General features: G+C 49.6%; 193 protein-coding genes, 6 tRNA genes, 1 rRNA gene, 4 pseudogenes, 1 riboswitch and 1 other annotated feature (1 of these 206 only partly in view). Of the genes and pseudogenes, 189 read left to right on the top strand and 15 right to left on the bottom strand.

The annotated features are described in order from the left end of the window. Positions 1-8 precede the first annotated feature (8 nt). The 76 genes from rrf to C0977_RS05480 all read left to right on the top strand — a co-directional run bounded on the left by rrf (position 9) and on the right by C0977_RS05480 (position 71,790). Positions 9-125: ribosomal RNA gene (gene rrf, locus C0977_RS05850) — 5S ribosomal RNA — on the top strand. 78 nt (positions 126-203) lie between these two features. Next, positions 204-279 (top strand) — tRNA-Trp (locus C0977_RS05845). Between the two features lie 48 nt (positions 280-327). Further along, positions 328-404 (top strand) — tRNA-Arg (locus tag C0977_RS05840). A gap of 186 nt (positions 405-590) precedes the next feature. After that, entirely contained in the window at positions 591-1,580 is a 990-nt protein-coding gene (gene thiL / locus C0977_RS05835) for a thiamine-phosphate kinase (protein WP_101912719.1), read from the top strand. Further along, on the top strand, positions 1,577-2,041 hold the full coding sequence (tsaE, locus tag C0977_RS05830) for a tRNA (adenosine(37)-N6)-threonylcarbamoyltransferase complex ATPase subunit type 1 TsaE (protein ID WP_023053531.1): 465 nt from the start codon (positions 1,577-1,579) through the stop codon (positions 2,039-2,041). The genes thiL and tsaE overlap by 4 nt, the downstream gene beginning before the upstream one ends. After that, positions 2,032-2,736 (top strand): tRNA (adenosine(37)-N6)-threonylcarbamoyltransferase complex dimerization subunit type 1 TsaB, encoded by a 705-nt coding sequence (tsaB, locus tag C0977_RS05825; protein ID WP_101912718.1) that lies wholly within the window; start codon positions 2,032-2,034, stop codon positions 2,734-2,736. The genes tsaE and tsaB overlap by 10 nt, the downstream gene beginning before the upstream one ends. Continuing rightward, complete coding sequence (rimI, locus tag C0977_RS05820; protein ID WP_023053532.1) at positions 2,733-3,197, top strand: ribosomal protein S18-alanine N-acetyltransferase; 465 nt, start codon at positions 2,733-2,735, stop codon at positions 3,195-3,197. The genes tsaB and rimI overlap by 4 nt, the downstream gene beginning before the upstream one ends. 18 nt (positions 3,198-3,215) lie before the next feature. Next, a complete protein-coding gene (gene tsaD / locus C0977_RS05815) occupies positions 3,216-4,226 on the top strand; it encodes a tRNA (adenosine(37)-N6)-threonylcarbamoyltransferase complex transferase subunit TsaD (protein ID WP_101912717.1) in 1,011 nt (336 codons plus the stop codon). A gap of 15 nt (positions 4,227-4,241) precedes the next feature. Then, the gene (locus C0977_RS05810; RefSeq protein ID WP_101912716.1) at positions 4,242-5,648 is read left to right on the top strand and encodes a sensor histidine kinase; all 1,407 of its coding nucleotides are present in this window, start codon (positions 4,242-4,244) and stop codon (positions 5,646-5,648) included. Continuing rightward, the gene (locus tag C0977_RS05805; protein WP_101912715.1) at positions 5,648-6,232 is read left to right on the top strand and encodes an ANTAR domain-containing response regulator; all 585 of its coding nucleotides are present in this window, start codon (positions 5,648-5,650) and stop codon (positions 6,230-6,232) included. Before C0977_RS05810 ends, C0977_RS05805 begins: the two co-directional genes overlap by 1 nt. A 126-nt stretch (positions 6,233-6,358) precedes the next feature. After that, positions 6,359-6,640: a co-chaperone GroES gene (gene groES / locus C0977_RS05800; protein ID WP_036242753.1), complete on the top strand. Its 282-nt coding sequence runs from the start codon at positions 6,359-6,361 to the stop codon at positions 6,638-6,640. Positions 6,641-6,675: 35 nt separating this feature from the next. Then, the gene (gene groL / locus C0977_RS05795; protein ID WP_101912714.1) at positions 6,676-8,310 is read left to right on the top strand and encodes a chaperonin GroEL; all 1,635 of its coding nucleotides are present in this window, start codon (positions 6,676-6,678) and stop codon (positions 8,308-8,310) included. Between the two features lie 133 nt (positions 8,311-8,443). Beyond that, positions 8,444-8,519, top strand: a tRNA-Asn gene (locus tag C0977_RS05790). A gap of 1 nt (position 8,520) precedes the next feature. Beyond that, a tRNA-Glu gene (locus C0977_RS05785) sits at positions 8,521-8,595 on the top strand. A gap of 3 nt (positions 8,596-8,598) precedes the next feature. Next, positions 8,599-8,674 (top strand) — tRNA-Val (locus tag C0977_RS05780). Positions 8,675-9,065: 391 nt separating this feature from the next. Beyond that, positions 9,066-10,172 carry a DUF362 domain-containing protein gene (locus C0977_RS05775; protein ID WP_101912740.1) on the top strand — a complete coding sequence of 369 codons (1,107 nt, stop codon included), beginning with the start codon at positions 9,066-9,068 and terminating at the stop codon, positions 10,170-10,172. 144 nt (positions 10,173-10,316) lie between these two features. After that, positions 10,317-10,481 carry a hypothetical protein gene (locus C0977_RS10875; RefSeq protein WP_159459039.1) on the top strand — a complete coding sequence of 55 codons (165 nt, stop codon included), beginning with the start codon at positions 10,317-10,319 and terminating at the stop codon, positions 10,479-10,481. A 230-nt stretch (positions 10,482-10,711) separates the two neighbouring features. Next, complete coding sequence (locus tag C0977_RS05770; protein WP_101912713.1) at positions 10,712-12,115, top strand: esterase-like activity of phytase family protein; 1,404 nt, start codon at positions 10,712-10,714, stop codon at positions 12,113-12,115. Between the two features lie 229 nt (positions 12,116-12,344). Continuing rightward, positions 12,345-13,532, top strand: coding sequence for a PLP-dependent aminotransferase family protein (locus C0977_RS05765; RefSeq protein WP_101912712.1), 1,188 nt, complete (start codon positions 12,345-12,347; stop codon positions 13,530-13,532). 88 nt (positions 13,533-13,620) lie between these two features. Beyond that, on the top strand, positions 13,621-15,423 hold the full coding sequence (gene recQ, locus C0977_RS05760) for a DNA helicase RecQ (RefSeq protein ID WP_101912711.1): 1,803 nt from the start codon (positions 13,621-13,623) through the stop codon (positions 15,421-15,423). 13 nt (positions 15,424-15,436) lie between these two features. Beyond that, positions 15,437-16,228 carry a thymidylate synthase gene (locus C0977_RS05755; RefSeq protein WP_023054485.1) on the top strand — a complete coding sequence of 264 codons (792 nt, stop codon included), beginning with the start codon at positions 15,437-15,439 and terminating at the stop codon, positions 16,226-16,228. After that, complete coding sequence (locus tag C0977_RS05750) at positions 16,228-16,722, top strand: dihydrofolate reductase (RefSeq protein ID WP_023054421.1); 495 nt, start codon at positions 16,228-16,230, stop codon at positions 16,720-16,722. Before C0977_RS05755 ends, C0977_RS05750 begins: the two co-directional genes overlap by 1 nt. Before the next feature lie 162 nt (positions 16,723-16,884). Next, a complete protein-coding gene (locus C0977_RS05745) occupies positions 16,885-17,082 on the top strand; it encodes a cold shock domain-containing protein (protein WP_023054391.1) in 198 nt (65 codons plus the stop codon). Positions 17,083-17,253: 171 nt separating this feature from the next. Continuing rightward, on the top strand, positions 17,254-18,198 hold the full coding sequence (locus C0977_RS05740) for an ornithine carbamoyltransferase (protein ID WP_231391308.1): 945 nt from the start codon (positions 17,254-17,256) through the stop codon (positions 18,196-18,198). 61 nt (positions 18,199-18,259) lie between these two features. After that, the gene (locus tag C0977_RS05735; RefSeq protein WP_234987587.1) at positions 18,260-19,228 is read left to right on the top strand and encodes a D-2-hydroxyacid dehydrogenase; all 969 of its coding nucleotides are present in this window, start codon (positions 18,260-18,262) and stop codon (positions 19,226-19,228) included. A gap of 12 nt (positions 19,229-19,240) precedes the next feature. Beyond that, positions 19,241-19,675, top strand: a complete 435-nt coding sequence (locus C0977_RS11145; protein ID WP_234987586.1) for an NAD(P)-dependent oxidoreductase — start codon at positions 19,241-19,243, stop codon at positions 19,673-19,675. After that, positions 19,593-20,108 (top strand): NAD(P)-dependent oxidoreductase, encoded by a 516-nt coding sequence (locus tag C0977_RS11140; RefSeq protein ID WP_234987585.1) that lies wholly within the window; start codon positions 19,593-19,595, stop codon positions 20,106-20,108. Before C0977_RS11145 ends, C0977_RS11140 begins: the two co-directional genes overlap by 83 nt. A gap of 143 nt (positions 20,109-20,251) precedes the next feature. Next, complete coding sequence (locus C0977_RS05725) at positions 20,252-21,811, top strand: purple acid phosphatase family protein (RefSeq protein WP_023054426.1); 1,560 nt, start codon at positions 20,252-20,254, stop codon at positions 21,809-21,811. Beyond that, positions 21,811-22,932, top strand: a complete 1,122-nt coding sequence (locus C0977_RS05720; RefSeq protein WP_101912710.1) for a YibE/F family protein — start codon at positions 21,811-21,813, stop codon at positions 22,930-22,932. Before C0977_RS05725 ends, C0977_RS05720 begins: the two co-directional genes overlap by 1 nt. A gap of 263 nt (positions 22,933-23,195) precedes the next feature. Next, the gene (locus C0977_RS05710; RefSeq protein WP_023054476.1) at positions 23,196-23,648 is read left to right on the top strand and encodes a CtsR family transcriptional regulator; all 453 of its coding nucleotides are present in this window, start codon (positions 23,196-23,198) and stop codon (positions 23,646-23,648) included. A 23-nt stretch (positions 23,649-23,671) separates the two neighbouring features. Continuing rightward, positions 23,672-24,181, top strand: a complete 510-nt coding sequence (locus C0977_RS05705; RefSeq protein ID WP_023054445.1) for a UvrB/UvrC motif-containing protein — start codon at positions 23,672-23,674, stop codon at positions 24,179-24,181. A gap of 2 nt (positions 24,182-24,183) precedes the next feature. Further along, positions 24,184-25,236 (top strand): ATP--guanido phosphotransferase, encoded by a 1,053-nt coding sequence (locus tag C0977_RS05700; protein WP_101912709.1) that lies wholly within the window; start codon positions 24,184-24,186, stop codon positions 25,234-25,236. Between the two features lie 66 nt (positions 25,237-25,302). Continuing rightward, positions 25,303-27,732 (top strand): ATP-dependent Clp protease ATP-binding subunit, encoded by a 2,430-nt coding sequence (locus C0977_RS05695; protein WP_101912708.1) that lies wholly within the window; start codon positions 25,303-25,305, stop codon positions 27,730-27,732. Then, the gene (gene radA, locus C0977_RS05690; RefSeq protein ID WP_101912707.1) at positions 27,733-29,106 is read left to right on the top strand and encodes a DNA repair protein RadA; all 1,374 of its coding nucleotides are present in this window, start codon (positions 27,733-27,735) and stop codon (positions 29,104-29,106) included. It begins immediately after the preceding gene. 96 nt (positions 29,107-29,202) lie between these two features. Beyond that, a complete protein-coding gene (locus tag C0977_RS05685; RefSeq protein ID WP_101912706.1) occupies positions 29,203-29,562 on the top strand; it encodes a hypothetical protein in 360 nt (119 codons plus the stop codon). 132 nt (positions 29,563-29,694) lie between these two features. Continuing rightward, positions 29,695-30,873, top strand: coding sequence for a PIN/TRAM domain-containing protein (locus C0977_RS05680; RefSeq protein WP_101912705.1), 1,179 nt, complete (start codon positions 29,695-29,697; stop codon positions 30,871-30,873). 13 nt (positions 30,874-30,886) lie between these two features. Continuing rightward, complete coding sequence (ispD, locus tag C0977_RS05675; RefSeq protein WP_023054386.1) at positions 30,887-32,068, top strand: 2-C-methyl-D-erythritol 4-phosphate cytidylyltransferase; 1,182 nt, start codon at positions 30,887-30,889, stop codon at positions 32,066-32,068. Positions 32,069-32,082: 14 nt separating this feature from the next. Beyond that, positions 32,083-33,543 (top strand): glutamate--tRNA ligase, encoded by a 1,461-nt coding sequence (gltX, locus tag C0977_RS05670; protein WP_101912704.1) that lies wholly within the window; start codon positions 32,083-32,085, stop codon positions 33,541-33,543. Between the two features lie 319 nt (positions 33,544-33,862). Beyond that, entirely contained in the window at positions 33,863-35,308 is a 1,446-nt protein-coding gene (gene cysS, locus C0977_RS05665) for a cysteine--tRNA ligase (RefSeq protein ID WP_101912703.1), read from the top strand. Further along, on the top strand, positions 35,305-35,796 hold the full coding sequence (locus C0977_RS05660) for a Mini-ribonuclease 3 (RefSeq protein ID WP_101912738.1): 492 nt from the start codon (positions 35,305-35,307) through the stop codon (positions 35,794-35,796). Before cysS ends, C0977_RS05660 begins: the two co-directional genes overlap by 4 nt. 2 nt (positions 35,797-35,798) lie before the next feature. After that, positions 35,799-36,539: a 23S rRNA (guanosine(2251)-2'-O)-methyltransferase RlmB gene (gene rlmB, locus C0977_RS05655; protein WP_036243219.1), complete on the top strand. Its 741-nt coding sequence runs from the start codon at positions 35,799-35,801 to the stop codon at positions 36,537-36,539. A 2-nt stretch (positions 36,540-36,541) separates the two neighbouring features. After that, on the top strand, positions 36,542-37,072 hold the full coding sequence (locus C0977_RS05650; RefSeq protein WP_101912702.1) for an NYN domain-containing protein: 531 nt from the start codon (positions 36,542-36,544) through the stop codon (positions 37,070-37,072). A gap of 10 nt (positions 37,073-37,082) precedes the next feature. Next, on the top strand, positions 37,083-37,772 hold the full coding sequence (sigH, locus tag C0977_RS05645; RefSeq protein ID WP_023054460.1) for an RNA polymerase sporulation sigma factor SigH: 690 nt from the start codon (positions 37,083-37,085) through the stop codon (positions 37,770-37,772). A 44-nt stretch (positions 37,773-37,816) separates the two neighbouring features. Beyond that, positions 37,817-38,053, top strand: coding sequence for a preprotein translocase subunit SecG (gene secG / locus C0977_RS05640; RefSeq protein WP_023054405.1), 237 nt, complete (start codon positions 37,817-37,819; stop codon positions 38,051-38,053). Positions 38,054-38,175: 122 nt separating this feature from the next. Then, on the top strand, positions 38,176-40,356 hold the full coding sequence (gene rnr, locus C0977_RS05635) for a ribonuclease R (protein ID WP_268802358.1): 2,181 nt from the start codon (positions 38,176-38,178) through the stop codon (positions 40,354-40,356). A 12-nt stretch (positions 40,357-40,368) separates the two neighbouring features. Further along, on the top strand, positions 40,369-40,833 hold the full coding sequence (gene smpB, locus C0977_RS05630) for an SsrA-binding protein SmpB (RefSeq protein WP_023054474.1): 465 nt from the start codon (positions 40,369-40,371) through the stop codon (positions 40,831-40,833). A gap of 33 nt (positions 40,834-40,866) precedes the next feature. Beyond that, entirely contained in the window at positions 40,867-41,265 is a 399-nt protein-coding gene (locus tag C0977_RS05625) for a hypothetical protein (RefSeq protein ID WP_234987583.1), read from the top strand. A gap of 12 nt (positions 41,266-41,277) precedes the next feature. After that, complete coding sequence (gene polA / locus C0977_RS05620) at positions 41,278-43,857, top strand: DNA polymerase I (RefSeq protein WP_101912700.1); 2,580 nt, start codon at positions 41,278-41,280, stop codon at positions 43,855-43,857. Between the two features lie 9 nt (positions 43,858-43,866). Continuing rightward, positions 43,867-44,688 (top strand): bifunctional DNA-formamidopyrimidine glycosylase/DNA-(apurinic or apyrimidinic site) lyase, encoded by an 822-nt coding sequence (gene mutM, locus C0977_RS05615; protein ID WP_101912699.1) that lies wholly within the window; start codon positions 43,867-43,869, stop codon positions 44,686-44,688. A gap of 13 nt (positions 44,689-44,701) precedes the next feature. Beyond that, entirely contained in the window at positions 44,702-45,343 is a 642-nt protein-coding gene (coaE, locus tag C0977_RS05610) for a dephospho-CoA kinase (protein WP_101912698.1), read from the top strand. Then, the gene (locus tag C0977_RS05605) at positions 45,321-45,896 is read left to right on the top strand and encodes a lytic transglycosylase domain-containing protein (protein ID WP_234987582.1); all 576 of its coding nucleotides are present in this window, start codon (positions 45,321-45,323) and stop codon (positions 45,894-45,896) included. The genes coaE and C0977_RS05605 overlap by 23 nt, the downstream gene beginning before the upstream one ends. 7 nt (positions 45,897-45,903) lie before the next feature. Further along, a tRNA-Leu gene (locus tag C0977_RS05600) sits at positions 45,904-45,988 on the top strand. A 25-nt stretch (positions 45,989-46,013) separates the two neighbouring features. Further along, on the top strand, positions 46,014-46,685 hold the full coding sequence (locus C0977_RS05595) for a hypothetical protein (protein ID WP_231391310.1): 672 nt from the start codon (positions 46,014-46,016) through the stop codon (positions 46,683-46,685). Between the two features lie 139 nt (positions 46,686-46,824). Beyond that, entirely contained in the window at positions 46,825-47,286 is a 462-nt protein-coding gene (gene rimP, locus C0977_RS05590) for a ribosome maturation factor RimP (RefSeq protein ID WP_101912697.1), read from the top strand. A 15-nt stretch (positions 47,287-47,301) separates the two neighbouring features. Beyond that, positions 47,302-48,438 carry a transcription termination factor NusA gene (nusA, locus tag C0977_RS05585; protein WP_036243197.1) on the top strand — a complete coding sequence of 379 codons (1,137 nt, stop codon included), beginning with the start codon at positions 47,302-47,304 and terminating at the stop codon, positions 48,436-48,438. A gap of 12 nt (positions 48,439-48,450) precedes the next feature. Beyond that, a complete protein-coding gene (gene rnpM, locus C0977_RS05580; RefSeq protein WP_101912735.1) occupies positions 48,451-48,711 on the top strand; it encodes an RNase P modulator RnpM in 261 nt (86 codons plus the stop codon). Continuing rightward, positions 48,708-49,016 (top strand): L7Ae/L30e/S12e/Gadd45 family ribosomal protein, encoded by a 309-nt coding sequence (locus C0977_RS05575; protein WP_023054416.1) that lies wholly within the window; start codon positions 48,708-48,710, stop codon positions 49,014-49,016. Before rnpM ends, C0977_RS05575 begins: the two co-directional genes overlap by 4 nt. Before the next feature lie 13 nt (positions 49,017-49,029). Continuing rightward, positions 49,030-51,570, top strand: coding sequence for a translation initiation factor IF-2 (infB, locus tag C0977_RS05570; RefSeq protein ID WP_101912696.1), 2,541 nt, complete (start codon positions 49,030-49,032; stop codon positions 51,568-51,570). A gap of 18 nt (positions 51,571-51,588) precedes the next feature. Beyond that, positions 51,589-51,936, top strand: coding sequence for a 30S ribosome-binding factor RbfA (rbfA, locus tag C0977_RS05565; RefSeq protein ID WP_023054403.1), 348 nt, complete (start codon positions 51,589-51,591; stop codon positions 51,934-51,936). Positions 51,937-51,944: 8 nt separating this feature from the next. Further along, a complete protein-coding gene (locus C0977_RS05560) occupies positions 51,945-52,889 on the top strand; it encodes a DHH family phosphoesterase (RefSeq protein ID WP_101912695.1) in 945 nt (314 codons plus the stop codon). Continuing rightward, entirely contained in the window at positions 52,886-53,773 is an 888-nt protein-coding gene (gene truB / locus C0977_RS05555; RefSeq protein ID WP_101912694.1) for a tRNA pseudouridine(55) synthase TruB, read from the top strand. Before C0977_RS05560 ends, truB begins: the two co-directional genes overlap by 4 nt. 12 nt (positions 53,774-53,785) lie before the next feature. After that, on the top strand, positions 53,786-54,715 hold the full coding sequence (locus C0977_RS05550; protein ID WP_101912693.1) for a bifunctional riboflavin kinase/FAD synthetase: 930 nt from the start codon (positions 53,786-53,788) through the stop codon (positions 54,713-54,715). Between the two features lie 99 nt (positions 54,716-54,814). After that, a complete protein-coding gene (locus tag C0977_RS05545) occupies positions 54,815-55,999 on the top strand; it encodes a PLP-dependent aminotransferase family protein (RefSeq protein WP_023054506.1) in 1,185 nt (394 codons plus the stop codon). Between the two features lie 328 nt (positions 56,000-56,327). Further along, positions 56,328-58,301, top strand: a complete 1,974-nt coding sequence (gene recJ, locus C0977_RS05540; protein ID WP_101912692.1) for a single-stranded-DNA-specific exonuclease RecJ — start codon at positions 56,328-56,330, stop codon at positions 58,299-58,301. Positions 58,302-58,312: 11 nt separating this feature from the next. Then, positions 58,313-60,505: a RelA/SpoT family protein gene (locus C0977_RS05535; protein WP_101912691.1), complete on the top strand. Its 2,193-nt coding sequence runs from the start codon at positions 58,313-58,315 to the stop codon at positions 60,503-60,505. Further along, on the top strand, positions 60,505-60,954 hold the full coding sequence (gene dtd, locus C0977_RS05530) for a D-aminoacyl-tRNA deacylase (RefSeq protein ID WP_101912690.1): 450 nt from the start codon (positions 60,505-60,507) through the stop codon (positions 60,952-60,954). The genes C0977_RS05535 and dtd overlap by 1 nt, the downstream gene beginning before the upstream one ends. 12 nt (positions 60,955-60,966) lie before the next feature. Further along, on the top strand, positions 60,967-61,602 hold the full coding sequence (locus C0977_RS05525; RefSeq protein WP_101912689.1) for an MBL fold metallo-hydrolase: 636 nt from the start codon (positions 60,967-60,969) through the stop codon (positions 61,600-61,602). Positions 61,603-61,605: 3 nt separating this feature from the next. Then, positions 61,606-62,733 carry an AI-2E family transporter gene (locus tag C0977_RS05520; RefSeq protein WP_023054412.1) on the top strand — a complete coding sequence of 376 codons (1,128 nt, stop codon included), beginning with the start codon at positions 61,606-61,608 and terminating at the stop codon, positions 62,731-62,733. Beyond that, positions 62,705-63,178, top strand: a complete 474-nt coding sequence (locus C0977_RS05515) for a Fur family transcriptional regulator (protein WP_023054468.1) — start codon at positions 62,705-62,707, stop codon at positions 63,176-63,178. Before C0977_RS05520 ends, C0977_RS05515 begins: the two co-directional genes overlap by 29 nt. After that, positions 63,171-64,628, top strand: a complete 1,458-nt coding sequence (gene hemZ / locus C0977_RS05510; protein WP_101912688.1) for a coproporphyrinogen dehydrogenase HemZ — start codon at positions 63,171-63,173, stop codon at positions 64,626-64,628. The genes C0977_RS05515 and hemZ overlap by 8 nt, the downstream gene beginning before the upstream one ends. Beyond that, entirely contained in the window at positions 64,628-65,893 is a 1,266-nt protein-coding gene (gene hisS / locus C0977_RS05505; protein WP_101912687.1) for a histidine--tRNA ligase, read from the top strand. The genes hemZ and hisS overlap by 1 nt, the downstream gene beginning before the upstream one ends. Before the next feature lie 7 nt (positions 65,894-65,900). Further along, complete coding sequence (gene aspS / locus C0977_RS05500; protein ID WP_101912686.1) at positions 65,901-67,691, top strand: aspartate--tRNA ligase; 1,791 nt, start codon at positions 65,901-65,903, stop codon at positions 67,689-67,691. A gap of 184 nt (positions 67,692-67,875) precedes the next feature. Beyond that, positions 67,876-68,388, top strand: a complete 513-nt coding sequence (locus C0977_RS05495; RefSeq protein WP_023054496.1) for a ferritin — start codon at positions 67,876-67,878, stop codon at positions 68,386-68,388. 90 nt (positions 68,389-68,478) lie between these two features. Then, on the top strand, positions 68,479-69,297 hold the full coding sequence (locus C0977_RS05490) for a hypothetical protein (protein WP_101912685.1): 819 nt from the start codon (positions 68,479-68,481) through the stop codon (positions 69,295-69,297). Positions 69,298-69,361: 64 nt separating this feature from the next. Then, positions 69,362-69,439: riboswitch (ZMP/ZTP riboswitch) on the top strand. Positions 69,440-69,488: 49 nt separating this feature from the next. Continuing rightward, positions 69,489-71,168 (top strand): formate--tetrahydrofolate ligase, encoded by a 1,680-nt coding sequence (locus C0977_RS05485; RefSeq protein ID WP_101912734.1) that lies wholly within the window; start codon positions 69,489-69,491, stop codon positions 71,166-71,168. Continuing rightward, the gene (locus C0977_RS05480; RefSeq protein ID WP_101912684.1) at positions 71,137-71,790 is read left to right on the top strand and encodes a cyclodeaminase/cyclohydrolase family protein; all 654 of its coding nucleotides are present in this window, start codon (positions 71,137-71,139) and stop codon (positions 71,788-71,790) included. Before C0977_RS05485 ends, C0977_RS05480 begins: the two co-directional genes overlap by 32 nt. 63 nt (positions 71,791-71,853) lie before the next feature. Here C0977_RS05480 and C0977_RS05475 read toward each other — a convergent pair whose 3' ends face one another. Further along, positions 71,854-72,252 (bottom strand): hypothetical protein, encoded by a 399-nt coding sequence (locus C0977_RS05475; protein WP_023054458.1) that lies wholly within the window; start codon positions 72,250-72,252, stop codon positions 71,854-71,856. 437 nt (positions 72,253-72,689) lie between these two features. Between C0977_RS05475 and C0977_RS05470 the strand changes: the two genes are divergently transcribed. The 20 genes from C0977_RS05470 (at position 72,690) to C0977_RS05375 (ending at position 94,359) form a co-directional block, all read left to right on the top strand. After that, on the top strand, positions 72,690-73,178 hold the full coding sequence (locus tag C0977_RS05470) for a tRNA (cytidine(34)-2'-O)-methyltransferase (protein ID WP_101912683.1): 489 nt from the start codon (positions 72,690-72,692) through the stop codon (positions 73,176-73,178). Between the two features lie 12 nt (positions 73,179-73,190). After that, positions 73,191-73,538, top strand: a complete 348-nt coding sequence (locus C0977_RS05465) for a YlbF family regulator (protein WP_023054401.1) — start codon at positions 73,191-73,193, stop codon at positions 73,536-73,538. Further along, positions 73,531-74,454, top strand: a complete 924-nt coding sequence (murB, locus tag C0977_RS05460; protein ID WP_419177925.1) for a UDP-N-acetylmuramate dehydrogenase — start codon at positions 73,531-73,533, stop codon at positions 74,452-74,454. Before C0977_RS05465 ends, murB begins: the two co-directional genes overlap by 8 nt. A gap of 112 nt (positions 74,455-74,566) precedes the next feature. Next, positions 74,567-76,375 (top strand): translational GTPase TypA, encoded by a 1,809-nt coding sequence (typA, locus tag C0977_RS05455; protein ID WP_023054406.1) that lies wholly within the window; start codon positions 74,567-74,569, stop codon positions 76,373-76,375. 139 nt (positions 76,376-76,514) lie between these two features. Continuing rightward, positions 76,515-77,477, top strand: coding sequence for a lactate/malate family dehydrogenase (locus C0977_RS05450; RefSeq protein ID WP_234987581.1), 963 nt, complete (start codon positions 76,515-76,517; stop codon positions 77,475-77,477). 124 nt (positions 77,478-77,601) lie between these two features. After that, complete coding sequence (locus tag C0977_RS05445) at positions 77,602-78,249, top strand: HAD hydrolase-like protein (protein WP_101912680.1); 648 nt, start codon at positions 77,602-77,604, stop codon at positions 78,247-78,249. Positions 78,250-78,264: 15 nt separating this feature from the next. Further along, on the top strand, positions 78,265-81,192 hold the full coding sequence (locus C0977_RS05440; protein ID WP_101912679.1) for an insulinase family protein: 2,928 nt from the start codon (positions 78,265-78,267) through the stop codon (positions 81,190-81,192). 14 nt (positions 81,193-81,206) lie between these two features. Continuing rightward, positions 81,207-82,160, top strand: coding sequence for a tRNA glutamyl-Q(34) synthetase GluQRS (gluQRS, locus tag C0977_RS05435; protein ID WP_036243235.1), 954 nt, complete (start codon positions 81,207-81,209; stop codon positions 82,158-82,160). A gap of 155 nt (positions 82,161-82,315) precedes the next feature. Beyond that, positions 82,316-82,756, top strand: coding sequence for a division/cell wall cluster transcriptional repressor MraZ (mraZ, locus tag C0977_RS05430; RefSeq protein ID WP_101912678.1), 441 nt, complete (start codon positions 82,316-82,318; stop codon positions 82,754-82,756). Positions 82,757-82,764: 8 nt separating this feature from the next. Next, the gene (gene rsmH / locus C0977_RS05425) at positions 82,765-83,697 is read left to right on the top strand and encodes a 16S rRNA (cytosine(1402)-N(4))-methyltransferase RsmH (protein WP_101912677.1); all 933 of its coding nucleotides are present in this window, start codon (positions 82,765-82,767) and stop codon (positions 83,695-83,697) included. Positions 83,698-83,739: 42 nt separating this feature from the next. Next, the gene (locus C0977_RS05420; protein ID WP_023054453.1) at positions 83,740-84,120 is read left to right on the top strand and encodes a septum formation initiator family protein; all 381 of its coding nucleotides are present in this window, start codon (positions 83,740-83,742) and stop codon (positions 84,118-84,120) included. Between the two features lie 81 nt (positions 84,121-84,201). Next, positions 84,202-85,698, top strand: coding sequence for a UDP-N-acetylmuramoyl-L-alanyl-D-glutamate--2,6-diaminopimelate ligase (locus C0977_RS05415; protein ID WP_101912676.1), 1,497 nt, complete (start codon positions 84,202-84,204; stop codon positions 85,696-85,698). A 2-nt stretch (positions 85,699-85,700) separates the two neighbouring features. Beyond that, positions 85,701-87,068, top strand: a complete 1,368-nt coding sequence (locus tag C0977_RS05410; RefSeq protein WP_101912675.1) for a UDP-N-acetylmuramoyl-tripeptide--D-alanyl-D-alanine ligase — start codon at positions 85,701-85,703, stop codon at positions 87,066-87,068. A gap of 5 nt (positions 87,069-87,073) precedes the next feature. Continuing rightward, positions 87,074-88,042 (top strand): phospho-N-acetylmuramoyl-pentapeptide-transferase, encoded by a 969-nt coding sequence (gene mraY / locus C0977_RS05405; protein WP_101912674.1) that lies wholly within the window; start codon positions 87,074-87,076, stop codon positions 88,040-88,042. Between the two features lie 27 nt (positions 88,043-88,069). Next, positions 88,070-89,434: a UDP-N-acetylmuramoyl-L-alanine--D-glutamate ligase gene (murD, locus tag C0977_RS05400; RefSeq protein ID WP_101912673.1), complete on the top strand. Its 1,365-nt coding sequence runs from the start codon at positions 88,070-88,072 to the stop codon at positions 89,432-89,434. A gap of 36 nt (positions 89,435-89,470) precedes the next feature. Beyond that, a complete protein-coding gene (gene murG, locus C0977_RS05395; RefSeq protein ID WP_101912672.1) occupies positions 89,471-90,592 on the top strand; it encodes an undecaprenyldiphospho-muramoylpentapeptide beta-N-acetylglucosaminyltransferase in 1,122 nt (373 codons plus the stop codon). A gap of 16 nt (positions 90,593-90,608) precedes the next feature. Next, complete coding sequence (gene murC, locus C0977_RS05390) at positions 90,609-92,000, top strand: UDP-N-acetylmuramate--L-alanine ligase (protein WP_101912733.1); 1,392 nt, start codon at positions 90,609-90,611, stop codon at positions 91,998-92,000. Then, positions 92,000-92,938, top strand: coding sequence for a D-alanine--D-alanine ligase (locus C0977_RS05385; protein WP_101912671.1), 939 nt, complete (start codon positions 92,000-92,002; stop codon positions 92,936-92,938). Before murC ends, C0977_RS05385 begins: the two co-directional genes overlap by 1 nt. Positions 92,939-92,965: 27 nt before the next feature. Next, positions 92,966-93,904: a cell division protein FtsQ/DivIB gene (locus C0977_RS05380; protein ID WP_234987580.1), complete on the top strand. Its 939-nt coding sequence runs from the start codon at positions 92,966-92,968 to the stop codon at positions 93,902-93,904. A gap of 83 nt (positions 93,905-93,987) precedes the next feature. Continuing rightward, positions 93,988-94,359 (top strand): NifB/NifX family molybdenum-iron cluster-binding protein, encoded by a 372-nt coding sequence (locus tag C0977_RS05375; protein ID WP_101912670.1) that lies wholly within the window; start codon positions 93,988-93,990, stop codon positions 94,357-94,359. Between the two features lie 116 nt (positions 94,360-94,475). Here C0977_RS05375 and C0977_RS05370 read toward each other — a convergent pair whose 3' ends face one another. Beyond that, complete coding sequence (locus C0977_RS05370) at positions 94,476-94,805, bottom strand: hypothetical protein (protein ID WP_023054413.1); 330 nt, start codon at positions 94,803-94,805, stop codon at positions 94,476-94,478. 241 nt (positions 94,806-95,046) lie between these two features. On the opposite strand from C0977_RS05370, the gene rpsO reads away from it, so the two are divergent. From rpsO to C0977_RS11130, 36 genes and pseudogenes are all read left to right on the top strand, one after another. Then, entirely contained in the window at positions 95,047-95,313 is a 267-nt protein-coding gene (gene rpsO / locus C0977_RS05365; RefSeq protein WP_023054448.1) for a 30S ribosomal protein S15, read from the top strand. A gap of 79 nt (positions 95,314-95,392) precedes the next feature. Continuing rightward, positions 95,393-97,531, top strand: coding sequence for a polyribonucleotide nucleotidyltransferase (locus tag C0977_RS05360; protein ID WP_101912669.1), 2,139 nt, complete (start codon positions 95,393-95,395; stop codon positions 97,529-97,531). Between the two features lie 2 nt (positions 97,532-97,533). Beyond that, positions 97,534-97,980: a deoxyuridine 5'-triphosphate nucleotidohydrolase gene (locus tag C0977_RS05355; RefSeq protein WP_101912731.1), complete on the top strand. Its 447-nt coding sequence runs from the start codon at positions 97,534-97,536 to the stop codon at positions 97,978-97,980. A 67-nt stretch (positions 97,981-98,047) separates the two neighbouring features. After that, positions 98,048-98,593, top strand: a complete 546-nt coding sequence (locus C0977_RS05350; RefSeq protein ID WP_023054475.1) for an NUDIX hydrolase — start codon at positions 98,048-98,050, stop codon at positions 98,591-98,593. A gap of 12 nt (positions 98,594-98,605) precedes the next feature. After that, positions 98,606-99,784: a phosphopentomutase gene (locus C0977_RS05345; protein ID WP_101912668.1), complete on the top strand. Its 1,179-nt coding sequence runs from the start codon at positions 98,606-98,608 to the stop codon at positions 99,782-99,784. Positions 99,785-99,790: 6 nt separating this feature from the next. Then, a complete protein-coding gene (locus C0977_RS05340) occupies positions 99,791-101,101 on the top strand; it encodes a thymidine phosphorylase (protein WP_101912667.1) in 1,311 nt (436 codons plus the stop codon). Positions 101,102-101,113: 12 nt separating this feature from the next. Further along, a complete protein-coding gene (locus C0977_RS05335; protein ID WP_101912666.1) occupies positions 101,114-101,971 on the top strand; it encodes an SDR family oxidoreductase in 858 nt (285 codons plus the stop codon). A 126-nt stretch (positions 101,972-102,097) separates the two neighbouring features. Beyond that, positions 102,098-103,483 carry a 23S rRNA (uracil(1939)-C(5))-methyltransferase RlmD gene (rlmD, locus tag C0977_RS05330; RefSeq protein WP_101912730.1) on the top strand — a complete coding sequence of 462 codons (1,386 nt, stop codon included), beginning with the start codon at positions 102,098-102,100 and terminating at the stop codon, positions 103,481-103,483. A gap of 333 nt (positions 103,484-103,816) precedes the next feature. Next, the gene (locus C0977_RS05325) at positions 103,817-104,014 is read left to right on the top strand and encodes a helix-turn-helix domain-containing protein (protein ID WP_101912665.1); all 198 of its coding nucleotides are present in this window, start codon (positions 103,817-103,819) and stop codon (positions 104,012-104,014) included. Between the two features lie 41 nt (positions 104,015-104,055). Then, a pseudogene (locus C0977_RS05320) lies at positions 104,056-106,746 on the top strand (N-6 DNA methylase). After that, complete coding sequence (locus C0977_RS05315; protein WP_101912664.1) at positions 106,740-107,957, top strand: restriction endonuclease subunit S; 1,218 nt, start codon at positions 106,740-106,742, stop codon at positions 107,955-107,957. The pseudogene C0977_RS05320 and the gene C0977_RS05315 overlap by 7 nt, the downstream one beginning before the upstream one ends. Positions 107,958-107,968: 11 nt before the next feature. Next, complete coding sequence (locus C0977_RS05310) at positions 107,969-111,079, top strand: type I restriction endonuclease subunit R (RefSeq protein ID WP_101912663.1); 3,111 nt, start codon at positions 107,969-107,971, stop codon at positions 111,077-111,079. Continuing rightward, on the top strand, positions 111,072-111,836 hold the full coding sequence (locus tag C0977_RS05305) for a M48 family metallopeptidase (protein ID WP_101912662.1): 765 nt from the start codon (positions 111,072-111,074) through the stop codon (positions 111,834-111,836). Before C0977_RS05310 ends, C0977_RS05305 begins: the two co-directional genes overlap by 8 nt. Then, entirely contained in the window at positions 111,802-113,397 is a 1,596-nt protein-coding gene (locus C0977_RS05300) for a hypothetical protein (protein WP_101912661.1), read from the top strand. Before C0977_RS05305 ends, C0977_RS05300 begins: the two co-directional genes overlap by 35 nt. 382 nt (positions 113,398-113,779) lie before the next feature. Further along, positions 113,780-114,190, top strand: coding sequence for a sigma-70 family RNA polymerase sigma factor (locus C0977_RS05295; protein WP_200814223.1), 411 nt, complete (start codon positions 113,780-113,782; stop codon positions 114,188-114,190). 189 nt (positions 114,191-114,379) lie between these two features. Then, positions 114,380-115,156, top strand: a complete 777-nt coding sequence (locus C0977_RS05290) for a phage antirepressor (RefSeq protein ID WP_101912660.1) — start codon at positions 114,380-114,382, stop codon at positions 115,154-115,156. A gap of 2 nt (positions 115,157-115,158) precedes the next feature. After that, positions 115,159-115,542 carry a DUF4406 domain-containing protein gene (locus C0977_RS05285; RefSeq protein ID WP_101912659.1) on the top strand — a complete coding sequence of 128 codons (384 nt, stop codon included), beginning with the start codon at positions 115,159-115,161 and terminating at the stop codon, positions 115,540-115,542. After that, a complete protein-coding gene (locus tag C0977_RS05280; protein WP_101912658.1) occupies positions 115,539-117,869 on the top strand; it encodes a virulence-associated E family protein in 2,331 nt (776 codons plus the stop codon). Before C0977_RS05285 ends, C0977_RS05280 begins: the two co-directional genes overlap by 4 nt. A 230-nt stretch (positions 117,870-118,099) precedes the next feature. Then, positions 118,100-118,438 carry a hypothetical protein gene (locus tag C0977_RS05275; protein ID WP_023054517.1) on the top strand — a complete coding sequence of 113 codons (339 nt, stop codon included), beginning with the start codon at positions 118,100-118,102 and terminating at the stop codon, positions 118,436-118,438. After that, positions 118,365-118,712 (top strand): VRR-NUC domain-containing protein, encoded by a 348-nt coding sequence (locus C0977_RS05270; RefSeq protein ID WP_234987579.1) that lies wholly within the window; start codon positions 118,365-118,367, stop codon positions 118,710-118,712. Before C0977_RS05275 ends, C0977_RS05270 begins: the two co-directional genes overlap by 74 nt. Continuing rightward, positions 118,709-120,066: pseudogene (locus C0977_RS05265) on the top strand (SNF2-related protein). The gene C0977_RS05270 and the pseudogene C0977_RS05265 overlap by 4 nt, the downstream one beginning before the upstream one ends. Further along, positions 120,063-120,284 carry a hypothetical protein gene (locus C0977_RS05260; protein ID WP_101912656.1) on the top strand — a complete coding sequence of 74 codons (222 nt, stop codon included), beginning with the start codon at positions 120,063-120,065 and terminating at the stop codon, positions 120,282-120,284. Before C0977_RS05265 ends, C0977_RS05260 begins: the two are co-directional and overlap by 4 nt. Continuing rightward, positions 120,281-120,706, top strand: coding sequence for a DUF1492 domain-containing protein (locus tag C0977_RS05255; RefSeq protein WP_101912655.1), 426 nt, complete (start codon positions 120,281-120,283; stop codon positions 120,704-120,706). Before C0977_RS05260 ends, C0977_RS05255 begins: the two co-directional genes overlap by 4 nt. Before the next feature lie 139 nt (positions 120,707-120,845). After that, positions 120,846-121,196: an HNH endonuclease gene (locus C0977_RS11265; protein ID WP_101912729.1), complete on the top strand. Its 351-nt coding sequence runs from the start codon at positions 120,846-120,848 to the stop codon at positions 121,194-121,196. A gap of 136 nt (positions 121,197-121,332) precedes the next feature. After that, complete coding sequence (locus tag C0977_RS05245; protein ID WP_101912654.1) at positions 121,333-121,893, top strand: P27 family phage terminase small subunit; 561 nt, start codon at positions 121,333-121,335, stop codon at positions 121,891-121,893. Beyond that, positions 121,886-122,671 carry an S-adenosylmethionine synthetase N-terminal domain-containing protein gene (locus C0977_RS05240; protein ID WP_023054449.1) on the top strand — a complete coding sequence of 262 codons (786 nt, stop codon included), beginning with the start codon at positions 121,886-121,888 and terminating at the stop codon, positions 122,669-122,671. Before C0977_RS05245 ends, C0977_RS05240 begins: the two co-directional genes overlap by 8 nt. Then, a complete protein-coding gene (locus tag C0977_RS05235) occupies positions 122,668-123,909 on the top strand; it encodes a site-specific DNA-methyltransferase (RefSeq protein WP_101912728.1) in 1,242 nt (413 codons plus the stop codon). The genes C0977_RS05240 and C0977_RS05235 overlap by 4 nt, the downstream gene beginning before the upstream one ends. Then, the gene (locus tag C0977_RS05230; protein WP_101912653.1) at positions 123,899-125,851 is read left to right on the top strand and encodes a DNA cytosine methyltransferase; all 1,953 of its coding nucleotides are present in this window, start codon (positions 123,899-123,901) and stop codon (positions 125,849-125,851) included. The genes C0977_RS05235 and C0977_RS05230 overlap by 11 nt, the downstream gene beginning before the upstream one ends. 120 nt (positions 125,852-125,971) lie before the next feature. Next, positions 125,972-126,682 (top strand): virulence protein, encoded by a 711-nt coding sequence (locus C0977_RS05225; protein WP_101912652.1) that lies wholly within the window; start codon positions 125,972-125,974, stop codon positions 126,680-126,682. Continuing rightward, a complete protein-coding gene (locus C0977_RS05220; RefSeq protein ID WP_023054439.1) occupies positions 126,666-126,887 on the top strand; it encodes a DUF4314 domain-containing protein in 222 nt (73 codons plus the stop codon). The genes C0977_RS05225 and C0977_RS05220 overlap by 17 nt, the downstream gene beginning before the upstream one ends. After that, the gene (locus tag C0977_RS05215) at positions 126,887-127,063 is read left to right on the top strand and encodes a DUF5049 domain-containing protein (protein ID WP_044503757.1); all 177 of its coding nucleotides are present in this window, start codon (positions 126,887-126,889) and stop codon (positions 127,061-127,063) included. The genes C0977_RS05220 and C0977_RS05215 overlap by 1 nt, the downstream gene beginning before the upstream one ends. Before the next feature lie 89 nt (positions 127,064-127,152). Then, positions 127,153-127,434 carry a hypothetical protein gene (locus C0977_RS05210; RefSeq protein ID WP_225723632.1) on the top strand — a complete coding sequence of 94 codons (282 nt, stop codon included), beginning with the start codon at positions 127,153-127,155 and terminating at the stop codon, positions 127,432-127,434. Between the two features lie 79 nt (positions 127,435-127,513). After that, a complete protein-coding gene (locus C0977_RS05205; RefSeq protein ID WP_353956563.1) occupies positions 127,514-129,163 on the top strand; it encodes a terminase large subunit in 1,650 nt (549 codons plus the stop codon). A 100-nt stretch (positions 129,164-129,263) separates the two neighbouring features. Then, positions 129,264-130,325, top strand: coding sequence for a Fic family protein (locus C0977_RS05200; protein WP_234987578.1), 1,062 nt, complete (start codon positions 129,264-129,266; stop codon positions 130,323-130,325). Between the two features lie 977 nt (positions 130,326-131,302). Then, a pseudogene (locus C0977_RS11360) lies at positions 131,303-131,818 on the top strand (ESPR domain-containing protein); the annotation flags it as partial. Between the two features lie 33 nt (positions 131,819-131,851). Further along, positions 131,852-140,182: an S-layer homology domain-containing protein gene (locus C0977_RS11130; RefSeq protein WP_419177924.1), complete on the top strand. Its 8,331-nt coding sequence runs from the start codon at positions 131,852-131,854 to the stop codon at positions 140,180-140,182. A 1,820-nt stretch (positions 140,183-142,002) separates the two neighbouring features. Here C0977_RS11130 and tnpA read toward each other — a convergent pair. The 4 genes from tnpA to C0977_RS11355 form a co-directional block, all read right to left on the bottom strand. Then, on the bottom strand, positions 142,003-142,461 hold the full coding sequence (gene tnpA, locus C0977_RS05160; protein WP_023053558.1) for an IS200/IS605 family transposase: 459 nt from the start codon (positions 142,459-142,461) through the stop codon (positions 142,003-142,005). Positions 142,462-142,646: 185 nt separating this feature from the next. Next, the gene (locus C0977_RS05155; protein WP_101912650.1) at positions 142,647-143,339 is read right to left on the bottom strand and encodes an LrgB family protein; all 693 of its coding nucleotides are present in this window, start codon (positions 143,337-143,339) and stop codon (positions 142,647-142,649) included. Beyond that, on the bottom strand, positions 143,332-143,694 hold the full coding sequence (locus C0977_RS05150; protein WP_023053619.1) for a CidA/LrgA family protein: 363 nt from the start codon (positions 143,692-143,694) through the stop codon (positions 143,332-143,334). Before C0977_RS05150 ends, C0977_RS05155 begins: the two co-directional genes overlap by 8 nt. Beyond that, positions 143,691-144,032, bottom strand: coding sequence for a cytidylate kinase-like family protein (locus C0977_RS11355; protein WP_051356062.1), 342 nt, complete (start codon positions 144,030-144,032; stop codon positions 143,691-143,693). The genes C0977_RS05150 and C0977_RS11355 overlap by 4 nt, the downstream gene beginning before the upstream one ends. A gap of 1,268 nt (positions 144,033-145,300) precedes the next feature. On the opposite strand from C0977_RS11355, the gene C0977_RS11120 reads away from it, so the two are divergent. The 9 genes and pseudogenes from C0977_RS11120 (at position 145,301) to C0977_RS05080 (ending at position 151,140) form a co-directional block, all read left to right on the top strand. Continuing rightward, entirely contained in the window at positions 145,301-145,645 is a 345-nt protein-coding gene (locus C0977_RS11120; protein ID WP_071784758.1) for a hypothetical protein, read from the top strand. A 96-nt stretch (positions 145,646-145,741) separates the two neighbouring features. Further along, a complete protein-coding gene (locus C0977_RS11350; protein WP_101912649.1) occupies positions 145,742-146,041 on the top strand; it encodes an AAA family ATPase in 300 nt (99 codons plus the stop codon). A 37-nt stretch (positions 146,042-146,078) separates the two neighbouring features. Then, the gene (locus C0977_RS05115; RefSeq protein WP_101912648.1) at positions 146,079-146,594 is read left to right on the top strand and encodes a GNAT family N-acetyltransferase; all 516 of its coding nucleotides are present in this window, start codon (positions 146,079-146,081) and stop codon (positions 146,592-146,594) included. 648 nt (positions 146,595-147,242) lie between these two features. After that, complete coding sequence (locus C0977_RS05105; RefSeq protein ID WP_101912647.1) at positions 147,243-148,280, top strand: epoxyqueuosine reductase; 1,038 nt, start codon at positions 147,243-147,245, stop codon at positions 148,278-148,280. A gap of 74 nt (positions 148,281-148,354) precedes the next feature. Next, a pseudogene (locus C0977_RS11255) lies at positions 148,355-148,655 on the top strand (TfoX/Sxy family protein); the annotation flags it as partial. A gap of 134 nt (positions 148,656-148,789) precedes the next feature. Continuing rightward, complete coding sequence (locus tag C0977_RS05095; RefSeq protein WP_101912646.1) at positions 148,790-149,182, top strand: MmcQ/YjbR family DNA-binding protein; 393 nt, start codon at positions 148,790-148,792, stop codon at positions 149,180-149,182. A 60-nt stretch (positions 149,183-149,242) separates the two neighbouring features. Further along, a complete protein-coding gene (locus tag C0977_RS05090; protein WP_101912645.1) occupies positions 149,243-149,422 on the top strand; it encodes a hypothetical protein in 180 nt (59 codons plus the stop codon). Next, entirely contained in the window at positions 149,412-150,074 is a 663-nt protein-coding gene (locus tag C0977_RS05085; RefSeq protein WP_101912644.1) for a zinc ribbon domain-containing protein, read from the top strand. The genes C0977_RS05090 and C0977_RS05085 overlap by 11 nt, the downstream gene beginning before the upstream one ends. Positions 150,075-150,090: 16 nt before the next feature. After that, complete coding sequence (locus C0977_RS05080; RefSeq protein ID WP_145995075.1) at positions 150,091-151,140, top strand: hypothetical protein; 1,050 nt, start codon at positions 150,091-150,093, stop codon at positions 151,138-151,140. Positions 151,141-151,765: 625 nt separating this feature from the next. On the opposite strand, the gene C0977_RS05075 is transcribed toward C0977_RS05080, so the two are convergent. Next, entirely contained in the window at positions 151,766-152,548 is a 783-nt protein-coding gene (locus C0977_RS05075; RefSeq protein WP_023053613.1) for an ABC transporter permease, read from the bottom strand. A gap of 5 nt (positions 152,549-152,553) precedes the next feature. Further along, positions 152,554-153,174 carry an ABC transporter ATP-binding protein gene (locus tag C0977_RS05070; protein ID WP_023053569.1) on the bottom strand — a complete coding sequence of 207 codons (621 nt, stop codon included), beginning with the start codon at positions 153,172-153,174 and terminating at the stop codon, positions 152,554-152,556. 117 nt (positions 153,175-153,291) lie between these two features. Between C0977_RS05070 and C0977_RS05065 the strand changes: the two genes are divergently transcribed. The 22 genes from C0977_RS05065 (at position 153,292) to dprA (ending at position 175,065) form a co-directional block, all read left to right on the top strand. Continuing rightward, positions 153,292-153,594 (top strand): PadR family transcriptional regulator, encoded by a 303-nt coding sequence (locus tag C0977_RS05065; RefSeq protein WP_023053592.1) that lies wholly within the window; start codon positions 153,292-153,294, stop codon positions 153,592-153,594. An 85-nt stretch (positions 153,595-153,679) separates the two neighbouring features. After that, entirely contained in the window at positions 153,680-155,056 is a 1,377-nt protein-coding gene (locus C0977_RS05060) for a nucleobase:cation symporter-2 family protein (protein ID WP_101912642.1), read from the top strand. Between the two features lie 154 nt (positions 155,057-155,210). Further along, entirely contained in the window at positions 155,211-155,561 is a 351-nt protein-coding gene (locus C0977_RS05055; RefSeq protein ID WP_023053620.1) for an arsenate reductase family protein, read from the top strand. A 379-nt stretch (positions 155,562-155,940) separates the two neighbouring features. Next, a complete protein-coding gene (locus tag C0977_RS05050; RefSeq protein ID WP_023053598.1) occupies positions 155,941-156,378 on the top strand; it encodes a desulfoferrodoxin family protein in 438 nt (145 codons plus the stop codon). A 398-nt stretch (positions 156,379-156,776) separates the two neighbouring features. Beyond that, the gene (locus tag C0977_RS05045; RefSeq protein ID WP_159459037.1) at positions 156,777-157,901 is read left to right on the top strand and encodes an MFS transporter; all 1,125 of its coding nucleotides are present in this window, start codon (positions 156,777-156,779) and stop codon (positions 157,899-157,901) included. Positions 157,902-158,196: 295 nt separating this feature from the next. Then, positions 158,197-159,231 carry a heat-inducible transcriptional repressor HrcA gene (hrcA, locus tag C0977_RS05040; RefSeq protein WP_101912640.1) on the top strand — a complete coding sequence of 345 codons (1,035 nt, stop codon included), beginning with the start codon at positions 158,197-158,199 and terminating at the stop codon, positions 159,229-159,231. Positions 159,232-159,246: 15 nt separating this feature from the next. Next, the gene (gene grpE, locus C0977_RS05035; RefSeq protein WP_023053617.1) at positions 159,247-159,825 is read left to right on the top strand and encodes a nucleotide exchange factor GrpE; all 579 of its coding nucleotides are present in this window, start codon (positions 159,247-159,249) and stop codon (positions 159,823-159,825) included. Between the two features lie 34 nt (positions 159,826-159,859). Continuing rightward, positions 159,860-161,722 carry a molecular chaperone DnaK gene (gene dnaK, locus C0977_RS05030; RefSeq protein WP_101912639.1) on the top strand — a complete coding sequence of 621 codons (1,863 nt, stop codon included), beginning with the start codon at positions 159,860-159,862 and terminating at the stop codon, positions 161,720-161,722. 24 nt (positions 161,723-161,746) lie between these two features. Beyond that, positions 161,747-163,006 (top strand): molecular chaperone DnaJ, encoded by a 1,260-nt coding sequence (gene dnaJ / locus C0977_RS05025; RefSeq protein ID WP_023053583.1) that lies wholly within the window; start codon positions 161,747-161,749, stop codon positions 163,004-163,006. A 69-nt stretch (positions 163,007-163,075) separates the two neighbouring features. Beyond that, positions 163,076-163,957 carry a 50S ribosomal protein L11 methyltransferase gene (gene prmA, locus C0977_RS05020; protein ID WP_101912638.1) on the top strand — a complete coding sequence of 294 codons (882 nt, stop codon included), beginning with the start codon at positions 163,076-163,078 and terminating at the stop codon, positions 163,955-163,957. Next, complete coding sequence (locus C0977_RS05015) at positions 163,954-164,679, top strand: RsmE family RNA methyltransferase (RefSeq protein ID WP_101912637.1); 726 nt, start codon at positions 163,954-163,956, stop codon at positions 164,677-164,679. Before prmA ends, C0977_RS05015 begins: the two co-directional genes overlap by 4 nt. Position 164,680: 1 nt before the next feature. Continuing rightward, positions 164,681-166,006, top strand: coding sequence for a tRNA (N(6)-L-threonylcarbamoyladenosine(37)-C(2))-methylthiotransferase MtaB (mtaB, locus tag C0977_RS05010; RefSeq protein ID WP_101912636.1), 1,326 nt, complete (start codon positions 164,681-164,683; stop codon positions 166,004-166,006). 2 nt (positions 166,007-166,008) lie between these two features. After that, positions 166,009-166,353: a histidine triad nucleotide-binding protein gene (locus C0977_RS05005; protein ID WP_023053557.1), complete on the top strand. Its 345-nt coding sequence runs from the start codon at positions 166,009-166,011 to the stop codon at positions 166,351-166,353. 2 nt (positions 166,354-166,355) lie between these two features. After that, positions 166,356-166,502 carry a hypothetical protein gene (locus C0977_RS10850; RefSeq protein ID WP_159459036.1) on the top strand — a complete coding sequence of 49 codons (147 nt, stop codon included), beginning with the start codon at positions 166,356-166,358 and terminating at the stop codon, positions 166,500-166,502. Positions 166,503-166,667: 165 nt separating this feature from the next. After that, positions 166,668-167,642 (top strand): AEC family transporter, encoded by a 975-nt coding sequence (locus tag C0977_RS05000; RefSeq protein ID WP_023053556.1) that lies wholly within the window; start codon positions 166,668-166,670, stop codon positions 167,640-167,642. Positions 167,643-167,737: 95 nt separating this feature from the next. After that, the gene (locus tag C0977_RS04995; protein ID WP_231391284.1) at positions 167,738-169,384 is read left to right on the top strand and encodes a malolactic enzyme; all 1,647 of its coding nucleotides are present in this window, start codon (positions 167,738-167,740) and stop codon (positions 169,382-169,384) included. A 201-nt stretch (positions 169,385-169,585) separates the two neighbouring features. Beyond that, complete coding sequence (locus C0977_RS04990; protein ID WP_200814222.1) at positions 169,586-170,131, top strand: acyltransferase; 546 nt, start codon at positions 169,586-169,588, stop codon at positions 170,129-170,131. A gap of 256 nt (positions 170,132-170,387) precedes the next feature. After that, positions 170,388-171,284 (top strand): LysR family transcriptional regulator, encoded by an 897-nt coding sequence (locus tag C0977_RS11105; RefSeq protein ID WP_023053622.1) that lies wholly within the window; start codon positions 170,388-170,390, stop codon positions 171,282-171,284. Positions 171,285-171,450: 166 nt separating this feature from the next. Further along, positions 171,451-171,618, top strand: a complete 168-nt coding sequence (locus tag C0977_RS10845) for a hypothetical protein (RefSeq protein WP_023053595.1) — start codon at positions 171,451-171,453, stop codon at positions 171,616-171,618. Positions 171,619-172,057: 439 nt separating this feature from the next. After that, positions 172,058-172,426 (top strand): YraN family protein, encoded by a 369-nt coding sequence (locus C0977_RS04980; RefSeq protein WP_023053573.1) that lies wholly within the window; start codon positions 172,058-172,060, stop codon positions 172,424-172,426. 10 nt (positions 172,427-172,436) lie between these two features. Then, a complete protein-coding gene (locus C0977_RS04975) occupies positions 172,437-173,954 on the top strand; it encodes a YifB family Mg chelatase-like AAA ATPase (RefSeq protein WP_101912634.1) in 1,518 nt (505 codons plus the stop codon). 4 nt (positions 173,955-173,958) lie between these two features. After that, positions 173,959-175,065 (top strand): DNA-processing protein DprA, encoded by a 1,107-nt coding sequence (gene dprA, locus C0977_RS04970; protein WP_023053606.1) that lies wholly within the window; start codon positions 173,959-173,961, stop codon positions 175,063-175,065. A gap of 218 nt (positions 175,066-175,283) precedes the next feature. Here the strand turns inward: dprA and C0977_RS04965 are convergent, their stop codons facing one another. From C0977_RS04965 to C0977_RS04950, 4 genes are all read right to left on the bottom strand, one after another. After that, positions 175,284-176,129 (bottom strand): formate/nitrite transporter family protein, encoded by an 846-nt coding sequence (locus C0977_RS04965; RefSeq protein WP_101912633.1) that lies wholly within the window; start codon positions 176,127-176,129, stop codon positions 175,284-175,286. Between the two features lie 342 nt (positions 176,130-176,471). Further along, positions 176,472-176,855, bottom strand: a complete 384-nt coding sequence (gene panD, locus C0977_RS04960; protein ID WP_023053403.1) for an aspartate 1-decarboxylase — start codon at positions 176,853-176,855, stop codon at positions 176,472-176,474. Beyond that, positions 176,852-177,706 carry a pantoate--beta-alanine ligase gene (gene panC, locus C0977_RS04955; RefSeq protein WP_023053406.1) on the bottom strand — a complete coding sequence of 285 codons (855 nt, stop codon included), beginning with the start codon at positions 177,704-177,706 and terminating at the stop codon, positions 176,852-176,854. Before panC ends, panD begins: the two co-directional genes overlap by 4 nt. A 59-nt stretch (positions 177,707-177,765) precedes the next feature. Further along, complete coding sequence (locus C0977_RS04950) at positions 177,766-178,725, bottom strand: bile acid:sodium symporter family protein (RefSeq protein ID WP_023053410.1); 960 nt, start codon at positions 178,723-178,725, stop codon at positions 177,766-177,768. Positions 178,726-179,119: 394 nt separating this feature from the next. On the opposite strand from C0977_RS04950, the gene C0977_RS04945 reads away from it, so the two are divergent. Together C0977_RS04945 and C0977_RS04940 are read left to right on the top strand one after the other, a co-directional pair. Then, positions 179,120-179,767, top strand: a complete 648-nt coding sequence (locus tag C0977_RS04945; protein WP_023053398.1) for a hypothetical protein — start codon at positions 179,120-179,122, stop codon at positions 179,765-179,767. Positions 179,768-179,778: 11 nt separating this feature from the next. Beyond that, positions 179,779-180,813: a threonine aldolase family protein gene (locus tag C0977_RS04940; RefSeq protein WP_023053417.1), complete on the top strand. Its 1,035-nt coding sequence runs from the start codon at positions 179,779-179,781 to the stop codon at positions 180,811-180,813. Between the two features lie 890 nt (positions 180,814-181,703). Here the strand turns inward: C0977_RS04940 and C0977_RS04930 are convergent. Beyond that, complete coding sequence (locus C0977_RS04930) at positions 181,704-183,242, bottom strand: hypothetical protein (RefSeq protein ID WP_023053412.1); 1,539 nt, start codon at positions 183,240-183,242, stop codon at positions 181,704-181,706. Between the two features lie 235 nt (positions 183,243-183,477). Between C0977_RS04930 and C0977_RS04925 the strand changes: the two genes are divergently transcribed. The 13 genes from C0977_RS04925 (at position 183,478) to C0977_RS04870 (ending at position 194,627) form a co-directional block, all read left to right on the top strand. Next, on the top strand, positions 183,478-184,284 hold the full coding sequence (locus C0977_RS04925) for an ADP-ribosylglycohydrolase family protein (protein ID WP_023053415.1): 807 nt from the start codon (positions 183,478-183,480) through the stop codon (positions 184,282-184,284). Positions 184,285-184,290: 6 nt separating this feature from the next. Then, entirely contained in the window at positions 184,291-185,127 is an 837-nt protein-coding gene (gene larE, locus C0977_RS04920) for an ATP-dependent sacrificial sulfur transferase LarE (RefSeq protein ID WP_023053404.1), read from the top strand. A gap of 5 nt (positions 185,128-185,132) precedes the next feature. Beyond that, entirely contained in the window at positions 185,133-185,768 is a 636-nt protein-coding gene (gene nth / locus C0977_RS04915; RefSeq protein WP_023053413.1) for an endonuclease III, read from the top strand. Between the two features lie 89 nt (positions 185,769-185,857). Then, positions 185,858-186,253, top strand: a complete 396-nt coding sequence (locus tag C0977_RS04910) for a DUF2262 domain-containing protein (protein ID WP_023053408.1) — start codon at positions 185,858-185,860, stop codon at positions 186,251-186,253. A 64-nt stretch (positions 186,254-186,317) separates the two neighbouring features. Next, positions 186,318-186,458: a six-cysteine ranthipeptide SCIFF gene (gene scfA / locus C0977_RS04905; RefSeq protein WP_071784755.1), complete on the top strand. Its 141-nt coding sequence runs from the start codon at positions 186,318-186,320 to the stop codon at positions 186,456-186,458. A 65-nt stretch (positions 186,459-186,523) separates the two neighbouring features. Beyond that, positions 186,524-187,948 carry a thioether cross-link-forming SCIFF peptide maturase gene (gene scfB / locus C0977_RS04900; protein WP_023053409.1) on the top strand — a complete coding sequence of 475 codons (1,425 nt, stop codon included), beginning with the start codon at positions 186,524-186,526 and terminating at the stop codon, positions 187,946-187,948. Then, entirely contained in the window at positions 187,935-188,111 is a 177-nt protein-coding gene (locus tag C0977_RS10840) for a hypothetical protein (protein ID WP_159459035.1), read from the top strand. Before scfB ends, C0977_RS10840 begins: the two co-directional genes overlap by 14 nt. A 152-nt stretch (positions 188,112-188,263) precedes the next feature. Then, positions 188,264-189,010, top strand: a complete 747-nt coding sequence (gene sufC / locus C0977_RS04895) for a Fe-S cluster assembly ATPase SufC (protein ID WP_023053418.1) — start codon at positions 188,264-188,266, stop codon at positions 189,008-189,010. Between the two features lie 42 nt (positions 189,011-189,052). Next, positions 189,053-190,462 (top strand): Fe-S cluster assembly protein SufB, encoded by a 1,410-nt coding sequence (sufB, locus tag C0977_RS04890; RefSeq protein WP_419177923.1) that lies wholly within the window; start codon positions 189,053-189,055, stop codon positions 190,460-190,462. A 17-nt stretch (positions 190,463-190,479) separates the two neighbouring features. Then, on the top strand, positions 190,480-191,604 hold the full coding sequence (locus C0977_RS04885) for a SufB/SufD family protein (RefSeq protein WP_023053400.1): 1,125 nt from the start codon (positions 190,480-190,482) through the stop codon (positions 191,602-191,604). Further along, positions 191,567-192,787, top strand: coding sequence for an aminotransferase class V-fold PLP-dependent enzyme (locus tag C0977_RS04880; RefSeq protein ID WP_101912631.1), 1,221 nt, complete (start codon positions 191,567-191,569; stop codon positions 192,785-192,787). Before C0977_RS04885 ends, C0977_RS04880 begins: the two co-directional genes overlap by 38 nt. 14 nt (positions 192,788-192,801) lie before the next feature. Then, positions 192,802-193,236 (top strand): Fe-S cluster assembly sulfur transfer protein SufU, encoded by a 435-nt coding sequence (sufU, locus tag C0977_RS04875; protein ID WP_023053402.1) that lies wholly within the window; start codon positions 192,802-192,804, stop codon positions 193,234-193,236. 455 nt (positions 193,237-193,691) lie between these two features. Further along, the gene (locus tag C0977_RS04870; protein ID WP_231391281.1) at positions 193,692-194,627 is read left to right on the top strand and encodes a mechanosensitive ion channel family protein; all 936 of its coding nucleotides are present in this window, start codon (positions 193,692-193,694) and stop codon (positions 194,625-194,627) included. 70 nt (positions 194,628-194,697) lie between these two features. Here the strand turns inward: C0977_RS04870 and lgt are convergent, their stop codons facing one another. Then, positions 194,698-195,507, bottom strand: a complete 810-nt coding sequence (gene lgt / locus C0977_RS04865; protein WP_023053416.1) for a prolipoprotein diacylglyceryl transferase — start codon at positions 195,505-195,507, stop codon at positions 194,698-194,700. Between the two features lie 120 nt (positions 195,508-195,627). Here lgt and C0977_RS04860 point away from each other — a divergent pair, with 120 nt between their 5' ends. The 9 genes from C0977_RS04860 (at position 195,628) to C0977_RS04820 (ending at position 208,073) form a co-directional block, all read left to right on the top strand. Then, on the top strand, positions 195,628-197,244 hold the full coding sequence (locus C0977_RS04860; RefSeq protein ID WP_023053419.1) for a glycosyl hydrolase family 18 protein: 1,617 nt from the start codon (positions 195,628-195,630) through the stop codon (positions 197,242-197,244). Positions 197,245-197,325: 81 nt separating this feature from the next. After that, complete coding sequence (leuS, locus tag C0977_RS04855; protein ID WP_023053411.1) at positions 197,326-199,809, top strand: leucine--tRNA ligase; 2,484 nt, start codon at positions 197,326-197,328, stop codon at positions 199,807-199,809. Between the two features lie 54 nt (positions 199,810-199,863). Beyond that, on the top strand, positions 199,864-200,526 hold the full coding sequence (locus C0977_RS04850) for an NUDIX hydrolase (protein ID WP_234987574.1): 663 nt from the start codon (positions 199,864-199,866) through the stop codon (positions 200,524-200,526). A 432-nt stretch (positions 200,527-200,958) separates the two neighbouring features. After that, complete coding sequence (locus C0977_RS04845; RefSeq protein WP_101912630.1) at positions 200,959-202,098, top strand: acyl-CoA dehydrogenase; 1,140 nt, start codon at positions 200,959-200,961, stop codon at positions 202,096-202,098. 78 nt (positions 202,099-202,176) lie between these two features. Further along, on the top strand, positions 202,177-202,980 hold the full coding sequence (locus C0977_RS04840; protein WP_023052844.1) for an electron transfer flavoprotein subunit beta/FixA family protein: 804 nt from the start codon (positions 202,177-202,179) through the stop codon (positions 202,978-202,980). Positions 202,981-203,000: 20 nt separating this feature from the next. After that, on the top strand, positions 203,001-204,008 hold the full coding sequence (locus C0977_RS04835; RefSeq protein ID WP_023052781.1) for an electron transfer flavoprotein subunit alpha/FixB family protein: 1,008 nt from the start codon (positions 203,001-203,003) through the stop codon (positions 204,006-204,008). Between the two features lie 137 nt (positions 204,009-204,145). Next, positions 204,146-204,360 (top strand) — a binding site (T-box leader). A gap of 35 nt (positions 204,361-204,395) precedes the next feature. Further along, the gene (gene thrS / locus C0977_RS04830; RefSeq protein ID WP_101912629.1) at positions 204,396-206,303 is read left to right on the top strand and encodes a threonine--tRNA ligase; all 1,908 of its coding nucleotides are present in this window, start codon (positions 204,396-204,398) and stop codon (positions 206,301-206,303) included. 121 nt (positions 206,304-206,424) lie between these two features. Continuing rightward, positions 206,425-207,297, top strand: a complete 873-nt coding sequence (gene ylqF / locus C0977_RS04825; RefSeq protein ID WP_101912628.1) for a ribosome biogenesis GTPase YlqF — start codon at positions 206,425-206,427, stop codon at positions 207,295-207,297. After that, complete coding sequence (locus C0977_RS04820; protein ID WP_023052860.1) at positions 207,294-208,073, top strand: ribonuclease HII; 780 nt, start codon at positions 207,294-207,296, stop codon at positions 208,071-208,073. The genes ylqF and C0977_RS04820 overlap by 4 nt, the downstream gene beginning before the upstream one ends. A 44-nt stretch (positions 208,074-208,117) precedes the next feature. On the opposite strand, the gene C0977_RS04815 is transcribed toward C0977_RS04820, so the two are convergent. Beyond that, positions 208,118-209,071 (bottom strand): magnesium transporter CorA family protein, encoded by a 954-nt coding sequence (locus C0977_RS04815; RefSeq protein ID WP_101912627.1) that lies wholly within the window; start codon positions 209,069-209,071, stop codon positions 208,118-208,120. A 233-nt stretch (positions 209,072-209,304) separates the two neighbouring features. Between C0977_RS04815 and C0977_RS04805 the strand changes: the two genes are divergently transcribed. Both C0977_RS04805 and smc read left to right on the top strand, forming a co-directional pair. Then, positions 209,305-209,994 carry a DUF554 domain-containing protein gene (locus C0977_RS04805; protein WP_101912626.1) on the top strand — a complete coding sequence of 230 codons (690 nt, stop codon included), beginning with the start codon at positions 209,305-209,307 and terminating at the stop codon, positions 209,992-209,994. A gap of 15 nt (positions 209,995-210,009) precedes the next feature. After that, positions 210,010-211,156, top strand: partial view of a chromosome segregation protein SMC gene (gene smc, locus C0977_RS04800; protein ID WP_101912625.1) — the beginning only. Its footprint extends 2,408 nt past the window's final position; 1,147 of the gene's 3,555 nt are visible here — the first part of the coding sequence; its start codon is at positions 210,010-210,012; its stop codon lies off the right edge, out of view.

The raw sequence follows: 211,156 nt of genomic DNA, 5'->3' as shown, positions 1-211,156 counted from the left end.
GAGAGGAATTCAGTGACGATAGCTGTAGGGATCCACCTGTTCCCATACCGAACACAGCAGTTAAGCCTACAAACGCCGAACGTACTTGGGGGGAGGCCCCCTGGGAGGATAGGAAGTTGCTGATTACAGGATGCACAAGGCATTGTTTGGCAATGCCTTGTGCAACCGTTAAAAAGTTAGCCCTTGCGGGTTTTCTTTTACATAGGGGTATAGCTCAATTGGTAGAGTAGCGGTCTCCAAAACCGTTGGTTGAGGGTTCGACTCCTTCTGCCCCTGCCATAAAGCGGAGGGATGGAAGTTCGATTGCAGCTATGATTCCTCCTTCATGACTCGGTAGCTCAGCTGGATAGAGTGACTGACTACGAATCAGTAGGTCTAGGGTTCGAATCCCTACCGGGTCACCAAGACAGGCAGCTCATGCATTTTGTATGAGCTGCTTTTTCTATATGATACTTTTTCTCAAGTGTTCGCATACAACCATTGGCAATGTTGATATCGGAAAAGGTATTGTGTCTTATGGCGTTTACTTTTTGGGCGCTTTCTTTTAAAATATACCTAACGTTTGCATACATTGCGTAAGGAGTACAGCTATGAAAATAACGGAAATAGGAGAATTTGGGTTTATTGATGCGATCAAGGACGATACCCTTTTTGCACCGGAGTCCGTTGTTATCGGTATTGGTGATGATGGCGCCGTTTACAAGACAACTGACGGTATGGAGCAGGTTGCCGTTATCGATACGATGGTGGAAAACAGTCATTTTATTATCGGTACGACGGCTTCCTGGTATGATGTAGGCTATAAGGCCGTTGCTTCCAATTTGAGCGATATTGCCGCTATGGGCGCCGTGCCGACACACCTGGTCCTTTCTACGGCTATTTCGCCGCAGATGGAGGTGGAAGATCTTATTTCCCTTTATCGGGGGATCAAAGATATTTGCCGTACTTATCAGGTGAATATTCTCGGCGGGGATACGGTCATGTCCAAGGAAGGACTGGTTATTACCGTTGCCGCCTTCGGTGAGATCGAAAAGACTAAGGCCATTTGCCGAAGCGGCGCCAAAGTAGGAGATATTGTTGCCGTCTCTCATTGTCTCGGCGATTCCGGCGCCGGCCTTGACGTTCTCCTGACCCGTCACGCGGGCTATGAGAGATTAAAGAGAGCCCACCAATTTCCGGTTCCGCAGATCTCGTTAGGCAGGCTGCTGGTCGAATATCACGCCCATAGTCTCAATGACATCAGCGACGGTTTGGCCAGCGAGGCGAATGAAATTGCTAAAGCCAGCAAGGTGCGATTGCTGTTACAAAAGGATCGGATACCTTGCAGCGAGGAATTAAGGGCATGGTCTACCGAAACGGGCAAGGATATTTGGACGTATGTTTTTAACGGCGGTGAAGATTATGAATTAATCTTCACGATAGGAACTGCCGATTTTGCTCGGCTGCAGCGCGTTTATCCCGAGATTACGATGATCGGCGCTGTCATTGCAGGTGAACCGGGAGTTTATGTGCAGGACGGGGCTCTGCAATATCAGGTGCTGCCATCGGGATGGAATCATTTCAGTGAGGAGAAACGATGAAATACGAACGGAAAACACAGAGTGAAGAGGAGACGGTCGCTTTCGGCAGCGCATTCGGCAAACTGCTGGAAGAAGGGGATGTAGTGGCGCTGCAAGGCGATTTGGGAGCCGGCAAGACGCATTTCGTCCAGGGTATTGCGCAAGGGATGGGAATCTGCGCGCCTGTTGTCAGCCCGACCTTTACGATCCTCAACTATTATGATGGTCCTGTACCGTTGCAGCATTTTGATTTTTATCGCCTGGAAAGGGAAGAGGAACTTGAAGCACTGGGATTTGCAGATTATCTCGGCAGCGGTGTTACGGTCATCGAATGGTCCGAAAAATTTCCTGAGCGACTTCCTGCCGGCGCTGTTATCGTTACGATCGAAAAGCTTGACGATCTGACGCGCATTTTTAAGCTGCATTTTCAAGGAAATAGTTGGCAAAAGAGAGAAAAAGAGGTCAGCGCATTATGTTTTTAGCAATTGAAACATCAAGTCTCGTATCCAGCGTGGCGCTGCTTCAAGGAGAGAAGCTGCGGGCTGAACTTACGATTCAGGCCAAGTTAACGCATTCGGAACAATTGATGCCCCACATTGCCGATATGTTGGTCAAGGCGGCTGCGAAAAAAGAAGATATTGACGGTGTGATCGTTTCCGCAGGCCCCGGATCTTTTACGGGGTTGCGCATCGGCCTGGCGACGGCAAAGGCTTTGGCTTTCGCGTGGCACGTTCCTATTGTCGGAATTGAAACGCCGCTGGCGCTGGCTTGGAACTTTGTTGGCGTCGGCGATCTTATTTGTCCCCTTATTGATGCGCAAAAAGGCAATGTCTATTATTCCCTTTATCGGTGGCGGGACGGTACGGTCAACGAAGTTCATCCTGTCACGATAGCGCCGTTGACAGCGGTATTGCAGTTGTTGGCTGATGAAGCTGTCGTCTTTTGCGGTGACGGTGCTTTATTGGGGGCGGCGCAAATCGGATCGACAGCGGCTCCTTTTCGCATAGCTCCGCCGACGCAGGTTATTCCGCGGGCCGGCAGTCTGGCATTAGCCGGAGCTTTTCGGCTGCAACGCGGCGATTATGATGATGCCATGACCTTGGTGCCGTCTTATAAGCGACGCAGCGAAGCGGAGGTCCTTTGGGAAAAGCGGCATGGCGGTGCCCCGTGTCAATGATCGTGCGGCCGGCGCGCCTTGATGACAGAGACGGAATTTTTGCCGTTGAAGAGGCATCGTTTTCCGTACCGTGGACAAAAAAAGCTATTGAGAAAGAATTGCTGAATAATGGGGATAAGACGATTTACTACGTGCTGGAAAATGAAGCGGGAATAGTTTGCGGCTATGCCGGATTATGGCGTGTTCTCGATGAGGGGCAGATTACGAATATCGCTTTGTCACCAGCGGCGCGCGGGCAGGGGTACGGAGAATTGTTGCTGCGCGTATTGATGGAAGCGGCATGGGCCGACGGTTGCAACGATATTTATTTGGAAGTTCGCATTTCCAATACGACGGCGTTGGCATTATATCGGAAATTGGGATATACGGAGCTGACTGTGCGAAAAGGATACTACAGTGATCCTGTGGAAGACGCTTTTGTCATGGATTGTAAAAAAGAACAGTATCCGTGGATCCATTAAGTGAGGAAAGAAGACGTTATGTATACATTGTCATTGGAAACCAGTTGTGATGAAACGTCGGCAGCTGTTCTGCGGGACGGCCGTACGATTTTATCAAATATCATATCGACGCAGGTTCCGATCCATCGAAAATTCGGCGGTGTCGTACCGGAAATCGCTTCGCGGCAGCATATCGAATATGTGCTGCCAATCATTAAAGAGGCTCTTGATGAAGCACGAATTACGTTGCATGATGTTGACCACATCGGCGTCACTTACGGTCCTGGACTGGTCGGCGCTTTACTCGTCGGGGTGGCGGCGGCGAAGGCGTTGAGTTTTGCCTTGGATAAACCGTTGGTCGGAGTAAATCATATGGAGGGTCATATTTTTGCCAATTTCCTCAGTCATCCGAAACTGGAGCCGCCTTTCTTGGCCCTTGTTGTTTCCGGCGGACATACGCAATTGGTGGAAGTGCAGGACTATAACCGGTTTCTCTTACTTGGACAGACGCGTGACGACGCGGCGGGGGAAGCTTTTGACAAGATTGCCAGGGTTATGGGCTATCCTTATCCGGGCGGACCGCAGATTGATGCGCTGGCACGCACCGGGAATCCCCATGCCGTCGTTTTTCCGCAGGCCCTTCAGGAAAAGCACAATTTTGAATTCAGTTTCAGCGGATTGAAATCGGCTGTATTGAACTACCTGCACACACAGGAACAACGAGGCAAGTCGTACAATCCTCATGACATTGCCGCAAGTTTTCAACAAACTGTTGTTGATACGTTGACGGAAAAAACTTTTGCTGCCGCAGAATACAGAGGCCTAAAAACTGTTGCCGTTGCCGGGGGGGTAGCGGCCAACAGTGCGTTGGCCGCGGCACTGACGGTCGGCGCGGCTTCCAGAGGGATCGCCGTCTATCGTCCGGAACCGATACTTTGCACGGATAATGCCGCCATGATCGGCTGCCGCGCGTATTATCTGGCAAAAGCGGGCCATTATGCTGACTTGACGCTCAATGCCAATCCGGGATTGGCCATTACGTCGATGTGAGGAGTTGGAATATCTATGGCTTTGGAATCCGTTTGTCGTGACCAAAGCGGTCTGTCTGCCGTACAAATTCACATTTTATCGAACAGTGAACCGCTGCTGCAATTCGCTTGCGATTTGGCGCAGCGGCGATTATTGGTTTTTGTGCCGGCGAAAGCGGAGGAGGTTTTTATTGCCGTCGCCGGTCGCAGGCCTTTAGTACGGCAGGAAAATGACTTGCCGGCAGAACGGAGTCAGCTTTCGGATTTTTCGGCAGCCATTAAGCAACTCGTATGGCAGACTTTCAATACCGGGAGCCGTCTTACGGGAGACGTATCGGGGGAAGTGGTAACGACTTTTCCTTTTGTTGATAATGGCGGCAAGCCGATTGCCGTCATTTGTTTTATCGGCGCTGTCGAGAGGAGACGGGAAATACTGACGGAAACGGCTTTTCATTCTCTTCAAGTACCGCTTTGCCATGAGGGAAATAAGCTGTATCGCCCTTTATCCGTGCAAGATGGCGTCATTTTAAGCGACGACCGGGGACTGATTATTTATGCCGATGAGATAGCTGAACGGATCATGCACCTCCAGGGGCGAAAAGGGACGCTTGCAGGCAGCAACGTATATAAAACGCCGCTCAATCTTACCGGGATAAAGCATGTCCTGGCGACTGGCCAAAGTCTGCGTGATGAAGTCACTTACGGCAGATTGCTGCTGACGCGGCGCGTGATACCGCTGCTGCACAGCGGTAAGGTCTGGCGCGTCATTGCCGTCGTCGCGGAACGTACGGAACTTCACCGTAAAGAAGAAGAACTGCTGGTCAAGACGTCGGCGATCAAGGAAATTCATCATCGCGTCAAAAACAACTTGCAGACAGTCGCCGGATTGCTGCGCCTTCAAATGCGCCGTGTTGAAGGGAGAGAAGCGCGGGACGCCTTGCAGGAAAGTTTGAATCGTATTCTCAGCATCTCGTTAGTCCATGAGACACTTTCCCATCATGAAGAAGAACAACTGGATATTACGCCTGTCGCCAAACGATTACAGGAATTGCTTCTGCAAAGTTTAGCCAGAAAAGAATGTGTTATTACTCCCGTTTTTTCCGGTACGTCGCTGTATTTGCCGTCACATGAGGCGACCTCTTTATCACTGGCTTTGAATGAACTCATTACGAATGCCGTTATTCACGGTTTTGAAGAGCGTAATGTCGGCGAACTGTCGATACAGATCCTGTGTTCGGACGGGACGGCAACCTTGACCGTCAGTGACACGGGCTGCGGTTTCGCCTTTGCCGCGACGGCGCAGGAACGAAAACATTTGGGACTGACGATAGTCCGAACTTTAGTGGAAAAGGATTTGCACGGCACGTTAGAAATTACGTCTCATGTCGGCGACGGTACCAAGGCTGTCATTGCTTTTCCGAAAGAGAAGGGGGAGAAACGCTGATGGGATATCGGATCGTAATCGCCGATGATGAAACTATTATTCGTTTGGACCTGTGTGAAATGCTGGAAGAGGCCGGTCATCAGGTTGTCGGAGCGGCGGCAGACGGCGTCGAAGCCTTGGCGCTGGTACGTCGGGAAAGGCCGGATCTCGTCTTTCTCGATATCAAGATGCCGAAGCTCGACGGCATTCATGCAGCGAAGATGATTGCTCATGAAGGATTGGCGCCCGTCTTATTATTGACGGCATACGATCAGCATGAAGTAGTCGATCAGGCTAAAGACTCGGGAATTTTCGGATATCTCGTCAAACCGGTAACACCGCGGAACCTTTTTCCGGCCATGGAAGTCGCCGTCTTACAATTCAGGCGTCAACAGGAAGCGGTTAAGGCGATTATCGACCTGCATGAAGAGATTGAAGAGCGCAAACTCGTTGAACGGGCCAAAGGGCTGATTATGGAAACCTACGATATTACAGAAGACGAAGCATATCGTCGTATGCGGCAATACAGCATGAAGACGGGGAAGGCGTTAAAAGAAATTGCTGCGGCACTGATCGCGCAATGGGAAAAACGGGAAGGTAAATAAATAGTAAATCAAAAATGAGGGGTATTGACTTTTTCACCTTTAGTGGGTAATATATATAGTGTAATTAGCACTCGGATATTATGAGTGCTAATAAAAAGAATCAACAACTTAAGGAGGAATATGAAAATGATTAGACCTTTAGGAGACCGCGTAGTTATTCGCGTATTGGAACAGGAAGAAAAAACTGCCAGCGGTATATATTTGCCTGATACGGCAAAGGAAAAGCCGAGCCAGGGAGAAGTAGTGGCTGTCGGAGCCGGCAAGGTTCAGGACGACGGCAAGCGTATCCCTTTGGATGTGGCTGTCGGCGACAAGATTATTTTCTCTAAATATGCAGGCACAGAAGTGAAGTTTGAAGGAAACGAATATCTCATCGTCAGCGAACGTGATATTCTGGCAATTATCTGATTCATTCCATATTCCGAACAGGAGAGTGTATAACAATGGCTAAACAAATTTTGTTTAATGAAGAAGCACGTCGGGCTTTGGGCAACGGTGTAGACGCCTTGGCCAATGCCGTTAAAGTTACCTTAGGGCCTAAGGGCCGCAACGTCGTATTGGATAAAAAATTCGGCGCACCGACTATTACCAATGACGGCGTCACGATTGCCCGTGATATCGAATTGGAAGATCCCTTTGAAAATATGGGCGCTCAGCTCGTCAAAGAAGTTGCGACGAAGACCAATGATGTAGCCGGCGACGGCACGACGACGGCCACCTTGCTGGCGCAAGCCATGATTCAGGAAGGGATGCGCAACGTAGCTGCCGGCGCCAATCCGATGATTTTGAAACGAGGCATCGAAAAAGCTGTCAACAAGCTCGTAGAAGAAATTAAATCCCGCTCCATCGCCGTATCCGATAAATCTTCTATTGCACAGGTTGCGTCCATTTCTGCCGGCGATGAAGAAGTCGGCGGCTTGATTGCCGACGCTATGGAAAAAGTCGGCAAAGACGGCGTCATTACCGTTGAAGAATCGAAAACGATGGGAACACAGCTTTCCGTTGTAGAAGGCATGCAGTTTGATCGCGGTTATATTTCTCCGTACATGGTGACCGATCCGGATAAGATGGAAGCCGTTATGTCTGAACCGTACATTTTGGTTACAGACCGCAAGATCGCATCCATTCAGGAAATGCTCCCTGTTCTGGAAAAAGTCGTTCAGGCGGGCAAAGAACTCCTGATCATCGCTGAAGACGTAGAAGGCGAAGCATTGGCTACCTTAGTGGTCAACAAACTGCGCGGCACCTTCAAGGCCGTTGCCGTGAAAGCTCCCGGATTCGGCGACCGTCGCAAAGCCATGTTGCAGGATATTGCCACCTTGACCGGTGCTACGGTTATTACGGAGGATGTAGGTCGTAAACTGGACAGCATTACCATGGAAGATCTCGGCACGGCTCGTCAGATCCGCGTTACCAAAGATGAAACGACGATCGTTGAAGGGCACGGTGATGCTTCTGCCATTAAAGACCGCATTGCACAGCTCAAAGCGCAGATTGCCGAAACGACTTCTGATTTTGATAAAGAAAAGTTGCAGGAACGTTTGGCTAAGATGTCCGGCGGTGTAGCCGTCATCGAAGTCGGCGCCGCTACGGAAGTCGAATTGAAAGAAAAGAAACTGCGGTTGGAAGATGCATTGAATGCGACGCGTGCAGCTGTCGAAGAAGGTATCGTAGCCGGCGGCGGTACGACCTTTATTGATATTCTTCCTTCGTTGGATGCCCTTAAAGAAGAAGGCGACGTACAGACTGGTATTAACCTCGTTAAACGCGCTGTCGAAGCGCCTGTACGCCAGATCGCCGCTAATGCCGGCCTGGAAGGATCCGTTATCGTTGCCGAAGTGAAAGCTTCTGCAGATGGTGTAGGATTTAACGCGTTGACGGAAGAATATGTCGACATGATCAAAGCCGGTATCGTTGATCCCGCGAAAGTTACTCGTTCGGCGCTCCAAAATGCAGCATCTATTGCCGCTTTGGTACTGACAACGGAAACGCTTGTTGCCGATAAACCGGAACCGGCAGGTGCTGCTCCGGCCGGTATGTCTGGCGGTATGCCCGGCGGCATGCCCGGTATGATGTAAGATCAGTAAATTTATCATATGATTGGGAAAAGCTGTCGTCCGATTCGGACGGCAGCTTTTTTTTGAATAAATACTTGCCAAAATATACCTTCTCTGCTATAATACGTATTGTTCCTTACGAATGGAACCGTATTCCTCAATAGCTCAGTTGGTAGAGCAATCGGCTGTTAACCGATTTGTCGTAGGTTCGAGTCCTACTTGAGGAGCCAAGGCCCCTTGGTCAAGTGGTTAAGACACCGCCCTTTCACGGCGTGAACGTGGGTTCAAATCCCGCAGGGGTCACCATACGGGCGATTAGCTCAGCTGGGAGAGCGCCTGCCTTACAAGCAGGATGTCAGCAGTTCGATCCTGTTATCGCCCACCAAGACAGACAAATGCGAACTTTTGATTCTCATAATGGAGAATTGAAAGTTCGTTTTTGCATTTGATGAAGTAATTGGCTGCCAAGAATTATTCTGTACCTTGCGGCGTAGCGAGGCGATAGATGCGTCGAAGGGGGCGCGCGGCGCGGCATAGGGCGCCTGGTGAAACGGCGGACGGCGTAATCTTTCAGCCTGCCGCTTCCGGCTTTTCTGCATGTTTCGTAGCCGCTTTTACGGTGGGACGAAAACGGTAAAGGGGGAATTCATGGCGCTTGATTCTCTCGCATCTGCCGCTTTTCCTTTTTCGGTAAATCGGGTATGATAATAGCGGGTATAGGAAAAGCGCATCTTTTCCGTCAGAATGGAGTCATGTATGTCAAGTATAGGGGAGGAATAATCATGTCAGATGTATTTTTTACTACGATGAGGACAAAAGAAGGGGAAGGGCTGGCGCATAAACTGGGAAGGTTGGTGCGGGCAGCGGGGATTGAAAAGATAGATTTTACCAATAAGTTTGTCGCCATCAAATTGCATTTCGGGGAACCGGGTAATCTGGCCTTTCTTCGTCCACAGTACGCTGCCGAGATTGTGCAAATTGTCAAGTCTTTAGGAGGCAAACCGTTTTTGACCGATTGCAATACATTGTATGTCGGCGGTCGGAAAAATGCCGTCGATCATATTGAATCGGCCTATAAAAACGGTTTCACACCGTACACGACAGGCGCCCAGGTCATTATTGCCGACGGCCTGAAAGGGCTGGACGAGGCGCTGGTGCCGCTGCCGGACGGCGAATATGTCAAGGAGGCCAAAATCGGCCGCGCTTTGATGGATGCCGATATCGTCATTTCCCTGACTCATTTCAAGGGGCATGAGGCGGCAGGCTTCGGCGGCGCCATCAAAAATTTGGGCATGGGCGGCGGTTCTCGGGCCGGTAAAATGGAACAACACAGTGCAGGCAAGCCTTATGTTCAGCAGGAATACTGTATTGGCTGTCATAAGTGTGAAAAAATCTGCGCGCATGATGCGGTGCATGTAACGGACGGCAAGTCTTTCATCACGGAGGAAATTTGCGTCGGCTGCGGGCGGTGTATCGGCGTCTGTCCTGTCGACGCCATTGCGCCTGTTTGGAATGAAGCCTATACGGTGTTGAGCAGGAAAATGGCCGAATATACGGCGGCTATCGTCCGGGGCCGGGAAACGTTCCATATCAGTCTGGCCGTTGACATATCGCCGTGTTGTGACTGTCATTCTGAAAATGACGTGCCCATCGTTCCTGACATCGGCATGTTTGCGTCTTATGATCTGGTGGCTCTTGACCAGGCCTGTGTCGATGCCGTCAATCGGCAGCCGGTTATGGCCAACAGCGTTTTGAGTACTAAAGAGCATAACGGGGATTATTTTACGGATATCGAGCCGGAAACGGACTGGCAAGCCGCTTTGGAGCATGCTGAAAAAATGTGCCTCGGTACGCGTGAATATCGGTTAATTGAAATAAAATAACTACCTGAGTATAAAAAGAGAAGGCGTCCGCAACGGATACTTTCTCTTTTTTTATGATTTTACAAGATATTGACGATATTTCAATCATTTATATACGCACGCCGGGTATAGTAAAGGTACAACGTAAATAAAGGAGGGCATGGAATGAAAAGATTAGCAATAGCTGCAGCGGTAGGGACGGCCTTGACGATGTACGTGACACATACCGGTAAAGTTGCTGAAGCGATGGCGAAATTGAAAAAACTGACCCGTCTTAGTATTTACGACAAGCCTCCCAAGGAGTCGACGGATAAACCACTCTACTTCTAATTCGGAGGTGATCCTCTTATCTCCCCGGTCAGGGTTAAGACCGCTATGGTTAGCCCTGTAGAACAGATGGATAAGGCTCTGTTTTACAGTTGATACATACAGGTTGCTCCCCAGTACGAAACCCCAACCAAGGTAAAGCCGGCCGGTGAAGCCGGCTTTACGCTTATTCAGCGGAGGATGACGGTGTGGCGTGCAGCAAAACAATATATAGTGAAGCGGAGGCGTGTTTTATGAAAAAGAAAAGAATAATGATGATTTTGGCTGGGTTGTGTCTGGGGGGTTCAGCGGCTTTTTTTAGCGTTCATGCCGCGCAGATCGTTACCTATCAAAAATATCCGCTGGTTATGGATAAACGGTACTATGTCCCCAGCGCCGCAGCCGATAAAAAAATATTTCCCAATGGCCTGAACGCGGCTTTCGGCTCAGGGCTTTCTTTTGAAGGATATACGCAAGAGGGAGCGCCGCGTTTATTGACAATCACGGACAGAGGGCCGAATTTGGATGGGATGGATGTCATCTATAACGGTAAAAAATACACTTCCAAGCTCTTCCCGGCTCCTGATTTCCACCCTGAAATCGGCGAAGTGGTTTTAGCTGACGGAAAAGCCGCCGTAGTAAAGGTTATGCCGATTAAGGATCCATCGGGAAACGCGATTTCCGGCCGTCCCGTTCCTCCCGGCGAGACCGGTTCCAGCGGGGAAGTGGCGCTGTCCAGTGATCTCAAGCTGCTTCCTTTCGATGAAAACGGTTTGGATACGGAAGCCATTGCCCGTGATCGGGACGGCAATATCTGGATCAGTGATGAATATGGCCCGTTTGTCGTCAAAATGGATCGGCAGGCGAGAATTCTTGAGAAATATTCGCCTAAAAACGGGTTGCCGGCTATTGCTGGCGAACGGACGCCCAATCGCGGCGCTGAAGGTTTGACGATCATGCCCAATGGCCATATCCTGTTTTTGGTTCAAAGTATCTTGACGAATGGCGGAAAAACGAAGAATGCAGTCGTTTGCCGCTTGTTTGACTGGAATCCGACGGATTGTACTTATAAAACGTATGCTTATCCGCTGGAAGGGACGTACAAGAAGATGGGGGATGCGAAATTAGGCGATGCTTATGCAATCGACAATCATCGCGTCTTGATTATCGAGCAAGGAAAGCAAGCCGATAAATCAATGATGAACAGGGTCTATATGGTGGATCTTTCGACCGGTACGGATGTTACGAATACAAAAATCAACGGCAAGGACATCGAATTTGCGTCCCGCGAAGAGCTGGCGCCGTATCTTCCGGTCAAGACGCTGATTGCCGATTTGCGGCGTTACGGCTGGGATACGGAAAAAGCGGAAGGGCTGACGATGAGTTATGACCATAAAACGATGTTCGTATCGAACGATAACGATTTCGGCATTGCGACAACGGTTCGGGACGCAGCGCATAAGAAAGCGAAAATAAGTGATTATACATACGATGCGGCAAGCGGTATGATCTATTATCAGGATAAAACGGGGCGGAACGTGCCGGCTCATCCGCAGATAGACATGGAAGTCGGGCCGGATACGCCGCAAATATGGTCGTTTACATTTGATCGGTCGCTGGACGGCGTGCACTCGTCTGCACGCGGCAATAAGCAGTGACGTCGGGCGTTTTCAATTAACCGGTTTGGATGCGGACCCTTCTGTATCTCCGATACGGAAGGGTCTTTTGCTGGCGCCATTCCGGTACACAGTGATGTGGCGGCGTGCCGGCCGCAGCGGAATAACCGGCGCGGGAATAAAAATGATGGAAAATGAAAATTGCCAATGACGCATAGCGATGGTATAATGTATGCCATTAGGGGATTTATCATTAAAAGGGGTGTTTGTCATGACTAAATTTTCAAATTTTGCCAATTCATTACAGTCGTCCGATATTGCGGCCTTATTAGCGCTGACGGAAAAGCCGGAAATCATTTCCTTTGCCGGCGGTCTTCCGGCGCCGGAGCTTTTCCCGATTGAAGAGATGAAGCAGGTGGATGCGGCTATTTATGCCGAAGAAGGACGTCAGGCCGTGCAGTACGGAACGACGGAAGGGTATGTGCCGCTCCGTGAAGAAATTGCCCGGAGAATGAAGGATAAATTTTTCGTCGATTGCCAACCGGAACATATCGTCGTGACGACCGGTTCGCAGCAGGCGCTGTTCATCTTAGCGCAGATACTGGTTGATAAAGGGCAGTCCATCTTGATGGAAAGCCCGTCGTACATGGGGGCTATCATGGCCTTTGATCCCGCCGGACCGCGCTATACGGAAGTGCCGACAGATGACAAGGGGATTATTCCGGAAGCATTGGAAAAAATTTTAGCTGCAGACGACGCTGTCCGTTTGATTTATGTCATTCCTGAATTCCAGAATCCGACAGGCGTAACGTGGCCCCTGGAACGGCGGAAGGCTTTTATGGATATCGTCAGCAAATACGATGTTGTCGTGCTGGAAGATAATCCGTACGGCGAAATTCGTTACGGTCTTGAAAAAATGCCGTCTTTAAAATCGTTGGATACGCAGGGGAAGGTCGTTTTTCTGGGTTCTTTCTCCAAAATTTTTATGCCCGGCCTGCGGCTCGGCTGGATCGTTGCGGCACCGGACATCGTTGATAAATTTGTCAAGTTCAAGCAGGCCGTCGATCTCGGCACATCCACGTTCGGACAACGGCAGGCGGCGTATTTCTGTAAGTTGTTTGATATGGAAGCGCACATTGCCCGTATTACGGCGCTTTATGCGAAAAGGCGCGATCTGATGTGTGACGCGATGAAGACGTATTTCCCCGCCGATGTCACCTTTACGTATCCGCAAGGCGGCCTGTTTACGTGGGTTACCTTGCCTGACGATGTGGACGCAAAAAAATTGATGCCCAAATGTATTGCGCAGAATGTCGCTTATGTGCCGGGCGATATCTTCTATCCGAATGGCGGTCACGGCAATCACTTCAGGCTAAACTACTCCAATATGCCTGAAGACCGGATTGTTGAAGGAATCAAGCGTTTGGGAGCCGTTCTTGCAGAAGAACTGAAAAAATAAATTTGATATAATATAGGGACTGTAATAAAATGAGGAAGGACTCGTTTTATGGCAGTCCCGTTTTTACGTTTTGTTGAATGGAGTTATTATGCAGCCGACAGATGTGTTAAAACAGTATTTCGGATATACGGCGTTCAGGCCCGGGCAGGAAGCTGTTGTCACTGCATTGCTGCAGCAGCGTGACAGTTTGGTCATCATGCCGACGGGAGCCGGAAAATCACTTTGTTTTCAGATCCCGGCGCTGCTGATGCCCGGTCTTACTTTGGTTATTTCACCGCTTATTTCCCTGATGAAAGATCAGGTTGATTCCCTTCTGAATCAGCAGATTGCCGCGACTTTTATCAACAGTCAATGTACCTTTGAAGAATCGAAGGAACGATTTTCGCAAATTTGCAGGGGTAAGTTCAAGTTGGTGTATATTTCGCCGGAGCGACTGCAAAATGAATTCTTTACTTCGCTGATGAAGGAATTGCCGCTTGCCATGGTCGTCATTGACGAAGCCCATTGCGTATCGCAATGGGGACATGATTTCCGGCCAAGCTACGGGGCGATCAGTTCCTGGATCGAGGCGTTGCCGCAGCGTCCCGTCGTGAGCGCATTTACGGCGACGGCGACGGAAAAGGTCAAGGGTGATATGTTGGCGCTCTTGGGGCTGCAGAAACCGCAGTTGTTTATCGGTGGTTTTGACCGGCCGAACTTGTATTTTCGTGTTGTCGGCAACGGCGACCGCATGGCTTTTTTGGAAGCCTATTTGCGCGAACACCGGCGTGACAGCGGGATTATTTACGGGGCGACGCGCAAAGATGTAGATCGTATTTATCAGCGACTGCAGCGTCAGGGCTTTTCTGTCGGCCGGTACCATGCCGGTTTGTCCGATGAGGAACGGCGGCGCGTGCAGGAAGCCTTTTCGTATGACCGGCTGGCAGTTATTGTAGCTACGAATGCTTTCGGAATGGGTATTGATAAAAGCAATGTCCGATTTGTGATTCATTATCAAATGCCGAAAAATATGGAGAGTTATTATCAGGAAGCGGGTCGTGCCGGGCGCGACGGAGCTCCCGGCGAATGCATTCTCCTGTTTAGCAGGCAGGACATTATGATTCAGAATTATTTGATTGAAAGATCCGTGCATGATCAACAACAGCAGCGGCACGAAAAGCTCCTGCTTCGGCAAATGATCGACTATTGCGAGCAGCCGGGGTGTCTGCGCCGCGCCATTTTGGCGTATTTCGGCGAGACGCCTGCTTGGCGTGACTGCGGCCATTGCGGTAATTGCGACAGTCCGAAGGTGGAAGAAAAGATTACGCCGGAAGTTCGGCTGATCTGCCTTTGTGTCGATGAACTGAAAGGCCGTTTCGGGATGACAATGGTCTGTGATATACTGAAAGGGACGGCTAATGCCAAGGTCAGGCGTTACGGGTTTGAAGGGAAGGCGTCGTTTGGCATGTTGGGCGATTTTTCCCAGGAAGAGATTCGCAGCCTTATTCGAACATGTTTGCAGTTACACTTCCTTGAACAATCCGACGGTCAGTATCCTGTCCTGTCATTGACGGCGGCAGGGAGGGAACAACTGCAGAGCGGCAGGACCGTCGTCAGAACGAAACGGATTGCCGCCGCTCCTTCGGCGGAAAAGAAAAAACGGTTTTCTGCCGATATCGACGAAGTTGCGTTGCGACCAGTGTTTGAAATCCTGCGTTCGTTACGGTACAGATTGGCCAAAGAGGAACAAATCCCGCCTTTCGTTATCTTTTCCGATGCCACGTTGTGGGAAATTGCAGGACGGCGGCCTCAGTCGCTTGACGAGTTGGGAGAAGTAAAAGGAGTCGGCTCCTTTAAACTTCACAAATATGGGCATATTTTTTTGGAAGCGCTTCGAGAATTTGATGAATAATGAGGTGAAATGCATGAGCAGCGCAGATACGCAATATCTCGATATTGTTGAGAACATCATCGAGCACGGTTTTTATGGCAATAACAGAACGGGGATTCGGACGTACAAGTTACCGCATCAAGTCATGCAGTTTGATTTAGCGGCGGAATTTCCCATTTTAACGACGAAATTCGTCGCATTTAAGACGGCAGTGAAGGAAATCCTTTGGATCTGGCAGCTTCAGAGCAACGACGTACGGGAGTTGCAGAAGATGAATTGCCACGTTTGGGACGAATGGATGCGGCCTGACGGCACGATCGGCAAGGCTTACGGATATCAGATTCGGAAATACAGGCAGGTAGATACGCTTTTGGAGCAGCTGCGGACAGATCCGCAGAGTCGCCGCATGATCGTTTCCCTCTGGAACTTGGATGATCTGGACGATATGGCGCTGCAGCCTTGCGCTTTTCAGACGCTTTGGGATGTTACGGCAGGACGGCTGAATTGCATGTTGATACAGCGCAGCGGCGATATGGGACTCGGTGTTCCCTTCAATATGACCCAGTATGCCGTTTTGGTACACTTGATTGCCCAGTCTGCAGGACTGAAACCGGGCCTTTTCACACATGTCATTAATAACGCCCATGTTTATGAAAATCATGTAGAAGTATTGCGGCAGCAATTGGCTCGGCGTGATGCCGCCATGGCGGCGCCCGACTTGCTGATCAATACGGCGGTGCGAGATTTTTATGATTTTAAAATAGAGGATATCACACTGGATAATTATCGGCACTTAGGAAAATTATCGATGGAGGTCGCTGTCTGATGCTGCACTTGATCGCCGCCGTTGCGGAAGATGGAGGCATCGGCAGGGATAATCAATTACTCTGTCATATTTCGGCGGATTTACGGCACTTTAAAGCGTTGACGATGGGGCACCCGATGATTATGGGACGGAAAACCTTTGAAAGCTTGCCGGGAATCTTACCGGGTCGCAGTCACTGGGTATTAACGTCTCAAGCGGATTACGGTAAGCGTCGAAAGGATATTGCGGTATATCATTCTGTTGCGGATTTGAGACAGGACATGGAGCCGTCGAAAGAGTACTTCGTCATTGGCGGCGCATCGCTTTATGCGGCATTTCTGCCGTTTGCCTGCAGTCTTTATTTAACAAAAATAGAGGCCGTGTTCGAAGCCGACGCATTTTTCCCACCTTTTGAAGAAGGGCAGTGGCAATTGGAATCGGCAGAACGGTTTGAAAAAAATGAATCTAATAAATATACGTATTCTTTTTGTCACTATCTTAGAAAAGACCTATAAAACAGCAGTAATCATAAATCTTAATAAGATAAATATGAATAAAAATTTTAAAATATTTATAATTATGAGAGGAAATTACATTGACATGCCACTTTGATTATGATACACTAACGTAAGAGCTACAAGATAGCTGGAATTGTTTTTATTTAGGAGGATTTTGGTATGCACGGTAAAGTAAAATGGTTTAGCGCAGAAAAAGGTTATGGCTTTATTGAAAGAGAAGATGGCGGCGATGTGTTTGTACATTTTTCAGCTATCCAGGAAGACGGCTTCAAATCCCTGACAGAAGGTCAGGAAGTTGAATTCGACATCGTCGATGGCGCTCGTGGACCGCAGGCTGCTAACGTTACAAAAGCGTAAGAAGCTTGAGTAAATAGAAAACCTTTTAACCGGTGATTCCTTTGGAATCACCGGTTTTTATTTTGAACAAATAAATTAAAAATGCAAAAATATTGTATAATTACTTGAAAAAATACGCTTTATATGATACGATAAATGCATTCGACGGAGGCATGTATTTATGGAGGAGATATGATGAAACACGTTAACAGCTTTAAAAATTACACGTCTGATGAATTACAGGGCATCTTATTGTTGGCAAAGAAAATAAAAGAAAATCAAGAGGCATATGCGAATATTTTATCAGGGAAAAAATTATATACGCTTTTTGAAAAAACCTCTAATCGGACATATTTATCTTTCGTCATAGGCATGGAAGAATTAGGCGGAAAGGCGTATAATCAAAAATGGAGTGACAGCAATTTTACGATCGGCGATACGATGAGTGAAGTGCAGTACGTTTGCCGCAATGTGGACTGTATTATGGGGCGATTCAAGAAAGCTGAAACGACGGCGGCCTTTATGAACAGTGCTACTGTACCGGTTATCAACGGTTGCGATAATACGTTTCACCCGACGCAGGCGTTGGCGGATATGCTGACGTTATATGAAAAGCTGGGGCGTTTCTCGGCATCGGTTCTGTACATTGGCGCCAAAAACAATACCTTTAATTCTTTATCTGAAATCGTTACGGCCTTAGGCGGGCAGATGTACGGGCTGACACCTTTCAGTCAGGTCATGGCTGTGGGCGGTGATTTTTACGATTCATTGAAGGCCACGGGACGTTATCATGAAATTTCTCCGACTGTCAGCAAAGAAGAATTGAAGAAAATTGTCGGTGCCGTGGACTGCGTCTATACCGATACATGGGTCGACATGGAATTTTTTACGAATCCTGCCTATGAGGAAAAGAAGAACGCCATCATTGAGCAGATGATGCCGTATCAAATCGATGCGGCATTACTGGCAGGCACAAAGGCGCTCGTATTCCATGATATGCCTATCCATCCGGGCTTCGAAATCAGCAAAGAGGTCATGGAGCAGCACTTGGAAACGATTTTGGATGAAGCCGAAAATCGCCGTCATGCGGAAAAAGGATTGCTCGTCTACTTGTTGACGGGAAAACTGGACTGGTAGAAAAATAGTTCCCGCCCTATGTGATATTGCCGGAAGAGTCCATATATGGGGAGGTTTTCAGTTGAAAATTTTAGTTGCAATGGAAGTTACGGAGAAACATAAAACGCTCATTGAGGCGGCTGCCGGCACCAATACCGTAGTCTATGCCGATGTGCAGGGGCCGGTAAGTGCTCTTGTCAAGCCGCAGGATCTGGCTGACGCCGAAGTCATTATCGGCAATGTGAAGCCGTCTTTGCTGCAGCAGGCCAAGCAGCTTCGCTGGCTGCAGCTGAACAGTGCCGGCGCCAATACGTATTGCGGTGACGGCATTTTGCCGGCTGGCACGTTGCTGACAAATGCTACGGGGGCCTACGGATTGGCCTTGGCCGAGCACATGCTGGCCCAGCTATTAGCCATGATGAAACGGTTATACGCTTATTATGATAATCAGAAGCAGGCCCTTTGGCGGGATGAAGGCCCCGTTACGTCTCTTTACGGTGCAACAGCTGTGATCGTCGGTTACGGGGATATAGGCAGTCAGTTGGGGCGGCGGCTGCAGGCCTTGGGGACGCATGTCATCGGCATTCGCCGCCGCAGCGTGACGCCTGCACAGGGCGCGGATGAAATGGCGCTTATTACTGATCTCGACCGGCAGTTGGCGAAGGCCGATATCGTGGCTTCATGCCTTCCTGATACGCCGGAAACGTATCATTTGTATGATGCGGCGCGTTTCGGAAAAATGAAAAAGGGCGCCTGGTTTTTAAATATCGGTCGCGGTTCCAATGTCGTGCAGCAAGATTTATGTGCCGCCGTGACGTCCGGTCACCTGGCGGGGGCCGCTGTCGATGTTACGGATCCGGAGCCTCTCCCTGCCGCAGATCCCTTGTGGCGGACCGAAGGCATCTATATTACACCGCATATTTCCGGCGGCTATCATGTGGCGGCGACGCACGACGCGATCGTCCGTATCGCCGTCGATAATTTGAAGGCGTACATAAACGGCAAGCCGTTGCAGAATGAAGTGGATTTTACGACGGGGTATAAAAAATAGGAGGTAACTGTCATGAAGACGATAGGGTTTATCGGCGTCGGTATCATGGGCAAACCGATGGTACGCAATTTGCTGAAGGCGGGCTTTTCTGTCCGGATCTACGCGCGTACGAAAGAGAAAGCGGCAGCGCTTCTGACGGCGGGCGCCGCATTCTTTCCGACTATCGGTGAATGTGTCAACGATTGTGATCTCGTCATGACCATGGTAGGGTTTCCTGCTGATGTCGAAGAGGTTTATTACGGCGCAGGCAATATATTTGACGCCGCGGCACCGGGAACGTATCTGGTTGATTGTACGACGACGAGTCCGACCTTGGCCGAGCGGCTTTACCGGGACGGCAAGGCCAAAGGCTTTCACGTCCTCGATGTCCCCGTCACCGGCGGCGAAAGCGGCGCCATTGCCGGTACGTTGTCGCTTTTGGCGGGCGGCGAAAAAGGGCGACTTTGAAACGCTGTTGCCCGTATTTCGCGCCGTCGGTAAGACGATTACGTATTTGGGAAAAGCCGGCAGCGGTCAGCACGGCAAATTGGCGAACCAGATTCTCATTGCCGGCGCGCTCAGCGGCGTGTGTGAAGCGTTAACATACGGTAACGCGCAAGGTCTCGATCCGGCCGTGCTCTTAGGGGCGATTTCCGGCGGCGCCGGCGGCAGTGCGCAGCTCAGCAGCTTAGGGCCGAAAATACTGGCACATGACTATGCGCCGGGATTTTATATGAAACACATCATCAAGGATTTCAAGTTGGCGCAGGAAGAAAGTGAAAAGAAAGGGATTTCCCTGGATATTTTACAGAAAGCCTTGGAAAACTTTGAAGAACTTGCCGCGGCAGGCTATGAGAATGAAGGCACACAGGCCTTGATCTGGCATTATATAAAAAAATAACCGGCAGTACGGCAGGCGGAGCGAGCAGCGTTTCGCCTGTTTTTTTTACAGGACTTTGACAGAAAGCTCGGCGATTCATTACAGAGTACCGGTATAGTGAAAGAAATCATGTTTATAATTTATGACGAGGAGATGTTGAATCGATGGATTCCTTTCACACGAACAAAAAGAAAATTACTGCGTACGTTGCTGCTGTATTATGTATGGCTTCTGTCGGCGTATTTGCGGCGACAAGTCATTGGAATGATGCTTCCCTGACGCCGCAAGCGACGACGCGGACCGCCGTTTCCGATAACACGGACTGGCAGGAATGGAAGGCGCATTGGGAAGAAATCAAAAGTGATTACGAGCAGGTTTCGATTGCCCCCGGTACGAATGAATCGAAGTTGAACTTTGCCTGGTATTCGAAGGAAAAGGCAGATCGTGCGGAAGTGCGTATATCCCGCAACGAGGATATGTCGAAAGCCAAGACTTTCGGCGGCGTCTGTCAGGAAGGAACGGTTATTGGCGGCAAAACCTATTATGCGAACAAGGTTGAAATCAGCGGCTTGAAGGCTGATTCGACGTATTGGTATCAAGTTAAGAAGAACGGGCAATGGCAGAAAGCCGAAATGATCAAGACCGGAAATCCGCATGATTTTTCCTTCATGTATGTCGGCGACCCGCAGATCGGCGCTTCGAAAGGACAGACTCCTGCCGACGGCGCGAAGAAGATGAACGGCGATATGGCGGCCAGAAACGATGCGTACAACTGGAACAAGACGCTGAATGCCGCTTTGGCGCAGCATCAGGATATCGATTTCCTGGTTTCGCCTGGCGACCAGATCAATGAACCGGCAGCCAATCAGGATCCGGCTAAAATTTTACAGCAAGAAGAAGAATATGCCGGGTATCTGTCGGCCCGCGCTCTGCGCAGCTTGCCGGAAGCATCGAGCATCGGCAACCATGACAGCATGACCGTCGGCTACGGGAACCATTTCAATGTGCCGAACCCGTTTGTGGAAGAAAAGAATCCGACCGTTGCCGGGCACGGGTATTACTATGCTTACGGCAGTGCGCTCTTTATCGTCATTAATGCCAATAACTATAATGCCGCCGATCATCAGGCGTTGATTCAAAAAGCGATCGCCGCGTATCCGGATGCCAAATGGCGTATCGTCGTCATGCACCAGGATATTTACGGCAGCGGTCTCGATCATTCCGATTCTGACGGCATCCTCTTGCGTACGCAGCTGACGCCGATCTACGACGCCAATCATATCGACGTCGTTCTGCAAGGACATGACCATACGTATGCGCGGACTTATCAGATCAGCAGTGACGGCAAGAAGCATCTGTCTTTCAGCGACCTGCGCGGTCAGGGACAGAGCGGACAATCGCACAGCTTGTTGGACACGGCGCTGAAAAACAGCGCGTTTAAGGATATGTACACGTCACAGAACCTGTGTTATACGATTGCCGATATGAAGCAGGGCGTACTGCACAATCCGCAAGGCGTTTTCTATATGTCCTCCAACTCGGCGACAGGGTCCAAATTCTATGAGTTGATTCCGCAGCAGCAGGATTATATTGCCGCCAGAAGTCAGACCTGGCGTCCGACATATTCCGTCATTCGCGTGACCGATACGTCATTCACGATCAACACATATGACGTTGAAAGCGGCGCGCCCATTGATGACGCGTACAGCATCGTCAAAGACTGATGACCTTGCAAAAAGCAAAACGATTTGCACTGATAATCGCGGTGCTTCTTGGCGCCGCGCTTTTCCTCCAGAACTTTCAGCATGTAGAGAAGCCGGAAATGGTCGCTACCCAAGGGCGGACCTTTGAAACGGCAACTGTTGCTGAGATCGTGCGGGATAATTTGCAGGAGGACGGCAGTCGTGCAGGCGATCAGGAGGTATTGCTGCAGATGACGAGCGGCAGCCAAAAGGGTCGGCTCGTGGCGGCAAACTGTCCGAACGGACTTTTGTTCGGTACGATCTGTGAGCCTGGCATGAAGGTCATCGTTTTGTCCAGCGTCGTCGGGGCTCTGGATCTGCATACCGTTTATAATGTCGACAGATCACTGCCGATTTATCTTTACATCGGCACGTTTTTGCTCATGTTGTCGCTTATTGGCGGTAAAAAAGGCATGAAATCCGCCGCGGCCCTGGTCTTGACCTTTGTCTGCTTTGTCTATCTCTTTTTTCCTATGATTTTCCGCGGGACGCCGCCCGTCGTTGCCGCTGTTTTGACAGCAGCCGTAATTTTAGCGGCAACGATGTACCTGATAAACGGTTGGAGCCGCAAAGGAGGCATCGCCTTCTTGGGGACTCTCGGCGGCGTCGTTGTTTCCGGCGCGGCAGCGCTGATTTTCGGACAGATGACCAACCTTTCGGGATATAATGTGTCAAATATCGAAAGCCTGCTGTTCGTTGCGCAGAACACGGCGATCGACGTCGGGCAGCTGCTCTTTGCAGGCGTTCTTTTTGCCAGCCTCGGCGCCGTTATGGATATTGCCATGGATATTACGGCGGCCTGTACAGCCGTGGTCAAAGAAAACCCCGCTATTTCCCGGGAAAAACTCTTCGCCGTCGGCATGGATGTCGGGCGCGACGTGATGGGAACCATGGCGACGACACTGATTTTGGCTTTCTTCGGCGGTTCACTTAGTGTTTGGGTATTGGATTATGTTTATGACCTGCCGTATTTACAGCTCATTAATTCCAACTCCGTCGGCGTTGAGATTATGAAAGGGTTTGCCGGAAGCTTCGGCGTCATTTTGACGGTACCCCTGTCGGCGGCATTAAATGCTTTTGCTGCGGAAAGTAAAAAATCATAACTATCTTTTTAGAATCACAGAAGCAGGAGGACTGTGCCGGTCTTCCTGCTTTTACTATATCCGGAATCGGGTTTGCAATTGCGACGGCGCATTTCAGCGCACGATTTATGCAGATTGTTCGGAGATAAAGAAGTCAACGGATACAGGAATGGAATGACGACTTTTCTTGCAAAAAGTCAAAAAGACGAATATAATATACAGTGTAAGGTCAAAAAGTTTATCTTAATGAGATAGGATAGATACCGATAAGAAAGGTGATCAGCATGAGCGTATTGGCAGATAAAATTGAACAGTTTATTTTGCATAAACTGTTGGAAGAAGAAAAAGAGAATATTATTTTGCGGCGAAATGAGCTGGCTGATGAATTGGAATGCGCTCCGTCTCAGATCAGCTATGTCCTGAGCACACGTTTTTCTAATGAACGGGGATTTCTCGTTGAATCGCGGCGCGGTTCGGGCGGGTTTGTACGGATTGTCAGGCTGACGGCAAAAAAAGCGGACCATACACCGGCTTTGCTCACGGAGCGCCTGCCTGCCGTGAGTATTACCTTGGATGACTTGGATAATTTACTGTTTCAGTTGATCAGGAACAAGGTAATTACCAACGGAGAAGCCATTATCCTCCATCATACTTTTCAGGCGCTTTTCCTTGAAATTGACGACGCGTCAAAGCGCTTTGCCGTCATTAGCCGTATTTTGAAACAGATAGCGATATAGCGTTACAGGAAGGAGTGTGTACCATGCTTTGTGATCACTGTAAGAAGCACGAAGCTGTCGTGCATATTACGAAAATAGAAAACGGCCGTCGCACGGATATTCATCTCTGCGCCGATTGCGCGGGAAAACAGAGTCCCTTCGGAAGCGACGGAGAGTCGAATATTGTCGATAATGATTTCTTTCGTAAAATGGCTTATCCCGACCATCACGGCCGGTACGGCGAGGAATTGCGCTGCAACAGCTGCGGCACGACTTATGAAGAATTCAATCGCAACGGAAAATTCGGCTGTCCCGATTGTTATGAAACGTTTGCAGAAGAAGCGACGCCGCTGCTGCGGCGTATACATGGTCACGGCAGACACGTCGGCAAGGTGCCCGAACGGGGCAGCGGCGTGTTTCGTACGGAAACACAGCTGAAGCGGCTTCGGCAACATCTGCAGAAGCTCATTGCCGCGGAAGCGTATGAAGATGCGGCAACGGTGCGTGACGAAATTCGCGCCCTTGAACAGCAGCGTGGCGGCAAGGAGGGATAGGGATGTTTGCAGAATTGCTTACGGCACCGTTGCTGCCCTGGCAGGACGGCTCCGGTGAAGCTGCCGATATCGTTTTGGAAAGCCGGATCCGTTTGGTGCGGAACCTGAAAAAGTATGTTTTTCCCGGTAAAGCGTCGGCTGCGGAACTGCAAGCCGTCCTGACGGAGGCGAAGGCGCAGGTACCGCGTTTACAACAGTTGGGAACGGGGCGCTATGAATATCTCGAACTCGGCAAGTTGTCTCCGGCGGAGAGGGATTTGGCTGCGGCCAAGCATTTTATCGCGCCGAGTCAGCCGGGGACGGGACAAGGCCTGCTGTTGCGAGAAGACGGCGCTGCGGAGGTCATTGTGAATGAAGGTGAACATTTTATCATTCAGGCGGCTGCTGCCGGTGCGGCGTTGGATACGGTATGGCGTACGGCCTTGCAGCTTGACGATACGTTGGAAAGCAAGCTCAACTTCGCTTTCCGCGATGACTTCGGCTATCTGACGGCGAATCCGGCCTTGACGGGAACCGGCTTGGTTGCCGGCGTTACCTTGCATTTGCCGGGATTGGTGACACAAAAAAGGATGCAGAAGATCGTTCAGGGCATTACCAAATTCGGATTTTCCGTATGCGGCGTCTATTGCCGGGGAAATACATATATCGGTAATATTTTCCAGATCGCCAATCAGATTACGTTGGGGATGTCGGAAGACGATGTCCTGACGCAGTTGAAAAAAATTGTTACGCAAATTGTCAAGGAAGAGCGGAATTGCCGGCAGCAACTGTTGGAGAGAGACGAAAACGGTCTCCGCGACGGTGTTCTTCGCAGTTACGGCATCCTTTCGCAAGCCTGGCTCATGGAGCAGGAGGAAGCGATTCGCCTGTTGAGCGATTTGCGCTTAGGCATTGATCTCGGCATCATTCATGAACGGCCTTCTGTCTATGAAGCCCTGCTCTTTCTCTGCGAAACCGCACATTTACGGCAATCTGGTGCTGGAAAGAATGATGACGCCGAAGACCGGGTACGGGCGGATATTATCCGTGAAACGCTGGCGGCGTATGCCATATAAATTGTGATAATTACGATAAAATGCCAAACCCTTTACGGGCAGGCACGTGCATGAGGGGGGAACGACATGTACAACAGATTTACAAATGACGCAAAAAAAGTGCTGCATTATGCCCAAGAAGGGGCGCAGCGGTTTCATCATGACTATGTCGGCACGGAACATATTTTGCTGGGGCTGGTAATGGCTGACGGCGGTTCTGCCGGGCAGCTTCTGGCTCAGTTGGGGGTAACACAGGAAAATGTGAGCCGCGCTATTGAAAATACCGTTGGTATCGGAACGAAAGGCGCTTCCGGTCTGGCGTTGACACCGCGAACGAAGCGGGTTCTGGAGATGGCTGTTGCCGAGGCGAACCGACTGGGACAGGAATACGTCGGTACAGAACATATTCTGGCCGGTATCCTGGCTGAAGGGACGGGGATGGCCGTTCAAATTTTGGAAACGATGGATATTGATCTGGAACAGATCGTGCGGAAGCTGAATGAGCTGTTGGGAGCGGTTCCGGATGAAGGCGCCGCCGCGGAAGAAAACGGCAAAGTTTCGCTGGAAAATTACGGCCGCGATTTGAATGCCGCCGCCAAAAGTGAAAAAATAGATCCCGTAATCGGCAGAGAAAAGGAAATAGAACGCGTTATTCAAATCCTTTGCCGTCGGACAAAAAATAATCCTGTATTGTTGGGGGCTCCCGGTGTCGGCAAGACGGCGATAGCCGAAGGGCTGGCGCAGCGGATCGTCAACGGAACGGTGCCTGAACTGTTGGCGGCAAAGCGTGTCTTTTCCCTGGATATGGCCGGTTTGGTTGCGGGAACGAAGTACCGCGGCGAGTTTGAAGAGCGAATCAAAGCGGTAATTGAACTGTTGGCAAAAGATGATTCGGTTATTCTCTTTATTGACGAATTGCATCAGCTTATCGGTGCCGGCGCCGTCGAAGGGACGATGGATGCGGCAAATATTTTGAAACCGGCGCTGGCTCGCGGTGAATTGCAATGTATCGGGGCGACGACGTTGGACGAATACAAAAAGTATATTGAAAAGGATGCCGCCTTGGCGCGCCGCTTCCAGACGGTCCACGTGGGAGAGCCGTCCGAAGAGGAAGCCGTTCAGATACTGAAAGGCTTGCGAGACCGGTATGAAGCTTTTCATAATGCGCGCATCACCGACGAGGCAATTGAAAAAGCCGTAAAATTATCAGCCAGGTATATTTCCGACCGGTATTTGCCGGATAAGGCGATCGACATTATGGATGAAGCGGCCGCCAAGGTAAAGTTGGCCGCATATGCGCCGCCGGAGAAGCTGAAAGCACTGGAAGTTCAGTTGGCCGATATTAACAAAGAAAAAGCGGCGGCGTTGGCTGCTGAGGAGTTCGAACGGTGCGCAGCTCTGCGTGACGAAGGACAGCAGTTGAATGACATGATCTCGCAACTGCAGCGCGAACGGAAGCAGCAAGATGATGCCAAACTGATCGTGACGGAAGCGGACATTGCCGCGGTAGTTTCACTTTGGACGGGGATTCCGGTGCAGCAAATTACGGAGACGGAGTCGCAGCGGCTGCTGCATCTGGAAGAAGAACTGCACAAGCGCGTCGTCAGTCAAGATGAAGCGGTTACGGCGGTGGCCAAGGCGGTGCGTCGAGCCAGGGCCGGCTTAAAGGATGAGAAGCGGCCGATCGGCTCCTTCCTTTTCCTCGGTCCCAGCGGTGTCGGCAAGACCGAATTGGCGCGCACGTTGGCATGCCAGCTTTTCGGCAGTGAAGAGGCGATGATCCGTATCGATATGAGTGAATTTATGGAACGTCACAGCATTGCCAGCCTGGTTGGGGCTCCTCCGGGGTATGTGGGCTATGAAGAAGGCGGGGAACTGACGGATAAGGTCAGGGAAAAGCCGTACAGTGTCATCCTTTTTGACGAAGTGGAAAAGGCCAGCAGCGATTTCTTTAACATTTTGCTGCAAGTGCTGGATGACGGCAGATTGACCGATTCCAAGGGAAGAACCGTCGATTTTCGCAATACCGTCATTATTATGACCAGCAATCTCGGGGCGGCTCATTTGAAGCCGGCAGGGCCGACGGTGGGATTTGCCGCTGCCGCCGGCAAGCAGGACAGTGAGAAGGAATTTCAGCGGGCGAAGAATGAAATTCTCAGTGAGGTGCGGCGCTTCTTCCGTCCGGAATTTTTAAATCGTATTGATGAAATACTCGTTTTTAAGCCGTTGAAGCAAGAAGACCTGCGCCGTATTGTGTCGCTTCTGTTGCGGGAACTGACGGGACGTTTGGAAGAACAGGGCATCAACATGGATTGGACAGCGGCTGCCGACACTATTCTCGTTCGCGAAGGAAGTGATTTTGCGTATGGTGCCAGACCGCTGCGGCGCGCTATACAAAAACTTGTAGAAGATCCTATTTCCGAAATGCTCTTAAGCGGCGAACTGAAGAGCGGCAATTGCGTCCATGTTGATGGCGGCGATCAAAAGAAACTTGTGTTTACGACGGAGAAAGAGTAAATGGCTAAAAGCAAGAAACGATATGTCTGTGAACAGTGCGGCAGCGTCTTTTGCAGTTGGTTTGGCCGCTGCCCGCACTGCGGTGAATGGAATGCGATTCGCGAAGAAACCATCGTTCAAGATGGGCCGAAGAAAGCTGCGGCAGTGAAACGAGACGGGGACAGCGTCAGGCCGGCCTTGCTTAACGAAATCGCTATGGAAAAGATGCGCCGGCTGACAACGGGGATCGCCGAAGTGGATCGCGTCCTCGGCGGCGGCATCGTACCCGGTGCGCTGATGCTTCTCAGCGGTGATCCGGGTATCGGCAAATCAACGCTGGTTTTGCAGTTGTCCGTTGCAGTCAGCCGTCATCAAGGCAGCGTCCTTTATGCGTCAGGCGAAGAATCGGCCGGGCAGATTAAGCTTCGTGCAGACCGGCTTCGCTTGGCCGCCGACGGCCTTTGGATACAGGCGGACACTTTTTTGGATGCTATTTTGTCGGAAGCGGAAAAGAAACATCCGGGACTGCTCATCATTGATTCTATTCAAACCATGTACGGCAGTGAATGCGACGGCGCTCCCGGCAGCATGATGCAGATTCGGGAAGGAACGAACCGTTTGCTGACCTTTGCCAAGACGACGGGAATACCGGTTATCGTTATCGGGCATGTGACAAAAGACGGAAATATCGCCGGGCCGCGTGTTATGGAGCATCTTGTCGATGTCGTTCTTTACCTGGAAGGAGAGCGGCAGTACCCATTCCGCATCTTGCGGAGTATTAAGAACCGTTTCGGCTCGACTGATGAATCCGGATTGTTCACGATGACGGAAACGGGGCTGACGGAATTGGATAACCCGAGTTCACTGCTCTTGGCAGAGCGGGCGACGGCGAACTCGGGTTCTGCCGTCGTCGCCGTCATGGACGGTATGCGGCCGCTTATGGGCGAAATCCAGGCCTTGACAACGCGATCCGTTTTTTCCGTACCGCGCCGTACCGCCGTCGGCATGGATTATAATCGGCTGATCATTCTCCTGGCGGTGTTGGAAAAGAGGGTCGGTCTTTCACTGGCGGCTCAAGATGTCTATCTTACCGTTGTCGGCGGCCTGAAAATAACGGAGACGGCAGCTGATCTTCCCATCCTTTTGGCGATCCTGTCGTCTTGTCGCGACAGCGTTATCGACAGCAATACGGTTTGCCTCGGTGAAGTCGGCCTCACCGGTGAGATTCGCCGTGTACCCCATTGTCTGCGCCGTATCAGGGAGGCCGTCAAGTTGGGGTTCAAACGTTTTATCATTCCCCGGGGAAACCATGAAGAAGTAGTCGGAGCCGTCGACGCGTCTTGTCGCGTTATAGCCGTTGCTACGTTACAAGAAGCTGTAGCGGCGGTTTTTTGATCGGAAAAGCGGCAGGTTAAAGAGAAAAACTGTTCTTTTTTATAAATAATGTGTTATACTAACAATAGTATGACCATTTAATGGAGGAGGAATCATATGGATACGGAGCAGACGGACAGGCGTCGTATGCTTACGGCGCTGGTCTGTGCCTTGTGTGCTACCGTCCTTTTTGCAGCCGGTACGGTCTCGGCATCTTCGCCGGTGGGAAGTGTGAACAATCGGCAAGTTGTGTATACAACGGGCTCGAACGGCATGACAGGCCCGATCGTAAACTACGAGCATTATCGGATCATGGCTGACGGGCGTATGGAGCCGATTGTGAATCATGACACGTATGTGATCAATACGCAGGGACAGCAGGAACGGGTACAACCTGTCAATTATCGTTATCAGCGATCCGATTGCCGCTCCGGCAGATTTTGCAGCTATGGAGCGCGTGCCGGATTTCATCGGTAAGAACGTGCAGATGCAGCTCTGTCGAAATGTTGTTTTCGGCAGAGTTTATTTTGCCGCAAAAGTTTTTAACGGATGATACATTAAAAACGTGTACAATCGTATTATCGTGAATCTTAAAAGGAGGTGAACCATATGTTGGAAAGGAAGGAAACCGCTCCGTCTGCAGAAGGCAAAAACAATAAGCGGTTCAATGGGCGAAATATGGCTAATAAGGTGATGAAAGCAGCTATTTCTTTGGTTTTCGCGCTGATTTTTGTCATGCTTGCCGATCAAATTGTTTCGATGCCGCTGTTTAGCGCCGAACTGGAGATCGAAAGCGGGACTGCCGGCATATTCGGCACGACTGTCGTGACAATCGTCGCCTATATTCTCAGCGCCGTTTTGGGGGCCTGTATCGGGTATTTGCTTTCATCATTCATTTTGCGTCTTCTTTGGATTGCGATTCATTGGATGGAAAATAGTTTGGGCGCTTTCGCCAGTCAGGATCTGATGGTCGGGACCTTGGGCCTGCTTTTTGGACTTATTATTGCTACCTTAATTGGATTTGCCTTTGCCCGCCTGCCGATTATCGGCGCATATGGACCGATTGTTTTCAGTATTGTTTTCGGGTATGCCGGAATGAGTATTGCCATGCGTAAGAAGAATGAAATCATCCAAATGGTGTCTGCTCTTCCCTTCGGCAAAGCCGGTAAGGAAAACCGTAAAAAGGAAAGGGAATTTTCCGGGAAATTACTGGATACGAGTTCCATTATCGACGGTCGCATTGCCGAAATTTTCCGGACCGGTTTTCTGGAAGGTCCTTTGCTGATACCGGTATTCGTCTTGGAGGAATTGCAGCTCATTGCCGATTCTTCCGACCTTCTGAAACGGAACAAAGGGCGGCGCGGACTGGATATCTTAAAGCAAATGCAGGAAGATCACCCTGTTGAAGTACAGATTATTCATGATGACTTTGATGATGTGCAGGGGGTCGATTCCAAGCTGGTTCGTTTGGGAAGAAAAATCAATGCCAAGATTGTGACGAATGATTATAATCTGAATAAGGTCGCCGCTTTACAAGGCGTAGTTGTACTGAATATCAATGATTTGGCCAATTCCTTGAAGCCGTCGCTGATACCGGGGGAAGAAATGGAAGTACTCGTTGTCAAAGCCGGTAAAGAGAACAATCAAGGGGTGGCGTATTTGGATGACGGTACGATGATCGTTGTCGAAAACGGTGAGAAATATATCGGAAAGACGGTTCCGGTAACAGTGACTTCCGTACTGCAAACCTCTGCAGGCCGTATGATTTTTGTTCGTGTTTCGGAATGAGCAGGTGAGTTGATTGAACGTTTCTGTAATACTCGTGGCTGCCGGCTCCGGCCGGCGTTTCGGATACGAACAGAATAAGCTTTTTTACCCCTTGTGCGGCAGTCCCGTTTTGACGCACACGTTAAAAAATGTGTTGGCGGCGTCTTGCGTTTCCGAAGTCGTCATTGTCTTTGCCGAAGTGGATCGGAAGATGATTGAAGCGATTGTCGCCTCTTTGCAGCCGGCAGTTCCGATAAAATACGTCTTAGGCGGTGCGGAGAGAGAGGATTCTGTTTATAACGGTCTTCTGGCGACTGCCGCAACATCCGAGATCGTCATGGTTCACGACGGTTCGCGTCCTATGGCGGGGCCGGAATGGTTCGACAATGCCGTTGCGACGATGGCCCATGCTAATGCGGCCGTTTATGCCATTCCCGTAACGGATACGGTAAAAATGAAGGAAATAGCGGAAGCGGAAGGACTGCAACGAATAACGACATTGGACAGAAGCCGACTGATCGCCGTACAGACACCGCAGATATTTCGGCGAAATACGCTGTTGCAGGCACATCGTCATGCCAAGGAAACCGGGATCAGCGGCACTGACGACGCGTCGTTGGTAGAAGTACTGGGGGAAAAAATCCTCATCTTGCAGGGCAATAAACGAAATCATAAAGTGACTACGATGGATGATGTGCCGATTCTGGAATTTTATATGAACGGGCCGACAGAGCATCGGGTCGGCAGCGGCTATGATGTTCATCAGCTCGTTACCGGCAGGAAGCTGGTACTCGGCGGCGTTGAGATTCCCTTTGAGAAGGGACTGGCCGGCCATTCCGATGCCGATGTGTTGATTCACGCCCTGATGGACGCTCTGCTCGGCGCTGCCGGCTTGAAGGATATCGGTACGTATTTTCCCGACAGTGATATGACTTTTAAAAATATTTCCAGCCTTGTTTTATTGCAGAAAGTGCGACAGATATTGGTGGAAAACAGCTGTCGCGTCATTAACGTCGACGTGACGCTTATGGCGCAGCGTCCGAAGATAAAAGCATATGTAACGGAAATGATTCAAAATATTGCGGCTGCTCTGCAAATTGATGCGGCAGCTGTATCGGTAAAGGCGACGACGACGGAACGTCTCGGCTTCGTCGGCAAAGAAGAAGGCATGGCGGCACAGGCGGCGGCCATGATACTCAAATACAGGACAATATAGTAGGAGGCAGTATGATGTCAGAAGAAATGCGCGTTCGTTTTGCTCCCAGCCCGACAGGGCCTTTTCATATCGGCGGTGCCAGATCCGCTCTTTTCAATTATTTGGCCGCCAGGCACGCAGGCGGAAAGTTGATTGTCCGCATTGAAGATACGGATCAGAAGCGTTCGACACGGGAGTCGGAAGAAAATATTAAGGAAGCGTTGCGCTGGCTCGGCATTACTTGGGACGAAGGGATTGACGTCGGCGGTCCGAACGGTCCGTACCGCCAGATGGAACGGCTCGCCTGCTATCAGCAGTATACCGATAAGCTGCTGGCTGAAGGAAAAGCGTATTACTGCTTCTGTACCCCTGAAGAACTGGAAGCGGAACGACAGGCGCAGATGGATAAGGGAGAGACTCCGGTTTATGGCGGTCATTGCCGTAACTTGCCGAAGGAAACGGTCGAACGGTATTTACAGGAAGGCAGGCCTTATGTCATCCGCATCGTCACACCGCCCGATGAACTTCTGGAATTTGATGATATCGTGCGCGGTCATGTATCTTTCGACGCCAATAAAGTAGGCGATTTTGTTATCGTCAAGTCTGACGGTGTTCCCGTTTACAACTATTGCGTAGTTCTGGATGATGCCTTAATGGGAATCACCCATGTCATCCGCGCTGAAGAACATTTATCCAATACGCCGCGTCAGCTTGTTCTGTACAAGGCCTTGGGGCTTGCTGCGCCGACGTTCGCTCATGTTTCGCTGATTCTCGGTAAAGATAAAAAGAAAATGAGTAAACGGCACGGAGCCACGTCTGTACAGCAATATCGTGATTTGGGGTATTTACCGGAAGCCCTTGTCAACTTCCTCGCTCTTCTCGGGTGGACACCGGAAACGGATCAGGAAATCTTTTCGAAAGAGGAATTGATCCATTCTTTTTCACTGGGCAGAGTGGCAAAAAATCCGGCTGTTTTTGATATTGAAAAGCTGAATTGGATCAACTTCCACTATATGAAGGCATTGACTCCGGAAGCACTGCTTGATGTTTGTCTGCCTCATTTGCAGCAAGCCGGTTTTGTATCGGAAGAAATAGACGACGGGCAGCGTCAGTGGCTCATGACCATGGTCGACGCTTTGCGCGAACATCTCCAGTACGGCGCACAGATTGTCGATGCAGCCAAAATCTTTTTCAGTGATGATTTTACACCGGAAAACGAAGAAACGGCAGCCGTCTTGAACGAAGAAACGGCGGCTGCCGTTTTGCAGATGTTTGCCGATGAATTCGCCGCGCTTGACGAAGTGACACCCGACGCGGTACAGCCTCTCTTTAAAAAAATTCAAAAAGGGCTTAAGGTAAAAGGAAAGTCCGTCTATATGCCGATCCGTGTAGCCCTTACCGGCGTTATGCACGGCCCTGATCTTAATGTCATCGCGGCGTTGATGGGACGGGAGAAAGTGTTGGAACGAATTGGGAAAAGTGGACTTTTACAGTAAATTTCCTTGACAGAATGGCACTTACTGGGTATTATAATGAGTACAAAATAATAATCCATGTCAACAACGATGAGCAAAATTTTTTGCTGGTGACCGCGACAGAGAAAGGAAACGGTGGCTGAGAGTTCCTTACGCAGACGAGCCAGCAGAGCTGCCTTTGTGAGTTGACCGGGTGAAGTGACAGTAATCCGGTCCGGACGGCTCCGTTATAGGCCTTTGAGATTGCGGTGCAGAACCGTAAAGCAGAGTGGAACCGCGGGCCACCGTCTCTGTAAGGGGATGGCGGCCTTTTTGTATGCATTTTCGGGAGGGAATCGGAATGAGAGAATTAATGGTATATAACACGCTGACGCGTAAAAAAGAAAAGTTTGTGCCCGTAACGCCCGGACAGGTTAAGATGTACGTATGCGGCATTACACCGTATAATCATTCCCATATGGGAAACGCCAGGCCCTTTGTGACTTGGGATGTCATTAAACGGTATCTGGAACATCTCGGGTATGAAGTGCTTCATATTCAGAATTTTACCGATGTTGATGATAAAATCATCAATGCCGCCAATGGGGAAGATGTATCGTGGGATACGATTTCCAATCGGTACATTGCGTCTTATTTCGAAGTTATGGATGCGCTTCACGTACGTCGCGCCGACAAGTATCCGCGCGTTTCCGATCATATGAGAGATATCATCCGTATGGTAGAGACGCTGATTGAAAAGGGACATGCTTACGTCCTTGATCATGACGTTTACTATAAGGTGGACAGTTTTGCCAACTACGGTCAGCTCAGCGGCCGTACGCTTGATGATATGATGGCCGGCGCTCGCATAGAGATTGATGATCGCAAAGAAAACCCGATGGATTTTGCTTTGTGGAAGGGGGCAAAACCGGGCGAGCCGGCTTGGGACAGTCCTTGGGGTAAAGGGCGCCCAGGCTGGCATATTGAATGTTCGGCAATGAGTAATCGGTATTTGGGAGATACCTTTGATTTTCATGGTGGCGGCAGTGATTTGATTTTCCCGCATCACGAAAATGAAATCGCCCAGTCTGAAGCTTTTTGCGGTCATGGTCCTATGGTCAGATATTGGCTCCATAACGGTTTTATTACGATCAATTCGGAAAAAATGAGCAAATCGTTGAACAATTTTTTCCTCGTCAAAGATGTGTTGGCTCATTACAGCGCTGATGCGCTCCGTTATTTCCTCATTTCCAACCATTATCGCAGCCCGCTGGATTTCAGCGACGAACGCCTGGAAGAAATGACGCGCAGTTTGGAACGTCTCGGCACGGCGATTGACAATACGCTTTTCCTGCTGGAACAACCGAGCGGTGCGCAGTCTGCGGCAGGAAAACAGCTGTTGGCTGATGCGCAAAAGGCGGAAGAAGATTACGAAGCGGCTATGTGCGACGATTTTAACACGGCCCTTGCCAGCGCGTCCATGTTTGAGTTGGCCAAAAAAATCAATATCTACAAGAATGATGTTGTTGCCAACGGCGTACCTGTCGATGCCTCCGTGCTCGCCGAAGTCAAACGCATTTTCAAGACCATGACCGATATTCTCGGCATTTTGGAAGCGCGTTGGACCGGATCGGCAAGCAGTGCCAATGATGAAGATTACGCGAAGCTGATGGCGGCCATTTTGGAGATCCGCCAGGAATGCCGTGCGCAAAAGCAGTATGCGCTGGCAGATGCTATCCGCGATAAACTGGCGGCGCTCGGCATTACGATCGAAGACTCGCCGCAGGGAGCGCATTGGAAAAAGTGAAATTCAAACAATTTATATCATTAAAAAAAAAGGCTTATGACGCCTTTGCCGCCGGCAGGCGACTCGATGTGCCGCAGCAGCAGGCGATCGGCCTTGATTCCATTTCCCTGGCCTTTGTAGGTGACGCTTACTATGCGCTGTATCTGCGGCGCCGCCTGGTGGCGACAGGGATTCCCAACGTGCAAGTTTTACATACGTTGGCAGCGGAATTTGTTTCGGCCAGAGTACAAGCGTATGTGTACCGGCAGCTTCAACGTACGTTGACGGAAGAGGAAGCCGCCTGTTGCAGGCGGGCGCGCAATGCCTATTCGCAAGTGCCGAGGAGCGCGTCTGTCGCCGAATACCACGACAGCACGGCGCTGGAAGCGTTGATCGGGTATCTGGTTATGGCTGAAGATGCGGAGCGGTTGACTGAAATGATGGAAATGGTTTACACCTGCACAAGGGATTATTGCCGGACGGTGCATGTTGTGAAAGAGCGGGAATGACGATGAGCAGCGAATGTATTATTACGGGCCGCAACAGTGTCAGCGAGGCATTGCGTGCCGGTCGGTCCATTACGAAACTATATTTGGCGAACGGTCGTCCGTCGCAGCCTTTGCAGCGAATTTATGAAATTGCCCGCGAACGCGGCGTCACCGTGGAAATGGTGCCGTCAAAGGTATTGCAACGGTTGGCCGGAGGAACGGCGCATCAAGGTGTCGTTGCCGTGGCGGCGGCCATTGATTTTGCCGATTTGACTGAGGTTTTGGCCGATGCGGCAGACAAGGGAAAGGTGCCTTTTTTGGTTCTGTTGGACGGGATTGAAGATGTGCATAATTTGGGAGCCATTATCCGTACGGCAGAGTGCGCCGGTGTTGATGCGATTCTGCTGCCGAAACGGCACAGTGCGCCTGTGAACGAGACTGTCGGTAAAACCTCGGCCGGCGCCGTTGAGTATATGCCTATCGTACAGATCGGCAACAGCACGCGGCTTTTGAAGGAATTGAAAAAACGCGGATTTTGGGTGATCGGTGCCGACATGGACGGTACTGTCGATTATTTCCACAGTTCGCTGACAGCGCCTGTCATTCTGGTTATCGGCAGTGAAGGACGCGGCATTTCACGGCTTGTGAAAGAAACGTGTGATGTGCTGGTACAGATTCCCATGTTCGGCAATGTTAATTCGTTGAACGCGTCAGTGGCAGCAGCCCTGCTGATGTATGAAGTTGTGCGTCAGCGGCGGTTATGACCATGAAGGATCTGTATTTTATAGACGGGTATAACATTATTTTTGCCTGGGATGAGCTGAAACAGCTGGCACGGGAATCGCTGGAGCACAGCAGAGAGCGGCTGCAGTCTCTGCTGGCCAGTTATGGCAAGGCTAAAGGCATCGAGATCGTCGTCGTCTTTGACGCCATGCACACCGACGACGATGGAAAAATACAGCATATCGGCACCGACTGCACCGTCTTATTTACCGATAAGGATGAGACTGCCGACAGCCGAATCGAAAAGCTGGTTTACACTTGCCGGAATCGTCAGCGGACGATTTACGTCGCTACCTCCGATGGACCGGAACAATTTCAGGTTCTCGGCAGCGGCGCTTGCCGCCTATCGGCCCGGGAATTGGCGGACGACGTCAGGCGCGTTCGCGAAGAGGCAAAACGGTATCACGTCGGGAACGGCGGCGTTGCTGACGGAAGTAACCGTAATGAAGTCGTTTACCGCGTTCGGGACAGAGATGTTCTGAAAAAGCTGGAGGAACTGAGAAGATCAAAATAGGAGCGATGAAATGGCTGAAGAAACAGAAGATAGTCTGATCGGCCGGCGGTTTGAAACGATGACGGACGAAGAAATCGTCACGCTGGCTCAGGAAACCGATGACGGCTATGCTACGGATTACATTGTCCACAAGTACAGAAATTTCGTAAAGGCGAAGGCGCGCTCGTATTTCCTTATCGGCGCCGATAAAGAAGATATTATCCAGGAAGGAATGATCGGTCTTTACAAGGCGACCCGCGATTTTCGCAATGATAAACTGGCATCGTTCCGTTCTTTTGCCGATTTGTGCATTACGCGGCAGATTATTACGGCCATCAAAACGGCAACACGACAGAAGCATATGCCCCTTAATTCTTACATATCGCTGAATAAGCCGATTTACGCGGAAGAATCTGATCGGACACTGCAAGATGTCCTGACGGGCATCAGCGTAACGGATCCGGAAGAACTGATTATCAGCCGTGAAGAGATCTGCGACATGGAGTTGAAGATGAACGAGATTCTGAGCGATCTGGAGTGGAAGGTACTGTTGGCATATCTGGACGGCAAATCGTACCAGCAAATGTCGGAGGAACTGCAGCGCCATGTCAAGTCCATTGACAATGCCTTACAGCGGGTCAAACGGAAATTGGAACGGTATCTGGAAATGCGTCACAGTGAAAATAAAGCGCAGTCACCTATTGATAGAAAATATAAATAAGTGTACAATAACACTGTTAGGTATGTTTGGTTAGGAGGAATAGCGTGATTACCGTATTGCAAATTGCAGTAGTATTATTGGCACTGCTTCTCATCGGGGTTGTCGTGGCACAGAAGAGCAAGACGCAGGGCATGGGCGCCGGCTTCGGCGGCGGTGCCGAAGATTTATTCGGCAGCAGAGCGCGCGGGTTGGATGCGTTGTTGTCAAAAATAACGATCATTCTGTCCGTTCTGTTCGGAATACTGACACTGATTTTGGGACGAATGATGAATACCTTTTGAGCGATGTACGGGCCTGCAGTTGAAGCTGCAGGTCTTTTTTTGTAGGGACAGAAAGCGGTTGTAGGTGTTTATGGCCCGGTCATGGTATAATTGAAACGTACAGTAAGCAGGTCATCCGGTCCGTGCGCCGGAACGTTTTTTTAATAAAGGAGGGAAGGCTCGTGGGCGTCGCAGGAGATCGTTTGTTGGCAACCAAGAAACCGTTGGAGATCGTCGGCATTTATAAGGGGTATACGAAGGCTTTCGGATTCGTGCTCAGTGAAGATATGAAGGAAGATGTCTATATTGCCGAGCAGCATCGCCATACGGCAATGAATAATGATAAAGTTGTCGTCCGCATCATTCATCGTGCCGATGGCGGTCATAAACGGGAAGGCGAGATTGTCCGCATTGTGGAACGGGCGAATGAAACGCTGGTCGGAACGTATGACAGACAGAAAAATTTCGGTTTTGTCACGCCCGATGACGAACGGATCCGGGAAGATATCTACATCCCGCTTCAAGCAGACGGCAATGCCCGCAGCGGCGCCAGAGTCCTCGTCGGGATCACGCAGTGGCCGCAGGAACAGCGCAAGGCCGAAGGCCGCATTCTGGAAGTGCTCGGTTATGACGGCGATAAAGATTTGGACATAAAAGTTATTATGGCCCGTCATCAGTTGCCCTTCGCATTTCCCGAAGCCGTTCTTCAGGAAGCGGCTCGCATCAATATGGCTGTCCGCTGTACCGATGATCGCCGTGATTATCGCGACAGGACGCTGATCACCATTGACGGTGAAGATGCCAAGGATTTGGATGACGCCATTGATATCGCTCTCTTGCCCGACGGACACTATCGTCTCGGCGTCTATATTGCCGATGTCAGTCACTACGTGCGGCCAGGCAGCGCCATTGACAAAGAAGCGTACGAACGGGGCACCAGCGTTTACCTGGTGGACAGGGTGATTCCCATGTTGCCGACGGTTCTCAGCAACGGCATTTGCAGCCTTAATGCCGGCGAAGACAGGTATTCCATGACTTGCGTCATGGAAATCGACGAAACGGGTAAGGTCCTTCGGGCCGACATCGGGCCGGCCGTGATCAATGTCAAACGGCATTGCAATTATAAAGAAGTCAAAAAAGCGCTTGTCGATGATATTGTTCCTGACGATTTGCAGCCGTTCCTTCCCATGCTGCGAAATCTGGAGAAATTGTCGAACATCTTGAAGGCGATGCGCCTTCGCCGCGGCGCCGTCGATTTCGATTTCCCCGAATACAAAATCCTTTTGGATCGAGAAGGGAAACCGCTGCGGTTGGAAAAAAGGGAACGGACGATTGCCGAACAGATCGTGGAAGAATCGATGTTGATCGCCAACGAAACGGTTGCGGCTTATTTGCGGGACAGTGAAAACCCTGCCGTTTATCGGATTCATGAATTGCCGGATCCGGAGCGGATCACCTTGATGAAAACGGTCCTTTCCGCTTTTAATCTGCCTATTCCGGCAGCGGATGCGGTTACGCCTGCTGATTTTCAGCGACTTCTGAATCTGACTAAGGGAACGGAAGCGGAACTTGTCGTGCAGACGATCGTCCTTCGCTCGATGCAGCAGGCCTGCTATTCTACGGTAAATGCGGGACACTTCGGACTGGCTTCCGAATGTTATATGCATTTCACTTCGCCGATTCGGCGTTATCCCGATCTCATGGTTCATCGCCTTATACGGACTTATCAGCAACGAGGCAAGATGAAAGAAAAAGAAATCGAAGAGTCGCGTCTTTTTCATACGGAGGCGGCCGCTCAGGCAAGTACGCGCGAACGGATTGCCGTTACGGCGGAACGGGAGACGGATGATCTGAAGAAGGCTGAATATATGGTACCCTTTATTGGCGAAACGTATGAGGCGCACGTTGCGGGCATTACGTCTTTCGGCCTTTTCGTCGCGCTGGAAAACGGCATTGAAGGGCTGGTACATATTTCTTTTCTGACTGACGACGAGTATGAATTCGATGAAGGAACGTATACGATGATCGGCAGGCGGAGCGGCAATGTCTACCGTTTGGGCGATGCGCTGACCGTTACGCTGGCACAGGTCAACGTCGAAAAGTGTGAAATAGATTTTGTTCCCGGCAAGATAGAATCGTTGGATGATTTGCAGCAGTTAATGGCGGCAAATAACGAACGTCGTCGTAAACGGGGCAAGAGCGGCAAGGAAAGCCGCGGCGGAGACGAAGCCGGAAAAAAGAGCAGAAAAGGCAAGAAAACGGAAAAAGAGAGCAAGAATAAAAAGGGCAGAAAGAAACGCAAGACAAGTAAGAAAAGAAAGTAGGAGGAAGTGCGATTGGCTAAGACGACGGCAGGCGTAAAATATATTACGGATAACCGCAAGGCGCGCCACGATTACTTTATTCATGAAACCTTCGAAGCAGGGTTGGCCCTGACGGGAACGGAAGTCAAGTCGCTGCGTCAGGGGAAGGTGAACTTAAAAGACAGCTTCTGCCGCATTGAAAACGGTGAACTTTATCTGCTCGGCATGCATATCAGTCCCTATGAACAAGGCAATCGGTTCAATGTCGATCCGCTGCGGACGAGAAAACTGTTGATGCATAAATATGAAATACTGAAGCTTTTCGGAAATGTCAAAGAGAAGGGATATACTTTGATTCCCTTGAGCTTGTATTTTAAAAAGGGAAGAGTAAAGGTGGCCATAGCCTTGGCAACAGGAAAGAAGCTTTACGATAAACGCCGAGACTTGGCGGAAAAAGAAGCGAAACGAAATATTGAGCGAACGATGAAAAATCGATAGTAAAAGAAAAATCTTCAGGAAGGAGGCATTGCGATGCAGTCTGTCGTCGGCTCGGAATCAGGTGCTGGCGGCGGTAACGATGGCGGCATTGCAGATGCGGCAGGTATATACAGGATGGAACAGGATACAAAGATAATGTCCGAAGAAGAGCGGGATAATTTCCAAGGACAAACGATAGAAGAAGACGGGACCGTCCACGCTGCCGGACAGCAGCGCAGCGTGGCTCATGATGACGTTGCAGGAGCGCGCTTCAACGTATACAGCAGCAATCTGAACTGGCGCGTCAAGCTGGCGTTGGGATTCATTGTTTTCTGTATTGTCGCCGTGATCGTCAGCGTTTTCGGGTTGCTGCTCGTTGCCGCGCCATATCTGATCGGCACTGCGCTTATCATTATTGTCTACAATCTTGTTAAATTGTTTTTAAACAGGTAGAAGAGAGGAATTATGAAGGAAAAGCTGATGATCATTGACGGCAGCAGTCTGTTATATCGGGCTTTTTTCGCCATTCCGACGCTGACCGACAGTCATGGGAATTATACGAATGCCGTATACGGGTTCCTCACAATGTTGTTGAAGCTTTATGAGGAAATCAATCCGCAATACGTTGCCGTCGCCTTTGATAAGGATAAGCATACGTTCCGCAATGAACTGTATGACGGGTATAAGGCGACGCGCAAGCCGGCGCCTGACGAGTTGCGGCCCCAATTTGCTCTGATTCGCGAAGTGCTGGCCTGTTTGGGGATCAGTGTTCTGGAAGTGGAAGGCTATGAAGGCGACGATATTATCGGCACGCTGGCCAGAGAAGTTGCCGATCTGGACGTCGCCGTTATTACCGGGGACCGTGATGCGCTTCAGCTTGTTGATGACAGGATTACCGTCTACCTGACTAAAAAAGGGATAACCAATATGTTGGCTGTCACACCGGAAGTAATGCGGGAAACGTACGGATACGGGCCGGCGCAGGTCATTGAGATGAAAGCGCTCATGGGCGACAGCGCCGATAATATTCCCGGCGTACCCGGTGTCGGAGAAAAGACGGCGTTGAAGCTGTTGGATGCTTACGGAACGATACGGGGAGTCTACGATCATCTTGATGACGTGCAAGGCAAGAAGTTGCGGGAAAAGTTGGCTGACAATCACGCGCAGGCCCTCCTTTCCCGGGAACTGGCGACGATCCGCTGTGATGTGCCGTTGGCGTACGGCTTGGCTGATTTCCTGCCGCACCCTCGCGTCAGTGAAGTGACGGAGTTGTTTCGCACCTTGGGGTTTAAAAACCTTTTGGCCCGATTGGCGTCTTTTGATCGCTTTGCCGACTTGGAAACGGTGGAAACGACTGTGCCGGAGATGACTTTGCTCACGAAGGAAGATTTCCCGCCTGAACGGCTGTGTCGTCGGCTCGTTGCGGCGGAGGCCGTCTATGCGGCCGGGCAGCCGGCGCCTTCTTTTCGGACTTTGGCCATTGCGACGGAAGACGGTGTTCTCCTTGTTGCGGCGGCGGATTTGGAGACCTATGTTCAGGCATTATCGACGGCGGCCGGCGTTATCACTTCGGACGGGAAAAAATTGTTGAAAGCGGCCTATGGGATTACGGGCGGCCGGCGAATCGCCGTGCGTGATGTTACGCTGGCGGCGTATCTGCTTGACCCGTCACGGACGGCGTACGGTTTATCGTATCTGTCCGAAGCCTTTGCCGTGGATTTTCGGGAAGACGCGGGCGATGAGGCGCGGCAGGCGGCGGCCTGTGCCGCTTTTGTCTATCGTTTATGGCCGCCAATCGACGCCGCCTTGGCGCAGCACGAGCTGCTGCCGTTGTACAATGAGATCGAGCGTCCGTTGCTCCATACGCTGGCCGTCATGGAGATGACGGGCTTTGCCGTCGACCGGCAGCGTTTGGAAGAAATGGATCGGCAGCTGTCGCTTGAGGCCGATACCTTGGAAAATGAAATTTATGATGCCGCCGGAGAGGTGTTTAATGTAAATTCAACGAAGCAGCTCGGCGTCGTTCTTTTTGAAAAACTCGGACTTCCCGTCGTCAAGAAGACGAAGACCGGTTATTCGACGGATCAAGCCGTATTGGAGGAATTGAGCGGACTGCATCCGCTGATTCTCAAGGTACTGCGCTACAGGGAATTAAAAAAACTGATCTCGACGTATCTGGACGGGTTGGAGCCGTTGATCTCAGCGGAAACGGGGCGTATTTACACGTCTTTCAACCAGATGGTGACGGCGACAGGAAGACTGAGCAGTTCCGATCCGAACTTGCAGAATATACCGATTCGCACGGAACAGGGACGAAAGATCCGTTCGTTTTTCGTACCAGGACCCGGGTATGACTATCTTCTGTCCGGCGACTATTCGCAGATTGAACTGCGTCTGCTGGCACATCTGTCGCAGGATCCGACGATGATTGACGGTTTTCGGAAAAACCAGGATATTCATCGCCGCACGGCGGCAGAGGTTTTCGGTGTGCCGTGGGAAGAGGTCACTGCTGAACTCCGGTCTCACGCCAAGGCCGTAAATTTCGGCATTATTTACGGTATCAGCGATTTCGGTCTGGCACGCAATTTAGGCATTACGCGGCAACAGGCCAAGAACTATATTACATCTTATTTCGACCGGTACGGAACGATACGGAAATATTTGGACAGCCTGATTGATGACGCGAGGGAACGGGGCATCGCCAAGACGATGTTCGGCAGAATTCGGCCGTTGCCGGAGATCAACAGCAAGAATTTTACCCGCCGATCTTTTGCCGAACGGACGGCGATGAATACGCCTATTCAGGGCAGCGCCGCCGATATCATCAAGATAGCCATGAATCAGGTGCAGGAAAAACTGGAGAAAGAAAATCTCAAAAGCCGCATTCTCGTCCAGGTCCATGATGAACTGGTTCTGGAAGTTCCGGCGGCGGAGCGGGAAACGGCGGCGGCTTTGCTGCAAGAAACGATGGAACAAGTCGTGACTTTAGCGGTACCTCTCGTTGTGGACATTCACTGGGGCAAAGATTGGGAAGCGGCAAAATAGGAGGAGATCATGCCTGAATTACCGGAAGTGGAGACTGTCCGCGCTTATTTGGCTCGGACCTTGAAGGGACGGCGCATCGAGGCCGTGGAAGTGCGGTTGCCGCGCCTCCTCAAAAACAGGACGGCGACTGCATTTATCGGTGCTCTTACGGGACGGCGGATCCGATCTGTAACGCGCAAGGGAAAATACCTCGGCGTGCAACTTGATGATGCGTCGATGCTGTTAATTCATTTACGCATGACCGGCACGCTGCGCTACCTTTCCGACGAACGGCCCGTTCCGCCGTCAAGTCATTTGATCTTCACCTTGGATAAAGGCTGTCTCGTCTATGGAGATGTGCGTACTTTCGGTTGTTTTTGGCTCGTGCCGCAGCAGGGAGAAACTGGCGTCGAGGGATATGATTCGTTGGGTCCTGACGGTAACGGCGAAGCCTTTACGGCCGACTATTTGTGGCAGTTGCTGCATGCTTCGACGCGGCGCATTAAAGCGTTGCTCCTGGACCAGTCGGCAGTGGCGGGATTGGGCAATATTTATGCCGACGAAGCGCTTTTTCTGGCCGGCATCCGGCCGGCGCGACGTTGCAGCCGCATCAGCCGTGCCGCTTCCGACAGGCTGCATGCGGCGATCCGCAAGGTGTTGGCAGAAGGTATCGCTCATGGCGGCACGACGATTCGTGATTTTGTCGACGGCAGCGGCAATGAGGGAAAAAACAGGGAGAACCTTGCCGTTTACGGCAGAGAGGGACAACCTTGCAAACGTTGCGGCACACTTATTACATACGTCAAGCAAGGCGGCAGAGGTACGCATTACTGTCGTCGGTGTCAACGATAAGGGAGGAATTCGGTTGTATCGGATCGGGCTTACAGGCGGTATTGCATCGGGGAAAAGCACAGTTACGGCTATGCTCCGTACTCTTGGCGCCGCCGTGATCGATTGTGACGGTTTGGCAAGGCATGTTGTCCGGCCGTCTTCACCGGGGCTGGCGGCGGTAGCCGCCGCATTCGGCCCGCAGACGCTGCTGCCTGACGGCACGATGGATCGGCAGTATATAGGCGCCTGCGTTTTTGGGGACGACGGCGCGAAGAAAAAGCTGGAGCAGATCCTCTTTCCGCTGATTATGGAAGAAATTGACGAGCATATTACGGCATGGGAAAATAATGCAAAATATCCGTTCATATTTCTTGACATGCCCCTGCTATTTGAGATAAAATATAATACGTATGTTGATGAAGTTTGGCTCGTATACGTTGATCCTCAGACGCAGTTATGCCGTTTAATGGAGCGAAACGGGTATACGGAGGCCGAAGCTTTATCACGTATGCGCGCCCAACTTCCGATAACGGAGAAACGGGCGTTGGCACAGGTCATCATTGATAATACCGGTGCTGTCGATGCGACACGGGAGCAGGTTCGGCATTGCTGGAATAGGCTGATGTCAAATTTTGGTCTCCAGGGAGATAGTATTGAAACGCAGTCGATACCATAAGGGAAATCTTATAACGGCAATTATACTGGTCGTTCTGTCCGGAACCTATTTCGTCTCATGGCGTCATGTTTTGGTGCAGAAATACGTATTTCCCATGGATTACGGCGTGACGCTTCAGACGTATGCCCGTGAAGATCAGGTGGATCCTGCGTTGGTCGCCGCCGTTATCCTGGCGGAGAGCAAGTTCAACCAAGGCGCTTCGTCTCATCGCGGCGCCAGCGGCTTGATGCAGATTATGCCGGAAACGGGCGCGTGGATAGCGGAACAGATGGGTATTCAGCATTTTACGCCTGAAATGCTGAAAGATGTAGAGCAAAATTTGAAGATGGGGACGTGGTACCTCTCCTACTTGTTGCGAGAGTACGACGGTAATCAAATCCTGGCTCTGGCAGCTTATAATGCCGGCCGCGGCCATGTCGACGAATGGATGCAGGAATACGGTTGGGATAAAAGTTTTTCAAAAATTAAAGAAATCCCCTTTTCAGAAACGCGAGAATATGTTAAAGTAGTATTGCAAAATCAAGAAGAGTACAGAAAGCTGTATGAGTTCTAGTTATTATGCGGTTGTGGCGGAATGGCAGACGCGCTGTCTTCAGGCGGCAGTGACCTCTGGTCGTGCGGGTTCAACTCCCGCCAACCGCACCATTTTACTTTACCTATGAATGATGCTTTGATTGCACGTATAACACAATGGAATATCCTCGATATTCTCCCACCTCAGGTGGGAGATTTTAAGTTACACCGCCATTTAGAGATGATCGAGAAAGGCGGTGAAGCTGTCGAATATCTGCTGTTTTCTTATCGCAATGACAATAACGGCTGGTCTGTTCGTGCCGTTTTGAATCTGCAGTCGGAAGAATTTTCACTGCGTACGGATCTGGGGATGCTTGAGTTCGTTTTGATCGAATTCATTACCGATGATTTCGAGCTGTTCCGGCAGATGACGGAGACGCGGTTGGCCGACCGTATCGACGCCGACTATGTACACCGGGAACGGAATTTCAGCGAGATCCTGAAGCGGAAAGGCGTGCCTGTCGTCGCTTGGGATGAGTTTTTGCCGGAAACGTGCGCAGGCTTTACGCGGATCATTTGTCCGGGAGAAGCTGTACGCATCATTAACGGTTCCTATATGATCCTGGCGTATTACGACGGTAAAACGAAAAGCGGCCTTTCGCTCATGTACAACGTGCTTCGCGATGATTTTTTTGCAGAACAGCGGATACATAATTTTCCCAACTTGGTGCATGAGTTTGACAGCAAAGAACTGAAGGTCTTGAAAGGGACGCTGCAGAAGCATCTCGTTCCCGTTCTTTCCAGGCTGCGGATTGAGGCGGACAGATAGGCCCGGCGCGTGCTCTGCGTTGTCACGGATCGTCGATAGTGGTATACTGAAAGAAACGAGACGTTTATTTTTGAGAGTGGGTGGAAACCCGCTCTCAACTTTTATGCAAATACGTTAGCAAAGGCAAATGGTGACGGTCATGAAAAAAGAAAAAATTGAAGAATTTGTAGCTCGGGAAGTGACGGAGATTATCGCTCATACGCCGTTGGAATTGGTCGATGTCGAATACGTCCGTGAACGGGATTGGTATTTGCGCGTCTTTATTGACAAGGAAGGCGGCGTCGATCTGGAAGACTGTCAGAAGGTCAGTGAACAACTGAGCCGGGTGTTGGATGAAAAAGATCCGATAAAAGAGAATTATTTGCTGGAAGTATCATCTCCCGGCCTGGATCGCATTCTCAAACGGGATTCCGATTTTATACGGTATCAAGGCAGGCAGGTTGACGTTCATTTTTTTAAGCCTTATGAAGGCGCGAAGCTGTTGGTTGCGGAATTGGTCGGCAGAAGCACCGACCGCCGGATTACCCTTCGTACGGCGTCAGGTGAAAGGACGATCGATCAAAAGGATATCGCACAGATCAGACTGCACATAGATTTCTAGTTGGAGGTTATGGAAGTGAATAAAGAGCTACTGAATGCAATTCAATTTTTGTCGAAGGAGAAGGGCGTTTCACCCGATGTTATCTGTGATTCGTTGGAAGCCGTATTGATCACGGCTTATAAAAAGGAACCGGACGCCAATCCGAACGCTGTTGTCGAATTGAATCGGACCAACGGCGAGTACCGTATTATGGCGGCTAAGACGATTGTTTCCGAAGTGACCGACGAGTTGGCGGAGATTTCGCTGGCGGCAGCGCAGAAGCTGGATGAGGATTATGAAGAAGGCGATGTCGTCAATATCGATGTGACACCGAAGAATTTCGGCCGCATTGCGGCACAAGCGGCCAAACAGGTGATGATTCAGCGTTTGCGTGAAGCGGAACGGAGTATCGTTTACGATGAATTTTCGAATCGCACCGATGACATTATAACCGGTATCATTCAACGCATTGAACAGAAGAATGTGTATGTCGATTTGGGGAAGGCGGAAGCTGTCCTGCCGGTATCGGAACAGATCCCGACGGAAACTTATGTCATGGGGCAACGGATCAAGTGTTATGTCGTCGAAGTCCGCAAGACGACAAAAGGAGCGCAGATCCTTTTGTCGCGGACTCATCCGGGGTTGCTCAGGCGCCTCTTTGAACTGGAAGTGCCGGAAATCTACGACGGCGTCGTTGAATTGAAATCCGTTGCCCGTGAACCGGGACGCCGATCCAAGATTGCCGTTTACTCGCGCGATGAAAATGTCGATTCCGTCGGCGCCTGTGTCGGTCCGAAGGGGACGCGCGTGCAGAATATCGTGACCGAATTGCAGAATGAAAAAATAGATATCGTGAAATGGGATGAAGATCCGGCTGTCTATATAGCCAATGCCTTGAGTCCGGCGCAGGTCATCTCGGTCACCGTAGATGAAGCGAACAAGACTTCCGGCGTCGTCGTTCCCGATTATCAGCTGTCGCTGGCGATCGGCAAAGCCGGTCAGAACGCGCGGCTTGCTGCTAAATTGACAAATTGGAAGATCGATATTAAGAGTGAAAGTCAGGCCGGTGAGGCGCTGCCGGCGGCTGCCGCCGACGCCGGTACCGATGTGGATCTGATGGCGGAAATGGGCGTACCTGACGAATTGCAGGCAGCACGTGCCGACGAGAATTAGGAGGCTGCAATGATCAAGAAAAGGAAGATTCCCCTCCGAGTCTGTGCAGGTTGTCAGGCGCAGAAGAGCAAAAAGGAAATGATTCGTATCGTTCGCACGCCGGAGAATGTCGTGGAAATTGATGAGAGCGGCAAAAAAGCGGGCCGCGGCGTTTATGTCTGTCGCGATGCAGCCTGTCTGGAAAAGGCGTATAAGGAGCATCGACTGGAACGTTCGCTGAAAACGAATGTTTCTGAAGAAATTTATGAATCGTTGCGGCAAAGCCTGACATGAAAGATGGCAGCGTATTGAGTCTGCTTGGTCTTGCCCAGCGTGCCGGCAAGACGGTAAGCGGCGCCTTTGCAGTCGATAAATACTTGAAGAAAAAGACGGTTCCTCTGGCTTTCCTGGCCAGTGACGGCAGCAGTGAAACGGCCGGAAATTACAGGAGACTGGCAGAACAGAAGAGGATTCCTTTATTGGAAATATATACGAAAGAAGAATTGGGCAATGCCCTGGGGAAAGAACAAAGCGTTGTCGTTCTGATCACCGATAAGGGATTTGCCAAAGCCATAGAAGACGTGTTACGTACTAACTGAAGGGGGTAACTAGATGACGACAAAACGAATATTTGAAGCCGCACGTGAATATGGCGTGCCGACAAAGTCAGTTATTCAAAAGTTGGCTGAACATAATATAAAGGCTGGTAATTTTACCGGCGTTGACGATAAAATACAATCCATATTGGATAAGAGTTTTAAAGGAAAGAAGCAAGGGGATGCGCCGAAACCGCAACAGAGCGCCGGCCGGCAGGGCGGTAAAACACCGCAAGCCGCCGCCGTAAGACCGCCGCAGCAGCGTGAAGCGCGGCAGCGAAAAGCGACTGATGCGGCAGACGGGCGGCAACAGCGGCAGAAGGATCGCAGCGTTCGGCAGATGCCTGATAACCGAAGTAAGCAGTCGGGCAATCAAAACGGCCAGCAGCGCGACGGTCAGCAAGGCGCGCAGCGTCACGGCCAGAGCGGAAAGAACGGCGCCCAACAGAACCGCGGCAACCGCCAGAATACCGCCAATGGGCGGCGCAACCAGCAGACAGAACAGCGTGACAACCGCGCCGGAGGTGCGGTTCAGGGGACACAGGGTGGCCAGCATAAACAGGGCGAGGCCAAACGGACGAAGTATTTCGGTCATAGTCAGCAAAGCGGTGACAGTGGTCACGGCAAAGGCGGCCGCACCCAAAACCACGGCAATAAGAACGGCGGCAACGCCAAGGGGAGCGGCAGTCGGCCACACACGCTTCTTTCCAATGTGCTGAATAAGGGGAAAGGCAAGAAGAATAAAAATAACCGTCAGGCGCAGCATAATCAGCAAAACCAGGTAAATGCGGCGCCGGCGCGCAAGAAAAACTATCCGACGGCGATCGAACTGCCGGAAACGATCAGTGTAAAAGATTTTGCCGAAAAATTGGGGCGTGAAGTTGGTGAAGTCATTAAACGGCTCCTTATGGGCGGCATTATGGCGACGATCAATCAGGAGATCGATTACGATACGGCTGTACTGATTGCCGATGAATTCAATGTTGCCGTAACGATGGAGGCGGCGCCGGAGGATCCGACGGAAATCGAAGAAATTATCGATGCCGAAGATTCTCTCCAGACTCGTCCGCCTGTCGTCACGATCATGGGACACGTCGATCACGGCAAAACCAGCCTGCTCGATGCGATTCGCGAAACTAACGTTACCAGTCACGAAGCCGGCGGTATTACGCAGCATATCGGCGCTTATCAGGTACGGTATAAGGGCAGGAAGATCGTTTTCATGGACACGCCCGGGCATGAAGCGTTTACGGCCATGCGTGCCCGCGGTGCACAGGTTACGGATATTGCCGTTCTTGTCGTCGCCGCAGATGACGGCGTCATGCCGCAAACCATCGAATCCATCAACCATGCCAAATCCGCCGGCGTTCCCGTCATTGTCGCCATCAATAAAATCGATAAGGAAAGCGCTGCGCCGCAGAATGTCATGCAGCAACTCACGGAATACGGGCTGATCAGCGAAGACTGGGGCGGCGATACAATTATGGTTCCCGTCTCGGCTCACACGAAGGTCGGCTTGGATGAATTGTTGGAAAACATTCTCGTCCTTGCAGAAGTCTCCGATCTCAAGGCCAATCCCCATCGTCCGGCACAAGGCGTCGTCATCGAAGCCAAACTGGATAAAGGTCGCGGCCCTGTCGCGTCCGTCCTGATCCAGAAGGGAACGCTTCATGTCGGCGATACGATCATCGTCGGAACCTGCTTCGGCAAAGTTCGCGCCATGAACAGTGAACGCGGCGAACGGGTGAAGAAGGCGGAACCGTCGATTCCCGTCGAAATTCTGGGGTTGAACGATGTGCCGGAGGCCGGTGATATTCTTCATGTGACGGATGAAAAGACGGCCCGTTCCGTAGCGGAAAAACGGGCTGAAAAGAAGCGGTCCTCTGAACTTCATGTCAACGCCAAGGTGACGCTTGACGATCTGTTCAACCAGATACAACAAGGTGAATTGAAAGAATTGTCGCTCATCGTCAAAGGTGACGTGCAAGGTTCCGTAGAGGCGCTCAGTCAGTCGCTGATGGCGATCAAGAGCGATGAAGTCCGTATTTCCATCGTACACTCCGGTGTCGGCGCCATTACGGAATCCGACATCATGTTGGCTTCGGCGTCGAATGCGCTGATTATCGGCTTCAATGTCCGGCCCGATGCGGCGGCCCGCAAGGCGGCGGAACGGGAAACCGTTGACATGCGTACGTACCGCGTCATTTACGATGCCATTAACGATGTGGAAGCGGCTATTAAGGGGATGCTCGATAAAAAGTATGAAGAACATATCCTCGGGCGTGCCGAAGTGCGTAAGGTCATTACGACGCCGAAGGTTATTGTCGGCGGCTCCTATATCAAAGAAGGCAAGATTACTAATTCGTCGAAGATTCGGCTGATCCGCAACGGTATCGTCGTTCATGAAGGAGAAGTCGACGGCCTGCGTCGTTTCAAGGACGATGTCAAAGAGGTTGTAGAGGGATACGAATGCGGGATTACGTTGGAAAACTATCGTGACATTAAAGAGGGCGACGAGATTGAAGCCTATGAAATGGTGGAAGTCGCGCCGGAATAATGTCCGGAAAGGAAATCCATGGGAGAGTTACGAATACGCAAAATACAAGAGTTTATCAAGCAGGAAGTTTCACAGATTATCTTGCAGGAACTGAAGGATCCCCGCGTCGGTTTTGTTACGGTCACCGATGCCCGGATTACCGGCGACTTGCGAGAGGCGACGGTCTATGTCAGTCTTTTTGGCAATGATGCCGCGAAAAAAGAGACGTTGCAGGCCTTGCAGAGCGCTAACGGATATATTCGTTCCGAAGTCGGCAGGCGACTGGGGATTCGGTATTCACCGATGATCGCATTCAAGGAAGACACCTCTATTGATTACGGCATGAAGATCGATAAGCTGCTGACCGATATGGATAAAAAGGATTGAGTGCAGTCATGAACACGACACCGCAAGAAATACGCCGTATTTTTGACGAATATGACAAGATATTGCTGACTGTTCATGTCAGCCCCGACGGCGATGCGATCGGCACGTTGTTGGCTCTGTATGAATGGTTGCAGCGGCAGGGGAAGACCGTTGTCGCCGTTATCGATGATACGATTGACGACACCTTTTCTTTTCTTCAGGGAGCGGCAGAGATCAAGAAGCCCGACGCGGTGACTGTCGACGCGTCGTGGCTTACGGTCGTTCTGGACGCGACGGCAAAGAGCCGGACTGGCGCGGTAGAAACGTTGATGCAGGGAAAGGTACTCAATCTTGATCATCATATTTCGAATGAGCATTTTGCCGACTGGGAATATATTCGCACCGATCATGCCGCTGCCGGCGAAGTACTGACCTCGCTTTTCCAATCGTGGCGGACGGAAATTACGCCGACGATGGCGACGGCGCTTTATCTCGCCATCGCCACGGATTGCGGCTTTTTCAAATTCGGGAATACGACGGGACATACATTGCGGACGGCGGCGGCCCTCGTTGATGCCGGTGCGCTGCCCAATGTTATTTCCGAACACCTGGACGCCTGCCCGTGGCAGAAGATCAGAGCGCTTTCGGAAGTGTTAAATAAGGTGGAACTTCTCGGCGGGAAACGGATTGCCTGCATTGCTTTTACCCCGGAGCTGCTGCAATATACCGGCGAACATACAGGCGGTTATATCGATTATGCCCGCAATATCAGCGGCGTCGATGTCGCTTTCACCGTGAAATACGAGCGCCCTGAGGAAACGCGTGTCAGCTTGCGTTCCAAAACAGTTGATGTCAACGCCATAGCCGCCGTCTTCGGCGGCGGCGGTCATGTCAGAGCGGCAGGCTGCACGCTCTTCGCCTCGTTGGCGGCTGCTAAAAAGATGATTGCCGCAGAAATCATGAAGGCTTTATGATGAACGGGATCATCAATGTGCTGAAGCCGTCGGGCATGTCGAGCCACGATGTTGTCGGACAGGTGCGGCGCATTTATCAGCTGAAAAAGGTCGGCCACTCCGGCACTCTCGATCCTCTGGCGGCCGGTGTCCTGCCCGTTTATTTGGGACAGGCAACGAGGCTGATCGAGTATGGCGACAGCGACGTGAAAACGTATCGCGGCGAGTTTGCTTTCGGGTTTTCTACGGATACGGAAGATAGTACAGGTGTCGTCGTGGCCGAAAGCGGGCTGCCGCAGGTGACGGTTGCGGAGTTGGAAGCCGTTGTCGCATCTTTCGCAGGCCTTGTCGAGCAGAGGCCGTCACGTTATTCGGCGATCAGCATTAACGGCGTCAAAGCATATAAATTGGCACGTCAGTGTGCGGATTTTGCAATGCCGGTCCGCACTGTGGAAATTCATGCCGCACAGCTGTTGGCATACGATGCGGCGCAGGGACGCGGTCTCTTGGAAATCACCTGCTCCAAGGGGACCTATATCCGTTCACTGATCCGTGATCTGGGTGAACGGTTGGGCTGCTGTGCCTGTATGACTTATCTCGTGCGTTTGGAAGCGGGCCTTTTCACGATTGCTGAGGCTGCGACGCTGGAAGAATTGAGGGCGACTCCGGAACAGTACATCTTGCCGCCTGATACGGCGATTCAGGGGCTGCCGGCGGCGGCCCTCAATGAAAGGCAATGCGGCGAACTGCTTCAGGGGAAAGCGGTTCCTTTTGCCGGACCTTGTTTGTCCGCAGGAAGTGTCGTTCGCGTATACGGGCAGGACGATCGATTGGTCGGTATTGCCCGCTTCGATCAGGAACATCACGTTTTGCGTCCGCATAAAATGTTTGCACAGATGGGATGAGGTTAATTACAGATGAACGTTTTTCACTCTTTTCAGGAAATAAAGGGAATCAGTCATTCCGTCGTCGCGTTAGGGACCTTCGACGGCGTGCACAGGGGGCACCGGAAGGTCATGGAGAAGGCAATGGCGATTGGCCGTCAAAAAGGCTGTCTGACTGCTGTTGTCACCTTTGCTGCGCATCCGTTATCAATTCTGGCGCCGGAACATGAACCGCTGCGCCTGGCGACGGTAGCGCAAAAAACATGCTACATTGAGGAAATCGGCATTGATGCGCTGGTGTTACTGCCTATGAACCGACAGCTTATTGACGAATCGCCCGATGATTTTTGCCGACAACTCATACAGTATATACAGCCGAGCGCCATCGTCGTCGGAGCGAATTTTACCTATGGGAGCAAGGCTGCAGGCAATACGGAAACATTGCAGGCTTTTATGAGCCGATATGATATTCCCGTTCATGCCCTTTCTCTCCTGGAACGACCTGGCAAAGCATCGCCGATAAGCAGCACGGCTATTCGTAAGCTGGTCTGTATGGGGCACATGGAGACGGCGGCGCTGTTGTTGGGCCGTCCGTTTGAAGTGGAAGGAATCGTTGTCAAAGGCGATCGGCGGGGACGAACCATCGGTTTTCCTACTGCCAACATGCTGCTTCCGCCGCATATGGCTATGCCGCCTGACGGCGTATATGCCACACGGATCCGAGTTGACGGCACCTGGCACCGGGCGATGACCAACATCGGTGACAACCCGACGTTTTCCAATCAGTACAGGCGAATAGAAACCAATGTCTTCGATTGGCAGGGATGCTTGTACGGAAAGACCGTTTCCCTGCGTTTTTATAAGCGTATTCGAGGAGAAGAGCGGTTTGATACGACGCAGGAACTTATTGAGCAAATGGATGAAGATAAACGTAAAACTTTAATTTATTTTTCACATAAATAGAATTGAAAAGAACGCATACCAATGATATAATAAAATCATAAGGTATGCGTTTTTTATTTTGTCATAATGGTAAAGTGTTTAGAAGAAGGAGTGACTGTAATGAAATTTTCTGATCTTGCAATGAGTTTGAAGGCTTCTGAAATCCGCGAATTGTTGAAGTTGACGACGATGCCGGAAGTAATTTCTTTTGCCGGCGGACTTCCGGCTCCGGAGCTGTTTCCGTTGGAAGAAATGAAAAAGGTTGACGTTGAAATTTTGGCCAAAGAAGGTCAGGCAGCCGTTCAATACGGGACGACGGAAGGGTATAATCCGTTACGTGAAAAAATCGCCGCTCGTATGAAACAGGCGTTTCAAGTTGACTGCAAGGCGGAAGAAATTATTATTACCTCAGGCTCGCAGCAAGGGTTGTCCATGTTGGCACAGATCTTCCTGAATAAAGATGACGTTGTTCTCGTAGAAAGCCCGACGTATCTCGGCGCTATTAACGCGTTTAAACTGTCTTTCCCGAAATTCATCGAAGTACCGACCGACGATAAAGGCATTATTCCGGAAGCGTTGGAAAAAATCTTGGCGGAAAATGATCGCGTTCGCATGATGTATGTCATTCCCGAATTCCAGAACCCGACGGGCATCACGTGGCCTTTAGAACGCCGCAAAGCCGTTATGGATATTGTCAATAAATACGATTTCCCCATTATCGAAGATGATCCGTACGGCGAACTTCGTTATGACGGCGACGTCGTTCCGTCCTTGAAATCGATGGACACGAAGGGAAATGTCATTTTCCTCGGTTCCTTCTCGAAGATTTTCATGCCCGGCCTGCGTATAGGCTGGATGGTGGCTAATCCGGAAATCATCGACAAGATGGTTAAATTGAAACAAGCCATTGATTTGCAGTCCTCTTCGTTCGCACAACGGCAGGCGTCTTTCTTTATCGATATGTTCGATCTGGACGCTCATGTTGCAAAAATCAAAGCCCTCTATGCCAAACGCCGCACGTTAATGTGCGACAGCATGAAAGAATATTTCCCTGAAGGCGTTACCTACACCTTCCCTGAAGGCGGTCTCTTTACGTGGGTAACTTTGCCGGAAGGTATGGATGCAAAGGAAATTATGCCGAAAGTATTGGCCAAAAATGTAGCGTACGTTCCCGGCGGTCCGTTCTATCCGAACGGCGGCAATGCCAATCATTTCCGTCTGAATTATTCGAATATGCCTGAAGACCGCATTGTTGAAGGTATCAAACGGTTGGCGGAAGTATTGAAAGAAGAAATGGCGAAATAAACTGTTTTATAAAAGGTGAGCCCTTTATGGGCTCACCTTTTTTTTGTAAAAGGCGTAGACGGAATAAGGGGCAGAAAACAACGGTACCCAATACGGGATAAGTCGCCGGCGCCGGTTCCGTTTATTGTTCCAGCTATTTTTCCGATATGGTAATAAAATACAGATAATAGTTACGGCCGTTTTTTTAGACTTTTCTCATTCTCATAAAAGTGAAAAGTACGTAAAATGAGGAATTATTTATGAATACGACGCTTTATTTTGAGAATAGAATATGATAAAATAAAAACATAATTGATAGTGATTATTTATGAGAATGCGTTGTGATTTCATGAAGAAATGGATTAATGAAGCTGTTCCTGCCTCGCTATTGGAGCAGCTGGCTGAAAAATTGCATATATCGCCGGCAACGGCCCATGTTTTGTGGAATCGGCAGATTCGTACTGCAGAGGCGGGCAGGCATTTTTTATACGACACAATTGACGACTGCGGCGATCCTTTCCTGATGCAGGGGATGGAGAAGGCTGTCAATCGGATCCTTCAAGCTGTGAAGAAAAAGGAAAAGATCGTCATTTACGGGGATTATGATGTTGACGGCATTACGTCGACGGCTTTGTTGCAGCAGGTATTGACCGCTCTTGGCGGCGTTGCCTCTTTTTATATACCGGAACGGCAAAGTGAAGGATACGGACTGAACAGGGAAGCCTTGCAGCAGTTGTCGCGGGGAACGGCGGATTTGCTGATCACCGTTGACTGCGGCATTTCGTCAACAACGTTGATCAATGAGTTTTCAACAAGACTGGATATTATCGTTACCGATCATCATCAGCCGCCGGAAACATTGCCGCAGGCCGTTGCCGTATTGAATCCGAAGCAGTCGGGATGCGCCTATCCGTGCAAGGACTTGGCCGGCGTCGGCGTCGCTTTTACCTTGGCCAGAGCTTTATGGCAGCGTCATTTTAAGGAAGCGCTGACGGCTTTCACGGAAATCGTCGCCTTAGGTACGATCGCGGATCTGGTGCCGCTGACGGGGGAAAACAGAATTCTTGTGCGCCACGGACTGGAACGGATGAAAAAAGGCAGCAATATCGGTATTCAGGCGTTGATAACGGCAGCCGGACTCACGGCGTCAGCCGTTTCTTCGGGGTGTGTCGCTTTTACGCTGGCGCCGCGGCTGAATGCGTCGGGGCGCCTCAGTCATGCCGAACGGGGAGCGGCATTATTGCTGGAAGAAAATGCGGAGAAGGCGGCCGTTATCGCGGCGTCGTTAAGCGAATTGAACCGGGAACGGCAGCAAGTGGAACACATGATTGCCGAAGAGGCGATAGCGCAGATAGAGGCAAAGGGGCAGGCGGAAGATGGAGTGCTTCTCGTTTATCAGGAAGGCTGGCACAGCGGGGTCATCGGTATTGCCGCTTCCCGGCTGGTGGAACGGTACTATCGGCCGGCCCTGGTTATTACCGTAAAAGACGGTGTCGGCAAAGGATCTTGCCGCAGTATCCGCAATTTCAATATGTATGAGGCCTTGCGGAGCGCCGATGATCTGTTGATCCAGTACGGCGGCCATACGATGGCGGCCGGCTTTTCCGTAAGGGCCGAAAATATTGAACCCTTGCGGCAGCGGCTGCAGGTATATGCAGCCGCACATTTGGCGGCAAGCGATTATATTCCGACGGTAGCCGTTGACTGGACGTTGCCGCTAGAGGACATATCGCTCGCGCTTATTGACGAGCTCAGCCTGTTGGAACCGTACGGCATGGCCAACAGCCGTCCCGTTTTTGCCTCTCCGCGATGCAGATTGGCTGAAGTGAGGACGATCGGCAAAGAACGAAATCATTTACGCATTGTCGCCGGTGAAAAGCGGCGGGTCAGCGGTGTCGGTTGGTCCATGGCCGACCGGTACGGCGATATTCTTTCCGGTGATTATGCGGAATTGGCTTTTCAATTGGAGCGCAATGAATTCAACGGGAGCGTTTCGCCGCAAATGATTCTGCAAGATATTCATGCCGATGCGCCGTCGGTCGTTTTGAATCGGGCTGTCATGGCCGATATTTACAAAGAAATGAAGGGCTTGTTGGCCGCCCGGCGGCGGTTGCCGTTATGGGAATTGGAACGCCGATTGATCACCCTTGAGGACGGCCGTTATACGGGACATGTCATCAAGGCGGCGTTGCAGGTCTTTCGCGAGTTGGAGATATTGACGGTTCACTGCGAGAAAGATGAAACATATTGTGACTTGCCGCCGATCGAAGGGAAGATGAGTCTGGCGGCATCGGCTACGTATATGCAATACGGCAGCCACTAGGGGGAATCGATATGGAGTTTAAAAATAAGGAAGAAGAATTCAGGCGCTTGGTGAATACGATACGCGAGTACCAGCCTGCAGCTGATTGCAGTGACGTAAAAAAAGCTTATGAATTGGCCGAAAGCGCCCATCAGGAACAGCATCGTGTCAGCGGTGAACCCTATATTCTGCATCCCCTGGCAGTGGCACAGATTCTGGCCGATATGAAAATAGATACGACGACGATTACAGCGGCCATACTTCATGACGTTGTCGAAGATACGGAATGTACTCTTGATGATCTGACGAGGCTTTTCAGCAAAGAAGTGTCGTTCCTCGTTGACGGGGTAACGAAATTGAGCCGCATTGATTATCGTACCAAAGAAGATCAGCAGATCAACAGTATGCGGAAAATGTTTCTGGCCATGGCGAAAGACGTTCGCGTCGTTGTCATCAAGCTGGCTGACAGGCTGCATAATATGCGTACCTTGAAATATATGCGCAGCGACAAACAGAAGCGGATCGCCCAGGAAACGCTGGAGATTTTTGCGCCTTTGGCGCACCGGTTGGGGATCTTCAATATTAAATGGGAATTGGAAGATCTCTCCTTCCGGTACTTGGAACCGGACAAGTACTATGATCTTGTCGATCAGATGAAACAGAAGCGTCATGTTCGCGAAGAAATTGTGAATGAAGCGATTGAAGTGCTGCGCAAATCGTTGGGGGAATCGCAGATACGTTTTGAAATCAACGGCAGGCCGAAGCATTTTTACAGTATTTATAAAAAAATGAAAAAAGATAACCGCGACTTGAGTCAGGTCTATGATCTGTACGCCATCCGGGTCATCGTTGATACGGTACAGGACTGTTACGGCGTTTTGGGCATTGTACACAGCCTTTGGAAGCCCCTTCCTTACCGGTTTAAAGATTATATCGCCATGCCGAAACCCAATAATTACCAATCACTCCATACGACTGTTATCGGTACGCGCGGGCAGCCAGTAGAAATTCAGATCAGAACCTGGGATATGCATCACATTGCCGAATACGGTGTTGCGGCGCATTGGCGTTACAAAGAAGGAAATGCCAACGGCGGTAAGAACGAGTTTGACGAAAAGATGGGCTGGCTCCGCAATTTGCTGGAATGGCAGGATACGAGCAATCCCCAGGAATTTGTTAACGCCTTGAAACTGGACGCTTTTTCCGATGAAGTTTTCGTTTTTACGCCGCGCGGTGACGTCATCGATTTGCCGCAAGGCGCCATTCCCATCGATTTTGCTTATCGGATTCATACCGATGTCGGTCATCGTTGCGTGGGCGCGAAGATAAACGGCAAAATCGTGCCTCTCGATTATGCGTTGAAAAACGGAGACATTGTCGAAATTGTTACGTCAAAAATGGGTAAGCCGAGTCTTGACTGGCTGAAAATAGTAGGCAGCTCGGAGAGCCGGTCGAAAATTCGCAGTTGGTTCAAAAAGGAAAATCGCGAAGAAAATATTGTCAAAGGGATGGAAGCGCTGGAACGAGAATGCCGGCGCCTCGGCCATGATTGGAAGGAACTCAATAAAAGCGGCCGTTTAGCCCGCGTCGCCAAGCAAATGAATGCCGGCAGTGAAGAGGATTTGACGGCTGCCGTCGGGTACGGCGGTTTTGCCGTGAATACGGTGCTGATTAAACTTCTCGAATTCCACAAAAAGGATGTGCAGAAGGAAGAACTGTCGAATATTGACGTGATCGAAAAGCTGCGGCCGAAAAAAACGGTGCATAAGAGCGGCTCCGGTATCCTGGTAAAGGGAGAACAAGGTCTTCTCGTCCGTTTGGCAAAATGCTGCAGTCCCGTTCCCGGCGATCCGATTGTCGGCTTTATTACGAGAGGTCGCGGCGTTTCCGTTCATCGCGCCGACTGCCCCAATATCAGTAACGAACAGGCCGATATCGACAGGCTTATCGATGTGGAATGGGATTATGGCGGCACCGAGACCTTTGAAGTTAACCTGGAAATTACGGCCTATGACCGTACCGGCATTATGGCCGAAATTATGGCGGCGCTGGCGGAATTGAAAATTTCCATCGTTGCCATGAATGCCAAAATAAACGATGCCAAAATAGTGACGATCCACATGGGAATCAGCATTAAAGATTTGTCGCAATTCGAGTTCATCGCTACGAAAATACGGCGCTTGAAAGATGTTTATACAGTTGATCGATATACGGGAGGTACTTGATGCGGGCAGTAGTACAACGGACCTTACAGTCGTCCGTCACGTCGGCGGGGGAACTGGTCGGGACGGCGGCGCATGGCTTGACCGTGCTTCTCGGCGTAGCCAGGGAAGATGGGCCGGCAGATGCGGCATACTTGGCGGAAAAAATAGTTAACTTGCGGATATTTGAAGACAATAAGGGAAAGATGAACCGCTCGTTGTTGGATTTTGGCGGAGAAATGCTCGTCGTATCGCAATTTACGCTTTGCGGTGATGCGCGTCGTGGCAGACGGCCGAGTTTTACGGAAGCGGCGGCTCCGGAGTTGGCGGAATTACTGTATACCGATTTTGTTCGCCACGTAGAACGGCAAGGCATCACCGTCGGCACAGGCAGGTTCCGGACGGAAATGGTCGTGTCGCTGGAAAATGACGGCCCGGTGACGATTTTGCTGGATAGTCGGAAAACTTTTTAGGAGGCATGTGCAATGTCAATGAAATATGAAATGATGATGCTCGGACCGATTATGACGAATTGTTACGTCGTTTACGACGATGCGACGAAAGAAGCGATGGTTGTTGATCCGGCATGGGATTACCAGGCAATTGACGCCGCGTTGCGGGAAAAGTCGTTAACGTTAAAATTGATTTTTCTGACGCACGGTCATGCCGATCATATCGGCGCGCTGCAGGAACTGCGGATACGGAAAAATGTTCCCGTCTATGTCGGCGCCGGCGATGTGGCGCTTATTTCCAATTCACATAATAATTTATCTGCTTTTATGGGCAAGCCCATTGAATGTGAATCGCCTGATTATATCGTGCATGACGGGGATACAATTACGTTGGGGACCTTGACGTTTACGGCCTATGAAACGCCTGGGCATACACCGGGCGGAATCAGCTTATACGGCGAAGGCGTTGTCTTTTCCGGCGATACGCTCTTTCAATATTCCATCGGCCGGACCGATCTGTACGGCGGTTCGGCGGCTACGCTATTGGACAGCATCAATACGAAGCTGATGGCTTTGCCTGATGAGACTGTCGTTCTGCCTGGACACGGGCCGGCGACGACAATCGGCAAAGAGCGGCTGAACAACCCGTTCCTGGATGGGAGCTGGTAACTGATGACGGCCTATAAGGAAGCTCAATTCTGGCTGCGCGTCGTACTCGCCGTTTTTGCCGTTGCACTCTTCCTGTCGGTTCATGCCGTTTACTGGCCCGTTGTCGTATCGCTGATCATCACGTTCGTCTTGATTCCTGTCCGGGACGGTATCGGCAAGGGGCTGAAAAAGATAACGAAGCGGGATGTACCTGTCGGTGTGTCTATCATTCTTTCCTTTGCCGTACTGCTTTTGACCCTGTTCATTATTACCAACATTATTTTGCGGCCGCTCCTGGCGCAGGTCAATTTACTGGCCGCCAATTTCAATACCATCGTCAATCAGATGGCGGCCTTGGTCACACAGTTGGAAAATGAGCAGACGCAGTTCTATGTGCCTGATCAGGTGAAAGCCGTTATCAACGACACCTTTGTCAAGATCAGCAATTACGGTATTGACGGCATTCGCGATCTGATCAGGTCCATTTTCGTCATTGCCGGTACTGTCGTCGAGTTTTTTGTCGTACCTTTCATTACCTTCTATTTCATGAAAGACGGCAAGAAGATGGTCAATTCCTTTATCGCCATTTATCCGCCCGGCTATACGGCTCATATCCGACAGGTCTTCATTGAGATACATCACGTCCTGAGCCGGTATATTCGCGGTCAGCTGCTGATGAGCTGCATCATTGCGACGCTGACATTTTGCGGTATGTGGTTCATGGGCGTGCCCTATCCTATGGTTATCGGTCTTCTGGCGGCTGTCACGGAATGGATACCGATCATCGGTCCGATTATCGGCGCCGTTCCGGCAGTTTTGCTCGGCGCAACCGTCGATTTGCCATTGGCTGTGAAGGTACTCGTTTTTTATGTCGTTGTCCAGCAAATGGACAGTCACTTGATCATGCCGCAAGTTATGGGGGCCGTTATCAGCATCCATCCCGTTGTCATCATGATCTCTCTTCTCGTAGGCGGGACGCTCTTCGGCGTGACGGGAATGGTTTTGGCCGTTCCGATAACGGCGGTTCTCCAAATTATAGGCAAGCACTTATGGTTTTATAATTCATACAAAGAAAAGGCAGATGATTCCTGTGGAAAAAACGAAAGAAGAAGTCCTGGAACTGATGATGAAGCGCATGAAGGACAAAATTAAGGATAAAAAATACAAAATGACGTCACAGCGGCAAGTCGTGCTTCGCGCTTTTGTTGAAAGTTCGGCCCGTCACTTGAGTGCTGAAGATGTTTTTGAAATCGTCAAAAAAGTTGCGCCCGATATCGGCTTGGCGACCGTATACCGCACGCTCGATCTTTTTACGGAAATGGATCTGTTGAAAAAGCTCGATTTTGACGACGGCTGCAGCCGCTATGAATTGAACGACTGCGAAGAAGACGGCCATTTTCATCATCACCTGATTTGTCTCAGCTGCGGCAAGGTTTGGGAATGCAAGGACGATTTGCTGGAAACGTTGGAAACGATTTTGCAGAAACGCCTTCATTTCCACACAGTCGATCATCAGCTGAAAGTTTACGGCTATTGCGAAGAATGTGAAAAAAAGCGGCAAGCTGACGGACTTGATAAGGAAACGGCGGATGCCTGATCGGCGCGAGTCCTATACCTACAGGGGGCCTGAAACGTATCATTCCCATGTCGGACAGATCATGGCCTGTCTGGGGTATAGCGGCGGTCATGAGCCGCGTACTGTCGGCGCGCAGGTCGTCATTGAGGAAAGCGGCGGCAACTGCCGTCTCTGTTGCCGCTTTCTCCAGGCAGGCGCCGTTGCGGAGCGGCAGGCCTTACTGACGGCACGGCGGGAGCGGCAGGAAATGAAAGATTATCTGCTGCAATGGCATCGCGACATTTATCATTTGCCGCTGTCACCGTGGGGATCTTTGATCGGTGTACGGCCTACCAAACTGGTACATCATATTTTGGACAGCGGCGTTTCACCGCAAGCGGCTGTTGGCCGTTTACAGGAGACCTATGGCGTTGCGGAAAAAACGGCTTCCGAATTGGTGAAAATGGCGCTTCTGCAGCGTCCCTATGTAACGAACCGGCAGCGCAGGGCAGCCGTTTACGTCAGTATTCCCTACTGTTCCAGCCATTGCTTGTACTGTTCTTTTCCGTCACGGCTGATCGGCGGCGAAGAGCCTTCGCATTTGGCTGGCTTTCTGGCGCGGCTGGAAGCGGATGGGGCTGCTGCCGCCGCTTTATGCCGCGAGTTTGCTCTTACTGTCGATGCCGTCTATGTCGGCGGCGGGACGCCGACGTGTTTGCCGCTGCCGCTTCTGGAGCGGTTATTGCGAATTTTGCAGCCCTTGGTGACGGCGGCGACGGAATGGACGGTGGAAGCGGGTCGGCCCGATACGGCGACGGCAGAGAAGTTGCAGTTGCTGAAGCGATACGGTGTCAATCGGATCAGCGTCAATCCGCAGACCATGCAACAACCGCTCTTGGATCTGCTGGGACGGCGGCATCGGATAGAAGACATATACACCATGATGGCTTTGTGCAAAAAACTTGCTTTTCCTGTGATCAATATGGATTTTATTGCCGGTTTGCCGCGACAGACGCCGGAAAATATGCAGGAGAATATGGAAATCGTTTGCCAATTGGGGCCCGAAAATGTTACAATTCATACGTTAGCATTAAAAAAGGGCGCTCCGTTATTTCATCACGACTTGCGCCGCGCTATCGGCACGGCGGAGGCGGTGACGGCAATGGTAGACTATTGCCGGGAGAAATTGCAACGTGCCGGCTATGTACCGTATTATCTGTATCGGCAGAAATACATGGCCGCCGGTTTGGCCAATATCGGGTACGCATTGCCGGGAGCGATCGGTCGTTACAATATTGAGATGATGGAAGAACGGCAGACCGTCATCGGCATCGGGCCGGGCAGCGCCAGCAAATTTATTTCCCCGACATCGAACCGGATGGAAAAGCTTTACATGCCTAAAGATATTACACGTTACGGGCAGATACTTGCGGCGCAGCTTGAAGAGCGCCGTCGTTTGTGTACCGTCGTATATGGAGGAGAGGATAGATAATGGCAATTACTGCACCGCGGGGTACGCAGGATTTCCTGCCGGAGCAGACGGCGGAATGGCAGATCCTGGAAGCGAAGATCCGGCAAATTTGCAGCCTCTACGGCTTCGGCGAGATCCGTACACCTATATTTGAGAGTACCGAGCTCTTTCTGCGCGGTATCGGCGAGACGACCGATGTCGTCACGAAAGAAATGTACACCTTTGATGATCGCGGCGGAAGGAGCATGACGTTGCGGCCTGAGAATACGGCCTCCGTCGTTCGCGCTTTTCTGGAGCACAAACTATATGGCGATCCGAAAATTCATAAATTCTATTACATGGGTCCCATGTTTCGTCATGATCGGCCGCAGGCGGGGAGATATCGGCAGTTTAACCAGTTCGGCGTCGAAGAGATCGGTTCGAAGGACCCGGCCGTCGATGCCGAGATTATTGCCATGGCTTTTCAGCTTTTTCATGAACTGGGATTGAACGACTTGGTTCTCCATTTGAATTCCGTCGGCTGTCCCAAATGCCGCCCTGTTTATCGTCAGAAACTGTTGGATTTCTTTGCCGATAAAAGGGAGATGCTTTGTGACGACTGCAACGCCCGCTTGGAAAAAAATCCGCTTCGCGTTCTTGATTGCAAGGAAGACGGCGAAAAAATGATGGCTCTCGGCGTGCCGCAATTGACAGAAAATCTTTGTGACGATTGCAAAACGCACTTTACCGCTGTTCAGGCGTATTTGACGAAGATCGGCATTCCGTTTATCCTGGATCCGCAGTTGGTTCGGGGCCTCGACTATTATACGAATACGGCTTTTGAAATCATGTATGCCCCCCTCGGCGCGCAAAGCACGATCTGCGGCGGCGGCCGCTACGACGGCCTGATCGCCGAAGTGGGCGGGCCGTCGACGCCGGGTATCGGCTTTGCCATCGGCATGGAACGATTGCTGCTCACGTTGAAAGAGCAAGGTCTGCTGCCGCCGGTTCCGGAAAATAAACCGGTCTTTATCGTTGCCTTGGGGAATGCCGCTAAGACGATAGCCTTCGGCTGGCAGCAAGAATTGCGCCGCCGCGGTATTTATGCCGAGATCGACGTTATGGGGCGGAGCATGAAGGGGCAGATGAAAGCGGCTAATAAATTGGGCGCCGCTTACACGGTCATTATCGGTGAAGAGGAAATGACGGTGCAGACGGCACAGATTCGCAATATGGAAACAAAGGCGCAGGACAGTGTTGCTTTTGATGATATCGTTGCTTACGTAGAAGCACATAAGAAGGGATGATTACGTAATGGATACAATGGAAGGTTTAAGTCGTTCGCATTATTGTACGGCCGTTTCGGAAGCCGATACGGGTAAAGAAGTCGTTCTTTGCGGTTGGGTGGAACGTCGCCGCGATCACGGCGGCTTGATTTTTATCGACTTGCGTGACCGCACGGGCATCGTGCAGGTCGTCGCTTCGCCTGATTATGCCGAAGAAGCGTTCAAAAAAGCGGAACAGGTGCGTAACGAATACGTGTTGGCCATTCGCGGCATCGTCCGCCTGCGTGACGCTGAAACGGTAAATCCCAAGATGGCGACTGGCACGATCGAAATCCGCTGCGAAGAAATGCGCGTGCTGAATCTGTCCAAAACACCGCCCTTCTATATTGAAGATCATATCGATGTCGACGAAAAAATCCGCTTGAAATATCGCTACCTCGACTTGCGTCGCCCGGAAATGCAGAACAATTTGATTATGCGGCATCGCGTTAAACATGCTATGCGTGAATTTCTCAACAGTCGCGGCTTTATCGATATCGAAACGCCGGAATTGTGCAAGAGCACTCCGGAGGGAGCACGTGATTATCTCGTGCCCAGTCGCGTCAATGACGGCAAGTTTTACGCATTGCCGCAGTCCCCGCAGATTTTCAAACAGCTGCTGATGATTTCCGGTATGGATCGTTATTATCAGATCGCTCGCTGTTTTCGCGACGAAGACCTGAGAGCCGACAGGCAGCCTGAATTTACGCAGCTTGACCTGGAAATGTCCTTCATGAGTCAAGAAGATATTCTCCAGCTGACGGAAGCTATGATTTGCCATGTTTTCCAAGCCGTTTTGGGTCATGAAATCAAGCGGCCGATCCGACGGATCACCTGGGATTATGCAATGGAAAATTACGGCTCAGATAAGCCGGATCTCCGTTTCGACATGAAATTTCACGATATTACGGCGCTCGTCAAAGATACGGAATTCAAAGTTTTCCGCAGCGTGATTGAAAACGGCGGTCAGGTTAAGGCGATTAATGTTAAGGGATATTCACAGATACCGCGCCGCGAACTGGACGGACTGGTAGAATACGTTGCCACCTACGGCGCCAAAGGACTGGCCTGGATCTGCTTTACGCCGGACGGCTTGAAATCACAGGTTAAGAAGTTCCTCGGTGAAGACACGCTTCAGGCTATCGGCAGAGAATGCGGGTCCGAAACGGGCGACTTGGTGTTGATGATTGCCGACAAACCTTCTGTCGTCGCGGCTTCTTTAGGAGAATTGCGTAAGGAAATGGCACGCCGTACGAACTGTATCCGTGAAGATGAATTTGTTTTTACCTGGGTCGTCGACTTCCCCATGTTCGAATATAGTGAAGAAGAAAAACGGTATGTCGCCATGCACCACCCGTTTACAGCTATTCGTGACGAAGATCTGGACAAGTTGGAAACCGATCCCGGCCACGTTTATGCCAAGGCCTATGACCTCGTTCTCAACGGCGTAGAATTGGGCGGCGGTTCATTGCGTATTTATCAGCCGGAACTGCAACAGCGCGTTTTTAAAGCTATCGGCCTGACGGAAGAAGAAGCGGAACAGAAATTCGGCTTCTTGCTCCGTGCCTTTGAATATGGCGCGCCGCCGCATGGCGGTTTGGCTTTCGGCTTGGATCGGATGATCATGCTGATGCTGAAACGTAAATCCATTCGCGATGTCATCGCTTTCCCGAAAACGCAGAATGCTATCGATCCGATGAGTGAAGCGCCGTCACCGGTTACGCCGAAACAGCTTCATGAATTACATATTCAGATAGAAGAAGAGTTAGTCAAAAAATAACGTATTACTGCCGCCAGCTCTATAGAAGAGAGGCGGCAGTTTTATTTAAAAAGCAATTTATTTGTTAATAATCATTGTAATTTATTTTAAACGTGGTATACTATGTATAAATCTTATAGAGATTGCGTTGATGACTATTTTTAGGAATAGCCCTGGTCCGCGAATAGACAAGGAGGAACGCAGCATGTTGGATAACAAAGTAAAAGAGCTTATTAACAAACAGATCAATCAGGAATTTTATTCTTCGTACCTGTATTTGGCATTCGCCAACTTTTATTACGATAAAGGACTCGACGGGTTTGCTCATTGGTACGATGTGCAGGCGCAGGAAGAACACGATCATGCGATGCTGATGCGTACATATCTGCATAATAACGGTGAATCCGTGACGTTTGAGGCGATTGAAAAACCGTCTTTGGCCTGTAACGATATCATCGATCCGATGAAGGCCGCTTATGCCCATGAACAATATGTCACGCATCTGATCAATGAAATTTACAGAGCTGCCGACGAGGTTCACGATTATCGTACGATGCAATGCTTCGACTGGTTCGTCAAAGAGCAGGGAGAGGAAGAAAAGAATGCCGACGGGCTGATCAAAAAATACGAACTTTTCGGTTCCGATCCGAAGGGGCTGTACGCGCTGAATCAGGAATTGCTCGGCCGTACGTATGCAGCGCCGACGTTGGTTCTGTAAGTCTTGGCAGAAGGACCCGCAAATTTTGCGGGTCCTTTTTATTTTGGCGGTGACGGGATATGGTATAATAAAAAAGAAAGGAGAAAAGTGATGCAAACTATTCATTATGTAATGGCAGATCCCAGCGGGAACACGACTATTCTTGTCTTGGATCGAATCGATCGGGCTGATCATAGTGTTGTAGCCGCCAAGTTGCTCGCCTCCGAAGCACTTGAAGCGGAACAGGTTGCTTATCTGACCATGGATCCGGCAGACGGCACTGCTCTTCGCATTGATATGATGGGCGGCGAGTTTTGCGGTAACGCTTCGCGCAGTGCCGCCGCTTATGCCCTGTCCTTGACGAGAGAGGACAAGGGAATGTATCGTGTATCCTGTTCGGGTTGCACTGTGCCGTTAGGTGTTGCCGTTGAGCGTAAAGGGGATGTTTTTCAAGCCGTCATTGATATGCCTCTGCCGGAGTCGGTGGAAGCCGTGCTGATTCCCGTCAATGATTTACCGTACCGGTTTTTCAAGGTGACGTTGCCGGGAATCGTGCATTTCGTTTATTTCGTACAAACCGGCGATAACGTCGATAAGGAAATTTATTGGCAGGCGCTGCGCGAATATGTCTCTACTGACGCCTATGCGGCATACGGGCTAATCATTGTCGATACGCAGGCGCTGACCATGGTTCCTGCCGTCTATGTGGCGGAAACGGATACACGTTACTGGGAACGAAGTTGCGGCAGCGGATCGGCAGCGGCAGCGGCGGCGTTGGCCTGTGTCGGGAGACGGAATGTAGCTTGTACATTGCGCCAGCCGGGCGGCGCAATTGCGATTGCTGCCAAAGTCGATGACGGGGAATTGCAGTCGCTTCGTATCGGCGGAACAGTTGCGCTTTCAGCTGTACAAACGGTGCTTATTGAATAAGCGGACAGGGGCCTTGCAGGGACGGCTGATTGACAAAGACAGATGCCGTTTTGTATAATAAATGCATAGATCATGTGACTGACGGAAGTGGGTTGACCACAGGGAGCATGATCGATGCGAGCCGACCGTCTGGGCAGAGATTCCGGAATGTCGGTATTTTTTTTGCTACTATCGAGGAGCTGACGATGACGATGGAAAAAGTATTGAGTGATATTCAAATCGCGCAACGGACAACGTTGGAACCGATTACGAGCATTGCGGAAAAAGTGGGCTTGACGGCAGATGATTTGGAATTATACGGTAAATACAAGGCAAAGATATCCTTTGACGCGATTCGACGCCTGTCCAAAAACCGGGACGGTAAATTGGTCTTGGTAACGGCAATCAATCCGACACCGGCCGGTGAAGGAAAGTCGATGACGACGATCGGCCTGGCGCAGGCGCTGAATCGCATGGGACATAAGACGATCGTCGCCATGCGCGAGCCGTCTCTCGGCCCCGTTTTCGGGATTAAGGGCGGCGCCGCCGGCGGCGGCTATTCGCAAGTATTGCCGATGGAGGATATCAATCTCCACTTTACCGGCGATATGCATGCCATTACAGCGGCCAATAACCTGCTTGCAGCAGCTATTGATAATCACGTCCATCAGGGAAACTCCCTGCGCATTGATATCCGCCGGGTCGTCTGGAAACGCGTCATGGATATGAATGATCGCGCGCTGCGTAATGTTGTCGTCGCTATGGGGGGAACCGTTTGCGGCTTTCCCAGAGAAGACCACTTCATGATTACCGTCGCTTCGGAAATTATGGCCGTCCTTTGCCTGGCGGAAGATCTGATGGATCTGAAGCGGCGCATGGCGAATATTATCGTCGCCTACGATTTGGACGGGCAGCCTGTTCGGGCCGGCGATCTCGGTGTTGCCGGCGCCATGGCTATTTTGATGAAAGACGCCATCAAGCCCAATCTCGTGCAGACGACGGAAAATACACCGGCGCTGGTTCATGGCGGTCCTTTTGCCAATATTGCGCACGGCTGCAATTCCGTCGTAGCGACGAAACTGGCCATGAAGATGGGGGAAATCACGGTTACCGAAGCCGGTTTCGGCGCCGATCTGGGCGGCGAAAAATTTATGGACATTAAATGCCGGTTTGCCGGTATTAAACCGGATGCCGTCGTGCTCGTAGCAACAATTCGGGCTTTGAAAATGCATGGCGGTGTGAAAAAAAGCGATTTGCAAGTGGAAGATGTGGCCGCTCTGGAAAAAGGGTTTGCCAATCTGGCCAAGCATATTGAAAATATGCGCAAATTTGATGTTCCCGTTCTGGTCAGCATCAACCGCTTCTTGACCGATACGCCGGCGGAAATTGAAAAATTGACCGATCTTTGCCGCGCTTACGGCGTTGATGTCAGTTTGGGCGATTGCTGGGCGCAAGGCGGCGCCGGCGGACTGGATATGGGTGAAAAGGTACTGGCGCTCATGGCGGCACCGAAGAAACCGTATAAACCGCTTTATGAAGCAACGGAATCTATTGCCAAAAAATTGGAAACGATCGTCAGGGAAATTTATGGCGGTGACGGCGTCATCTTTGAAAGCAGAGCGAAGAAACAAGTGGAAGAATTGGAAAGACTGGGGCTGGACAAAATGCCTGTCTGTGTAGCGAAAACGCAGTATTCCTTATCGGATAATGCCGATCTGCTTGGCGCGCCGACAGGATTTACCGTTACGGTCAAAGATGTGCGCGTCTGCACGGGCGCAGGGTTTATTGTTTGTGAAACGGGAAATATTATGACTATGCCGGGCTTACCAAAGGTGCCGGCGGCGAATCGGATGGATATTGATGAAAACGGTGTTATTACAGGATTGTTCTGATTGTAAGAGGCCTTTTGGCAAAGCGGTAATCGAAGAGTTTTTGGCAGCGACGTCCTCGGCGGAGCCGGTTCCGGGCGGCGGCGGCATTGCCGCTTTAACGGCGGCTTCAGCAGCGGCGCTTTTGGAAATGGTAGCCAATTTGACTGTTCATAAAAAAGGCTGTGAAAAGGTTGCGCCGCTGTTGACGGCGACAGCGGCGGAGGCTGCCTCCTTGAGGCGGCAATACATAGCCGCCATTGATGCGGACGGCGAAGCGTTTGCCGCCGTTTTGACGGCCTTGCGCATCAATAAGGCAGAGATATCCCGGTCGGAACGGGTACAGGCTGCCTTTCGCCACGCTGCGGAAGTTCCCTTGGCATTAGGCGTCAGTGTGTATGATTTACTGTCCTTGGCGGTGCAGGTCGTGCGATACGGCAATGTCTGGGTCATTACGGATGGCGTTATCGGCGCCATGAATGCGCGGGCCGCCATGCGTTCGGCCTTTTACAGCGTCCGCATTAATTTAAAATCCATTGACGATGAAGATTTTGTGCGGAAAACCTGTCAGCTTATGGAAGAGACGGAACGAAAGGCAGCGTTGTTGGAAGCGGAAATTGAACGTGTTTACCGGGAAAGGCAATGACGAAAAAGATAAAAAAACGGACCGCCGCCGGCAGTCCGTTTTTTATCATACGTCGAAATATAATTAGTTATTATTGAATTTATTGAACCAAGCTTTGATGCCTTCCTTCGGATAAACGCCGGTCATTGTTTCATTGAGCGCTTTACGAACGGCCGCTTCATCATACAACGGATAAATATCCTTGTATTCATCATAAACGTCCCAGAAATCGCGCATGTGGAGATTTGCGTACGTTTCGCCGTAGACTTTGAAACAGGAATCGCAGAGCGTGATGAAAACCGCTTCTTCGTCTTGCTGACGGGAATCGTCAAGGCCGCAGCAGCGAGTATACAGATTAATATTGCCGAAAAGCTGATGCAGGTAATCGTATACTTTGGAAACCATCTCCGGTTCCAACTGAAGCAGTTTACAGCCCGGGGCGAAATAAATGGGATATTGCGCAATGTTGTCAAATGAATCCATAGATACACACCTCTTTTAATAAGATCTTTTTTTGATAATAGTCATTATTGTTTGTATTATACCATAAATATGAGGTAAATGCAATAAAACGATAATTCCTATGATTATTGATAATAATTAACAAAATGATTCAAAATAGTGTAACGCCGGGTTTTACCGATGACGTTGAAGGGGCAGTGCGGGATCTGGCGAAAAGATTGAAGATTAAAAATATGTAAAGATAAAATAGTTTTTCGGCATAAAATCTTATGACGATGCGAAATGATCTTCCGTCAGTCAGCACGATATGGAAGAAACTGCCGGTGTGTATCCGTGCAATCGGACCGTTTGTGAATACCTCTTAATGTCGCGAACCGTTCATTTTTGCGGCAGATGGAGAAGGGACGCCTTGTTATTCTCCGCCGTTTCTTGTACAATACTTCATGGGGATGATACGAATGCATATTGTAATGGTAGAACCGGAAATTCCGGGAAATACGGGGAATATAGCGCGTCTTTGCGCGGCGAATCATATGATGCTTCACTTGGTCAAGCCTTTGGGATTTTCCCTGGAAGATAAATATCTGAAACGGGCGGGACTGGATTATTGGGATCTTGTCGATGTCCAGGTTCATGAAAACTTTGCGGCAGTGCAAAAAGCCTATGAAGGGCATCGTTTTTATTATTTAACGACAAAATCCGAACAATGTTATGCCGATATTACATTTCATGAAGATGATCTGATCGTTTTCGGCAAGGAGACGAAAGGACTTCCGGAAGCGTTATTAAAGGCGGCGCCGGAACGCTGCTTCCGCATCCCGATGAGGGAAGAAGCGCGCAGCCTGAATTTGTCGAATGCCGTTGCCATCGTTTCTTACGAAGCGTTGCGTCAACTCGGATTTCCGAAATTGGCAAAGGGCGGCATAGGGATTGCGAATTTACAATAAGAGGTGTTGGCGATGGACGTATTTGTAAAGGCGAATGAATTGGCGCAGGCTATTCAGGCATGTCCCGAATATGTGGCACTGTTGGCAGCCGGAAAAAAATTGGCAGAAGATCAAAAGACGGAAAAAATGGTGCGTGAATTTTTGTTGACACAGGCTGAACTGGCCTATGCGCAGTCCATGGGCGATAAGCCGATTAAGAAGAAACTGGAAACGATGAATCGGCTGGCAGCCATTATCAAAACGCGCTCCGGAGCGGTGGAATATCTGGCGGCGTATAACGCGTGGCAGGCGAAGGCCGGAGAAATTTATCAGATCGTGCAAAACGCAATGGCAGAAGGAATGAGCATTCTTGATCACTAAGACGGCAATAAACGAGTTTGTTTCTCAACTTCATACGGTATTCGACGACGAACATCTGCTGGTTCATGAGCCGATGCGGTTTCATACGACCTTTGCCGTCGGCGGACCTGCCGACGTGCTGGTGCTGCCCTATTCGGTAAAAGAGTTGTCCTTATCCATCAGAGCGGCCCGGCGTTTGGGATTGCCCGTTACGGTTCTCGGCGGCGGTTCCAATGTGCTCGTTCGTGACGGCGGCATACGGGGTGTTGTGATTCAGTTGAACTGCATGCACAAGGTCCTGTCGGCACATGACAATAAAATTCTTGCCAGCGCCGGTTTTATGCTGGAAGATGTCTGCGCCTTTGCGCAGAACAGGGGGCTTACGGGCATTGAATTTGCCTGCGGTATTCCGGGTACGCTCGGCGGCGCCGTTTTCATGAACGCCGGCGCTTACGGCGGAGAAATGAGCCACGTCGTATCCCGCGTTCGTACCGTTAACGGTCAGGGCGGCGTTCAAACTTATGTTACCCCCGATTTCGGCTTTTCCTATCGCATGAGCAAGTTCCAGGAGTTGCAGGAGTATGTCGTTGAAGTGGAATTGCTTTTGGATTACGGCCGGCAAGACGTTATTCAGGCGCTGATGGATGAACTCATGGAAAAGCGACGCAGCAAGCAGCCGTTGGAAATGCACAGTGCCGGCAGCACGTTCAAGCGGCCGCCGGGATATTTCGCCGGTACGCTGATTGACCAAACGGGGCTGAAAGGCCTGTCCTGCGGTGATGCGGAAGTATCGGTCAAGCACGCCGGTTTTGTTGTCAATCGCGGCAATGCATCGGCCCGAGATGTACTGACCGTTATCCATGAGGTACAGCGCCGTGTTAAGGAAGCTTACGGCGTGACGCTGGAAACGGAAGTCCGTATTATCGGTGAAGAATAAAATGCTCGTAAAAAAGATCCTGTGTATAGGCAAACAGGATCTTTTGTGTTATACTACATAAGTTACAACAAGATAAATTTTGTTATTTCTTTGTATAGGAGAGAACAGCCACATGGAACGTAAGGATATCCGTAATATTGCTATTATTGCTCACGTTGACCATGGTAAAACGACCTTGGTCGATGCCATGTTGAAACAGAGTCATGTTTTCCGTTCGAATGAAAAGGTCGCCGAACGGATCATGGACTCCGGAGATATTGAACGTGAACGTGGGATTACTATTTTATCGAAAAATACGTCGGTCATGCATGACGGTGTAAAGATCAATATTGTCGACACGCCGGGGCATGCCGACTTCGGCGGTGAAGTAGAGCGCGTGCTGAATATGGTAGACGGTGTCCTGCTCCTGGTCGATGCCTTTGAAGGTCCCATGCCGCAGACCAAATATGTATTGCGCAAGGCGTTGGAACAAAAATTAAAACCTATCGTGGTCATCAATAAGATTGATAAACCCGACGCCCGTGTAGCCGAAGTGGAAGATGAAATCCTGGAGCTTTTCATGGAATTGGAAGCTGACGACGATCAGCTTGATTTCCCCGTTATCTATGCTAACGGTCGTGACGGCGTCGCCAAGGTCCGGATGGAAGATGAAGCGACGGATCTGCAGCCCCTCTTCCAGTCGATTATCACGCATTGCCCGTGTCCGAAAGGTGATGCCGACGGTCCGCTTCAGTTCATGGTCACGACGTTGGACTACGATGATTATGTCGGGAAAATTGCTGTCGGCCGCATTGTTCGCGGCAGCATGATGCCGAATCAAAATGTATTGATTGTTGACGGAGAAAGCCAGCGCAGAGCGAAGATCAGCCGCGTTTATACGTATGAAGGATTAAGCCGGGTCGAACAGGAAAAAGGCGCGGCGATGGGGGACATTGCCTGCATCATCGGTATTCCCGATATCAAAATCGGTGAAACCGTTGCCGATGTGACCAATCCGGAAGCGTTGCCGAAGATCAATATTGATGAGCCGACCTTGTCCATGATTTTCTATGTCAATGACAGTCCCTTTGCCGGCCAGGAAGGCGATTTCGTCACGAGCCGTCACCTTCGGGACCGACTTTTCCGCGAGGTGCAGACGAATGTCAGTCTTCGCGTTGAAGAGACGGACAGTGCCGACGCCTTTAAGGTATCCGGACGAGGTGAACTGCACATTGCCGTTTTGATCGAAGAAATGCGCCGGCAAGGATATGAAATGCAGGTCGGCAAGCCCAGCGTCATTACGAAAGAAATCAACGGTCAGAAATGCGAACCGCTTGAAGCGCTGACGATTGACGTGCCGCAGGAATTTATGGGATCGGTTATGGAAAAGCTGGGGACGCGTAAGGCCGAAATGGTCAATATGGTTGATCTCGCCGGCTATACGCGTTTGGAATTCATCATTCCCGCCCGCGGGCTGATCGGTTTCCGCAGTGAATTTCTGACGGCTACGAAAGGGAACGGTATCATGTACCACGTATTTCACGGATATGCGCCTTGGAAGGGTGATATTCCCGGACGGACACGGGGCAGCCTGGTGGCTTTTGAAAGCGGCGAAACAACGGCGTACGGAATCTACAATCTTCAGGATCGCGGCGTGATGTTCATTTCTCCGGCTCAGTCTATTTACTTGGGGCAGGTGATCGGCGAAAGCAACCGCGATGTCGATATTGACGTCAACCCGTGCAAGAAGAAGCATTTGAGCAATACCCGGTCATCCGCTTCCGATGAAGCGCTCCGGCTGACACCACCGCGTATTATGAGCTTGGAACAGGCGCTGGAATGGGTCAATGACGATGAACTCGTTGAAGTGACGCCGAAGAGCATTCGTCTCCGCAAGGCCATTTTGGACAAACACGACAGAAAAAAAGCGGCGCGCAAATAGAGGGTAAAGACTTCCTGCCCATAAGGTGGGAAGTTTTTTTATCATTAAAAAAACAGAAAGAAAAAGGATGAAAAACACGACTGTTTGGTGTACAATAAAATTTAAGCATGTAAAATTTGGTTAAAGAAATGAGGGGGTCATGATGAGTACAGTAAAAAAGAGGACCGTTGGTGTTATCGGGTTAGGGCATGTCGGGGCGCATGTCGCCTTTGCCTTGGGACTTACCGGAACAGCCGATGAAGTCAAGCTTTGCGATTTGAATGAAAGCAAAGCTGTCAGTGAACGGCAGGATCTGATGGATGCCGTCATGTTCATGCCGCACCGCGTCAACTATACGCTCGCTAAATACGAAGAAATGGGAGATTGCGACGTTATCATCAATGCGATCGGCAAGATCGACCTTTGCGCGACAGGCAACCGCGATGACGAAATGGGCTTTACCGTTCCCGGCGTTGCCGGATATATCGATAAGGTTATGGCCGGCGGTTTTGACGGCGTCATCATCAATATTACCAATCCCTGTGACGTCGTTACGCATTTGCTTGCCACTCGGAGCGGTTTGCCGAAGGGACGTGTTTTCGGCACCGGTACGGGCTTGGATACGTCGCGCTTGGTCAGTGCCATTTCGCAGCAGACCGATGTGGAACATCATTCGTTTACGGCCTACATGATGGGCGAGCACGGCAACTCACAGATGACGCCGTGGTCTGTCGTCAATTTCGGCGGGCAGCCGTATACGGAATTAGCGAAAGAAAACAAGCAGTACGATTTCGATACGAAAGAGCTGACGGAACGGGCTATTAAAGGCGGCTGGGTCACGTATCAGGGCAAGCACTGTACGGAATACGGGATTGCCATGACGGCCGTTACGATGGCGAGCGCCGTGCTTCATGATGAAAAGAAAATCATGGCGGCCAGTGTCGCGCTTGACGGAGAATACGGCGAAAAAGGCATTTTTTGCGGTGTTCCTGCCGTTATCGGAGCAAACGGCATTGAACGCGTCGTCGTTTTCGATTTGCCGACAGACGAATTGCAGGCCTTGAAAGGCTGCTGCGCCACCATTCGCGCCAATATCGCCAAGGCCGATAAATTATTGCAATAAATGCTTTTCTGATAGCCGTCTTTCCGACAGGAGAGGCGGCTTCTGTTATTTTCGGGGGTTAGCGGTGCTGCCGATGACAGACTGTGGTATAATATAAAAATTAGAGAGAAGATGGGAGGAACTCATGTATAGACATATTCTGTTCGATTTGGACGGAACGCTGACGGATTCTCAGGAAGGCATTATCAAATCCGTCGCATATGCCCTGGAAAAGCAAGGGGAAGCAACGGCGGGAAGATTGGAACAGCAGGTTATCATCGGACCGCCGCTGATGCTGACTTTTTTGGATACCTTCGGATTTTCACCAGAAAAAGCCCAGGCTACGTATGCCTTTTTTCAAGAACGTTACGGCACGATCGGCAAGTTTGAAAACAGGCCGTTTGCGGGAATTATTCACATGCTTCGGCAATTGCAGTCGGCCGGCAGCAAGGCCTATGTGGCCACGTCAAAACCGCAGGTGCATGCGGAGGCGATTTGTGAGAAGTTCGGCTTATCTCCGTATTTGACTGAAATTGCCGGCAGTGTTCTCGGCGGGACGGAAGATAAGGCTGTTGTTATTGATCGCGTGTTGCGGCATATCGGCAGCGGCGCTGCCGATAGCGCCGTTATGGTCGGTGATCGGAAATATGATGTCATCGGCGCCAGAAAAACGGGCATTCCCGTTATTTATGCCGCTTTCGGCTATGGCAATGAAGCGGAACGGCAGGAATTTCCGGCCGATTATACGGTGAACAGTGTCGCAGAACTGACGGCGCTCCTCCTACACAGTTAAGCAAAGAGGTGTTTTATGGAACAAACATTGAAATGTAATGAAGTATACAACGGCTTTCGCGTCCACCGAGCGGAAGCGGTAACGGAATTGAACAGTTATGCCTATGAAATGGAACATTTGCAGTCCGGCGCCAGGCTTCTGTACCTGGCAAACGATGACGATAATAAGGTATTCTCCGTTTCGTTCCGGACGACGCCGCAGAACAGCACCGGCGTTCCCCATATTTGTGAACATTCGACGCTGTGCGGCTCGCGGAAATTTCCGCTGAAAGAACCGTTTGTCGAGTTGGTCAAAGGATCGTTGAACACGTTTCTGAACGCCATGACTTTCCCCGATAAAACGATGTATCCTGTTGCCAGTCGCAATGATCGGGATTTTCGAAATTTGATGGATGTTTATCTGGATGCCGTCTTTTTTCCGAATATGCTTCATGACGAACAGATCCTGATGCAGGAAGGCTGGCATTATGAAATGGCGACGCCGGAAGAGCCGTTGACATACTGCGGCGTTGTATATAATGAAATGAAAGGCGTGTTCTCTTCGCCTGACGCTCAATTGGAGCGGCGGATCATGGAAAATCTTTTTCCCGATACGACGTATGGCGTCGAATCGGGCGGTGATCCCGATGTCATTCCTACGTTGACGCAGTCGGCTTTTACAGCTTTCCATAAACGATATTACCATCCGAGCAACAGTTATATTTTCTTGTACGGCAATATGGATATTGACGCTACGCTGTCTTTTATTGACAGCGAATATTTGAGCCGGTTTACGGCGACGGCCGTTCATTCGGAAATCGGCCGGCAGCCGTCTCGTTCTCCGCTCGTCAAGTCCTATGCTTACGGCATCGCTTCCGAGGAAAAGACGGCACAAAAAACGTTGCACAGCTTGACCTATGTCATCGACGACGCCCTGGATCCGACGTTGGGCCTGGCAATGAAGGTGCTGACCTATGTCTTTCTGCTTTCGCCGGCGGCGCCGCTGAAAAAGGCTCTCGTCGATGCCGGCGTCGGAAAGGATATTTCCGGTGATTTCCAGGACGGCCTTTTGCAGCCGTTGTGGGGGATAACAGTCAACGGATCGGAGCCGGAAATGGCCGGCGAGATACTACCGGTCGTACGCCGCGTATTACAGGACAGTGTTGAACGGGGCATCGATAAGGTGTTGCTGACAGGCGCCTTGAACCGTATTGAATTTTCCTTGCGTGAAGCCGATTTCGCCGGTCGTCCGAAAGGTCTCATTTACGGTATCCGCTGTATGGATACTTGGCTTTATGACGGCGATCCGCTTGCCGCGCTCCACTACGAAGAGGCGTTGAGAGTACTTCGTGCAGGTATTGAAAACGGTTATTATGAAGATATTATCAAAAAATATATCTTAGATAATTCCTATTATGCGCTTATTTCACTGGTGCCGGAAAAAGGATTGGCGGAACGGCGGGACAAGGCGTTGGCCGAAAAGCTTGCAGCTTACAAAGCGTCGCTGTCGGCAGCGGAAATCGCCGCTATCGTAGCGGCGACGCGGGCGTTGAAAGAGAAGCAGGGAACGCCCGATACGCCGGAAGCGCTGCTTTCCATTCCGACTTTGGCGCGGCAAGACCTGAAAAAAGAAGCGGAATGCGTCGACTTTACCGTGACTGCTGCCGCCGGTGTTTCTCTTTGCCACGTACCCGATGTGACGAACGGCATTTCTTATGTTGAAGCCTGCTTTGATTTACGGGGCTTGTCGGAAGAAGAAATTTCTTATGTGTACCTCCTCAGCGACTTGCTTGGCGATATGGACACGACGGCGCACGAGTACGGTGAATTGGCGTCGCTTATCGATTTATATACAGGCGGTATCAGTTATGGCGTAGAAGCCTTTTCCAAGCAAGACAGTCCGGACGAATACGTTCCCGTTTTTCGGATAAAGGCCAAAAGCTTGGACACTCATGTCGATAAATTGATTGATTTACTGCGTGAAATTTCCTTGCAAACTGTCTTTACCAACGCCGCTCGTCTTGCGGAATTGATCGAAGAGACGAAAACGGGGTGGGATATGGATGCTTTCAGCCGCGGGCAGACGTTGGTCATGCACCGCTTGTTATCCTACGTTTCGGCGGCAGAAGGCTTTGCCGACGCCGGCGAGTTGTCTTATTACGCTTTTGTCAGTAAAATAGCCGCTTCTATTCGTGAAGATGGCGGTGTCACGGCAGCGGCGTTGGCGGCCGTTTTGAAAAAGATCATTGTACGTTCCCGCATGACTGTAGCCGTTACCGGTGACGTTGCCGCAGAAAAACGGGTACGGCGTCTGCTGCCGCAGTGGACGGACGCCATGGAAGAGGGAGAAGCCGGCGGCAGCACATGTTCCTTTGACAGGACGGTTAAAAATGAAGGGATTATGACGAGCGGCACCGTCCAATATGTGGCAAAAGGGGGGAATTTCCGCAAGCACGGCTTTTCGTATACAGGGGTCATGTTGGTCCTGAGTACGATTTTGCAATACGAATATTTGTGGACGAAAATCCGCGTACAAGGCGGTGCATACGGTGCTTTTACACGTTTTTACCGCAACGGCAATATGGTCTTTTGCTCTTATCGGGATCCCAATCTCGGCAACAGTCTGCAGGCCTATGATGATTTGGCCGATTACTTGCAGCAATTCGACGTTTCCGACAGGGAGATGACGAAGTACGTTATCGGTACGCTGAGCCGCGTCGATACGCCGCTGACGCCGGCGTTGCGAACTGCCAAAGCTCTTTCGCGCCATTACAGCGGCGTTACGAAAGAGTGGGCGCAGCAGATACGGGATCAGCTCCTGGCGGCGACGGCGGCCGATATCCGCGCCTTGGCTCCGCTCGTTCGTGCCGTCATGCAGGATAATCAACTCTGCGTTCTGGGCAGCGAGACTAAGATTCGGGAGGACGCGTCGTTGTTCAAGAATCTTATATCTCTGCCGAATTGATGACTGCCGGGATCATGCGCGGCAGATTTGCTCCCAGCCCGACGGGATATCTCCATTTGGGCAATGTTTGGACGGCCTTTCTTTGCTGGCTTCAAGTTCGTCAACAGGGGGGCAAACTGATTTTACGCATAGAAGATAACGATGAACAGCGATCCAAAGAATTGTTTCGCCAGGCGTTTCTGGAAGACCTGACATGGCTGGGGCTGTTATGGGACGAAGGACCGGATACGGGCGGACCGGCCGGTCCGTATACGCAGCAGGAACGGTACGCTGTCTACGCGGCAGCGCTTCGGCAGCTGCAGGAAAGGGGCTTGCTTTACCCGTGCTATTGCACGCGGGCGCGTCTGCAGTCTATCGGCGCGCCTCATCCGGGCGAGCAGTATCTCTATGACGGTCACTGCCGCCAGATGAGCCTGGCGGAGCGCCGGCAGATGACGCGGACCCCGTCGCTGCGGATCCGTGTGCCTGCCGCCGAGATCGTTTTCAATGACGGTGTTTTCGGCAGGAAAAACGCTTTTTTGCCGGCTACTTGCGGCGATTTTATTGTACGTCGCAGTGACGGCATGTATGCTTACCAATTGGCGGTTTCGGTAGATGATGCGTTGATGGGCGTTACCCACGTGCTGCGCGGCGCGGATTTGCTGGCATCGACGGCGCAGCAGATTTGGCTGATACGGCTCTTAGGTTATGAAGCGCCTGCATATACGCATGTTCCCTTGTTGGTCGACAGCGACGGTCATCGGTTGTCAAAACGACAGAACGGCATCACCGTGCGTTACTTGCGCGAGCAGGGGATTGACAGCGATACGTTATTGTCCTATTTGGCCTGGCGAGGGCATCTGTTGCCGGATCGCAGGCGCTATTCTCTGACAGAACTGAAAAAAAGGTGCGATCTGCAAAAGCTTACGGCCGAAAATATTGTTATTCATAAAAATTTAGAAAATTATTTATCTTTGTTTTTTCCTTAAAACTACAAGATATAGTACCGACAGAAAGGTTGCTGCATAAAAGCGGTAACCTTTCTTTTTTTATCCCGATTTTCACGAAATATCTTCATTGTCATTTTGTGTGGAAATGTGGTAGAATGTGGTGAAAAGTGAAACGAAAAGGAGGTGACGGCAACATGTTTATGGGAGAATATTCACATTCTATCGATACGAAAGGCCGCGTGATCATGCCGGCTAAATTTCGCGAAGAACTGGGCCTGTCATTTGTCGTCACCCGCGGCTTGGAAGGCTGTCTCTCCGTTTATACGAAGGAGGCTTGGGAACAGTTGGCGCAGGCGATGAAAAAATTGCAGGCTTCAAAAGAAAATGTTCGCGCCTTTAAACGTTTCGTTTTCGGCAGCGCCGCAGAAGTCGAGTTCGACAAGCAGGGGCGCATACTGCTTCCCGGCGCGCTGCGTGATTATGCCAAGCTGAGTAAGGATGTAGTTGTCCTGGGGACGGGTGACAAGATCGAAATCTGGAGCAAGGCCGCTTATGAAGAATATGCGGCAAAAACCGTTCCGGCCATGGAAGAGATAGCGGAAAGTCTTGACGGCCTGTTGGATATAGATTTCTAGGAGGGCTCATGGATTTTCATCATATCAGCGTCTTGCGCGAAGAAACAATCGAACATCTTATCGGTGACCGCGACGGCGTTTATGTTGATTGCACGTTGGGCGGCGGCGGGCACAGCTGCGCATTGGCAGAGCGGTTGTCCGAGAAGGCGACGCTGATCGGGTTGGATCAGGACGAAGCCGCCATCGCTGCCGCTGGCAAACGGTTGGCCGCTGCCAAATGCCGGTTTATTCCGGTACGGCGTAATTTTTCTCACTTCCGTGAAGTCATGGATGAATTGGGAATTGCTGCCGTTGACGGCGTCATGTTCGACCTGGGGGTGTCCAGCTATCAGTTGGATGTGCCGGAGAGAGGGTTTTCTTATCAACATGACGGGCCTCTTGACATGCGCATGGATCGAGGCGCCGATATCAGCGCTTACGATATCGTAAACGGATACAGTGAAGAGGCGCTTTATCGAATTATCAGGGAATACGGCGAAGAACGCTGGGCGAAGCGGATCGCGCAGTTCATCGCGGCGGCGCGGCAAGAAGGACCTATTGAACGAACCGGCGATTTGGTGCGGATTATCAAAAAGGCTGTTCCGGCAGGGGCCCGTAAAGACGGTCCTCATCCGGCCAAGCGTACCTTTCAGGCTGTTCGCATTGAAGTAAACGGCGAGCTCAAGATCTTGCGCGCAGCCGTCGAAGCCGCTTCGGAACGGTTGAAACCGGGCGGTAAGCTGTGTGTGATCACGTTCCATTCGCTGGAAGACAGAATTGTCAAAGAAACGCTGAAACTGCTGGCAACGGACTGTATCTGTCCGCCAGACTTGCCTGTCTGTACCTGCGGACATAAAGCAACGATGAAGGTAAACCGCAAGCCCATTGTGCCGGGAGAAGCGGAATTGGCGTCCAATCCGCGGGCACGGAGTGCGAAATTGCGGACAGCAGTCCGCTTGTGATAAATATAGTTTTTTGTCGATTACTGGGGATGTGTTGAACAAATGTTGGCCAGAAAAGCAGGGTATATACCGTATGAGGAAAATAGAGGGCTTCCTTCATCACGGCGCGTAGCGGAAAGAAAACATTTCAGCAGAGTGATTGCACAAACCCTGTTTATTGTTTTTCTTTGCGCCTTCTTTCTGCTTCTTAATGTTGCTCTAGCAAAGGCGCGGATCGATTACGGATATACGCTGATGCAGGAAAAAAGGCAGATACAGAAACTGCAGCAGGAAAATGATGATTTAAAGGTGGATATTGCACGCATGGAGTCGCCGGAACGAATATATAAAATAGCGACCGGCGATTTGGGAATGGTCGTACCGTCAGCCGTTCTGTACAGTCAGAATCGCCGTCAGACGGACAATACCGCCGCAACGATATAGAAGTGCAAGAGCAGTCTTAATGCTGGTTAAGACTGCTATTGTTGTTTGTATTAGCATGACTGCATAAGGGGAGGAATAAGGATGAAAACAGTAGAAGAATTAAGTCGTCAAATAAAAGGGATCTATAATGTAGATGGCAATGTAAAGACCGAGATTAGCGGTATTTCCGCCGATTCTCGTGAAATAGAAGCAGGGTATTTGTTCGTCTGCATTGCAGGCGTTCATGTTGACGGCGCTAAATTTGCCGCGCAAGCCGTTGAAAAGGGAGCCGTTGCCGTGCTGACGGCGAAGCACCTGGATCTGCCTGACCGCGTCGTACAGTTGATGGTTCCCGATATTCACCATGCGCTGGAAGACATCGTTCCTTATTTTTATGATTATCCCGGCAAAAAAATGCGCATGATCGGCGTAACCGGCACGAACGGTAAAACGACGACAAGCCATATTATTGCGCACATTTTGCGTGCCGCCGGCCATCATGTCGGCGTTCTCGGCACGATTCACGCGCTCATCGATGATGAAGAACTGCCGATTCATAATACGACGCCGGATGTAGTGGAATTACAACATTTCCTGCATCTGATGGCGGAGCGCGGCATAACGCATGTTGTAATGGAAGTATCAAGTCACGCGCTGGAATTAAATCGCGTTGCCGGAATCGAATTTGATACGGCGGTTTTCACGAATTTGACGCAAGATCATTTAGATTTTCACAAGACGTTTGAAAACTACGTTGCCGCTAAAGCCAAATTGTTTCAAGGGCTGACGGCGGGCGATACGGTCAAAGGCAATAAGACGGCTGTCGTCAATGTAGACGATCCGTACGCCAAAGATATTCTGGCCGCCTGCCGCGGCAACGTGCTGACGTACGGCGTGGAACAGGAAGCGGACTTACGGGGATCTTCGTTGCAGGTGGAATTGAAGAAATCATCGTTCCATGTTTCCGGTCCCTTCGGTTCCGTTGATCTGCAGATGCATATTACCGGGCTGTTCAATGTGTACAACACGTTGGCGGCTATCGGCGCCGCCCATGCCGAAGGCGTCGACACGGCGACGATCGATCAGGCCATTCAGACGTTCCGTTCCGTTCCGGGGCGGTTCGAACTCGTTGAAGCGGGACAGGATTTTGCCATCGTCGTCGACTATTCCCATACGCCGGACAGTTTGGAAAAAGCGTTGACAACGGCACGGGCCATGCATCCGAACCGGATTATTTCCGTCTTTGGCTGCGGCGGTGACCGGGATCGTACGAAACGGCCCATTATGGGACGCATTGGAGCTGCGGAATCGGATATCCCCATTGTAACCTCCGATAATCCACGGTCGGAAGATCCGGACGCCATTGTTGCCGAAGTGGCGGCAGGCGTGAAGCAGGGACTCAGAGAAGGGCAAACGTATGAAGTGATTGTCGACCGCCGCCGGGCTATCACGCGGGCTGTTGAAATAGCCGGGGCCGGTGATATCATCGTTATTGCCGGCAAGGGGCATGAAACGTATCAGATTTTGAAAGATAAGACGATCCATTTTGATGATCGGGAAGTTGCAAGAGAAGCGGTTCAACAGTTGAAAGGAAGATAAGTATGGCGGCCTTTACGATTGCCGAAGTAATTGAAGCTACCGGCGCCAGACTTCTGCGCCGAGGAAACCGTGAGAACGCGTTCAGCAGTATCGATACCGATACGCGCACGCTTTCACCGGGATCACTTTTTGTCGCGTTGCAGGGCGATACGTTTGACGGTCATCGTTTTATTGCTGCAGCCCTTGAAGGCGGTGCGGCCGGTGTTCTCGTTGCCAGGGAAACGGAAAAATACGGCGATTGTACGGTTTTTTTGGTCACCGATACCTTGAAGGCCTATCAGGATCTGGCCCGCTTTCATCGGCGTCGTTTCGCAATCCCCGTCATTGCCGTTACAGGCTCCGTCGGCAAGACCTCGACGCGGAGTATTATTGCCACGGTACTGGCGCAGAAGTATAATGTATTGCAGACGGAGAAAAATTTTAACAATGAAATCGGATTGCCGAAGACCTTGCTGAACCTGACAGAAGATCACGGCGTTTGTGTCGTGGAAATGGGCATGCGCGGCTTGGGACAGATTGCCGAGTTGGCGGCGATTGCCGAACCGACGATCGGCGTCGTCACCAATGTCGGCAAGAGTCATATCGAGCTTTTGGGATCACAGGAAAATATCGCCAAAGCCAAAGCGGAGCTTGTCGCCGCTTTGCCATCTGACGGCGTGGCCGTTCTCAATCAGGACGATCGCTATGTTGCCGCCATGGCCGATATCTGTCGCGCCAAGAGCGTCACTTACGGCGTCTTGAGTAATGCCGTGATCCGAGGCTGCCGCATTGAGGCAAATGAAAAAGGACTCCGCTTCAGCTGCCGTTGTTTTGATTTGATGTTTGATATAACGATGCCCGTCATCGGCAAGTATACGGTTTATAACGCTTTGGCCGCCGTCGCTGTCGGACGGGTTTTGGGCTTGAGCGAGCACCAAATGCGTAAAGGATTAAGCGAATATGGCGGCGTGCCGATGCGCTTGGAATTAGTGCGGCTTGATCCGTACACCTTTATCAACGATGCTTATAACGCCAATCCCGCTTCCATGAGCGAAGCCGTTTCCACGCTTGCCTCGCTGACGACGGGACGGAAGATCGCCGTCCTTGGCGGCATGTTGGAATTAGGCGGCTGGACGGAACGGGAACATCGGACTGTCGGCAGGCAAATAGCCGCTGCGTCGATTGATGCCCTTATTGTCTTGGGCGATGAAGCCGCTTTTATTGCCGATGAAGCCAAAAAGGAAGGAATGGTCAATGTCTGGATTACGGCAAATCACGACGAAGCCGCAGCCATGCTGAAGTCGGTATTACTGCCGGGAGATACGGTTTTGCTTAAAGGATCCCGCGGCTTTGCCATGGAAAAGATATTGACGTATTTTGAAAGGAAGTAATGTGAATGTTAAGTACCCTCATCATGGGATTTGTTGTCAGCCTTGTTATCGGCTTGGCCTTGGGGCCGATCGTGATCAGAGAATTGAAAAAATTTCGCGCCCGGCAATCGGAACGGGAAGAGGGGCCGGAAAGCCATAAATACAAAGCGGGAACACCGACGATGGGTGGTATTCTCATATTAGTTGCAGTCATCGTTTCCTGTCTGCTCTTCAACCCTTTTGAACTGCGTAAGGACTTGGCTCTGCTGCTGACCTTCGGGCACGGTATCATCGGTTTTCTCGATGACGGCATTAAAACCGTCAAGCGCCGCAATTTGGGCCTGACGGCAAAGCAAAAATTGTGCGGTCAGTTCATACTGGCGGCTGTTTTTTGTCTCGTACTGAACGTGTATTTGGAATTTCCGACAACGCTCTGGATTCCTGTCGCCAATTGGACGGTTGATTTGGGGTTCTTCTACTATATCTTTGTTTTCTTCATGATCGTCGGTACCAGCAACGCCGTGAATCTGACGGACGGATTGGATGGTTTGGCGGCCGGTTCCTGCGCGATTACGTCTGTGGCGTACGTGGTCATTGCATTGGCCCTCGGTTACGGTAATTTTGCCGTTTTCTGCGCTGCATTAACCGGTGCTTGTCTGGGATTTCTCTTTTATAATCAGCACCCGGCCAAAATGTTTATGGGAGATACGGGCTCATTGGCCCTGGGCGGCGCCTTGGCGGCCATGGCGATCTTAACCAAGACCGAACTGTTGTTGGTTGTTGCCGGCGCCCTGTATGTGCTGGAAGCACTGTCCGTCATTATACAGGTAGTTTCGTTTAAGACACGGGGCGTACGCGTCTTCAAGATGAGCCCCATTCATCATCACTTTGAATTGTCCGGTTGGAGCGAAGTAAAGGTTGTGACGGTCTTCTGGAGCTTTTCGGCGCTGATGGCCATTATAGCTATCCTTATCGTCTTAGCGGGAGATCGTTAATTATTTTTTTATAAAGCAGGTGCAGTCATGAGTATAATGGATTTTTCAGGAAAAAAAATATTGGTAATCGGCGCCGGTATCAGCGGCAGGGCGGCAGCTTCCGTTTTGGCCGCGCACGGTGGCAAGGTAACGCTGAACGATATGAAAGCGATTGATGCGGCCGATGAACGGTGGCGGCCTTTACGGCAGGCCGGCGTGACGCTGCTTTTCGGCATACAGGACGCGTCTCTGTTGGACGGTGTCGACATTCTCGTACCGTCGCCGGCCATTTCTCCTGAAATACCCATTATGAGAGAAGCTGTGCGGCGGCAGATTCCCATTTGGAGTGAAGTGGAGGTAGCCGTTCGGGTGACGGACGCCGAGATACTCGGTATTACCGGCACCAATGGAAAGACGACGACGACGACGTTGGTCGGAGAGATCATGAAGGCCTGCGGCAGGCAAACCGTTGTCGGCGGCAATATCGGTGTCGGCTTATCGGAACAGGCTGCCGATTTACCGGCTGATGCCGTCGTCGTTGCCGAGTTGTCCAGTTTTCAGTTGGAATTTACCCAGACAATGAAAGCCAAAGCCGCCGTTATCTTGAACCTTACGCCGGATCATCTCGACCGCCATCACACGATGGAAGCCTACGGTGCGGCCAAGAAGCGGATCTTTCGCAATCAGGACCGGACGGACTTGGCGGTGCTGAACTATGACGACCCGTTGGTGCGCGGCATGGCTGGCGATATGACGGGAAACGTTGTGTACATATCGACACAAGGCCCCGTTCCGGCAGGCGCTTTTGCGGAGAAGGGGCAGCTTATTTTCCGCGAAGATGGTATCGACACGGTCATTTGCCGTGAAGATGAACTGAAGCTTTTCGGCAAACATAATATTCAGAATTGCCTGGCGGCGCTGCTTTTGGCCCATGCCGGCGGCGCGTCTTTCGCCGTTATCCGGCAAGTGCTGAAAACGTTTAACGGCGTCGAACATCGTTTGGAATGGGTGCGCACGCTGAACGGTGTATCCTATTACAACGACTCGAAGGGAACGAATACGGACGCTTCAATCAAGGCGCTTGAAGCTTTTCCGGGACATTTGATTCTTATTGCCGGCGGCTATGATAAAATGACGCCCCTCGATGCTTTCATGTCGTTGGCGGCGGTGAAAGTGGATGTATTGATCCTGATCGGGCAGGCTGCGGAACGTTTCCGCATTGCCGCTGAAAAAGCGGGTGTTAATGATATCCGTTGTGTCGGAGATTCGATGGAAAAAGCGATCATGACGGCGCGGAAGATAGCGAAGAAGCCGCAGGCCGTACTCTTATCGCCGGCTTGCTCCAGTTTTGATATGTATGATAATTATGAACAGAGAGGCCGCATCTTTAAAGGTATTGTCAACGGTCTGTAAGAACGATAAAATCTGTGCTGATAAGGAGGACGTGTTATGGGCCGTGTCATTCTTTCCGGCGGCGGAACGGGAGGCCATATTTATCCGGCAATCACGATCGCCAGAGCAATAGCCGATATAGAGCCGACGGAATTTTTATACGTAGGTTCGAAAACAGGACTGGAAAATACATTGATACCGAAAGAAGGGTTTCCCTTCGTGACCCTCGACGTGCGGGGGTTGGAGCGGAGAATTTCGTTGCGCAACGTCGTTACTGTAGGAAAGACGACGGGAAGCGTTTTCAAGGCTGCCAGAATCATACAAAAATTTAAGCCTGACGTCGTTATCGGAACGGGCGGTTTCGTTTGCGGTCCCGTTTTATTGGCGGCGAGTTTAAGCGGTGTTCCGACGTTGGTCCAGGAACAAAATGTCATTCCCGGTGTGACGAATATGATTTTAAGCAAATTTGCCAATCGCGTAGCCTTGGGTTACAAGGAGGCGATGCAGCGGTTTAAGAAAAAGGACGTGCTGGTTTATACCGGTAATCCTGTCCGCAAAGATGTGTTGACCGTATCAAAGGAGCAGGGACAGGCGCTTTTGGGCCTGGATCCTTGTAAGTTTACGCTTCTCGTCGCCGGCGGCAGCCGCGGCGCGCGCAGCATCAATACGGCGATGATTGAAGTGCATCAATATTTCAGAAATGATAAAGATATACAGATTCTGCATGTCACAGGAGATCATGAATACGATCGAGTCGTCAAACAGCTGGACGGTATCGACGGCAAAGGGAATTATGGCGAAGGAAGCCATATTATTCCGTACTTGCATCATATGCCGGAAGCCTTGGCAGCGGCCGATCTGGCCGTTTATCGCGCCGGTGCCGTCGGCTTGGCGGAATTGACAGTACGCGGTTTGCCTGCTATACTCATCCCCTACCCCTATGCCGCAGAAGATCATCAGCGCTATAACGCGCAGGCCTTGGTCCTGAACGGGGCGGCGAAAATGATTTTGGACAAGATGCTGACGGGGCGGGAATTACTGGAAGAAATCAGACGTCTGAAGGATGATCCGCGGAATTTGAAGGCGATGGCGGCGGCGAGCAAAGCCATGGGACGTCCGCAGGCGGCGGAAGATATTGCGAAATTGGCGCTGTCCATTGCCAGGAACAGCAAACGTTAGAAAAGGGTGCATGATCATGATCAATCTCAATTCGGTAAAGCGTGTACATTTCATCGGTATCGCCGGTGTCGGCATGCAGGCGATTGCCAATATATTTATTGATAAAGGCTACAGCGTTTCCGGTTCCGATATGAAAGCGACGGCAGTAACGGAAAATTTCGCCGCCCGCGGCGCGCGCATCTGTATCGGACAAAGAGCCGAAAATCTCGGTGACGCTGAAGTCGTCGTTATTTCTTCGGCAATCCGCGAGACGAATGAAGAGTTGAAGGCGGCGCGGGAACAGGGAATTCCCGTCATTCATCGCGCCGATGCCCTGGTACATATCATGAGTTGGGGCAAGGCAATCGCCGTTGCCGGCGCTCACGGGAAAACGACGACGTCGTCCATGTTGGGGCAGGTTTTTTATGAAAACAATACGGATCCGACCCTGGTCATTGGCGGGGAAGTGGATTATCTGCACAGTAATTCTGTCTTGGGGCATGGCCGGTATGTAATTGCCGAAGCCGACGAAAGCGACGGTTCTTTTTTGAAAGAATCTCCGTATATTGCCGTCGTCACCAACATTGACGCCGATCATATGGATTACTACGGGTCTATTGAAAATGTCGTCGCTGCGTTTAAACAATTTATCCAGCTCCTTGATAAAGAAGAAGGGGCGGCCGTTCTTTGTGTGGAAAATGAGCATATTCGCGACTTGCTGCCAACATTGGAACGCCGCTGTATTACGTACGGCATTGAGCACGAGGCCGACTATCAGGCAACGAATGTCTTTTATCACGACGGCTTGCTGACTTTTACCGTACTCCACGACGGCGCCGCTCTCGGCGATGTGACCCTTGCCGTTCCTGGCCGTCACAATATTCTGAATGCCCTGGCAACGATAGCGACGGCGTTGTACTGCGGTCTTGCCTTTACGGATATCGTCACGGCGCTGTCGCATTTTCACGGAGCCAGACGCCGTTTTCAGACGAAAGGGCATGTCAACGGCGTTTGGGTCGTCGATGACTACGCTCACCATCCGACGGAAATTAACGCTACCCTGACGGCGGCTCGGGACATGGGGACACATCGTGTTGTCTGTCTCTTTCAGCCCCATCGCTATACGCGGACAAAATTGTTGGCAAAAGAATACGGCCGATCATTTGTTTGCGCCGATAAATTGATCATTACCGATGTATACAGTGCCGGTGAAGATCCCATTCCGGGAGTCAGCGGCAAACTGATTGTCGATATGGTGCAGAAACTGTCGCATCAGGACGTTCTGTACATTCCGACTAAAGAAGCGGTCTTGGCTTATTTGGAAGAACATGCGCAGCCGCAGGATCTGGTTATCACCATGGGTGCCGGCGATATTTATACAGTCGGTGAGCAATATGTCGCCGCAGCGGGAAAGAAGGTGCAGTGGTAATGGAAATAACGAAGGATAAACGTATTGCCGTTGTCGTCGGCGGGCCGTCAACGGAAGCTGACGTCTCACGGCGCACCGGCGCGGCAATTGCCGCGGCCCTGACAACCCGGGGGTATCGGGCCGAAATTATCGAACTGGTGCCGGAAAAGTTTGCGCAGACCCTGTCGGCAGGGACGTTCGACGTCGTTTTCAATGCGCTTCACGGTCGTTATGGCGAAGATGGCGTTCTCCAGGGCCTGTGTGAAATGATGGGCATGCCTTATACGGGGCCCGGCGTCATGGCAAGCGCCGCCGGTATGAATAAGGTAATCAGCAAGTGCGCCTTTCAAGGCGCCGGGATTCCGACAGCCCCATTTGCCTATTATTTTTCATTACAACCCTTTGATTCCATCATAGCGGATATCGGTCGAACCTTTTCCTTGCCTGTCGTCATTAAATCGGCGGCGCAGGGATCCAGCATCGGCACGGTCATTGTCAATGAGACAGGCGCGTTGCGGCCGGCGTTGGAAGAGGCCTTCCGGTATGGCACATCCATCATTGTCGAAGCTTTTATCGACGGAGATGAGTTTACGGTGGCCGTTATGGATGATACGGCTTTTCCCGTGATCCAGATCGTTTCCAGTACGGGAAAATATGATTATTACTCAAAATACACACCGGGCGTTTCGACGCATTTGTGTCCGGCGCCGATCGGCGATGCCATGACGAAGAAAATGCAGGACACGGCTTTGGACGTGTTCCATTTGCTTCATTGCAGCGGTGTTTCCCGCGTCGATATGATGACAGATAAAGAGGGAAATCTCTTTGTCCTGGAAATCAATACCGTACCGGGGATGACGGCTACCAGCCTCGTTCCCGATGCAGCGAGAGCGATGGGCGTATCCTTTGAGGAACTATGTGAAAAAATTTTGCTCGAAGCTGCAACGGGGAAATTTTAATATACTACGTCTGCGTGCAGGGACTTTATGATGACGAAAGAAAAATTTATACCTCCGGAAGGGGAAACAACTTTATATGACGATGTGAACCGTCCGGGTGCAGATGAAACCGGACGGTTCAGACGCTTTGACGCAGATGCGCAAGCCGTATATACCGTCGATGACGACGGGCAGTCGCCTATGTCGACAGAAGCGCTGCAGCGCATTGCCAGACGAAAAGCGAAGAATCTGCAGAAGAAGCAGCGACAGCAACAGCGCCGCCTGCGGCGGCGACGGCGGCTGCGCGTGTTCGCGGCTGTTTGCGGCGTCTTTTTCCTGTGGCTCATCTTGCGTCTGGCGCCGGTTCCTTTCGGCGCCGTCATCGTCGACGGCAATGAAACGATGTCCTTTGCCGAAGTGTATCGGGCCGCCGGCGTTGGCGAACCGGTCAATACGGTTAAGTTGTCGGTAAGCGATATGGCTGCCCGGCTGCGCAAGGACCTGCGTGTCGGCGACGTCAAGATTACGCGTGAATTTCCCGCCGTTATTCATATTGACATGAAAGAAAGAAAAGCGGCAGCCGTTTTGACGACGATGTACGGTTTTGCCGCCGTTGATGCGACGGGAACGGTCATTGCCGTTGAGCCGCAGATCAAAGGATTTTCGGCGCCCCTGATGACGGGAAAGAAGATTGATACGCTGTTGTTGGGCGACGTTATCGGCGAGCCGGAGATCGTCAACGCCATACAGTATCTCCAAGCCTTGTCACCGGAGGTGACGGAAGAAATCGTGGAGATCAATGTAGGCAATCCGGCCGATATTATTGCCTATACGAAAGATTCCGTTTCCATCCATTTAGGAACGGGGGACAATCCGGTTGAACGGGCGGCGCTCACGATGGAACTGCTTCAGGAAGTAACGGATAATAAGCTGTCCGTCCAATATATTAATGCCGATCCCGCGGCGCCTCTCGTCAAGACGAAATAATCTGTTGTCCGGCGCCGCAGATTGGCGGCATCGGATTTTCTGAAAGCACGACCGGCAGCGTGTTTAGAAAGGAGCGGTAAGAAATGAAAATAGCGGTTACCTACGATCAGGAACAAATATTTCCCCATTTCGGCAAATCGGAAGCCTTTAAACTGTACGATATAGCCGACGGTGTCATCCTTGCGGCGAGCGTCGTCGGTACAGACGGTCAGGGGCACGGCGCCTTGGCGGGATTTTTGCGGTCCCATGCCGTCGACGCCGTGATTTGCGGCGGTATCGGCGAAGGCGCGCAACAGGCGTTGCAAGATGCCGGCATCACTTGCTATAACGGCAACAGCGGCAGCTGTGATGCGGCGGTGCAGAAGCTTCTGGACGGCCAACTGGCTGCAAATGATCGGCAGGCCCTGTGCCGACACCATGAGCATACGGACGGCCACGGCTGCCGCCATGACTGATGATAACGGCATGAACCCGTCTTCCGTTTTTTTCGGAGACGGGTTCTTTGGTTTTACGTCGGTTGTCGTTTTAAGGGGGATTTCTTCTTGAGAACCGTGAAGTGATGCGCCCCCTTTCAGTGCGGCAGGCCGGGGAATGCCGTTACGAAGCGGATCGTCAGATCGGGAAAATAATCGACAAATTGAATGGTGAAGTTTTCTCCGCTGCTGACGAATTGCCATTCTCCCAAGCGATGGGGAAATGCTGAAACGGCTTTGACGTTCAGGTCGGGGAAGGCGTCGACTGTCTTCACTTTGAGGTCGCCGCCATGACTGACGATTCGGACCTTGCCGGCCAGTCGAATGCCGTTCCAGCAGCCGTCAGGCCCGATATGAGCGGCAGCGGCGGCCGGCAGGGAAATGACGATGAGCAGGGCGGCGATAATTCCCGTGGCTTTTTTCATCATCAGACCTCCTTTTTTCTTTAGTATACCATTGCAGATGCGGGGCGGATAATGCCGTATAGTCATTTGCGCGGCGGGCGGCGAAGTAAATTTTTTTGACGGAAAGACGGTGATGGTCGCTCATTTCTTTACATCGTCAGTCGTCTAGTGTATAATAACTACTGTCATACAGATGCCGGGTGTCTCGAAATCTCCGACGATCACGCAGCATTTTGTGTATTTTTATTTACAGGAGGAATGAACAATGTTAAACGTAGAAGAAAAGAAAGAAATTATTGCCAAATATGGCGCCAATGAAAATGATACGGGTTCTCCGGAAGTACAGATCGCTTTGTTGACAAGCCGTATCGTTTATCTGACGGAACATCTTCGTAGCCACAAGAAGGATCATGCATCCCGCCGCGGTTTGCTCAAGCTCGTCGGCCAACGCCGCAACTTGCTCGGCTATTTACAGAAACATGACTTGGATCGTTATCGTGCAATTATTGAAAAGCTGAACCTGCGTAAATAATCGCACCCATCAGGCTGATGTATACGCATCAGCCTTTTTTTTAAGAACAGCTTGAGGAATGGTTGAAGGAGGAAATGGAATGGAACAGGTTTTCCAAATGGATTTTGCCGGTCGGCCGCTGCGCGTTGAAGTCGGCAAATTGGCCAAGCAGGCCAGCGGCGCCGCTTTGGTGCGATATGGCGATACGGCCGTATTCGTTACGGCTACGGGCTCGAAAGAAGCGAAAGAAGGGACGGATTTTTTCCCGCTTACCGTAGATTATGAAGAAAAAATGTATGCTGTCGGCAAGATTCCCGGCGGCTTCATCAAGCGCGAAGCCAAACCGCCGGAATCGGCGACGCTTTTTGCCCGTCTCATCGACCGGCCCATTCGTCCCCTTTTTCCGAAAACATATCGCCACGAAGTTCATGTCGTAGCCTATGATTTTTGTGTCGATCATGATAATGCGCCGGAAATTGCCGCGCTGATCGGCGCCTCTGTTTCGCTTTGCATGTCGCACATTCCTTTTGCCGGACCGATTGCCGGCGTGCGTGTCGGCCGCATTGACGGTCAATTCGTCATTAATCCGACAGTGGCGCAGAGCGAAGCCAGTGATATGGATATCGTCGTTGCCGGCACGAAAGATGCGATCCTCATGGTCGAAGGCGGTGCTAAACAGGTGCCGGAAGCCGATATTCTTGACGCGATCATGGTTGCTCATGAAGAAATTAAAAAGGTCGTTGCGTTCCAGCTTTCGTTCCTTGAATCCATCAGTACGCCTAAACAGGAGTTCGTGGAAGCCGAAGTGCCGGCCGATATTGTGGAAGCCGTGCATGCCTATGGCGAAGCGGCCATGAAAGGCGCTATTTGCGACGCAGATAAAATGGCTCGCGAAGAAAAGATGAATACCGTCGAAGCCGATATTTATGAACACTTTGCCGATATCTACCCGGAAAATATGGAAGATGTGGCGGCAGTAACCCAGAAGATGATCAAGGAGATCGTCCGGCACATGATCGCCGTCGATAAGATTCGCCCCGACGGCCGCCAGGTCAATGAAGTTCGCCCAGTCAGTTGTGAAGTCGGCCTCTTTACGCGCACTCATGGCACCGGCCTGTTTACACGGGGCCAGACGCAGGTCATGAGTTTTGCGACGTTGGCGCCCCTTTCGGAAGCGCAGCACATTGACGGTGTTGGAATGGAAACGGAACGGCGCTATATGCACCATTATAATTTTCCGTCCTTCTGTGTCGGTGAAACGAAATCGTCGCGCGGTCCCGGACGTCGTGAGATCGGTCACGGCAAACTGGCGGAACGGGCCTTGACGCAGGTTATGCCGAGTGAAGCCGATTTTCCCTATGCCATTCGTGTCGTATCGGAAGTTCTTGAATCGAACGGTTCCAGCTCTATGGGCAGCGTCTGCGGCAGCACGCTGGCGCTGATGGATGCAGGTGTGCCGATTGAAGCGCCTGTCGCCGGAGTGGCGATGGGGCTCGTTACCAAAGATGATGATTTTACGATTTTGACGGATATTCAGGGAATGGAAGACGCTCTCGGCGATATGGACTTCAAGGTTGCCGGCACGAAAAAAGGGGTAACGGCCATTCAGATGGATATCAAGATTAAGGGCCTCAGCCGTGAGATCCTCGACAAGGCGTTGCAGCAAGCCCATGAAGGCCGTCTCTTTATCATGGATAAGATGTTGGAAGCTATCAGCGAACCGCGTCCGGAACTGTCTCCCTATGCGCCGCGGATTATTACGATTCAGATTGATCCCGATAAGATTCGTGACGTTATCGGGCCCGGCGGCAAAGTGATTAAGAAGATTACGGAAGAAACGGGAGCTAAGATCGATATTGACGATTCAGGCCTCGTTTCCATCGCCTCTGTCGAAGCCGCCGGCGGCGACAGGGCGAAAGAATGGATCGAGCAGCTGACGAAGGACGTCGAAGTCGGCGAAACTTATGTCGGTAAAGTTACGCGTCTCATGAATTTTGGCGCTTTTGTCGAAGTGCTGCCGGGTAAGGAAGGGCTCGTCCACATTTCGCAGCTGGCGAAGGAACGGGTGGAAAAAGTGGAAGACGTCGTTCATATCGGTGATGAGATCATGGTTAAGTGCGTTGAAATTGATGCGCAAGGGCGTGTCAACCTTTCCCGCAAGGTCCTCCTCGGCGGCGGCGACGCGGAATATAAAGCGCGTCCGAAGCACGGTCATCACGATAAGGGGCAGAAACGATGAGCATGAAAGAACGGGGCTTCGAAATTGTTTCCGCCTATGCCGCTGCAGGCGTCACCTTGCCGCAGCGTAAGACGGCGGCCAGTGCCGGCTATGATTTGGCGGCTGCTGCTGCTGTCGATCTGGCGCCACACGCCGTTACCGTCGTGCCGACGGGGGTAAAGGCGTATATGGCAAGGGATGAATACCTTTCCATTTTCATCCGCTCCAGTCTGGCCTTTAAAAAAGGACTTATGCTGGCGAACAGTACGGGTATCGTGGACAGCGATTACTATAATAACCCCGATAATGAAGGGCACATCATGATTGCCTATTATAATACGGCAGATACGGTCTACCATATCGAAAAAGGGGAACGTATCGGGCAGGGCATTTTTATGAAATATCTGCTGACCGATATGGATGAGGCTGTCGGTCAGCGAACCGGCGGTATCGGCAGTACGGGGAAATAATGGATAAAAAAGACGCCTGGCAGTATAATACTGCTATAGGCGTCTTTTTTTTTAGGAGGATGTTACGATGAGTATCAGCACAGAGACTTTAATCGCAAGAAAAGAGATCATGAAGGGCCGTGTCCTGCATGTCACGTTGGATACGGTCAGCATTAACGGCGGTGAACGGACGGCGACGCGCGAAGCCGTCTGGCATCACGGCGCCTGCGCCGTCTTACCGATCAGAGATGACGGAAAAATTATTTTTGTCCGGCAGTATCGTTATGCAACAGGCGTCGCCATGCTGGAGATTCCGGCCGGAAAGATCGAACGGGACGGGGAAGCGCCGGAACTTTGCGCAGCCCGTGAACTGGAAGAGGAAGCCGGTGTTACCGGCGAAATAACGCCTTTGGGATTTATCTATACGTCGCCCGGTTTTTGCAATGAAAAGTTGTATCTTTATGTTGCGCAAAACTTGAAAAAAGGGTCGCAGCACCTGGACGACGATGAATTTTTGAATATTGAAGTATATACGCCGCAAGAGGTGGAGACGATGATTGAAAGAAACGAAATCGTCGATGCCAAAACGTTGGCGGCTTTTGCCAAAGCGCGAAAATATCTGACTTTCCGATAGGAGGACTCACTGATGCGTTTTAAACGGATAATCGTCATCGTCATGGACAGCGTCGGCGCCGGCAGTGCGCCGGACGCGGCGGCTTTCGGCGACGTCGGAGCCGATACGCTCGGCCATATCGACGCTGCCGTACCTGGCGGTCTGAAACTGCCGCACTTGCGCCGCCTCGGCTTGGGGAAGATTGCGGCCATTCATCATGAAGACAGTCGGATTTGCGGCTCTTACGGCGTCATGGAAGAAATTTCGGCCGGCAAAGATACGACCAGCGGCCACTGGGAGTTTATGGGAAATCCTGTCGATACGCCGTTTCCTGTCTTCGAGAAAGCTTTTCCGCCGGACTTGCTGCGAGCCTTTAAAGAAAAGACGGGTTGTGACTATATAGGCAATGAAGTTGCTTCGGGAACGGAAATTATCGAACGTCTCGGGCCCGATCATTTTCGAACGAAGGCGCCCATCATCTATACATCGGCAGACAGCGTCTTTCAGATTGCGGCCCACACCGAGGTCATCCCGCTGGCGGAACTGTATCGGATCTGTGACCTTACGCGGCGTGAGGTTTGCATCGGGGCATACGAAGTCGGCCGGGTCATTGCCAGACCTTTTACCGGCCGCCAAGGGGCCTTTGTCCGAACCGGCGACCGTCGTGATTACAGCAGGATGCCGAAACGGAAAATGGTGTTTTCCTACTTGAAAGAAAAGGGCTATGACGTCGTCGGCGTCGGAAAAATAGGAGATATTTACGCTCACGTTGATTTGACGGAGACCTATCATACTGCCGATAACCATGAAGACATGACCGTTTTGACGAGGCAGTTGTCGGCGCATCGCAGGCGTGAAGGACTCTTTATGGCTAATTTTGTCGATTTTGACAGCCAGTTCGGCCATCGCCGTGATCCGGCCGGGTATGCCCGGTGTCTGGAAACCTTTGACGTCATGTTGGGAACCTTCTTGGCGCAAATGACGAGTGACGAATTATTGATCATTACTGCTGATCACGGCAATGATCCTACGTGGAAGGGCACTGATCATACGCGGGAGCGCGTGCCTCTCGTCGTTTACAGTCCGGCTCTGCAGGGCGGCGTCGATTTGGGAGTACGCAGTACCTATGCCGATTTGGGACAGACTGTTATGGAAAATTTCGCCGCCGGTGTCCTGCCTTTCGGAAAAAGTTTTTGGCATGAATTGAGGTGAACGGATATGTGGCCCATTGAATGCATTGAGCATAAACGGGATGGAAAGAAGCTGAGCAGCCGTGAAATCGAGCGCTTCATCAGGGACTATACAGCAGGCCGCGTCGCGGAGTATCAGGCAGCGGCCTGGTTGATGGCCGTTTATCTGAACGACATGGATGATGCGGAAACGACGGCGCTGACTTTAGCTATGGCGGCCTCGGGGCAGGAGCTTGATTTGTCTGCCATACCGGGGATTGTCGTCGATAAACATAGCACCGGCGGCATTGCCGACACGACGACGCTGATTGTCGCCCCGCTGGTGGCGGCCGCAGGCGTTCCCGTTGCCAAGATGAGCGGCCGCGGCCTGGGCTTTACTGGCGGCACAATTGATAAGCTTGAAGCCGTTCCCGGATTCCGGACAGAACTGAGTGAAGCGGAATTCTTTCATCAGGTCGCGACGATAGGGCTGGCCGTCATGGGGCAATCAAAAGACATCGCACCTGCCGACAAACTGCTGTATGCTCTGCGTGATGCGACGGGAACGGTAGAAAGTATCCCCCTTATCGCTTCGTCGATTATGAGTAAGAAAATCGCCGCCGGCGCCAAGGCTATCATCCTCGATGTCAAATACGGCCGCGGCGCTTTTATGAAGACGGCGGCAGACGCCGCTCGTTTGGCGGAAACGATGGTACGCATCGGCAGGCTGGCAGGACGCCGCACGGAAGCCGTGGTCACTTCGATGGAAGCGCCGTTAGGCACGGCAATCGGCAACAGCCTGGAAATCGATGAAGCCGTAGAAGCTTTGTCAGGCCGCGGCGGCAAGCGGTTGATGGCCGTCGTCAAGGCCTTAGGGACGCGCATGTTGCTGGCGGCGCAGTGCGTCTCGACGGAGCAGGAAGGACAGACGCTGCTGGCAGAAATGCTCCGTTCAGGTGCAGGACTGCGCAAGTTTGCCGAATTTATAGCGGCCCAAGGCGGCACGATCGACTGGCTCGGCCAAAAAGAACTGACGCGTTGTCATAATACGTACACCGTTTACAGTGATCAAGACGGTTTCCTGCAAGGCGTTGACGGCCTGTCGCTCGGGCAGTTGGCCATGGCACTCGGTGCCGGCCGTGCGAAAAAAGAAGACGCCATTGACCTGCATGTCGGCTTGCGTCTGCATAAAGAACTTGGCGATACTATCCTCAAGGGCGAGCCCTTAATAACGCTGTACGGGAAAGACGGGACGTCCTTGGACGAAGCGGCGCGACGCGGACGCAGGGCTCTTTCGATCAGCGCTGAAGCGGTTTCTGTGCCGCCGGTGATCAGCAGGTATATCAGCTGTGGCGAGTAGGGGGAGACGTACATGGAACGGACAGCGTTAACAGGCGTGACGGGGAAATTGGGGGCCATGGTGGCCCGCTGCCTTGGTGCGGAAGAAGGGCTTCGCTATTTGGCCAGACAGCCGCAGCGCGTAAGAAATGCCGGCGCGATACCCGTTTTGTCTTGCGCCTATGAAAATACGGAGCAAACGAGGCGGGCCTTACAAGGCGTTTCCGTCGTCTTAATGATTTCGGCGTCTGAAAGTCCGCAGCGCCTGCAGCAGCACTTCGTCTTTATCGATGCGGCTAAAAAAGCCGGTGTCCGCCACATCGTTTACACGTCTTTTTATGGTGCGGCGCCGACGGCGACGTTTACGTTGAGTCGTGATCATTGGCGGACGGAAGAATACTTGAAACGGAGCGGCCTTGCTTATACGATTGTGCGCGACAATTTCTATTTGGACTTTTTCATCGATCTCTGTCGGATGTACGGTGAAATCAAAGGCCCGGCCGGTGACGGCAAAACGTCATTCATTTTGCGTCAAGATGTGGCGGCTGTTCTCGCGGCGATCTTGAAGGAGCCGCAGCGTTGGGCCGATCAGACCTTGGAGCTGACAGGGGAAGAAGCCCTTTCGTTAGACGAAATCGCCAAGCAAGTCGGCCGTTTTCTCGGCGCCGATATTCCTTACATCAGGGAAACGGAAAGGGAAGCCTATGAATCGCGTAAGCGTTGGCCCGCCGAGCCTTGGCAGTATGCTGCGTGGGTCAGTACCTATACGGCCATGGCCTGCGGTGAACAAAGCGGCATTTCTGATGACGTGCGTCGCGTTCTCGGCCGCGCCCCTATGACATTGTCGCAATATTTGGTACAATGTAAGTCAGTCAACAGCGATGGAGAATAGCATCATCGTATGCTTAGTAAAGGGCGACGTTGTCGTCCTTTTTCCATGGAGAAAAAAGCGGCTTATGCCGGCGGTTGCAATACCTGGGGCAAAGCCTCAGACGATTCAAATTATGGGGAGGACATTATGGCACAACATGCGACGGTTCCCGTACAGAAGGGGCATACGTATACCATTGAGATTACACGCTTAGGATCAAGCGGCGAAGGAATCGGCCGCGTCGACGGCTTTACCATTTTCGTTCCCTTTGCGCTGCCGGAAGAGACGGTAGAAGGGGAGATTACAGTCGTCAAAAAACAGTATGCGACAGCTGTGTTGAAAAAGATCGTCAAGCCTTCTAAGGAACGCGTCAAACCGCCGTGTCCCGTCTATGACCGCTGCGGCGGCTGTCAGCTCCAGCACCTTTCCTATCCGGCTCAACTGGTCATGAAACGGCAGCAAGTGGCAGACGCGCTGGTACGCATCGGCCATTTGGAATCTGTTCCCGTTTTGCCGACTTTAGGTGCAGACGATCCGTGGCATTATCGCAATAAAATGCAATTTCCCGTCGCCGCAGGAGCGAGACGCTCACTGGCAATCGGTTGTTTTGCCGCCGCAACTCATCGTGTCATCAATGTAGATGAATGTTTCATTCAAAAAGAAGGCAACAATCGGCTCATTCCTATTTTGCGGCAGTGGATGAAAACCTATAAAATACCGGCCTACGACGAAGATCAGGAGACCGGTATCGTGCGTCACCTGATGGGCAGAGTCGGCGTGCATACAGACGAAGTCATGGTCTGTCTCGTCACCGCCTGTGATATGGTCCCGCATTTGAAGGACCTGACACGGATGCTGTGTGAAGGTATTCCGAATTTGACCGGTTTTGTTCAAAACGTCAATAAGCGGCATACTAATGTCATTTTAGGAGCGAAGACCAAAGTGATTTATGGGAAACCGACCATTCGCGATTCTATCGGTACGCTGACCTTCAATATTTCGGTGCAATCCTTCTTTCAAGTCAACAGTGAGCAAGCGCAGCGTCTTTATGAAAAAGCCTTGGAATTTGCCGATCTGAAAGGACAAGAAACGGTCGTCGATGTCTACTGCGGTACCGGTACGATTACACTCTTTTTGGCGCAGCGGGCAAAGCAAGTCTATGGCATTGAAATTGTGGCGCCTGCCATTAAAGATGCCGTAAAAAATGCCGGAGACAATCGGATCGGTAACGCCGAATTCCTCCTCGGTGACGCCGCCTATAAACTGCCGGAACTCCTTGGCAGCGGCATTCGTCCTGATGTCATCATCGTCGATCCGCCGCGGGCAGGCTGTGAAGAAAAAGTTCTCGCCGCCATTGCTCGCGTCAAACCGAAACGCATCGTCTACGTCTCCTGTAACCCGGCCACCCTTGCCAGAGACTTGGCCTATATGGCGGCAAAAGGCTATAAAACGGAAAAAGTTCAGCCCGTCGATATGTTTCCTATGACACATCATGTGGAGACGGTCTGTTTGATGTCAAGAGTGAAGGACTAAACTGTATAAAAAAGGCTTGAAATCAAGGGGTTCCAAAGAAAAGTCCGGATTCAGACGGGTGATCGGGATCCCTTTTTTAGACCGTTTGACAACAGTTCTGACTACTGGAAAATAGAGGACTGTAACTACAGAACTGCTTTTTGCCATATTGAGACTACAGAAATGTTGTCAGGGGTTGTTTTGGAGATATTGAGACTATGGAACTGTTGTCGTTATCTTAGCCACCACGAAAAATGATATAAAAATACTTAAACCGTTGAAAAAATACAAGCTATCTGGTATAATATCCGTTGGAATATTGCGTACACATTTGCGTAAGTGAGGAGAACCTAAATGAGCGAAATCATAAAGGGAGAAAAGTGGATTGGGACGAAAGAGGCGGCGGAGTATCTTGGTGTTCAGCCTGCCACTATTCGTGATTGGATTCGCAAGGGCAGAGATATCCCGCGAAAGAAGATAGGAAAAGCCTGGAAGTTCAAACTCTCCGAACTAGAGGAGTGGATTGCCAGTGGGAAAAGTGCAATCGAATGATAAATGAATATTCAAATTAAGAATGGAGATATTTAGAGGTTATGGCTGTGAAAAAATCGGAATTATATGCTCTCCTTTGGGAGGCGTGCAATAAACTGAGAGGCGGCGTGGAACCGGCAAGGTACAAGGACTATGTGCTTGTCCTGCTCTTTTTCAAATATGTGTCGGACAGGTACAAGGGACAGCCTTTCGCTGAGTTTACCATCAGCAAGGGTGCGTCCTTTGAGGATTTGATTGCCGCCAAGGGGAAGAGCGATGTTGGCGAACGGTTGGATAAGATTATCCAGAAGTTCCTTGAGGACAACAGGCTCCAAGGTTCCCTTCCCGATGTCAGCTTCAACAATCCCGACGAACTTGGCTCTGGCAAGGAACTGGTCGATAGGGTGTCTGGCTTGATTGCCGTATTCCAGAATCCGGCGATTGACTTCAAAAATAACCGCGCCAGCGGCGATGACATCATCGGCGATGCCTACGAGTATTTCATGATGAAGTTTGCGCAGGAGTCCGGCAAGAGCAAGGGATAGTTCTATACGCCGAGCGAGGTGTCCCGTATCATCGCGCGGCTTATCGGCATCGGCAACATCCGTCAGATGCCGACCAAGAAGTGGACCCTGTACGATCCGGCCGCAGGCAGCGGAAGCCTTCTCATCAGGGCGGCGGACGAGGCTCCCGTGGATGAGAACGGCGATTCCATCGTGACCATCTTCGGTCAGGAAAAAGACCATGCCACGGCGGGCCTGGCAAAGATGAACCTCATCCTCCATCAGAAAGGCACAGGCGAAATTAAGCGCGGGAACACGCTGGTCGATCCCGCGTTTACGGACGATTTTGGAGAACTGAAGAAGTTTGACTTCATCGTCATGAATCCGCCTTTTTCCGATAAATCTTGGAGAGATGGCATCAAGACATCCGAGGATAAATACAAGCGTTTTGACGGCTACGGCATTCCTCCCGAAAAGAATGGAGACTATGCCTGGTTCCTCCATGTTCTGAAATCCCTCGACAGCAACGGCAAGGCAGGCATCATCATGCCGCACGGCGTTCTGTTCAGAGGCAACGCGGAAGAAACCATCCGTATCAAAGTACTGGAAAAGAGATACATCAAGGGCATAGTGAGCCTTCCCGCAAACCTGTTTTACGGAACGGGCATCCCCGCCTGCATCGTTATCATCGACAAAGAGGATGCGGGAACCAGGGAGGGCATCTTCCTGATTGACGCAAGCCGCGGATTCAAGAAGGATGGCAACAAGAACAGACTCCGTGAACAGGATATTGAGAAAATCGTACAGACCTTTACCAGCAGAAAAACCGTCAAGGGTTATGCCCGCTTTGTAAAGTACACGGATATCCTGGAACAGAACGCGGGAAATCTGAATGTGCCTCGATACATACAGAAAATCGATGATACGCTGCCGCAGAGTATCGCGGCACATTTGAAGGGCGGTATTCCCGGAACGGATATCGAGTCGTTGAAAAGGCTGTGGGACATCTCCCCGGCTTTGAAGCAAGAAATCTTCACCTGCGTGGATGAGGCGCACAATGTATATAACCTTGCTCTTCCGTCCGGTGAGATCGAGGGCGTGATCGGGCAGGATGACAGCATCCTTGCAGAGAAGCAGAAAGAAACCGATGCGATATTCGCGCAGTGGCGAGAGTCGGTAAAGGACATCCTGCTCGGTATCGAATCTGACACAAATCCCAAGGAACTGATCCGCACCATTGCGGTTATGCTCCTTAAGGCTTATGAATCCGCACGGCTTCTTGATAACTATGATGTGTATGACTGTCTGCTGAATTACTGGAATGCAAAGTTACAGGATGATGTTTACGCTATCAAAGCCAGCGGCTATGAAGTCGGTCGGGAGATTGAATACGAGTATGCGCAGAAGAAAGCGAAGGATGAAAACGGAGAGACGATCTCTGTGGACGATACATCCAAGGTAAAATCCTTCGAGGGCGCACTTATTCCGAGAGAGATTATCGAGGCGGTTTATTTCGCTAACGAGCTTGCCGCGATTAATGAACTGATGGAGCAGTCCGCTGCTCTTGAGGTAGAGCTTGACGAGATGCGCGAGGAGGAATCCGGCGATGAGGGCTTGCTGAAGGATGTGCTGAATGATAAGGGTGACAGCATTCCGAAGGCAAATCTCAACAAGCGACTCAAGGAACTGGAAGGAAAAAAGACCTCTCCTGTCATGGATACCATGACACAGCTTGTTTCCCTCTTTGACGAGGGCAAGACGGATGAGATGGAGGTGCTTATCCGGGATATGCCGGAACTTGCGGAGTACGATATCCGCAACAAGAACGGCACCTTCGGAAAGGCAAAGCTGAAGACGGCGTTCAAGGCTGCCGCTGAAACCGCTGTTGTGCCGGAGATTTATAAGGATGAATATGATGCGCTGACGGCATATGCTGCGAAATCCGCCGAAAAGGATGAGGCGGACAAGGCTTGGAAGGAAGCCCGCAAAGCTCTAGACGAAAAGGTCGAGACAAAATTCGGCGAATTGACGGTGGATGAGATCAAGCATCTCCTCTTTGACATGAAGTGGATGGCAAAGCTGGAAGCGGATATCCGTGATGAGATCGAACAGGTGCTGAACAGCCTGTCCTCCAAGGTTCTTCTGATTGCCAAGCGATATGAGCATACGCTGGGCGAGATCGAGGACAGAACCGCAAAATCAAGAGCGGCGGTAGTGGCGGCTCTGGAAAGGATGGGATACAAATGGTGACTTATCCGAGTGATTGGGATAAAACGGATATTGGAAGCTGTGTGCATATACTTCAGGGCGGTACGCCGAGAACAACCAATGAAGCATATTGGAACGGTAATATTGTGTGGGTGACGCCAGGGGAAATAACCCAACTTAATAATTTGTTTGTCAATAATTCGGAGAGAAAAATTACTGAGCTGGGATTACAAAATTCTTCGGCCACACTGCTTCCCAGTGGAACGATTCTATTGTGTACCCGTGCTACTATTGGAGATTTAGCGATTGCGGCAAAACCATTAGCAACCAATCAGGGTTTTAAAAATCTTGTTTGTAAGAAGAATGTAGATAATATCTTCTTCTCTTGTTTGCTGCGTACTTGTAAAGAAGAAATGATTTCACGAGCTATTGGGACGACCTTTTTGGAAATATCAAAAAGCGAGCTTTCAAAAATAGCGGTGCATATTCCTGATTATGAGGAGCAGGTTGATATTGGTAGGACTTTAAGAAACTTTGACACTTACATCGATGACCTTGCCGAGTTGATTGAGAAGAAGCGCGGAATTCGTGATGGTGCACTGGAAGATTTGATTTGCCGGAATACACGGTTAAATGGATTTGAAGGTGAATGGACGAAGGTATCTTTTAATCAAGTCATTACACCAAAAGCGAGAATCGGCTGGCAAGGTCTGAAAAAGAACGAATATTTGAGAACAGGGTACAGTTATCTAATTGGCGGCACGGATTTCTCTCATGGAACCGTCAACCTTGATAATATCTGGCATGTTTCTAAAGACCGCTATGATATGGATGTGAATATCCAGGTTTCTGAAAATGATGTGCTGGTGACAAAAGACGGAACTATCGGTAAGGTGGCACTTGTCCCTAAGCTTCGAAAGCCTGCTACGCTTAATAGCGGTGTGTTTGTATTCAGAACAAACAACAGATTGTTGCCAGCATTCTTATTCAGAGTATTATCATCGTCCGTATTCAAAGAGTTTATCGATACTCTGTCGGCAGGGTCTACGATAAAACATCTGTATCAGAAGGATTTGAAAAACCTTGAATTTGAAATCCCTGTAGACAAAAATGAACAGAAAGCTATTGCAGACGTTTTGACTGCAATGGACGAAGAAATCGAAGTATTGGAAATTGAACGAGAAAAAATGATTCAAATCAGAGAAGGCGCAATGAATGACCTGCTGACGGGTCATGTCCGCCTGAGTGTTTAAGGAGGCGCAAGATGGCAACAGTAGATGCGGAAAAGAAATTACAGAACAGAGTTCTGCACTGGCTGGTTGATGATCTTGGCTATACCTATAAGGGGAATCTCGAAGACCAGGACAACACACCTGTCAAGGAAGAATGGCTGAAGGCGAATCTGAAAAAGCGCGGCTATTCCGATGACCAGATTAAGACTGCCATCAGTGAACTGATTGGCAAGGTGAATAACCAGTCCGATACGCTTTATCAAATCAACCGCAGCGTATATTCCCTGCTCCGCTATGGCAGACAGGGTGCAAAGGACGAGAACGGTCATCGCCAGACTGTTCATTACATTGACTGGGAAAACATTGACAACAACGACTTCTTCGTGGCGGAGGAAGTATCTGTCCTGCGCTATGACAAGGTGACGAGGAAGCGCCCCGATGTGGTTCTTTACATCAACGGCATCGCTCTTGCCGTCTTTGAACTGAAGAGTTCCTATGTCAGTGCGGGTAAGGGTATCCGTCAGCTTTTGCAGAATCAGAAGCGTGAAAACATCCTGAACTTCTTCAGCACGGCGCAGTTCCTCTTCGCCGGCAATGAAGCAGAAGGGTTGTTCTATGGCACGGTTGGAACTTCGGAGAAATACTATCTCAAATGGAAAGAGGACAAGAAAGCGACCGATGACCTTTCGGCTGAAATAAAGCTGTTGCAGGTCAAGGAAGTCAACCGCCTGCGTGACGGCGTGGTATCTCTCTGCCAGAAGGAGCGGTTTCTTTCTCTTGTACACGACTTTGTGATATATGATGCGGGCATTAAAAAGGTCACGCGCCATAACCAGTATTTTGCGAATATCGCTGCCCGCAAGCGTATTCAGGACGGCGAGGGCGGTATTATCTGGAACACGCAGGGTTCCGGCAAGTCGCTCATCATGGTATGGCTCACCAAGTGGATTATCGAGAACATTAACGACAGCCGCGTGGTTATAATCACCGACCGTGACGAACTTGACGATCAGATCGAGAGCCTCTTTATCGATGTGGAAGAAAAGGTGCGTAGGGCGAAAAGCTGTGCTGATCTGCGCTCCATCCTGGATAAAAATGAGGATGCCATCGTCTGCTCCCTCATTCACAAGTACGGTCATAACGCCGGAAGCCAGTCGGATATCGACCAGTATCGCAAGGAACTGCTGAAAGACCTGCCGAAGGACTTCAAGGCGAAAGGCAACATCATCGCTTTTATTGACGAATGCCACCGTACCAATTCCGGCAAACTTCATGAGGCGGTGAAGGCGTTGATGCCGGAGGCTATCCTGATTGGCTTTACCGGGACTCCGTTGCTTAAAACCGACAAGAAATCAAGCATTGAAACCTTCGGCACATACATCCATACCTATAAATTTGACGAAGGCGTTGCTGACGGAGTGTTTCTTGACCTGCGCTATGAAGCGAGGGATGTCGACCAGGATTTATCAAGCCAGGATAAAGTCGATTTGTGGTTTGAGCAGAAAACGCAGGGCTTGACCGAGCGTGCAAAACTTCAGTTGAAACAAAGCTGGACATCCATAAATAAACTGTACAGTTCAAAGCAGAGACTGGAGAAAATCGCGTCCGATATCGTGTTTGATATGAGCCTAAAGCCGAGGCTTAAAGATGACCGCGGTACGGCTATGCTCGTGGCGGGCAGCATCTATGAAGCCTGCAAATATTGGGAAATATTTCAAAGCAAGAACTTCACCAAATGCGCCATCGTGACTTCCTACGAGCCGACTACACAGAGCGTCAGAACAGCTACTTCCGACTTGTCGCAGGAAAGCGAAGAAGAATACAAAAAGAAAATATACGAGCGGATGCTCGGAGATGAAAAACTCGCCGAGTTTGAGAAGCGTGTCAAAGAGCAATTCAAGGATGAGCCGGCGCAGATGAAACTACTGATTGTGGTGGACAAACTGCTGACTGGTTTTGACGCTCCGAGCGCGACATATCTGTATATCGACAAATCCATGCGTGACCATGATCTGTTCCAGGCTATCTGCCGCGTTAACAGACCTGACGGCGAGGATAAGGATTACGGATACATCGTGGATTACATGGACTTGTTCCGCAATGTTCAGCTTGCCGTTGCTGACTATACCTCCGAGGCGTTTGACGGCTACGACAAGGAAGATGTCGAGGGTCTAATCAAGAACCGCTATGACGAGGCGAAATCAGAACTGGAAGGAACGCTCACTTCGCTTGAGGCTCTGGTTGAAAATGTACCCGCTCCGCAAGCTGACACCGATTTTATCGAATATTTCTGTGGTGAAGACAGCGAGGACGAAGAAAAGACAGCACGGAGGGATACTCTTTATGTTCTTACGGCGTCTCTCTCTCGTTCCTTTGCGAACTGCTGTGACCGCCTGGTAGCGGATTACGGTTATTCCGAGGATGATGTAAATCATCTGCGAGGCGAGATTTCCGGGTACAACAAAATAAAGGAAATGATAAAGCTGGCAAGCTGCGACTATATCGATCTTAAGCCTTACGAGGTCGATATGCGCTATATTCTCGACACATACATCCGCGCCGAGGATACAAGGGTTGTCAGCGAACTTGGCAATATGTCTATCGTTGAACTTCTCCTCCAGGGCAAGACCACCACGCCCGTTGACCTGGTAAAAGACCTGCCGGGTAACGATGAGGCGAAGGCAGAGATAATTGACAACAACTTGCAGTATGAGATCGTAAAAAAGATGAGTTCAAATAACGTGTATTACGGAAAGCTGTCCGAGATGCTCAAGAAAATCATCATTCAGCGTAAGGTTGAAGCGATGAGCTACGAGGAATATCTGCGTCAGGTTGTGGAACTGGCGGAAGCGATCCTTCACCCAGAAACGAACGGCAGTTATCCAGATGAGATTAAGGGCAGTGCGGCAAGGCGCGCTCTCTACGATTATTTTGAAGAAAATGTCAAATTGACGATTGATGTGGACGGGGCAATCCGTGGTTCAATACAGCCGGATTGGAAGAGAAATTTTCAAAAACAGCAGCGTATAAGACTTGCTATTTATAAAAAATTATTGCTTCATATGTATACCGAAGACAGAGCTACCGAGGAAACTAACAACGTCTTCGATATTGCACAAAGGCAGGAAGAATACGATGCGTAATGATGAAATGCTTATCGGCGGATTGCCGGTAGAGGTGAACAGGAAGAAGAACTTGAAAAACCTCTATGTCAGAGTCAATCCGCCGGAAGGAAATGTAACTGTAAGCACACCGATGGAGCTATCGAACGAGGATATAAAACTCTTTGTCCTTAAGAAGCTTCCGGAAATAACGAAAGTCAGGGATAGGATGCTCTCGCAGGAGTGGCAGAGCAAGCGGGAATATGTGTCCGGTGAGTCCCATTATCTTTGGGGAAAGCCCTACCGCCTGCAGGTCGTTTACGAAGGCACACAGCATAAGATAGTAAAGTCTCCGACCAAGATCATCATGACTGTGCCGGAGGGGACGGATACCGATGCACGAGAAAGGCTGTTCACCGAATGGTACAGACAGGAATTAAAGCGTGTGCTTGAGTCCGTAAGAATAGGATGCGAGAAAAAGACCGGCGTTCATGCAGATGAGTTCCGCATAAAAAATATGAAAACCAGATGGGGAACCTGCAACATTGAAAAACGCAGGATATGGATCAATCTCCAGCTTGCCAAGAAGCCGATAGAATGCCTCGAATATGTGGTGATACACGAACTGGTGCATCTGCTTGAGAAGAACCATACTCATAGATTCCATGCGCTTGTTGAGAAGTATTGCCCGACATGGCGCGAAGCAAAGAAGATGCTTGCCACCATGCCGTTGGATTACATGGAAAAAGGAGAGATGGATACGGATGACGAACAAACCGACATCGAGCGATATCTTTGATATAAATAAGAAAACGGGAGCCTTGATTCTTGGGAAGAACCGACTTGATGATTATGCGACTAAGTACCTGACAAGGCATTGTAAAAAGGCTCTTGAAACGCCGATGCCGTTGCCCGTTGATGAGATATTGCAGAAAGCAAATCTCACGGTCAAGGAAGTCTCTCTGTCCCGCAACCTGGACATTTTTGGGTGTTGTCTTCTTCTCGATGGCGAGGTAGAAATATATGATCACGAGCAAGGCACATCTAAAACCGTATCCTTTCCGGCGGGAACAGTTCTGATTGATCCCGATTCCGAGGCAATGTACGGAGAAGGCACAAAACGAAACACGCTCATCCATGAGGCTCTCCATTGGGAAAAGGATAAAACATATTTTGAAATACTGGCGGTAAAGAACGCGGCGGCATCCGAAAAACTGTATCCAATTATGTGCCGCCAGTCTGAAACTTTCTACGAGCCGCCGAAAGGGAAAAAGACAAAAGAAAACGAAGTAAAGTGGCTTGAATGGCAGGCGCACCGATTGGCTCCGCGGGTGTTGATGCCGTTTGATATGTTCAAGAAGAAAGCGCTTGAACTGATTGACAGTTATCAGAATCCGCAGAACGACATTATTCCGTTATGTGACACATTGATTGAGGATTTAAGTGCCTTCTTCATTGTGTCTCGCATATCTGTTAAATACCGCCTGATTGAAGTCGGGCTGCTCGTTCGCATATCCGGCTTCGAGGATTTTGACGCCGTTTTTGCGGAAATTAATAATAGCCAGGACCTTGTCGCACTGACTCCCGTGGAGGCGTATCAATTATTGAGTCTGGACTCCTCTCTTCGGGAATGGGTCAGCGGCGGTCAGTTTGTTTTTGCTGACGGATACTTTGTTCTGGCGGATAAGAAATACATAACCGCAAAAGAAGACGGTCTGCATCTGACGGCAAAAGCCAAAAAGAACCTGGAGCAGTGCGTCATCAATATCCGTGAGCAGAAATATACGACATACCAAAATATTCAGAAGGACTTCTTGGGATTTGCTGTTCTTTATCGTGAGGAAGGAATCGATCAGCGTATGCTGACATTCCATCCGCAATACCAAGCAAATTTCAAGTACGAAGCGGATGATGTGTATTCGGCGTTCCGAGATCATATCCTCACCTATGATGAGAACGAAGAAATCGAACTGATTAAGCGGCTGGGTGATCCGACTACCACGCTCTGCCAATGCTTGTGGTATCTGATGGAAAACAGAAAGTGGAACTACCCGGAAACATTTAACGACAGAACAGGTCTGCATAAGAACTATCACGGAAAAATAAAGAATGACAAGTACAATAATATGGGTACAGAGGTGCTGATGGCTATCTGTGTCGGCTTGCGACTAAACCTCCGCATCGTGGAAAAGATATTCGACAAATCTGACAACAAACTGAATTATTATCAGGACCCCGACAAAACCTGTATCCGCATTTTAGAGAATATGCCCGGATTATCCCTACAGGATTTCAACGGCATTTTGAAGCAGGCAGGCATCAAAGAACTGGGCAGCACAATAACAATTGATCCCGATTAAAATTTCGATAACCCACTGAGTTGGCTTTGGACCCCGAAAGGGGTCTTTTTTTATGCCCTGAAATAGGAAAAGTGGCTATTTGCAAGGGGGTTTAACCAACTCCATGAGTTGAGCTTAAAAATTCAATACGGGCAATAATTAATTCAGGTAAGCCAAAAGCTTACAAATGTAATCAAATCTCATAGTCCGAGATGGCCATTAGGACGATGGGATGCATAGAGAGTTCAGGCGGCGGTAATTAAGACCGCTATGGAAATGAAGATGCACCCACCGTTAGATTTCTGCGCCCATTTTCGGATTTTCAGGAGTCTGTGGTTCATCTTTACCGCAGGCTCCTTTTTGCGTTCCATCGTCACGGCCACGGACGGAAAGGAATGCAAAGATGAAATTGAAGGTACGTTATGACGAGAGCGTTCAGACAATCAATCTTGACGAGAAAGCAGCACAGGAAATGTGGGTAAGCCTCGGTTTTGAGGATGAGGAAACCGAGCAGGAAGAAAAGGAACGCCGTATCCAGGAAGCTTTTGATGAGCAGTTCAATAGGCCTGAATACAACAACTGGCACAAGTTTGACCGCCATCGCGGCTACAGCAAGGCGCAGCCCGGAAAAGACGGCATCGAGGATGAGATCAATTCATCCGAACCATTAATGGACGAAGTCGCGGATGACCGCATTTTCCGCAAATACGAAATAGAACACGAAAAGAAAGAAGATTATGAAGCCGTATGCCGGTGGGTGCGTAAGATTCTGGTCAAAAAGCCGGAATGGGCCGATGCCTTTATAGCAATTTAAATGATGAATCAATTCGCAACTACGCCGCTCGCATAGGAGCGGATGAAAACAACATCACGCAGAAGCTGAAGCGGGCAAAGAAAAAATTTAGAGAAAATTATAAAAACCGTCAGATTTAATCGCCTCCCAAGGCTACCACTTAGGAGGCAATAACGTCCTCCGTAAAAAAATTTTAAGGAGGTAATTCTCATGAATGAATTACAGGTTTTTAACAATGCGGAGTTTGGCTCCGTGCGCACAACCGTTATTGACGGAAAGCCTTTCTTTGTTGGCAAGGACGTGGCCGATATTCTGGGTTACAGCAATCCCCGCAAAGCCCTGGCCGACCACGTGGATGCGGAAGATAAAACAGATGGGGTAACGATTCGTGACTCCATCGGACGAGAACAAAATCCGATTCTCATCAATGAATCAGGTCTTTACAGTCTCATCCTCCGCAGCCAGCTCCCAAAGGCAAAGCAGTTCAAAAGATGGGTAACTTCTGAGGTTCTTCCGGCAATTCGCAGACATGGCGTTTACGCAATTGATGAGATTTTAGAAAATCCGGATCTCGCCATTGCCGCGCTTACTCAGTTAAAGGAAGAGAGAAAGCGCAGGAAAGAACTGGAGCTTACCGCTGCAGTTCAGAATCAGCAGATTGCGGAACTTAAACCGAAGGCAAGCTACTATGACCTGATCCTGCAGAACAGGAACACGGTTCCGGTTACGCAGATTGCCAAGGATTACGGCATGAGCGGAAGAAGATTCAACGAACTGCTTCATGACCTCGGCATCCAGTATAAGTTCCGTAAAACCTGGCTTTTATATCAGCACTACGCGGATCTGGGATACACCCAGTCCAAGACGTTCGCCATTGATGCGGAGAAAAGCGTGATGCATACCTACTGGACGCAGAAAGGCAGACTTTTCCTTTATGATCTTTTGAAAAATGAAGGAATCCTGCCGCTGATTGAACAGGAGGCATAAGCATGGAAGGCAAGATAATTTTTAACAACACGGCAAGGGCGGGAGAAAAACCCGCCTTCCGCCCGCTGGTATATATCTGCGCGCCTTATTCCGGTGACGTGGAAGAGAATACGAAAAGGGCGGCCGCTTTCGCGAAGTATGCCTATGACAAAGGGAATATTCCGCTGACGGCGCATCTGCTGTTTCCTTTTATGGATGACACTAACGAAGAGGACAGGAGAATCGCCATTTTCATGGACATTGTCCTGATGGGTAAATGCCAGGAGGTCTGGGTATTTGGAAACGAAATTACCCGGGGAATGAGAATTGAAATTGAGAAAGCGAAGAAACGCAGACAGAAGGTCAGGTATTTCAACAGTAAATTCCAGGAGGTGGAGGAAAAATGAGGGATCTTGCCATCGCCTATGGGAATAACCGTCAGGCGAAAAAATGGGTGAACAAAACCATAAGCTATGATGACTTGAAAGCGCGGCTTAAGGTGACCATTCGCACAACGGAGTCGGCGGAGGAATACGCCAAGATGAGCAGGGCGCAGCGTGATATCGCAAAAGACCACGGAGGCTTTGTGGGCGGCGTGCTGAGAGGCGGCCGCCGCAAGGTGGATACCGTGGAGCTTCGTTCCATGATTGCGCTTGACGGAGACCGGATCGATAAAACGTTTCTTGCTGATTATGAAAAAAGCGCGCCCTATGCTTCCTGCCTGTATACGACACATTCCAGCACCCCGGAGAATCCGAGGGTGCGTCTTGTGTTTCCGCTGACAAGGGATGTGACAACGGAAGAGTTTGTCGCCGTATCAAGGTATCTTGCTGAGATGCTCGGTATCGATTTCTTCGATGAATGTTCCTATCAGCCTAATCAGCTGATGTACTGGCCGTCCTCTCCGCAAAACGGCGTATTCGTGTTTAAGGAAACGGAGAAGGACTGGCTGAACCCTGATGATATTTTATCCGCTCACCCGGAGTGGACGGATCCCACAAGGCTTCCGACATCGTCTCGTGAGAGCAAGGCAAATCAGGTGACAAAGGAAAAGGTGAAGGAGCCACTTGCAAAAGATGGAACGGTCGGCCTATTCAATAGAGTCTATTTTCCAATCTCCCGAGCGCTGGAGGATTTCCTTTCCGATGTCTATGAACCGACGGATAATGAGAACCGCTGGCATCTTATAACGTCATCCAGTATGGCGGGAGTGGAAATCATCGAGGATAAATTTGTGTATTCCCACCACGCCAAGGATCCCGCCTATCTGAAGCTCTGTAACGCCTTTGATATCGTCCGCATCCATAAGTTCGGCGATTTTGATGATAAGGAATCTTTTAAGGAAATGTGCGAGTTTGCTATGCAGCAGGACGAAGTAAAGGTGGCTGCCGCAAACGAGAAGTTGTCAGAGGCGGAAGAGGACTTTTCCTATGTCGACGACTGGAAGAAAAAGCTGCGCTATACATCGAAAGGGGCGGTTTTGGAAAACTCCCTGTATAACGCGAAACTCATCATGCAAAACGATCCGCTGCTGAAAAATATCGTGTTTAATCAGCTGGCGGACGGGCTTGAGATTAAAGGCGATGTGCCGTGGCAGCATCCGGCGAAGTTCTGGCGGGACGCAGATGACGCGCAACTGATCTGTTACGTGGACGATCATTACGGCACATTCTCGCAGAGAAACTATGACATCGCCGTGACTAAGGTGGCGGATGACCGTTCCTATCATCCAATCAGACTGTATTTCGAGGCACTGCCTCCCTGGGACGGTGAAAAACGCGTTGACACCTTATTCATCGACTATTTCGGCGCGGACGATAACGACTACATCCGCGCCGTCTGCCGGAAGACACTGTGCGCCGCGTATATGCGCGTTTACCATCCCGGAATTAAGTTCGATTATCTTCCTGTGTTCAACGGAGCGCAGGGAATCGGAAAATCGACCTTCATTTCGAATCTTGGCATGGAGTGGTTTTCCGACAGCCTGACGCTTTCCGATATGAATGATAAAACAGCGGCGGAGAAACTGCAGGGCTACTGGATTCATGAGATTGGAGAACTTGCCGGAATGAAGAAGGCCGACCTCGATAAGGTGAAATCCTTTGTATCACGGTGCGATGACAAGTACCGCGCCAGTTTCGGCAAGCGCGTCACGCCTCATCCGAGGCAGTGCGTCTTCTTTGGCACGACAAATTCCGAGAACGGTTATCTGCGTGACGTCACCGGGAACCGCCGTTTCTGGAACGTGAAAGCGTCCGGCAGGAGCAAATATAAGCCGTGGGACATGACGAAGGAAGTGGTGGAGCAAATCTGGGCGGAGGTCATTTTGCTGGCTAAGGCGGGTGAAAAGCTATATCTTGATCCATCCCTGGAGACATATGCCCGGGAAGAGCAGCGTGAAGCGATGGAGCAGGATGACCGTGAAGGGATCGTGCGTGAGTATCTTGACATGTTATTACCAGAAGCCTGGGACGATATGGATATGTACCGCAGAAGGGACTATTTCCGTGATCCTTCCGATCCTACAAGGCCGGAAGGAGTGAGGAGACGCATGGAGGTATCGAACCTTGAAATCTGGTGCGAGTGCTTTGGCAAACCGAAGGAGGATATCAAATCATCCGACAGCTATGCTATAGCCGCCATCATGAAACGGCTTAAAGACTGGGAGAAGAAGGAAGAGCGAAAGCGCGTACCGATTTACGGCAGGCAGCGGATTTACGAGCGGAAGGAGTAATGGGAAGGGACAAGCTGCCGGGACAACTTATCATGGGTTGTCCCGCCGTCAAAAAGTTGTCCCCTTGAAAACAGCGGATTGGGACAGGATGGGACGGACAGGACAGGAATTTCTATATTAAATCAAATCATTATTTATTAACTATAGCGTACCCGTAACACGTGTATTTCGCGCGTATAGGGATTTTTGGCCGCTTGTCCGTCCCGTCCTAAATAAACGGAGGAATCATCATGGTAAGCAAAAAAGAAAGAACAATGGAAAGATACATGAAAGCGGGAGCTGAGATGCGCCTGTTTAAGAACCTAGGAGCGAAAATGCGCACCGCTATCGGCTATGTGCTATCCGCGGCAGACCAGGATAAATTGATGCGGGCAATGAACAGGATCGATGAAGTCTGTTCAAAAGCTGAGGATAACATGTTCTGTGATTATCCGAATATCTCAAATGAATATACCGATGTGTTTTACGGAAATAATGTAGAGGATGCGCCGAGAAATGGTGTGGACAAAAAGATCATTGAAATGGCAAGGGAGGCTGCGGATGAACTCTTTACGGGAAAGAGATATTGAAAAGAAGCTGGTGGAGGCAGTAAGGAAGTCGGGCGGTCTTGCTCCTAAGTTTGTAAGTCCCGGTCTTGACGGCGTGCCTGACCGCATCATCCTGTTTCCAAAAGGCCGCGTGGCTTTTGCGGAAGTAAAAGCTCCGGGGAAAAAGCCGAGACCTTTGCAGGCAAAACGCATAAAGCAGCTGCAGAGTCTTGGCTTTCAGGTCTACGTGATTGACGAACCGGAGCAAATTGAAGGAGTAATAAAAAATATACAGACGGGAGGTGATGCCGAATGAAGTTCATAGCGCATGATTATCAGCGGTACGTGAGCGACTATATCGAAACGCATCCGATTGCCGCGATATTTCTTGATATGGGCTTAGGTTAGGCAAGACCGCTATTACGCTTACCGCTCTGTTTGACCTGTGCCTGGACCGATTTCTTATAAGAAAAACGCTTGTTATCGCGCCGCTTAGAGTGGCGAAAAACACATGGCCATCGGAGATCAAAAAATGGGATCACCTTGAAGGGCTTATGTATTCCGTGGCGGTCGGATCGGAGGCGGAGCGCAAAGCGGCTCTTATGCAAACGGCGGATATCTATATCATCAACCGAGAAAATGTGGACTGGCTTATCACGAAGAGCGGCATTCCGTTTGACTTCGATATGGTAGTGATAGACGAACTGTCATCCTTTAAGTCCAATCAGGCGAAACGGTTTAAAAGTCTCTTAAAGGTAAGGCCAAAGGTGAAACGAATCGTGGGACTTACAGGAACTCCCTCAAGCAACGGACTTATGGATTTATGGGCGGAGTTTCGCATTCTCGATTTTGGAGAAAGACTGGGAAGGTACATCACTCGTTACAGAAACGCCTACTTTACTCCGGATAAACGAAACGGCGAGATCATCTTTTCATATAAGCCGCTTCCGGGAGCGGAGGAAGCCATCTATCAGAAAATATCAGACATCACGATTTCCATGAAATCATGCGATTATCTCAAACTCCCTGATTGCGTGATCAATGAAGTCCCGGTGCGCATGGACGAGAAGGAAACGGAAGTGTATGAACGATTCAAAAAAGACATGGTGGCGAAAATCAAGGACAAGGAAATAGATGCGGCGAATGCGGCCGTTCTTTCCGGGAAACTTCTGCATATGGCAAACGGATCGGTCTATGACGAGGACAAGAATGTGATCCGCATCCATGACCGAAAACTTGAAGCGCTGGAAGATATTCTGGAAGCGGCGAATGGAAAGCCTGTCCTCATCGCATACTGGTATCAGCACGATGCAGAGCGAATTAAGGAAAGGTTCTGTGTCCGTGAGATTAGGACATCCAGGGATATCGAAGAATGGAACGCAGGAGAAATCCCCGCGGCCACCATTCATCCGGCATCAGCAGGTCACGGATTGAATCTTCAGGCCGGCGGTTCCACGCTTATATGGTTTGGGCTTACATGGAGTCTCGAACTGTATCAGCAGACGAACGCGAGAATTTACAGGCAGGGACAGACGGAAACGGTCATTATTCATCACATCATCGCCAAAGACACGATTGATGAACAGGTCATGAAGGCGCTTCGTAAAAAAGAGAAAACTCAGAATGCGCTGATTGACGCTGTCAGGGCGAATCTGGCGGTGAAAAGATGATGAGTTCCTATGAGAACCTTGCTTGCGCCATCATCCTGCAGGCGGTGAAGGATTATCGCGCGGCAAGGAAAAAACTGAAACATTACCCGAAGAACAAAGACGCGAAGCTCATGGCAGAAGACCTCGAGAGGTTCTTTCGTTCCGATTGGTACGCATTGCTCACATCCTTTGATGGAGAAATGCTGCTTACGAAACTCAAGGAGGAAGAAATCTCATGACAGTAAAGGAATATTTTTACCAGGCATATCGTCTGGATCATAGGATAAATTCAGATATAGCGGAAATGGAAACTCTAAGAGAAATGGTGTGTTCCGCCCACTCTCCCGGATTTGAGGAACACTATAATCCGAACCGTCCTACGGATGCTCCTTTTGTAAAAAGCCTTGAGAAGGTATGGGAACTCCAGGAAAAGATAGATGATGAGATTAACGGGCTGGTCGACCTAAAAAAACAGATGCGGAGCGTGATAGGAGCTATTCCGGATATTGATGAGCAGCTGGTTCTTCGCTACAGATATATTCATAACTATACTTGGGAGCGAATCGGGGAAGAACTGCACGCGGACAGAACAACGGTTTACCGCTGGCACGAATCCGCGCTTTTGCATGTGACTCTTCCGGAAAATCCGATCAAAATATAAACCTGCACGTTTTGCAACACTTTGCAACAAGATACCACTGTGGCATATGTGATATAGTAAAATCAGTAAAATTGAATGATGAACAAGGCCTCACAGGAGAAATCCCGTGGGCTTTTCTTATGGGCGAAAGGAAGCGCGCATGCCAAGAAAACCGAAACGGCCATGCCGTTACCCCGGCTGTCCCAACCTAACGGACGGTGGTGTTTACTGCGAGAAACATGAAAAAGTAATGCAAAGGCGCTACGAGAAGTTTCAGCGCGGTTACTCCCCGGGCAAACGATACGGAAGAGCCTGGAAAAGAATCCGTGACAGATATATAGGTCGGCATCCGCTCTGTGAGATGTGCCTTACAAACAAGAGATACATCAAGGCGGAGGAAGTCCACCATATCATTCCTCTCTCGGAAGGCGGAACGCATGAGGAGGCTAACCTTATGAGTTTATGCAGAAGCTGTCACGAGAAAATTCATAAAGAGCGCGGTGACCGGTAGGGGCGGTCAAATCTCTACGAGCCTTCCATGCGGAAAACGGTGCGGGGCAACGCGAACGAAAAAAGCAATTTCAAAAGGGTAATAAGGGCGGCCGTCTGTGGTCGCTCAAAATTTATGTAGGAAGGCGGTGGGAACGGTGCCGACAAAATCAAATAATACGGGCGGCAGAGGCGGCAAGCGTCCGGGTGCGGGCCGTAAGAAAACCGCCGTCCGTGAGAAACAGGAAAACGGGAATCCCGGCGGCAGAAAGCTGGAGGTGCTGAACATCCCGGACACGCAGGGCGAGGATATGCCGGAGCCTCACGAGTTCTTATCGGCTCGACAGCATGACGGCTCCACGCTCTTCGCTGCGGAGATATACAGGGAAACTTGGGAGTGGCTTGATGATCTCGGTGTAGCAAAAGCCGTATCGCCGCAACTGCTCGAACGCTATGCCATGTGTTCTGCACGGTGGATTCAGTGCGAGGAGATGACCACCAAACTCGGATACCTATCCAAGCATCCGACTACAGGCAAGCCTATCACCTCGCCGTTTATCAATATCGGGATAAATTACATGAACCAGGCGAACCGCCTGTGGAACGAGATATTCCAGATAGTCAAAGAAAACTGCTCCACGGAGTTCGGCAGAACGAATCCGCAGGACGATGTGATGGAACGGCTCCTAAGAGCCAGAAAGGGAATGAACGATGTTTGAGAAAGTGAATCCTGCGCATCCGGATAAACTTGCCGACCGTATCGCCGGGGCAATCGTGGATACCGCATACAGAAAAGAAGAAAATCCGAAGATTGCCGTGGAAGTCCTGCTCGGTCATGGAATGTGTCACATTATCACGGAAACTTCCGTGCATATTCCGAAGGGCGATATTACATCTATCGTTCAGCGAATCGTGGGAAATGTAAAAATCAGCGTTCAGGAAGTTCCGCAGGACGGCCACCTCTCCCGAAACCAGGATGACGGTTTCCGCTGTGGAGACAACGGCATCTTCAAAGGCGTGCCTGTGACGGAGGAACAGAAAAAGCTGACAGGGATTGCCGCCGACATTTACGGGAAGCATCCGTATGACGGTAAGTATATTCTTGACGGCGATAACCTGACTATCTGCCAGAGCAAAGCCGAAACGCAGCAGCTGAAGAAAACATATAAAAAAGCCGTAGTCAATCCCCTCGGCAACTGGACGGGCGGCACGGATGTGGACTCGGGCGCCACCAACAGAAAACTCGGTTCTGATATGGGCGATTCCGTCACGGGCGGCGGCCTGCACGGCAAAGACCTGTCCAAGGCTGATGTGTCCGTGAACATTTGGGCATGGCTCAAAGCACAGGAAACGGGAACGGTTGTGGAGCTTTCCTGTTCCATCGGTGATGACACCGTGGGCGGCACTCCGTATTCGGAGATCGTGGAGACCGCAAGGAAATACATCTCAGGTCTCGGCGGTTTTGAGAAGTTTGCGGAATGGGGGCTGATACGATGAAAACGACAACCGAAATGCAGCTTGTACCGATTGACAGGCTGATACCCTATATCAATAACGCAAGAACGCACAGCCCGGAGCAGATCAATAAACTCCGGGCTTCTTTGCGGGAGTTCGGATTCATCAATCCTGTGATTATCGACAGGGATTTCAATGTTATCGCAGGTCACGGCCGCATCTTCGCCGCCAAGGAGGAGGGTATCAAGGAAGTACCCTGTGTGCTTGTGGATTATCTTACCGAGGCGCAGAAGAAAGCCTACATCATTGCCGACAACCGTATGGCGATGGACGCCGGCTGGGACGAAGAACTTCTGCGAGTTGAGATCGAAGCTCTGCAGGCAGAGGCTTTTGACCTTTCCCTCACGGGCTTTGACGAGGTGGAGATTGCCGGCCTGTTTGGAGACGATTCCGATGTGCAGGAGGACGATTTCGATGTAGATGAGGAACTGGAAAAGCCAACTTTCTCCAAGAGCGGCGATGTGTGGACGCTCGGACGGCACAGACTGGTCTGCGGCGACTCCACGAAAGCGGAAACCTTTGATACGCTCATGCAGGGACGAAAAGCAAACCTCGTGGTTACCGATCCTCCCTACAATGTGGACTACGAAGGGGCTGCCGGAAAAATCAAGAATGACAACCTGGCTGACGAGAAGTTCTATCAGTTCCTCTTCGATGCCTTTTCCAAAATTGAAAAGGTCATGGCGGACGATGCGTCCATCTATGTGTTCCATGCGGATACAGAAGGTCTGAATTTCAGAAAGGCATTCTCGGACGCGGGATTTTATCTCTCCGGCTGTTGTATCTGGAAGAAACCAAGTCTTGTACTTGGACGCTCCCCTTACCAATGGCAACACGAGCCTTGCCTTTTCGGCTGGAAGAAAAAAGGCAGGCACCAATGGTACTCCGACCGCAAGCAGACCACGATATGGGAGTTTGAGAAAACAAAAAAGAATACGGATCATCCGACCATGAAGCCCATACCGCTTTTGGCATATCCGATTCAGAATTCATCCATGAGCAACACACTCGTACTCGATCCGTTCGGCGGCAGCGGTTCCACGCTGATTGCCTGCGAACAGACGGACAGGAACTGCGCCACCATAGAACTGGATGAGAAATACTGCGATGTCATCGTGAAGAGGTATATCGAGCAGGTCGGCTCCGCGGACAAGGTTTCCGTAGAGAGGGACGGCAAGATATACAACTATGCGGAACTGGAGGCGCCGGATGGAGAGTAAAATGAAACTCGGCTCCCTCTTTGATGGAAGCGGGGGATTTCCGCTTGCGGGGCTTATCTCCGGAGTGGTGCCCGTGTGGGCTTCAGAGGTAGAGCCTTTCCCAATCAGGGTAACCACAAAGCGTTTTCCGCAGGTAAAGCGCTACGGCGACGTATCAAAGATGGACGGCGGCAAAATAGAGCCGGTTGACATTATCACATTCGGCTCGCCTTGCCAGGACATGAGCATAGCGGGCAAACGGGAAGGTCTGAGAGGTTGTCGGTCTTCTCTTTTTTATGAGGCAATCAGGATCGTCAAAGAAATGAGGGAGGCTACCAATGGCGAATATCCGAAATACATCATCTGGGAGAACGTCACAGGCGCATTCTCCTCAAACAAGGGCGAGGATTTCAGAGCAGTCCTCGAAGCGGTCTGCTCGGTCAAAGAAAACAAAGCTGATATTCCTCGATATGACAAATGGCCGAACGCAGGACTTGTCCTGGCAGACGGTTTCTCAGTCGCATGGAGGGTATTTGATGCTCAATACTGGGGAGTTCCCCAGAGAAGAAAACGCATCTACCTTGTCGCAGATTTTGATGGACTGTGTGCCGGAAAGATATTATTTGAGTCCGAAGGCCTGTCAGGGCATCCTTTCGAGGGCTTCAAAGCGTGGCAAGGAACTGCCGGAGGTGCTGAAAGCGGCATTGGAGAGGCAGGCGGTATTTGCCTGAATGACCAAGGCGGGCAGCGTATGGATATCACTGAGGATGTGACGGGAACGTTACGAGCAGAGGCGCATCATCCGCCTGTGGTCATGGGTTCGGCGGGGTTCTGTACGGAACACTCTGAAAAGAGCCGTTCTATCGGCTATGAGGAAGAAAAATCCCCTACACTCCGTGCCGGCGTCGTTCCTGCGGCGCTGATGTTTGAGAATCACTCGCAGGACACGAGATACACGGGACCGCTTGATAAATCGCAGACCGTCCTTGCTACCTTCGGAACAGGCGGCAACAACCAGCCGCTTGTAGTGCAGAAGCCGAAAACCTACGATGTGCGTTTCACATCCGAAGCCACACGGAATGCAAGGCAAAATTGCTATGAGACCGATACGGCAAGAACCATCGACACAGGCGGCAACGCTCCCAATTCCAACCAAGGGGGCGTGGCCGTGGTGGAGGTCAAAGCCTACGGCATCAGTTCGGATAAAAGCCATGCGATGCTTTCAGATAATCCTCACGCAGGGATTTACGAGGCTGAAACCTCTCGGACGCTCGATACAAGGTGCGCAGATTCCGGATGCAACCAGGGCGGCATTGCCGTGGTTGCCATCGAGGGAAACGGCACAAGACCTTCCCACAAGGGCAGCGGCTATTCTGAAGAGAACGTCAGCTATACCTTAAACGCTACGGAACAGCATGGTGTGGCTTACGGCATAGACCGTGCGACATACAACATGGGACAGAACGCGCGGTTCGGTCTTGCCATCGAGGAAGAGGTCGAGCCGACTATGGTGGCAAAAGGTCCCGGCGCTGTCGCTCATCCCGTCTATACCACGAGCAAGAATTCCTACCACACAGAGACTGAGGAAGATGTGGCGAATACGCTGGTCGCTACGGATTACAAAGATCCGCCGACCGTAATCGAGGAGCCGTATTACATCGTACGAAGGCTCACTCCCACCGAGTGTGCAAGGCTGCAGGGATTCCCGGACTGGTGGTGCGCTGACCTCGGAACGGATGATCCGACCGATGAGGAGCTTGCTTCCTGGAGGGATGTTTTTGAAACGCACAGGAATGTCGTGTCCGGCGCATCCAAACCGAAAACGGACAAGCAGATAATCAAGTGGCTCTCCGATCCGCATACGGACTCCGCCGAATATAAGATGTGGGGCAACGGTATCGCACTCCCGTGCGCTGTTTTCGTGCTGTCAGGCATTGTGTACTACTCACAGTTCCGAGTCTGATATTCTGGCGATAATTCTACAAAGAAAATCCCGTTATTCGCTTGCTATTTTAGGGCTTTAGAGTGATGTATATAACAGCCGCAAGGCACAGAAAATCAAGCGAAAGCGGAGGTAAACGCAATGCAAGTAAAGTACAACGTCACAGGCGCACGGCGCAAGAAACTGGTCAAGGTCATCTCCGACACCACGGGAGCGAAGGCGGAATACAAATTCATGCCGACCTGCAATTACGAAATCGATTACCTTACGGTCACCAAGGACGGCACACTCGAATTTGACGATCGTGCCGACAGCGAGGAGGTCGAGCAGGTGATTGAAGCCATCGCCGCCGCAGGCTTCGACTGTGAGCCGCAGGATGGCGCGGATGCGGAGGTTGAGAAAGTATCCGAAGCCGAAGAAAATGCGCCACAGGGCGAAACAGGAGGCCTTACGGTGGAGATTTTGCTCGATAAGGTTTCGGTGGGCAACCTCACCAAGCTGTTGGATGCCAAGGGAACGCTCATCCGAAAGGCTCTCGGCATAGAGGACCTCCGAATCGAGGTCAAGGAGGACAGGGTTTCCTTCCCCTGGTTTGCGGAACTGCCGGACGCGGATTCGGTGAAGGCCTGCACGCATTTCATTGCCGCGCTCTGCGAGATGAGCAGAAATGCCAAGCGAGTGATCGCCACGGAAAAGGATGTGGACAACGAGAAGTACGCATTCCGCTGCTTCCTCCTGCGGCTGGGATTCATCGGTGCGGAGTACAAGGCCGAGCGGAAAATCCTGCTGAAGAACCTCACAGGGTCTTCGGCATTCAAGAACGGAGGCGCTGACCATGAGATTTCCGAATAAGGAAACGGTCGACCGCATCCGCAGGGAGTATCCTGCAGGAACACGGGTGGAACTGGTACGGATGGAGGATGTGCAGGCTCCGCCGATTGGAACCAAAGGCACGGTTATCGGCGTGGATGATATCGGCTCCATTATGGTTCGCTGGGATAACGGCTGCGGGCTATCCATCGCTTACGGCGAGGATTTATGCAGGAGGTGCGACTGATGGATATGAAAATAAGGAAGCAGATTCTTGCCGTGCGAGATACCGCGCTTACCAATATGTTTGATGTGAATGCTGTTCAGCGGATTGCTTATGAAATGGGTTTCTATGAACTGGTAAATTACCTTAAGGAAAACCGAAAGGAATACATCCGATTCATCCTCACCGGCGAGGAATAATTCTGCATATTTCTTTGAAAAACTACAGAAAAGACTTGCTGGTATATCCGTAGTGATATATGTACATGCCGAAAGAAACGGAGGATACGATGATGACAATCAACGAAGGAATGAGAAAATACAGGCTGTCGAATCCCACCACGCCGGAGGACATGGAATGCCGCCGAAGCAAGATGCTGAACTTCGGAGATAAGGTGCTGCTTGCCGGGTACTACTACAATGGGCAGAACAAGCCTTCCTATTTCGGAGCGGTTTACGAGTACCTCGAAGACGGCAGGAAGACTTGCGAAAGCACCATCGGACTGGCGGCGGTCAGCGAGGTCGAGTTTGAGGATGAAGGCCACGCAATCGCCTGGGCGATGCAGCAGTAAGACACAGAGAAAAAACAGCAAAAGGGACGGGCCGCAAGGCTCTGTCTCTCGTACAGACAGATTTTAGAAAGTCGCAGAGATGCGGCTGTTTTTATGCCATTTTCGGAAGGAGGAGACGCCGTTGGCAGTACGGAAACTGAAGAAATATAAGCCTACCAAGTTCATGGCGGATACCTCCCGCTATGACAAGAACCTCGCTGATTATGCCGTGATGTTCATCGAGCAGCTGTGCCATACCAAAGGCACATGGGCGGGAAAGCCCTTCGAGCTTATCGACTGGCAGGAGCAGATAATCCGCGACCTGTTCGGTGTGATAAAGAAAAACGGCTACAGGCAGTTCAGTACCGCATATATTGAGATTCCGAAAAAGCAAGGCAAGTCGGAACTTGCGGCGGCTGTGGCGCTCCTGCTCACCTGCGGCGATGGCGAGGAACGAGCCGAGGTCTACGGTTGCGCCGCGGACAGGAACCAGGCAAAGATTGTTTTCGATGTCGCTGTGGATATGGTGCGGTTCTGTCCTGCGCTTTCCAAGCGCGTGAAGATACTCGCATCGCAGAAACGGCTCGAATATCTGCCCACGCACAGCTTTTACCAGGTGCTTTCGGCGGATGTGGCGAACAAGCACGGCTTTAATACCCACGGCGTTATCTTCGATGAACTGCATACCCAGCCGAACAGAAAGCTGTTTGACGTCATGACCAAGGGCTCCGGCGATGCGAGGATGCAGCCGCTGTTCTTCCTCATTACCACGGCAGGCAATGATACGCATTCCATCTGCTATGAACAGCATGAGAAGGCTCTCGACATCATGAGCGGAAGGAAAATCGATTCGACCTTCTATCCTGTTATCTATGGTGCGGACGAGTCGGAGGACTGGACTGATCCCGCCGTGTGGAAAAAGGCAAATCCCTCGCTCGGTATCACGGTTGGCATTGACAAGGTAAAAGCCGCCTGCGACTCCGCAAAGCAGAATCCCGGCGAGGAGAACGCTTTCAGGCAGCTGCGTCTTAACCAGTGGGTGAAACAATCCGTCAGATGGATGCCGATGGACAGGTGGGATGCCTGTTCCTTCGCTGTGAGCGAGGACGATCTGGAAGGGCGAATCTGTTACGGCGGGCTTGACCTTTCAAGTACCACGGACATCACGGCGTTTGTGCTGGTATTCCCTCCGCAGGATGAGGAGGACAAATACAGTATCCTGCCGTACTTCTGGGTGCCGGAGGATACTCTTGACCTTCGGGTAAAGCGCGATCATGTTCCCTACGACCTGTGGGAGCGTCAGGGCTTGCTTATGACCACGGAGGGAAATGTTGTTCATTACGGCTTTATTGAGAAATTTATCGAAGAGCTTGGCACAAGGTTTAATATACGGGAGATTGCCTTTGACCGCTGGGGCGCGGTGCAGATGGTGCAGAACCTCGAGGGAATGGGCTTTACCGTTGTTCCATTTGGACAAGGGTTCAAGGATATGAGTCCTCCAACCAAAGAATTCATGAAGCTTACATTGGAAGGACGCATCGCCCACGGCGGACACCCTGTCCTTCGGTGGAATATGGACAACATCTTCATCCGCACCGACCCGGCTGGGAATATTAAAGCCGATAAGGAAAAATCCACGGAAAAGATTGACGGGGCAATTGCGACCATCATGGCTCTTGACCGCGCAATACGCTGCGGAAATGACAATACTGCCTCGGTCTACGACAGCCGCGGTATTTTATTCATATGACCTCTACATATTTGACCTTAAATGGAAAGAAATATTAAGGGTTTATTCCCTTAATATCTTGATTTTTACCTTATAATATACTAAAATTTAAGGGTAAAAGATGGGAGGTAAGGAAATGAGAGTGTTCAACTACTCATTGATTCGGGATAAAAAGTGGGATTCCGATCTGCTGGGGCTTATCGCCGCCATATACAAAGAGGCCGGAAAACAGGAGATGTATCTGAAGCAGAGACCGGAGGAACTTGAGAAATTGGTGGAGATAGCCAAGGTGCAGAGTACCGAGGCATCAAATGCCATCGAAGGGATTGTTACCACGAACACACGCATCAGGCAGCTTGTTGAAGAGAAAACAATACCAAGGAACCGGGATGAGCAGGAAATCGCAGGTTACAGGGATGTGCTTGGTATCATTCACGAGAGCTTTGATGCAATCCCTATTACACAGAACTATATTCTTCAACTGCACAAAATCCTCTATAGCCACATGAATAATCCCGTGGCAGGAAGGACGAAAACAGTACAGAACTATATCAGTGCGACTTATCCGGACGGGCATAGGGAAACGCTCTTTACTCCGGTTGCGCCTTTCGAGACGCCGGCTGCGCTGGACAAGCTGTGCGAGGAATACAACCGTGTTATCGGGAATATGGAACTTGAACCGCTGATTGCGATTCCTGTTTTTATACACGATTTTCTTTGTATCCATCCGTTTAATGACGGAAACGGGCGTATGAGCAGATTGCTTACAACGCTCCTTTTATACAGAAGCGGATTCTATGTCGGAAAATATATTTCTTTGGAAGCGAAGATCGCTAAGAATAAGGATTTATATTATGATGCGCTGTCTGCGTCACAGGATGGTTGGCATGAGGGAGCAGATGATCCTGTCCCGTTTATCAAATACCTTCTTGGAACGATCCTTGCGGCCTACAGGGATTTTGAGGACCGTTTCTCCCTTGTGGAAATCAAACGATCCGCACTGGATATAGTGCGGCTTGCAGCGCAAAACAAGATAGGTCGTTTTACCAAACAGGATATTCGGGAACTTTGTCCGTCTCTCAGCGTCAGTTCCGTAGAGGGAGCGCTGCGCAAGCTGGTGGCTTCCGGCGAACTGAGACGCAAGGGAAGCGGCAAAAGCACCTGCTACTACAGAATAAAGTAGCATTCCCTTAAGAAGAATAACTTTCCCTTAATATTATGGACATTTTAAGGGAGAGGAAATCGATATAAGAGAAAGCATCTGCCTGATTACACAGGCAGGTGCTTTTTTCATGCGTCAAACAGGAAGGAGCGTGATGAGATATGGGAATATTCAGTGGGTTATTTCGGTCAAGGGATAAGCCTGCCGACAGCACGGCCGGATCGAGATACGCCTTTTACATGGGCGGAAGCAGCGCAGGGAAACTTGTGACGGAGCGGAGCGACGCTGTAAAAGTGAGTGAGACGCTTTGCCTTGGCTAAAGTGTCAACCGACAGGTTGACGAAAGGGGTAGGTTGGAGCAAAAACGAAAGAACGTTTTTTACAGAACGGCACTAAATACCTGCCTGTCATTCTTGAACGGTGGTAAAAATCGGTATGATTGTAATGTAACAAAAGGAAATGACTCAGAGTGAAGAATCCAGGCAGGAAATGCAGGTGTTAACTATGCGATTTCGATTATCCTATGCCGGATTCTTCGCTACTCATAATAATCTTTTTTTATGTTTCTTTTCTTCATGTATGCTTGATACCGCTCAAGAATGACGGCAGGGGCAAGTGTGAGTAAAACCGAAAAATATGGAAATGACTCACACAAAAAACTACACTGCTTTTCGGATACAACAAACAACCGAGAAAGAATTCATTATATTATATAAGTAAAAATAAAAATAAGAAAAAAGAAATTTGAAATTTTTATTTCCTTTCTCCATGGCACTCTTCCGAAAACCTCGTGTTAACTGAGAAAACGATGTTACATTTCCTGTGCTTTTTCATACTTCTTACCGGATATCTGTCATGCATGATTAAAAATAATACTATAGTTATATAGAAAATATTTGATATACGTTGACATGTGGCTTATAATGATAATACAACAATAGCGTCGATATTTTTTGGGGGGGCAGCTTTTAGCTGCGATTCTCTTTTTAGGAGGAAATATGAATAAAATTTATAAGTTAATTTGGAGTAAGACGAAAAACTGCTGGGTCGTTGCATCCGAGCTGGCGAAAGGACACGGGAATAATAAGTCACGTGTTAAAAACAGCCTGCTTGCCGTCTTTGTCATGACTGCGCTTTTGGCAGGAGGCGTGGCAGATGTACAGGCGCTGACACAACAGGAAAAAGAGGAAATCAAGAACGAAGTCGCCCTAGATTTGCTTGATAAGATTGCACACGGTGGAGAAATTCCCGGTGCGAAAGCGGAGTACGGGCCCACGAACTTTCCTGATGCGATTGCTAATCGTATTTTCTACTATAATGATGTTTCGAGTAAAATCGGTGAGAAACTTAAGAAGGACGGACTTACGCTTCGGTATTTTGCCGTACGTCCGGACTATATTGAACCGTCCCGTGACTATCTGGAACGCTATGCCAAATCAGACTGGACCAACGTCAATAACGACGGGGCTTTCGGTGCGCACTCCATGGCACTCGGCTACCGTGCATTCGCGGAAGCCAAGCATGGCGTTGCCATCGGTCGCTCTGCTTTGGCGGGAGGATCCAAGGATAAGGACGGTTATCACGGTGACGGTGGCGTCGCTATCGGTAACCATGCCTGGGCGCTGGGCGACAAGTCGGTTTCCGTCGGGAACGACGCACGTGCCGTTCATAAAGGTATTGCCATCGGGATTCAAGCTGAAGCCGGCTTGGACGAAGATGATAACACGACGGATTGGTCTACAGCTCCTGGCTTTACCCCAAAATCAGGTAAGTCGATTCAATATGACCCGAAAACAAAATTACCCTACGTAACCAGTGACATCACACAAAAGTTCGGTGCGATTGCCATCGGTACGGATGCCAAAGCACATGGCCGTCACTCCACCGCCATCGGTACGGGTGCGAAGGCGAAGGCACACTATGCCTCGAGTTTCGGATTCGGCTCGGAAGCATCGGCGATGGATTCCGTTGCCTTCGGTAATAACGCAACTGCTAAAGGACTCGGTGCGATTGCCATCGGCAGTGACCACGAATCTTCGAGCGGCGGGGCGCAGGCATACAGCGGTGATACGATTGCCATCGGTCGCAGCGCAATGGCCGGCAATGAAAATGATACGGCAACGGTGTATAATACCGTCGCTATCGGACGGGAAGCCAGAGCGTACGGCAAAAACTCGATCGCATTGGGCGGAACTGCCAATGTGGGTGATGTCTGGCAAAAACAATTAGCTGAAGGCGGTACGGCAATCGGGAGCAGCGCCAATGCGGCCTTGGAAAACGCAACGGCTCTCGGATATAAGTCGATAGCCTATGCGAAGGACGCGGTGACCCTCGGCGCGAACACCAGAGCGGATATCGATGGCGGCGTGGCGTTGGGCAGTGAATCCAACGTAGGATCTTATAGCTCTCCGAGTTACGGCAAAGCCGGTAAAGTCGGTTATGATCCGTTGGGCGCCGGCGCGGACGAAACTTCCACGTGGAAAGCCACAAAAGCGGCCGTTTCTGTCGGTAATCAGCAAAAGGATATTACCCGACAAATTATCAATGTCGCTGCCGGTACGGACAACACCGACGCGGTCAACACCGACGCGGTCAACGTGGCGCAGCTGAAAGCTCTCCAGAGCAAAGCATGGAAAGACCTTGTTGCGTCGGAAAATAAGCTGGGAGCGAGAATCGCTACCAATACCACAAGTATTACCAATCTTTCCGGGAGGGTACGCACAAACGAGGGAGACATCGGGCGTCTTAAGACGGATGTAAGTACAAATGATTCAAGAATCAGATACTTATATAATAATATGCCTTTCTTGCACTACGTTTCTGTAAAAAGTGAAGGCATGGCGCCTAATGAAGGCAACTACAAAAATGATGGCGCCAGCAAACGGGGTGCGATTGCTATCGGTGCTCATACATCATCAGATGGCGATGGTGCCGTTGCTTTAGGTGCTCATTCATTTGTCAGAGGACAGGGTAGCGTCATCGTCGGTGAAAATTCGGACAATTATACCGGTGGATTAAAGGCCAAAGAAGGACAGTTTGATCAAAGCATTATTCTCGGATCAGATAACACTATATTTGCTCAAAGTGCGGAAAATGGTGGTCGGGAAGATAAAGTTATCGGGAACATGAACAGAGTCGAGGAGTCTCACGGTACGTTTGTCCGTGGTACGGGCAACTTTGTGTATGACGCGTATAATAACGAAGCGCTGACCGATGAAGATAAGCAAAAAGAGCAGGATTTCCTTGATCCTATAGACGGTGGCGACCCGACCGGCCTTTTCCAGAAGGGAAGAAGCCATGTGAGCGTCGAAGGTGACGGGAACTTGGTGTCAGGCGCTCTCTATACGCAAGTTTCCGGCGTAGGCAACGAAATTTCCAATTCGCAACCTGACGAGAATGGGCCAAGCACTCCGAGAGTAACCTATAACATCGTTACAGGCAACAGAAACACCGTTGTCGATTCCAGTCATAACCTGATACTGGGCGACAACCACGAGTTGGAAAACGTCAATGGAAATATCATTATCGGCTCGCTGACAACGAAAGCGAAAACCGAAAAATCGAACGTCACCATCCTCGGCAATGACGCCAACGTCAGCGAGGACGGCGGCGTGGCTTTGGGTACCGGTTCCGTAGCAAGTACCGCTGCGGGTATTGCCGGCTATGATCCTCTCACGGGAGAAGCCTCCGCAAAGACGACATCGACATGGAAATCAGGAAACGGCGCAATATCCGTAGGCACGTCAGATAAGACAAGACAAATCACCAACCTTGCCGCAGGTATACAGGACACCGACGCGGTGAACGTTGCGCAGCTGAAGGCCTTGAATACCAAAGTAGACAACTTGCCTTCCATTCACTATTTCTCCGTCAAAGCAGATGACAGTAAAAAACCTGCCGACACCAACTGGAATAATGACGGCGCGACAGGAAATAAGGCCATTGCGATCGGCCAAAAAGCAAAAAGTGAGGGTTATGCTGCAGTAGCCATGGGTGCAAGCGCTCACACAGGCGCGAACGCGCATTATTCACTTGCTCTGGGCATGAAGAGTGACGCTGCGGGATTTGCCAATATAGCGCTCGGCAATGAAGCTAAGGCGCAAGCCGCAATGTACGCTACCGCGATCGGGCAGGAGGCCGCTGTAACCAAGAATCAAGGCATTGCGATTGGCACGACTGCGAAAACGGATGCGGAAAACGGAATCAGTTTCGGTACGCAGGCAAAATCGTTGGCGAACCGCGGAATTGCAGTAGGAACGAACAGCACGGTAGATGAAACGGGTGGTCGCGGAATAGCCATCGGTGATGGCGCCTATGTCGGCGCCAAAACGCAGGGTCATCTGGGTACGGGCATGTCGAATCCGGGGGATGCATGGAACCCGAGCGAACCGTATTTGCCGGTCGCTGATGATACAGTAGCGGGTCCGGGAAAACTGGCACGCGAAAACTCGATGGCGATCGGTATGAAAGCGAGTGCTTTCGGATTCCAAACGACGGCATTGGGAGCAGGTGCGGAAGCACATGACACCAATACGACAGCGGTCGGTGCCGCGGCGGTTGCCAAAGGGAATTACAGCACGGCACTGGGCAAACAGGCGCGTACATTTGAAAAAGAATCGACCTCGGTCGGTCATTGGGCGGACTCCCGCGCGGAATTCGCAACGGCTCTCGGCGCGAATACCATCGTGTACAAAAAAGGCGGCGTAGCGCTGGGATTCGGCGCGCGTGCTTATGATGAAAACAGTGTTGCCATCGGCAGCAACTCTTTCGCGAAAGAAGCGATTGACGGAAAAGCATACCTCAGCGATGAAGAAGTGAAAGCCGCAGCGGGTATCGTCTCGGTCGGCAATCCGGCGTACAAAGTAGGGGATAAGGACGTCGCAGCGAACTATCGCCGTATTGTCAATGTGGCAGGCGGTATCCACGACAATGACGCCGTAAACGTACTCCAGCTGAAAGCAGCGAGAACCACAGTCAAAGCAGGCGACTATGTAACTGTTACGGAAGGCAAAGAACAGAACGTAGACGGAACCGTATACACCGTCAAAGGACCGACACTCTCCGTAGACGGCGGCAACCTGACTGTGGCAGATGACGAAGAAACAATAACAGGCACAACGGATAAGAGAAAAATAGGCTACAAGCTCAGCTTGAATAAAGAACTCACAGGTCTTACCAGTGTAAGCAGTACTACGTTCAAAGCAGGTGATAACGTCACACTCGGAGGAACGGGACTGACCATTACAAACGGTCCGTCTGTAACCGCTACAGGCATTGATGCAGGCAGTAAGAAAATTACCAACGTGGCAGCCGGTACAGAAGACGGCGATGCGGTTAACTTCAAACAGTTGAGTGACGTCAAGACTATCGCAACAACCAACCAAACGAATATCACTAAATTGCAAAATGGTTTCACCGTGAAAGACGGCGGAACGGGTTCGGCGAATGTTACACTCGGCGGAGATACGAAGCAGGAGGTTACCTTCAAAGCTGCCGTAGACAAAACAACGGAAGCAACGGAGAACGGCTCCTCGCTGACCTCAACTGTCGGTACGGACAGAAACGTCACTTACAAGCTGAACATGAACCAGCTGAAAAAAGACCTCGGCATTACCGAAGGCCCTGGTGGCGTCATGAGTTCTTGGAAGCTGAAAGTAAAGGGCGAAACAACACCGCAGGACATCAAAAACGGTAATGAAGTTACCTTTGACGCTTCCGGCGACGGGATCACCGTAACGAGAGAAAACTCGACCATTAAGTACAGTATCAACGGAAGCAAGCTCGATATCACAAATAACCAGTCGATTACCAAATTGGGTGATCGTATTGACAAGTTGCCTTCCATTCACTATTTCTCAGTAAACTCTGAGGACAGCGCAAATCCTGCCGGAACGAACTGGAGTAACGACGGAGCGACGGGGACAGATGCGGTTGCTATCGGTAAAAACGCCGCAGCATCGGGTAAATCCGCTTTCGCGACGGGATGGAAATCAAAGGCGGCCGGATATTCTGATATAGCGATCGGCAGAGAAGCGGAAGCGACCGGCGGCTGGGGCGTAGCCATCGGACAGGCAGCGAAAGCGCAGGCTTCGACCGCTGTCGCCATGGCGTATGGTGCAAATGCAAAGGGAAGTAACTCTTTAGCTATCGGTGTGCAATCGGAAGCCAAAACGGATGACTCTAGTGCTTACGGGCGCGGAGCCAAAGCGCTGGGCGAAGTCGCTCTCGCTGTCGGGACACTGACCAAGGCAGAGGGAAATCATTCTTCCGTATTTGGATACAAAGCGACGACGGACAGCACCGCATGGAACGGTACGGCGATCGGCAGAGGAGCCTATATCGGCAAACAGGCGGCAGACGGAACCACGCCGGACACCGGTGTTTCGAATAACTACTACACGCCTGTGGATGATGACACGGTTGTGGAAGCCGGTAAGGAAACGAAGAACTCAACAGCTGTCGGATTTGGAGCGAAGTCCTTCGGATATCAGAATACCGCCGTCGGGGCAGGTGCGGAAGCCTTTGATACGAATACAGTGGCTGTCGGTGTCTTGTCCAAAGCCATCGGTCACTATGCCAATGCATTGGGCAAACAGGCCAGAGCGGAAGGAAAGAACTCTACCGCCATCGGTCATTTCGCAAGGGCGCTTGGTGAAAGCTCCATGGCCTTGGGCGATTACGCGATTACATCGACACTGGACGGCACAGGAAAAGTCAATCAATCGGTAGCACTCGGCTCGCATGCCCGTGTCGCTGCTGACAACTCCCTTGCTTTGGGCAATAACTCTCTTGCCAACATTGCCGATGATGTAAAAACAGAAGCTTACTTATCCAAGGAAGCTTTCAAGAAAGAAAACGGTGTAGTATCTGTCGGCAATTCTGAATATACGATTGGTGATGAAAAGATTAAGCAGAACTACCGCCGCATTACCAATGTTGCAGGCGGTGCGGAAGACAATGATGCTGTGAACGTCGCACAGCTGAAAGCGTTGGAAGGCAAAGTCACGACCAACAAGGAAGACATCACGACCATCAAAAAAGGCTGGACGCTGAAAGACGCCAATACAGGAACAAAAACCGTGAAAGCCGAAGATACCGTTAAAGTCACGGGTGATGACTATATCACGGCGACCGTGGACAATGACGGCCTGAAGCTCGGCATGAGCGAAACCAAGCTGAATGACCAAATCAATAAGCAGATAAATACCAACTCGACTGTGACAGGCAAGATGAACTCTTGGGTTCTGAAGGCTGCTTCAGACAAAGACGCGGAAAAAGCCGGAAAAACGATTAACAATACGGATAATGACGTTACTTTTGACGTAGAAACGGGTCAGGGACTTACCGTAGCGAGAAACGGCGCGACTATCAAGTATGGTGTAAATAACACTCAACTGGTGAAAAATATCAATGACGGAGATACGGCAGTCACCAATATTTCCGCGAAATTCTCGATTAGCGGTGCAGACGCTACGACTAAAAAGGATTTGACCTTAAGCAAAACATCGACGCCGAATATCCAATTCCTCGGTACAGCCGGTGAAACCACCGTGACCGTAGGCGGCAACGATACTGCTCCGACCGTTACCGTAGGCTTGGATGCAAAGTTCAAGAAACAGGTAACGGATAACACGACAAACATCGGTAAGAATACCGAAGCTATCGGTAAGAACACCGAAAACATCGACAAGAACACGAAAGCTATTGCCGCTAAGATGACCTCGTGGAAGCTGAAAGCGGGCGGCGTTGATGGAGAAGCGGAAATTAAAGACGGTAATGAGGTTACCTTTGATGTAGCAGTAAAAGATAAGGGACTGACCGTTACAAGAGACGGCTCGACCATTAAATACGGTATCGACGGAAAACAGATTGATATTTCCCAAAATGAAACTGTTACCGATCTTAAGACGGAAATCAAAAATAGCAAGACAACCGTAGAAGCAGGTGACTATGTAACCGTTACGAAAAAAACGGAAGATGGAAAGGGAACGACCTACACCGTCAACGGCCCGAAACTCACCGTAGTTGATGGAGAGAAAAACCTGACTGTTACCGACGATACGGATAAGGATGGCAAGAAGGTAGGCTACAAACTCGAACTGAACAAAGAGCTCACAGGCCTTACCAGCGTAAGCAGCGACACGTTCAAAGCAGGTAATGACGTAACGCTCGACAAAACCGGTCTTAAGATTACAGGCGGTCCGTCTGTCACCACCGGCGGTATCAACGCGGGCAAGAAGAAAATCACCAACGTGGCAGATGGCGACGTATCTGAAAACAGTACCGACGCGGTGAACGGCGGACAGTTGTACAAACTGCAACAAACTGTCGCTGGAAGCAAAGTCACTGTAGAAGCGGCAGAAAACAGCCAGATTACCGTTACCTCTGAAACACAAGCGGACAAGTCTACAAAATATGTGGTAGACATCGCGAAAGACGGGACCATTGGCGGAGATAAAGATGAAAATCTCGTTACCGGAAAAACCGTTAAGGACTATGTCGATGCGAATCAGGTAACCGTCACAGATGACGGAAAAAGCGGCGTCAAAGTTGAAAAAATTGTAGAAGACGGAAAGCCGGTCAACTACAAGGTAAGTCTCGGCGACAAAATCAAAGCAGGTGATGTCACTGTTGATGGCACGAAAGGCAAGGGACAAATCACAGGACTCTCCAATACGACATGGGATGCTGACAAATATGTCTCCGGCCGCGCAGCGACAGAAGATCAGTTGAAAGCGGTATCGCAAAATGCGGCAGAAGCGGCGAAAAAGCATACTACTGTGGTAGCAGGTGACTATGTCACTGTCAGCGAAGGCACGAATGCCAATGGCGGTAAAGAATACACCGTAACCGGTCCGAAAGTCGAGGCGGCGCAAGGAGAAACCAACCTTGTTGTCGGTGACATCATGGACGGTAACAAAAAAGTCGGTTACAATCTCAAACTGAACAAAGAACTGACAGGTCTGACCAGAGTAAGCAGTGCCACTTTCAAAGCAGGCAATGACGTAACGATCAACAACGACGGTCTTACCATCAAAGACGGCCCGTCCGTCAAAAAAGACGGCATTGACGCCGGCGGTAAGGTAATCGCCAACGTGGCAGACGGCAAAGCCGATACCGACGCGGTGAACGTAAGACAGCTCAATGCCATTGCGAACGCGGGCAATCAGAATCTGGCCATTCTCGGCGGCAAAGTGAGTGAACTGGACGGACGTGTGAACCGAGTCGGCGCGGGTGCAGCTGCGCTTGCCGCTCTCCATCCGCTGGACTTTGATCCGGATGACAAATGGGACTTCGCGGCCGGCTACGGCAATTACAGCGGCGCGAACGCTGTTGCTATCGGCGCGTACTATCGTCCGAATGAAGACACCATGTTCAGCGTCGGCGGCTCGTTCGGCGGCGGTGAAAACATGGTGAACGCGGGCGTTTCCGTGAAACTCGGCCAGGGCAATAACGTCACGACCTCCAAGATCGCTATGGCGAAAGAGATCAAAGATCTCCGCTCGGAAGTCGAAGTATTGCGACAGGCGATTGTCGGCGTCGGTCAGGGACAGGAACTCGATCCGATGAAGATGAAACTCTTCCCGGACATCGAGAAAAACCACTGGGCCTATGAAGCGGTCGAAGAGCTCACGAAACAGGGCTTGCTCGAAGGTTACCCGGACGGCACCTTCCGAGGCGATCGCATGATGACCCGCTACGAATTCGCGCAGCTCGTTTACAGAGCCATGCAAAAAGGCCTTAACGTAAACGAAAAACTGATTCAGGAATTCGAACCGGAATTGGAACGTTTCCGTATCGATGTCATTTCCAAAGACAAAAACGGAAACCCGGTCATCGAAAGAGTCCGTGTCAACGAGAAGAGAAAAGCAAAATAAAACTTCATAAAAACGGCACAACCGAAGTAAAAAAGAAAACCCCGAGGGAAATAACTCCCCGGGGTTTTTTCATGCTGCATGAAAGAAAGCAAAATAATTCATATATGACGTTGAGGAAGAAAGAATTCAAAGTTTTTAAAATATATTACTTGATTATTGCCATAAAACAATAAAATGCAAACTGCAAGCCGTCCCCGGATGACGGGAAGCAAGCGAACCACTTTTCGAGGAGCGGAGCGACGCTGTAAAAGTGAGTGAGACGCTTTGCCTTGGCTAAGGTGGCGGCGAAGCCGTCGGAAGGGGCAAGTGTGAGCAGAAACGAAAAAAGCAGTTTTTGCAGAACGGTATTAACTACTTGCCCGTCATTCTTGAACGAAGTGAAGAATCCGGGCAGAGGTTGGAGATATTAAATGTGTTTTCCTGTACCCGCTGCCGGATTCTTCGCTAAGAGTCAGATGATGTTTTTTCTTTCATCATCATTCCAATTCTGTTCTCCGCTCAAGAATGACGGCAGGGGTGTTTTTGTTTTGCCATGATATTCTGATGCTAAATGAGTACATAAAGAAAAGTATACAAGACGCAAGCTGTCCCCGCTTGTCGGGGAAAGTGTCAGCGGAGCTGACGAAAGGGGCAAGTGTGAGTAGAAAAGAAAGAATGGAAATAAGTGTGAATGGAAACGGAAAAAGCGGTTGTCACAGAACGGTATTAATACTTGCCTGTCATTCTTGAACGAAGTGAAGAATCTGGGCAAAGAATACGGGTGTTATATACGCTTTTAATGATTATCCTATGCCGGATTCTTCGCTAAGAGTCAAATTATGTTTTTCCTTTGTCATCATTCCGATTTTGCTCGCCGCTCAAGAATGATGGCAGAGATGTTTTTGTTTGCCATGATATTCTGTTCTGTGTACGCACACATGCCCCTTTCGCCTCGCAAGGCTCGGCACTTCCCTCCGTGTTCGGGGGAAGCTGACGCTAAGGAAGAAAGAATTTATAGTTTTTAAATATATTACTTGATTGTTGCCATAAAACGATAAAATGCAGATCGCAAGCCGTCCCCGACTACGGGGAAGGTGGCGGCGTCAGCCGTCGGAAGGGGCGAGTGTGAGTAAATACGAAAGAATGGAAATAAGTGTGCAGAAACGAAAAATCGGTTGTCACAGAACGGTATTAAATACCTGCCTGTCATTCTTGAACGAAGTGAAGAATCTGGGCAAAGAATACGGGTGTTATATACGCTTTTAATGAGTAGCCTATGCCGGATTCTTACCGCTCCCGTTGGTCGGGTATGGCGTCTCATTGCATTTTCGCGTCGCTGCGCTCCTAAAAATACAATTCGCTTGCCATCGCTCCTAATTACCGTATTACCACCGCTCAAGAATGACGGCAGGGGTATTTTTGTTTTGCCATGATATTCTGATTCTAAATGAGTACATAAAGAAAAGAATAGGAAACGTAAGCCGTCCCCGGACACGGGGAAGGTGTCAACCGACAGGTTGACGGAAGGGGCAAGTATGAGTAAAAACAAAAGAATAGAAATAAGTGTGAGCAAAAACAAAAAATACTGAAATGACTCACACAAAAAAGCTGTCTCCGCGTGACGGGAAGCAAGCAAAAGCGGAAACATAAACGAGTTTTTTATCAAGCGGATGTGATCCGTATTATTTACTTCCTTATTTGCAATCAAAACCACCCGTATAACGGGTGGTTTGCACAAGGGCTATAAGCCCATATGAACAACCAGCGTCTAAAGGCGCTGGTTTTCGCTTTTCTCAAACCCTAGTGTTTTTGCCTCTTTGGCTTAGCCCTTAAAGGGCTTTTTATTTCCTTTTAAATGGATCTTCATATTCCTTTACACTTAACTTGTCTTTTACTATATCTTGTTTTTCTTGTTCTCTTATATATTTGGCTATTGTTGCCTCATTTAATCCTACTGTGCTCACATAATATCCTTCTGCCCAAAAATGTCTGTTGCCAAATTTATATTTCAAATTCGCATGCTTTTCAAACATCATCAATGCACTCTTTCCTTTTAAGTACCCCATAAAACTTGATATTGATAATTTCGGTGGTATACTTACTAGCATATGTACGTGATCAGGCATCAAATGTCCTTCGATAATTTCTACACCTTTGTATTTACATAATAGCTTTATTATTTCTCCTAAGCTTTTTCTATATTGATTATATATTATTTTTCGTCTATACTTTGGTGTAAAGACTATGTGATATTTACATAGCCATTTGGTATGTGATAATGAATTTGTCTTTTGTACCATAAATCACCTCTTTTGTTATTTTGGATTTGAGCACCTTTATTATATAAAGATGTGATTTTTGGTATAACCTTTTGTTTTCTACCCGCATAGCGGGTAGTTTTTTGTTTCGACAGTTTCACTGTCGAAACAGGCTAAAACCATAATAAAAAAGCGTACCTTTCGGGTACGCCTTTTCTTTTTATCTTTTAGAGGAACAGGGCAAAGAGGCTGGCGCCTATGACGGTCATGATACCGGATATGCAGATGGAAAGGGAGCTCATCGCGCCTTCTACGGGTCCTATTTCCATGGCTCTTGCCGTGCCCATGCCGTGGGCAGCCGTGCCGAGGGCAATCCCTTTGGCTACCGGGTGGGTGATATGTAAGTATTTCAGTATGTAGATACCGAAGATATTTCCCATAATCCCCGTGAAAATAATGGAGGCGACGGTGATGGAGGGGTATCCGCCCAGTTCTTGCGAGACGCCCATACCAATCGGTGTAGTAATGGCTTTGGGGAGCAGGGTGACATACGAGGCATGGTCAAACCCGAAAAGAAGGCAGAAAATGAATATGGAAATCAGACTGGAGAGTACGCCGGCAAGAATTCCGAAAAATATGGCTGCCATATTGTCTTTTAAGGTTTTCATCTGTTCGTAGAGGGGAACGGCAAGGCAGATGGTGGCAGGGGTGAGGAGATAATTGATGTAGTCCAGACTGTCTGTCATTTTTTCATAGTTATAGCCTGTAAGCTGTATGAATCCGATGATGATAATACCTGAGACGAGCAAGGGATTAAAGAGGGGGCTTTTGAATTTTTTTTGGAGGAACATACCGAGCCAGTAGGAGGCAATTCCGAGGAATACACCGAAATAGACGGATCCTTCGAGCAAATCAATCATGACGGGCCTCCTTTTTGCGGGTGAGAATAAATTGGGTGAAAAGTCCTGCACCGCCGATACCGATGATGAGGGTGAGGATATTGATGAGTATATAGGGAATAATCATGGATTTCATGTAGTCCCAGGCACCTAAAAGTCCGACCGTGGCAGGGAGAAAGAGAAAGGCCATGATGCTGATGAGAAGCATGGAGGTTTCTCTGATTTGTGCGACGTGGAGAATTTTGTAATGGAGCAGAGTGAAGAGAAGAATAATGCCGTAGATGCTGGCGGGAACGGGAAGCGGCAGGAAGTCATGGAGCATTTCCCCGAGAAAGGAAATAGTGATGATGATGCCGAATTGAATCAAGTATTTCATGGGCGGCTCCCGGGCAATACAGCAGAGATGTAGTCGATAATGAGGCGTGCGGTTTTTTCGTGACCGAGACGGAGTGCATCGATGCAGAGGTCATAGTTTTTGGCTTCGCCCCAATTTTCTCCGGTGTGGAATTTGTGGTAGTCTTTTCTGTTTTGGTCAGAGTGGAAAACGACATCTTCCGCTTCTTCTCTCGTGAGGTGCCAGAATTTCATTTTCATGGCAATCCGGCCTTCTTTACTTCCGCAGGTGAAAACGCGGACGCAGTCTTTGCGGTCACGGAAAATGTAGTTTCCGCAACGACCGATGATGACACAGTCCCGGCTGCCGATGAGGTTCATGAAAGCTTCGGTAGTGGGTTTGTTGATTTTGTCGGGATCGGCTCCCATCGAAAGGGCGAAAAGAAATCCGTTTGACGAAGCGCCGGACAGACTGGTTCTTCTTCCAAAAGGGAGAATGGCTTTTATAGAATTAAAGGCTCCCGGAAAAAAAACTAAGAACTTTACAGAAAAGACGAATGAAACAGTTATCAGCTTCAGGGTTTTCCCGCTATGTAGTTGATAACACGGCAATAATTCAAGATATTATTGATGAGATTCGAGGTGGTGCCAAATGAAGTTCAATCCGCATAATTATCAGAAATTTGCAATTAACCATATTCTTACTCATGATGTTTCTGCTTTATTTTTGGAGATGGGCTTAGATTGAGGAAAGACCGTCATAACGTTATCGGCAATCTCTGAACCTCTTTATAACCGATTTGAAGTAGGGAAGGTTCTAGTCATTTCACCACTTCGAGTAACAAGTGATACATGGCCTGATGAAATAGAAAAATGGGAGCGCTTAAAGGGACTAACATATTCTGTGGTTATCGGTATAGAGTCAGAGAGAAAAGAGGCGTTAAGAAAAGCGCTGGTATCTATCTGATTAACAGAGAAAATGTCGATTGGTTTAGTGGGAAGAGTGGATTTCCATTCGACTTTGATACGGCGGTCATTGATGAATTATCGTCTTTCAAGTCCTATTCAACAAAACGATCTAAGAGTCTTCTGAAAATAAGACCGAAGATAAAACGAATCGCAGGTCTTACAGGAACGCCAAGCAGTAATGCCTTATGGATTTGTAGGCAGCGTTTAGGATCCTTGATATGGGACAGGGGCTTGGTCAGTACATCACAAACTGTCGAAGATAGCGAGGAGAATTATTTTTTAGGATAACAACAGCTCCTTTTTCATCAACTATACGGGCCATGAGAAAAGTTTTGATTTGCTTCCGTGATGGACACGAAAATTTCAGAGTTTATATTCATAGATGAGACTTCCTTAGTATTGATGATTCTATTATTATAATAAATAGGTTAAATTCAAACCTGTTTTAATAGGAGGAGGTGTTGAAATCTCTGAAAGTCCATACAGACAAAAACGGCGTGGGGTATTACGCAGAAAAAGGAAATAAAGTGGCGATATAAAGATGCCTACAAAATCAAAGTAGAAAGGCGAGGTCGTTGAAACAAAAATCACTCATAAAGAATGGTTATTTTCTGTGAAGAGAACCGATTGAATCAGCCAGACACTGGCGAAGCACCGTGGCTGAAAGATATTGAACATTGATGTTGGAAATTGTAGTAATCATTGATTTTTCCTCCTACAATTTTCTTCGGATTGTGGCAAGAAAAGCTCTGCTTTATTTGTCAAAAGGAAACTTTACTTTTTCACAGAATAAGCACAAAACAGGTAATCCCGACTGGTTGATTGCTTTCTATAAAGGAACGGTAAAGCATATCTGTTTTGTAGTCGAGACAAAAGGCTCCATGAATTCGATGCAGCTTCGCCTGAGTGAGGAGTCAAAGATCCACCGTCGAAGGGACATTTATTTCAAAGCGATCTCCAGCGGGAATATCATCTACGATGTGGTAGACAGCTGCAAATCTCTGCTGGAGAAGGTGATGAAGTGATTTCGGCACGGTATGGAATGGTGGTAATGTATATGGGCATTTTCTTGGTGATAATGAGGTCGGAAAAAGCAGCGTTCTGGTGAAAATGTAGACGGTATCTTTATTGAAGAACCAGAAAATCATTTAAGTCCTGTAAATTTTCGGAGACTTGTTCAGCAGGTAGCGTTTGCAAAGAATTTCCAGCTTTTTGTCACAACACATAGCAGCGTGATAAGCACCCGGCTTAAGAGTGACAATCTGCTTATTATGTATCAGGAATCTGATAAGAACCTGATAAAACTGAGTGATCTTAGCGGCGATACGGCAAAGTACTTCGTTAAGACACCTCCTGCAAGCATAGTAGAGGATGTTCTTGCTGGCTTGTTCGGTAAACAAATGGCAACGCTGCAATTGTGAGAATAATAATGGGGGATTGGAATGGGAGTTGATACTGATGATACGAAATGTGACAATAGAAGATGCCTGTCGTTTGCTTGAAATATACGAATACTATGTGAAGAATACAGCGATTACGTTTGAGTATGATGTGCCGTCTTTGGATGAGTTCAAGAACCGTATCACTGGTACGCTAAAAAAATATCCCTATCTCCTTCTCGAAGAAAGTGGGGTGATTCGAGGCTATGCTTATGCAGGAGCATTTGTAGGCAGAGCTGCGTACGACTATTCTTGCGAGACGACGATCTACTTGGATCATAATGCGAAAGGCCGTGGTTATGGACGTGTATTGTATGAAGCTTTGGAGCGGACTCTTAAAAATGCGGGAATTCTAAACCTGTATGCATGTATAGGTGATCCCGTTGTGGAGGATGAATATCTGACTCGTAACAGTGAACAATTTCATAAGCACATTGGTTTTTCTAAAATAGGAACTTTTCATACATGTGGATATAAATTCGGCCGCTGGTATAACATGATTTGGATGGAAAAAATAATCGGGGAGCATAATTGATTTATCATAATTGTAAGTATCTTCGTGTTTTTTATTAATGCTGGATGTGCGTGTTCCAACGACTTTTCGTGACTATGGTGCAAAAAACATAATTTTAGGTCAACGTTATGTGAATTGAAATATATTGTAGAAAACATAATTATGGAAATATATAATTAATATTAGCAATTCAAACAATAAAGCCGAGAGCAATCTTTCGCTTGAAGAATAGCCTGATTTACTTCCTATCAGTCAATTCTATCAGCAACATAGCGGCGCGTTTTGGATTGACTGATTCGACGGCGCAATCATTAGTACGATAGGGGGGATGCTGAAAGAAAATCATCGTGCGATACTAAAAAACTTTATTTATAAAAAGGAATATCGATCACAAAGGCAGGCTTTGTCCTGTATGATGTACTTTGGCGATATGCGGTAAGTAAAGGCTTGCGTCATATTATGCTGGATACTCCGTCTGTCTCGCATGCGCCCTGCTTTTTATGAAAAAGCCAGGTTGGTTAAAATTAAAAAAACGGAGTTTCCGATATTCTATTCATATCCCGATAGAGACGGCGTACTTCATGTAAAAGATTAAGAATATCGGAGAGACAGGATAACATTTGCAGGAAAAGTTTCAAAAAGCAATCTATGCTTCGAAGGAGCGATTCTATGACAGCGGAAGAAATTGTAAGAAAAGCCCATGAACTTGGTTATCTGACATGCGGTATTATTCCCGTTTCAGATATGGCAGGTTATGACGAGAAATTATCAGAAAGAATCGCATATTTTCCGGAAACAGAAAAAAAATATGAGGAGTTGCGTAGTTTTGCCGATCCGGCTAAGCAATATCCGTGGGCTAAATCCGTTATCATCTGTGCTTACTGGTATGGGAAATATAAGATTCCATCTGAGCTGAAAACCCATTACGCGAAGTACTATCTTGTCGACAGCAGAACAAATCGGGATTCTGAAGGATATCAGCTAACAGATGCATTTTTGTCTTATCTTGAGGGTACCGGTCTTCGGGTTGCTACGAAGCGAAAATTCGGGATTACCGCTTTGCGATGGGCAGCCATGAAAGCAGGGATAGGGCTGATACGGCGCAATAATTTTTTCTATACGGAAAAAGGTTCGTGGCAGTACCTCGAGGCGTTTCTTGTGGATGAATCGTTGGAGTACAGAGAGAAGTGTACGTTAAAGCCTTGCCCTGATAAATGCAATTTATGTGTCAAGGCTTGTCCGACCAAATCACTTATTAAACCGTACATGATGTCCAGAAACACATGTGTGTCCTGTCTTACCACGTGGGATGGATGGGATATGCCACACGAACCACGCCGAGAGAAAATTGGCGGTTGGGTTTACGGATGTGATGTATGTCAGGAAGTCTGTCCATACAATCGTAATAAGTGGTCTGAAGAGGAGGAGTTTCCGGGACTTTCGGATATGGCGGCTCATTTGACGCTCTCGGAACTGGTTCAGTCCGATTACGAATATTTACGCGAGGTGCTGCAGTCTCAGCTTTTCTATATTCCCGAGGATAAGCTATGGCGCTATAAGGTAAACGCACTAAATGTCATGCTAAACGAATATCAGGAAGCATACCTTCCGGCAATCAAAGCGGCTCTGTCCGACACATACCGGGAAGTAAGAGAGATGGCGCAATTTGTGTTAAGTGAACTGGGCCTGAAATATGGTGTTGAATGAGGAGAGTGATCTTACGGTTACCTTCCTATGCGATTCCGTTCGCAAAGACTGATTAAGGCATGTGAAGCGGAGAAGCGTCCAATAAAGCGCATCTCGATTACGTTTTAGAACAATTATTCCCATTTGGACGATGTAATCTATCGTGCAATGATGGGAGCGCACATTCTGTATTACAGAGGGAAAATCATCGGCGGCATTTACGATGACAGGTTGCTGGTTAAACCTGTACGGTCGGCCGTTTCATGCATGAGTGATCCGAAGTTTGCATTTCCTTACACAGGGGCAAAAGAAATGCTGCTTGTTGAGGATGTTGATAACAGAGAGTCGTTATGCAGCTCGTTATCAGCGATGCGTGAGGATTTGCCAAACCCGAAAAGTGTCTTTTCAAGAAGCTGGTGTCAGCGAGTTCTTTTTCCGAGAAGGTGCTGGGTATTTGGTCTGGGCATTAATGTGACTACGCAAGCGCGTAATTTGCGTGAAAGACAATTTGAATTTGTGGAGATGAAGTTATGAAGCGCAGTGAACTGGAATCATTCATAATGGAAACGTATGACGCAGATGAAGGTTATCCGTGGCGCAAGTATCCGAATTATCAAGTGTTTCGCCATTGGAACAATCAGAAATGGTTTGCCCTCATCATGGATATTCCAAAGAACAAGTTGGGATTGCAGGGTGAGGAACTGTTGGATGTAGTCAATTTCAAGTGCGACCCGATTTTGATTGGCTCATTACGGGAGGCCCCCGGTTTCTTTCCGGCGTATCATATGAACAAGAGCAATTGGATTACCGTTGCACTGGACGGCAGCGTTTCGGATGACAAAATCAAAATGCTGCTCGACATGAGTTATCAGGCAACTGCGCCAAAGACGAAAAAAAGAAATGTTGATAACGTCAATTTTTGAAGGAATGTTCCGAAGAAAGGCAGTGTAACAAATTTCAGTTTGTAAGGATTTAATCCGCCTTTGACAGGTATTCTTCAGCAGTATTCTCTTTGCCAACGGCCTTGTGTAACGAATGTGAAGATTTTATTCGTGATGCATCGTTATCATCAAGATGTGATTAATATCTGTGGAGACGGTGGCGCTGACGGTGAAGATGAAAAATTAGCGGCAGGAAAAGGCGTTGGCGTGAGTGTTTTCTGAAAAACTGGCACGGTTTGGACATGTAGTAGTTATTTTTTTCCTGATTTATGGAAATCTATCGGCATGCAATGGTTTATTGAAAAGGAAGGCATGGCCTTGGGAAAGATACATACGTACTATTTATTGCCCCAACTGCGGGCGCCTGCATGTTCATCAGGCGTACTTCTGCCAGTACTGCGGAGGCAAGGTAAGTATTGAGAATGCCAAACGTGAAAAGGATCTGCTTTTCAAGAAACGGGACGATCAGGAAAGGCCGGACTATGATCTTGAAACCACCTCATGTTTTGGTTGCGGCGCTACGATCGTTTTTGAGAAAAGTGAGTCCTTATCCCGTTGCGAATTCTGCGGGAGAAATCTGCTCAGAAAACGCTACGCGATGGACTCCGAGCTTCCGCAGTATGTCATTCCTTTTGGCTTGACGCGTGATGAGGCGGCAGAAAGGCTTTCCCAGTGGTGTGATCAGAACAGCGGTAAGCCCGAAGCAAAGCATTTGAAAACTAAAATATCGGCATTAAGAGGATATTATCTTCCCTATAAAATGGTTCAGGGACCGGTGCATTGTACGGTGAATAAGCGCAGTGGTGCCACCGCATTTAAAGCGTCCGGCTACTTGAAAGGAGAATTTATCAAATTGTCCCAGGCAATTGAATAATCTTGTCCTTGATGCGATGGAACTATTTGATTTGGACAATCTCAAGGAGTGTGAGTTTGCCTATGTGGCAGGTCACAGGGTCAAGGTATCGGATTTGGATGAAGCGGAGGTTTCAGAGAGAATGACCGCGGAAGCTGAGGCGAATTACCGCATACGGATGGAACAACTCTGGGGAACGAAGTCTATTAATTTAAATACAGAGGTTGTGCCGATGATAGAATTTCCGGTTTTGCTCCCCGTATATTACCTAATAAGCGATAATATCGAGGCGGCTGTGAACGGCCAGACCGGCAAAGTAAGCGTACTTGCTGAGAAATACAGTTCCTACCTGTCTGTTCCATGGTGGCTTCAGGGAATCGTGGTTCTTCTTGTCTCTCCGGGGGCGACCTTTAGTGCGATCCTTTTAGGCGGACTTCCGTTGATGGACAGCATTTATCTTACAGGGGTATTAGGTTTTTTCTATTTGCTCGTATTTGCGTGTATGTTTCAGGATGGAGGAAGTACAGCATTCGGCTTCAGCTATTATAAGAAAATTTTCAATTCAGGTGAACAGACCTACCATCGTGAAAATGGAAAGCTGGTTATCAACGATAAGGTTCTGAAACGCAGGATTGAAGAGCCTGTTTTCATGCATCGGATCGATGGGCGGCTGACGCCGGTAAGCTATACAGTTTATTCGGCTCAAAGGACCGTATACATGGCGTTGCTTAGTGTCGTTACCGTTTTCTTCCCTGTTATCGCAACCCTGCTGATCAATGAATTTGATTTTGACAGCCTGGAGCTTAGCGGGTCCGCAGTCTGGTTTTACATTGCCGTGCCTGTTGTGCCGATTGTCCTCGTTAGGTATGGAATTCAGTGGCTTTATGAAAATCCCTGGATTTATATCTTTACGAAAGATGGACGACGGAAACGCTATAGGAAAAAGATTGTTCTTAATAACGCTACCATCATGGAAGCGAGGCGGATTTGCATGACAGTATTGTTTGTGCCGCCGTTCTGCTTGCCGACATGGGTAATGATTGTGATGATCTATTTGGCGGCCTTTGGCTTCGATAGCCTGTTGTAAGTATTTATGGAATTCCCGTACGCTGGACTGGCCTTTCGTTGCAGCAAAATACGTTCGGGGAGATCTTTTAGAAATCCCTTGTAATCTGCGCCGAAATGGCATTGTTTTGTTAACGATATGTTACACATTGGGATAACGCAGGATGTCAAGAGGGAACTTCCTGTGCGGCTGACGCATGAGAAAACTGGTTGTACTTGCGATTGAGTACGGTGAGTTGTTTCGCGAAATCGGTCAGTGAATGAACGCGATAGCAGACATAACAATATTCGTTGTTTTTGCGATGAGCGTGTCCTACATTGTCGTTATGTCGTAGCCTGCAAGGCTTGATTCTCCGGTGGATAATGCCGTAGCGGCGCAGTAGTGCTTCAAAGAGAGAAACGATAGATATGTTGCCGTAATGAGCAAAGGAGACGTCTGCGCTTTTTTCACGGAATATGGGGACTGTTGATGACTGTGTAGTATGTACGACGGTGGCAATACCATTATATATCCCAGTATGGCTACCTTTATCGTTTTTTTTTGCGACACTGTCGTAAGGACTGCGGCGAGCAGACGGTGCGGTACAGATTTCGCTGCAGTCATGGTGCGACTGCAGCGGTTTGCCATTGACACGGCTTTTGCAGTGCTAATGGCGGAGAAAGAGTATTTGCGCGTCCTTATTGTAGATTGTCCGATAGCCCAAGTACAGCGAGCCGAATACGGATAAGCAGACTGTCGTCGCGATTGCAATCATGATTGCAATTTGATACAGAATGGCCGTGGCAGGTATGGCGCCGGCCAGAATCTGACCGGTCATCATTCCCGGCAAGGATACAATTCCCATGCCTACCATGGAGTTCAATGTCGGAAACAGTGCAGTTTCCAATGCTTGAGAAACAAAGGGGCGCAAAATATCGTCCGGCGTACCGCCGAAATTCAGCAATGCTTCTATCTTTTCCCCTTCGGCGTCGATACTTTCACGAAATGTTTTCAAGCCCAGATTCAAACCGGTCATTACATTTCCGAAGATCATGCCGCTGAGCGGGATGACATATTGAGGATTGAAAAAATTTTCCTTAATGACGCAGGTAATGAAAAAGACGATGATGCTTATGCCGGAAATGGACAAGGTCAGCGCGATGTAAAGGCGGAACTTTTTATTCAGCTCGCGGTTTTTTGACAAGACGCGGCGGATGGTGAAGCCGATCATGACGAGTACATACATGACCGTGTACAGCGGTTCGGCGTTGTTGAAAATATAGGTCAGCAACCATCCTGCCAATACCAGTTGGACCGTCATTTGCAGACTGCCCAGGAGCAGCAGGCGGCTCTGACGTATTTTACATTTTTTCATTATCATCAATATAATCAGCAAAAGCAGATATATGAGAAGAAATCGATCTATACTGAGCGGTGTAATTTCTGCCATTATTCTCACCTCAATGTAATCGTATGTTCGGCAAAAGAAGATTGTAAATCCGTGTCGTGACTGATGATCACTAACGTCAGGCGATTCTGTTTGGCAAACCGGACAATATTGTCGAGAACACGGACTGACAGTTCTTTGTCCAACGCGGAAGAAGGTTCATCCAAAAGCAGTACTTCCGGGCGCAGGCTGAGGGCGATGCTCAAAAAGACTCGCTGTCGTTCGCCGCCTGACAGTGTCCGGCACTCCGTTTTCCATGCTGCCGGCATACAGCAGACAGACAGATAGTCGCGCAGGCTTTCTTTGTCGGGACAGGCCCGTTCCTGGATAGTGTGGTAAGATAGGAAGTTTTGATAAATAGTTCCGGGAAATAAGTAGGGAGTCTGTTTGACTAGCAAAACGGCTCTTCGCAAAGTAATTTTATTGATAAGGGAAATATCGGTTCCCTTATATCGTATACAGCCTGTCAGCGGGGAAAGTGTGGCATTAAACAGCTTCAGCAACGTGCTTTTTCCACAGCCGCTGGGGCCGCTGATGAAGGTGACGGCGTTTTTTTCAATAGCCATGTCCGGGTAATGCAGCATTTTTTGAAAAGAGAGCGCTTCTGTGCTAATAATCGGGTGCATCATGGGGCCTCCTTGACGCTATTTTTTATCTATGGTATCTTAGTAATAACTTAATAACGAAACTAGATATCTAAAATCGTTATCGAATTTCGATATTAATATAACACAGGAGGAATCAACGTGCAAGATGCGATCTTACGAAAACTCTTTTTAGGCTTTATACAAATTCATATTCTTCACCATGCAAAGAAGGATCCTGTTTATGGGTCATGGATGATCACCGAATTGCGGCAGCATGGTTATGAAATAAGTGCCGGCACGTTATACCCCATTCTTCACAATTTGGAAAAGGCCGGTTTGGTGACGGTAGCGGAGCGTGTAGTGGAAGGGAAGGTCCGTAAATATTATTCCGTTACGCCGCAGGGCGACGCCGTATTGACGCAGGCCAAGGAAAAGATCAGGGAGCTGACTGATGAACTGTAACGCGGCGCCATTGGCATTGACCGTAAAAAGTGTGATAGAATAACGTATTCATTATAATAGCTTACAATTGGACGGTGGTCAGTTTATGGAATGTGATGTTGAAAAGGAAACGGTCGTAACCGGTGATGAGCTGCTGTATGGCATTGAGTCCAGGCCTCCCGTCAGGATGGCCTTGATCTTGGCCTTGCAACACATTTTGGCAGCTTTTGCCGGAATCATCGCCGTGCCGCTTGTCGTCTGCTCGGCTTTGGGCATGTCTGTTGAGCAGACGTCGCTGATGGTTAGCGCCACTATTTTTGTTTCAGGGATTACGACGGTTCTTCAATCTCGCGGTTTCGGTCCAGTCGGATCCCGTGTGTCCGGCATGATGGGGACTGATTTTACCTTTGTCAATCCGTCTATCAGCGTCGGCGCTCAGTTCGGCGTGGCCGGGATCGTGGCGGCGACGATGACCGGTTCTCTGGTGGAAATCGTACTGAGCCGTTTTATCAGGCCGCTGATGAAATTTTTTCCGCCGCTGATTACCGGTACCGTTGTCAGTTTGATCGGGATTACTCTTTTGCCGGTCAGCATCTATTGGGCTGCCGGCGGCGTGGGCGCCAAGGATTATGGTTCCCTTGAAAATCTTGCCGTATCCTTTTCCATCATGCTGCTGACGCTCTTGTTGAATCATTACGGCAAGGGCATAAGCAGTACGGCGGCCGTGTTTATCGGTATGGTCGCAGGGTATATTCTTTGCATACCCTTGGGGATGGTGGATCTGACACCGGTGGCGACGGCAGAATGGCTGGCTGTTCCCAATATATTTCGCTACGGATTCGTTTTCGATCTGGCCTCTACCTTGGCGTTTGTTCCGGCTTATCTGGTTTCCACAATCGGCACCGTAGGGATCATGATTGCCATCGGAGAATCGTCTCGCGAAAAATTGTCGAGTGACAGGGTGGCTTCCGGGGTTCTTTGTGACGGTGTAGGATCCTTGCTCGCCGGACTTTTCGGCGCCGGACCGAATACGGCTTTTTCACAAAATGTCGGCCTGATCGCACTGACAAAGGTTGCCAGCCGCAGAGTTATGGTGCTGGCAGGCGCGATTCTCACGATATTGGGGATTTTTCCGAAACTCAGCGCCCTGATTGCCGTGATGCCGTCGGCCGTCCTGGGCGGCGCAGGTGTGATTATGTTCGGCCTTGTAGCGGCCCAGGGGATCAAAACGCTGGCGAGTATTCATTTAGGTGATCGGGAGCTCCTGATTATTTCCGTTTCTTTTGCCCTCGGCATCGGAGTAACTGTAAAGCCGGAAATACTTCGGAATCTTCCGGGCATGCTGCAAATGATCTTTTCCTCCGGGATTTCTACGGGGACCTTGACGGCGTTACTCCTTAATATCGTTTTGGCGGCGCCTGAAAAAATGTCGGAGAAGCGTCTGGATGATGCAGCCGGGACAGGAGAAGCAGGTTGTCAATAAGCCGGTCTCAGTTGTTTTTGCAGCAAGACAGTTTTCGGACGTGAGACTGTCTTTTTTTGCAAAAAAAGACAACGATTCACAGCGTGTAGTATATTATTGATTCAATTTTTCATATGTGAAAACGTACGGGGTAGCAGAAGGAGAGGGTGTTATCATGGTGTTTTTGGAATATCCGCGGTGCGCGACTTGCAGAAAAGCGAAAAAGTGGTTGGATGCACGGCAAAAGGTATATACGGACCGGCATATTGTTCAGGAGAACCCGACCGTTGAAGAGTTGAAGGAATGGCAGCAAAAGAGTGGGCTGCCGTTAAAAAAATTTTTCAATACGAGCGGCCAGTTGTATAAACAAATGAACTTAAAAGAAAAACTGGCCGGAATGAATGAAGACGAACAACTCGAGTTACTGGCTTCGAACGGCATGCTCGTGAAGCGGCCCCTGGTTTTGTATGGAAATATTGTTCTTACGGGATTCAAGGAAGAGGAGTGGGAAGAAAAACTGAAATAAGGGGAAGCACAGACTGTATGCGCCGTACATGGCTGCAATGCAGCCGTTAAAAAGGAGAATGCGGATTGACGGCGCAGTGCTCAATCGACGGCATTTTCCGCGCATGTTGTGGACCTGTGGCGCAATTGGCAACAGTTTCCCCGTTTCGTTTTTGTTGCGTTGTATGGAGTGCCTGTTTATAAAGCAGGCCGGCAGCGGTTATTGTATATACTGTGAGCGATGATATGCAACCAAAATGTTTTGTCAATTTGAGGTAAATATACTTGCGTTATTTTCCGTAGTACTATATAATAATAACAGAAAACAATTATTAATTAGTTTTAATTACGTAGCGTATACGACAATTGTCGTACACCATATATCTTTTGGAGGTGCTATCATGGACGAATTAAAATTCTATGTATGTAAAAAATGTGGAAATATCGTAGTAACCGTACAAGGCGACAGCAGAACGCTTTCCTGTTGCGGTGATCCGATGGTGGAATTGGTTGCCGGTTCGACTGATGCGGCACAGGAAAAACACGTTCCTGACGTAAAAGTGGAAGGCGGCAGAGTGAATGTTACTGTCGGTTCCGTAGAACATCCGATGACTGACGAACATTACATCCAATGGATTGCTTTATCTAGCGGACACAGAATGGAAATTCACAAATTGTTCCCCGGTCAGGCTCCGGAAACGACATTTGAAGGTGCTGAATCCGGTATCGTTTATGCCTATTGCAATTTGCACGGCCTGTGGAGCAAAAAATTCGGCAAAGAAGAATTCAAAGCCGATATCAGCGGCTGTTCTCCGGAATTTGGCGGCTGTAAGATTTAATCGGGCGAAAAGTTCTTCTCCATCAGCCTGATGGAGCAAGCGGCATTTCCGTACTTTACGCATGAGTACGGAAGTGCTGCTTTTTTTGTGCGGGAGTATAGATGTCATGAGCTCTGGACACATACGCGTTAAGCGGAGATTTTCGGCCGGCCGGCTTTCGACAATTTTGCAGAATCGATTTTTGCCTGCCGCCGATGAGAACGATAAAAAGAAAATAAGGATCAACTTCGCCTTGTCAGGCAGACCGCCTTTTGCTATACTATCGAATGCGATTGCGCGATATATGTAAGAGGGGGAATGATGATGGCGATCACAGAAGGACAAGGACACAAGGCAAAACGCGTTGTCGTTCTGATTGCAGCTGCTTGTCTCGTGGCGGTTTACGTGCGAATTTTGGTATGATTATTACGGCGTTGTCCTCGTTTACGGCAATTCATTATGCCGATGTCAGTTTCGTCATGGGGGTTACGCAGTTGCTTTACGGTATAACGCAGCCGCTTTGGGGAGCTTTGGCCTTAAAGAGATCGAACACCCTCGTTTTGTGTATTGGTACCGTTTTGTTTTTGGCCGGGCTCATATTTACCCCTTTTTGTCGTAGTGTGCTGACCTTGTTTCTGACTTTCGGAATTGCCTTGGGGGCCGGTAGCGGTGCGCTTTGTTTCGGCATTCTCATGGGGACGATCTCGCCGATTATCGGTAAAGAAAAAGCCTCGGCAGCGTCAGGTATATTGAATGCTTCCAGCGGTATCGGCAGTGCGGTTTTATCGCCTGTACTCCAATTGCTGAACAGTCAGATCGGTGTAGCCGGCTCATTGTGGGTATTAGCGATTCCGACCCTTTTGATTTTCCCCATTATTTTCTGGATTCGTATGATGCAGGGGAACACTGTTGTCGATGGAGCGGATTCGGCAGCGGCGTCAGGCGCTGAGCAGTCGTCGCTGCGTCTCTTGCGCACGGCCTTGCGCGAAGCCGATTTTCGGCGCTTAATGCTTGGGTTCAGTACGTGCGGTTTTCATATGATCATCATTCAGACACATCTTGTAACGCAATTCGTTTCATACGGTATAACGGCAGGCGTCGTCGCCGGTATTTATACGTTTTTCGGCGTGGCTACGATGGCGGGATCGGTATTATCCGGCTTCTTATGCAGCAAATTTTCACTGAAGAACGTCTTGGGAACGGAGTACGCAGTTCGCGCCGTGATCGTTGCCCTGTTTATGTTCGCTATGCTGAAAAATCTTACGACAGCCATCATCTTTGCATTGATACTGGGGCTTACCGGCGATGCGACGGTTACGCCGACGTCGGAAATCGTGTCGCGACGGTTTGGGGCAAAGACGATCGGGTTTCTCTTCGGCATGACGTTCGTCTGTCATCAGATCGGCGCTTTCATCAGCTCTTGGCTGGGCGGCGTTCTAATTGAACAGACAGGGAGTTATACGCTGATTTGGAGTTTGGATATTTTGTTATGTGCAATGGCGGCTTTGACGAGTTATCGAATTAAACGGCATGAAGGAGAATGAGTCGCTGCTCAGATCATGTGATGCCGGTTTTGCGAGAAAAAGAGGGACTGTCCACGGGCGGTCTCTTTTTTTGTCGGATAGTAGCGGCCGTCAAAAGGGATGGTTGCAGTTTGTCGACAAAAAACGGGATGAGTGGAGAAGAGGCTTTCGACAAAAGGACAAAGTAAGGGAAAATAAAAGTTTGACTTTTTGACTAAATCTATTGACAAACAATTCCGATCATGTTATCTTTTATATAGTCCTTAGCACTCTGCAAGAAGAGTGCTAATAGAGGAAAGAAAACAGAGGTGGTACGATGGAACTGAATAACAGAAAACAAAAAATATTGCAGGCTATTATTCAGGATTACATCACCTCTGCCGAGCCCATCGGGTCTCGGACGATTGCCAGGAAGTATGATTTGGGTGTCGGCGCCGCGACGATACGGAATGAAATGTTTGACCTGGAGATGATGGGGTACCTGGAAAAGCCGCATACGTCGGCAGGACGGATTCCGTCGATCAAAGGCTATCGTTTTTATGTTGACTGTCTTTTGGAACCGGCGCAGCTTTCCAAAGAGGAGAAAGAGTTTGTCCGTTCATGGTTTATCGGCAAGATGGATGATGTCGATCAGATATTTCAGTCAACGGCCAAATTGTTATCGACAATTACCCATAATGTGTCTCTCGTCATGGCTTCACAGCAGCCGACGTCATTGTTGGAGTACATTCGGTTTTTGCCTCTCAACAACCGGCGCGTGATTATGCTTGTCGTCACCGACTCGGGTCAGGTCGAAAGCTGTACGTACCTGAAGCCTGACGGGGTAGATATTGACGAGTTGAATGTTATCGCCGAAAAGCTGACGCATTATTTGTCGGGGACGCCGCTCGCTGCTATCGATATGGAGTTGTTGAATACGTTTCACGGCAATATCGTTGATGATGTCGAATTGTATCGCATGGCCTTTCAAGCCGTGCATAAGTCGTTGCGCCGTCACCAGCTTTATAAAGGCGGTACGATCGAGCTTTTGAATAAGCCCGAGTTTCAGGATGTGGATAAGGCCAAGTCCATTTTCAGCATGTTGGAAGAGCGGGACGCCGTCATTGATCTGCTGTATGATGAGAATAGTACGGGCCAGTCCGTTACTGTACGGATTGGCGAAGAAACACGACTGGCCCCGATCAGCGATTGCAGCATTATCGAGGCAACATTTAAAGCCAATGATATGGTTCTCGGCAAGGTTGCCGTTTTAGGACCGACGCGGATGGAATACGCAAAAATCATCGGCTTGCTTGATTTTATGAAAGAACATGTAACAAGTATTTTGGAGCATTATCATAAAGAGAGGTAGGAGGTCGCCGCAGGTATGAATGAAGAAGAAACGAAAGTGAACCAGGAAACGAGCGAGACGGAAGCAGTGAAGGAGGATGTGGTCAATACGGCTGATGAAGCGACGGCAGCGGAAACGGAAGTTGCCGAAGCGGAGGCCGAACAAGGTCGGGACGACAGCGCTTTGCAGGAAGCGCAGGATCGGTATCTTCGCCTTCAGGCGGATTTTGCCAACTTTAAAAAGCGTTCTGCCAATGAGCGATTGCAGCTGACGGAACTGGTCAAAAGTGAAGTGTTGCTGTCAATCCTGCCGGTTCTCGATAATTTCGAGCGGGCCTTGCAGACGCCGCAAGATGAACTGACTGAGGAGATGAAGTCATTCGTCGCAGGTTATGATATGATTTACAAACAGTTGGTTGAAGTACTTGCTAAGGAAGGCGTCACAAAGATGGAAGCCCTCGGCAAGCCTTTTGATCCGTTGTATCATCAGGCCGTCATGCGTATAGCCCATGAAGAGTATGCCGATGATACGGTGGCGGAAGTATTGCAGAACGGATACCTGATCGGCGAAAAGACGTTGCGTCCGGCAATGGTAAAAGTAGTGTTTAACGGTTAATTTCGGAACCGAAGGATAAGAGGAGGAATTTACAATGGCAAAGGTAATTGGGATTGATTTGGGTACGACGAATTCGGTAGTTGCTGTTATGGAAGGCGGCGAACCGACGGTTATTACCAATACGGAAGGATCGCGCCTGACACCGTCTGTCGTCGGCTTTTCAAAGACCGGTGAACGGTTGGTCGGCCAGTTGGCGAAACGGCAGGCGGTTTCCAATCCGGAAAATACAATCGCGTCCATCAAGCGCCATATGGGTGAAAGCTATACGGTAGAAGCGAACGGCAAGAAGTACACACCGCAGGAAATTTCGGCCATGGTACTGCAAAAACTGAAAGAAGATGCGGAATCTTATTTGGGAGAAAAGGTGACGCAAGCGGTTATTACCGTGCCGGCATATTTCTCCGACAGTCAGCGTCAGGCCACAAAGGATGCCGGTAAAATTGCCGGTCTTGATGTACTGCGCATCGTCAACGAACCGACGGCCGCCGCATTGGCTTACGGTCTCGATAAGGGCGGCGACGGCAAGATTCTTGTATTTGACTTGGGCGGCGGTACTTTCGACGTATCGATCCTCGAATTGGGTGACGGCGTCTTTGAAGTTAAGGCTACGAACGGCAATACCCGCCTTGGCGGCGATGATTTTGACGCTGCTGTGATGAACTGGATGGTCAGTGAATTTAAGAGTCAGACGGGCATTGATCTGTCGCAGGACAAGATGGCCGACCAGCGTCTGAAGGAAGCTGCCGAAAAGGCCAAAATCGAATTGTCCACCGTCCTTTCGACCAATATCAATCTGCCTTTCATTACAGCAGATGCTTCAGGGCCGAAGCATTTGGATCTGAATTTGACGCGCGCTAAATTTAACGAATTGACGGCCGATCTGGTGCATGCCACGATGGAACCGACTCGCAAGGCAATTGCCGATTCCGGCCTTTCCATCGATGAAATCGATAAGGTCATTCTCGTCGGCGGTTCCAGCCGTATTCCTGCTGTACAGGAAGCTATCAAATCGATTCTCGGCAAAGAACCGAATAAGGGCGTTAATCCGGACGAATGCGTCGCCGTCGGCGCCGCCATTCAGGCCGGCGTTCTCGTCGGCGATGTCAAAGATGTTCTGCTTCTCGACGTTACCCCGTTGTCTCTCGGTATCGAAACGTTGGGTGGCGTATTTACAAAAATTATTGAACGGAACACGACGATTCCGACATCGGGCAGCCAGGTCTTCTCGACGGCGGCCGACAATCAGCCGTCTGTTGACGTCCACGTCCTGCAGGGTGAACGTGAAATGGCCAGTGATAACAAGACCTTGGGACGTTTCGAGCTTTCCGGTATCCCGGCGGCGCCTCGCGGTATTCCCCGTATTGAAGTAACCTTCAATATCGATGCCAACGGTATTGTCAACGTTTCCGCCAAAGACCTCGGCACGGGCAAGGAACAGAAGATTACCATCACTTCTTCTTCGGGCTTGGATCAGAGTGAAATCGACCGTATGGTCAAGGAAGCCGCAGCTCATGAAGCGGAAGACAAGAAGCGGAAAGAAGGCATTGAAGCTAAGAATAACGCCGACTCTCTGATCTATCAGGCGGAAAAGACGATCAAGGATTTCGGCGATAAAGCCGATCAAGGTAAGGTTTCTGAAATAAAGGATAAGATTGCCGCCTTGAAGGAAGCTGTAAAAGCCGATGATGTCGATAAAATTAAAGCGGCCTCCGAAGCCTTGACGAAACCTCTCTACGACCTGACCAGTGAAATGTATAAACAATCTGAAGGCGCGCAGCAGCAAGCACAGCAGGCGCAACAGGCGGCCGGCAATGCCGCCGACGAACAGCAGACGCAGCAAGGCGGCGAAAAAGTAGTTGATGCCGATTATAAAGTCGTCGACGATGATCAGAAATAATAATGATGTAAGAGGGGTTGTCCAATGAGCAAAAGAGATTATTATGAAGTTCTCGGCGTACCGAAAGATGCCAGCGATGCCGATATCAAAAAGGCTTTCCGAAAGTTGGCCATCAAATATCATCCTGATAAGAACCGGGACGACCCTAAAGCGGCGGAAGAAAAATTTAAAGAAGTCAATGAGGCTTACAGTGTGTTGTCCGATCAGGAAAAGCGGGCCCAATACGATCAATTCGGTATGGACGCTTTTCAAAACGGCGCTGCCGGCGGCTTCGGGCAAGGCGGTTTTGGCGGGTTCGGGCAAGGCGGCTTCGGCGGCTTCAGTCAAGGCGACTTCGGCGGCTTCGGCGATATTTTCGATTCTTTCTTTGGCGGTCAGGGGCGGCGGCAATCCAATGGCCCGCAGCGAGGCGCCGATCTGCGCTTTGACGTAGATATATCGTTCCGTCAGGCGGCTTTCGGTACGGAGATGGAGATCCAAGTTCCGAAAGAGGATACGTGTGATCATTGTCACGGCAGCGGCGCCGAACCGGGAAGCAAGGTGGAAACCTGCCCCGTCTGCCATGGCACGGGCCAGGAACGGGTCGTACAGAATACGCCGTTCGGCCAGATGGTCAATGTCCGTACGTGTTCTCACTGTGGCGGCAGCGGTAAAATCATTCATGACAAGTGCAAAATGTGCCACGGCACGGGAACAGTCAAGATTCGCAAGAAATTGAAGATCAAGATCCCTGCCGGCGTTGATGACGGAGCCCGTCTTCGCGTTGCCGGCGAAGGGGAGCCGGGGACGCGCGGCGGCAGTCATGGTGATTTGTATGTATATATTTTTGTCCGCAAAGATGCAGCTTTCGTGCGGCGCGGCAATGATGTGCTGTCCGAAGAAACGGTTACCTTTGCACAAGCCGCGTTGGGGACGACGATCCGTGTCGATACCATTGACGGCAAGATCGATTTGAAAATTCCTGCAGGTACGCAGACCGGTACGCTTTTCCGAATCAAAGGGCATGGCGTCCCGTACCTAGGTGTAAAGGAACGGCGCGGCGATCACCATGTTCGCATTACGGTAGAAACGCCGAAGCGGCTTAATGACAGGCAACGCGAGCTCTTGAAGCAGTTTGCCGCCGCTTGCGGAGAAACGTGGCTGGATAATGGAGATAAGCCGAAACGAAGCAGTAAGAACGATGCGAAGGACGAAAGGAAAGAAAAAAAGGAAAGCTTCTGGGATAAGTTGAAGAAAGCCATCCGTACGTGGATGGGCCGTCCGAAAATAGTTCCTGGAATGTAATATACATGGTATACTGATGCTGCAGGCCGACAGGTTCTGCAGCATCTTTTACTGCAAGGAGAATTTTCTATGAAGTGGAATGAAATACATCTCATAGCCGACAGACGGGCAGCGGATCTCATTGCCGTGGTCTTGGACGAATGTGGCGGCAGCGGCTGCGTTTTTGACGAAGACGGGCGGGTATCTCCGACTGTCGGGATAACGGTATATTTTGCTGATGGCGATGTGGCGGCACTGCAGCAGTTGCGGCAGCGTTTGCATGGGATTGAGGCGATTAATCCGCACTGGCATCGTTTTCAACTTACGGCGCAGATTGTCGACGACAAAGACTGGTTGTATCGTTGGCAAGCGTATTTTGAGGCAACGCAGATATCCGATCATTTCTGGTGCGTGCCCGCCTGGGAATCCGTCAACCTGCCTGCAGGAGAAGAGGCGATATGCATTGATCCCGGCTTGGCTTTCGGCAGCGGGCTTCATGCTACGACGGCGCTTTGCGTACGATTTCTTGAAGAGGTAGTCAACGGTGGCGACCTGGTCTTTGACATCGGAACAGGTACCGGTATTTTGGCTATCGCCGCCGCCAAATTGGGCGCCGCTCATGTAGCTGCAATTGATCTTGACGAACAGGCTGTGGCGCAGGCTGTCGTCAATATCGGGTTAAACGACGTTTCGCCCGTTGCGGAAGCGTCAACCGGCGATTTACTGTCGACTATCCCGGCTGACGGCATGAAGGCTGACGTCATTGTCGCCAATTTGGTGACCGATGCCGTTTTGCGTCTTCTGCCGACTGTCGGCGTCTATATGAAAGACGGTGCTTATCTGATTGTCAGCGGCATTATCGATGAGCGTATTGACGAGGTGAAGGCTGCGGCTGCGACTGCATTCCTGGCGTGGTGCCGTGCAGAATTGAGCGACGGCTGGTATGCCGTCTTATTGAGGAGAAGGAAATGAGACGTATATTTATCAATCATCCGATTACCGATACATTTTCCTTGTCGGCAGAAGATACGCACCATGCGATGACCGTGTTGCGTCATGAACTCGGCGATATTCTTGAAGTGGCCGACAGTACCGGCGCCGTGTTCGCCTGCGTTATTGCCGCTTGGGACGGGAGCGTTGCGCAAATGAAGATGCAGAAACAGATTGCAGCCCCCAGACGGCAGGACGGAAAGATTATCGTTGCTGCCGCCATTTTAAAAAATGATAAATTCGACTGGCTGGTACAAAAAGCATCGGAACTGGGTGCAGATACGGTGATTCCTGTACAAATGGAGCATTGTGTAGTAAAATTAAGCGAAAACCGCCGGCACGACCGTGTCGTGAGGTGGCAGCGCATCGCCTTAGAAGGGGCAAAACAGTGCGGCAGAACGGATGTGCCCGTTGTCGGCTCGGTGTTGACGTTGCAGGAGTTGGTAAGACAGTACGGCGCGGCTTCTTTTGTTGTGCCGTATGAAAAAGAAGTCCTGCCTTTTAAAACGGTCTGCAATCTTGTCAAAACCGGTGATGTCGTCATTTGTATCGGACCGGAAGGCGGCTTTTCGCCATCTGAAATTTCCTTGCTCCATACAGCGCCGCATTGCTATACCGTTTCTTTAGGGCCGCGGATATTGCGGGCGGAAACAGCGGCGCTGACAGCGGTTTCCATTATTATGTATGAAAGAGGATTTACGTAAAATGCCATCAATTGCCTTTGCTACTTTGGGGTGCAGAGTAAATCAATATGATACGGACAGCATGAGAGGATTGTTTCTTTCGAAGGGATTTCAGGAAGCGGCGTTTCATGATGTTGCCGATGTATATGTTATCAACACTTGTTCCGTCACGCAGATGGGAGAAAAAAAATCGCGGCAAATGATTCGTCGCGCCAAAAAGCTCAATCGGGCGGCGCTTATCGTTGTGACCGGCTGTTATGCTCAGCTGAGCCCCGACGTGTTGGCGGCAATGCCTGACGTTGACGCCGTTGTCGGTACCAATGAAAAGAAAGAGATCGTTCGCATCGTCGATTCTCTGTTGGAGCGGCGTTCAGGAGCTGCTGTAAGGGCAGTTCACAATATTATGGGGGCGGCAGGACGTGACGTTTTCGAAGAAATTCCTTTATATCCGTCGGCAGTAGCGCATACGCGGGCTGATTTGAAGATACAGGAAGGATGTAATAATTTCTGTACCTACTGCATTATTCCGTACACGCGGGGAAGCTTGAAATCGCGTCAGCCTGATGCGGTTATTGCCGAAGCCAAACGATTGACGGCGTTCGGGTTTAGGGAATTGGTCTTGACCGGGATCCACCTCGGCGCTTACGGTATCGATTTGCCGGCGCGGCCGACGCTGGCGCTCATCTTGCGGCGGCTCTTGGAAGAAACGGATGTTGCCAGGATACGCATGGGATCGATCGAGTCTGTGGAAATCCGTGACGACCTGATCGACGTGATGAACTCGTCCGAGCGTATTTGTCCTCATCTTCATTTGCCCCTTCAGTCGGGATCGAATACGATTTTGCGGGCCATGGGCCGTCACTACACAAAAAACGGATATATTGCGCTTATCGAAGGGCTGCAAGATCGGATCGGCGGACTGACCGTTTCAACAGATCTGATTCTCGGATTTCCCGGCGAAACGGAGGCGCTTTTTGCCGAGACGTTGGAAACATTGGGGCGTTTGCATTTTTCCCATATTCATGCGTTTCCGTATTCGCAGCGGCAGGGAACGCCGGCGGCGGATATGCCGAATCAGGTGGAAAATGCCGTGAAAAAAAGGCGCGTTGAGATCGTAAACGCATTGTCGCGGCGCCAAAAAGCGGCATTGTTACAGAAGCTGGTCGGCCGGGAGGTACAGGTGCTGATCGAAAAGCAGTCAGGGAATTGGGGAGAAGGGTTTTCCGAGCAGTATGAGCGTGTGCAACTGACGAATTTACGTACCGATGTGCAGGGGACGGTCGTGCCCGTAATTCTTACGGGCGTGGAAAAGGATATATTATCAGGCATTATAAAGGAGGAAAGATAGTTATGGAAGATTGTTTGTTCTGTAAAATCAGTAAAGGGGAAATTCCCAGCACGAAAGTTTATGAAGACGATGATTTCTTTGCTTTCAAGGATATTGCCCCGGTGGCGCCGGTACATGTCCTCGTTATTCCCAAAAAGCATGTGCAAAGTATAGCGGCGTTGACGGAAGCGGATGCCGCTGTTGCGGGAAAAATGCTTTTCGCTATTCAAAAAGTCGCATCCTTGCTAGGATTGGCAGAAGACGGCTACCGCGTCATTTTCAATACCGGTGAAAAGGCCGGGCAAACAGTCCGGCATCTTCATGCCCATATCCTGGGCGGCAAAGAAATGGCGTGGCCAGGCGTATAACGATGGAAAATGACAGACGAGAGGAGACGGTGAAAGGGCATCCGAAGGGGAAGAAAATCTCTTTTTTTATTACGACAGGAACGTTGATTCGGATCGTCTCCATCATCTTGCTGATTCTCCTTATATATTTCATGATCCATAAACTGTAAAATAAATGTCTCTCGCCGGCGTGAGAGACATTTATTTTGCGTTACCAAGGGGATTGGGAAGGCGGCGCGAACTGTTTCGATATGGAGTTTACAACTTGCGGAAAAACGCCTATGATAAACGATAATGGGGTTACAGGTGAATGCTAAGGATGAGGGGATGTACAAATGGTCTTTTTCTATATTCTTGAATATACGATGTTACCGTTGTTTCTGTTGGTTTTAATCGGTTTTTTAGTGGATAGAAAGTACCATATTGCCGTCAAATCCATATCTAAGCTGCTCTTTTATCTGATCATTCCATGTTTCGTTTTTACGAATATATATAAAACCGATTTTCCCACGACGAGTCCGCGGATCATTGGCTGCGTTTTTCTCCTGTTGCTGTTATCGCTGTTCATTGCCGACGGCGTCAGCAAATGGCGCCATTATGATGAAGGGATGCTGCAATCGTGCCGCAACGCATTCATGTTTAACAATACGGGCAATCTGGGCGTGGCGCTGATCGTTCTGGTTTTTTCTCACGAACCCTTTGTTGTCAACGGCGATACGCCCTATTTGTCTGAAGCGCTTGTCATTTGGATCATCATCTTCGTCATCCAAAGCGTGGGATTGAATACGTTGGGACTGTATCAGGCCGGACGCGGACGGCTTTCCGCCAGAGATGCATTGCGAGCAACGTTACGACTACCGATGCTTTATGTCTTTGCCGCAGCCGTTTTTTGTCGACTGTTCAATATTCCGGCAGACCGCTTTTCTTTCTGGCCGATTATGCAGATGGCCGGCGGTGCGATTACGCCTGTTGCCATGTTCGCCGTTGGCGTACAGATTTCACAGACAAAAATAAAATGGCTTGATCCCGATGTTTGGATCGTAAGTTTGTTGAAATTTTTCCTGGTGCCTCTTGTCGGACTCGGCATCATTTTTGGGGCCAATTGGCTGCTGCCGGGAACCTTTACTGCCGTCGGCGCTCTCGTTTTTCTGATTTACTGCGCCGTTCCGACGGCCGTTAATACGGCAATGTATGCGATGGAATTTGATAATTATCCTGATTATGCTACGCAAGTCGTCATGAATACAACGGCTATGAGCGCATTTTCTCTGACCTTGGTTATTTTTATCGGCCATCTCATTTTTGTTTGAACAGTTCTTTCTTTGCAGGAAAGGGATTCTCTTCGCAAGAAGACAGCCTTGTGGAGCGCGAAGAATTTCGCAGCTATTCGTAACTATAGGAGGGTATGATGAGGAAAAAAGGGTACGAATTATTGAATGATCCCTTTTTAAATAAGGGAACGGCTTTTACGGAAGAAGAACGACATGCGTACGGGCTTGTCGGCATTTTGCCGCCGACGGTCCAGACTTTGGCCGAACAAGAAAAGCAGGCTTATGATAATGTCCTGATGAAACCCGATAGGAGTGAAAAGAGACATTATCTGATGAATCTATTCAGTCGTAACAGGACGCTGTTCTATGCCCTGTTCAGCCATCATCTGGAAGAGTTCCTGCCGATCGTTTATGATCCGGGCATTGCCGAAAGCATTCGCAACTACAGCGAATTTTTTATTACACCGCAGAATGCGGCTTATTTGACGATCAAGCATCCTGAACAAATTGAAGAAGCGTTGTGTAATGCGGCTGACGGCAGAGTTATCGACTTGATTGTCGTTACCGACGCGGAAGCGATTCTCGGCATTGGCGACTGGGGGACAAACGGTGTCAGCATTTCTACCGGCAAACTCATGGTTTATACGGCCGCTGCCGGACTTGATCCTTCTCGGGTCCTTCCGGTCGTTATCGATGCCGGGACGAATCGGCAAAGTCTGATCGATAATCCGCTTTACCTGGGGCTGCACGAACGTCGCGTGAAAGGAGCGGCCTATGATGCGTTTATCCACACCTTCGTTGAAACGGCGGAACGAATCTTCCCGCATCTCTATCTTCATTTCGAAGATTTCGGCAGAGATCATGCCGCCAAGATCCTTTATCAGTACAAAGGACGATATGCCGTTTTTAATGATGATATCGAAGGTACCGGGATCGTCACTTTAGCCGGTATTTTGGGCGCACTCCGTGTTTCCCGGCAAACGCTGGCGGCCCAACGGTATTTGTGTTTCGGCGCCGGTACGGCTGGCTGCGGCATTGTCAAGCGTATTTGCCAGGAAATGTGTGCGCAGGGACTTGGTGAAGAGGAAGCAAAAAAGCGCTTCTATCTCGTTGACCGGCAGGGGCTTTTATTTGAAGATATGGCTGACTTGACGCCGGAACAACGGCTTTTTGCAAGGCGGCGTGATGAATTTCTCCATTCCGATGAGATAACGGATCTGGCTGCGGCAGTGCGAGCTGTTCAGCCGACGATTCTGGTCGGTACTTCGACACAAGGCGGCGCCTTTACGGAAGGTATTGTCAGAGAAATGGCTTCTTATGCGGAACGGCCTATTATCTTCCCTCTGAGCAATCCGACGGAGCTGGCTGAAGCCAAGGCTGCCGATCTGCTTGCCTGGACGCAGGGGAGGGCGTTGGTTGCCACCGGCGTGCCGACGCCGCCGGTCCGTTATCAAGGAATAACGTATACAATTGGACAGGCGAATAATGCCCTAATTTATCCCGGGCTCGGGCTTGGTGTTATTGCCGCGCGAGCGCGGCTGCTGACGGACCGGATGATCTCCGCCGCGGCTCATTCTCTGGGCGGTATCGTCGATCCGGCAGCCGCAGGGGCTGCTGTGTTGCCGCCTGTGTCCAAGTTGCACTCGTTTTCTGAAACGATTGCGCGCAATGTTGTGGCCGCAGCAGGTGAGGAAGGGGTCAATACCGTCGATGTGACGGATCCCGACGATTGCATTGGCAAGGTGAAATGGCTTCCGACGTATAAAGAGATGACGAAATAACGTGTGCCGTGAGCGTGGGGCCCGTCATCACGGCTCCCGGTGATGGATAGGGACGATGCCTGTTGTATCGTCGAAGTGCACCATGCTTTTCCTGTATGCGTTTACATCTGCTGCTAAGTATTGGCTGGATTCGAAATTATATGCCATAATGAACGGCATGTAGTAAGGATTATCATACTTGAAAGGCACGGGATGGGAGAAATGAAATGTACCGGATTAAACGTCGACATGAGGAACTACACGACAGATGAAAAAGAAGAACGGAAACGAGAGGAACAGCAGTTGTTTTCTCTGAATCATATGATGCCCTTAACGGCTGCGTATGACGAGTTGCTGCAGCAATTGTTTGGGAACAGATTGGGCGAGGGAAGTCGTCTTGTCGCTCCTCTGCATGGCACGGCATTGCACAAGATGCGTATTGGAAAGGGCGTGTATATCAACAGTAATCTCCTGGCCATGGCAAGAGGCGGAATCACGATTGAAGACGATGTCCTGATTGCTGCAAACGTTCAGTTGCTTTCCAATAATCATGATGCATATGAACGTCAAGTGTTGGTTTGTAAACCGATCGTAATCAGAGAAGGCGCCTGGATCGGGGCAGGTGCCACCATTTTGCCGGGCACATGTGTCGGCCGGCATGCAGTCATTGGTGCTGCTTCCGTAGTTACTGCCGATATTCCCGATTACGCTGTTGCTGTAGGGAATCCGGCGACGGTTATCCGATTTTTAGACTCCCGTAAATTTTAAGGAGAATAAAAAACCGACTCGAGTGGTTGAGTCGGTTTTTTTGTAGTCGCTTACGTCTTCTTAAAAAGCGACGGTTAGTGCTGTCGTTTTTCCTCGCGTTTGGGTTGTGCGCTCTTATGTCATGCCCGTTGCCGGGAAAATGCGAAATGCAGAGAAAATTTTCCCGGCAACGTTGGACAAGGCGAAGTAGGTGTGATACGGTATATCATAAGAGAGAACAGTTGATAAAGGACGTGTTCAGATATGGAGGGGACTAATGGAGCTTCGTGTATTGCAGTATTTTCTGACCGTAGCCAGAGAAGAAACGATTACTAAAGCCGCCGATGCTTTACATATTACACAGCCGACGTTGTCCAGACAATTGAGTCAGTTGGAAGAAGAGTTGGGCGTTGTTTTGTTCAGCCGCGGCAAACGCAAAATAACCTTGACGGAAGAAGGCATTTTGCTACAGCAGCGGGCGAAGGAAATAACGGAGTTAATTGAGAAGACGGAACGGGAATTGACAGAACAGGATTCGCTGATCAATGGAACGATTACATTTGGCTGCGGTATTTTTAAATCGTGTGAATACTTTGTGCAGCTTATTCAGTCGTTCCGCACAGTATATCCGCACGTAACATTTGATTTCTATACAGCTAATGCCGATGTCGTGGAAAAGCGGATGGAGCAGGGCCTAACCGATATCGGTCTCTTGATGGAACCGATTGATGTCGAACTGTTTAATTACATTCGCATGCCTGAAGCAGATCGGTGGGTTGTGTTTATGCGCCGGGATGATCCTTTAGCCGCCAAGGCGAATATCTGTGTAGATGATCTGATCGGTCCCATACCCCTTGCTGTTCCACGGCGGCTGAAGGTGCAGGGAGAGTTGATGAACTGGTTCGGCAATAAAATCAATGAAATGAATATTGTCTTTACCAATAACTTTCAGATGATCAGTATGATCATGGTAAAACGACATATGTGTCGTTCCATTTCCATCGAAGGCGCCGTCCCGTATTTGGACAATCAGCTGTTTTGCAGTCGGCCCTTATCTCCAATGTTGGAACAACGGAGTGTGCTGGCCTGGAAGAGGAGGCAGAAATTCAGTATTACGACAAAAAAATTTATCGACTTCGTACAAAACTGTACAGCGAATGATAAAGAGAGATAACAAATGAAACTGCGTCGTACGCCGCATCGGCCGGACGCGGTTTTTTTATGCTTTGAACGTATACTTTATCGAAAACAAAGAGCATTGGTAATGATAAAAAAGCTGTGTCATAATTTGATTGTAAGGATAATGAAGGATAAGCATTGGTTTTCAGAAAGGAGTTTATATGAAACGATTTGGGATTTCGCTTTTCATTATGACCGGATTTATCACTGTTTTAGTGAGCAATATCATCTTGACGGATTTGGTACGGGGAACATTGTTGCAAGGTTTTTTCTATGATTTGATGATGGCCGGTGCGGCTTCGGAATCGTGTCTCTTATCCGGAATATGAAAAAGCATCTCTCGATGGCGACAAAGCTGTAAAAACATAGACACGGAGGAATCGTTTATTGTGATCAGAAGCGGCGGAGAGCACGAAAAATAAAGGATGAAGCAGTAAAGCGAAGACTGCTTTCAGCAAGGATAAAATCGTCATTTTGCCAAAATTGAATGCAAATTTATCTTTATAAAAGGTTGCAAGAGAATAACGACCTTTCGTTATTCTCTTGCAACCTTTTTTTTGAGTTCGTTAAGGCGTTGGGGAGGACGGAAATGGACGTCGTTCCTTCGAAAACGTGTATCGATATTTTGTTGCATGGGGCATTAAAATATGCGTCGCGAATGGCGTATTTATCAGAAAAACTTGCGTTTCTCATCAAATTTTAATCGAATTCTAATCTTATTCTCATTTTCGTTTGCTATAGTAGGGATAAAAAGGAAGGAGTGGAGGAATGGATACTGACAAAGTGTGGGGGAAATCGGGAGAAGATCTGGCTGCCGCTTATTTACAAGAGAAAAAAAGATATCGGCTATTGACACGAAATTTTCGCTGCGCCTGCGGTGAAATTGACATTATTGCCAAGGATGGGGAAACCGTAGTTTTTGTTGAAGTAAAATCACGGCGGTCCTTGTCTTATGGCCGACCTTGCGAAGCCGTCAGCCGACGTAAACAGGCAAAGCTGCGGTATACGGCGGAAGCGTATCTGGCGGCGCGCGGTATGTGGCAGAGTCCCTGCCGCTTTGATGTCATCGAGGTTTTCGCTCATCCGCCGCGACAGCCTTTGGTTCATCATGTGGTGAATGCGTTTTGGATAGAGTAGGAGGCGAATGATGTTTGCAAGAATTTACGGGGCTACCGTATTCGGTCTTCACGGCAATATCATTACCGTTGAAACGGATATAGCCAATGGACTGCCTGCCTTTGAAATCGTCGGCTTGGCGGCGACGTCGGTAAAGGAGTCGAAAGAACGCGTGCGGGCTGCCGTCAAAAACAGCGGTTACGAGTTTCCCATGCGTCGCATTACCGTCAACTTAGCACCTGCCGATCTGAAAAAGGACAGTGCCGGTCTTGACCTGGCTATTGCTGCCGGCATCATGGTATCGAGCGGGCAAGTGTTGCCGGAGTCTTGTGCTAAAATGGTCTTTATCGGTGAATTGGCTCTTGATGGAACGATACGGCCGGTTTCCGGCATTCTTTCCATGGTACTCCAAGCTGCCGAAGCGGGATTTGAGCGGGTCCTGATCAGTGAGAAAAATGTGGCGGAATCCCTTCTCTGCGATGCTGTGGAAGTCTATGGCGTCGAGACGCTGAGTCAGGTCGTACGGCATTTGGCGAAAGTGCGGGAAGTGCCGCGCCGTCACCGGCAGCAAAGTGAGCGGAAAAAAGCGGCTTACTCCGTCGACTTTGCGGAAGTACAAGGACAGTTTGTGGCGAAACGGGCCTTGGAGATAGCTGCGGCAGGCGGCCACAATGCGCTTATGGTAGGGCCTCCGGGAGCGGGGAAAACCATGCTGGCAAAGCGACTGCCGACGATTCTGCCGCCAATGAATCTGCGGGAATCGTTGGAAGTGACGAAGATATACAGTGTTGCCGGGTTGTTTAAGGAAAATGAGCGGATTTCGGAGAGACCTTTTCGCAGTCCCCACCACACGATCTCTCCGGCGGGGCTGGTCGGCGGCGGTACGATTCCCAAGCCGGGGGAAGTGACGCTCAGCCATAACGGCGTTCTTTTCCTCGATGAATTCCCCGAATTTCCGCGACATGTTTTGGAAGTGCTGCGGCAGCCATTGGAAGACGGCATCGTCAATTTATCGCGTGTCAACGCTACTTTGACCTATCCGGCCCGGTTTATGCTGATCGCCGCCATGAATCCCTGCCCGTGCGGCTATTTGAACGATAAGGACCATGCTTGTTCCTGTACATCTGGTGAGATCAGACGGTACATTCGAAAAATATCGGGCCCCTTGTTGGATCGCATCGATCTGCATGTTCGCATTGAGCGGCCGAAATATGCGGAGCTAAAGACCGAGTTGCCGCAAGAAGCGTCGGAAGATATTCGCGATCGCGTTATTACCGCTCGCCGGATACAGGAAGAGCGGCTGAAATCATACGGCATATCCTGCAACGCCCATATGGGTCACCGGGAAATCAAGGATACGTGCCCATTGGCGGGAAAAGCGGAAAAACTGCTGTCCGACGTGTTCGAAAAGCTGAAACTGAGTCCGCGCAGTTACGACAGACTGATCAAAGTATCCCGTACCATCGCGGATCTTCATGAGCGGGAAATTATCAGCGAAGAGGACATTGCCGAAGCGGTAAGTTATCGTGATACGCTGCAGAGGATGTGAAACCGTGGCACCGTGTGCAGAGGAAGACAAAATCTATCTGGCAGCACTGCTCTCCGTACCGCAGCTGGGCGGCAAACGGCTACTGCAGCTGCTGCGCCGTTTTGGCTCTTTGGCGCAGATATGGCAGGCCGACGGTTCGATAATCAGGAAAACAAAAATTTTGCCGCCGAAAGCTGCCGATTCTCTGCAGGCAATGCGCGCTTCCTTTGCGAAGGAAACATTTCAGGAAAAATTGGAGACTGCCGGAGCCAAGCTGATTACCCTTTGGGATGAAGCCTATCCGGTCTTGCTCAAAGAGACGTATAATCCGCCGCTCCTTCTTTATTGCCAAGGGCATTTGCCCAAAACGGACCGAATCGTGGCTTTCGTCGGCGCCCGCAAAGCGACGCCGTACGGACTGAATACGGCGCAAACGCTGGCGGAGCAGTTGGGGCGAAGCGGCGTTGTAATCGTCAGCGGCGGCGCCAGAGGAATTGATACCAAGGCGCATATCGGAGCGATGAAGGGCAAGGGACAGACCGTCGTCGTTACGGCCAACGGCCTGGATCGCTGTTACCCGCCGGAAAATAAGCGCCTTTTTGCCGATATACTGGCACAAGGCGGCGCCGTTATCAGCGAATACACGTTTGGTATGGAACCGTTGGCTCAAAACTTTCCCGCTCGCAACCGTATTATTGCCGGATTGTCGCGCGGTGTCGCCGTCATTGAAGCCGATCTTCGCAGCGGCTCGCTGATTACGGCGGATTTCGCGCTGGAAGAAGGGCGTGATGTTTTCGCCGTACCCGGCAGTATTTACTCACAAATGAGTAAGGGAACGAATCAACTGTTGCGCAAAGGGGCGATCGCTTTGACGGCCGGGCAGGATATTCTGGCTGAATACGGATGGGATAGTGTGCGTTCTGAGACGCGCAGCATGCAGGCGTCTCTTACCTCTGCAGAGCAGGCGCTACTGGAGAAGATACGGCCCGACGAGAGCGTTACGGCGGAACAGTTGGCGGCGGAAACGTCATTACCCGTTCCCGAATTAATGCGGCTGCTGTTGCAGTTGCAAATGAAGAATGTCGTAGAGGAAATTGCCGGCAGTGACTATATTCGTAAAGAGACGGTCTGATGACGGAAGGAGCGATCCGAGTGGTACCATGACGGCTGTCCTGTAGTGACGGAAGGCATGATAAACGGCTGTGCCGCCGTCGACGACAGGAAAATCTGTTTTTCTTTAGTCGTTTTGTTGACGCATCGGTATTTTTTTTGAAAATTGTGATTAATGAATAAAAAGCCGTTACGCGCCATTATCGGCGGTAACGGCCCTGACAGGAGAATATCCGGCAGCTATGACCGTATTTCTTTACTGATCTGGCCATAGATTAACAAGGTGAATACAGCTGTGCCGCCGAGAATATTTCCCAATCCTGTAGGGAGAAGGAAGCGGAAGAGACCGTCACATAAGGTGGCTTGCCCGAGAAAGATTTCATAAGCCATCTCACAGGAGCCGACGATAACGTGCGCAAAGCCGCCCAGTGAAATGAAGTAGATGAAAAACATGATCATGAAAAGGCTGAAATGACCGGCTTGCGGCATGGCCCAGACGATGGCGGCAATGAGAATACCGGCAGGAATGCCGCGGATGATATTATCCGGAGCCGGAGCGGACATTATGTGTGACGCCACGGCATGAAGGGCTGCCGCGAGATCCGGCGACATGGCGTAATGCGTGGTCAGGAAGTAGGCGGCAAGGGCCGTCCCGAGAACATTGAAGAGGAAGACGATCGTCCAAAGGCGTAAAACCTGCAGCAGACGAGACCAGGACCATTCGCTTAACAGCGGGACCATCGTTGTGATCGGGTTTTCTGTAAACAGCTGCATGCGCCCTAAAATGACGATGATAAAGCCGACGGTGTAACCGAAGCTAGTTACGACAGTATGTGTAGTATACATATAAAAAACGGAACGAAAGAAAAAAGAAAAGGAAACGAAAATACCGGCAGCCAACGCCGAAAAGGCAAGGGACTGCAGCGAACGCGTCAATTCTTCTTCTCCTTCTTGACGGATAATTTTGAAGAGAATTTGCGACGATAATCGCTTGTGTTCTTCCAAAATCACCTGTTCTTCCGGCGACAGCTGAGAAACGAATTCGGCAGAATGGGAACTTTGATTTGATGACTGTATCGTATTCATCGGATAAACCTCCTTTATCGCAGTTAGAGAATATTAGGTAATACAAAGTTATACTATAAATTCAGGTCTTATAGTATGACGATAGGGTAAAAAACAGTATAAAATGAATTGCGCCGTCAACTGTCGCGGCAAAGGCGTTAACGGGATAAAATTTCTGTACGACAGGTGTCTATTCGGTAAATAAGCGAGTGGCTGTCAATAAAGAGACGAAGCGGCTATACCACTTTGTCACGATGGAGCTGTTTGCTTTCAGAAATGACAACCAATAAAACGTGCCGCAACAGAGGAAGCTCCCTTTCTCCTGTTGCGGCACGTTTTATTGGTTGATTTACTGCAGCTATATCACGGTATCATGCCAGGGTATTCGACGGTACGAACTTCGTTTTCCCTGTTATTTTTATCGACCATGACGACTGTCGGTTTGTGCGTTTGTGCTTCTGCTTCGGTAAAGAAGGCGTAACACATGATAATGACGCTGTCGCCGACTTGTACACAACGGGCAGCGGCGCCGTTAAGGCAAATTACGCCAGAGCGGCGCGGCCCCGGGATGACATACGTTTCGAGTCTGGCGCCGTTTTCGTTATTGACGACTTGGACGCGTTCGTTCGGCAATATATGGGCCTTTTCCATCAAGTCTTCGTCAATCGTAATGCTGCCCATATAGTGAAGATTTGCTTCCGTGACGGTGGCGCAGTGGATTTTTCCTTTTAAGAGATTGAGGATCATCGGGCGCCTCCCAGCAAGATATTGTCAATGAGACGTGTACTGCCGATGAAGACGGCAATGGCCAGAATGCTTTCCTGACCGAGTTCAGCTACCGGCTGGAGAGAAGGGAAATCATAAAGTTCGACATAGTCGATCACGGCGGACGGCTCGGATTGCAAGACGTTGCTGGCGATTTGCCGCAATGCCCGGCTCCGCCGTTCTCCGCATTCGTAAGCCTTAGCAGCGGACTGCAGACTGCGGTAGAGGACGACGGCCTTATCTTTTTCTTCTGAGGACAAGTATTTATTGCGTGAACTCATTGCCAAGCCGGACGCTTCCCGATGAATCGGAACCATGTTAATGCGAACGGGAAGGTTCAGATCTTTGACGAAATTTTTCACGACGACGACTTGTTGGGCGTCTTTCTGGCCGAAGAAGGCCTCATCGGCGCGAGACAGATTCATGAGCTTTACGAGGACTGTGGCGACACCGCGGAAGTGGGTCGGTCGTTTGGCGCCGCAGAGAATTTGCGTATAATCGCCTTCGACGTTGACGTAGGTGCTGTATCCTTTCGGATAAAGCGCTGCCACTTCCGGATGGAAAACAGCGTCAACGTGATGGGCTTCCAACTTGGCGCAATCGTCGGAAAAGGTGCGCGGATAGGCGGCGTAGTCTTCATTGGGGCCGAATTGTACGGGATTGACGAAAACGGAAGCAATGACGGTATCGCAGCGTTTGCGGGCGGCGTCCATCAAGGTCATGTGTCCGTCGTGCAGGGCTCCCATCGTGGGGCATAAACCGATCGTCTTGCCTTCTTTTTTTACGGCAGCCGTATATGCTTGTATTTCGGTGATAGTAGTTAAAATTTTCATCTTGAGACTCCTTTTATGACGGCCCGTGCAAGTGCAGGCAGCTTGCACGGGCGCTGTTTTTAAGATTGTACCGTGCGGGCTATGGCGGGCATTTCCTTTTTGTCACTGTAACGAACGAAATAATTTGCCAAAAGCGAGCCGGAAATATTGTGCCAAACACTGAAGATAGCGCCGGGGATCGCTGCGGCAGGGTTGAAGTACATAATCGCCAGGGAAGCGGCCATACCGGAATTCTGCATGCCGACTTCGATTGAAACGGTTCGTGCCTTACGTGAGTCGAGGCGGAAAAGGCGGGCCGACATATAGCCTAAGGCCAATCCGAAACTGTTGTGCAAAATGACGATCACAGCCATGAGCAAGCCGACTTCCGCCAGCTTTGATGCGCTGAGGGCCACGACACCGCCGACGAGAAGCACGATCATAATGACCGATACGATGGGCATAATCGGCATGACCCTTTCGACAAAAGCGGTGAAAAAGTGCTGAATGACCAGTCCCAACATAATGGGCAAGAGTACCATTTTTAAAATGGAAATCATCATTGCGGCGAAGGAAACTTCTATCCAGGCACCGGCCAAAAGCCAGGTCAGCGATGGCGTAACAACAGGCGCCAACAATGTTGTCATCAATGTCATTGAAACCGATAAGGCGACATCGCCTTTGGCTAAATACGCAATGACGTTTGACGCCGTACCGCCCGGACAGGCGCCGACAAGGATTACACCGATTGCCAATTCCGGCGTCAAGGCAAAGAGCCTGATCAGGCACCATGCGGCCAGGGGCATGATGAAGAACTGTGCAAAGACACCGATAAAAACATCGCGAGGCCGTTGTAAAATGATTTTGAAGTCGCGGAATGTGAGCGTCATGCCCATGCCGAACATGACGATTCCCAGCATCCACGATACGTACGGGCCGACCCAGGTCAGCGACTGTGGACGAAGGGCGCCGGCAACGCCGGCCAACACGACCCAAAGGGCCATCGTACTGACGATAAACGAAAAGAATTTTTTAATCATAGAACCTCCCAATTTTCATATTGGGGCAAAAGAAAACAGAAAACGCCTTTCGGTTTTCGACCGAAAGGCGCAAAATGACACGTATAACCTGCAAAATTTATGCATACCCAAACGGGTATGAACATACTATACGTATTCTTGTTGGTTACCTTTCTGTCTCGGTCCGAAGATCCAAGCAGATACAACAAGTGAAAATAATATCCGAAAAAGTATAACTCACCATGTGATGTTATCTTTTGCCTCGCCCGTATGGTAGCATGAAAATCGATGTATTGTCAATGTGAATAATAGAACAAATAGGACTGAAAGTAAATTATCCTGTTCCTTTTTGACACAATATGGCAAATAGAATACAATAACAGTATCTGTATAAAAGCAAAGGAAGTGTCCTTTTATGAAGCTGAAAATGATGGGAACCGTCTTGCTGGCAATTATCGCTTTGACAATGCCCGTCCTGGCCAAAGACAAGGAAATGGGTAAGGTCACGCCTGTCGCTTTGCGTAACTGGGGTGTCATTGACCTGCCGCAGAATATTCTTCTCGGAAGCGGTACACAACCGACTTTGACGGCGCAGGAAGCGGGCAATGATATGATTTCGCTTCTGCAGCGCATTTATCCGGCAGTGATCGAGTCCTATCAAATCGTTGAAAAAGATAATGCTGCTTTTCAATACGGCGTTCTGCTGCATACGACGCTGAGTAACAGTGATGTGGCGCAAATGATCGGCGCCGGCGGCACTGCGGATGACTTGGCGGCAGCAGCAACGGAGCGGCTGAAAACACAGCTGCCTTATGCGTTTCGCCTGACTCGGCCGCTGGCGGCGAAAAAAAGTAACGGCAATACTTTTTACGAAGGCGCTGTAGCGCGCAGCATGATCATTAACCGGGAATATTTCACAGAAAATATCCGCATCATTGCCTGGCAGCATGGCAGTGTTACGGAAATTATTTTGATTATTGCCGCCGGAGACGGAAACGATCAATTTTTGAATACCGTGACAGGTGTTCTGGAGAACATGAAGCAAGTTTCGAGCCGTAAATAGGAGGAGTCCGTATGATTCGATTTGAATGTGATTATCTGGAAGGAGCGCCGCAGGAAGTCATCAATGCCATCGGCAAAGTGAATTTTGAACAAAATCCCGGCTACGGCGATGATTCTCATTGTGCGCGTGCGAAAGCATTGATCAAAGAAGCCTGTGCGGCAGAAGACAGCGAAGTGTTTTTTGTTGTCGGCGGCACACAGGCTAATTTGACGATCATTGGGGCGGTACTGAAAAACTATCAAGGTGTAATTGCGCCGGTTACCGCTCATATTAATTGTCATGAAGCAGGCGCTATTGAAGCGACGGGGCATAAGGTTCTGACTGTTCGCACGGCAGACGGAAAGCTTTTGCCGGAGCAGATAGACAAGATTTGCCGTGACTATTGGAATGAAACGCATTGTACGCATATTGTGCAGCCGGGCATGGTCTACATTTCCCAGACAACGGAAGTGGGAACCCTTTATTCTAAAGCGGAAGTGGCGGCTATCTATGAAACATGCAAAAAAAATAAGCTCAAGCTGTTCATTGACGGCGCGCGCATTGGCTATGCCGTTCAGGCGCCTGGCAGCGATCTGACCCTTGCCGATCTGCCCCGTTGCTGCGACGTTTTTACCATTGGCGGCACGAAGCAAGGCGCACTTTTCGGTGAAGCTGTCGTCGTCAATGACGAAGAGCTGAAAAAAGAATTTCCCTATCACGTGAAGCAGCGAGGCGCATTACTTGCCAAAGGCTGGCTTTTAGGCGTGCAGTATGAAGTCCTTTTTACGGACAATCTCTTTTTGAAGCTGGCAGATCACGCCGCCCAATTAGCCGTCAAGCTTCGTGAAGGGTTTAAGGCGGCAGGTTTTGAGTTTTTGTACGATCATGAAACAAATCAGCAGCTGCCGGTTTTTACGCCGGAACAGGTTAAGAAACTCAGCCGGAAGTATACCTTTGACCACTTTGCCGATATGAAAGACGGTAGGATTGCCACGCGCTTCTGTACCTCTTGGGCGACGCGTGAAGAAGCGATAGATGCTTTGTTGGAAGATATCAAGACATTGTAAACGTTTCCATTTAGGGAGATGATAGCAGATGAAGCGTGTCTATTTCAGGGTTGCAATCGCTTTTATCTGGTTTTTGGCAATGATAGTTAACTTGCTTTCTCATGGAGAGACATCAATTATTCTTTTTTATGCTTTTGTTGGGAGCTGTTTTGTCTTTTCATCTTATCGGGCGTATAAGTCGATAAAATAAAAAGGCAAGTTGTATAACATATGGCGTTTGCTTTATAAAACAGTTTTGTACACTTGTACTTAGTCAATCGGACGGATTCGGATTCTGGACAGATCGATTGTTTGTTCAACGAGGCAACCGCTTTCGGAATTTATTGCGAAAGCGGTTGCTTTTTTGTGTCTTTTTCAGTCAATGATACTCTTGCTTTTAGTGAAAACAACTTTTTAACTGTCGAAAAACAGGATGTACTTTCTATTATTCTCAAAAATTATGTTCTTTCTATCTACATCGGATTTTTATGACCAGTTGGTAAGTGGTAGCACTATAATAGTATCCTGGTTATCTTGGTTAGGAGGCTTTACTCGCTATCTTAAGAGATCACAAAAGAGATTTTCTTTTGAAGCCATTCATTGTAAGGACAATGCATGGCTTATGCGGGCCGCATTTTATTTGTCGGCAGATTTCGTCAAACAACTGCCGTTCACAATCGCGAGTACAATCATTTTTTCGACGTTCTTTTCATTCTAGTTGTGACATCTGTTTGACAAATATACATTTTCCGCTCAATACCGTTGTTTACGTCATCATAAAAGCGGAAAACGGCAGTTTTACAATGACATGAAAAATGAAATTTGAATAGTAAAAATACATTTCCGTTCCATCTTCACCGTACTCTCGGAAGAAATTCGGAAGGATTAGAATTGTAGTCTTTATTAAGGCGCTACGTGTTCGCGGCTTTTGTCAGGTTGTCAAGGCTGTTTTCCATGGACTTCCAGCTTTCTTTTATGTTTGCCAGGTTTTTGGAAAGAGACTGGTATACTGGCGCTGTTTGTGTCGTATAATTTTTAAGATTATCGATGTTGTTTTTGGTCGTGTCAATATTTTCTTGAATGGCCGTAATGTTTTCGGCGTAGTCCGGTTCTGCTGTAAGGGTTAAGGATGTGCCGCCGGGGAAAAAGAGTTCTACCGTACCTATTTGCACGTTCCCGTCAATGATATGGAGTGCGTCTGTCTTAACATCGCCGACATGGGTGCTGATGATGACATCATAAAAATCCAACGTTTTATCGCGGTTGCTGAAGCGACCTTTCAAGTAATTGAAATGAATGGGGAAATAATATCCTTTGCCGGAATGGAAAGAACCGAAGGTAGTGAGATGACGAGGATCGCCGTCACATTCCATGGCTATGTCCAGATCGACAAGACAGTAGAATTGCATTGTTTTCAGCGCCGGACGGCTGTCTAATCCGGTACCGTTGCCGTAAATATGATAGGCTCTGGTTTCGATGTTGTAGTCTCCATACGCTTGCAGTTTTCCTGTATAGACATTGGCTGTCACATCAGAAAAATCAAGACGGGAGTTGTGGTAAACAACATTTCCTTTGACGTCGGTAAAGGAGAGTGCAGGCAACTCGAGTTTATCCATCCGCAAATGGCCTGTTGCATAAGGCGCCGTTATGGGGCCGTTTGCACGGAAAGTCAGGGTCATTTTGTCGTGAATCGCTGAGCCGAAGCCGAGTGATGACGGGTCGATGCCTAATAGAGAAATACTCAGATTCAGGATGGGAATTTGCGATTGCAAGTCGATAACGCCTTTTATGGCGGCGCCGTCTCCGACGGCAGTGCCACCGAAAGGACCGGCGGAAATATCCAGATCCAGACGTTTATCGGTATCGAGATGCAACGTTGTATTTAAGGCCGGTAAAATATAATGTTGGTTTCGATGGTATGATTCCAGCCTGCAGTTGTTCAGCGTCATCGTCAGTTTTATTTTGTTGCCGTTCCAATTCAAATTGCGGATCCGGTCTTCCCATGTTTTGCTTTCTTGCCGGTCCTGCTTAGCGGTTTCCGAGGCAATGACGTCAAGGTGCATGTCATTATCGAAATAAACAGCCAAAACGGCGTCATTTAAGGTGACTTCACGGAGTGTCGTGGACTTTATGGAATGGCTGATAATGTCCCAGGGATTTACGCGGAATGATCCTGTCGGTACGGCGGCGATCGTCCTGCCTTCGCTGTCTGTCCACAGCAGATCGGTGAATTCGACTTCACCGGTTATATCGGCCGAAATCGTATTGACGGTGACGGTGCCGCGTAGCATCGTTTGCTTGGCCATTTCCTTGTTGAAAATGAAAGCGGCGGCGTGACTGGCTGCGATTGCGAGAAGCAGGATTACGGCAGCCGTCAAAACGGTTACGGCCAATAAGGCGTAAAACCACTTTTTGTGCAATTGATAGTAATGATGCAGGTTGGTTTTCACGGATTCCTCTCCTTTATTTTCTTAATTATATCATAAAGTTTGTGTGTTTTGAGAGAAAATTTCTCAATTGAGTAGGCGATGGAAGTGAAGGCGCATGACTTTGGCGACGGGTTATCATATTGGTTTCAAGATTCAGATGTATTCACAGAAAGGAAAGCATCTTTTTGGCAGTTCAGCGGGAAAGTGGCGTGGTGATGTGGTATAATAATACAATATTGAGAGGGGAGGCGTTCGTATGTTAGGGACCATTATCGGCGATATTGTCGGTTCTCCGTATGAGCACAGCAGCGAGCCGATGAAAAGTAAGGACTTTCCCTGGTTTACCGAACAGTGCCGGTTCACAGATGATACGGTAACGACGGTAGCCGTGGCGATGGCCATACTGGAGGGAAAGCAGGCGCCGGGCGGGTATACAGAGCCGCTGCGGCGACAGTTGAAATATTGGTGCCGCAAATATCCCGATGTCGGCTTCGGCAGTTATTTTCGTGCCTGGTTTCTCCGTGATGCCGACGAGCCTTACGGCAGTTACGGCAACGGCGCCGCTATGCGTGTAGCGCCGGCTGCTTGGGCGGCCCGCTCGATTGCCGAAGCGCAGGAACTGGCAGAGCTTACGGCTGTTGTAACGCATAATCATCCGGAGGCGATCAAGGGCGCCGTGGCAGTGTCTTCTGCTCTGTACATGGCCCGTACCGGCAGCGATATGCAGTCGATTCGAGCCTATATACGCGCTCATTTTTATCCTCTTCGCGAAAAACTTGATGAGATCAGACCGTCTTATTTGTTTACGACGCATACGGCAGAGAGCGTGCCGCAGGCGATAGAGGCTTTTTTGGAAAGCGATTCCTTTGAAGATGCCGTAAACGGGGCCGTTTCACTCGGCGGCGATACCGATACGCAGGGGGCCATGGCAGGAGCTATGGCAGAGGGGATGTACGGCGTTTCTGCCGGTTGCTGGGAACGGGCCGTCAGGTATTTACCGCAAGATATACGGGAAGCTGTGAAGCAATTTCAACGCATTTATATGAACAGTATTCTCGATTAGAGAGGGATGATTCTGTTGTTAACGGAAGAAATAAAGCGGAAATTTGAATACTTACAGTGTATTTTACGGTCTATGGGCAGCGTCATTGTCGGGTTTTCAGGCGGTGTTGACAGCACCTTTTTAGCGTATACGGCGCATGCGGTGCTGGGTGATAAGGCATTGGCCATAACAGCCGTTTCACCCACATTGCCGCAAAGGGAGGCCGCTGCGGCAGAAAAGATGGCGAAAACTATCGGCATACGTCATTTGGCTGTAGCATCGAGGGAATTCGAAAACGGCGATTTTGTGGCAAATCCGCAGGACCGCTGCTACCATTGCAAAAAGATACGCTTTTCGGCCTTGGTCGATATGGCGGCTGAAAAAGGGTATGAATGGGTCATTGACGGCGGGAACGTAGATGATCTTCGAGATTATCGCCCCGGCATGGCTGCATTGAAGGAATTGGCCGATCATGTACGCAGTCCGATGATCGAGGCGCAGCTGACGAAGGCCGATATTCGCCTTTTGTCACGTGCCTTTGGGTTGGAAACGTGGAATAAACAAAGTGCGGCCTGTCTGGCCAGCCGTATTCCGTACGGTGTTGAACTTACCCCGGAGCGGCTGCAGCAAATTGATCGGGCCGAACAGGCTTTGTTGCCGTATATTCGAGGGGCCCTTCGAGTCCGTTATCATGGCGATGTCGCACGCATCGAAGCGGGGCCTGACGAGTTTCCGGCTGTTTTGGCACAGCGGCAGGATATTGTCGCCGCTGTCAGAAAAGCGGGCTTTACCTATGTCGCATTGGATTTGAACGGCTATGAAATGGGCAGCTTAAATGAACTGATCCACACGACGGAGGGGTGAACAAGATGGTGATGACGAAAAAGAAAAAAATGGAAATGCTGCAACGTTTTCAAGCCGAATACGGGATCATGAAACCGGCCCTGCATTATGGGACGCCTTTTGAATTGCTCGTTGCCGTCGTTTTGTCGGCGCAGTGTACGGATGAACGGGTCAATATTGTGACTGCCGGGCTTTTTCCGGAATACAATACGCCGCAGAAGATGTTGTCGTTAGGCGTTCTCGGATTGGAAGAGAAAATACGTACTTGCGGGCTGTACCGCAGCAAGGCTAAAAATCTCATGGCGACGTGCGCGATTTTATGTGAGACGTATCACGGGGAAGTGCCGCGCGACTTCGACAGTCTCGTAACCTTGCCGGGCGTCGGCAGAAAGACGGCGAATGTGCTGATCAGCGTGCTTTTTGACATTCCCGCTATTGCCGTTGATACGCATGTCTTTCGTGTCGCCAATCGGATGCAGCTGGCAGTCGGAAAAACGCCGTTGGAAGTAGAAATGGGCCTGCAGAAAGCAATACCGAAGGAATGGTGGAGTCGCGCTCATCACTGGCTGATCTGGCATGGTCGACGTATCTGTAAAGCGCGAACGCCCCTTTGCGAAGAATGTTTCCAAAGCGATCTCTGCCCCGGAAAAGAAAAGCGCTGAAATAAAATAGTTTTATTGACAAACGATTTGCCCATACGGTAAGATAACGTTGCCGGTAAAACGGCCATGCAAATAGGGGAGGTCCGCTCATGAATTTGGAATACGTAAAAGGCAGTTATCTTGATGAAATCATGTTTGAAAATAAACCTGTCTTATTCACCCTTGAAGGCTTGGGAAAAGGTAAAGAGGAAGAGGCCTGCCGTTACGGGCAGGAAATCTGGGACTGGATCCTGGCCCATCGCTCACGTGTCATGGCTCATGCGCCGTTGATCGCCAAATTTAAGAATGAGAAATGGCGTTGCGAATGGGAAGATGAAATTACGCCGGAACAGGTGCGGTCCTATTTGAGCAGGATCAATTCCGTATATGTGACATACGGAAAAGGATTTGATATCTTTTTTGATACAAGCGACATTTTTCAGGAACATTCCATTGTCGTATCCATGGGAAAGAATTTTCTTTTTAAAGGGTTTCGCCTGCTCTGATATATTGTAGAAAAAATAAAAATGTGATACAATGAATGCGATTTCAATAGTGAGGTGAATATAGATGGCAAAGCATATCATTACGATTAACACGGAATCGATTCAGAAGACGGCCCAATACGCCGGCTGCAGCGAATGCCAGACCTCGTGTCAATCTGCTTGCAAGACATCCTGTACGGTAGGCAATCAGGTTTGCACCAAATAAGTTCGTTTTTAAGGGGACACCCTTTACCGAGAGGTAAAGGGTATTCTTTTTATGTGGAGGAAATAATGAGTGAAAAAATAAGACCGATGATTCATAAATATATACAAAACGGTGTACATATGCTGCTTGACGTTAACAGCGGCATTATTAACGTTATTGATAAAATAACGTACGATATTCTCGATCATTATGACGGTACGAATAAGGATGCCGTGTTTGCGGCTTTATCCGGCTTGTACGGGCAGCAGGAATTGACGGAATCGCTGGCTGAACTGGATGAGCTTATTGCGAAAGAAATGCTCTTTGCGCCGATGTGTGAAAGCTTTGCGGTCGTTGCTGACGAAGAGCCCGTAGTCAAATCACTTTGCCTGAATATTGCCCATGACTGTAACTTGCGTTGCCGGTATTGCTTTGCTTCACAAGGCGATTACGATACGCATAAACGGGAATTGATGAGTTTTGATGTAGCCAGAAAGGCTGTCGATCTGCTCATCAGAAGTACGGAAGGCAAGCGGCAGCATTGCGAAATCGATTTCTTCGGCGGCGAGCCGCTACTGAATTTTGATGTCGTAAAAAAGACGATTGCCTATATCCGTGAGCAGGAAAAAATTCATGATCGCATCTTCAAACTCTCGCTGACGACGAACGGCATGCTCCTTGACGCGGAAAAAATCAGCTATTTGACGGATAATCATATCAGCTTGATTCTCAGTTTGGACGGGCGGCCCGATATTCATAATCGGATGCGGCCTAATGCCGGCGGCGGTGATTCGTATACGCCCTGTATGGAACATCAGTTGGATGCGGTCAAGAAACGGAACGGCGAAGAATATTATGTACGCGGAACTTATACGAAGTATAATCTTGATTTTACGAATGATGTAAAGCACATGGCCGATCTGGGTTTTGAAGGGCTTTCTATGGAGCCTGTCGTCGGCGATGATTTGTCATATGCCATTGAGACAGCCGACTTGCCGCGGATTTTTGACGAATATGATCACTTGACCGATCTCTACCTGCAGCGATACGCGACGGGGCATCCGTTTATTTATTACCATTTTATCATGGATCTGTACCGCGGTCCCTGTATAGCCAAACGGCTGCGCGGTTGCGGCGCCGGTCATGAATATATGTGTGTCGTTCCGGACGGACGCATTTATCCGTGTCATCAGTTTGTAGGGCAGGAGGAATACGTTATCGGTAATGTTGACGACGGCATTACCGATGTTGAGTTGCCGCTGATCTTTCGGGATATGCATGTTCTGAATAAACCGGAATGCCGCAACTGTTGGGCCAAGTTTTTTTGCAGCGGCGGTTGTCATGCCAACAATATCAAATATGGCGGCGGCATTACTCGGCCGTATGAATTGAGCTGCGCGATCCAGAAAAAGAGGATTGAGTGCGCCATGTATATTCAAGCCGTTTTGGCCATGAAAAAGCGGCGTGAAGAATCGGCAGCGGAAGCGGGGGAAGATCGTGCGGAAGCTTAAGGCGTTTCTTTGGATCATCGTCTTCGTTTATCTGCTTTACGCTATCTGGCGTGACGGATTGCAGACGGAATTGCTGGTTATTCTGGTGCTTGCCGTCTTTACGTTGGCCATGCAGATCCGCATGAACAGACGGAAGAAAAAGGCCTTGCGAAAGAAAGAGTGAACGTTTTTTTCGGCTACAAAATAGAAAGGTCAAAATGCACCAAAAAGGTTGACTTTAATAATCGCATGGAGTAATCTAAGGGTAGTAAATTTGGATGGATTTTAAAATAAGTAGGTATAAATCAATATCATCTATTTGGGAGTGATAAGAACATGAGTGAATTAGTAAGAGTAGAAGGCCTGAAGGTTGCTGTGGAAGGCAAGGAAATTCTCAAGGGTCTCGACCTGGTTATCAACAAGGGAGAGACACATGTCATTATGGGATCCAACGGCGCCGGCAAATCGACGTTATTTCATGCGATTATGGGCAACCCCAGCTACAAGGTGACGGCAGGCCGCATTTTCTTTGAAGGAAAAGAAATTACGGATATGCCGGTAAACGAACGTGCCAAGGCAGGCATTTTCATGGCTTTTCAGCAGCCTATTGCCGTACAGGGAATTACCGTCGAAAACTTCCTGCGCAATGCTAAAAGCACGGTAACCGGTGAGACGCAGCGGATCATGCCGTTTCGGAAAAAAATGCATCAGCAAATGGAAAAGCTCGCCATGCAGCGCTCCTATGGCGAACGTTATGTCAATGACGGCTTTTCCGGCGGTGAACGGAAGAAGACGGAAATCCTTCAGATGTGTATGCTCGAACCGAAACTGACGATGCTAGATGAAATCGATTCCGGCCTTGATGTCGATGCCGTTCGCATCGTGTCTGAAACGGTTGCCGCTTACCATAATGAAAATAATTCGATTCTCGTTATCACCCATCACAGTGAAATTCTTCAGAAGCTGCGGCCTGACTTCGTTCATGTGTTGATCGACGGTCGTATCATCAAGACCGGCGATGCCTCTCTGATCGATGACATTGAAGCCAACGGCTATGATGTTTATAAAGAACAGATAAAATAGGGGGAGGTCTCTATGGCAGAAGAAAAAAAAGTTGCCGAAAAGATGAACGAGATCAATTCCAAGATCAGTTCGCTTTCCGAATTCGGCAATATGTATAACTTTAAAAAAGATTTTAAATACGATTTTAAAACGGATGCCGGATTGACGCCGGCGATTGTGCGGGAGATTTCGGAGCAGAAACGGGAACCGCAATGGATGCTCGATTTTCGTATGAAGTCGCTGGAGTTGTTCTATAAAATTGATTATCCGACTTGGGGACCCGATATCAGCGAATTGGAAATGGATAATATCGTTACTTATGTGCGGCCGAAAGCCCAGATGAAGGCGGATTGGAATGAAGTCCCCGATGATATTAAAGATACCTTTGATCGTCTCGGTATTCCGGAAGCGGAGAAGACATCGCTGGCCGGTGTCGGCGCGCAGTATGATTCGGAAGTCGTTTATCACAGTATCCAAGATGAGCTGGTTCAACAAGGCGTTATTTATACCGATTTTGATACGGCGTTGAAGGAGCATGAAGCGGTTGTCCGCAAGCATTTTATGAAGCTCGTGCCGCCTACGGATCATAAGTTTGCCGCGCTGCACGGTGCCGTTTGGTCGGGAGGCTCCTTCGTTTACGTTCCTGCCGGCGTCGATGTTTCGATTCCGCTGCAAAGTTATTTCCGCCTTAATGCGCCGGGCGCCGGTCAGTTTGAGCATACGCTGATTATTGTGGAAAAAGGGGCGAAAGTTCATTTTATCGAAGGCTGTTCGGCGCCTAAATACAACGTTGCCAATCTGCATGCCGGGTGCGTCGAGCTCTTTATCGGCGATGATGCGACGCTGACTTATTCAACGATCGAAAACTGGTCCAAAAATATGTATAATCTCAACACGAAACGGGCGATTGTCGGCAAGAACGGTACCATCAATTGGGTAACCGGATCGTTCGGCTCGCACACGTCCTGTCTTTACCCGATGAGTATCCTTCAAGGTGAAGGGGCGCATTGCGAATTTACAGGCGTGACCTTTGCCGGTAAAGGGCAATACCTCGATACGGGATCCAAGGTTGTACACAATGCGCCGAATACGACGAGCAATATCGATTCCAAGTCCATTTCCAAAGACGGCGGCACCTGTATCTATCGTGGCAGCGTCGTCATCAATGAAAAGGCGGCGGGATCGAAAGCGAATGTCAGCTGCGAGTCGCTGATGCTTGACGAAATATCTCAATCCGATACGATACCGGCAATCGTCGTCAAGAACGACAATATTGATTTAGGACATGAAGCAAAGATCGGGCGTATTTCCGACGAAGCGATTTATTATCTCATGAGCCGCGGCCTGAGCGAAGACGAAGCGCGGGCCATGTTGGTACGCGGCTTCGTTGAACCCGTTTCCAAAGCGTTGCCGTTGGAATATGCCGTGGAAATGAATAATTTAATTAATTTGGAACTGAAAAGTTCTCTGTGAGAGGATGGCGATGAGAAATGATTACAGAAAAATATAATGAACTCCCTCGTCCCACCTTCCGCTGGATGAAAGTTAATCACCTGGAACTGCCGCAGCTGAAAGCGACGGGAAGACAGAAAATTACCATTCAGGAACGGCATGAAGGGGACGTGTCCGTCACGTTTTATGAAGGTGACGGTAAATTGCCTCTCGGCGATTTTACCGGAGCCGGAGCGGACTCGCTACAGGAAGCCGTCGGGCAAAGCATGACGGGCTGTGCGATCACGGGAAAAGCGGGAGGCGCAGGAAAGGTCTGGCTGACCTATTCGCTCAGTCAGGAATTACCGCAGATTGTCGGGCAGCTCAAGATTTCCGCGCCGGAAAACAGTAAACTTGAAGTTTATCTGACCTTTGACGGCGATGCGGAAAACGGCTCCGTCAACTTGTTGGAATATGTAGATGCTGCAGAAGCGGCTGCCGTCAAAATCTGCAAGGTTCAGCTTCATGGCGAGCAGGTGCGTCATGTGGAACATCGTTATGCCAGAAGCGGCAAAAACAGTTCCATCGATTATGTTAGCGCCGAAGTAGGCAGTAAGGCGGCGATCGTTTATTATAAGACCGATTTGACGCAGCGAGAAGGCGTTTTCTCAAGTAAGGCCATGTATCTCGGCAGTCGGGATCAGATTTTGGATTTTTCCTATTGGGTACCGCAGGAAGGGGAAAAGACCAAGACCGATATTCTGACGACGGGAGCGCTGATGGATACGGCGAAGAAGTATTTTCGCGGCACCATTGATTTCCTCCGGGGCTGTAAGAAGGCTGCCGGCTCCGAATCGGATATCTGTCTGCTGCTGAGCCCCGACGTGCATTCCATTTCTTTGCCGCTGCTGTTGTGCAAAGAAGATGATGTCGTCGGTGATCACGCTTCCAGTGCCGGACAGATCGATAAGGATATGCTCTATTATTTGATGAGCCGCGGATTCAATCGTGAAGGCGCGCAACTGATTATTGTCGAATCCAATATTCGTCCTGTCATTGACAGCCTCGGCGATACGGATATGGAAAACAAAGTCTTGCAGGCTGTCAGAGATAAAATGGAATTTTGTCGTCAGAAAGGTGATTGCAATGATAAATGTACGAAAAGATTTCCTCATCTTGACTAAAGTTCACAACGGTCATCAGATCGTTTATTTCGACAACGCCGCGACGACGCAAAAGCCGAAGCAGGTCATTCAGGCTATTGTCGATTTGTTGGAGAAACATAACGGGAACCCCCATCGCGGCGCGCATATTCTCAGTGTAGAAGCATCCCAAATTTATGATGATGCCAGAGAAGCGGTGCGGAAGTTTATTCATGCCGCGCACAGCGAAGAGGTCATCTTTGTCCGCAATGCAACGGAAGCGTTGAATCTCATTGCCAGAAGTTATGCCGAAACGCATTTGCAAAAAGGCGATAAGATCGTTATTCCCATTTCGGAACATCACGCCAACTTGGTTACGTGGCAGCGCGTTGCCCGGGTAACCGGCGCCGAATTGGTGTATATGTACCTTGATGACGAAGGGCATTTTACCGATGAGGATTTCGCTAAAATTGACGATAGAACGAAGATCGTCGCCTTTGCGGCGGTCAGCAACGTTCTCGGCATGAAGCGCCCTGTGAAGAAGATCATCGACGCGGCGCACGCTGTCGGCGCCGTTGCCGTCCTTGACGGTGCGCAGGCCGTGCCTCATATGAAATGTGATGTTCAGGCGTGGGATTGCGATTTCTTCGTCTTCTCCGGGCATAAGATGTGTGCTTCGGCGGGAACCGGCGTTTTATACGGTAAACGGGACCTTCTCAATGATATGGAACCCTTTCTCTTGGGCGGAGATATGATCGAGTACGTGCAGGAACAGACGACGACGTTCAATGTCTTGCCGTTCAAGTTCGAGGCCGGTACGGAAAACGTCGAAGGCGCGGCAGCCATGCATGCGGCGATTGATTATCTGGAAGGTATCGGCTTTGATGCCATTGAAGCGCACGAACACGAATTGACGGCTGCCTGTCTCGCCGGGATGAAAAAGCTGCCCTACATTCATATCATCGGCAGTACCGATCCGGCTGAAAAGACGGGTGTCATTTCCTTCACGATCGACGGTGTTCATCCTCACGATGCAGCTACCATTCTTGACAGCTACGGTATTGCTATCCGCTCAGGCCATCATTGCGCACAGCCCTATGGCGCACATATCCATGCTGAAGCTTCCAATCGCGTCAGCTTCTACATTTATAACACCATGGAAGAGGTCGAATACTTCCTCGATAAATTACCGCTTATCCGCAAACAGATGGGTTTTAAAGATTAAGGGGTGGCAATGTGATGGAAATGGATCAGTTATATTCTGATATTATTTTGGAGCATAACCAAAGTCAGGAAAATAAGAGAGAACTGGAAAAATTCACCTTACAGGAACACGGTCATAATCCCAGTTGCGGCGATGATATTACGCTGCGCGCCGATATTCAAGACGGCATTGTGAAAGATGCGGCTTATACCGGTCACGGCTGTGCCATCAGCCAGGCTTCGGCAGATATGATGATCGATGTTATTAAGGGGAAAACGGTGGAAGAAGCGCTGCGGTTGACCAATTTGTTCCTTGACATGATCAAACGGGAAGTTACGGATGATGATGAATTGGAAGATCTGGAAGATGCCATTGCGTTAAAAAATATTTCCAATATGCCGGCTCGTGTGAAGTGTGCCGTTTTGGCTTGGCATACGTTAAAGGAAGCCATTGAACGGGACCGTCAATAAGCCGGCCAGATAGCATAAAAGCACAGGAAAGAGGCGTTGTTTCTTTCCTGTGCTTTTATTTTTTTGTAAACAGTTCCGCACGTCTCCGGATGATATTGTCGAAGCGGGTTTTTGCGGCTATTGGAGAAGATTCTTGTATATACAGAGATTTGTGCTATGATAAGGAGTATTCAGCACAATATCGCCGTCGTGGGTATCCGTCGTTGCGTCTATGGGGGAATCGACTGGTTCCGTCCTGGGTTTGAAGATGTATTGATGATCTTTTTTATTTCACATTGCTGTGATGGGGACTGCGTACGTATGTTGCTGTTTATTTTGGATCGTTGTGGACTATAGTTTGCGGAAGGACTGAACGGCATATGCCAGCTTTTTTTGATTCTCTTGAACAAGAGATCCTCCATGGAGGACCGCATATACATTTATTAGCATTTCTTATTTGCCTGTCTGTAGGTATTGTGGTATTGCAATATGTTTTTCGTATTTTGATCGTTTTTCTGAGTAAGAGCCGGCATATTTCGGAAGATTGCCTGCGACAAATATTTCGTGCCATTCCTACCTGTGTTGGCATACTTATCGGTATTAAAATTGCCAAATGGAGTTTAACCGTTCCCGATTTTGTGCAGGCTTTTCTGGATGGATTGTTTCATACGGTGTTGACCGTTACCGTAACTATCCTGATTGCACATGTTATTTCTGCATACCTTAATTACAAACTGGATCGCAGTTCCAAACAGTATGCGGCGACGTCCATTTTGACGACTGCCATCAATTGTGTCGTGTACAGCATAGGTGCGTTGATAGTTCTCGATTCGTATGACATCTCTATTTCGCCACTGCTGACGGCTTTCGGCGTCGGCGGTCTGGCGTCGGCACTGGCGTTGCAGGATACCTTGTCAAATTTATTTTCTGGTATTACGATGTTGATGTCAAAGCAGATCCGTATTGGCGATTACATTCGGTTGGCAACCCATGAAGAAGGACGCGTTGTCGATTTGAACTGGCGCAATACGACGATACGAACGCCGACTGGCAATATGGTCATTGTACCGAATAAAACGATTGCCGCTTCAGCCTTGATAAACTATGAACAGCCGTTGGCAGAATGTACGATTACGATTCCTTTGAAAATCGTATACGGCAGTGATCTGCAACACGTGGAACAGGTGACGCTAGAGGTGGCGCAAGATGTTTTGCATCACAGTGAATACGGCGTGACCGGATTCCAGCCGAAAATACGGTTTACCGATTTAGGGGAATACGGTATTTCCTTTCTTGTCGTTTTGCGGATACGCAATATCGTTGACGAAGCTACCTTGCGGCATCAATTCATCAAGCGGATATATAAAAAGTATAAAGAAGAAGGTATTGCTCTTCTTATACGCAAGGATTGATGCCGTTGCAGCCGGCACGGTCAAATAACAACGACGGCCTCACATCGCGCGAGGCCGTCGCTGTTGCTGTTTATTTGCAGTGTTTGTCGTTGTTGACGAGATCGTTCGTGTCATAGGTTCCGAAAAACTGGAGAGCCGTAAAAACGGCGGCTGCCGCGGCGAAGGCGACGATGCTGGTCCATTGCGCCGATTTAAAGCCCCAGAGGAGTGCGTTGTAGTCGCCGCGCAAGTACTCCAGAAAGAATCGTTCGACGGCATAAAGCATGACATAGAGACTAAAGACCTGTCCTTTTTTATGGCGGAAGGAACTGAAAAAAAGAAGGATGACAAAAATCAGAATATCAATTTGCCCTTCCCATACTTCAGCAGGCCACAGCGGTTGATTTCCATAGGTGCGATAGGCCAATGTCGTATCGGGATAGATGATGCCGAAGCCGCTGCCCGTGGGATGACCGAAGGCGTCACCGTTCATCAGATTGGCCATGCGCCCGATTGACTGCCCGAGGATGATGGCCGGTGCCAACAGGTCGCCGAAAGCCCAGGTGTCGATTTGATGGAAGCGCGTGTAGAGTATGCCGGCAACGGCACCGAAGATCAGCCCCCCTTGGATGGCCATGCCGCCTTGCCAGACGAAAGGAATTTCACTTAAATGGTTATGATAGTAAGGCCAGTCGAAGAAAAATACATCCCACAAACGGCCGCCGACGATGCCGGACAGACCGCAGTACATGGTGAAATCAAAGATATGGACATGCCAGCCGCGGCCGTCCCGTTTCATGATATAATACGCCGTCATGCCGGCTGCGACGATACCGGACAGAAAAAGCAGGCCGTAGGCACGGATCGGAAAGGAACCGATAAAAAATAAGTATTGATGCATGGAACAGACTCCTTACTGTGATATAATGGTGAACAGGTTTACTGTGTATCGTTTACAGTAGTCATTATACTATGTATATTCGGATTTTTCAGTAATTTTGTGCGGAACGGAGAGTAAATAATGGTAAATATGATACATATACAGCGGGTTGCGGCATTGTTGCTGATCAGTTTGTCTGCCTTTTCTTACGTTGCAGCGGCAGGGAATGAACCGGTTCTTTCTTCGACGGCGGCAAAAAAAACGGTGCTTTCGGCGCAACGGGAAGGGACGATAAAAGAGGCTGCCGCTTTTGCCGTACCCGTCCTCGAGGCGCCGCCTTCCGACGCCCTTGCCAACGAGTTGAAGATCACCGAAGATGACGGGCGCTGGCTTGTTTCCGGTCGCGCGCTGGAACAATACGGGTTGTACCAGACAACGGATAAACAAGGTGTGTATCGGATGATTTTACCGGCAGAGACGGCGCCGACAGACATGACGGAAAGCGATCGCAATGTGGATTTGATGCTGCCGGGCAAAGAGATTCGGAACGGGTATGCCGTGGATATTCGTCATTTGCTCGGCCCTCTTGGGATCAGTTACGCGTTGGAAGGGAATGAAAAACGCCTATTGGCTTTTCCCGAGCGGGGGCGCGTTGCACCGGTTTTGAAACGGCAACAGCCGCCTGCTTTCGGCAAAGCGGGACAGAGTGTGTTGCACACGGTGCTTTTCTGGGACCCGGCGATGGCGGAGAACGATACGGTGCAGCGCCTGGATGTGACGCAGCCGGTTATTTCGCCGTGCGCATTTCGCATGACTGCGGCCGGCATCTCGTTGAGAAGCAACGAGATGGATCGGGTGGACGGGAAATACAGCGAGAAGGGGTATGCGTTGTGGCCGCTTGTCGACAACGGGTTTGATCCGGATGTGACGCATAACATTCTTGCTGATCCGCGCTTGCAGGAGAAAGTGATTAAAGAATTGGTCGGCTATGCGGTGCTGTACGGGTTTCACGGCTACAATCTGGATTTTGAAAATATCCGGTATGAAGACCGTGATCGGCTGACCGCGTTTGTAGCGAAGCTCGCCGCCGCCTGTCATGGTTGGGGACTGAACGTTTCCATGGATATAACCCCGCTGTCGGACAGCAAAGAATGGTCGCTCGTTTATGACCGACAGGCGTTGGCGCCGTATCTGGACTATGTCGTTCTCATGGCCTACGATCAGGTCGGCAGGACCAGTTCGACGGCCGGTCCCGTTGCATCGTATCCGTGGGTCGTTCACAGCGTGGAAACGTTGAAAGCATTGGTGCCGGCGGAAAAAATTATCCTCGGTATTCCGCTCTACATGAGGATTTGGTATGAAACGGATGCAAATGAAAATTTGCCCGACGCTTTAGACAAATGGCCGAAAACAGTGGCTGAAGCAAAACGCGATCGCCCCGGAAATGCGATGATTGCTCCTAACGTCGGTACAAGAAAGGAACGGAAACTGTTTGTTCGGACCTTGACCTTGGCGGACAGCAAAAAACTCGCGGAAAAATATGCCGCTTACCTCACTTGGGATGAAAGACTGCAGCTCAATTACTTGGAATTGCCACTGGTTACGGGAACCGTAAAAATCTGGTTCGAAGATGACAAGACGCTGGCGGCGAAACGGAACTTGGCAGTTCGCGAAGGTCTCGGCGGTGTCGCCTTTTGGCGCAAGGGATTTGAAGATAACGGCTTTTGGCAAGGATTTGCAAAACATGAATTGACTTGAGACAGCGGGAACACTATAATAGTACCAATAACGTTGCATTTACGGCATAAAGCGGCAGTACAATAGGAGGCAAAAAGATAAATGGAAAAGTACATTCCCCAGGAAATAGAAACGAAATGGCAGAAAATATGGCAGGAAAATCATAGTGACTGCTGTCCTGACGACAACGGCAAACCGCCGTACTATGTATTGGAAATGTTTCCTTATCCCTCCGGAAATCTTCATATGGGTCATGTGCGCAACTATACGATCGGTGATGTCATTGCCCGTTATCGTCGTATGAACGGATTTAATGTCCTTCATCCCATGGGATTTGATGCCTTCGGTATGCCGGCGGAAAATGCGGCTATTAAACGGAATATTCCGCCTAAAGAATGGACCTACAGCAATATTGCGAATATGGAACGGCAGCAGAAGGCGCTCGGCCTTTCGTATGACTGGGAGCGTGAAGTGGCGACATGCCATAAAGAGTACTATAAATGGACACAGTGGATTTTTGAACTTCTTTATAAAAAAGGATTGGCTTACCGCAAGGAAGCGAAAGTAAACTGGTGCGAGTCATGCAACACGGTATTGGCCAACGAACAGGTTATCGACGGGAAATGCTGGCGTTGTGATCACGATGTCGTTAAAAAAGATCTGAAACAATGGTTCTTTAAAATTACGGATTATGCCGATCGCCTTTTGGCCGACTTGAACTTGTTGGAAGGTTGGCCCGACCGCGTCAAGGTCATGCAGCGTAACTGGATCGGCCGCAGCGAAGGCGCTAATTTTTTCTTTGATATCCCGGAAATCGGGGAAAAGGTGGAAATGTTTTCGACCCGTATCGACACGGTTTTCGGTTCGACTTTCGTCGTTTTGGCTCCGGAGCATCCCTTTGTCGAACGGTTGATCAAAGGCAAGCCCAATGAACAGGCGTTGCGAACATTTATTGGGCAGATGAAAAATCAGAGCGATCTGGAACGGACGTCTAATGAAGCGGAAAAAGTCGGCATGTTTACCGGTGCTTACGCCGTTAACCCGCTGAATAACGAACAGGTGCCGATCTGGATTGCCAATTACGTTTTGGCTGATTACGGTACTGGCGCCGTCATGGGCGTTGCCGGTCATGATCAGCGCGATTACGAGTTCTGCAAAAAATATGGCATTCCTATTCATTATGTCATCGACGATCCTGAAGGTAACTACGATTTCAGCGGTAACGGCGACACGGCATTTACCGGCGAAGGCGTATTGATGAATTCGGGAGAATTTAACGGCCTGACGATCGAAGAAGGGCAGAAGGCCATTACAAAATGGCTGGAAGAACATCACTGCGGCAAAGGGACCGTTAATTTCCGTTTACGGGATTGGCTTATCTCCCGTCAGCGATATTGGGGTGCTCCCATTCCCGTCATTTATTGTGAAAAGTGCGGTGAACAGTTGGTGCCGGAAGAACAGCTTCCCGTAGAACTTCCGGAAGACGTCCAGTTTACGGCAGGTGCCGTTTCTCCATTGGCAACGAGCGAAAAGTTCATCCATTGCACTTGTCCGAAATGTGGCGGTCCCGCTGTTCGCGAAACGGATACGATGGATACGTTCGTCTGTTCGTCATGGTATTATCTTCGTTACACCGATGCACGCAATACAGCGAAGCCCTGGGATCCGCAGAAAGCCAATCATTGGATGAATGTCGATCAATATATCGGCGGTATTGAGCATGCGATTCTGCATTTGCTGTATTCCCGCTTTTTGATGAAGGTATTTCATGATGAAGGGTTTGCAGAAGCTGTTGAACCTTTTGAGCGATTGCTGACGCAGGGCATGGTGCTGAAAGACGGCAGCAAGATGTCCAAATCGAAGGGGAACGTCGTTTCTCCGGAAGAGATACTGGAAAAATACGGCGCTGATACGGCGCGTCTTTTCATCCTTTTTGCGGCCCCTCCGGAACGTGATCTGGAATGGTCCGATCAGGGCGTTGAAGGTTCTTATCGTTTTCTGAATCGCGTTTGGCGCATTGCGCATCAGTTTGCCGCCTTGGCAAAGAGCGGCGATGTGGGCCGGCGGGATTATACGGAAGCGGAGCGGGAGTTACGCTTGAAAGAGCATGCATCTATTGCCAAGGTGAGTGCCGATGTACAGGGGCAGAACGGTACATATGCGTTGAATACGGCTGTCAGTGCAATTATGGAGTTGGTTAACGCCATGTATGCCTACAGTAATGAACATACCGATATTCATCACGATGTAGCCGCAGAGGTAAACACCAATTTGTTGAAGCTGCTGGCGCCGTTTACACCGCATATCGCTGAAGAATTATGGCACCTGATCGGTGGGGCGGGAAGCATTCATGCGCAAACCTGGCCGCAAGTGGATGAGGCGGCTTTGGTCGTCAACAGTATTGAACTGCCGATCCAGATTAACGGCAAAGTCCGCGAACGAATTACGGTAACGCCGGATATCGGTCCGGACATACTGAAGGAAAAGGTATTGGCTATGCCGCGCGTGCAGGAATTTATCGGCAATAAAAACGTAGTGAAATTCATTGTCGTTCCCAAGAAAATCATTAATATCGTTATAAAATAAAAAGAGGGATGCCGCCGGCATCCTTCTTTTAAAAACGTGCCGGGAGAGGATAGCTTGATTAGAGAACTTGAAGTCTTACGTCAAAGATGGGCGAGCAGAGACGTCATCCAATCACCTTGCCTGAACAACAGAGCCTGTGCGGTTCTGGTCCCGTTGGTTATGGATAAAGGGGTTCCGTCTCTGTTATTTGAGGTGCGCAGTTATGATCTGCAGTGGCAACCGGGCGATATCTGTTTTCCCGGTGGAGTAATCGAAGCTGATGATTCGTCGTCAAAAGAGGCGGCTTTGCGCGAAACCAGGGAAGAATTGGAAATGGCGGCAGAGGAAATCGCATATTTCGGTCCTCTGGACTATCTGGAGTCTCCCGTCGGAGTTACGATCTGGCCTCATCTCGGCTTTTTAGAGCGAGTGCCGACAGTTAAGAAAAGCGCTGAAATTGATCATCTCTTCACAGTTCCGTTGAATTGGTTTCGTGAAGAACGAATGGAAACTGCCAAAATTGAATTGGCGACACGGCCCGTACCCGGTTTTCCGGCTGATATTCCTTATGCAGGCGATCGTAATTCGTGGAAACGCCGAAGAACATATGATGTCTATTACTGTAAGTATAATGAATATGTTATTTGGGGCATTACGGGCCACATCATCAAAAATTTTCTGGAAATAACGGAGGATATGCAAAAAAATTCGGTGTCTGTTCATTTATGTTCTAAATAGAACTTGTTGAAGCAGTCGTCCGAACGGAACAATTATTTGAAATGGAAATTAATTAATATAACTGAATGTTTTGATGAAGAATTAATGGCATAAAGTAACGTATATTTACGGATAATTTCTTAACGTATGTGAGAAAAGAAATCGTTTTTTCGTTATATTTATAAATAAGACTAGTCTTGATAGGTATAAATACTGCCATAACTATGACTAAATAGAATAATTACAGTGCTTAAAGCTATCGTTGGGGTATTGATTTATATTGTGAAAAGTTGTACAATTTACAAAGAAGAGCTGGTGCAGGGTGTAGATGCATCGGGTTCCGGTGGTTAATGCTTATGATTGCAGGCCTGTGAAGAAATTTCTGTAGGGAGTTTAAAGCCTGTAATATCATACTAAAATTTTTAATGATTATTTTAAGGAGAGTGGAAGAGAATGGATTTTAATTACACAGAAGATCAGGAAATGTTTGTCAAATTGGCGAAAGATTTTGGCGTTAAGAAATTGTTGCCGACAGTTACGGAACGTGATCACAAGCATGAATATGACGAAGCTTTAATTGAAGAAATGCTGGGCATGGGCCTTGCTGGCACTTATTTCCCCGAAGAATTCGGCGGCGCCGGAGCCGACGTTTTGAGCTACATCATGACGGTTGAAGAATTGGCAAAATATGATGCCGGTGTTTCGATTACACTGTCTGCAGACGTTTCTCTCTGTGCTAATCCGATTTGGCAGTTCGGTAATGAAGAACAAAAGAAAAAATATTTGACGCCTCTTTGCGAAGGTACGAAATTGGGCGCATTCGGCTTGACGGAACCCAATGCCGGCACGGATGCTTCCGGACAGCAGACTGTTGCCGTTAAAGAAGGCGACCACTATGTATTGAACGGCTCCAAGATCTTCATCACCAACGGCGGCGCCGCTGATATTTATGTCGTATTCGCTATGACGGACAAGACTCAGGGCAATAAAGGCATCAGCGCTTTCATTCTGGAAAAAGGCATGGAAGGCTTCACATTCGGCAAGAAGGAAGACAAACTCGGTATCCATACTTCTCAAACGATGGAACTGGTGTTCCAGGATGTAAAAGTTCCTGCTGAAAATCTTCTCGGCGAAGAAGGCAAAGGCTTTAAGATTGCCATGATGACCTTGGACGGCGGCCGTATCGGCGTTGCTGCGCAGGCTCTCGGTATTGCTGAAGCAGCGTTGGAAGATGCAATCAAATATTCTAAAGAACGTGTACAGTTCGGCAAACCGCTTTGCAAATTCCAGGCTATTTCCTTCAAACTTGCCGATATGGCAACGAAAATTGAAGCAGCCCGTCTTCTCGTATACAAAGCAGCTATGAAGAAACAGGAAGGGAAACCGTTCTCCGTTGATGCTGCTATGGCTAAAATGTATGCTTCCGACATTGCTATGGAAGTTACCGTTGATGCCGTTCAGATCTTCGGCGGCTATGGCTACAGTGAAGAATATCCTGTTGCCCGTCATATGCGCGATGCTAAGATCACGCAGATTTATGAAGGAACGAACGAAGTACAGCGCATGGTTACTTCCGGCGCTCTCTTGCGGTAAAATTGTTTAGGATACAGGTCCGGCCTTATGACCGGACCTGTTGAATAAAATAAAAATTTTTTAGGAGGCAAATGTAATATGGAAATATTGGTATGTGTCAAACAGGTTCCGGACACGGCAGAAGTAAAGATTGATCCCGTAAAACATACGGTCATTCGCGCCGGCGTTCCTAACATTTTCAACCCCTTTGACCAGAATGCTCTGGAAGCAGCTCTGCAGTTAAAGGATAACCAGGGAGCAACGGTAACATTGCTTTCGATGGGGCCACCCCAGGCTGTCGAAGTATTGCGCGAAGGCTTGGCAATGGGTGCTGACGATGCTTATCTCCTCACAGACAGAAAGGTCGGCGGTTCCGATACGTTGGCTACAGGCTATTGCTTGGCACAGGCTGTTAAGAAAGTTGCTGAAATTAAAGGTATCGAACAGTTTGATATCATTCTTTGCGGCAAGCAGGCCATTGACGGCGATACGGCTCAGGTCGGTCCGCAGGTTGCTACTGAATTGGGCATTCCGCAGATTACCTATGCTGCTCATATTGACGTTGACGGCACCAAAGTTACGGTTAAACAACAGAACGAAGAAGGCTACATCGTAACGGAAGCTAACTTCCCTGTTTTGATCACTGCAGTTAAGGAATTGAATGAACCTCGTTTCCCGACCATTCGCGGCACAATGAAAGCAAAACGTCGTGAAATCCCGACGCTTTCTGCAGAAGATATTAAAGTTGATGAATCGCTCATCGGCTTGTCCGGGTCTCCGACAAAGGTTCGCAAAATTTTCACTCCGCCTCAGAGAACACAGGGTCTCATCATTAAGGAAGAAGATCCGAGTGTAGCTGTAGCAACGTTGATGGAAAAATTGACTGCACAAAAGATCATATAATCTAAGGAGGATAAGTGAAGATGGATGTAGCAGAATACAAAGGCGTATATGTAATCGCTGAACAATTTGAAGGCAAATTACGTAACGTAGCTTTCGAACTGTTGGGTCAGGGCAAAATACTGGCTGACACCATTGGTGACGAAGTTGGCGCTGTACTGATTGGCCATAACGTAAAACCCTTGGCACAGGAACTTATTGCCAGCGGTGCAAAAAAAGTGTATGTGTATGATGATCCTAAATTCGAAAATTACAACACGACGGCTTATACAAAAGCTTTAACGGATTTCTTTGAAAAAGTTAAACCGAATGTATATCTCGTTGGTGCTACGAATATTGGTCGTGATCTCGGCCCCCGCGTTGCCAATGAACTGAAAACGGGTTTAACTGCCGACTGCACGAGCCTGGCTGTTGATGAAGACGGCAAAACTATCGTCTGGACCCGTCCGGCACTGGGCGGTAACATCATGGCTGAAATCATTTGCCGTGACAATCGTCCGCAAATGGGTACAGTTCGTCCGAACGTATTCAAGAAACCGGAACCGGATGCCAATGCAACGGGTGAAGTTATCGATATGTCCGTAGAATTGACGGATGCTGATTTCTTGACGAAATTCATTGAACTCATTAAATTAGGCGGCGGCGGTATTAAAATTGAAGAAGCCGATATCATCGTTTCCGGTGGCCGCGGCATGAACGGTTCCGAACCGTTTACGGGTATGCTGAAAGAATTGGCTGACGCTCTTGGCGGTGCTGTCGGTGCTTCCCGTGCTGCTGTTGACGCCGGTTGGATTGACGCCCTTCATCAGGTCGGACAGACGGGTAAAACTGTCGGCCCGAAGATCTATGTTGCCTGCGGTATTTCCGGCGCCATTCAGCATTTAGCCGGTATGAGCGGCTCCGATTGCGTCATTGCAATCAATAAAGATGAAGATGCTCCGATTTTCAAAGTTTGCGATTATGGTATTGTCGGCGACGCTTTCCAGATCGTTCCGATGATTACGGAAGCTATTAAAAAGATTAAAGGTTAAGCAGCATTGTACGACTGAGAAGACTGTCTGAATCGACAGTCTTCTTTTTATACGCAGCAGAATGCAGGCAAACTTTATTTGGCGTACTTGACATATGTATCGTGCAGACGTATAATTTATGCAAACATATAAATAGGTAATCAGTAAAGATGAGGACAAGGCAAGATGCCGATTTCTCTACAGAGAAGGATATGTATGCTGAAAGTATCCTGTGAAATGTCTCTTGTCACCACCTCGGAGCTCACAAACTGAAAACAGTATGTTTGTGCGGTCGCTACGTTACAGCGCTCAAGATACCGGATACTTTCGGTAAATAGGGTGGAACCGCGTGAATAAGACTCTCGTCCCTTTGGGATGAGGTCTTTTTTTATTTAAGGAGGTATAATCATGGCAGAAATAATTTTAAAAGACGGCAGTAAAAAAGAATTTGCCGATGGGATTTCTCTGTATGATGCTGTTCAACAATTGAGCAACAGCTTGGCGAAAAAAGTGTTGGTCGCAAAGGTAGACGGAGTGGTGACGGATTTACGCCGCACGATTGTTAATGGATCTCAAGTAGAGTTTTGCACTTTTGACAGCCAAGAAGGAAAAGATACGCTTCGTCATTCGGCGGCTCACATTATGGCGCAGGCTATTAAACGCCTTTACAGTGACGTAAAGCTCGCGATTGGTCCTGCTATTCAAAACGGTTTTTATTACGATCTGGATACGGAGCACCGTTTCGCGCAAGATGATTTTGCCGATATTGAAGCGGAAATGAATAAAATCGTTAAAGAAAATTTGCCGATAACGGCAGAAACGCTTTCCCGAGATGAAGCGATCAAACTTTTCACTGATTTGCATGAAGACTATAAAGTGGAATTGATTAACGATCTGCCCGCCGATGTTGCGATTTCCATTTACCGGCAGGGCGAATACGTTGATCTTTGCGCCGGTCCCCATGTAGAACGGACGGGGCAGGTAAAAGCCTTTAAATTGCAATCTGTTGCCGGGGCCTATTGGCGCGGCGATGAAAAGAATAAAATGTTGCAGCGAATTTACGGAACGGCTTTTGAAAACCAAGATCAACTGGAAGAATATTTGACGATGCTCGCAGAGGCGGAAAAGCGGGATCATCGCAAAATCGGGAAGGAAATGGATCTGTTCAGTTTTCATGAAGAAGGGCCCGGGTTCCCGTTCTTCCACAATAAAGGGATGGTTCTTCGTAACACGCTTTTGAAATTCTGGAATGAATTGCATGAAGAATTCGGCTATGAACAAATCAGCACGCCGATCATCTTGAATCGGAAATTGTGGGAGCAGTCGGGACATTGGGATCATTATCGCGATAATATGTATTTTACGACGATTGATGATGAACCGTACGCGATCAAGCCGATGAACTGTCCCGGAGGCATCTTGATTTATAAGAGTAATGTTCACAGCTACCGTGATCTGCCGATCCGTTCGGCTGAACTGGGCTTGGTACATCGTCATGAACTTCACGGCGCTTTGCACGGCCTCTTCCGTGTCCGCAGCTTCACGCAAGATGATGCGCATATTTTTATGCTTCCCAGTCAGATTAAACAGGAAATAGGCAGTGTCCTTGATCTTTTTGACAGAGCGTATAAGGCGTTCGGCTTGGATTATCATGTAGAGCTGTCAACTCGTCCGGAAGATTCCATGGGCAGTGATGAAATTTGGGAACTCGCAACGCAGACCTTACGTGAAGCTATTGAAGAAAAAGGCGTTCCTTATCAGATCAATGAGGGAGATGGCGCCTTCTACGGGCCGAAGCTGGATTTCCATGTCAAGGACTCCATCGGCCGTACCTGGCAGTGCGGCACGATTCAACTCGATATGCTGATGCCGGAACGGTTTGACATGACCTATATCGGTGAAGACGGGCAGAAGCATCGTCCCGTCATGATCCACCGGACCTGTTTCGGCAGCATTGAACGATTCATCGGTATTTTGATCGAAAACTATGCCGGTGCGTTTCCCGTATGGCTGGCTCCGGTACAGATCAAACTTTTGCCGATTTCGGAACGTCACCTGAGTTATGCCAAACGCTTGCAGGGGCAGCTCAAAAAACTCGGTGTTCGTGCGGAAGTTGATGAAAGCAATGAAAAGATCGGTTATAAGATTCGAAAGGCGCAGATGGAAAAGGTTCCCTATATGGGCATTATCGGTGACAAGGAAATGGAAGATAACACTATTTCCATACGCGACCGTGTCAAAGGGGACTTAGGCGCTAAGGAAATAGACGATTTCATCGAACATGTGTGCGAATTGTCGGAAACCCGCAAGGGATAAGATAAAAGATCTATGCCATTTATGTGGCATAGATCTTTTTTTGCCGGCCGTCTTTACTTGCCGTTACGATTCATCTACAATAAATATGATAAATCAAAAGAACGGAGCGTTTTTAGTTATTATGTTGATAAATTGGTATCCCGGCCACATGGCCAAAGCAAAGCGATTGATTGAAGAAAATATAAAGGTTATTGATGTTATTGTCGAACTGGTCGACGCCCGTATTCCCTATAGCAGCGCGAATCCGATGATCGGGCGGCTGATCGGTCAGAAACCGTCTGTGCTTGTACTGAATAAGGCTGATTTGTCGGATCCGCAAAAGGTGAAAGCGTGGACAGCATACTATGCTCAAGGGGGAAGGCCTGTCATCGCGCTGAACAGTAAGGACGGCAAAGATGTTAAGGGTTTGCTGCACCTGATCCGTCAGTTAGCGGCTCCAAAGCTGGCGCACTGGAAGGCGAGAGGGCTGAAAACGCGCTCGGTACGAACCATGATTTTAGGGATTCCCAATGTAGGCAAGTCGACGCTGATCAATCACCTTGCCGGAAGGCGTTCGGCAAAGACTGCCGACAAGCCCGGAGAGACAAAAGGAAAGCAGTGGGTGAGCCTTGCGGAAAAGTTGGAGTTGCTGGATACTCCCGGCGTATTGTGGCCGAAGCTGGAAAATCAGGTGAGCGCTTATCGCTTAGCGGCTACGGGAGCAATTTCCGATACGGTTTTTGATATGGAAGACGTAGTTCGGCAGTTGATTACAGAACTGACGGCGCGATATCCGGAAGCGTTGCGGAATCGATTTAAGCTTGACGCACTGCCGGTGACGGCGGCGCAAACAATTGAGGCGATCGGCAGAAAGCGGGGATGCATTGTCGGCGGCGGTACGGTAGACTTGGAAAAAACGTATAAGCTGATTTTGAAAGATTACCGGGAAGGGCGTATCGGTTTAATTTCATTGGATTTTCCGGAAGATTTTGCCGAAGGCGGTGAAGTGCGATGAACAGCGGAGATTTTACGGTAGCGGAATTGCAGAAACTGCTCCTGTCACCCGATGCGGACAAGACAGCGATATTGACGGCCATGCGAGGTGATGCGAGGCGGTCGGTTCGGAATCTGGCAACATCTTTTTTCAAACGCATGCAGCGGCAGGCAGAGGAACTGAAGCGATTGGAAGAGATGTATCGGTTGGAGAAGGCGTATTATGACCGGGGGATCTTTCATGTTGCCGGTGTTGATGAAGCCGGTCGCGGCCCAATTGCCGGCCCGGTCATGATTGCTGCCGTCATTTTGCCGCCGCTGTGGGTTTGTCCCGGGCTGAATGACAGCAAAAAGGTATCACCGAAAAAGAGGGACCGTCTCTATGACGAAATTATGACACACGCCGTCGCCGTTTCCTGTATCGCGAAGACGGAGAAAGAAATTGACGAGCTTGATATTTACCATGCGACACAGGCGGGCATGTACGAAGCGGTCAATACGCTGTCGACGGCTGCAGAGGCTGTTCTTTGCGATGCCATGCCCTTGCCGCAGCTATCCGTGCCGCATCGATCCATTATCGGCGGTGACGCTCTCAGCGCTTCCATTGCGGCCGCTTCAATCATCGCCAAGGTGACGCGTGACCGGCTGATGCAGGAATACGACCGCGCATATCCGGCATACGGCTTTGCCGTGCATAAAGGGTATCTGACGCAGCGCCATCGCGACGCCGTGCTTGCTTTCGGCCCTTGTCCGATTCATCGACGCAGCTTTGAGCCGATCAAAAGCATGATTAAATAAAGAAAGCCCTGCTGCATCTTACTTGCAGCAGGGTTGTATTCGTCTCAAAACAGATTTTTCATCCATAACATGGCGAAAGCGCAGATGGAACCGAGCAGGGAAATGCCGATAACGTAATAAAATCCGAATTCGTTGGAAGAAAAAGGGACGTTGACATTCATGCCCCAGAGGCTGAAAACGATTGTCGGCACAGCCAGAATAATCGTAATGGAGGCCAAAAACTTCATGACCATGTTCAGGTTGTTGGAAATAATGGAAGCAAACGTATCGGACATGCTGATAAGGACGTTGGAATACATTTCGACCATTTCAATCGCCTGTTTGTTTTCAATGATGACATCTTCCAACAAATCTTCATCTTCTTCATACATTTTCAGAAGATGGTGCAACGCCGTATTACGCCGCAGCCGCATGAGCCGTTCCATTACGATGCCGTTGCCGCGGAGTGCCGAAGTGAAGAAGGTCAAGGATTTCTGCAACTCCAGCAGCATGAAGAATTCTTTGTTTCGCATGGAGTGACGCAGCACGCTCTCGATGTCATCTGTGCGATGGTTGATTTGCTGCAGATATTTTAAGAATAAGGTTGCCGTCCGGTAAAGTATTTGAAAGAGAAAGCGCGTTTTTTTGAACGTGTAAAAGAAGGGGTACTTGTTTTCCGTAAAAGAATGGAGAACATCGGTTTCCTGAATGCAGAGGGTTACGATAAAGTCCGGCGTAATGAAGATGCCGAGAGGCAACGTATCGTAGCTGTCCGTTTCCAAGATGATCGGAATGTTGATGACGACGAAGATATAATTATCTTCCAGTTCAACGTGTGAACGTTCTTCCGTATCGAGAGGTGTTTTTAAAACATCCGTCGGGATTTCCGTAATCATCGAAACCAATTGCAAATCATCGGAATCAGGATTGACGACATTGATCCAGGAGCCTTTTTCAGCGACCGCCAAAGAAATGTTTTCTTCCAGGTGACCGTTATTATGTTTGTATACGTCAATCATGGCGTCGCCTCCTTTTTCGATTATTCCGAAAATTCCAAATTTAATATAATCATATTCAGTGATGTAAGTCAAGGGGAGACGGAGTATTTCCCTCGTTTTTACACGGTGCGGGCGTACTGCCGCCCGGCAGTTGCATTGCAGCGGAATACTGGAGAGGAAAGGCTTTTTTTGTTATAATAAGAACGCATATATTTATTAGGTCCACACCATGCGGATAAGAGGAGGAACAGGTTTTGCTGGCAATTTTTATTAACGGTCTCAGTACGGCGGCCGGGGCGTTACTGGGAATTTTTTTAGGGAAATGGTTTGAGGAAAAATGGGAAAAAGCATTATTTTCCGCCATTGCTCTGGTCAACATCGGTATCGGCATACAAGGAGCCATCAAAACGGAGAATTGGCTGCTGGTACTGGTCAGCATGAGTCTCGGCGCCTTGATTGGTACGATCGTTTCGCTGGAAGATAAGATGCAGCATGTCGGCGAGGTGTTGAAAGAAAAATTGCATGCCGGCAATGATGCCAGATTCGTTGACGGCTTCGTTACTTTATCCGTTTTACAAATTGTCGGCGCCATGGCGATCTTGGGGCCGATACAGGCGGCGCTGGTTAACGATCCGTCGCTCCTGTATTTAAAATCGGTGCTGGATTTTGTGTCGGCCTTCCTTTTTGCTTCCGTTTACGGTGTCGGTATTTTACCGGTCGGGCTTGTCGTTATCGTTTATGAGCTGCTGTTTTATTTTTTTGCATCCGTTTTGTCACCGTTGATGACTCCCGATGTGGTACGGGAATTAAATGCCGTAGGCAATTTGCTTATTTTGGCGATCGGCTTGAATTTACTCGGTATTGTTAAGCTGAAAGTCGCCGATTATCTGCCGGCTGTTTTCATTCCCGTCATTTATTTCACTGTATTGGCATGGCTGTCGTAGAAAGAGGAGTGGACGTTGCAATTATTACGAATGGAACTGCGGGGATTTAAGTCCTTCGCCGATAAAACGGTATTGACTTTTGATAAAGGCATTACGGCCATTGTCGGGCCTAACGGCAGCGGCAAAAGCAATATTTCCGATGCCGTACGTTGGGTTATGGGAGAACAGAATATTCGGCAGCTGCGAGGTCAAAAATCGGAAGATATCATTTTTTCGGGAACGGAAAAGCGCAAACCGCACGGTGTTGCCGAAGTATCCCTTTATTTTGACAACAGCGATCATGCGCTGGATATTGATTTTACGGAAGTCGCCGTTACAAGACGTTATTTTCGCTCCGGAGACAGTGAATTTTATATCAATAAGCGGCCGTGCAGACTGAAGGATATTCATCATCTTTTTGCCGATACCGGAATCGGACAGGATTCAATGGCGGTTATCGGGCAGAATCGCGTGGATCGTATCTTGAACAGCAAGCCTGAAGAACGGCGGATTATTTTTGAAGAAGTAGCCGGCATCAGTCGCTTTAAGGGGCGTAAAGAAGAAGGGCTGCGCAAGATAAGTGAAACAGAGCGTAATTTGGAACGTATTCACGATATGATGACGATTCTTGAAGAGCGGCTGGAACCGATGCGGCAAGCGTCCGACAAGCTGCAGCGTTTTCGTCATCTTGACGGCGAAAGGCAGGCTTATGAAGGGACGCTGGTTCTACAGGAACTGCGTAACTACGAGCGTCTCCTGAGTAAAGCTGAAAATAATCGCAATATGGCACTTCAGGAACGGGAAGCGGCGGCGAAGGGCGTAGCCTGCAGCGAAGGAGAACGGCAGCGGCTGATGGCCGCCATGGAGAGCGAAAGCGTGGCGATGCGCCGTCTTGATGAAGCTGCCGCAGCCGCTCGGAATGAGTGGGAAAGTTTGAAGAGCCGGGCCGAAGCCTTTGAACAACGACGGCAATCTCTGACGGAAAATGCAAAAGACCTGGCTGCAGAAGGTGTCGTCGCGACAGAAAAAAGAAAGAAAGCTGAGGTACGGCAGCAGGAGCTTGCCGGAGAATTGGAAAGCAAGAAAAAGGCGCTTACCGCCGCCAGGCAGGGACAGCATTTGGCTGCGTCGCTGCTGGGGGAGGCCGAGAGGGGCGCCCGGCAGGCCGCCGCCGATTTGGATA

It is taken from the genome of Megasphaera vaginalis (ex Bordigoni et al. 2020), from assembly GCF_900240295.1.
In the GTDB taxonomy this organism is placed as follows: domain Bacteria; phylum Bacillota; class Negativicutes; order Veillonellales; family Megasphaeraceae; genus Megasphaera; species Megasphaera vaginalis.
This window is presented reverse-complemented; position numbering and strand designations above follow the sequence as displayed.

Bases quoted from the DNA above. Each gene is read 5' to 3' on its own strand.
- thiL (WP_101912719.1), top strand. From the start codon at position 591: ATGAAAATAACGGAAATAGGAGAATTTGGGTTTATTGATGCGATCAAG.
- tsaE (WP_023053531.1), top strand. From the start codon at position 1,577: ATGAAATACGAACGGAAAACACAGAGTGAAGAGGAGACGGTCGCTTTC.
- tsaB (WP_101912718.1), top strand. From the start codon at position 2,032: ATGTTTTTAGCAATTGAAACATCAAGTCTCGTATCCAGCGTGGCGCTG.
- rimI (WP_023053532.1), top strand. From the start codon at position 2,733: ATGATCGTGCGGCCGGCGCGCCTTGATGACAGAGACGGAATTTTTGCC.
- tsaD (WP_101912717.1), top strand. From the start codon at position 3,216: ATGTATACATTGTCATTGGAAACCAGTTGTGATGAAACGTCGGCAGCT.
- C0977_RS05810 (WP_101912716.1), top strand. From the start codon at position 4,242: ATGGCTTTGGAATCCGTTTGTCGTGACCAAAGCGGTCTGTCTGCCGTA.
- C0977_RS05805 (WP_101912715.1), top strand. From the start codon at position 5,648: ATGGGATATCGGATCGTAATCGCCGATGATGAAACTATTATTCGTTTG.
- groES (WP_036242753.1), top strand. From the start codon at position 6,359: ATGATTAGACCTTTAGGAGACCGCGTAGTTATTCGCGTATTGGAACAG.
- groL (WP_101912714.1), top strand. From the start codon at position 6,676: ATGGCTAAACAAATTTTGTTTAATGAAGAAGCACGTCGGGCTTTGGGC.
- C0977_RS10875 (WP_159459039.1), top strand. From the start codon at position 10,317: ATGAAAAGATTAGCAATAGCTGCAGCGGTAGGGACGGCCTTGACGATG.
- C0977_RS05770 (WP_101912713.1), top strand. From the start codon at position 10,712: ATGAAAAAGAAAAGAATAATGATGATTTTGGCTGGGTTGTGTCTGGGG.
- C0977_RS05765 (WP_101912712.1), top strand. From the start codon at position 12,345: ATGACTAAATTTTCAAATTTTGCCAATTCATTACAGTCGTCCGATATT.
- recQ (WP_101912711.1), top strand. From the start codon at position 13,621: ATGCAGCCGACAGATGTGTTAAAACAGTATTTCGGATATACGGCGTTC.
- C0977_RS05755 (WP_023054485.1), top strand. From the start codon at position 15,437: ATGAGCAGCGCAGATACGCAATATCTCGATATTGTTGAGAACATCATC.
- C0977_RS05750 (WP_023054421.1), top strand. From the start codon at position 16,228: ATGCTGCACTTGATCGCCGCCGTTGCGGAAGATGGAGGCATCGGCAGG.
- C0977_RS05745 (WP_023054391.1), top strand. From the start codon at position 16,885: ATGCACGGTAAAGTAAAATGGTTTAGCGCAGAAAAAGGTTATGGCTTT.
- C0977_RS05740 (WP_231391308.1), top strand. From the start codon at position 17,254: ATGATGAAACACGTTAACAGCTTTAAAAATTACACGTCTGATGAATTA.
- C0977_RS11145 (WP_234987586.1), top strand. From the start codon at position 19,241: ATGAAGACGATAGGGTTTATCGGCGTCGGTATCATGGGCAAACCGATG.
- C0977_RS11140 (WP_234987585.1), top strand. From the start codon at position 19,593: ATGTCCCCGTCACCGGCGGCGAAAGCGGCGCCATTGCCGGTACGTTGT.
- C0977_RS05725 (WP_023054426.1), top strand. From the start codon at position 20,252: ATGGATTCCTTTCACACGAACAAAAAGAAAATTACTGCGTACGTTGCT.
- C0977_RS05720 (WP_101912710.1), top strand. From the start codon at position 21,811: ATGACCTTGCAAAAAGCAAAACGATTTGCACTGATAATCGCGGTGCTT.
- C0977_RS05710 (WP_023054476.1), top strand. From the start codon at position 23,196: ATGAGCGTATTGGCAGATAAAATTGAACAGTTTATTTTGCATAAACTG.
- C0977_RS05705 (WP_023054445.1), top strand. From the start codon at position 23,672: ATGCTTTGTGATCACTGTAAGAAGCACGAAGCTGTCGTGCATATTACG.
- C0977_RS05700 (WP_101912709.1), top strand. From the start codon at position 24,184: ATGTTTGCAGAATTGCTTACGGCACCGTTGCTGCCCTGGCAGGACGGC.
- C0977_RS05695 (WP_101912708.1), top strand. From the start codon at position 25,303: ATGTACAACAGATTTACAAATGACGCAAAAAAAGTGCTGCATTATGCC.
- radA (WP_101912707.1), top strand. From the start codon at position 27,733: ATGGCTAAAAGCAAGAAACGATATGTCTGTGAACAGTGCGGCAGCGTC.
- C0977_RS05685 (WP_101912706.1), top strand. From the start codon at position 29,203: ATGGATACGGAGCAGACGGACAGGCGTCGTATGCTTACGGCGCTGGTC.
- C0977_RS05680 (WP_101912705.1), top strand. From the start codon at position 29,695: ATGTTGGAAAGGAAGGAAACCGCTCCGTCTGCAGAAGGCAAAAACAAT.
- gltX (WP_101912704.1), top strand. From the start codon at position 32,083: ATGTCAGAAGAAATGCGCGTTCGTTTTGCTCCCAGCCCGACAGGGCCT.
- cysS (WP_101912703.1), top strand. From the start codon at position 33,863: ATGAGAGAATTAATGGTATATAACACGCTGACGCGTAAAAAAGAAAAG.
- rlmB (WP_036243219.1), top strand. From the start codon at position 35,799: ATGAGCAGCGAATGTATTATTACGGGCCGCAACAGTGTCAGCGAGGCA.
- C0977_RS05650 (WP_101912702.1), top strand. From the start codon at position 36,542: ATGAAGGATCTGTATTTTATAGACGGGTATAACATTATTTTTGCCTGG.
- sigH (WP_023054460.1), top strand. From the start codon at position 37,083: ATGGCTGAAGAAACAGAAGATAGTCTGATCGGCCGGCGGTTTGAAACG.
- C0977_RS05625 (WP_234987583.1), top strand. From the start codon at position 40,867: ATGCAGTCTGTCGTCGGCTCGGAATCAGGTGCTGGCGGCGGTAACGAT.
- polA (WP_101912700.1), top strand. From the start codon at position 41,278: ATGAAGGAAAAGCTGATGATCATTGACGGCAGCAGTCTGTTATATCGG.
- mutM (WP_101912699.1), top strand. From the start codon at position 43,867: ATGCCTGAATTACCGGAAGTGGAGACTGTCCGCGCTTATTTGGCTCGG.
- rimP (WP_101912697.1), top strand. From the start codon at position 46,825: ATGAAAAAAGAAAAAATTGAAGAATTTGTAGCTCGGGAAGTGACGGAG.
- C0977_RS05575 (WP_023054416.1), top strand. From the start codon at position 48,708: ATGAAAGATGGCAGCGTATTGAGTCTGCTTGGTCTTGCCCAGCGTGCC.
- infB (WP_101912696.1), top strand. From the start codon at position 49,030: ATGACGACAAAACGAATATTTGAAGCCGCACGTGAATATGGCGTGCCG.
- rbfA (WP_023054403.1), top strand. From the start codon at position 51,589: ATGGGAGAGTTACGAATACGCAAAATACAAGAGTTTATCAAGCAGGAA.
- C0977_RS05560 (WP_101912695.1), top strand. From the start codon at position 51,945: ATGAACACGACACCGCAAGAAATACGCCGTATTTTTGACGAATATGAC.
- truB (WP_101912694.1), top strand. From the start codon at position 52,886: ATGATGAACGGGATCATCAATGTGCTGAAGCCGTCGGGCATGTCGAGC.
- C0977_RS05550 (WP_101912693.1), top strand. From the start codon at position 53,786: ATGAACGTTTTTCACTCTTTTCAGGAAATAAAGGGAATCAGTCATTCC.
- C0977_RS05545 (WP_023054506.1), top strand. From the start codon at position 54,815: ATGAAATTTTCTGATCTTGCAATGAGTTTGAAGGCTTCTGAAATCCGC.
- recJ (WP_101912692.1), top strand. From the start codon at position 56,328: ATGAAGAAATGGATTAATGAAGCTGTTCCTGCCTCGCTATTGGAGCAG.
- C0977_RS05535 (WP_101912691.1), top strand. From the start codon at position 58,313: ATGGAGTTTAAAAATAAGGAAGAAGAATTCAGGCGCTTGGTGAATACG.
- dtd (WP_101912690.1), top strand. From the start codon at position 60,505: ATGCGGGCAGTAGTACAACGGACCTTACAGTCGTCCGTCACGTCGGCG.
- C0977_RS05525 (WP_101912689.1), top strand. From the start codon at position 60,967: ATGTCAATGAAATATGAAATGATGATGCTCGGACCGATTATGACGAAT.
- C0977_RS05520 (WP_023054412.1), top strand. From the start codon at position 61,606: ATGACGGCCTATAAGGAAGCTCAATTCTGGCTGCGCGTCGTACTCGCC.
- C0977_RS05515 (WP_023054468.1), top strand. From the start codon at position 62,705: ATGATGAAGCGCATGAAGGACAAAATTAAGGATAAAAAATACAAAATG.
- hemZ (WP_101912688.1), top strand. From the start codon at position 63,171: ATGCCTGATCGGCGCGAGTCCTATACCTACAGGGGGCCTGAAACGTAT.
- hisS (WP_101912687.1), top strand. From the start codon at position 64,628: ATGGCAATTACTGCACCGCGGGGTACGCAGGATTTCCTGCCGGAGCAG.
- aspS (WP_101912686.1), top strand. From the start codon at position 65,901: ATGGATACAATGGAAGGTTTAAGTCGTTCGCATTATTGTACGGCCGTT.
- C0977_RS05495 (WP_023054496.1), top strand. From the start codon at position 67,876: ATGTTGGATAACAAAGTAAAAGAGCTTATTAACAAACAGATCAATCAG.
- C0977_RS05490 (WP_101912685.1), top strand. From the start codon at position 68,479: ATGCAAACTATTCATTATGTAATGGCAGATCCCAGCGGGAACACGACT.
- C0977_RS05485 (WP_101912734.1), top strand. From the start codon at position 69,489: ATGGAAAAAGTATTGAGTGATATTCAAATCGCGCAACGGACAACGTTG.
- C0977_RS05480 (WP_101912684.1), top strand. From the start codon at position 71,137: ATGAAAACGGTGTTATTACAGGATTGTTCTGATTGTAAGAGGCCTTTT.
- C0977_RS05475 (WP_023054458.1), bottom strand. From the start codon at position 72,252: ATGGATTCATTTGACAACATTGCGCAATATCCCATTTATTTCGCCCCG.
- C0977_RS05470 (WP_101912683.1), top strand. From the start codon at position 72,690: ATGCATATTGTAATGGTAGAACCGGAAATTCCGGGAAATACGGGGAAT.
- C0977_RS05465 (WP_023054401.1), top strand. From the start codon at position 73,191: ATGGACGTATTTGTAAAGGCGAATGAATTGGCGCAGGCTATTCAGGCA.
- typA (WP_023054406.1), top strand. From the start codon at position 74,567: ATGGAACGTAAGGATATCCGTAATATTGCTATTATTGCTCACGTTGAC.
- C0977_RS05450 (WP_234987581.1), top strand. From the start codon at position 76,515: ATGATGAGTACAGTAAAAAAGAGGACCGTTGGTGTTATCGGGTTAGGG.
- C0977_RS05445 (WP_101912680.1), top strand. From the start codon at position 77,602: ATGTATAGACATATTCTGTTCGATTTGGACGGAACGCTGACGGATTCT.
- C0977_RS05440 (WP_101912679.1), top strand. From the start codon at position 78,265: ATGGAACAAACATTGAAATGTAATGAAGTATACAACGGCTTTCGCGTC.
- gluQRS (WP_036243235.1), top strand. From the start codon at position 81,207: ATGCGCGGCAGATTTGCTCCCAGCCCGACGGGATATCTCCATTTGGGC.
- mraZ (WP_101912678.1), top strand. From the start codon at position 82,316: ATGTTTATGGGAGAATATTCACATTCTATCGATACGAAAGGCCGCGTG.
- rsmH (WP_101912677.1), top strand. From the start codon at position 82,765: ATGGATTTTCATCATATCAGCGTCTTGCGCGAAGAAACAATCGAACAT.
- C0977_RS05420 (WP_023054453.1), top strand. From the start codon at position 83,740: ATGTTGGCCAGAAAAGCAGGGTATATACCGTATGAGGAAAATAGAGGG.
- C0977_RS05415 (WP_101912676.1), top strand. From the start codon at position 84,202: ATGAAAACAGTAGAAGAATTAAGTCGTCAAATAAAAGGGATCTATAAT.
- C0977_RS05410 (WP_101912675.1), top strand. From the start codon at position 85,701: ATGGCGGCCTTTACGATTGCCGAAGTAATTGAAGCTACCGGCGCCAGA.
- mraY (WP_101912674.1), top strand. From the start codon at position 87,074: ATGTTAAGTACCCTCATCATGGGATTTGTTGTCAGCCTTGTTATCGGC.
- murD (WP_101912673.1), top strand. From the start codon at position 88,070: ATGAGTATAATGGATTTTTCAGGAAAAAAAATATTGGTAATCGGCGCC.
- murG (WP_101912672.1), top strand. From the start codon at position 89,471: ATGGGCCGTGTCATTCTTTCCGGCGGCGGAACGGGAGGCCATATTTAT.
- murC (WP_101912733.1), top strand. From the start codon at position 90,609: ATGATCAATCTCAATTCGGTAAAGCGTGTACATTTCATCGGTATCGCC.
- C0977_RS05385 (WP_101912671.1), top strand. From the start codon at position 92,000: ATGGAAATAACGAAGGATAAACGTATTGCCGTTGTCGTCGGCGGGCCG.
- C0977_RS05380 (WP_234987580.1), top strand. From the start codon at position 92,966: ATGATGACGAAAGAAAAATTTATACCTCCGGAAGGGGAAACAACTTTA.
- C0977_RS05375 (WP_101912670.1), top strand. From the start codon at position 93,988: ATGAAAATAGCGGTTACCTACGATCAGGAACAAATATTTCCCCATTTC.
- C0977_RS05370 (WP_023054413.1), bottom strand. From the start codon at position 94,805: ATGATGAAAAAAGCCACGGGAATTATCGCCGCCCTGCTCATCGTCATT.
- rpsO (WP_023054448.1), top strand. From the start codon at position 95,047: ATGTTAAACGTAGAAGAAAAGAAAGAAATTATTGCCAAATATGGCGCC.
- C0977_RS05360 (WP_101912669.1), top strand. From the start codon at position 95,393: ATGGAACAGGTTTTCCAAATGGATTTTGCCGGTCGGCCGCTGCGCGTT.
- C0977_RS05355 (WP_101912731.1), top strand. From the start codon at position 97,534: ATGAAAGAACGGGGCTTCGAAATTGTTTCCGCCTATGCCGCTGCAGGC.
- C0977_RS05350 (WP_023054475.1), top strand. From the start codon at position 98,048: ATGAGTATCAGCACAGAGACTTTAATCGCAAGAAAAGAGATCATGAAG.
- C0977_RS05345 (WP_101912668.1), top strand. From the start codon at position 98,606: ATGCGTTTTAAACGGATAATCGTCATCGTCATGGACAGCGTCGGCGCC.
- C0977_RS05340 (WP_101912667.1), top strand. From the start codon at position 99,791: ATGTGGCCCATTGAATGCATTGAGCATAAACGGGATGGAAAGAAGCTG.
- C0977_RS05335 (WP_101912666.1), top strand. From the start codon at position 101,114: ATGGAACGGACAGCGTTAACAGGCGTGACGGGGAAATTGGGGGCCATG.
- rlmD (WP_101912730.1), top strand. From the start codon at position 102,098: ATGGCACAACATGCGACGGTTCCCGTACAGAAGGGGCATACGTATACC.
- C0977_RS05325 (WP_101912665.1), top strand. From the start codon at position 103,817: ATGAGCGAAATCATAAAGGGAGAAAAGTGGATTGGGACGAAAGAGGCG.
- C0977_RS05315 (WP_101912664.1), top strand. From the start codon at position 106,740: ATGGTGACTTATCCGAGTGATTGGGATAAAACGGATATTGGAAGCTGT.
- C0977_RS05310 (WP_101912663.1), top strand. From the start codon at position 107,969: ATGGCAACAGTAGATGCGGAAAAGAAATTACAGAACAGAGTTCTGCAC.
- C0977_RS05305 (WP_101912662.1), top strand. From the start codon at position 111,072: ATGCGTAATGATGAAATGCTTATCGGCGGATTGCCGGTAGAGGTGAAC.
- C0977_RS05300 (WP_101912661.1), top strand. From the start codon at position 111,802: ATGACGAACAAACCGACATCGAGCGATATCTTTGATATAAATAAGAAA.
- C0977_RS05295 (WP_200814223.1), top strand. From the start codon at position 113,780: ATGAAATTGAAGGTACGTTATGACGAGAGCGTTCAGACAATCAATCTT.
- C0977_RS05290 (WP_101912660.1), top strand. From the start codon at position 114,380: ATGAATGAATTACAGGTTTTTAACAATGCGGAGTTTGGCTCCGTGCGC.
- C0977_RS05285 (WP_101912659.1), top strand. From the start codon at position 115,159: ATGGAAGGCAAGATAATTTTTAACAACACGGCAAGGGCGGGAGAAAAA.
- C0977_RS05280 (WP_101912658.1), top strand. From the start codon at position 115,539: ATGAGGGATCTTGCCATCGCCTATGGGAATAACCGTCAGGCGAAAAAA.
- C0977_RS05275 (WP_023054517.1), top strand. From the start codon at position 118,100: ATGGTAAGCAAAAAAGAAAGAACAATGGAAAGATACATGAAAGCGGGA.
- C0977_RS05270 (WP_234987579.1), top strand. From the start codon at position 118,365: ATGGTGTGGACAAAAAGATCATTGAAATGGCAAGGGAGGCTGCGGATG.
- C0977_RS05260 (WP_101912656.1), top strand. From the start codon at position 120,063: ATGATGAGTTCCTATGAGAACCTTGCTTGCGCCATCATCCTGCAGGCG.
- C0977_RS05255 (WP_101912655.1), top strand. From the start codon at position 120,281: ATGACAGTAAAGGAATATTTTTACCAGGCATATCGTCTGGATCATAGG.
- C0977_RS11265 (WP_101912729.1), top strand. From the start codon at position 120,846: ATGCCAAGAAAACCGAAACGGCCATGCCGTTACCCCGGCTGTCCCAAC.
- C0977_RS05240 (WP_023054449.1), top strand. From the start codon at position 121,886: ATGTTTGAGAAAGTGAATCCTGCGCATCCGGATAAACTTGCCGACCGT.
- C0977_RS05235 (WP_101912728.1), top strand. From the start codon at position 122,668: ATGAAAACGACAACCGAAATGCAGCTTGTACCGATTGACAGGCTGATA.
- C0977_RS05230 (WP_101912653.1), top strand. From the start codon at position 123,899: ATGGAGAGTAAAATGAAACTCGGCTCCCTCTTTGATGGAAGCGGGGGA.
- C0977_RS05225 (WP_101912652.1), top strand. From the start codon at position 125,972: ATGCAAGTAAAGTACAACGTCACAGGCGCACGGCGCAAGAAACTGGTC.
- C0977_RS05220 (WP_023054439.1), top strand. From the start codon at position 126,666: ATGAGATTTCCGAATAAGGAAACGGTCGACCGCATCCGCAGGGAGTAT.
- C0977_RS05215 (WP_044503757.1), top strand. From the start codon at position 126,887: ATGGATATGAAAATAAGGAAGCAGATTCTTGCCGTGCGAGATACCGCG.
- C0977_RS05210 (WP_225723632.1), top strand. From the start codon at position 127,153: ATGATGACAATCAACGAAGGAATGAGAAAATACAGGCTGTCGAATCCC.
- C0977_RS05205 (WP_353956563.1), top strand. From the start codon at position 127,514: ATGCGGCTGTTTTTATGCCATTTTCGGAAGGAGGAGACGCCGTTGGCA.
- C0977_RS05200 (WP_234987578.1), top strand. From the start codon at position 129,264: ATGGGAGGTAAGGAAATGAGAGTGTTCAACTACTCATTGATTCGGGAT.
- tnpA (WP_023053558.1), bottom strand. From the start codon at position 142,461: ATGGTACAAAAGACAAATTCATTATCACATACCAAATGGCTATGTAAA.
- C0977_RS05155 (WP_101912650.1), bottom strand. From the start codon at position 143,339: ATGATTGATTTGCTCGAAGGATCCGTCTATTTCGGTGTATTCCTCGGA.
- C0977_RS05150 (WP_023053619.1), bottom strand. From the start codon at position 143,694: ATGAAATACTTGATTCAATTCGGCATCATCATCACTATTTCCTTTCTC.
- C0977_RS11355 (WP_051356062.1), bottom strand. From the start codon at position 144,032: ATGAACCTCATCGGCAGCCGGGACTGTGTCATCATCGGTCGTTGCGGA.
- C0977_RS11120 (WP_071784758.1), top strand. From the start codon at position 145,301: ATGTTGGAAATTGTAGTAATCATTGATTTTTCCTCCTACAATTTTCTT.
- C0977_RS05115 (WP_101912648.1), top strand. From the start codon at position 146,079: ATGATACGAAATGTGACAATAGAAGATGCCTGTCGTTTGCTTGAAATA.
- C0977_RS05105 (WP_101912647.1), top strand. From the start codon at position 147,243: ATGACAGCGGAAGAAATTGTAAGAAAAGCCCATGAACTTGGTTATCTG.
- C0977_RS05095 (WP_101912646.1), top strand. From the start codon at position 148,790: ATGAAGCGCAGTGAACTGGAATCATTCATAATGGAAACGTATGACGCA.
- C0977_RS05080 (WP_145995075.1), top strand. From the start codon at position 150,091: ATGGAACTATTTGATTTGGACAATCTCAAGGAGTGTGAGTTTGCCTAT.
- C0977_RS05075 (WP_023053613.1), bottom strand. From the start codon at position 152,548: ATGGCAGAAATTACACCGCTCAGTATAGATCGATTTCTTCTCATATAT.
- C0977_RS05070 (WP_023053569.1), bottom strand. From the start codon at position 153,174: ATGATGCACCCGATTATTAGCACAGAAGCGCTCTCTTTTCAAAAAATG.
- C0977_RS05060 (WP_101912642.1), top strand. From the start codon at position 153,680: ATGGAATGTGATGTTGAAAAGGAAACGGTCGTAACCGGTGATGAGCTG.
- C0977_RS05055 (WP_023053620.1), top strand. From the start codon at position 155,211: ATGGTGTTTTTGGAATATCCGCGGTGCGCGACTTGCAGAAAAGCGAAA.
- C0977_RS05050 (WP_023053598.1), top strand. From the start codon at position 155,941: ATGGACGAATTAAAATTCTATGTATGTAAAAAATGTGGAAATATCGTA.
- C0977_RS05045 (WP_159459037.1), top strand. From the start codon at position 156,777: ATGATTATTACGGCGTTGTCCTCGTTTACGGCAATTCATTATGCCGAT.
- hrcA (WP_101912640.1), top strand. From the start codon at position 158,197: ATGGAACTGAATAACAGAAAACAAAAAATATTGCAGGCTATTATTCAG.
- grpE (WP_023053617.1), top strand. From the start codon at position 159,247: ATGAATGAAGAAGAAACGAAAGTGAACCAGGAAACGAGCGAGACGGAA.
- dnaK (WP_101912639.1), top strand. From the start codon at position 159,860: ATGGCAAAGGTAATTGGGATTGATTTGGGTACGACGAATTCGGTAGTT.
- dnaJ (WP_023053583.1), top strand. From the start codon at position 161,747: ATGAGCAAAAGAGATTATTATGAAGTTCTCGGCGTACCGAAAGATGCC.
- prmA (WP_101912638.1), top strand. From the start codon at position 163,076: ATGAAGTGGAATGAAATACATCTCATAGCCGACAGACGGGCAGCGGAT.
- C0977_RS05015 (WP_101912637.1), top strand. From the start codon at position 163,954: ATGAGACGTATATTTATCAATCATCCGATTACCGATACATTTTCCTTG.
- mtaB (WP_101912636.1), top strand. From the start codon at position 164,681: ATGCCATCAATTGCCTTTGCTACTTTGGGGTGCAGAGTAAATCAATAT.
- C0977_RS05005 (WP_023053557.1), top strand. From the start codon at position 166,009: ATGGAAGATTGTTTGTTCTGTAAAATCAGTAAAGGGGAAATTCCCAGC.
- C0977_RS10850 (WP_159459036.1), top strand. From the start codon at position 166,356: ATGGAAAATGACAGACGAGAGGAGACGGTGAAAGGGCATCCGAAGGGG.
- C0977_RS05000 (WP_023053556.1), top strand. From the start codon at position 166,668: ATGGTCTTTTTCTATATTCTTGAATATACGATGTTACCGTTGTTTCTG.
- C0977_RS04995 (WP_231391284.1), top strand. From the start codon at position 167,738: ATGATGAGGAAAAAAGGGTACGAATTATTGAATGATCCCTTTTTAAAT.
- C0977_RS04990 (WP_200814222.1), top strand. From the start codon at position 169,586: ATGAAATGTACCGGATTAAACGTCGACATGAGGAACTACACGACAGAT.
- C0977_RS11105 (WP_023053622.1), top strand. From the start codon at position 170,388: ATGGAGCTTCGTGTATTGCAGTATTTTCTGACCGTAGCCAGAGAAGAA.
- C0977_RS10845 (WP_023053595.1), top strand. From the start codon at position 171,451: ATGAAACGATTTGGGATTTCGCTTTTCATTATGACCGGATTTATCACT.
- C0977_RS04980 (WP_023053573.1), top strand. From the start codon at position 172,058: ATGGATACTGACAAAGTGTGGGGGAAATCGGGAGAAGATCTGGCTGCC.
- C0977_RS04975 (WP_101912634.1), top strand. From the start codon at position 172,437: ATGTTTGCAAGAATTTACGGGGCTACCGTATTCGGTCTTCACGGCAAT.
- C0977_RS04965 (WP_101912633.1), bottom strand. From the start codon at position 176,129: ATGAATACGATACAGTCATCAAATCAAAGTTCCCATTCTGCCGAATTC.
- panD (WP_023053403.1), bottom strand. From the start codon at position 176,855: ATGATCCTCAATCTCTTAAAAGGAAAAATCCACTGCGCCACCGTCACG.
- panC (WP_023053406.1), bottom strand. From the start codon at position 177,706: ATGAAAATTTTAACTACTATCACCGAAATACAAGCATATACGGCTGCC.
- C0977_RS04950 (WP_023053410.1), bottom strand. From the start codon at position 178,725: ATGATTAAAAAATTCTTTTCGTTTATCGTCAGTACGATGGCCCTTTGG.
- C0977_RS04945 (WP_023053398.1), top strand. From the start codon at position 179,120: ATGAAGCTGAAAATGATGGGAACCGTCTTGCTGGCAATTATCGCTTTG.
- C0977_RS04940 (WP_023053417.1), top strand. From the start codon at position 179,779: ATGATTCGATTTGAATGTGATTATCTGGAAGGAGCGCCGCAGGAAGTC.
- C0977_RS04925 (WP_023053415.1), top strand. From the start codon at position 183,478: ATGTTAGGGACCATTATCGGCGATATTGTCGGTTCTCCGTATGAGCAC.
- larE (WP_023053404.1), top strand. From the start codon at position 184,291: ATGATTCTGTTGTTAACGGAAGAAATAAAGCGGAAATTTGAATACTTA.
- nth (WP_023053413.1), top strand. From the start codon at position 185,133: ATGGTGATGACGAAAAAGAAAAAAATGGAAATGCTGCAACGTTTTCAA.
- C0977_RS04910 (WP_023053408.1), top strand. From the start codon at position 185,858: ATGAATTTGGAATACGTAAAAGGCAGTTATCTTGATGAAATCATGTTT.
- scfA (WP_071784755.1), top strand. From the start codon at position 186,318: ATGGCAAAGCATATCATTACGATTAACACGGAATCGATTCAGAAGACG.
- scfB (WP_023053409.1), top strand. From the start codon at position 186,524: ATGAGTGAAAAAATAAGACCGATGATTCATAAATATATACAAAACGGT.
- sufC (WP_023053418.1), top strand. From the start codon at position 188,264: ATGAGTGAATTAGTAAGAGTAGAAGGCCTGAAGGTTGCTGTGGAAGGC.
- sufB (WP_419177923.1), top strand. From the start codon at position 189,053: ATGAACGAGATCAATTCCAAGATCAGTTCGCTTTCCGAATTCGGCAAT.
- C0977_RS04885 (WP_023053400.1), top strand. From the start codon at position 190,480: ATGATTACAGAAAAATATAATGAACTCCCTCGTCCCACCTTCCGCTGG.
- C0977_RS04880 (WP_101912631.1), top strand. From the start codon at position 191,567: ATGATAAATGTACGAAAAGATTTCCTCATCTTGACTAAAGTTCACAAC.
- sufU (WP_023053402.1), top strand. From the start codon at position 192,802: ATGGAAATGGATCAGTTATATTCTGATATTATTTTGGAGCATAACCAA.
- lgt (WP_023053416.1), bottom strand. From the start codon at position 195,507: ATGCATCAATACTTATTTTTTATCGGTTCCTTTCCGATCCGTGCCTAC.
- C0977_RS04860 (WP_023053419.1), top strand. From the start codon at position 195,628: ATGGTAAATATGATACATATACAGCGGGTTGCGGCATTGTTGCTGATC.
- leuS (WP_023053411.1), top strand. From the start codon at position 197,326: ATGGAAAAGTACATTCCCCAGGAAATAGAAACGAAATGGCAGAAAATA.
- C0977_RS04845 (WP_101912630.1), top strand. From the start codon at position 200,959: ATGGATTTTAATTACACAGAAGATCAGGAAATGTTTGTCAAATTGGCG.
- C0977_RS04840 (WP_023052844.1), top strand. From the start codon at position 202,177: ATGGAAATATTGGTATGTGTCAAACAGGTTCCGGACACGGCAGAAGTA.
- C0977_RS04835 (WP_023052781.1), top strand. From the start codon at position 203,001: ATGGATGTAGCAGAATACAAAGGCGTATATGTAATCGCTGAACAATTT.
- thrS (WP_101912629.1), top strand. From the start codon at position 204,396: ATGGCAGAAATAATTTTAAAAGACGGCAGTAAAAAAGAATTTGCCGAT.
- ylqF (WP_101912628.1), top strand. From the start codon at position 206,425: ATGTTGATAAATTGGTATCCCGGCCACATGGCCAAAGCAAAGCGATTG.
- C0977_RS04820 (WP_023052860.1), top strand. From the start codon at position 207,294: ATGAACAGCGGAGATTTTACGGTAGCGGAATTGCAGAAACTGCTCCTG.
- C0977_RS04815 (WP_101912627.1), bottom strand. From the start codon at position 209,071: ATGATTGACGTATACAAACATAATAACGGTCACCTGGAAGAAAACATT.